189 protein-coding genes, 5 tRNA genes and 1 pseudogene (2 of these 195 only partly in view) are annotated in these 230,027 nt (G+C 71.9%); 79 read left to right on the top strand and 116 right to left on the bottom strand.

Translation table 11 applies throughout. The features are described 5' to 3' along the window. Positions 1 to 189 carry the 3' portion of a 30S ribosomal protein S20 gene (rpsT, locus tag FDM97_RS06865; RefSeq protein WP_137989361.1) on the top strand. It extends 78 nt beyond the left edge of the window, so 189 of the gene's 267 nt are visible here — the last part of the coding sequence; the start codon falls outside the window, past its left edge; it ends in the stop codon at positions 187 to 189. Positions 190 to 806: 617 nt separating this feature from the next. Here the strand turns inward: rpsT and holA are convergent. Continuing rightward, the gene (gene holA / locus FDM97_RS06860; protein WP_137989360.1) at positions 807 to 1,793 is read right to left on the bottom strand and encodes a DNA polymerase III subunit delta; all 987 of its coding nucleotides are present in this window, start codon (positions 1,791 to 1,793) and stop codon (positions 807 to 809) included. A 53-nt stretch (positions 1,794 to 1,846) separates the two neighbouring features. On the opposite strand from holA, the gene FDM97_RS06855 reads away from it, so the two are divergent. After that, positions 1,847 to 2,092, top strand: coding sequence for a hypothetical protein (locus tag FDM97_RS06855; RefSeq protein ID WP_175439376.1), 246 nt, complete (start codon positions 1,847 to 1,849; stop codon positions 2,090 to 2,092). Between the two features lie 22 nt (positions 2,093 to 2,114). Here the strand turns inward: FDM97_RS06855 and FDM97_RS06850 are convergent, their stop codons facing one another. After that, positions 2,115 to 2,927 carry an arylamine N-acetyltransferase family protein gene (locus tag FDM97_RS06850; protein ID WP_137989358.1) on the bottom strand — a complete coding sequence of 271 codons (813 nt, stop codon included), beginning with the start codon at positions 2,925 to 2,927 and terminating at the stop codon, positions 2,115 to 2,117. A gap of 102 nt (positions 2,928 to 3,029) precedes the next feature. Here FDM97_RS06850 and FDM97_RS06845 point away from each other — a divergent pair, with 102 nt between their 5' ends. Then, a complete protein-coding gene (locus FDM97_RS06845) occupies positions 3,030 to 3,506 on the top strand; it encodes a pyridoxamine 5'-phosphate oxidase family protein (RefSeq protein ID WP_137989357.1) in 477 nt (158 codons plus the stop codon). 273 nt (positions 3,507 to 3,779) lie between these two features. On the opposite strand, the pseudogene FDM97_RS06840 reads toward FDM97_RS06845, so the two are convergent. The 7 genes and pseudogenes from FDM97_RS06840 to leuS form a co-directional block, all read right to left on the bottom strand. Continuing rightward, positions 3,780 to 4,787 (bottom strand): annotated as a pseudogene (locus FDM97_RS06840) (MFS transporter); the annotation flags it as partial. A gap of 3 nt (positions 4,788 to 4,790) precedes the next feature. Continuing rightward, a complete protein-coding gene (locus FDM97_RS06835) occupies positions 4,791 to 5,426 on the bottom strand; it encodes a winged helix-turn-helix domain-containing protein (protein ID WP_137989356.1) in 636 nt (211 codons plus the stop codon). A 41-nt stretch (positions 5,427 to 5,467) separates the two neighbouring features. Next, on the bottom strand, positions 5,468 to 7,933 hold the full coding sequence (locus FDM97_RS06830) for a ComEC/Rec2 family competence protein (protein ID WP_137989355.1): 2,466 nt from the start codon (positions 7,931 to 7,933) through the stop codon (positions 5,468 to 5,470). Continuing rightward, a complete protein-coding gene (locus tag FDM97_RS06825; RefSeq protein WP_137989354.1) occupies positions 7,930 to 8,973 on the bottom strand; it encodes a ComEA family DNA-binding protein in 1,044 nt (347 codons plus the stop codon). The genes FDM97_RS06830 and FDM97_RS06825 overlap by 4 nt, the downstream gene beginning before the upstream one ends. Before the next feature lie 108 nt (positions 8,974 to 9,081). After that, complete coding sequence (locus FDM97_RS06820; protein WP_137989353.1) at positions 9,082 to 9,927, bottom strand: DegV family protein; 846 nt, start codon at positions 9,925 to 9,927, stop codon at positions 9,082 to 9,084. 69 nt (positions 9,928 to 9,996) lie between these two features. Beyond that, the gene (locus FDM97_RS06815; protein WP_137989352.1) at positions 9,997 to 10,788 is read right to left on the bottom strand and encodes a hypothetical protein; all 792 of its coding nucleotides are present in this window, start codon (positions 10,786 to 10,788) and stop codon (positions 9,997 to 9,999) included. 158 nt (positions 10,789 to 10,946) lie between these two features. Beyond that, positions 10,947 to 13,814, bottom strand: coding sequence for a leucine--tRNA ligase (leuS, locus tag FDM97_RS06810; protein ID WP_137989351.1), 2,868 nt, complete (start codon positions 13,812 to 13,814; stop codon positions 10,947 to 10,949). 489 nt (positions 13,815 to 14,303) lie between these two features. On the opposite strand from leuS, the gene FDM97_RS06805 reads away from it, so the two are divergent. Then, positions 14,304 to 15,437, top strand: coding sequence for a hypothetical protein (locus FDM97_RS06805; protein WP_137989350.1), 1,134 nt, complete (start codon positions 14,304 to 14,306; stop codon positions 15,435 to 15,437). Then, positions 15,434 to 17,011, top strand: coding sequence for an NADH-quinone oxidoreductase subunit NuoF family protein (locus FDM97_RS06800; protein WP_137989349.1), 1,578 nt, complete (start codon positions 15,434 to 15,436; stop codon positions 17,009 to 17,011). Before FDM97_RS06805 ends, FDM97_RS06800 begins: the two co-directional genes overlap by 4 nt. 74 nt (positions 17,012 to 17,085) lie before the next feature. On the opposite strand, the gene FDM97_RS06795 is transcribed toward FDM97_RS06800, so the two are convergent. Further along, a tRNA-Ala gene (locus FDM97_RS06795) sits at positions 17,086 to 17,158 on the bottom strand. A 120-nt stretch (positions 17,159 to 17,278) separates the two neighbouring features. Here FDM97_RS06795 and FDM97_RS06790 point away from each other — a divergent pair. Next, positions 17,279 to 18,505 (top strand): glycosyltransferase 87 family protein, encoded by a 1,227-nt coding sequence (locus tag FDM97_RS06790; protein WP_137989348.1) that lies wholly within the window; start codon positions 17,279 to 17,281, stop codon positions 18,503 to 18,505. Here the strand turns inward: FDM97_RS06790 and FDM97_RS06785 are convergent. Further along, positions 18,484 to 18,717, bottom strand: a complete 234-nt coding sequence (locus tag FDM97_RS06785; protein ID WP_137989347.1) for a hypothetical protein — start codon at positions 18,715 to 18,717, stop codon at positions 18,484 to 18,486. The genes FDM97_RS06790 and FDM97_RS06785 overlap by 22 nt on opposite strands. 188 nt (positions 18,718 to 18,905) lie before the next feature. Continuing rightward, positions 18,906 to 20,339 (bottom strand): MFS transporter, encoded by a 1,434-nt coding sequence (locus FDM97_RS06780; RefSeq protein ID WP_175439047.1) that lies wholly within the window; start codon positions 20,337 to 20,339, stop codon positions 18,906 to 18,908. A gap of 111 nt (positions 20,340 to 20,450) precedes the next feature. On the opposite strand from FDM97_RS06780, the gene FDM97_RS06775 reads away from it, so the two are divergent. Continuing rightward, a complete protein-coding gene (locus FDM97_RS06775; protein ID WP_137989345.1) occupies positions 20,451 to 21,302 on the top strand; it encodes a helix-turn-helix transcriptional regulator in 852 nt (283 codons plus the stop codon). Between the two features lie 47 nt (positions 21,303 to 21,349). On the opposite strand, the gene FDM97_RS06770 is transcribed toward FDM97_RS06775, so the two are convergent. The 6 genes from FDM97_RS06770 to FDM97_RS35690 all read right to left on the bottom strand — a co-directional run bounded on the left by FDM97_RS06770 (position 21,350) and on the right by FDM97_RS35690 (position 25,245). Then, positions 21,350 to 21,422, bottom strand: a tRNA-Ala gene (locus FDM97_RS06770). Between the two features lie 85 nt (positions 21,423 to 21,507). Continuing rightward, positions 21,508 to 22,161 (bottom strand): histidine phosphatase family protein, encoded by a 654-nt coding sequence (locus FDM97_RS06765; protein ID WP_137989344.1) that lies wholly within the window; start codon positions 22,159 to 22,161, stop codon positions 21,508 to 21,510. Then, positions 22,158 to 22,595, bottom strand: coding sequence for a ribosome silencing factor (rsfS, locus tag FDM97_RS06760; RefSeq protein WP_137994698.1), 438 nt, complete (start codon positions 22,593 to 22,595; stop codon positions 22,158 to 22,160). Before rsfS ends, FDM97_RS06765 begins: the two co-directional genes overlap by 4 nt. 80 nt (positions 22,596 to 22,675) lie before the next feature. Further along, positions 22,676 to 24,391: an LCP family protein gene (locus FDM97_RS06755; protein WP_137989343.1), complete on the bottom strand. Its 1,716-nt coding sequence runs from the start codon at positions 24,389 to 24,391 to the stop codon at positions 22,676 to 22,678. A 19-nt stretch (positions 24,392 to 24,410) separates the two neighbouring features. Continuing rightward, positions 24,411 to 25,031 carry a nicotinate-nucleotide adenylyltransferase gene (gene nadD / locus FDM97_RS06750; RefSeq protein WP_137989342.1) on the bottom strand — a complete coding sequence of 207 codons (621 nt, stop codon included), beginning with the start codon at positions 25,029 to 25,031 and terminating at the stop codon, positions 24,411 to 24,413. A 52-nt stretch (positions 25,032 to 25,083) separates the two neighbouring features. Then, a complete protein-coding gene (locus tag FDM97_RS35690) occupies positions 25,084 to 25,245 on the bottom strand; it encodes a hypothetical protein (RefSeq protein ID WP_175439045.1) in 162 nt (53 codons plus the stop codon). Between the two features lie 212 nt (positions 25,246 to 25,457). Here FDM97_RS35690 and FDM97_RS06745 point away from each other — a divergent pair, with 212 nt between their 5' ends. Next, positions 25,458 to 26,618 (top strand): M48 family metallopeptidase, encoded by a 1,161-nt coding sequence (locus FDM97_RS06745; RefSeq protein ID WP_137989341.1) that lies wholly within the window; start codon positions 25,458 to 25,460, stop codon positions 26,616 to 26,618. Here the strand turns inward: FDM97_RS06745 and FDM97_RS06740 are convergent. From FDM97_RS06740 to FDM97_RS06705, 8 genes are all read right to left on the bottom strand, one after another. Next, positions 26,603 to 27,682: an SCO2583 family membrane protein gene (locus tag FDM97_RS06740; RefSeq protein ID WP_137989340.1), complete on the bottom strand. Its 1,080-nt coding sequence runs from the start codon at positions 27,680 to 27,682 to the stop codon at positions 26,603 to 26,605. The genes FDM97_RS06745 and FDM97_RS06740 overlap by 16 nt on opposite strands. A 97-nt stretch (positions 27,683 to 27,779) precedes the next feature. Then, positions 27,780 to 28,385 (bottom strand): SCO2584 family spore wall biosynthesis protein, encoded by a 606-nt coding sequence (locus FDM97_RS06735; RefSeq protein WP_137989339.1) that lies wholly within the window; start codon positions 28,383 to 28,385, stop codon positions 27,780 to 27,782. Positions 28,386 to 28,498: 113 nt separating this feature from the next. Beyond that, complete coding sequence (locus tag FDM97_RS06730) at positions 28,499 to 29,782, bottom strand: glutamate-5-semialdehyde dehydrogenase (protein WP_137989338.1); 1,284 nt, start codon at positions 29,780 to 29,782, stop codon at positions 28,499 to 28,501. Positions 29,783 to 29,898: 116 nt separating this feature from the next. After that, entirely contained in the window at positions 29,899 to 30,381 is a 483-nt protein-coding gene (locus FDM97_RS06725) for a hypothetical protein (RefSeq protein ID WP_137989337.1), read from the bottom strand. A 153-nt stretch (positions 30,382 to 30,534) separates the two neighbouring features. Further along, entirely contained in the window at positions 30,535 to 31,662 is a 1,128-nt protein-coding gene (proB, locus tag FDM97_RS06720; protein ID WP_137994697.1) for a glutamate 5-kinase, read from the bottom strand. Between the two features lie 125 nt (positions 31,663 to 31,787). Beyond that, positions 31,788 to 32,225, bottom strand: a complete 438-nt coding sequence (locus FDM97_RS06715; RefSeq protein ID WP_137989336.1) for a GtrA family protein — start codon at positions 32,223 to 32,225, stop codon at positions 31,788 to 31,790. Next, a complete protein-coding gene (locus FDM97_RS06710) occupies positions 32,225 to 33,238 on the bottom strand; it encodes a glycosyltransferase family 2 protein (RefSeq protein WP_137989335.1) in 1,014 nt (337 codons plus the stop codon). The genes FDM97_RS06715 and FDM97_RS06710 overlap by 1 nt, the downstream gene beginning before the upstream one ends. After that, a complete protein-coding gene (locus FDM97_RS06705; protein ID WP_254705521.1) occupies positions 33,235 to 35,757 on the bottom strand; it encodes a YfhO family protein in 2,523 nt (840 codons plus the stop codon). The genes FDM97_RS06710 and FDM97_RS06705 overlap by 4 nt, the downstream gene beginning before the upstream one ends. A 423-nt stretch (positions 35,758 to 36,180) precedes the next feature. Between FDM97_RS06705 and FDM97_RS06700 the strand changes: the two genes are divergently transcribed. Next, the gene (locus FDM97_RS06700; protein WP_137989334.1) at positions 36,181 to 39,027 is read left to right on the top strand and encodes a bifunctional glycosyltransferase/CDP-glycerol:glycerophosphate glycerophosphotransferase; all 2,847 of its coding nucleotides are present in this window, start codon (positions 36,181 to 36,183) and stop codon (positions 39,025 to 39,027) included. A 23-nt stretch (positions 39,028 to 39,050) separates the two neighbouring features. After that, positions 39,051 to 40,229 carry a glycosyltransferase family 4 protein gene (locus tag FDM97_RS06695; RefSeq protein ID WP_137989333.1) on the top strand — a complete coding sequence of 393 codons (1,179 nt, stop codon included), beginning with the start codon at positions 39,051 to 39,053 and terminating at the stop codon, positions 40,227 to 40,229. A gap of 87 nt (positions 40,230 to 40,316) precedes the next feature. Here FDM97_RS06695 and galE read toward each other — a convergent pair whose 3' ends face one another. The 20 genes from galE to FDM97_RS06595 all read right to left on the bottom strand — a co-directional run bounded on the left by galE (position 40,317) and on the right by FDM97_RS06595 (position 68,198). Beyond that, entirely contained in the window at positions 40,317 to 41,303 is a 987-nt protein-coding gene (gene galE / locus FDM97_RS06690) for a UDP-glucose 4-epimerase GalE (protein ID WP_137989332.1), read from the bottom strand. A 20-nt stretch (positions 41,304 to 41,323) separates the two neighbouring features. Further along, complete coding sequence (locus FDM97_RS06685; RefSeq protein WP_137989331.1) at positions 41,324 to 42,949, bottom strand: glycosyltransferase family 2 protein; 1,626 nt, start codon at positions 42,947 to 42,949, stop codon at positions 41,324 to 41,326. 62 nt (positions 42,950 to 43,011) lie between these two features. Then, positions 43,012 to 44,451 carry a GTPase ObgE gene (gene obgE / locus FDM97_RS06680; RefSeq protein WP_137989330.1) on the bottom strand — a complete coding sequence of 480 codons (1,440 nt, stop codon included), beginning with the start codon at positions 44,449 to 44,451 and terminating at the stop codon, positions 43,012 to 43,014. Positions 44,452 to 44,568: 117 nt separating this feature from the next. Further along, on the bottom strand, positions 44,569 to 44,823 hold the full coding sequence (gene rpmA / locus FDM97_RS06675; RefSeq protein ID WP_010041940.1) for a 50S ribosomal protein L27: 255 nt from the start codon (positions 44,821 to 44,823) through the stop codon (positions 44,569 to 44,571). A gap of 14 nt (positions 44,824 to 44,837) precedes the next feature. Continuing rightward, on the bottom strand, positions 44,838 to 45,158 hold the full coding sequence (gene rplU, locus FDM97_RS06670; RefSeq protein WP_114036861.1) for a 50S ribosomal protein L21: 321 nt from the start codon (positions 45,156 to 45,158) through the stop codon (positions 44,838 to 44,840). Between the two features lie 249 nt (positions 45,159 to 45,407). Continuing rightward, positions 45,408 to 49,091: an Rne/Rng family ribonuclease gene (locus FDM97_RS06665; RefSeq protein WP_137989329.1), complete on the bottom strand. Its 3,684-nt coding sequence runs from the start codon at positions 49,089 to 49,091 to the stop codon at positions 45,408 to 45,410. 234 nt (positions 49,092 to 49,325) lie between these two features. Then, the gene (locus FDM97_RS06660) at positions 49,326 to 50,105 is read right to left on the bottom strand and encodes a TIGR03936 family radical SAM-associated protein (protein WP_137989328.1); all 780 of its coding nucleotides are present in this window, start codon (positions 50,103 to 50,105) and stop codon (positions 49,326 to 49,328) included. 124 nt (positions 50,106 to 50,229) lie between these two features. Further along, complete coding sequence (locus tag FDM97_RS06655; protein WP_137989327.1) at positions 50,230 to 51,549, bottom strand: hypothetical protein; 1,320 nt, start codon at positions 51,547 to 51,549, stop codon at positions 50,230 to 50,232. Between the two features lie 87 nt (positions 51,550 to 51,636). Further along, complete coding sequence (locus tag FDM97_RS06650) at positions 51,637 to 53,565, bottom strand: TIGR03960 family B12-binding radical SAM protein (protein WP_137989326.1); 1,929 nt, start codon at positions 53,563 to 53,565, stop codon at positions 51,637 to 51,639. 50 nt (positions 53,566 to 53,615) lie between these two features. Further along, positions 53,616 to 55,130 carry a CYTH and CHAD domain-containing protein gene (locus tag FDM97_RS06645; protein ID WP_137989325.1) on the bottom strand — a complete coding sequence of 505 codons (1,515 nt, stop codon included), beginning with the start codon at positions 55,128 to 55,130 and terminating at the stop codon, positions 53,616 to 53,618. Positions 55,131 to 55,177: 47 nt separating this feature from the next. Next, positions 55,178 to 56,377, bottom strand: coding sequence for a rod shape-determining protein RodA (rodA, locus tag FDM97_RS06640; RefSeq protein ID WP_137989324.1), 1,200 nt, complete (start codon positions 56,375 to 56,377; stop codon positions 55,178 to 55,180). A 4-nt stretch (positions 56,378 to 56,381) separates the two neighbouring features. Next, positions 56,382 to 58,574: a penicillin-binding protein 2 gene (gene mrdA / locus FDM97_RS06635; RefSeq protein WP_137989323.1), complete on the bottom strand. Its 2,193-nt coding sequence runs from the start codon at positions 58,572 to 58,574 to the stop codon at positions 56,382 to 56,384. A 32-nt stretch (positions 58,575 to 58,606) separates the two neighbouring features. Then, positions 58,607 to 59,272 carry a rod shape-determining protein MreD gene (mreD, locus tag FDM97_RS06630; protein ID WP_137989322.1) on the bottom strand — a complete coding sequence of 222 codons (666 nt, stop codon included), beginning with the start codon at positions 59,270 to 59,272 and terminating at the stop codon, positions 58,607 to 58,609. Then, positions 59,269 to 60,288, bottom strand: coding sequence for a rod shape-determining protein MreC (gene mreC / locus FDM97_RS06625; protein WP_137989321.1), 1,020 nt, complete (start codon positions 60,286 to 60,288; stop codon positions 59,269 to 59,271). Before mreC ends, mreD begins: the two co-directional genes overlap by 4 nt. Before the next feature lie 128 nt (positions 60,289 to 60,416). Beyond that, entirely contained in the window at positions 60,417 to 61,436 is a 1,020-nt protein-coding gene (locus FDM97_RS06620) for a rod shape-determining protein (protein WP_017239313.1), read from the bottom strand. Between the two features lie 285 nt (positions 61,437 to 61,721). Beyond that, on the bottom strand, positions 61,722 to 62,135 hold the full coding sequence (gene ndk, locus FDM97_RS06615; protein ID WP_137989320.1) for a nucleoside-diphosphate kinase: 414 nt from the start codon (positions 62,133 to 62,135) through the stop codon (positions 61,722 to 61,724). Positions 62,136 to 62,243: 108 nt separating this feature from the next. After that, entirely contained in the window at positions 62,244 to 62,621 is a 378-nt protein-coding gene (locus FDM97_RS06610; protein WP_137989319.1) for a DUF4233 domain-containing protein, read from the bottom strand. Positions 62,622 to 62,626: 5 nt separating this feature from the next. Further along, positions 62,627 to 64,144 (bottom strand): bifunctional tetrahydrofolate synthase/dihydrofolate synthase, encoded by a 1,518-nt coding sequence (folC, locus tag FDM97_RS06605; RefSeq protein ID WP_137989318.1) that lies wholly within the window; start codon positions 64,142 to 64,144, stop codon positions 62,627 to 62,629. A 171-nt stretch (positions 64,145 to 64,315) separates the two neighbouring features. Beyond that, positions 64,316 to 65,440 carry a sensor histidine kinase gene (locus FDM97_RS06600; protein ID WP_254705520.1) on the bottom strand — a complete coding sequence of 375 codons (1,125 nt, stop codon included), beginning with the start codon at positions 65,438 to 65,440 and terminating at the stop codon, positions 64,316 to 64,318. Between the two features lie 136 nt (positions 65,441 to 65,576). Beyond that, positions 65,577 to 68,198 carry a valine--tRNA ligase gene (locus tag FDM97_RS06595; protein WP_137989316.1) on the bottom strand — a complete coding sequence of 874 codons (2,622 nt, stop codon included), beginning with the start codon at positions 68,196 to 68,198 and terminating at the stop codon, positions 65,577 to 65,579. Between the two features lie 138 nt (positions 68,199 to 68,336). On the opposite strand from FDM97_RS06595, the gene FDM97_RS06590 reads away from it, so the two are divergent. Next, positions 68,337 to 69,281, top strand: coding sequence for a hypothetical protein (locus tag FDM97_RS06590; protein WP_137989315.1), 945 nt, complete (start codon positions 68,337 to 68,339; stop codon positions 69,279 to 69,281). 65 nt (positions 69,282 to 69,346) lie between these two features. Here FDM97_RS06590 and FDM97_RS06585 read toward each other — a convergent pair whose 3' ends face one another. The 6 genes from FDM97_RS06585 to FDM97_RS06560 all read right to left on the bottom strand — a co-directional run bounded on the left by FDM97_RS06585 (position 69,347) and on the right by FDM97_RS06560 (position 74,469). Beyond that, a complete protein-coding gene (locus FDM97_RS06585; RefSeq protein ID WP_137989314.1) occupies positions 69,347 to 69,622 on the bottom strand; it encodes a hypothetical protein in 276 nt (91 codons plus the stop codon). 180 nt (positions 69,623 to 69,802) lie between these two features. Further along, positions 69,803 to 71,086, bottom strand: coding sequence for an ATP-dependent Clp protease ATP-binding subunit ClpX (gene clpX / locus FDM97_RS06580; protein WP_137989313.1), 1,284 nt, complete (start codon positions 71,084 to 71,086; stop codon positions 69,803 to 69,805). 156 nt (positions 71,087 to 71,242) lie between these two features. Further along, positions 71,243 to 71,905, bottom strand: a complete 663-nt coding sequence (locus FDM97_RS06575) for an ATP-dependent Clp protease proteolytic subunit (RefSeq protein ID WP_137994695.1) — start codon at positions 71,903 to 71,905, stop codon at positions 71,243 to 71,245. A gap of 62 nt (positions 71,906 to 71,967) precedes the next feature. Further along, the gene (locus tag FDM97_RS06570) at positions 71,968 to 72,573 is read right to left on the bottom strand and encodes an ATP-dependent Clp protease proteolytic subunit (protein ID WP_137994694.1); all 606 of its coding nucleotides are present in this window, start codon (positions 72,571 to 72,573) and stop codon (positions 71,968 to 71,970) included. A 268-nt stretch (positions 72,574 to 72,841) separates the two neighbouring features. Beyond that, positions 72,842 to 74,227, bottom strand: a complete 1,386-nt coding sequence (gene tig / locus FDM97_RS06565) for a trigger factor (RefSeq protein WP_137989312.1) — start codon at positions 74,225 to 74,227, stop codon at positions 72,842 to 72,844. 165 nt (positions 74,228 to 74,392) lie between these two features. Next, positions 74,393 to 74,469: transfer RNA gene (locus FDM97_RS06560), tRNA-Pro, on the bottom strand. Positions 74,470 to 74,600: 131 nt separating this feature from the next. Between FDM97_RS06560 and FDM97_RS06555 the strand changes: the two genes are divergently transcribed. After that, positions 74,601 to 74,674, top strand: a tRNA-Gly gene (locus tag FDM97_RS06555). 143 nt (positions 74,675 to 74,817) lie between these two features. Continuing rightward, complete coding sequence (locus FDM97_RS06550) at positions 74,818 to 75,168, top strand: amphi-Trp domain-containing protein (protein ID WP_137989311.1); 351 nt, start codon at positions 74,818 to 74,820, stop codon at positions 75,166 to 75,168. A 25-nt stretch (positions 75,169 to 75,193) separates the two neighbouring features. Here the strand turns inward: FDM97_RS06550 and FDM97_RS06545 are convergent, their stop codons facing one another. The 3 genes from FDM97_RS06545 to FDM97_RS06535 all read right to left on the bottom strand — a co-directional run bounded on the left by FDM97_RS06545 (position 75,194) and on the right by FDM97_RS06535 (position 77,163). Next, positions 75,194 to 75,388 (bottom strand): hypothetical protein, encoded by a 195-nt coding sequence (locus tag FDM97_RS06545; protein WP_046905580.1) that lies wholly within the window; start codon positions 75,386 to 75,388, stop codon positions 75,194 to 75,196. A 175-nt stretch (positions 75,389 to 75,563) separates the two neighbouring features. Beyond that, the gene (locus tag FDM97_RS06540) at positions 75,564 to 76,013 is read right to left on the bottom strand and encodes an HD domain-containing protein (RefSeq protein ID WP_137989310.1); all 450 of its coding nucleotides are present in this window, start codon (positions 76,011 to 76,013) and stop codon (positions 75,564 to 75,566) included. A 4-nt stretch (positions 76,014 to 76,017) separates the two neighbouring features. Continuing rightward, positions 76,018 to 77,163, bottom strand: coding sequence for a PP2C family protein-serine/threonine phosphatase (locus FDM97_RS06535; RefSeq protein ID WP_137989309.1), 1,146 nt, complete (start codon positions 77,161 to 77,163; stop codon positions 76,018 to 76,020). A gap of 108 nt (positions 77,164 to 77,271) precedes the next feature. On the opposite strand from FDM97_RS06535, the gene FDM97_RS06530 reads away from it, so the two are divergent. Continuing rightward, complete coding sequence (locus tag FDM97_RS06530) at positions 77,272 to 78,501, top strand: GNAT family N-acetyltransferase (RefSeq protein ID WP_137989308.1); 1,230 nt, start codon at positions 77,272 to 77,274, stop codon at positions 78,499 to 78,501. A gap of 48 nt (positions 78,502 to 78,549) precedes the next feature. On the opposite strand, the gene FDM97_RS06525 is transcribed toward FDM97_RS06530, so the two are convergent. Both FDM97_RS06525 and FDM97_RS06520 read right to left on the bottom strand, forming a co-directional pair. Further along, a complete protein-coding gene (locus FDM97_RS06525; RefSeq protein WP_137989307.1) occupies positions 78,550 to 79,359 on the bottom strand; it encodes an Fpg/Nei family DNA glycosylase in 810 nt (269 codons plus the stop codon). Between the two features lie 64 nt (positions 79,360 to 79,423). Beyond that, entirely contained in the window at positions 79,424 to 79,912 is a 489-nt protein-coding gene (locus tag FDM97_RS06520; protein ID WP_137989306.1) for a ribose-5-phosphate isomerase, read from the bottom strand. Between the two features lie 218 nt (positions 79,913 to 80,130). Between FDM97_RS06520 and FDM97_RS06515 the strand changes: the two genes are divergently transcribed. Then, the gene (locus FDM97_RS06515; RefSeq protein WP_137989305.1) at positions 80,131 to 81,573 is read left to right on the top strand and encodes an amino acid permease; all 1,443 of its coding nucleotides are present in this window, start codon (positions 80,131 to 80,133) and stop codon (positions 81,571 to 81,573) included. Between the two features lie 73 nt (positions 81,574 to 81,646). Then, complete coding sequence (locus FDM97_RS06510) at positions 81,647 to 82,984, top strand: FAD-binding oxidoreductase (RefSeq protein WP_137989304.1); 1,338 nt, start codon at positions 81,647 to 81,649, stop codon at positions 82,982 to 82,984. A 35-nt stretch (positions 82,985 to 83,019) separates the two neighbouring features. Here the strand turns inward: FDM97_RS06510 and FDM97_RS06505 are convergent, their stop codons facing one another. Continuing rightward, a complete protein-coding gene (locus FDM97_RS06505; protein ID WP_137989303.1) occupies positions 83,020 to 83,622 on the bottom strand; it encodes a biotin transporter BioY in 603 nt (200 codons plus the stop codon). A gap of 254 nt (positions 83,623 to 83,876) precedes the next feature. On the opposite strand from FDM97_RS06505, the gene FDM97_RS06500 reads away from it, so the two are divergent. The 3 genes from FDM97_RS06500 to FDM97_RS06490 all read left to right on the top strand — a co-directional run bounded on the left by FDM97_RS06500 (position 83,877) and on the right by FDM97_RS06490 (position 87,671). Beyond that, complete coding sequence (locus FDM97_RS06500) at positions 83,877 to 85,307, top strand: amino acid permease (RefSeq protein ID WP_137989302.1); 1,431 nt, start codon at positions 83,877 to 83,879, stop codon at positions 85,305 to 85,307. A gap of 116 nt (positions 85,308 to 85,423) precedes the next feature. Then, the gene (locus FDM97_RS06495; protein ID WP_137989301.1) at positions 85,424 to 86,842 is read left to right on the top strand and encodes an amino acid permease; all 1,419 of its coding nucleotides are present in this window, start codon (positions 85,424 to 85,426) and stop codon (positions 86,840 to 86,842) included. A gap of 184 nt (positions 86,843 to 87,026) precedes the next feature. Then, positions 87,027 to 87,671, top strand: a complete 645-nt coding sequence (locus tag FDM97_RS06490; protein WP_137989300.1) for a superoxide dismutase — start codon at positions 87,027 to 87,029, stop codon at positions 87,669 to 87,671. A gap of 122 nt (positions 87,672 to 87,793) precedes the next feature. Here FDM97_RS06490 and FDM97_RS06485 read toward each other — a convergent pair whose 3' ends face one another. After that, positions 87,794 to 88,429 carry a mycothiol-dependent nitroreductase Rv2466c family protein gene (locus FDM97_RS06485; RefSeq protein ID WP_137989299.1) on the bottom strand — a complete coding sequence of 212 codons (636 nt, stop codon included), beginning with the start codon at positions 88,427 to 88,429 and terminating at the stop codon, positions 87,794 to 87,796. Between the two features lie 136 nt (positions 88,430 to 88,565). On the opposite strand from FDM97_RS06485, the gene pepN (FDM97_RS06480) reads away from it, so the two are divergent. Together pepN (FDM97_RS06480) and FDM97_RS06475 are read left to right on the top strand one after the other, a co-directional pair. Further along, positions 88,566 to 91,136, top strand: coding sequence for an aminopeptidase N (gene pepN, locus FDM97_RS06480; RefSeq protein WP_137989298.1), 2,571 nt, complete (start codon positions 88,566 to 88,568; stop codon positions 91,134 to 91,136). Between the two features lie 190 nt (positions 91,137 to 91,326). Then, positions 91,327 to 92,334, top strand: coding sequence for a hypothetical protein (locus FDM97_RS06475; RefSeq protein WP_137989297.1), 1,008 nt, complete (start codon positions 91,327 to 91,329; stop codon positions 92,332 to 92,334). 10 nt (positions 92,335 to 92,344) lie between these two features. Here the strand turns inward: FDM97_RS06475 and FDM97_RS06470 are convergent, their stop codons facing one another. The 5 genes from FDM97_RS06470 to FDM97_RS06450 form a co-directional block, all read right to left on the bottom strand. After that, a complete protein-coding gene (locus tag FDM97_RS06470; RefSeq protein WP_137989296.1) occupies positions 92,345 to 93,478 on the bottom strand; it encodes a serine hydrolase domain-containing protein in 1,134 nt (377 codons plus the stop codon). Positions 93,479 to 93,570: 92 nt separating this feature from the next. Continuing rightward, complete coding sequence (locus FDM97_RS06465; protein WP_137989295.1) at positions 93,571 to 94,038, bottom strand: NUDIX hydrolase; 468 nt, start codon at positions 94,036 to 94,038, stop codon at positions 93,571 to 93,573. A 9-nt stretch (positions 94,039 to 94,047) separates the two neighbouring features. Beyond that, a complete protein-coding gene (locus FDM97_RS06460) occupies positions 94,048 to 94,524 on the bottom strand; it encodes an HPP family protein (protein ID WP_137989294.1) in 477 nt (158 codons plus the stop codon). After that, a complete protein-coding gene (locus FDM97_RS06455) occupies positions 94,521 to 95,399 on the bottom strand; it encodes a pyridoxamine 5'-phosphate oxidase family protein (RefSeq protein ID WP_137994693.1) in 879 nt (292 codons plus the stop codon). Before FDM97_RS06455 ends, FDM97_RS06460 begins: the two co-directional genes overlap by 4 nt. Positions 95,400 to 95,525: 126 nt before the next feature. Then, positions 95,526 to 95,981: a VOC family protein gene (locus tag FDM97_RS06450; protein ID WP_137989293.1), complete on the bottom strand. Its 456-nt coding sequence runs from the start codon at positions 95,979 to 95,981 to the stop codon at positions 95,526 to 95,528. A 120-nt stretch (positions 95,982 to 96,101) separates the two neighbouring features. Between FDM97_RS06450 and FDM97_RS06445 the strand changes: the two genes are divergently transcribed. The 4 genes from FDM97_RS06445 to pepN (FDM97_RS06430) all read left to right on the top strand — a co-directional run bounded on the left by FDM97_RS06445 (position 96,102) and on the right by pepN (FDM97_RS06430) (position 104,043). Continuing rightward, positions 96,102 to 96,644, top strand: a complete 543-nt coding sequence (locus tag FDM97_RS06445) for a CGNR zinc finger domain-containing protein (protein WP_137989292.1) — start codon at positions 96,102 to 96,104, stop codon at positions 96,642 to 96,644. Positions 96,645 to 96,832: 188 nt separating this feature from the next. Next, complete coding sequence (locus FDM97_RS06440; RefSeq protein WP_137989291.1) at positions 96,833 to 100,153, top strand: S8 family serine peptidase; 3,321 nt, start codon at positions 96,833 to 96,835, stop codon at positions 100,151 to 100,153. 159 nt (positions 100,154 to 100,312) lie between these two features. Beyond that, positions 100,313 to 101,329, top strand: a complete 1,017-nt coding sequence (locus tag FDM97_RS06435; RefSeq protein ID WP_137989290.1) for an aspartate-semialdehyde dehydrogenase — start codon at positions 100,313 to 100,315, stop codon at positions 101,327 to 101,329. Positions 101,330 to 101,469: 140 nt separating this feature from the next. After that, positions 101,470 to 104,043, top strand: coding sequence for an aminopeptidase N (gene pepN, locus FDM97_RS06430; protein WP_137989289.1), 2,574 nt, complete (start codon positions 101,470 to 101,472; stop codon positions 104,041 to 104,043). Positions 104,044 to 104,163: 120 nt separating this feature from the next. Here pepN (FDM97_RS06430) and alc read toward each other — a convergent pair whose 3' ends face one another. Together alc and FDM97_RS06420 are read right to left on the bottom strand one after the other, a co-directional pair. Next, positions 104,164 to 105,306, bottom strand: a complete 1,143-nt coding sequence (alc, locus tag FDM97_RS06425; RefSeq protein WP_137989288.1) for an allantoicase — start codon at positions 105,304 to 105,306, stop codon at positions 104,164 to 104,166. Positions 105,307 to 105,371: 65 nt separating this feature from the next. Next, complete coding sequence (locus FDM97_RS06420; RefSeq protein ID WP_137989287.1) at positions 105,372 to 106,322, bottom strand: LysR family transcriptional regulator; 951 nt, start codon at positions 106,320 to 106,322, stop codon at positions 105,372 to 105,374. Between the two features lie 94 nt (positions 106,323 to 106,416). On the opposite strand from FDM97_RS06420, the gene FDM97_RS06415 reads away from it, so the two are divergent. Then, positions 106,417 to 106,854, top strand: coding sequence for a hypothetical protein (locus FDM97_RS06415; RefSeq protein ID WP_137989286.1), 438 nt, complete (start codon positions 106,417 to 106,419; stop codon positions 106,852 to 106,854). Here FDM97_RS06415 and FDM97_RS06410 read toward each other — a convergent pair. After that, positions 106,829 to 107,806, bottom strand: a complete 978-nt coding sequence (locus FDM97_RS06410; RefSeq protein ID WP_137989285.1) for a DMT family transporter — start codon at positions 107,804 to 107,806, stop codon at positions 106,829 to 106,831. The two genes, FDM97_RS06415 and FDM97_RS06410, sit on opposite strands and share 26 nt — an antisense overlap. Positions 107,807 to 107,830: 24 nt before the next feature. Next, complete coding sequence (locus tag FDM97_RS06405) at positions 107,831 to 108,778, bottom strand: EamA family transporter (RefSeq protein ID WP_137989284.1); 948 nt, start codon at positions 108,776 to 108,778, stop codon at positions 107,831 to 107,833. A gap of 166 nt (positions 108,779 to 108,944) precedes the next feature. Here FDM97_RS06405 and FDM97_RS06400 point away from each other — a divergent pair, with 166 nt between their 5' ends. Continuing rightward, entirely contained in the window at positions 108,945 to 109,472 is a 528-nt protein-coding gene (locus FDM97_RS06400; protein WP_137989283.1) for a MarR family winged helix-turn-helix transcriptional regulator, read from the top strand. Between the two features lie 87 nt (positions 109,473 to 109,559). On the opposite strand, the gene FDM97_RS06395 is transcribed toward FDM97_RS06400, so the two are convergent. The 3 genes from FDM97_RS06395 to FDM97_RS06385 are packed head-to-tail and all read right to left on the bottom strand — an operon-like array spanning position 109,560 to position 112,082. Next, positions 109,560 to 109,787, bottom strand: a complete 228-nt coding sequence (locus tag FDM97_RS06395) for a hypothetical protein (RefSeq protein ID WP_137989282.1) — start codon at positions 109,785 to 109,787, stop codon at positions 109,560 to 109,562. Positions 109,788 to 109,807: 20 nt separating this feature from the next. Then, positions 109,808 to 111,895 carry a 4-alpha-glucanotransferase gene (gene malQ, locus FDM97_RS06390; RefSeq protein WP_175439044.1) on the bottom strand — a complete coding sequence of 696 codons (2,088 nt, stop codon included), beginning with the start codon at positions 111,893 to 111,895 and terminating at the stop codon, positions 109,808 to 109,810. Between the two features lies 1 nt (position 111,896). Next, positions 111,897 to 112,082: a hypothetical protein gene (locus FDM97_RS06385; RefSeq protein WP_137989281.1), complete on the bottom strand. Its 186-nt coding sequence runs from the start codon at positions 112,080 to 112,082 to the stop codon at positions 111,897 to 111,899. A 201-nt stretch (positions 112,083 to 112,283) separates the two neighbouring features. Here FDM97_RS06385 and FDM97_RS06380 point away from each other — a divergent pair, with 201 nt between their 5' ends. Continuing rightward, positions 112,284 to 115,286 (top strand): beta-N-acetylglucosaminidase domain-containing protein, encoded by a 3,003-nt coding sequence (locus tag FDM97_RS06380; protein WP_137989280.1) that lies wholly within the window; start codon positions 112,284 to 112,286, stop codon positions 115,284 to 115,286. A 47-nt stretch (positions 115,287 to 115,333) separates the two neighbouring features. Here the strand turns inward: FDM97_RS06380 and FDM97_RS06375 are convergent, their stop codons facing one another. Continuing rightward, positions 115,334 to 115,897 (bottom strand): HNH endonuclease, encoded by a 564-nt coding sequence (locus FDM97_RS06375; RefSeq protein ID WP_137989279.1) that lies wholly within the window; start codon positions 115,895 to 115,897, stop codon positions 115,334 to 115,336. Positions 115,898 to 116,143: 246 nt separating this feature from the next. Here FDM97_RS06375 and FDM97_RS06370 point away from each other — a divergent pair, with 246 nt between their 5' ends. The 14 genes from FDM97_RS06370 to FDM97_RS06305 all read left to right on the top strand — a co-directional run bounded on the left by FDM97_RS06370 (position 116,144) and on the right by FDM97_RS06305 (position 134,999). Beyond that, complete coding sequence (locus tag FDM97_RS06370) at positions 116,144 to 117,211, top strand: mechanosensitive ion channel family protein (protein ID WP_175439043.1); 1,068 nt, start codon at positions 116,144 to 116,146, stop codon at positions 117,209 to 117,211. Between the two features lie 218 nt (positions 117,212 to 117,429). Further along, positions 117,430 to 118,644, top strand: a complete 1,215-nt coding sequence (locus tag FDM97_RS06365; protein ID WP_137989278.1) for an ROK family transcriptional regulator — start codon at positions 117,430 to 117,432, stop codon at positions 118,642 to 118,644. A 71-nt stretch (positions 118,645 to 118,715) separates the two neighbouring features. Next, positions 118,716 to 120,053, top strand: a complete 1,338-nt coding sequence (locus FDM97_RS06360) for an ABC transporter substrate-binding protein (protein WP_137989277.1) — start codon at positions 118,716 to 118,718, stop codon at positions 120,051 to 120,053. Between the two features lie 19 nt (positions 120,054 to 120,072). After that, on the top strand, positions 120,073 to 121,032 hold the full coding sequence (locus FDM97_RS06355) for a carbohydrate ABC transporter permease (protein ID WP_137989276.1): 960 nt from the start codon (positions 120,073 to 120,075) through the stop codon (positions 121,030 to 121,032). A 3-nt stretch (positions 121,033 to 121,035) separates the two neighbouring features. Then, a complete protein-coding gene (locus FDM97_RS06350) occupies positions 121,036 to 121,923 on the top strand; it encodes a carbohydrate ABC transporter permease (protein ID WP_137989275.1) in 888 nt (295 codons plus the stop codon). 7 nt (positions 121,924 to 121,930) lie between these two features. Continuing rightward, entirely contained in the window at positions 121,931 to 123,238 is a 1,308-nt protein-coding gene (locus tag FDM97_RS06345) for a 6-phospho-beta-glucosidase (RefSeq protein WP_137989274.1), read from the top strand. Next, positions 123,229 to 124,200, top strand: coding sequence for an N-acetylglucosamine kinase (locus tag FDM97_RS06340; protein WP_137989273.1), 972 nt, complete (start codon positions 123,229 to 123,231; stop codon positions 124,198 to 124,200). Before FDM97_RS06345 ends, FDM97_RS06340 begins: the two co-directional genes overlap by 10 nt. 242 nt (positions 124,201 to 124,442) lie before the next feature. Beyond that, positions 124,443 to 125,879, top strand: a complete 1,437-nt coding sequence (locus FDM97_RS06335; RefSeq protein ID WP_175439042.1) for a hypothetical protein — start codon at positions 124,443 to 124,445, stop codon at positions 125,877 to 125,879. An 11-nt stretch (positions 125,880 to 125,890) separates the two neighbouring features. After that, positions 125,891 to 126,976, top strand: a complete 1,086-nt coding sequence (locus FDM97_RS06330; RefSeq protein WP_432816197.1) for a glutamate ABC transporter substrate-binding protein — start codon at positions 125,891 to 125,893, stop codon at positions 126,974 to 126,976. Between the two features lie 15 nt (positions 126,977 to 126,991). Beyond that, positions 126,992 to 128,290 (top strand): hypothetical protein, encoded by a 1,299-nt coding sequence (locus FDM97_RS06325; RefSeq protein ID WP_137989272.1) that lies wholly within the window; start codon positions 126,992 to 126,994, stop codon positions 128,288 to 128,290. A gap of 41 nt (positions 128,291 to 128,331) precedes the next feature. Beyond that, entirely contained in the window at positions 128,332 to 130,806 is a 2,475-nt protein-coding gene (locus FDM97_RS06320) for a tetratricopeptide repeat protein (RefSeq protein WP_137994688.1), read from the top strand. A gap of 11 nt (positions 130,807 to 130,817) precedes the next feature. After that, positions 130,818 to 132,371 (top strand): PP2C family serine/threonine-protein phosphatase, encoded by a 1,554-nt coding sequence (locus FDM97_RS06315; RefSeq protein ID WP_432816196.1) that lies wholly within the window; start codon positions 130,818 to 130,820, stop codon positions 132,369 to 132,371. A gap of 52 nt (positions 132,372 to 132,423) precedes the next feature. Beyond that, entirely contained in the window at positions 132,424 to 133,752 is a 1,329-nt protein-coding gene (locus FDM97_RS06310; protein WP_137989270.1) for a vWA domain-containing protein, read from the top strand. 41 nt (positions 133,753 to 133,793) lie between these two features. Continuing rightward, positions 133,794 to 134,999 carry an FHA domain-containing protein gene (locus FDM97_RS06305; protein ID WP_137989269.1) on the top strand — a complete coding sequence of 402 codons (1,206 nt, stop codon included), beginning with the start codon at positions 133,794 to 133,796 and terminating at the stop codon, positions 134,997 to 134,999. 101 nt (positions 135,000 to 135,100) lie between these two features. Here FDM97_RS06305 and FDM97_RS06300 read toward each other — a convergent pair whose 3' ends face one another. After that, positions 135,101 to 136,075, bottom strand: coding sequence for a methyltransferase domain-containing protein (locus FDM97_RS06300; protein ID WP_137989268.1), 975 nt, complete (start codon positions 136,073 to 136,075; stop codon positions 135,101 to 135,103). A gap of 99 nt (positions 136,076 to 136,174) precedes the next feature. On the opposite strand from FDM97_RS06300, the gene FDM97_RS06295 reads away from it, so the two are divergent. The 7 genes from FDM97_RS06295 (at position 136,175) to FDM97_RS06265 (ending at position 147,667) form a co-directional block, all read left to right on the top strand. Next, complete coding sequence (locus tag FDM97_RS06295; protein WP_137989267.1) at positions 136,175 to 136,588, top strand: globin; 414 nt, start codon at positions 136,175 to 136,177, stop codon at positions 136,586 to 136,588. A gap of 235 nt (positions 136,589 to 136,823) precedes the next feature. After that, on the top strand, positions 136,824 to 137,153 hold the full coding sequence (locus FDM97_RS06290) for a hypothetical protein (protein WP_137989266.1): 330 nt from the start codon (positions 136,824 to 136,826) through the stop codon (positions 137,151 to 137,153). Positions 137,154 to 137,156: 3 nt separating this feature from the next. After that, positions 137,157 to 137,936: an ABC transporter ATP-binding protein gene (locus FDM97_RS06285; protein WP_137989265.1), complete on the top strand. Its 780-nt coding sequence runs from the start codon at positions 137,157 to 137,159 to the stop codon at positions 137,934 to 137,936. Next, positions 137,933 to 140,290 (top strand): hypothetical protein, encoded by a 2,358-nt coding sequence (locus FDM97_RS06280; protein ID WP_137989264.1) that lies wholly within the window; start codon positions 137,933 to 137,935, stop codon positions 140,288 to 140,290. Before FDM97_RS06285 ends, FDM97_RS06280 begins: the two co-directional genes overlap by 4 nt. A gap of 167 nt (positions 140,291 to 140,457) precedes the next feature. After that, entirely contained in the window at positions 140,458 to 143,874 is a 3,417-nt protein-coding gene (locus FDM97_RS06275) for an ABC transporter permease (RefSeq protein ID WP_137989263.1), read from the top strand. A gap of 32 nt (positions 143,875 to 143,906) precedes the next feature. Beyond that, the gene (locus FDM97_RS06270; protein WP_137994687.1) at positions 143,907 to 146,690 is read left to right on the top strand and encodes an FtsX-like permease family protein; all 2,784 of its coding nucleotides are present in this window, start codon (positions 143,907 to 143,909) and stop codon (positions 146,688 to 146,690) included. Continuing rightward, positions 146,687 to 147,667: an ABC transporter ATP-binding protein gene (locus tag FDM97_RS06265; protein ID WP_137989262.1), complete on the top strand. Its 981-nt coding sequence runs from the start codon at positions 146,687 to 146,689 to the stop codon at positions 147,665 to 147,667. Before FDM97_RS06270 ends, FDM97_RS06265 begins: the two co-directional genes overlap by 4 nt. Before the next feature lie 161 nt (positions 147,668 to 147,828). On the opposite strand, the gene FDM97_RS06260 is transcribed toward FDM97_RS06265, so the two are convergent. The 8 genes from FDM97_RS06260 to FDM97_RS06225 all read right to left on the bottom strand — a co-directional run bounded on the left by FDM97_RS06260 (position 147,829) and on the right by FDM97_RS06225 (position 157,143). Continuing rightward, positions 147,829 to 148,494 (bottom strand): hypothetical protein, encoded by a 666-nt coding sequence (locus FDM97_RS06260; RefSeq protein WP_137989261.1) that lies wholly within the window; start codon positions 148,492 to 148,494, stop codon positions 147,829 to 147,831. After that, positions 148,491 to 148,913 (bottom strand): acyl-CoA thioesterase, encoded by a 423-nt coding sequence (locus FDM97_RS06255; protein ID WP_137989260.1) that lies wholly within the window; start codon positions 148,911 to 148,913, stop codon positions 148,491 to 148,493. Before FDM97_RS06255 ends, FDM97_RS06260 begins: the two co-directional genes overlap by 4 nt. 2 nt (positions 148,914 to 148,915) lie before the next feature. Then, positions 148,916 to 150,580 carry an energy-dependent translational throttle protein EttA gene (ettA, locus tag FDM97_RS06250; protein ID WP_137989259.1) on the bottom strand — a complete coding sequence of 555 codons (1,665 nt, stop codon included), beginning with the start codon at positions 150,578 to 150,580 and terminating at the stop codon, positions 148,916 to 148,918. A 182-nt stretch (positions 150,581 to 150,762) separates the two neighbouring features. Then, positions 150,763 to 151,323, bottom strand: a complete 561-nt coding sequence (locus FDM97_RS06245) for a DinB family protein (RefSeq protein ID WP_137989258.1) — start codon at positions 151,321 to 151,323, stop codon at positions 150,763 to 150,765. 140 nt (positions 151,324 to 151,463) lie between these two features. Next, positions 151,464 to 152,858 (bottom strand): Cys-Gln thioester bond-forming surface protein, encoded by a 1,395-nt coding sequence (locus FDM97_RS06240; RefSeq protein ID WP_137989257.1) that lies wholly within the window; start codon positions 152,856 to 152,858, stop codon positions 151,464 to 151,466. Between the two features lie 273 nt (positions 152,859 to 153,131). After that, a complete protein-coding gene (locus FDM97_RS06235) occupies positions 153,132 to 153,602 on the bottom strand; it encodes a single-stranded DNA-binding protein (protein WP_137989256.1) in 471 nt (156 codons plus the stop codon). Between the two features lie 127 nt (positions 153,603 to 153,729). Next, entirely contained in the window at positions 153,730 to 155,529 is a 1,800-nt protein-coding gene (locus FDM97_RS06230) for a GTPase (protein ID WP_254705519.1), read from the bottom strand. A 6-nt stretch (positions 155,530 to 155,535) separates the two neighbouring features. Next, complete coding sequence (locus FDM97_RS06225) at positions 155,536 to 157,143, bottom strand: dynamin family protein (RefSeq protein WP_137989255.1); 1,608 nt, start codon at positions 157,141 to 157,143, stop codon at positions 155,536 to 155,538. Positions 157,144 to 157,445: 302 nt separating this feature from the next. Here FDM97_RS06225 and FDM97_RS06220 point away from each other — a divergent pair. Then, a tRNA-Arg gene (locus FDM97_RS06220) sits at positions 157,446 to 157,518 on the top strand. A 429-nt stretch (positions 157,519 to 157,947) separates the two neighbouring features. Here FDM97_RS06220 and FDM97_RS06210 read toward each other — a convergent pair. Then, positions 157,948 to 160,251: an ABC transporter permease gene (locus tag FDM97_RS06210; RefSeq protein ID WP_137989254.1), complete on the bottom strand. Its 2,304-nt coding sequence runs from the start codon at positions 160,249 to 160,251 to the stop codon at positions 157,948 to 157,950. Then, positions 160,248 to 160,958: an ABC transporter ATP-binding protein gene (locus tag FDM97_RS06205; RefSeq protein WP_137989253.1), complete on the bottom strand. Its 711-nt coding sequence runs from the start codon at positions 160,956 to 160,958 to the stop codon at positions 160,248 to 160,250. The genes FDM97_RS06210 and FDM97_RS06205 overlap by 4 nt, the downstream gene beginning before the upstream one ends. 163 nt (positions 160,959 to 161,121) lie before the next feature. Between FDM97_RS06205 and FDM97_RS06200 the strand changes: the two genes are divergently transcribed. The 6 genes from FDM97_RS06200 (at position 161,122) to FDM97_RS06175 (ending at position 165,130) form a co-directional block, all read left to right on the top strand. After that, positions 161,122 to 161,949, top strand: a complete 828-nt coding sequence (locus tag FDM97_RS06200; protein ID WP_137989252.1) for a sensor histidine kinase — start codon at positions 161,122 to 161,124, stop codon at positions 161,947 to 161,949. Beyond that, positions 161,946 to 162,677 carry a response regulator gene (locus tag FDM97_RS06195; RefSeq protein WP_137989251.1) on the top strand — a complete coding sequence of 244 codons (732 nt, stop codon included), beginning with the start codon at positions 161,946 to 161,948 and terminating at the stop codon, positions 162,675 to 162,677. The genes FDM97_RS06200 and FDM97_RS06195 overlap by 4 nt, the downstream gene beginning before the upstream one ends. A 277-nt stretch (positions 162,678 to 162,954) precedes the next feature. Then, the gene (locus FDM97_RS06190; protein ID WP_137989250.1) at positions 162,955 to 163,512 is read left to right on the top strand and encodes an ABC transporter permease family protein; all 558 of its coding nucleotides are present in this window, start codon (positions 162,955 to 162,957) and stop codon (positions 163,510 to 163,512) included. Positions 163,513 to 163,629: 117 nt separating this feature from the next. Continuing rightward, complete coding sequence (locus FDM97_RS06185) at positions 163,630 to 164,196, top strand: LppU/SCO3897 family protein (protein WP_137989249.1); 567 nt, start codon at positions 163,630 to 163,632, stop codon at positions 164,194 to 164,196. Between the two features lie 128 nt (positions 164,197 to 164,324). Then, entirely contained in the window at positions 164,325 to 164,645 is a 321-nt protein-coding gene (locus FDM97_RS06180) for an ArsR/SmtB family transcription factor (RefSeq protein WP_137989248.1), read from the top strand. Beyond that, positions 164,645 to 165,130 carry a GNAT family N-acetyltransferase gene (locus tag FDM97_RS06175; protein WP_137994685.1) on the top strand — a complete coding sequence of 162 codons (486 nt, stop codon included), beginning with the start codon at positions 164,645 to 164,647 and terminating at the stop codon, positions 165,128 to 165,130. The genes FDM97_RS06180 and FDM97_RS06175 overlap by 1 nt, the downstream gene beginning before the upstream one ends. Positions 165,131 to 165,139: 9 nt before the next feature. On the opposite strand, the gene FDM97_RS06170 is transcribed toward FDM97_RS06175, so the two are convergent. The 4 genes from FDM97_RS06170 to FDM97_RS06155 are packed head-to-tail and all read right to left on the bottom strand — an operon-like array spanning position 165,140 to position 167,470. Beyond that, positions 165,140 to 166,312, bottom strand: coding sequence for a lactate 2-monooxygenase (locus tag FDM97_RS06170; protein WP_137989247.1), 1,173 nt, complete (start codon positions 166,310 to 166,312; stop codon positions 165,140 to 165,142). A gap of 38 nt (positions 166,313 to 166,350) precedes the next feature. After that, the gene (crcB, locus tag FDM97_RS06165) at positions 166,351 to 166,704 is read right to left on the bottom strand and encodes a fluoride efflux transporter CrcB (protein WP_137989246.1); all 354 of its coding nucleotides are present in this window, start codon (positions 166,702 to 166,704) and stop codon (positions 166,351 to 166,353) included. Beyond that, on the bottom strand, positions 166,701 to 167,063 hold the full coding sequence (locus FDM97_RS06160) for a DUF190 domain-containing protein (RefSeq protein WP_137989245.1): 363 nt from the start codon (positions 167,061 to 167,063) through the stop codon (positions 166,701 to 166,703). Before FDM97_RS06160 ends, crcB begins: the two co-directional genes overlap by 4 nt. Continuing rightward, the gene (locus FDM97_RS06155) at positions 167,060 to 167,470 is read right to left on the bottom strand and encodes a FluC/FEX family fluoride channel (RefSeq protein ID WP_137989244.1); all 411 of its coding nucleotides are present in this window, start codon (positions 167,468 to 167,470) and stop codon (positions 167,060 to 167,062) included. Before FDM97_RS06155 ends, FDM97_RS06160 begins: the two co-directional genes overlap by 4 nt. A 454-nt stretch (positions 167,471 to 167,924) precedes the next feature. On the opposite strand from FDM97_RS06155, the gene FDM97_RS06150 reads away from it, so the two are divergent. Next, positions 167,925 to 169,175: an IS701 family transposase gene (locus FDM97_RS06150; protein WP_137989243.1), complete on the top strand. Its 1,251-nt coding sequence runs from the start codon at positions 167,925 to 167,927 to the stop codon at positions 169,173 to 169,175. Positions 169,176 to 169,275: 100 nt separating this feature from the next. Here FDM97_RS06150 and FDM97_RS06145 read toward each other — a convergent pair whose 3' ends face one another. The 4 genes from FDM97_RS06145 to FDM97_RS06130 form a co-directional block, all read right to left on the bottom strand. Beyond that, on the bottom strand, positions 169,276 to 171,279 hold the full coding sequence (locus FDM97_RS06145) for a helix-turn-helix domain-containing protein (protein WP_137989242.1): 2,004 nt from the start codon (positions 171,277 to 171,279) through the stop codon (positions 169,276 to 169,278). Between the two features lie 124 nt (positions 171,280 to 171,403). Next, positions 171,404 to 172,330, bottom strand: a complete 927-nt coding sequence (locus tag FDM97_RS06140; RefSeq protein ID WP_137989241.1) for an AfsR/SARP family transcriptional regulator — start codon at positions 172,328 to 172,330, stop codon at positions 171,404 to 171,406. Between the two features lie 266 nt (positions 172,331 to 172,596). Then, on the bottom strand, positions 172,597 to 173,064 hold the full coding sequence (locus FDM97_RS06135) for an anthrone oxygenase family protein (RefSeq protein WP_137989240.1): 468 nt from the start codon (positions 173,062 to 173,064) through the stop codon (positions 172,597 to 172,599). 81 nt (positions 173,065 to 173,145) lie between these two features. After that, positions 173,146 to 174,684 (bottom strand): vWA domain-containing protein, encoded by a 1,539-nt coding sequence (locus FDM97_RS06130; RefSeq protein WP_137994684.1) that lies wholly within the window; start codon positions 174,682 to 174,684, stop codon positions 173,146 to 173,148. 270 nt (positions 174,685 to 174,954) lie between these two features. Between FDM97_RS06130 and FDM97_RS06125 the strand changes: the two genes are divergently transcribed. Then, the gene (locus FDM97_RS06125; RefSeq protein ID WP_137989239.1) at positions 174,955 to 175,665 is read left to right on the top strand and encodes a helix-turn-helix transcriptional regulator; all 711 of its coding nucleotides are present in this window, start codon (positions 174,955 to 174,957) and stop codon (positions 175,663 to 175,665) included. A 6-nt stretch (positions 175,666 to 175,671) separates the two neighbouring features. Here FDM97_RS06125 and FDM97_RS06120 read toward each other — a convergent pair whose 3' ends face one another. Beyond that, positions 175,672 to 176,538 (bottom strand): ABC transporter permease, encoded by an 867-nt coding sequence (locus FDM97_RS06120; RefSeq protein ID WP_137989238.1) that lies wholly within the window; start codon positions 176,536 to 176,538, stop codon positions 175,672 to 175,674. Beyond that, positions 176,535 to 179,201, bottom strand: coding sequence for an alpha/beta fold hydrolase (locus FDM97_RS06115; RefSeq protein WP_137989237.1), 2,667 nt, complete (start codon positions 179,199 to 179,201; stop codon positions 176,535 to 176,537). Before FDM97_RS06115 ends, FDM97_RS06120 begins: the two co-directional genes overlap by 4 nt. Before the next feature lie 133 nt (positions 179,202 to 179,334). Between FDM97_RS06115 and FDM97_RS06110 the strand changes: the two genes are divergently transcribed. Together FDM97_RS06110 and FDM97_RS06105 are read left to right on the top strand one after the other, a co-directional pair. Further along, the gene (locus tag FDM97_RS06110; RefSeq protein WP_137989236.1) at positions 179,335 to 179,760 is read left to right on the top strand and encodes a GNAT family N-acetyltransferase; all 426 of its coding nucleotides are present in this window, start codon (positions 179,335 to 179,337) and stop codon (positions 179,758 to 179,760) included. Between the two features lie 115 nt (positions 179,761 to 179,875). Then, positions 179,876 to 181,060 carry a S8 family peptidase gene (locus FDM97_RS06105; protein WP_137989235.1) on the top strand — a complete coding sequence of 395 codons (1,185 nt, stop codon included), beginning with the start codon at positions 179,876 to 179,878 and terminating at the stop codon, positions 181,058 to 181,060. On the opposite strand, the gene FDM97_RS06100 is transcribed toward FDM97_RS06105, so the two are convergent. The 6 genes from FDM97_RS06100 to iolC form a co-directional block, all read right to left on the bottom strand. Beyond that, positions 181,057 to 181,656, bottom strand: a complete 600-nt coding sequence (locus FDM97_RS06100; protein WP_137989234.1) for a DUF4291 domain-containing protein — start codon at positions 181,654 to 181,656, stop codon at positions 181,057 to 181,059. The genes FDM97_RS06105 and FDM97_RS06100 overlap by 4 nt on opposite strands. 169 nt (positions 181,657 to 181,825) lie before the next feature. Next, the gene (gene mmsA, locus FDM97_RS06095; protein WP_137989233.1) at positions 181,826 to 183,346 is read right to left on the bottom strand and encodes a CoA-acylating methylmalonate-semialdehyde dehydrogenase; all 1,521 of its coding nucleotides are present in this window, start codon (positions 183,344 to 183,346) and stop codon (positions 181,826 to 181,828) included. A gap of 14 nt (positions 183,347 to 183,360) precedes the next feature. Further along, positions 183,361 to 185,217 (bottom strand): 3D-(3,5/4)-trihydroxycyclohexane-1,2-dione acylhydrolase (decyclizing), encoded by a 1,857-nt coding sequence (gene iolD, locus FDM97_RS06090; RefSeq protein ID WP_137989232.1) that lies wholly within the window; start codon positions 185,215 to 185,217, stop codon positions 183,361 to 183,363. Continuing rightward, positions 185,214 to 186,011, bottom strand: coding sequence for a 5-deoxy-glucuronate isomerase (gene iolB / locus FDM97_RS06085; protein ID WP_432816278.1), 798 nt, complete (start codon positions 186,009 to 186,011; stop codon positions 185,214 to 185,216). Before iolB ends, iolD begins: the two co-directional genes overlap by 4 nt. A 46-nt stretch (positions 186,012 to 186,057) precedes the next feature. Then, positions 186,058 to 186,975 (bottom strand): Cgl0159 family (beta/alpha)8-fold protein, encoded by a 918-nt coding sequence (locus FDM97_RS06080; RefSeq protein WP_137994683.1) that lies wholly within the window; start codon positions 186,973 to 186,975, stop codon positions 186,058 to 186,060. Positions 186,976 to 187,664: 689 nt separating this feature from the next. Beyond that, complete coding sequence (iolC, locus tag FDM97_RS06075) at positions 187,665 to 188,639, bottom strand: 5-dehydro-2-deoxygluconokinase (protein WP_137989230.1); 975 nt, start codon at positions 188,637 to 188,639, stop codon at positions 187,665 to 187,667. A 138-nt stretch (positions 188,640 to 188,777) separates the two neighbouring features. Here iolC and FDM97_RS06070 point away from each other — a divergent pair, with 138 nt between their 5' ends. The 4 genes from FDM97_RS06070 (at position 188,778) to FDM97_RS06055 (ending at position 192,771) form a co-directional block, all read left to right on the top strand. Further along, positions 188,778 to 189,686, top strand: coding sequence for a sugar phosphate isomerase/epimerase family protein (locus tag FDM97_RS06070; protein ID WP_137989229.1), 909 nt, complete (start codon positions 188,778 to 188,780; stop codon positions 189,684 to 189,686). Between the two features lie 247 nt (positions 189,687 to 189,933). After that, complete coding sequence (locus FDM97_RS06065) at positions 189,934 to 190,131, top strand: helix-turn-helix transcriptional regulator (RefSeq protein WP_137989228.1); 198 nt, start codon at positions 189,934 to 189,936, stop codon at positions 190,129 to 190,131. Positions 190,132 to 190,236: 105 nt separating this feature from the next. After that, positions 190,237 to 190,473 carry a heavy-metal-associated domain-containing protein gene (locus FDM97_RS06060; protein WP_137989227.1) on the top strand — a complete coding sequence of 79 codons (237 nt, stop codon included), beginning with the start codon at positions 190,237 to 190,239 and terminating at the stop codon, positions 190,471 to 190,473. Between the two features lie 84 nt (positions 190,474 to 190,557). Continuing rightward, positions 190,558 to 192,771, top strand: a complete 2,214-nt coding sequence (locus tag FDM97_RS06055; protein WP_137989226.1) for a heavy metal translocating P-type ATPase — start codon at positions 190,558 to 190,560, stop codon at positions 192,769 to 192,771. Between the two features lie 393 nt (positions 192,772 to 193,164). Here the strand turns inward: FDM97_RS06055 and FDM97_RS06050 are convergent, their stop codons facing one another. The 3 genes from FDM97_RS06050 to FDM97_RS06040 all read right to left on the bottom strand — a co-directional run bounded on the left by FDM97_RS06050 (position 193,165) and on the right by FDM97_RS06040 (position 197,484). Next, entirely contained in the window at positions 193,165 to 194,454 is a 1,290-nt protein-coding gene (locus FDM97_RS06050) for a citrate synthase (RefSeq protein ID WP_137989225.1), read from the bottom strand. Positions 194,455 to 194,633: 179 nt separating this feature from the next. Next, positions 194,634 to 196,880: an SF1B family DNA helicase RecD2 gene (gene recD2 / locus FDM97_RS06045; RefSeq protein ID WP_137989224.1), complete on the bottom strand. Its 2,247-nt coding sequence runs from the start codon at positions 196,878 to 196,880 to the stop codon at positions 194,634 to 194,636. Between the two features lie 91 nt (positions 196,881 to 196,971). Then, on the bottom strand, positions 196,972 to 197,484 hold the full coding sequence (locus FDM97_RS06040) for a hypothetical protein (protein ID WP_137989223.1): 513 nt from the start codon (positions 197,482 to 197,484) through the stop codon (positions 196,972 to 196,974). A gap of 239 nt (positions 197,485 to 197,723) precedes the next feature. On the opposite strand from FDM97_RS06040, the gene FDM97_RS06035 reads away from it, so the two are divergent. Together FDM97_RS06035 and FDM97_RS06030 are read left to right on the top strand one after the other, a co-directional pair. Continuing rightward, entirely contained in the window at positions 197,724 to 198,386 is a 663-nt protein-coding gene (locus FDM97_RS06035; protein ID WP_137989222.1) for a hypothetical protein, read from the top strand. A 33-nt stretch (positions 198,387 to 198,419) separates the two neighbouring features. Next, a complete protein-coding gene (locus FDM97_RS06030) occupies positions 198,420 to 198,968 on the top strand; it encodes a YciI family protein (protein ID WP_137989221.1) in 549 nt (182 codons plus the stop codon). 151 nt (positions 198,969 to 199,119) lie between these two features. Here the strand turns inward: FDM97_RS06030 and FDM97_RS06025 are convergent, their stop codons facing one another. Genes FDM97_RS06025 through FDM97_RS06015 form a run of 3 tightly spaced genes read right to left on the bottom strand, consistent with a single transcriptional unit; the run spans position 199,120 to position 202,231 of the window. Then, positions 199,120 to 199,926: a sugar phosphate isomerase/epimerase family protein gene (locus FDM97_RS06025; RefSeq protein ID WP_137989220.1), complete on the bottom strand. Its 807-nt coding sequence runs from the start codon at positions 199,924 to 199,926 to the stop codon at positions 199,120 to 199,122. Next, positions 199,923 to 201,083 (bottom strand): dihydrodipicolinate synthase family protein, encoded by a 1,161-nt coding sequence (locus FDM97_RS06020; protein WP_137989219.1) that lies wholly within the window; start codon positions 201,081 to 201,083, stop codon positions 199,923 to 199,925. The genes FDM97_RS06025 and FDM97_RS06020 overlap by 4 nt, the downstream gene beginning before the upstream one ends. Further along, positions 201,080 to 202,231: a Gfo/Idh/MocA family protein gene (locus FDM97_RS06015; RefSeq protein ID WP_137989218.1), complete on the bottom strand. Its 1,152-nt coding sequence runs from the start codon at positions 202,229 to 202,231 to the stop codon at positions 201,080 to 201,082. The genes FDM97_RS06020 and FDM97_RS06015 overlap by 4 nt, the downstream gene beginning before the upstream one ends. 119 nt (positions 202,232 to 202,350) lie before the next feature. On the opposite strand from FDM97_RS06015, the gene FDM97_RS06010 reads away from it, so the two are divergent. Both FDM97_RS06010 and FDM97_RS06005 read left to right on the top strand, forming a co-directional pair. Then, on the top strand, positions 202,351 to 203,397 hold the full coding sequence (locus FDM97_RS06010) for a LacI family DNA-binding transcriptional regulator (RefSeq protein WP_137989217.1): 1,047 nt from the start codon (positions 202,351 to 202,353) through the stop codon (positions 203,395 to 203,397). Between the two features lie 41 nt (positions 203,398 to 203,438). Then, complete coding sequence (locus tag FDM97_RS06005; protein ID WP_137989216.1) at positions 203,439 to 203,999, top strand: Uma2 family endonuclease; 561 nt, start codon at positions 203,439 to 203,441, stop codon at positions 203,997 to 203,999. On the opposite strand, the gene FDM97_RS06000 is transcribed toward FDM97_RS06005, so the two are convergent. Beyond that, complete coding sequence (locus tag FDM97_RS06000) at positions 203,996 to 204,544, bottom strand: AAA family ATPase (RefSeq protein ID WP_137989215.1); 549 nt, start codon at positions 204,542 to 204,544, stop codon at positions 203,996 to 203,998. The genes FDM97_RS06005 and FDM97_RS06000 overlap by 4 nt on opposite strands. Further along, entirely contained in the window at positions 204,519 to 205,451 is a 933-nt protein-coding gene (locus FDM97_RS05995; protein ID WP_137989214.1) for an EamA family transporter, read from the bottom strand. Before FDM97_RS05995 ends, FDM97_RS06000 begins: the two co-directional genes overlap by 26 nt. Positions 205,452 to 205,550: 99 nt before the next feature. Between FDM97_RS05995 and FDM97_RS05990 the strand changes: the two genes are divergently transcribed. The 3 genes from FDM97_RS05990 (at position 205,551) to FDM97_RS05980 (ending at position 209,071) form a co-directional block, all read left to right on the top strand. Continuing rightward, on the top strand, positions 205,551 to 206,459 hold the full coding sequence (locus tag FDM97_RS05990) for a LysR family transcriptional regulator (RefSeq protein ID WP_137989213.1): 909 nt from the start codon (positions 205,551 to 205,553) through the stop codon (positions 206,457 to 206,459). Between the two features lie 102 nt (positions 206,460 to 206,561). Further along, on the top strand, positions 206,562 to 208,385 hold the full coding sequence (locus FDM97_RS05985; protein WP_137989212.1) for a glycoside hydrolase family 3 protein: 1,824 nt from the start codon (positions 206,562 to 206,564) through the stop codon (positions 208,383 to 208,385). An 86-nt stretch (positions 208,386 to 208,471) separates the two neighbouring features. Next, entirely contained in the window at positions 208,472 to 209,071 is a 600-nt protein-coding gene (locus FDM97_RS05980; protein WP_137989211.1) for a hypothetical protein, read from the top strand. A 74-nt stretch (positions 209,072 to 209,145) separates the two neighbouring features. Here FDM97_RS05980 and FDM97_RS05975 read toward each other — a convergent pair whose 3' ends face one another. The 7 genes from FDM97_RS05975 to speB form a co-directional block, all read right to left on the bottom strand. Beyond that, positions 209,146 to 210,615: an alpha/beta hydrolase family protein gene (locus tag FDM97_RS05975; RefSeq protein ID WP_137989210.1), complete on the bottom strand. Its 1,470-nt coding sequence runs from the start codon at positions 210,613 to 210,615 to the stop codon at positions 209,146 to 209,148. Between the two features lie 87 nt (positions 210,616 to 210,702). Then, on the bottom strand, positions 210,703 to 211,110 hold the full coding sequence (locus FDM97_RS05970; RefSeq protein WP_432816195.1) for a hypothetical protein: 408 nt from the start codon (positions 211,108 to 211,110) through the stop codon (positions 210,703 to 210,705). A 68-nt stretch (positions 211,111 to 211,178) separates the two neighbouring features. After that, complete coding sequence (locus tag FDM97_RS05965; protein WP_137989209.1) at positions 211,179 to 211,577, bottom strand: hypothetical protein; 399 nt, start codon at positions 211,575 to 211,577, stop codon at positions 211,179 to 211,181. Positions 211,578 to 211,762: 185 nt separating this feature from the next. Beyond that, positions 211,763 to 215,521 carry an ABC transporter ATP-binding protein gene (locus tag FDM97_RS05960; protein WP_137989208.1) on the bottom strand — a complete coding sequence of 1,253 codons (3,759 nt, stop codon included), beginning with the start codon at positions 215,519 to 215,521 and terminating at the stop codon, positions 211,763 to 211,765. A gap of 96 nt (positions 215,522 to 215,617) precedes the next feature. Beyond that, entirely contained in the window at positions 215,618 to 216,043 is a 426-nt protein-coding gene (locus FDM97_RS05955) for a hypothetical protein (protein WP_137989207.1), read from the bottom strand. Positions 216,044 to 216,192: 149 nt separating this feature from the next. After that, positions 216,193 to 217,875 carry a thiamine pyrophosphate-binding protein gene (locus FDM97_RS05950; protein WP_137989206.1) on the bottom strand — a complete coding sequence of 561 codons (1,683 nt, stop codon included), beginning with the start codon at positions 217,873 to 217,875 and terminating at the stop codon, positions 216,193 to 216,195. A gap of 332 nt (positions 217,876 to 218,207) precedes the next feature. Then, positions 218,208 to 219,191 carry an agmatinase gene (gene speB / locus FDM97_RS05945; RefSeq protein WP_137989205.1) on the bottom strand — a complete coding sequence of 328 codons (984 nt, stop codon included), beginning with the start codon at positions 219,189 to 219,191 and terminating at the stop codon, positions 218,208 to 218,210. Positions 219,192 to 219,307: 116 nt separating this feature from the next. On the opposite strand from speB, the gene FDM97_RS05940 reads away from it, so the two are divergent. From FDM97_RS05940 to FDM97_RS05920, 5 genes are all read left to right on the top strand, one after another. Then, entirely contained in the window at positions 219,308 to 220,774 is a 1,467-nt protein-coding gene (locus FDM97_RS05940; protein ID WP_254705517.1) for a PucR family transcriptional regulator, read from the top strand. Between the two features lie 161 nt (positions 220,775 to 220,935). Beyond that, positions 220,936 to 221,487, top strand: a complete 552-nt coding sequence (locus FDM97_RS05935) for a hypothetical protein (RefSeq protein WP_137989204.1) — start codon at positions 220,936 to 220,938, stop codon at positions 221,485 to 221,487. Positions 221,488 to 221,616: 129 nt separating this feature from the next. Next, entirely contained in the window at positions 221,617 to 222,774 is a 1,158-nt protein-coding gene (locus tag FDM97_RS05930) for an acyl-CoA dehydrogenase family protein (protein WP_137989203.1), read from the top strand. A gap of 5 nt (positions 222,775 to 222,779) precedes the next feature. Next, entirely contained in the window at positions 222,780 to 223,652 is an 873-nt protein-coding gene (gene tesB, locus FDM97_RS05925; protein WP_137989202.1) for an acyl-CoA thioesterase II, read from the top strand. A 63-nt stretch (positions 223,653 to 223,715) separates the two neighbouring features. Beyond that, positions 223,716 to 224,534: an alpha/beta fold hydrolase gene (locus tag FDM97_RS05920; protein WP_137989201.1), complete on the top strand. Its 819-nt coding sequence runs from the start codon at positions 223,716 to 223,718 to the stop codon at positions 224,532 to 224,534. Positions 224,535 to 224,642: 108 nt separating this feature from the next. Here the strand turns inward: FDM97_RS05920 and FDM97_RS05915 are convergent, their stop codons facing one another. Both FDM97_RS05915 and FDM97_RS05910 read right to left on the bottom strand, forming a co-directional pair. Continuing rightward, positions 224,643 to 225,419 (bottom strand): phosphatase, encoded by a 777-nt coding sequence (locus tag FDM97_RS05915; RefSeq protein WP_137989200.1) that lies wholly within the window; start codon positions 225,417 to 225,419, stop codon positions 224,643 to 224,645. 68 nt (positions 225,420 to 225,487) lie between these two features. After that, positions 225,488 to 226,075, bottom strand: a complete 588-nt coding sequence (locus tag FDM97_RS05910; RefSeq protein WP_137989199.1) for an SACE_7040 family transcriptional regulator — start codon at positions 226,073 to 226,075, stop codon at positions 225,488 to 225,490. A gap of 87 nt (positions 226,076 to 226,162) precedes the next feature. On the opposite strand from FDM97_RS05910, the gene FDM97_RS05905 reads away from it, so the two are divergent. The 3 genes in view from FDM97_RS05905 to FDM97_RS05895 are tightly spaced (at most 14 nt apart) and all read left to right on the top strand, a layout consistent with a single transcriptional unit that may run on beyond the window. Next, positions 226,163 to 227,770: a carboxyl transferase domain-containing protein gene (locus tag FDM97_RS05905; protein ID WP_137989198.1), complete on the top strand. Its 1,608-nt coding sequence runs from the start codon at positions 226,163 to 226,165 to the stop codon at positions 227,768 to 227,770. A 14-nt stretch (positions 227,771 to 227,784) separates the two neighbouring features. Beyond that, on the top strand, positions 227,785 to 230,010 hold the full coding sequence (locus FDM97_RS05900; RefSeq protein ID WP_137989197.1) for an ATP-binding protein: 2,226 nt from the start codon (positions 227,785 to 227,787) through the stop codon (positions 230,008 to 230,010). Continuing rightward, positions 230,007 to 230,027: the 5' end (the start) of a hydroxymethylglutaryl-CoA lyase gene (locus FDM97_RS05895; protein ID WP_137989196.1), read on the top strand. It continues 972 nt past the right edge of the window; 21 of the gene's 993 nt are visible here — the first part of the coding sequence; its start codon is at positions 230,007 to 230,009; its stop codon lies beyond the right edge, outside the window. The genes FDM97_RS05900 and FDM97_RS05895 overlap by 4 nt, the downstream gene beginning before the upstream one ends.

Below are 230,027 nucleotides of genomic sequence, written 5' to 3'. Positions count from 1 at the left end.
TCGCTCAAGACCGCGATCCGCAAGGCCCGCGAGGCCGTCGCCGCGGGTGACGTCGAGAAGGCCGTCGTGGCTTCTCGCGCCGCCTCCCGCGCGCTCGACAAGGCTGTCTCGAAGGGTGTCATCCACAAGAACGCCGCCGCCAACAAGAAGTCGGCGCTGGCCACCAAGGTTGCCGCTCTGCAGGGCTGAGCTCTGATGTAACGCCGGACGGGACCCAGCGGGCCCTCTCTTCCGCTCCCACCCGGCACCCCGGACTCGTGCGCGACACGCGTTCGCCACGCGTGCACGAGCCCACCATCTGACGACGAAGGCCCCACCAGGCCCCTTCCCCAGGGACCCGGCGGGGCCTTCGCCGTACCCGACACCGACGCGGGGGGGGCGTGGTCGCCCGCCCGCACCCGGCCGACCACCCAACGCGGCGCGTGCCCCCGCCCGGACGCCTGCCTGCCCCGGCAGCACCGCCTGCGGCACTTGCCCGGCCGCGGCGCGTAGCCGACCCGTGATGGGCCGGTCGCAAGCCCGGCGCGGCGCGTGCCGCCCACGGCGTACGCCTGCCCCCGGCCCACACCCGTACGGCGCGCATGCCCGATGCAGCGCACACCCGCTGCGGAGTCTGTCCGCCGCGACGCGTAGCCGACCCGTGATGGGCCGGCCGCAAGCCCGGCGCGGTGCGAAGCTGGCGCTGATGCCCGGTGGGGGATGCGGGGCGCAGCCCCGCGTTCGTAGGCGTCCAGCCCCACCAGCCCCCGGCAGGGTTTCGGGAAGGGGTGGGGCGGGGGACCGAACCCCCGCCCCACCCCACCGCGTCACCGCCTCAGCCGCGCCGCCCGCGCCACCGCCACGACCGCCTTCTCCAGCGCGTACTCCGGGTCGTCCCCCCCGCCCTTCACGCCCGCGTCCGCCTCCGCCACCGCCCGCAGCGCCAGCGACACCCCGTCCGGGGTCCAGCCCCGCATCTGCTGCCGCACGCGGTCGATCTTCCACGGCGGCATCCCCAGCTCCCGCGCCAGATCCGCCGGCCGCCCGCCCCGCGCCGACGACAGCTTGCCGATCGCCCGGACGCCCTGCGCCAGCGCGCTGGTGATCAGGACCGGCGGGACGCCCGTCGAGAGCGACCAGCGCAGCGCCTCCAGGGCCTCAGCCGCCCGCCCCTCCACCGCGCGGTCCGCGACGTTGAACGAGGACGCCTCCGCCCGGCCCGTGTAGTACCGCCCGACGATCGCCTCGTCGATCGTCCCCTCCACATCCGCCGTCAGCTGCGACACCGCGGACGCCAGCTCCCGCAGGTCGCTGCCGATGGAGTCGACCAGCGCCTGGCACGCCTCGGGCGTCGCCGACCGCCCCAGCGCCCGGAACTCCTGCCGCACGAACGTCAGCCGCTCCGCCGGCTTCGTCGTCTTCGGGCAGACCACCTCCCGCGCGCCCGCCTTGCGCGCCGCGTCCAGCAGGCCCTTGCCCTTGGCGCCGCCCGCGTGGAGCAGCACGAGCGTGATCTCCTCGACGGGCGCGTCGAGGTACGCCTTGATGTCCTTGATCGTGTCCGCGGACAGGTCCTGCGCGTTCCGCACGACCAGCACCTTGCGCTCGGCGAAGAGCGACGGACTCGTCAGCTCCGCCAGCGTCCCGGGCTGGAGCTGCTCGGAGGCGAGGTCCCGTACGTCCGTGTCGGCGTCGGCGGCCCGGGCAGCCGCCACCACCTCCTGGACGGCACGGTCGAGGAGCAGGTCCTCCTGGCCCACGGCGAGCGTGACGGGGGCGAGGAGGTCGTCGGTCGAATTCTTCCTGGTGGCCATCGCGTCCAGCATCCCACGGGCCACTGACACTCCCTCCCGTACCGGAGAATGTCCTGGTGAGCGAACGACACGTACTGGTGCTTCCCGACCGCGACGCCGCCGAGGAGGTCTCCGAAGAACTTCCCGCCCGCTTCGGTCTCGCCGAGGAGCCGCAGCTCGTCAGGGACGCGCTGGCCGGGGAGGACGACGCCGAGGACGCGCAGTGGCTGGTCGTCGTGGAGGACCCGGAGAGCCGGCTGGACCCCGCGGCGCTCGACGAGCTCGCCGCGGAGTACCAGGGCTGGCTGGAGGCTCCGTAGCCGCCGCGGCGGCGTCCGCTCCTCAGTCGCGCCGCGCCGGCGGCACGGGCAGGTCGGTGAGCTCGATCCCGAACAGGTCGCGGTAGGCCGCCCTCACCTCGTCCCCGCCCCCCGCGCCGTCCAGCAGCCGCTCCGTGCGCTCGCCGTTCACGCTCGTGACGAGCTTGTGGCCGCTGAGGGTGACCCGGCCGTCCTCCGTGAGCCGGGAGCAGATCAGCGAGCGCGTGAAGTGGGAGTCCGGGGAGGTGCGGTGGTACCAGGCACCCACCGTGAAGTCGGCGGGCACGCGCGGCCGCAGCTCCAGCCGGTACTGAGGCTTGCCGTTCCGCAGCACCTCCAGGTCCCCGTCCTCGGTCTCCTCGATACGGAACGTGCCGCCGGGATCCGTCTGGTCGTCCCGCTCGTCCAGCGCCAGCGGGAAGTGACTGTGGTCGCCGAAACCGACGTCCGCGAGCCACCGCCTCCCCTCTGCCTCCACCAGCACCGCCATGTGGTCGTACGGGATGCCCAGCCGGCCTCCCTCGCCGTAGCAGCGCGCCTGAAGGAGGCTGACGCGAAAGCCGAGTTCGCGCAGCAGGACGGCGAAGGTGGTGTTGACCTCGTAGCAGAACCCGCCCCTGCGGGCGCCGACGATCTTGTCGAGGAGCGGCTTCTCCTCCAGGACGATGTCCTCGCCGAGGTGGATCGACAGGTTCTCGAAGGGGACCGTTCTCAAGTGCCGCAGATGCAGGTCTCGCAGGGCGGCCACGTCGGGGCGGTCCGGACGCGCCGCTCCGATGCGTCGCAGGTAGGCGTCGACGGTCGCGCCGGGCGTCGGCAGGGGCTCTGTGGTCATACGGAGAGTCTGCCGCCGTCTGCCCGCGGCCGCCCATAAGGCTCTGGTCCTAGGTCCGTTGGCCCAGGCGCCCGTCCGGTCCGCCCCGCTAGCGTGCGGGCCATGACCGATCACGCACCGCCCCGCCCTCGCGCGCGGCGCAAGCAGGACGTCCTCACCCTGCTCGACCAGGAGCAGGACCTCTGGGTCGCGACCGCTTCCGCGCACGACGGACCGTGCCTGGTGCCGCTGTCGTTCGTCTGGGACGTCCCGGACGGCCGGTCCGACAGCGGGACGCTCCTGCTGTGCACGAGGCGGACCAATCCCACGGCCCGCAACCTCACCCCGGACGGTGAGATCCGGCTCAGCCTCGGCCACACCCGCGACGTGGTGCTGATCGAAGGATCGGCCGAGGCGGTCGAAGGCGCCGATCTGCCGAAGGCCTCCGCCGACGCCTTCGCCGCCAAGCTGGACTGGGATCCCCGCGACCGGTCGGCCTGGATCTATCTCAGGGTCACGCCCAGGTCCGTGAAGGCGTGGCGCGAGGAGAACGAACTGGCCGAGCGTGTGCTCATGCGGGACGGCGCGTGGCTGGTCTAGCCGCTGGGCGGGGCTAAGCCACGGGCACAGCCTCGGATTCCTCGGCCCGTGGCGGCAGTTCGCGTGTGCGCGGCAGCGGTGACGGGAGCAGCCACAGTACGGCGAGTACGGCTCCGGCGGTGGCGATCCACAGCGTCGGGCGCAGCCCGACGGCCGTACCGAGCAGACCCCCGGCGAGTGCGCCGAGCGGGCGGAATCCGTGGTTGAGGGTGGGTAGGCGCCCATCACCCGGGCGCGGACGGCGTCGGGTATCAGCGCCATCTGGAACGATCCCGCCGCGATGTCGACGACCATGACGCCGACACAGGAGAGGAACTCGGCCGCGAACAGCAGGGCGACGACCAGGAGCGTCGGGCCCTCGGCGAGGGGTATCAGCAGCAGCGGCAGGGTGAAGCCGAGAAAGCCGGCCACGATGGAAGGACCGATCCCGAAGCGGCGTACGACCGCCCCGCTGCAGACGGCCCCGATCAGCCCGCCGACGGCTCCCGCGCCGAGCACGGCGCCGAGAACACCCGCGCTCAGGCCCAGTTCGACCGTGGCGTACAGCACGAACAGTGTGTGGAACATGTAGTTGAAGAACTGGATCGTGCCGGAGGCCGCGAACAGCGCCCGCATGGACCGGTTCCGGAGAACCCAGCGCAGCCCTTCGGTGAAGTGGCCCTTGTGGACCGGGGAGGGCGGTGGTTCCACGGCCTTGATCCGGGCCAGACTGCCGGCCGATGCCAGGTAGGTCAGGGCGTCGGCGAGCAGGGCGAGGGGCGCGGTGAGGAACTGCACGAGCAGACCACCGATCCCGGGGCCGGCCAGCCAGGCCATCGAACGGCTGCCGTTGACCAGCGAGTTGGCCTGCACATAGCGCTCGGTCGGGACCAGTGCCACCAGCACGGTGGTGTTGCAGACCTCGAACAGGACGGTCAGCGCGCCGATCCCGAAGGCCACGGCGTAGAGCTGGCCGAGAGTGAAAGCGTCGAGCAGATACGCGACCGGGAGGGTGAGCAGCAGCGCCGCCCGTCCGAGGTCGGCGGCGATCATGGCGCGCCGCCGCCGGGCCTGCCGGTCCGCCCAGGCCCCGAGAGGGAGGTTGAGCAGGAGTGCGGGCAGGAGTTCGGCGGTCTTGAGCCAGCCCATCTCCGCGGCGTCCGCGCCGAGTACGAGCACGGCGGCGAGCGGAATCGCGATGAGGGAGATCTGGTCCCCGACGAGCGAGACGGTCTGTCCGGTCCAGTAACGCCGGAAGGATCTCTCGCGCAGCAGCGCGGGTATGCGTTCCGCCACGCTCATCTCTCACTCCTCACGGTCGTCGTCCTCGTCGGGGATGTCACGGTCCAGGTAGGCGATGCGCAGGACGCTGACGGGCCGCGCCCCTTCCGGTCGCAGGGACGGGTCGGACTCGCGTACCTCGTAGGGGCGCAGCAGCTCGTCGATCCGCCTGCCGAAGGCCGCGAGCTCGTCGGGCGTGAGGTAGAGGAGGGAGTCTCCGAACATCTCGGCCTCCCGCCACTCCCGCGGCAGCCGGTGCCGGTCCTCCATGGCCCGCAGGACCCGCTCGAAGTACCGCTCGGCGACCGCGGCGCTCAGTACGTCCGCCGCCTCCGCGACCGCCGCGTCCTCGCTGTCCTTGGGCCATTCGGTGTACCGGGCCGTCGCCCGCCAGGGCTTCTCCCTGCCCCGGCCGCCCGACGCCTCCTCCACCAGCCCGTACTTCGCGAGTATCCGCAGGTGGTAGGAGCAGCTGGCGACCGACTCCCCGGTCAGCTCGGCGGCCCGGGTGGCGGTGAACGGCCCGCTCCGCCTCAGCAGGCCGACCAGGGCCATCCGCGTGGGATGGGCGTACGCCCGCAGGGCCCGGGGGTCCGTGAGGCTGATGCTGCGGGGCTGCTCGGCGCCCGGGGGCGTCGCTGCGGTCTCGTTCTCCGGCATGATGTAAAGGTATCTTTAGAAAGATTCCTTTACAAGGATCCTCACCCCTCACCCCCTCTCGGCACGGCCACGAGCCCCTGGCCGGCCCCCGTCACCGCGATCGCTCCGTCCCGGTCCGTCCGGAGCACCTCCGTTCCCCCGGCCCGCAGCGCCTGCACCGTCCGGGCCGAAGGATGGCCGTACGGGTTGTCGCGCCCGGCCGACACCAGCGCCAGCCTCGGCCGGACCGCCCGTATCAACCCGGGGTCCTGGTGGGCGGAGCCATGGTGGGCGACCTTGAGCACATCCACCGGGGCCAGCGCGGGGTACGCCCGTAACAGGCCCTGCTGGGCGGGCGGTTCGAGGTCTCCCAGGAGGAGCAGGCTCAGTCCTGCCGCAGTCCGCACGAGCAGCGTCACGCTGGCGTCGTTCGGCCCGGCCTCCTCCGCCCGCACCGCCTCGGGAGCCACGCGGGGCCACAACACCTGCCACTCCAGCGGGCCCACGCGCCGCCGCTCCCCCGGCCCCGCCGGTACGACGGGGACCCCCGCCGCGGCGGCCGTCCGCCGCACGAACGCCGCCTGCCCCTGGGGCTCCTCCAGCCCGGTCGTCTGGATCGCCCCGACCGTCCGGCCGCGCAGCACCCCGGACAGTCCCGCGACATGGTCCGCATGGAAGTGCGTCAGGACCAGCAGCGGGATCCGGCGGACCCCGAGGTCGTGGAGGCAGCGGTCCACGAGCGCCGGATCGGGCCCCGCGTCCACGACCACGGCCGTGTCCCCGCCGGCCGACAGCACCGTCGCGTCCCCCTGACCCACCTGGCACATCGCGAACGCCCAACCCGGCGGCGGCCATCCGGTGACCAGCCGGGTCAGCGGTGGCGGCCGCACCACCGCGAGCAGCAGCAGAACGACACAGCCCACGGCGATCCTCCGCCGGTACGGCAGCCTCCACGCCCCCAGGGCCATCAGGCCGAAGAGCCCGGCCAGCAGCAGCCCGCCCCACCAGCCTCCCGGCCAGGAGGCCTCGGCGCCCGGCAGCGCCGCACCGGTGCGGGCCACGCCGGCGATCCAGCCGGCCGGCCAGGCCGCGATCCTCGCCACCAGCTCGGCGGCCGGCAGCGAGACCGGGGCCAGGGCGAGCGCGGCGAACCCGAGGATCGTGGCCGGGGCGACGGCCAGCTCGGCGAGCAGGTTGCTGGGGATCGCGACCAGACTCACCCGGGCGGCGAAGACCGCCACCACGGGCGCGCACACGGCCTGCGCCGCCAAGGCCGCGGCCAGCGCCTCGGCGAGCCTGTCCGGCACCCGGCGCCGCCGCAGCGCCTCGCTCCACCGCGGCGCGATCGTGAGCAGCGCCCCCGTGGCGAGGACCGAGAGGAGGAAGCCGTAACTCCGTGCCAGCCAGGGGTCGTAGAGCACGAGCATCAGCACCGCGGCCGCCAGCGCGGGGATCAGCGATCTGCGGCGCCCCGTACCGATGGCGAGCAGGGCGACCGCGCCACAGGCCGCGGCCCGCAGCACGCTCGGATCGGGTCGGCAGACGATGACGAAGGCAAGCGTGAGACCTCCCCCGATCAGCGCGGTCGACCGCAACGGGATCCCGAGCCGGGGCGCGAGTCCGCCGCGCTCGGCCCGCATGGCGGCGCCCGGCCGGCCGATGAGAAGCAGCAACACGATCGTGAGGTTGGACCCGGACACGGCAAGGAGGTGTGTGAGGTCCGTCGCCTCGAAGGCGTCGCTCAGCTCCGGCTCGATGCGGGAGGTGTCACCGACGACCAGTCCGGGCAACAGCGCCCGGGCGTCCGGCGCGAGACCGTCGGTCGCGCGCCGCAGACCTGCCCGCAGCTCCCCGGCCGTGCGCTGCACGGCGCTCGGCGGCCCCGTGATCCGTGGTGGCCCGGCCCCGTCGACCCGCAGCACCGCCGCGAACCGGTCTTCCGGGCGCAGCGGTGGTGCGAGCCGAGCTGTCGTCCTCAGCCGGGTCGAGGGCAGCAGCCCCAGCCACTCCCGCTGGGCTCCCCCGGCCGGCACGATCAGCAGGACCGGCGTCCTGGTCCGGTGCACCGCTCCGTGGTGCGCCTCGATCCGCGTCGCCTCGCCGTCCAGGACGACGGAGACCGGAGCCGTCCGGTCGCCTCGGATCCGGGGCCGGGTGAGTCGTGGATCGGAGGTGACCGTCACCTCCACGTCCGCCCGTGCGTACTCGGCCGCAAGGCCCGGCACCGGACCGCGCCTCAGATCCGCCGCGTGCAGCCCGCCCGACGCGGCACCCGCCGCCGCGCAGAGCAGCACCGCCGCACCCGCGGTGGCCCTGAGCCCACGCCCGGCCGGTGACCCCCGAGCCACTACCGTCGCCAGCAGAACCGCGGCGCCGAGTGTGGAGGTGAGCACTCCCGCGAAGACCCACCACCCGGTGGCGCCCACCGCCAGCGCGGCCGCTCCCCAGGCCGCCAACGCCGGCAGCACGAGCCGGAGGTCGGCCGGGCCTTCCTCCTGTCCGCCGTGGGGCGGGGCGGGCGCGCTCACGGCCGGACCAGAGGGGCGAGGTCGGCGAACCGGCGCTCGCCGATGCCGTTGACCTCGCGCAGCTCGGCGACCGACCGGAACCCGCCGTGCTCCGTGCGGTGGTCGACGATGTGCTGCGCAAGAACGGGTCCGACCCCGGGCAGCGTGTCGAGCTGCTCCACCGTCGCCGAGTTGAGGCTCAGCGGAGCCGCCCGCCCACCGGCCGGCCCCCCTGACCCCGCACTCGCACCCGCACCCGCCGTGCCCCCGACGGCCGTCGCCGGCAGACCGACCACGACCTGTTCGCCGTCCATGAGGATCCGGGCCCGGTTGAGTCCGGTGACGTCCGTGCCCGGCCGGACCCCTCCGGCCGCGCGCAGTGCGTCCGCGACCCTCGATCCGGCCGGCAGGGTCAGCACTCCGGGCCGCCTCACCTTGCCGCCCACATCGACCACGACCGCCGATGGTGGCGCCCCTGCCGTCGGCTCCGCCGAGACCGCCGGAGAAGCCCCGCTCTCCGGCAGCGGCGCCGCGCGTACGATCTCGGGCGCCCGGACGGTCTCCGGCCGCCCGGTCCAGAAGTACCGGCCGGCGAAGCCTGCGGCCACCACCAGGACCACGGCCAGGGCGGCCAGCGTCCGCGGTTCGAGGCCGCACCTGGACTGCACCCACACCGGCAGCCGTTCACTCAGCGCGAGCCTCAGCCGTTCCCACCGCCCCGGCCCCGCCACCTCCTCCCGCGCTCCGGGTGGAACCGCCACCTCCGCGGCGCCCCACTCCACCCTGGGTGGAGGTACGGCGGGCGGCGCCGCGGACGGGAACAGCGCCTCTCCTCGACGCCGTACGGCGGCACCGCTCGCCGCGACGGTGTGTCTCGCCCGCGCCCGCCGCCGTGCTCGCGCGGGAGGCGAGCCCCGTCCGCCGATGCGGGTACGCCCGTCCGATCCGGGCGCGCGGCCCGGACCGCTGGACGCGGCCGCCCTCCTCACCGAGGGCGCGGCTGTGGTCGTCGTTGCGTGACGTGTTGCGTGACGTGTTGCGAGATGTGTGCGAAGAGCCATGGACAGGACGGTAGGCACATCTGTCCGAACCTGCCGAGATGCCTCAATTTCAGTGGACAAGCGCCGAGTTGTGGAAAATCCCGTCACTCACACGAGGGATCCGATGCGTCAGTGGGGCGAGATCACGACAGCGAGCAGCCCCGGGCCCGTGTGCGCTCCGATGACCGCGCCCACTTCGCTGACCTGCAACTCCTCGATGCCCGGTACCCGTTCCCGCAGCCGGTCGGCCAGGGCGGCGGCCCGCTCGGGCGCGGAGAGATGGTGCACCGCGATGTCGACCGTGCCGGAACCGGCCCGTTCCACGGCGATCTCCTCGAGGCGGGCGATCGCCTTCGACGCGGTCCGCACCTTCTCGCGCAGCTCGATCCGCCCTCCGTCGAGCTGCAGCAGCGGCTTCACCGCGAGCGCGGAGCCGAGCAGCGCCTGGGCGGCACCGATCCGCCCTCCCCTGCGGAGATAGTCGAGCGTGTCGACGTAGAAGAAGGCGGAGGTCCCGGCGGCCCGCTTCTCGGCCGCGGCGACCGCCTCGTCGATCGAGCCGCCGGCGTCCACGACCTCGGCGGCCGCCAGCGCGCAGAAGCCGAGCGCCATCCCCACCATCCGGGTGTCGACCACCCGGACCGGTACAGGAGCATCCTTCGCCGCCAGCACGGCGGCGTCGTACGTCCCGGAGAACTCGGCGGAGAGATGGAGCGAGACGATGCCCCGCGCCCCGGCCTCGGCCGCGGCGCGATAGGTCGCCGCGAAGACCTCGGGGCCCGGCCGCGAGGTGGTCACCGGCCGCCGCTTCTGGAGGGCCTGGGCCAGCGAGCGGGCCGAGATCTCGGTCCCCTCCTCAAGCGCCCTGTCGCCGATGACGACGGTGAGCGGGACCGCGGTGATGCCGTGCCGCTCCATCGTCTGGGCTGGCAGGTAGGCCGTGGAATCGGTGACGATCGCGACATGCCGGGACATGAGCGGGAGGTTACCCGCCGGGGCCGCCCTACGGCAGCCCGGCCCCCGCTCGCCGAGCGATGCGCGGCGTCAGTTGGTGGTCTCGGGCCGCGCCGACTTCTCCCACGGGTAGGCGGTCCGACGCGGATCGCGCGCCGTGATCGCCGGCGGCGGCTGCTGACCCTGGGCCGGTGCGTCCGGGCGCCCGGCGGCCTCCGCAGGCGCCTGCGCGTTCGCTTCCGCCTCCGCGGGCCACACCTGCTCCCGCGCTGCTTCCGGCGCGGCGGCGCCCGCCTCGGGCCACGCGAAGTCCCCCGAGGCAGGGTCCTGCTCGGCGGCCCCCGACCAGTGGCGCAGCGCACCCGCCTCCATGTCGATCTGCGCGCTCAGCGAGCTGAGGTCGTCCTCCGCGAACTTCTGGGCCCGGTCCCTGGCCGCCCAGCGCAGCGAGTCGGCCGAGTGCGTGATCCGCTCCGTACGCTCCCGCAGCGCGGAGAGCTGCGCGGCCACCCTCGACCGGTCGGGCTCCCGCTCCAGGCGCTTGAGGTCCTCGTCCAGCTCGTGTCCGTGGGCGCTGAGCCGCCGGAACAGTTCGAGCGACTCCTTCAGCGACGCGTCCTCGACGACGCCCGCCTGCAGGGCGTCCTGCGTCGCGCGCATCGAGGTGCGCAGGGAGAGCCGCAGGTGGGCCAGTTCGCCGGCGACCCCACCCTGGCCGTAGCTCTTGGCGCGCAGGGTCGTGTCCTCGACCGTGCGCCGGGCGTGGTTGATGGTGCGGTCGACCCCGCGCTTGGCGGCCTTGACCACCTTCACGGTCGCGTACACGCCCAGCGCCACGAAGGCGAAGAAGAGCAGCGCCATGATCACAATCGCGGCTTCCATGTGCGCGCCTCCGGCGTGGGTCGGCTTACCTCAGCTGTTGTTCTTCCACCGTAAACGGAACGGGCAGGCCGAGGGTTCCATCGGAACCCCCAACCTGCCCGTAGGGGAAACCCCTCATAGCCCCGCCGTCAGAGCTGTCGGGGCCTCGCCGCGCGCCGTCAGGCGACGATGTTGACCAGCTTCGGCGCGCGGACGATCACCTTGCGGATCTCCGCGCCGCCCAGCGCCGCGACCACGTTCGCGTCGCCCAGTGCCAGCGCCTCCAGCTCCGCGTCCGTGATCGACGGGGAGACCTCCAGGCGCGCCTTGACCTTGCCCTTGATCTGGACGACGCAGGTCACGGTCTCGTCCACGACGTACGCCGGGTCGGCGACCGGGAAGTCCTGGTGGACGACCGAGTCGGTGTGGCCCAGCTTGCGCCACAGCTCCTCGGCGATGTGCGGGGCCAGCGGGGCGACCAGCAGCACCAGCCGCTCGGCGACCGAGCGCGAGACCGCGCCACCCGCCTTGGTCAGGTGGTTGTTCAGCTCGGTGACCTTGGCGATGGCGGTGTTGAAGCGCATCGCCGCCATGTCCTGGGAGACACCGTCGATCGCCTTGTGCAGGGCACGCAGCGTGTCCTCGTCGGGCTCGGCGTCGGTGACCGTGGCCTCGCCGGTCGACTCGTCGACGATGTTGCGCCACAGTCGCTGCAGCAGCCGGTACTGGCCGACCACCGCGCGCGTGTCCCACGGGCGGGAAACGTCCAGCGGGCCCATCGCCATCTCGTACAGGCGCAGGGTGTCGGCGCCGAACTCGGCGCAGATCTCGTCCGGGGTGACGGCGTTCTTCAGGGACTTGCCCATCTTGCCCAGGACGCGGCTGACCTTCTCGCCCTGGTACCAGTAGCCGCCGTCGCGCTCCTCGACCTCGGCCGCCGGCACGGCGATGCCGCGCGCGTCACGGTAGACGAAGGCCTGGATCATGCCCTGGTTGTACAGCTTGTGGAACGGCTCGGCCGAAGAGACGTGGCCCAGGTCGAACAGCACCTTGGACCAGAACCGCGCGTACAGCAGGTGCAGTACGGCGTGCTCGGCACCGCCCACGTACAGGTCGACGCCGCCGGTCGGCATGCCCTCGCGCGGGCCCATCCAGTACTGCTCGATGGCCGGGTCGACCAGCTTCTCGGAGTTGTTCGGGTCCAGGTAGCGCAGCTCGTACCAGCAGGAACCGGCCCAGTTGGGCATGGTGTTGGTCTCGCGGCGGTACTTCTTGGGGCCGTCGCCCAGGTCCAGGGTGACGTTGACCCAGTCCTCGTTGCGGGACAGCGGGGTCTCGGGCCGGGTGTCGGCGTCGTCCGGGTCGAAGGTGCGCGGCGAGTAGTCGTCGACCTCGGGCAGCTCCAGCGGCAGCATCGACTCGGGCAGCGCGTGCGCGACGCCGTCCTCGTCGTAGACGATCGGGAAGGGCTCGCCCCAGTAGCGCTGGCGGCTGAACAGCCAGTCGCGCAGCCGGAAGTTGACCGTTCCCTCGCCGATGCCGCGGTCGGCCAGCCAGGCGGTGATCTTCGCCTTGGCGTCGACGACACCCAGGCCGTCCAGCGAGATCTCGCCGTTGGCGGAGTTGACCAGCTTCGCCTCGTAGGAGGAGAAGGCGTCGTCCCACGCGGACGGGTCGGTGCCGCGGTCGTCGCTCGGCTCCACCACGCAGCGCATGGGCAGCTCGAAGGCGCGCGCGAAGGCGAAGTCACGGGTGTCGTGCGCGGGGACGGCCATGATGGCGCCGGTGCCGTAGCCCATCAGGACGTAGTCGGCGATGAAGACGGGCACCTGCTCGCCGCTGACCGGGTTGGTCGCGTACGCGCCGGTGAAGACGCCGGTCTTGTCCTTGGCCTCGGCCTGACGCTCGACGTCGGACTTGGAGGCGGCCTGCTTGCGGTACGCGGCGACGGCGTCGGCCGGGCCGGCGTGGCCGCCCGTCCACACGTCGTGGGTGCCGGCGGGCCACGCGTCCGGGACGATCTTCTCGACCAGGTCGTGCTCCGGGGCCAGCACCATGTAGGTGGCGCCGAACAGGGTGTCCTGACGGGTGGTGAAGACGGTGATCGCGCCGGCCTCGCCGACCTGGAAGTCGACGCGGGCGCCCTCGGAGCGGCCGATCCAGTTGCGCTGCTGCAGCTTGATGGCCTCGGGCCAGTCCAGCCCGTCCAGGTCGTCCAGCAGACGGTCCGCGTAAGCGGTGATCCGCATGTTCCACTGGCTCAGCTTGGCCTTGAAGACGGGGAAGTTGCCGCGCTCGGAGCGGCCGTCCGCGGTGACCTCCTCGTTGGCCAGGACGGTGCCCAGGCCGGGGCACCAGTTGACCGGCGCGTCGGAGGCGTACGCCAGGCGGTACTCGCCCAGGACGTCGGCGCGCTCGGCGGCGCTCAGCTCGCTCCACGCGCGCGTGGAGCCGGGGACCTCACGGGTGCCGTTCTCGAACTGCTCGACCAGCTCGGCGATCGGGCGGGCCTTCTTCGCCTCGACGTCGTACCAGGAGTTGTAGATCTGCAGGAAGATCCACTGGGTCCACTTGTAGTACTCCGGGTCGATCGTGGCGAACGACCGGCGCTTGTCGTGGCCCAGGCCCAGCCGGCGCAGCTGGACCTTCATGTTCTCCATGTTGGCCTCGGTGGACACGCGCGGGTGCGTGCCCGTCTGCACGGCGTACTGCTCGGCCGGCAGGCCGAAGGCGTCGAAGCCCAGGGTGTGCAGCACGTTGTGGCCGGTCATGCGCTGGTGGCGGGCGAAGACATCGGTGGCGATGTAGCCCAGCGGGTGGCCGACGTGCAGGCCCGCGCCCGAGGGGTACGGGAACATGTCCATGATGAACTTCTTGGGCCGGGCCGCGATCGCCGGATCGCCCGCCAGGTCACCGGTCGGGTTCGGCGCCTCGTAGGTGCCCTCGGCGTCCCAGAAATCCTGCCAGCGTGCCTCGATGTCGGCGGCCATGGCAGCCGTATAACGATGCGGGGCCGCCGTCTCGGCAGCCGAATTCATCTCGCTCATGATCCTTGAAGCTCCATCGATCGTCTCTGCCCACTGCCCGCGAACTGCACTGCCACGAAATGAAAAATCCCCTCGCACAGGAGGGGACGCCGCGCCGATTCCGACCGGATCTTTCATCCGTCGGGAATGATCAGCGCGGCTCGCTAAGCAGGAGGCGTACGGCACGCATGGCGTCAGGGTACCGCAGGGCCCGAGCGGGCCGCACCGACGTTCCGCCCCGTGGCCCACGCGCTCGGGCGGGCACGCCACGATGCCCGCGCCACGCCTCGCCGTGCGCCCGAGGCGCCCGGGTTACTCCGCGTATCGCCTCTATCCGGGGCAACCCCAGAGTCAGTAAGCGGTCCCGCGTCCCGTAAACGAGCAAACCACCTACCAGCCGGTATGGGGCGACTTAGCATGCGGCAACGGGACCGCTTATCCGCACCATTCGGAGTCGCCCCCATGAACCCTCATCGCAAGATCCGCTCTTCCCCCGCCCTGCGAACCGGTATGAGCCGGCCGGTTCAGGGCGGGCTTTCGGTCGCGGCACTGGTGATCATTCCGCTGCTCGCCATCGGCGGCAGTGACGGTTTCCGGGCCGCGCTCGATTTCACCAGCGGCGTGCTGTCGCTGGTGTCCCTGACCGCGTCGGTCGCCTGGGGCCTGATAGCCACCGACCGACTGCTGCTCTCCACGCGTCACCGGCTGCTCGCCCAGGGCGTCCACCGCGCCACCGCGGTCGCCGCCCTGGGCTTTCTGCTGCTGCACGGCACGGTCAAGGTCTCCCTCGGCCATGTCGAGCCGATCGGCGCGCTGATCCCCTTCGGCCTGGGCGTCACGGGCACGTCGGCGCTCATCGGCTTCGGCTCGCTCGCCGGACTGCTCATGATCGTCGCGGCCTCGACCGGCGCCCTGCGCAGCACGCTCGCGGGCCGCAGCCAGTTCGCCGCCCGCTGGCGGCCGCTGCACATGCTGGCGTACCCGGCCTGGTGCTTCGCCCTGATGCACGGTCTGTACGCGGGACGGCCGGCGGCCACCTGGGTCGTCGTCCTGTACTGCCTGGCGCTGACCGCGGTCGGCGCGGCCGTGTCCCTGCGGCTGCTGCCCGCCGCCAAGCAGCGAGCGCTCGCGGACCGTTTCGCGGGGCTCCTGATGTCTCTGGAAGGCCGCGCGGAGACCCAGGAGTCCGAGAGGCCCGACCGGCCCGAGGACCCCGCGGAAGCGGCGGAGGAGAGCCGCTACGAGCCCCCCACCGTGTCAGCCGAGTGGCTGGACCGCCCCACCACCCGCCCGACCCTGTCCCCGCCCCCGCCCATTCCGCGCCAGCAGCTGTTCGAGGCGGCTCCCCAGCCGTACGAGTCGGCTCCCCCGGCCCCGCGCACCGGCCCCGGCTTCTCCGCCGGCTTCTCGGCCGCCTACCGCGCGATGTCGCGGGCCGCGCCCGCGCCCGACCCCGCCCCGTACCTCCCCGAAGGCGACGCCCCGCTCGCCGAACGCATCCCCATGACCGAGGAGCTCCCCGTCGTACCCGACCCCTCTCCCCGACCCGGCTACTGGCCCGCGCCCTCACCCCCGATGCCGACCTACACCAGCCCACCCCCCGCGGGTGAGCCCTGGACCGCACCCGCAGGAGACCGCCCGTGAACGCCCCGCTCCCCGACGTCCCCGAGGTTCGCGTGGTCGGGCTGCCGCAGCTCACCCAGGGCTTCGACCTGGTCGAGCGGCTCGGTCTCGCCATGCACCTGAAGGTGCACGGGCCGCTGGATCCGGTGAGCGGTGAGCGGCTCGCGCAGCTCGCGGACGAGATATCCCTCAACGGGCGCGGTGGCGCCGGATTTCCGTTCGGCCGCAAGCTGCGGGCCGTCGCGCAGGCGGCGATCCGCCGTGGGATACGCCCCGTGGTGGTGGTCAACGGCAGCGAGGGCGAGCCCGCCTGCCGCAAGGACACGGTGCTGCTCAACCGCGCCCCGCACCTGATCCTGGACGGGGCCCTGCTGGCCGCGGAGGCGCTCGGTGCCCGGACGCTGATCGTGGCCGTCACCCGTAACTCCACGGAGATCTCCATCCGGTCGGCGCTCGCCGAACGCGGGCTCTCCGACCGGCGCGGACAGGCGCTACGCGCGCGTGTCGTCCGTACTCCCGAGCGCATGGTCTCCGGAGAGGCGTCGGCGGTGATCCGGGCGGTGGGCGGCGGACCCGCCCTGCCGGCCGGCCGGCGGGAGCGCGCGGCGGAGTCGGGGGTCGGCGGTGCGCCGACGCTGCTGTCCAACGCAGAGACGTTCGCGCAGCTCGCCGTGGCCGCCCGGATCGGCCCGCACCGCTACGGCCACACCGGTCTGGACTCGGAGCCCGGCACGGTCATGCTGACCATCTCAGGGGCGGTCGCGCGCCCCATGGTGGTCGAGGTGCCCACAGGCGTCCCGCTGCGGTACGTCCTCCAGCTGGCGGGGGCCCCGCCACTCCCCCAGGGCGTCCTCACGGGCGGGTACCACGGCAACTGGATCGACTCGGTCGGGGTCGACAACGCCGTCGTCTCACGCGCGTCCCTGGCGGCCGTCGGCGGCGCCCTGGGAGCGGGGGCGATCCTGCCGATCGGTCCCGAGACGTGCCCGCTCGGGGAGTCGCTGCGGGTCGCGAACTGGCTCGCGGCGGAGACCGCCGGCCAGTGCGGGCCGTGCCGGCTCGGTCTTCCCGCGGCGGCCGGTGGTCTTTCGGACGTGATGAACGGGGGTGGTCCGGCCGCGCTCGAAGCGCTGCGGGAGGTCACCCAGGCGGTGAAGGGCCGGGGGGCGTGCAAGCACCCGGACGGTTCGGCGCGTTTCTTCGCCTCGACGCTCTCGGCCTTCACGGACGATCTGGCCGCCCATGTCCTCGACGGCGGCTGCGGGCGGCCGACCCTCGGGGTCCTGCCGCTGCCCGCGCCGGGTTACGAGGACGCGGAAGAGTCGATTCCGAGCGGCGAGAAGCTGGCCGTGGACTGGACGCTGTGCCAAGGGCACGGGCTGTGCGCGGACATCGTGCCGGAGCTGATCAGGATGGGCCCTGACGGCTTTCCGGTGCTCGCCGACGCTTCCGTGCCGATGCATCTGCGGGGGCGGGCTCAGCGGGCCGTGCGCCGCTGCCCCGCGCTGGCGCTCCGGGTCGAGCAGGCGCCCCAGGAGCGGCCGGCCCTGCCGCCGGGCGCGGGCCGCAAGGCACTGGGCAGCGGCCGGGGTTGACGCACCTGAGCCCCTGAGCCGCTGAAAACGAAGAAGCGGATCATCCGATTCGGATGATCCGCTTCTTCTTCCTGTGGAGCTAAGGAGAATTGAACTCCTGACCTCCTGCATGCCATGCAGGCGCTCTACCAACTGAGCTATAGCCCCTTGCTGTCCGCCCCGTTCCGGGTTCCCCCCGCGGCGACAGACAGAACATTAACCGGCTCCCCGGGGGATCACCAAATCGTTTCCCTGGCGGTCCGAGGGTGACAGGTAGGGTCCCCCTCTGTGACCGTGTCCGTGCTCGCCAGAACCCGTGCCCGCCAGTGGCCTCTCGCCACCGCCGCGGCGGCCTGTCTCGTGTCGTTCATAGCCTTCTGGGTGGCGCAGCGCCTCGCCCACGTGAACATGCTCGACGTGATGGTCTACCGGGCCGAGGGGGAGACGGTCCGGGCCGGCGGCGACCTCTACGCGATGCGCGCCACCACGGCGAACCTCGCCATGACGTACCCGCCCTTCGCCGGGCTGCTGTTCGTCCCGCTGACGCTGGTGAGCGTCCCGCTGATGCGCACGCTCGCCACCGCCGGGAACCTGCTCCTGGTGATCGCGCTGGTGCAGCTCTCGCTGCAGCTGGTCCGCCCCTCCCTCTCGCGTACGCGACTGTGGCAGCTCACGTTCCTGGTGGCAGCCGTCGTGGTCTGGAGCGAGCCGGTCTGGACGACGCTGCGGTACGGACAGATCAACCTGCTCATCGCGGTGGCGGTGCTGTGGGACTTCACACGCCGGGAGGGAAACCGCTGGGCGGGCGTCGGCATCGGTCTGGCGACTGCGGTGAAGCTCACACCCGGCCTGTTCGTCGTCCTCCTGCTGGCCGCAGGCCTGCTCCTGTGGCGCCGGGACGACCGCTGGAACCAGTGGCTGCGCACGGCCGCCACGGCGACCGCCGTCTTCCTCGGGACGACGCTGGTCAGCGCGGTGATCCTGCCGTACGACTCCCAGCGGTTCTGGACCGAGACGCTCTTCGAGACCGGCCGGGTCGGCTTCGCCGAGGAGACCGCCAACCAGTCGCTGCGCGGGGTGCTGGCCCGGCTGATGCACACCGACGACCCCGGCATGTGGTGGGCGCCGGCCGCGGCCCTGCTCGGTGGCGCGGCGATGGTGCTCGCCGTACGGGCCGCGCTGCGCGGCGACAAGGCCCTGGCCGTGATCGCCTGCGCGATCACGGCGCTGATGATCAGCCCGATCTCCTGGTCCCACCACTGGGTCTGGTGCGTCCCCCTGCTGGTGCTGCTCGTGGACCGCCGCGAGCGCGTGCGGCCGGGATGGACGGTGGCGGCGGTGGCGCTGGCCTTCGCCTCGTTCGCCCTGTGGTGGGTGCCGCACGACCCGGGGCGCCCCGAACTCGACCAGAACGCCGGTCAGATGCTGCTCTCCGCGGTCTATCCGCTGACCGTGACAGCGCTGTTCCTGGGCTACGCCCTCCAGCGGTGGCGTCAGGCCGTGGCGAAGGAGTAGAACCGCTTGAGGGTGCAGTGCTCGTCCAGGAGCCGTCCGTAGATCGGCTCCCCCTCGAGCTCGCGGTAGGTCTCGATCGGGTCGCCTTTTATGATCAGCGCCCGCGCGCACTCCTCGCACCAGTACTGGTACTCGGTGTTGACCGGGTCCATGTCGCGGACAATGGGCGTCCCACTGCCGCACCAGTCGCACTTCCGCCTGTGTGCACCCATCACTCAGCTCCAGCTGTGGCCGCAGGACGTGCGCGCATAGGACACTCCGCCGTTGTCGCCGACGGTCGGCCCGGCGACGGCATCGGTCTCGGCATCCTCGGCACCGCTGGCGGCCATCGCACATTCCCTCCCGTCCGGAACTTCGTCCCCCTCCGGCCGTCCGATTCTGCCATGGCCCCGCAAGAGGGTCAGCGAGCTCGGCGTACCAGGCCGGCCGATGCGCCCAAGATCGAAGCGGCGGCCAGCGCGAGGGCGCATCCCCACAGTGCGTCGGCGGAGGCCTGAACCCCGGGCGCGTGCAGTCGGCCGAGGAAGAGTGTGCCGAATGTCGCGACGCCGATCAGCTGGCCGAGCTGGGTGACGGTGGCGAGCAGACCGCTGGCGTCGGCGGCGTCCTCGGGCCGTACGCCGGCCAGCGCGCCGGTCAGGGCGGGGCTGAAGGCCAGCGAGAGCCCCGCGCCCATGGCGGCGAGTGCCGGATAGAGCATCCAGCCGCCCGCCTCGCCGTTCGCGAGGAGACCGCCCATGGCCCACGCGGCGGCCGCGGCGAGCAGGAATCCGCCCGGGATCAGGAAGCGCTGTCCGCGGGCGGGCCAGCGACGCCAGGTCAGGCCGATCGCGCCGAAGACCACGGCGGCCGGCGCGAAGGTCAGACCGGCCCGCAGGGCACTGTGCCCGAGGCCTCCCTGCAGGTGCAGGGTGAGGGTGAACAGGAAGCCGGCATTGACGGCCATCGCCACGGCGATCCGGAACGCGGCCTGTCCGATGCCGGGGATACGCAGGACGCGCGGGGCGATGAGCGGAGCGCCACCGCGTCGGGCGAGCCGCGACTCGTAGGCGGTGAACGCCGCGAAGACCGCCACGGAGGCCGCGAGCGAGATCCAGGACCAGAGCGGCCAGTCCTGCTCCTGCCCGAGGACCAGGGGGACGGTGAGCAGCGAGACGGCCGCGGCGAGCAGGACCAGTCCGGGCAGGTCGAGGGGCCGGGCGCGCTCGGGCTCGGTGCGGGCGTCGCGCGGCAGCACCCGGGCGCCCAGGGCCAGCAGCGCCAGACCGATGGGGACGTTGACGAGGAAGACCGGCCGCCAGCTGCTGCCGAACAGATCCGCGCTGACGAGGATGCCGCCCGCGACCTGTCCGGCGGCGGCGCCGGTGGCCAGCACGGCGGCGTAGGCGCTGAGCGCGCGGACGCGGCCCTCCCCCGCGAAGTTCCGCTGGATGAGGCTGAGCACCTGGGGGATCATCAGGGCCGCTCCGGCGCCCTGGACGAGCCGGAAGGCGACCAGCTGGCCGGTTCCCGCGGCCAGCCCGCAGGCGAGCGAGGCCCCGGTGAAGACGGCGAGTCCGGCGAGGTACGTCCGCCGGTGGCCGAGCCGGTCTCCGAGGCGGGCGCCGGTGATGAGCAACACCGCGTAGGTGATGGTGTATCCGGCGATGACGAGCTGAAGTCCGGCTCCGGAGGCGGCCAGTTCGGTACGGATGGTGGGGGCGGCGACGTTGACGATGAAGACGTCGAGCAGCGCCATGAACTGCGCGGCGAGCACCACGGCGAGCAGCAGCCGCGGCCGACTGTCGGTGCCACCGTCTTTACTGAGTACGGGACGTGTTGTGGTCGTCGTCATGTCCCGCAGCGTGACGACGATTCGATACGGGTAACGAGAGCCCGCTGATGCTGGTACTGACACCACCTGGCAACGGCGGCACGGGGACTCGACCATGGGGGTGTGACGACTATGGCAGCACCGACACGGCGGCGCCGCAGGCTCGAACTGGCCGCGTTCCTGCGCAGCCGCCGGGCCCGGGTGACCCCTGAGGACGTGGGCATGCCGCCCGGCCTGCGCCGCCGCACGCCCGGTCTGCGCCGCGAGGAGGTCGCCCAGCTCTCCGGCGTCGGTGTCACCTGGTACACCTGGCTGGAACAGGGCCGTCCGATCAACGCCTCCTCCCAGGTGCTCGACGCGGTGGCCCGCACGCTCCGGCTGGACCGTCCCGAGCGCGAGCACCTGTACCACCTGGCGGAGGTGCCGTTCGCGCCGGACCACGGAGCCGTGGACGTGGAGGTGGTCAGTCCGGAGATACAGGGCATCCTGGACGCCCTCGCCCCGCACCCGGCGGTGGTCTACAACAGCCGGTACGACGTGCTGGCGACCAACTCCACGTACGAGGCGCTGTTCCTGCCCTCCGCGCACGACCCGGTGCGCAATCCGCTCGGCATACGCAATGTGCTGTGGACGCTCTTCACCATCCCCGACCCGGCCTGTCCCGTGGTCGACAAGCGCCTCGAACTGCCCCTGATGGTGGCCCAGACGCGCGGTGCCTACGGACGCCATGTGGGCGAGCCCGCCTGGGAGTCGTTCATCCGGCGGCTCTCGGAGGCGAGCCCGGAGTTCGAGCGGCTCTGGCGGAGCGGGGACGTCGTGCCGCCCGGGACCCGGGTGAAGACCTTCCGGCACGACCTCGTGGGCGAGGTCCGGATGACCTCGGTGTCGCTGTCCATCAACGGAATGCCGGAGTGCCGGATCGTGGCGTACACGCCCAACGACGAGGAGAGCCGCCGCGCGATCGAGAGGCTGCGGGGGGACTGACGAAACGACGAATCCCGCCCCCTGGTGGGGACGGGATTCGGTGACTGTGGAGCTAAGGAGAATTGAACTCCTGACCTCCTGCATGCCATGCAGGCGCTCTACCAACTGAGCTATAGCCCCTCGTGTTCTTCGCGCTCCGCGCTGCGAACAAGAAGAACTTTAGCCTGTGACCTGCCGGAAAGTGAAATCCGGGTCCGACAGCGGCTCAGTCGTCGTCTCCGAGGACCGGCTCGGGCAGCGTGCCGGCGTTGTGCTCGAGGAGTCGCCAGCCCCGGGCGCCCTCGCCGAGGACGGACCAGCAGCAGTTGGAGAGCCCGCCGAGGCCCTCCCAGTGGTGCGCCTCCAGGCCGAGCAGCCGGCCGATGGTGGTGCGGATCGTGCCGCCGTGGCTGACCACGACGAGCGTGCCGTCCTCGGGCAGCTTGTCGGCGTGGTCCAGGACCACCGGGGCGGCCCGGTCGGCGACCTCGGTCTCCAGTTCGCCGCCGCCCCGGCGCACGGGCTCGCCGCGCTTCCAGGCGGCGTACTGCTCGCCGTACCGCGCCACGATCTCGTCGTGGGTCAGCCCCTGCCACTCCCCCGCGTACGTCTCGCGCAGGGCGGAGTCGTGCGCGACGGGGTGGCCGGTGATCGCGGCCAGCTCGGCGGCGGTGGCCGCCGCACGCTTCAGGTCGGAGGCGACGATCGCGTCCGGCTTGAGCGAGGCGAGCAGCCGGGCGGACCGGCGCGCCTGGGCGACGCCGGTCTCTGTCAGCTCGATGTCCGTGGAGCCCTGGAAGCGGCGCTCCAGGTTCCAGGAGGTCTGGCCATGACGCCACAGGACGATACGGCGGCCGCTGCCGCCCTTGGTGGCGCTCAGCTCAGCTCACCGTCCGTCCCGTCGGCGCCGGTCAGCGCCGCGTGCTCGGCGGCCTTGCCGCGGGTCTTCAGGGCGTCCTCGGGCAGAGACAGCTCGGGGCAGTCCTTCCACAGCCGTTCCAGGGCGTAGAAGACCCGCTCCTCGCTGTGCTGGACGTGGACGACGATGTCGACGTAGTCCAGGAGGATCCAGCGGGCGTCGCGGTCGCCCTCGCGGCGCACCGGCTTGGCGCCGAGCTCCTTGTTGAGCCGCTCCTCGATCTCGTCGACGATCGACTTGACCTGGCGGTCGTTGGGTGCGGAGGCGAGCAGGAAGGCGTCGGTGATCGACAGCACATCGCTGACGTCGTACGCGATGATGTCGTGCGCGAGCCGGTCGGCCGCCGCCTGGGCGGCGGCGTTGACGAGCTCGATGGAACGATCCGTGGCGGTCACAAGCAGGCTTTCGTCGGCGGTCAGAGACACATCAAGGGTCTCACGTACCGCCGACCGCCCCGCAAACCATTACGAGCAGGTCACTGCTTGCCCCCGGGGATCTTGTAATCCTCGCCCAGGACGACCGTGACGTCGGCGTTTCCGGCGGCCTTGCCCTTCTTGACCGCGCTGTCCGGCAGGCCCAGGGTCTTGGCCACCTCACTCGCGGTCGCCTTCTGGGCGTCGTCACCGTAGAGAACCTGCGATGTCGCCTCGGTCTGCGCCTTGGCGCCGCCCACGAAGGAGAAGCCTCCGTTGATCAGGACGACTCTGGCGGCCTCGGTGGCGTCCTTGCCGGTGGCGTCGCGCAGTGAGACGCGGACCGCGCCACCCTGCTCGGGGGCGCTGACCTTGCCGCCGAGGATGTCCTTGACCACACTGTCGGCCGCGCCCTCGTTCAGCGAGCCGTCCTGCTCCACCGGGAGGAGCGCCGTCTTGTAGTCCCCCACCTTGGCGTGCTCGGCCAGCTTGGCGAGCGAGGCGCCGAGATCCTTCTCCGGCAGGGAGGGGTCGAGAATCTGGACGAGCCTCTCGACGGTGATCGTGGCGGCCTTGGGGTCGTCGGACATCTTCCGCAGCACCCCGTACATGACCTGGCCGAAGCGCTGGAGCTGCTTGGCCTCGGCCTCGCCGGGCCCGCGGTAGGTGGCGTACGCGACGGCGGCGCGGCCGTCGAGCGTCTGGTTCTCGCCCTTGGTGACGAGTGGCTCCTCGCCCTTCTTGTCGCTGGGCACGGCGGTGTCGGTGGTGAGGTCGATGTTGCCGACGAGCTCGACCAGGTTCTCCAGGTACGGGGTGTCGAGCCGCCAGGTGCCGGTGATCTTCGTGCCGAGGAGGTTGCCGATCGCCTCGCGGGTGCCGCTGGAGCCGTCGTCCTCGACGGACTTCGCGAGTGTGGTGGCGGAGCCCTCGTCGTTGGCGACGGAGAGCGCGTTGGGGAGCAGGACGGTGCTGCCCTGCTTGGTCGTGGCGTTGTCCACCAGCAGGGCGGTGGAGGTGCCGCCGCCCTTGAGGTCGTGGAGATGGACGACGATGGTGTCCCGCTTCTGCGGGCCGGTCGCGGTGTTCTGCTTCTGCTCCTCGCCGGAGATCCCGGGGAGCTTGCCCGCGTACCAGAGGTAGCCGACACCGCCGACGGCGGCGAGGACGACGGCCACGACCAGGGCGACGACCCGGTTGCGGCCGCGGCGCCTGGCCTCCTCGCGCCGCTCGGAGCGGCTCTCGGTGAACTTCAGCCAGTCGATGACGTCCTCGGAGTCCTCGTCGGGCTCCTCGATGAACGAGAACTGCTCGGTGCGGTAGTCCCGGCCGTCGCCGCCGCCGTCCGGTGCGGGGCGCGGGCCGGGCACGCCGGCGGGGGCGGCCACCGGGGCGGCGGGGGTGGCCGGAGCGGGCGCGGCCGCGCGTCCGGGTTCGCCCTGGACGGCCCACTGCTGCCCGGTGTCGTACGAGGCGTAGGGGTCGTACCCCTGCTGCTGCCCGTACGGGTCGTACTGCGGCTGCTGGGGTGCCTGGGGTTGCTGCGGCGCCTGGGGCTGGATGGGCCGCCCGTAGGCGTCGTAGCCGTATCCCTGCTGCTGAGGCTGCTGAGGCCGCTGCTGGTGCGGCTGCGACTGCTGCTGGTGCGGCTGGGCATACGGGTCGTACTGCTGCTGTGCCTGCGGTGGGACCTGCTGGTACACCGGCTGCCCGTACTCGTCGTAGCCGATGATCTGCGGCTGCGGGTAGTACGGGTCGTACGGGTTCTGATCGTTCACCGGTGCCCCTCTCCGAGGCTCACTCGCCGCGGTACAACTGGCGCTTGTCGATGTAGCGCACCACACCGTCCGGGACCAAATACCAGACCGGGTCGCCCTGCGCGACCCTCGCCCGGCAGTCGGTGGAGGAGATCGCGAGCGCGGGAACCTCGACGAGCGAGACCCCGCCCTTGGGAAGTCCGTCGTCCGTGAGGTCGTGGCCCGGGCGGGTGACGCCGATGAAGTGGGCGAGGGAGAAGAGCTCCTCCGCGTCGCGCCACGTGAGGATCTGCGACAGCGCGTCGGCCCCGGTGATGAAGAAGAGGTCCGAGTCGCTGTTGAGGGAGCGCAGGTCCCGCAGGGTGTCGATGGTGTAGGTCGGTCCGCCGCGGTCGATGTCGATACGACTGACCGAGAACTGCGGGTTGGACGCCGTGGCGATGACCGTCATCAGATAGCGGTCCTCGGCGGCCGAGACGGCCTTGTGGCTCTTCTGCCACGGCTGCCCGGTCGGCACGAACACCACCTCGTCGAGGTGGAACAGGGCGGCCACCTCACTGGCGGCCACCAGGTGCCCGTGGTGGATCGGGTCGAACGTTCCGCCCATCACGCCGAGTCGGCGCTTGCCGCGCCCGCCAGTAGGCATTTCCTGCTCTCCCATGCGTGCAGAGCCTACTGGCACGGCAGCGGGCACCCGTTCTGCGGTCGCCGGCTCAGCGGTCGCGGTTGAAACGGGTGGTGATCCACAGCAGCAGAAGCAGCGCACCGAGCGCGCCGAAACCAGTGAGGTAAGGGCTGAGGCTGTCGTGGTTGCCGCCGTGCTCGGCGCCCTCGGCGAGCGTGACCAGGTTGGCGGCGGTGCTGTGGAGGCTCATCTTCAACAGGACCTATCGATCGGGGGTGGGAGCGGAGACTTCGCGCACATCGTATGCGGGGCTTCCGGGCACGCTCACGCCGACTCAGTCGTTGTCGTCGTTGTTGTCCACAGTGCCCGAGATATCCACAGGCTCCGTCGCTCCGTAGCCCCAGCGCCTAGGCTGGGATTCGTCAGGGGGACGAGCAGGTCTCGTACGAACAGGGGGCATCCATGACCAAGAAGACCGACAACGCCGACAACGGCGGCAGCGCCGACCATCACGAGGGGAACGTGCCGAGCAGGCGGCGCAAGCGTTTCCCGGGCATCTCCTCACGGGCCTACGAGCATCCCGCGGACCGCTCGGCGCTCGTCGCCCTGCGCAAGCTCACCGGCTTCGACACGGTCTTCAAGGCACTCAGCGGACTGCTGCCCGAGCGCAGCCTGCGACTGCTCTTCCTCTCCGACTCCGTGCGGGTGAGCGACGCCCAGTTCATCCACCTCAACGACATGCTGAGGGACGCGTGTTACATCCTGGACCTGGAGAAGGTCCCGCCGATGTACGTCACGCAGGACCCGAAGCCCAACGCGATGTGCATCGGCCTGGACGAGCCGATCATCGTGGTCACCACGGGCCTCGTGGAGCTGCTCGACGAGGAGGAGATGCGGGCGGTCGTCGGCCATGAGGTCGGCCACGCGCTCTCCGGTCATTCCGTCTACCGCACGATCCTGCTGTTCCTCACCAACCTGGCGCTCAAGGTCGCCTGGATCCCGCTGGGCAATGTCGCGATCATGACGATCGTGACGGCGCTGCGGGAGTGGTTCCGCAAGTCCGAGCTGTCCGCGGACCGGGCCGGTCTCCTGGTCGGCCAGGATCTCCAGGCCTCGATGCGCGGCCTGATGAAGCTGGCCGGCGGCAACCATCTGCACGAGATGAACGTGGACGCGTTCCTCGCCCAGGCCGACGAGTACGAGAAGGGCGGCGACCTGCGCGACTCCGTCCTGAAGATCCTCAACATGCTCCCGCGCACGCACCCGTTCACCACCGTCCGGGCGGCCGAGCTGAAGAAGTGGTCCGAGACCCGCGACTACCAGCGGATCATGGACGGGCACTACCCGCGGCGCTCGGAGGACAAGGACACCTCGGTGACCGACTCCTTCAGGGAATCCGCCGGGCATTACGCCGAATCGGTGCGCACGAGCAAGGATCCGCTGATGAAGCTGGTCGGCGACATAGCCGGTGGCGCGGGCGACCTTGCTGGCGACCTCGGCGGGAAGCTGCGCAGCCGGTTCGGCGGCGGGGCCTCACGGAGCGACGGCGGCACCACGGGCGGCGGGAGCGGCAGCGCCGGCAGCGCCGAGAGCGGCAGCGGCTTCGGTCAGAGCGAGGGCTGAGCGCTCGGGGAGAGGGTTCCACAGAGCGAGGAGACGGCGGGCCGGCCCGTGGCATACGGGTCGGTGACCGCCGGACCGCCGGCGGCGGAGGCCCGCTCGCCCGCCAGGAGCGGACGCAGGGCCCCGTCGGTGTCGGCGGCGCAGGCCTGCGGACCGGCCTGAACGGTGCTGGTCAGCAGTTCGGCGCGGTGCATCCGCAGGTCCTCCCGGTCGAAGCGGAAGTGCATCTCGCGGTGGACGGTGAAGAGGGAGGCCTGGCTCACCGGACCGGCGCCCGAGGCGGCGGGGCGCAGGGCGTAGGTGAAGGTGTGGTCCGCGGTGACCTCCAGCATGTCGGCGCCCGTCTCCGCGAAGCGGAGGGTGCCCTGGACGCGGACCGTGGTGTCCGCGAGGGCGACCTCGTCCGGGTCGAACCGCACCAGCCAGCCGGCCACCGCGTGGCGGCCGTCGTCGAGCGAGGACTCGACGCTCCGGTCGAACTGCGCCAGCTGGTCGGGGTCGAGCAGCAGCCGGGCGGGGCGGACGGTCGCGCCCGACAGCACCTCGGGCTCCAGGGAGGAGGCCACGAGGTAGTCCTTGGCGATGGTGAGGGCCGTGACCACCTGGCTCTCCGAGAAGTGGGTGGTGCGTCCGACGGACGGGAGGTTGATGCCGGCGGCGCCGGTGCGGTACTCGGCGGCGGGGCTGTGGGCGAACAGCTGGGCGGGCTCGCCACCCGCCACCGGGCCCTTCGGGGCGAGGGGGACCATGGTGATCCGCAGCGGTTCGGCCCGCTGGTCGACGGGGGGCTGGTAGGGGTTGCGGACGCCGAGGTAGATGGCCGTTCCGAAGGCGAGGAGGATCAGCAGCACCAGCATGAAGGCCTGGCGGGAGCCGCTCCGGGCCTCCCATGTGGAGCGGGAGCGTACGGCCTGGGAGTGCTCGCCCATCCGCTCCTCGGCGGAGAACTCCTGGAGCCGGGCAGCGCGGACGAACGACTCGTCGAAGACGACGGATCGGTACTCGTCCTCACCACCGCCGGGGTCGGGTACGGGCCCCTCAGGCGGGTCGCCACGCCCTGCCATACCTTCAGAGTAGGTCTGCCGGAGCCCCGGTAAACGCCCAGGTACACGACAAGTTCCGAAGATTTCCGACGCCGGGCGTTCGCGCCCGCCCGGGGGCTCAGGGAGTGCGCGGAACGGCGGAGACGGGGGGCGCGGAGAACTCGGCGGAGGCCGAGGGCGCGGTGACGGCGGGAGGGACGGCGCGCGGCTTGTCGATGCCGGTGGTGGCGGGGGCCGGGACCTGGTCCTGGCGGTTGGCGGAGGCGCCGCGGTAGACCGCGGTGAAGGCGAGGGCGACCATGCCGACGCCCATCACCAGGGCGAGTACCCAGGCGACCGGCCGGTGCCAGCGGGCGCTGCCCCGGTAGGGGCGCAGGGCGCCGCCGTGGCGTCCGTACGGCCCGGAGTCGTCGTCGGGGTCGTCCGGGTCGTATTCCTCGCCGTACGGGCCGGCGAAGGGGTCGGAGGGGTCGTAGCCGTTCTCGTGGAGCTCGTCGTCGCCGGGGCCTCCGCCGGCCCTGGCGCGGGCGGCCTCGGCCTCGGCGCGCGCCTGCGCGGCCGCGAGGAGGCGCTCCACAGCGGTCGGCTCATGGACCTCGGCGGCCCGTACGAAGTCCTCGTCGAACACCACGGTGGCGAAGTCCTCGTCGGCGCCTCCGCGGTCGACAGAGTTCTCAGGGTCCCCGCCGTCCGGGAACGGCTTGCCCCCCACGTCGTCCGGCACGCTTTTCAGAGTAGACGTGGAAGGTGGTTTTGGGCAGGGAGAGTGCGAACTATCCCTGCCCGTCCGGGGTCCCGGGGCCCCGCGGGAGCGGGGCCGAACGGGGGAATCGGGGGTTACCGCGTGTGACCGTCGCCGGTGACGATGTACTTCGTCGAGGTCAGCTCCGGCAGGCCCATCGGCCCGCGTGCGTGCAGTTTCTGCGTCGAGATACCGATCTCGGCGCCGAAGCCGAACTGGCCTCCGTCGGTGAAACGGGTGGACGCGTTGACGGCGACCGTCGTGGAGTCGACCAGCTGGGTGAAGCGGCGGGCGGCGGCCTGCGAGGTGGTGACGATGGCCTCTGTGTGGCCGGAGGACCAGAGCCGGATGTGTTCGACGGCCTTGTCGAGGGAGTCGACGACGGCGGCGGCGATGTCGTAGGAGAGGTACTCGGTCTCCCAGTCCTCCGGGGTCGCGGGGACGACGGTGGCCTTGGAGCCCTCGGCGTGGGCGAGGACCCGCTCGTCGGCGTGGACGGTGACACCGGCGTCGGCCAGGGCGGCCAGGGCCCGGGGCAGGAAGGCGTCCGCGATGTCCTGGTGGACCAGGAGGGTCTCGGCGGCGTTGCACACGCTGGGCCGCTGGGCCTTGGAGTTGATCAGGATGTCGACGGCCATGTCGAGGTCGGCCTGGGCGTCCACGTAGACGTGGCAGTTTCCGGTGCCCGTCTCGATGACGGGGACGGTGGACTCCTCGACGACGGTACGGATCAGGGAGGCGCCGCCGCGCGGGATCAGGACGTCGACCAGGCCGCGGGCCCGCATCAGCTCCCGTACCGACTCGCGGGACTCGCCGGGCACGAGCTGGATGGCGTCGGCGGGCAGGCCGGCGCCTCCGACGGCGTCGCGCAGGACCTTCACCAGGGCGGTGTTGGAGGCGTACGCGGAGGACGAGCCACGCAGCAGGACGGCGTTGCCGGACTTCAGGCAGAGGGCGGCCGCGTCCACGGTCACGTTGGGGCGGGCCTCGTAGATGATGCCGACGACGCCGAGCGGGACGCGGACCTGGCGCAGGTCGATCCCGTTGGGGAGGGTCGAGCCGCGGACGACCTCGCCGACGGGGTCGGGCAGCGCGGCCACGTCACGGACGTCCGCGGCGATGGCGCGTACCCGCTCCGGGGTGAGGGTGAGCCGGTCGATGACGGTCTCGCTGGTCCCGGCCTCGCGGGCGCGGCTGACGTCCTCGGCGTTGGCCTCGACGATCTCGGCCGTGCGGACCTCGAGGGCGTCCGCGATCGCCAGCAGGGCGTCGTCCTTGGCCGCGCGCGGAAGTGGCGCGATTTCGGCGGCGGCGGCGCGGGCGCGGTAGGCGGCCCGGGCGACCGGGGACAGGTTGTCGAGGGGCGTGAGCGAGGTCATGCCCGCAGGGTACTGGCACCTCTGCGGACATCCCTCACGTATCCCGTACTCCGAGACATCTCCCGACGTCCGGACCCGCGCCCGCGCTCAGCATTCGTCCGGACCCGCGCCCGCGCTCAGTACGGGTGGACGCCCACCGGGGCGGCCGGCGGCGGGCCGTACCCCTCGGCGATGCGCTGGTGGTACGTCTCACGGTCGATGACCTCGAGGCCGACGATCTCCCAGGGCGGCAGCTTGGCGCTCTGCCGGTGCTCGCCCCACAGCCGCAGCGCGACCGCCGCGGCATCGTGCAGGTCACGGGCCTCTTCCCAGTAGCGGATCTCCGCGTGATCATTGGCATAGCGACTGGTCAGCAGGAAAGGATGGTCGTGGGCCAGCTGCTCGAGGCCACGCCTGACCTCCTTCAGCGGGGTCTCGGCCCCCGAGACGCTGAGGGTGATGTGCCAGAGCTTCGAGGCGACCACCACCCGCTGCTCCTCGCTGCGTGCCTCAGCTGTCTCGGTGTCCTGGCCCTCGTCGAAGTCGGCTCCGGCCTCGACACTGGTCAGGGCGCGTTCGGCAGTCCCGCGGGGCGGTGCCCCTGGGCGCGCTCGTCTCACCGGCGGCCTCCTGTTTGATGCGTGTGGTGCTGTGCCCCGCCTTGTCTTACCCCCGAGACAAAGTTGACCAGCCCGGGGCGGCACGTGGGGCGGTTTTGGTAAAGGTCTCTACCGGATGGCCGGAGTTTCAGCCGTTTCCCCGCACCGCCTCGATCAGGGCTGGACGACGACCAGGTCGTCCCGGTGGACGACCTCCCGGTCGTACTCCGGGCCGAGCTCCCTGGCGAGCTCGGGCGTGGAGCGGCCGAGCATCCGGGGGATCTCCTTGGCGTCGAAGTTGACGAGCCCGCGGGCGACGGCCCGGCCGTGGGTGTCGCGCAGCTCCACCGGGTCGCCGGCGACGAACTCCCCCTCGACGGCGGCGATCCCGGCGGCGAGCAGCGACTTCTTCCCCTCGACGACGGCCCGTACGGCTCCTTCGTCCAGGGTGAGGTGGCCCTGCGGGGTGGAGGCATGGGCCAGCCAGAGCAGCCGGTCGGCGGAGCGGCGGCCGGTGCGGTGGAAGTACGTGCCGGTGTCGCGGCCGGCCAGGGCGTCCGCGGCGCGGACGGCGGAGGTGAGGACCACGGGGATGCCCGCGGCAGCGGCGATCCGGGCGGCCTCGACCTTGGTGACCATGCCGCCGGTGCCGACCCCGGCCTTGCCGGCGGACCCGATCTCGACATGTGAGATGTCCTCGGGTCCTGCGACCTCCGCGATCCGCGACGTACCCGGCTTGGACGGGTCGCCGTCGTAGAGCCCGTCGACGTCCGAGAGCAGGACCAGCAGGTCGGCGCGGACGAGGTGGGCGACGAGGGCGGCGAGCCGGTCGTTGTCGCCGAAGCGGATCTCGTCCGTGGCGACGGTGTCGTTCTCGTTGACGACGGGCAGGGCGCCCATGGCGAGGAGCTGGTCGAGGGTCCGGTAGGCGTTGCGGTAGTGGGCGCGGCGGCTGGTGTCGTCGGTGGTGAGCAGCACCTGTCCCACCCGGACGCCGTAGCGCGCGAAGGAGGCGGTGTAGCGGGCGACGAGGAGGCCCTGGCCGACGCTGGCGGCGGCCTGCTGGCGGGCGAGGTCCTTGGGGCGGCGGGTGAGGCCGAGCGGCGCGAGACCGGCGGCGATGGCGCCGGAGGAGACCAGCACGATCTCCTTCTCGCCGCCGCTGCGGACCTTGGCGAGGACGTCGACGAGGGCGTCGACCCGGTCGGCGTCGAGGCCGCCGGAGGCGGTGGTGAGTGAGGACGAGCCGACCTTGACGACGATCCTGCGGGCTTCCGTCACGTACTGCCTTGCCACTGTCACCTGTACCGCCGTCACCTGCGTCGTCCTCATTCGGATGTCATGCGCAATCTACGCGAGCCGGGACGGCCGCCGCCCGCCCATTCCGGTGGATGGAACGGACGGGCGGGGTCGGCGGAGGTCGTCCGTCAGCGGGTGACGACGGGGTCCGAGGCGGCCTCGGCGTCCCCGTCGGCGCCGCTCCGCGCCTTCCGGCCGCCGGGCACGAGGATCTTCCTCGACAGGAGATAGGTGAACGGGATGGCGACGACGGCCGCGACGAGCGGCGCGATCCGGTCGTCCATCCCGGCCCACGTGACCAGCGCGTAGAGGCCGACGCTCTGCACCAGGTAGTTGGTGACGTTGGTGAGCGGGAAGAGCGCGAACTTCTTCCAGGTGGGCCGGGTGCGGTAGGTGAAGTACGTGTTGAGGAAGAACGAGCCGATCATGCTCAGCACGAAGGCGATGGAGTAGGCCGCGAAGTACGGCATCCAGGGGTGCAGCAGCAGATAACACCCGTAGAACGTCCCCGTGTTGATCCCGCCGACCAGGCCGAAGCGGACGATCTGGCCGAGCTGACCGCGCATCACATCTCCCGTTCGGTGGCCACCACGCGGACTCGGCCGTCCGTGCGGCCGGCGGTGTAGGCGCTGCCGGCGATCGGGCGGCGGGTCTTGGAGCGGTGGGTCTCCTTGACCAGGAAGTGCGGCCGGCGCTTGGTCTCGTAGTAGATGCGGCCGATGTACTCGCCGATCAGGCCCAGCATAATCATCTGGACGCCGCCGAGACCCACGATGATCGCGACGAGGGTCACGTATCCGGGCGCGCTGACGCCCTGGGTGAGGGCGGCGACGGTGATCCAGATCGCGTACAGCGCGGCCAGGCCGGTGAGCCCGAGACCGAGCCAGATCGCGATGCGCAGCGGTCGGTTGTTGAAGGAGATCAGCCCGTCCATGCCGTAGTTGAGCAGGGAGCTGAACCTCCACTTCGTCTCGCCCGCCTCGCGCGCGGCGTTCTGGTAGTCGAAGGTGACGGTGTCGAAGCCGATCCAGGAGAACAGGCCCTTGGAGAAGCGGTTGTACTCGGGCAGCGACAGCAGCGCGTCGACGGCCGTGCGGGAGAGCATCCGGAAGTCGCCGACGCCGTCGGTCAGTTCGACGTCGACCCACTTGTTGACGCCGCGGTAGTAGAGCCGGCTCAGCGCGCTGCGGAGCTTCTTGTCGCCCTCGCGGGTGCGCCGGGCGATGATCTGGTCGTGGCCCCGCTCGTAGAGCTCCAGCATGCGCTCGATGAGCTCCGGCGGATGCTGGAGGTCCGCGTCCATGATGACGACGGCGTCGCCGCTGGCCTCGCGCAGGCCGGCGAGCATCGCGGCCTCCTTGCCGAAGTTCCGGCTGAAGGAGACGTACCGGGTCTCCTTCTCGAACTCGGCGGCGAGGGCGCGCAGGCGCGGGAACGTTCCGTCCTTGCTGCCGTCGTCGACGTAGCAGATCTCGTACTCGACGGGCAGGGCTCCGAGGACCTCGCGGATGCGGGTGTCGAACTGGTCGATCACCGCTTCCTCGTTGAAGCAGGGGACAACGACGGAGAGCTTGATCATGAGCGTTGACTCCTGGACGACGAGCGAAGGGTACGAGTACGGATCAGGTGGGTCGCGGCGACGCCCAGCAGCAGCGCCGCGGCCGCGGCGCTCGCCGCCAGGCCGAGCCGCAGCCCCGGGGTGCGGTAGGAGCAGGACAGCTGCGAGGCGCCGTCTCCCAGCTCGATGGCCATCAGCCCGCCCAGCGTGCGGGGCGTGCGCGCCGGGCCGCCGTCGACCGAGCACTGCCAGCCGGAGGTGGCGGGCACCGAGACGACCGCGGTGCCGGTGGTTCCGGGCACGAAGGTGGCGCTGATGCCGTGGCCGGAGGCCTCGACGCGCTCGGGGCCGGTGTCGCGCAGGTGCCGTACGGCCCGGTCGAGCGCCGCCCGGTCGAGGCAGCCGACGGGGTTCTGAGGGATGACGTGGCCCTGGGCCGTGCGGAGGGTGACCGCGATCCTGCCGTCCGCGGGGACGGTCCCGAGGAAGAGCAGCGGGTTGCTGGTCATCGGGTGCTTGCCGTTGGCCTTGACGGTCCTGCCGAGCGCCTCGACCTTCCCGCTCAGCCAGGGCGCGTGCCAGTAGGCCTCCGTGCCCGGGGTGCAGACGGCGGTGTAGCGCGTGGCCGTGCCGCCGCCCTTGCCGGACGTGCCGCCGTCCTTGCCGGAGGTACGGTCGCCGTCGCCCTCGCCGCCACCGTCGCTGTTGCCGTGGCCGCTTCGCACGAACGCGGGCACTTCGTAGAGCCGGGCGCCCAGCACCCGCTCCTGGCGGGCGAAGACGCCGGCGTCACGGATGGTGCCGGCGAGGGGTGTCCCGGCGGGACGCAGCGTCACCAGGGGCGGTGCGGAGGCGGTGCGCTGGACGAATCCGGCGGGGCCGGCGTCCTTGACGAGGTAGCTGCTCACGCCCATGATCGCGCGGCTGACCGGGTCGTTGAAGCTGCGCGTGTGCCGCCCCTCGATGAACCAGCCGGCACCGAGCCCCTGCAGGGTCTCGGCGGTCGTCGCGGGCAGATAGCTGCTGTAGTAGCCGCCGCCCTGCCCGCCGAGCAGCATGGGGTCGTTGCTCGCGAACGCGTGCGGGCCCGGGTCGGTACGGCTCGCGGGCCACGCGTCCGCCGCCTTCAGCTGCTCGTACGCGGCGAGCGACTGGCGGTCGTACGTGCGCTTGGGCTTCCACCAGGCCATCGCGTCGCGGATCTGGGTGGTGGACAGGACGGTGTACATCGAGGAGAGGAAGACGGCTCCGGCCAGAGCGACGGTCAGACCCCGGCGCACCCTGCGGTCCTGCCCGAAGCGGTGCAGCGCGAGGAGCAGAGCCAGGAAGACGAGTCCGCCGGCGGCGAGGATCCAGGGGCCGTGCCCCCGGTTCATGTACGTGGTGGTGCTCACACCCGCGGCCAGGACGAGGACCATGGCGGCGCCGCGGAGCAGCTCCGCGGGGCGGGGCCGGCGGGCGAGCGCCAGCCAGGCGACGCACACGAGCACGGCGGTGAGGGCGATCGAGGCGCGGTACGGGCTGCCGTTGGGCATGGCGAGGCCGTGCCAGAGCAGGATTGTGGGCTTCCAGACCAGGGAGGCGGCCACCGCCGCGGTCAGACCCAGCCAGGCGATCCGTTCCTTCAGCGGCACCCGGGCGATGAACGGGTAGGTCGCGACGAGGAGCAGGCAGAGCATGCCGACGGAGATGTGGGGCACGCGTCCGACGAGCCCGCCGGGGAAGAGGTGCGCCAGGTAGCCGTTGATCGGCGGCGGCCCCTTGTAGAGGGCCTCGGGGGCGGGCTGGGACAGCTTGCTCGCCTTGAGGCTGACCGTGAGCACGGGCGCGGCCAGCAGCACTCCGGTGAGGGTCATGGAGGCGGCGCGCGCCAGGACGCGGAGGCGTTCCCCGGCGGGGCGCTCGTCCAGCAGCACCCGTACGAGCAGGACCAGGCCCATGCCGATGGTGGCCATGGCGGCGGTGTAGAAGTTGCCGGCCCAGCAGACGGTCACGAGGAGGGCGCCGAGCACCCAGCGCCGGCGGCCCAGGCACCAGTCGTAGGCGATGCCCATCACCGGGACGGCGACCAGGCCCCACATCCACATGGGGTCGGAGAAGCCGTCCGAGATCATCCAGGCGCTCAGGCCGAAGCCGACGGCGAGCAGCGCGCGCAGCCAGGGACTGCCCTCGTGGATACGGCCGAGGAATACGGTCATCAACGCCGAGGCGAGCCCGAGGCTGAACAAGGTGACGAGGAACACAGGGAACTCGACGGCGTCCCGGGGGAAGACCCCGACCAGCCACGAGAACGGGTTCATCAAATAGGTGAAGAAGTCGGCGAGGAATGGCGTGCCGTAAGCGCTGGACCAGTTGAACGCGAGGTCGCCGCTCGCGTCGCCGTGCATCAGGTCCCGGAGATGGGCGTGGAACGGCACGAACTGGTTGCCGAGATCATTCACCGCGCGGGACCGGCCGCCGAAGGGGTACGTCCCCTGGATCGCCATGGCCAGGCAGTACGCGCTCATGGACACGACGGCGGCGAACAAGGGCGCGGCCAACCGCGCTCTTCGGCGTCTTCGGGACTCGGGTGTGGTCCGTTTCACCTGCCGAGCGGAACCGACCCCCCGCCGGTGAGCGTCCGTCTCCATCGAGGGATTCAGCACGAGGGCCTTCCTTGGGCACCGAGCTCCCGGGCGCCCCCCGCCCCCTGAATGTCCCGCAAGGTCAGCATTCGTCCTGTCCGTCACTTTCCGTCATCCATTTATGCACAAATAGGTTATGACCTCATGTGTGTGCATCTGCTAGACGGGCACGGAGCCGAAAGGGTTGCCCTCTAAAATCGACGAATCCGATCGAGGCGTGCCCCGATCAACAAGGCCCGGACCCCGGCCCGGACGCCTCCCCAAACCATCGGACCGTCGGAAAGTGAACGCGAGGTACCGTTGTGGCAGCCTGCGCAAGACAAGTGGATCGAGGTGCCAGTGCCTGACGTCTCAGTGATCGTCATCGCCTACAACGACGCAGAGCGTCTCCCGACGGCCGTGCGATCGGTGTTGGACCAGACACTGCAGAGTGTTGAAGTCGTGATCGTCGACGACTGCAGCAAGGACCGCACCTTCGAAGTCGCCCAGGAACTGGCAGCCGCCCACCCGGAGCAGGTCCGGGCCTACCAGCTGCCCGAGAACAGCGGTGCGGGCGGTGAGCCCCGCAACGTCGGCATCGGCCACGCGCGGGGCCGGTACGTCATGTTCCTCGACAGTGACGACGTCCTGGAGCTGAACGCCTGCCGCAACATGGTCTCGGCCGCCGAGGAGACCGGGGCCGACATGGTCTCCGGCCTCTGCGTGCGCCTCACCAAGGACACCCACAAGGAGAAGCGCAACGAGTGGTACTCGTGGCTCTACTCGACGACGCGCACCCTGGACTCGGTCACCGAGCTCCCCGACCTGTTCGTGTGGGACACGCTCTCCACGAACAAGTGCTACCGCCGCGACTTCCTCGTCGACAACGAGCTCCGCTTCCCCAAGGGGATGTTCTACGAGGACCTGATGTTCATCGCCGACGCCTACCTCGCGGCGAAGAAGATCACCCTCATCCCCAACCAGGTCTACTTCTGGCACGTCTACGAGCAGGCCAAGGTCAAGTCGGTCACCAACAGCCGGCACGAGATGGTGAACTACCAGCACCGGCTGGAGATCCACCGCCGTATCGACGCGCTCCTCGACCAGCACGGTCTGGACGAGATGCGGGCCGCCAAGGACGTCAAGTTCCTCAAGCACGACCTGGTCCTTCATCTGCGTGATCTTCCGTTCCGCGACGAGGCCTACCGCCGCGAGTTCGAGGAGCTCTCCCGGCCGTACCTCCAGGGCCTGAACCGTGAGGCGTACGCCAAGGCCTCCAAGATCCAGGCGATCTGCGCGTACCTCCTGGAGAAGGGCGACTGGGACAACCTGCTGCCCGCCGTGGACACCCTGATCCACCGCGACAAGCTCTCCTCCCCGCTCGCCCAGCGCGACGGCCGCGTCTACTGGTGCGCCGAGCACCTCGACGACGAGTTCGGCCGCGAGGTGCTCGACGTCACGGACCTCGGCTACCACCAGAAGCCGATCAACAAGCTGTTCCTGCGCAACGAGCTCACCGAGTACGGGGAGTCCGACGGCACCGCGCGGCTCGCCGGCCGGATCACCAACCCGCTTCAGATCGTCAAGCCCGGCGACACGCTCAAGGCCGAGCTGGAGTTCCGGGCCCGCCGCCGCAGCCTGCAGACGTTCCTCTTCCCGGTCACGTCACTGCGCCACGACGGCGAGACCATCCACTGGGAGACCCAGGCCGACATCAGCTCCAAGCTGCGGCCCCTGGGCATCATCGACTCGGTGTGGGACGTCCGCGTCATCCTCCACGTGAACGGGGTGCGCACGCAGACCCGCCTCACCGTCGAGCAGGACGACCTGGGCAGCGGGGCCCTCCCCGTCAAGCCACGGCTGACGCGACTGGTGGGCGACCACATAGAGCCTCACCCCACCGCCAAGGGCCACCTCGCCTTCCGTCTCGTCTCCGCCAAGGGCGACAGCGACCGGATCGAGGAGCTCGTCCAGCGGGGGCTGCACGGCAAGCCCGGGCAGATCGCCAAGTCCGGCTACCGCCGCGCCAAGGAGCTGCGCAAGACCCTCACCTCCGGTGAGACCAAGCTGCGGCTGTACCACGAGGTCTACAGCCGGCTGCCCGTCAAGAAGCGGACGGTCGTCTTCGAGAGCCAGCTGGGCAAGCAGTACAGCGACAGCCCGCGCGCGATCTACGAGGAGATGCGCCGGCAGGGCCTGGACTTCGAGGCGGTCTGGTCGTACACGGGCAGCCCGAAGGACTTCCCCAAGGACGCCACGCTCGTACGGCGCTGGTCGCTGCCGTATCTGAAGGCCCTGGCCCGTGCGGAGTTCTGGGTGGACAACCAGAGCTATCCGCTGCGGCTGGCCAAGCGCCCCGAGACGACGTACATCCAGACCTGGCACGGTTCCGCGCTCAAGAAGATGGGCTTCGACCAGCCCAAGCTCAAGGCGCAGACCCGGCAGCAGCAGGAGGCCCAGCAGAAGCACCTCGACCGCTTCGACCACTTCCTGGTGCGTTCGGAGCACGATGTGCGGACGCTGGCCAAGGCCTTCCGGCTGAAGGACAGCACGCTGCTGCGGGCCGGCTACCCGCGCAACGACGTGCTGGTGCAGGCCCGGCAGCGCGAGGAGGAGCGCGGCAAGCGCGAGCGTGGACCGCTCGCCGAGAAGCTCGGCATCCCGGCGGACAAGACCGTCCTGCTGTACGCGCCGACGTTCCGCACCTCGGGCAAGGCCAGCCAGTTCGCCCTGCCCTTCGACGTGGAGCGCTTCGCCGAGGAGTTCGGCGACCGCTTCGTCCTGCTGGTGCGCGCGCACTACTTCAACCACGTGGTGCTCCCGCCCAACGTGGAGGGCAAGATCATCGACGTCTCGTCGGAGCACGACGTGATGCCGCTGATGGAGCTCGCCGACGCGCTGATCACGGACTACTCCTCCGTGATGTTCGACTACGCGCTGCTCGACCGGCCGATGCTCTTCTTCACGTACGACTACGAGAACTACGTCCACGAGGACCGTGGCACGTACTTCGACCTGCTCGAGCACGCGCCCGGCCCGGTCTTCCGGACGGAGGAGGAGCTGCACGCCGCCGTACGGAACCTCGAGTCCGAGGGCCGGCAGTTCTGCGACGCCCGCAAGCGCTTCGTGGCCGAGTTCGGCGAGCACGACCAGGGCAACGCCGCGCGGTCCATCGTCGACCAGTTCTTCTCCCGCTGGAGCCGTTGATGACCAAGGTGATGAGTACGACGATGACCGCACAGCACGTGGACACCGAGACCAGGACCCGGGACATCATCCTCGTCTCGAACAGTGTCGACGAGCTCGGCGGTATCACCAGCTGGTCGCACCAGATGGCCCGGCTCTTCAGCGAGCGCGGGCACGCGGTCCACGTGGTCGGCATCGTCCCCGCCCCGGAAGGACGGCGCGCCGACCTCGGTGACGACCTGCCCTACCGGACGACGACGCTGTACGACGTCCACCCGCCGTCCTTGAAGCCGCTGCGCGGCATCAAGGGCAAGCTCGACCTCGTCGAGCGCCGGCGCAGGGCCTCGCGCGAGGCCGGCATGCGCCGGGAGGCCGCGAAGCTCACCGCGATCTTCCGCTCCGCCCGCCCCGGATCCGTCGTCATCGTGACGCAGGTCTGGGCCATGGAGTGGGTCGCGCTCGCGGACACCTCGGGGCTGCGCGTGGTCGGCATGAGCCACGAGTCCTTCCACACATGCCGCAACTCGTCCCGCTTCCAGCGGGTCAAGCAGTACTACAAGGACGTCGACCGGATGCTCGCGCTGACCCGCGAGGACGCCGACCTCTGGATCCGGCAGCGCTTCGACCACGTCGGGGCCATGCCGAACCCCCTCCCGTTCTTCCCCGACGAGCCGTCACCGCGCACGGCCAAGGTCGTGGTCAGCATCGGCCGGCTGCACGAGGAGAAGGGCGTCGACCTGCTCCTCGACGCCTGGTCCGAGGTCGCGCCCCGGCACCCCGACTGGACCCTGCGCGTCTACGGCTCCGGCGAGGAGGAAGCGGCGCTGAAGAAGCAGGCCGACCGGCTCGGGCTGACCTCCTCGGTCGAGTGGATGGGGCGTACCAGCGACGTCCCCGGCGCCCTGAAGGACAGCTCGCTGTTCGCCCTGTCCTCCCGCGGCGAGGGCTTCCCGCTCGCCCTGATGGAGGCCATGGCCACGGCCGTGCCGTGTGTCGCCTTCGATGTCGCTCCCGGTGTCCGCGAGATCATCACGGACGGCGAGAACGGCCTCATCGTGCCCCCCGGCAACACCGGTGAGTTCGCGCGCAGGCTCGACGAGCTGATCTCGGACAAGGAGCTGCGCGACCGCATGGGCGAGGCCGCCCGCGTGGACATCCAGCGCTACTCGACGGACGAGATCGTGGCCCGCTGGGAGAACCTCTTCACCCTGCTCGACCGCTAACACGCGCGCGTCGGAGTCGAAAGAAGGGAGGACCGCCGGTGACCGGCGGTCCTCCCTTCTTCGTACGTACGGTCCGGGGTCAGCCGGTCAGGCGGACACCCCACGGCGGGCGACCCAGCCGGCCCACGCCGAGGTGATCATGTCGCGGACGTCGTGACGGGCCTTCCAGCCCAGCTCCGAGGCGATACGTTCCGCGGAGGCGACGACCCGGGCCGGGTCGCCGGGGCGGCGCGGGGTGACGACGGGGGCGACCGAGTGGCCGGTGATCTCGTTGATCAGGTCGATCATCTCGCGGACGGAGACGCCCTCGCCACGGCCGATGTTGACCGTCAGATCGCGCGGCTCACCGGCGGCGGCCCACTCGGCCAGCTTGCGCGCGGCGACGAGGTGGGCGTCGGCGAGGTCCTCGATGTGGATGTAGTCGCGGACGCAGGTGCCGTCGGGGGTGGCGTAGTCGTCGCCGAAGATCCGCGGGGCCTCTCCGGCGTCGAGCCGCTCGAAGACCATCGGGACCAGGTTGAAGACCCCGGTGTCGGCCAGCTCGGGGGTCGCGGCGCCCGCCACGTTGAAGTAGCGCAGGCAGGCCGTGGAGATGCCGTGGGCCTTGCCGGCGGCGCGGACCAGCCACTCGCCGGCCAGCTTCGTCTCGCCGTACGGGCTCAGCGGCAGGCACGGCGTGTCCTCGGTGACGAGGTCGACGTCCGGCATGCCGTAGACGGAGGCCGAGGAGGAGAAGAGGAAGGTACGCACGCCGGCGGCGGCCACCGCCTCCAGCAGGACGGTCAGGCCCTGCACGTTCTCCCGGTAGTAGTGCAGCGGCTTCTCGACGGACTCGCCGACCTGCTTCTTCGCCGCGAGGTGGACCACACCGGTGACACCGTGCTCGGCGATGGTCCGGTCCAGTACGTCACGGTCCAGGGTCGAACCGACCACCAGCGGCACACCCTCCGGGACCCGCTCCGCGTATCCCGTGGACAGGTCGTCGAGGACGACGACCCGCTCGCCCGCCTGCGTCATGGCGCGGACCACGTGCGAACCGATGTATCCGGCGCCACCGGTGATCAGAAAAGTCATAACGCCCCAAATCCCTTTCGCTAAGAACTGCGGGAGAGCCGACGGAGCCTGGCCCTGACCGCCCGGAGCCCGTCACGGGCGCCGGGTGCGATCCGCACGGCGAGCGAACCGTTCGCCGTGGTGTACTGCTGCACCAGCAATACACCGTACCGGCTGCTCGGCATGACCGACCGTCGCTGCCGGTCGTCCGGCAGTCGCAGCGCGGTCGAGAAGGACTCGCCGTCCGCGCAGGTCACCGTGATCCGGATGTCCCACAGCTGGGTGCCGCTGTTTCCCCGGCGGCGGCCGGCGCGGGCCAGGCCGGTGAGCCGGGCCGGAACGCTGGCGGTCCAGCCGCCCTCCACCTCGCTCAGCTCGGCCTGCTCGGTACGGACGGGCTCGTCCGAGCCCCGGGGCAGGAACGCGACCTGGGCGGTGCGGGGACCGGCCGTACGGAGCCGGCCGTACAGATCACGGACCGTGAACCGCAGCTCGCCGCCCGCGCCGGTGCCCAGACCGGCGTCGACGACCACCGGGAGTTCGTCGAGCGGCAGCGTGTCCACGCCGTCCAGCTCCGCGCCGGGGAGGTCCAGGGACCAGACGGCGACGTCCTCGCTCCGGGTGTACGGCGGGAGCAGCCGGGCGGGCTCGGCGGCGAGCCGGGACAGCCGGAGCAGGTCCTGCGGCTCCTCGGCGGCCAGGACGAACCGGGCCATCCAGCGGGCGGGCACGTTCGCCGCGGCGAGCTCGCCCTCGCCGAACGTCCTGAGGTGCTCCCGGGTCAGCTTCCACCACTCGGCCTGGTACTCGGCTCCGCGCAGCCTCAACTCGCGGGCGTACAGGCGCAGATCGTGTTCGAGGAACTTGGTGCGGCAGGCGGCGGCGAGTTCGGCGCGGCCCGCCTCCTCGAAGGTCTCCACGGCCTTGCGATGGGCGGCGATCCGGGCCTGCCAGTTGGCGACGCCCTGCCGGTCGAGGGAGATCGACAGCTGGGCGGCGGCGCGGCGCACATGCCAGACGTAGACCGTGTCGGGGATCACGGCGACGCGCGGCGCGGCGGCCAGGACGCGGGCGGTGAAGAGGAAGTCCTCGTAGACGAAACGGCCGTCGGGGAAGCGGATGCCGTGCTCGTCGAGGAAGGAGCGGCCGTAGATCTTGTTGACGCAGAGCGTGTCGTGCACGAGCGGCGTGAGGTCGGCCGCGGTCTCGAGCAGGGCCGGCTCCTGGTAGAGCGCGGGCTGCCAGCGCACGTCCCGGCCCTCGGGCAGCTCGCGACGGACGCAGACACCGACGGCGACGGGGGTCCGGTGGCGCTCGACGGCCGTCACCAGGGCCTCGGCGGCGCCCTCGGGCAGGATGTCGTCGCTGTCCAGGAACATCACATAGGGAGCGGTGACCGCCTGGATCCCGTCGTTGCGGGGGGTGCCGCAGCCGCCGCTGTTCTCCGTACGGTGCACGACGCGCACGCGCGGGTGGAGCGCGGCCAGCTCGTCCAGGACCTTCGCCGTACCGTCGCTCGACGCGTCGTTGACGGCCACGACCTCCGCGACCACGGGCCCCTGGCCGAGCGCGGAGCGGATGGCGTCGCCGACCAGCTCCTCGTCGTTGTACGCGATGACGACGACGCCGAGCTTGCCTTCTACCGTGGATGGGGGGGCGCTACTCACACCGAGATCCTACGGGAGCGGCCGACCGCACCGGCCGGCCGCTCCCCACCGCGGGACAACCCCTAGAAGGGGTTGAACTCGTCGAACTCGCGCTGCGCGTCGTCGCGCTCCGCCTCGCGATCACGGCGGCGCTGAGCGGCCGGGCGCGGGGCTTCGAGGCGGTGGTCCTCGCCGCGGCGGCCGAGCATCTCGGCGCCGGCCATCATCGACGGCTCCCAGTCGAAGACGACCGCGTTGTCCTCGGAGCCGATCGCGACGCCGTCGCCCGCGCGGGCGCCCGCCTTCATGAGCTCGTCCTCGACGCCGAGGCGGTTGAGACGGTCGGCCAGGTAGCCGACGGCCTCGTCGTTGTTGAAGTCGGTCTGGCGGACCCAGCGCTCCGGCTTCTCGCCGCGCACCCGGTACACGTCCTCGGCCTCGTCGTAGGTGACGGTGAAGCCGGCGTCGTCGACCGCCTTCGGGCGGATGACGATCCGGGTCGACTCCTCCTTCGGCTTGGCCGCGCGCGCCTTGGACACGATGCCGGCCAGGGCGAAGGAGAGCTCCTTCAGACCCGTACGGGCCACGGCCGAGGCCTCGAAGACCTGGTAGCCGCGCGCCTCCAGGTCCGGACGGATCATGTCCGCCAGGTCCTGGCCGTCCGGGATGTCGATCTTGTTGAGGACGACGATGCGGGGGCGGTCGTCGAGGCCGCCGTACTGCCGCAGCTCCTCCTCGATGACGTCGAGGTCGGTGACCGGGTCACGGTCGGACTCCAGCGTCGCCGTGTCCAGGACGTGGACGAGGACCGAGCAGCGCTCCACGTGGCGCAGGAACTCCAGGCCCAGACCGCGGCCCTGGCTGGCGCCCGGGATCAGGCCCGGCACGTCGGCGATCGTGTAGACGGTCGAGCCGGCGGTGACGACGCCCAGGTTCGGGACGAGCGTGGTGAACGGGTAGTCCGCGATCTTCGGCTTGGCGGCCGACAGGACGGAGATGAGCGAGGACTTGCCGGCGCTCGGGTAGCCCACCAGCGCCACGTCGGCGACGGTCTTCAGCTCCAGGACGATGTCCCGCGCCTCGCCCGGCTCGCCGAGGAGCGCGAAGCCCGGGGCCTTGCGGCGGGCGGAGGACAGCGCGGCGTTGCCGAGGCCGCCACGGCCGCCCTGGCCCGCGATGAAGGTGGTGCCCTGTCCGACCAGGTCGGCGAGGACGTTGCCCTGCTTGTCGAGGACGACGGTGCCGTCGGGCACGGTCAGGACGAGGTCCTGGCCGTCCTTGCCGGAGCGGTTGTCGCCGGCGCCGGGCTGACCGTTGGTCGCCTTGCGGTGCGGGGAGTGGTGGTATTCGAGGAGCGTGGTGATCGACTGGTCGACGACCAGGATCACATCGCCGCCACGGCCGCCGTTGCCGCCGTCCGGGCCGCCGAGCGGCTTGAACTTCTCCCGGTGAACGGAGGCGCAGCCGTGGCCTCCGTTACCCGCGGCGACGTGCAGCTCGACGCGGTCCACGAAGGTGGTCATGGTTCTGTGCCTCCAGTTAACGGGGTACTACAGGGTGGAATGTCTATCTAGTAACACGCGAAAGGCGGACCCGCTTCCCGTTACGGGAAGTGAGGTCCGCCTCCGCGAAAGAACCGATCAGGCGACCGGAACGATGTTCACGACCTTGCGGCCACGGTGGGTGCCGAACTGCACCGAACCGGCCTGCAGCGCGAACAGCGTGTCGTCGCCGCCGCGGCCGACGCCCGCGCCCGGGTGGAAGTGGGTGCCACGCTGGCGGACCAGGATCTCACCGGCGTTGACGACCTGACCGCCGAAGCGCTTCACGCCGAGCCGCTGAGCGTTGGAATCGCGACCGTTCCGAGTGGACGATGCGCCCTTCTTGTGTGCCATCTCTCCTCAGTCCCTTACTTCGCAGCCGTGGGGATGCCGGTGACCTTGATCGCCGTGTACTGCTGGCGGTGGCCCTGGCGACGGCGGTAGCCGGTCTTGTTCTTGTAGCGAAGGATGTCGATCTTCGCGCCCTTGTGGTGGTCCACGACCTCGGCCGTGACCTTGATACCGGCCAGAACCCACGGGTCGCTGGTCACGGCGTCGCCGTCGACAACGAGCAGGGTCGAGAGCTCGACCGTGTCGCCAACCTTGGCAGTGGAAATCTTGTCAACCTCAACGATGTCGCCGACAGCAACCTTGTGCTGGCGACCACCGCTGCGCACGATGGCGTACACGCGGATCTCTCTCTCACTCGGGAACGGACCCCTGATGCCAGCCGCTCACACGGGCCGGGGCCCGCGGTGATCCGGAAGTGGACGAGCGGCCTCTCCCGGCAGACCGGGAGGAGGGTGCTCAGGGGTTTGGCGGGCCATACGACACGCCGACGGTCAAGGTTACGGGCCGGTGCCACAGGGGGTCAAATTCGGGTGACTCCCCCGGGGCGGTGCGGGCCGTCCGCGACGGGACGGCCCGCACCGGCCAGGTCAGTCCTGCGCGGGGGCGGCCGTCTTCTTGGCGGCGGCCTTCTTCGCAGTCGTCTTCTTCGCCGCGGTCTTCTTGGCCGCCGTCGTCTTCTTGGTGGCGGCCTTCTTCGCGGTGGCCTTCTTGGCCGTCTTGCGGGCGGCCGTCTTCTTGGCCGGGGCGGCAGCCTCGGTCTCGGCCTCGGCCTCCGCGGCGGGTGCCTCGGGGGCGGGTGCCTCGGCGGCCGGGGTCTCGACCACCACGACGGCGGCCTCCGCGGCGCCGGCCGGGGAGCCGGCGGGAGCGGTGACCTTACGGACCACACGGCGGCGCGCCCTCGGCGGGGCGGCCACGGGGGCCTCCTCGACGACCGGCGCCGCGGCGACCGGCTCGGCCGGGGTCTCGGGGACCACGACCGGCTCGGCCTCGATGACCGGGACCTCGATGACGGGCTCCGCCGCGGCCGGCGAACCGGCCGGGGCCGTCGCCTTGCGGGTGGCACGGCGGCGCGTACGGGGAGCCGGGGCGGCCTCCTCGACGACCGGCGCCTCGACGACCGGCTCCGGCTCCTCGGCCACGACCTCGGGCTCGACGACCGGCGCGGGGGCCGCGGCGACCGGCGGACCGGCCGGGGCGGACACCTTGCGGGTCGCCCGGCGGCGGCCACGGCCACGCGTGGCGGCGGCCTCGGCCTCGGCGGCGCTGCTGTACAGCTCTTCGTCGGGGCGGAAGGGCTCCTCCACGGCCACCGGGGCGGCGATCTCCGCGGCCACCTCGGCCTCGGTCTCGACCTCCGCGGCCTCCAGGGCCTCGACGGCCTCGGCGACCTCGTGCTCGTGGACGTGCTCGGCACCGCCACGGCCACGCTTCTTCGCGCGCTTGCCACCGCCACCGCCGCCCGGGGCGGTCGGCTGCTCCATGTGCACGATCACGCCACGCCCGTTGCAGTGGACGCAGGTCTCGGAGAAGGACTCGAGCAGGCCCTGGCCGACCCGCTTACGGGTCATCTGGACCAGGCCCAGCGAGGTGACCTCGGCCACCTGGTGCTTGGTCCGGTCACGACCCAGGCACTCCAGGAGGCGGCGCAGCACCAGGTCGCGGTTGGACTCCAGGACCATGTCGATGAAGTCGATGACGACGATGCCGCCCAGGTCGCGCAGGCGCAGCTGGCGCACGATCTCCTCGGCCGCTTCGAGGTTGTTCCTCGTCACGGTCTCTTCGAGGTTGCCGCCCTGGCCGGTGAACTTGCCGGTGTTGACGTCGACGACGATCATCGCCTCGGTCTTGTCGATCACCAGCGAGCCACCGCTCGGCAGCCAGACCTTGCGGTCCAGCGCCTTCATCAGCTGCTCGTCGATCCGGTACGTCGCGAAGACGTCGACCTCGCTCGTCCACTTGGACAGGCGGTCGGTCAGGTCCGGGGCGACGTGGTTGACGTACCCGTGGATGGTCTCCCAGGCGTCGTCGCCGCTGACGATGACCTTCGAGAAGTCCTCGTTGAAGATGTCGCGGACGACGCGGACGGTCATGTCCGGCTCGCCGTAGAGAAGGGAAGGCGCGTTCGAGCTGCCGCCGTTCTTCGCCTTCTTCTGGATCTCCTCCCACTGCGCCTGCAGACGCTCGACGTCACGGCGCAGCTCGTCCTCGCTCGCGCCCTCGGCGGCGGTGCGCACGATGACGCCCGCGTCCTCGGGGACGATCTTCTTGAGGATGGTCTTCAGCCGGGCGCGCTCGGTGTCCGGGAGCTTGCGGCTGATGCCGGTCATCGAGCCCTCGGGGACGTACACGAGGTAACGGCCCGGCAGGGAGACCTGGCTGGTCAGACGGGCGCCCTTGTGGCCGATCGGGTCCTTCGTCACCTGGACGAGGACCGACTGGCCGGACTTGAGGGCGGTCTCGATGCGGCGCGGCCCGTTGGCCATGCCGAGGGCCTCGAAGTTGACCTCACCGGCGTACAGGACGGCGTTGCGGCCCTTGCCGATGTCGACGAAGGCGGCCTCCATCGACGGCAGGACGTTCTGGACCTTGCCCAGGTAGACGTTGCCGACGTACGAGGTGGCCTGCTCCTTGTTGACGTAGTGCTCGACGAGCACGTTGTCTTCCAGGACGCCGATCTGGGTGCGCTCGCCGTTCTGGCGGACGACCATGACGCGCTCGACGGCCTCACGGCGGGCCAGGAACTCGGCCTCGGTGATGATCGGGACGCGGCGGCGGCCCTGCTCGCGGCCCTCGCGGCGGCGCTGCTTCTTCGCCTCCAGGCGGGTCGAGCCCTTGATGGACTGGACCTCGTCGGACGGCTCGGCCTTCTCGCGGGCCGGGCGGGGCTCGCGGACCTTGACGACCGTACGGACGCCGTCCTCCTCGCCCGCCTCGGCCTCGGGGCCGGCGTCACCGCTGCGGCGACGGCGCCGGCGACGACGGCGCGAGCTGCTGGTGCCCGCGGCGGACGGGGTGCCGCCCTCGTACTCGTCGGACTCCTCGCCCTCCTCCTCGGACTCCTCGTCCTCGGCGCGGGCCTCCTCCGACTCCTCGGTCTCCTCGGTCTCCTCCGCCTCGGCGAGCTCACCGCGGCGACGGCGACGGCCGCCACGGCGGCGACGGCGGGACGGACGGTCCTCGTACTCGTCGGCCTCCTCGGCCTCCGCCTCGGGCTCCTCGGCCTCGACCTCGGGCTCGTCGGCCACGGTGGCCGGCACGGGCTCGACGGCGACGGGCTCGGCGGCGGGCTCGCCACGACGGCGGCGACGGCGACGGCCGGCGGGCTCGGGACGCTCGACGATCTCCTCGACCGCCTCCACGGCCTCGACCGTCTCCTCTTCCTCCTCCGGCTCCGCGGCCTCGGCGGCAGCGGCGGCAGCCGCGGTCTCCGGGGTCTGGAACATCGGCTCGGTGAAGACCGGGGCCTGGAAGACGGCGACGGCGGGACGCGCGGCGCGGCGGGCGCGGGGCGCCTCCTCCTCGGCCTTCGGGGCGGGAACCGGCTCGGCGGTGAACTGCGGAGCGGTGGCGCGGCGGCGGGTCCGGCCGCGGGTGGCGGCCTTCTCCGCGGCGACGACCTCGGGCTCGGCCTCTTCGGCGGTGATCTGTGCGACCGTCTCCTGGGGCAGGCTCTCGCCGGCCGCGACGGTGGCCTCCGGGGAGGTGGCCTTACGGGTCGCACGACGGCGGGTCCGCGCGGGGGCGGGCTCCTCGACCGGAGCCTCCGGAGCCTCCTCGACGACCGGGGCGGCCTCGACGGCCTCGGCGACCGGCTCGGGGGACGTGGCCTTACGGGTCGCACGACGGCGCGTACGAGCGGGGGCGGGCTCCTCGACCGGAGCCTCCGGAGCCTCCTCGACGACCGGGGCGGCCTCGACAGTCTCGGCAACCGGCTCCGGCGTGGTGGCCTTACGGGTCGCACGACGGCGCGTACGAGCGGGGGCGGGCTCCTCGGCCGGAGCCTCCTCCACGGCCGGGGCGGCCTCGGCGACCGGCTCCGGGGCCGTGGCCTTACGGGTGGCGCGGCGACGCGTACGCGGCGCGGGCTCCTCGGCAGGCTCCGGCGTGGCGGCCGGCGTCTCCACGACGACCTCGGCCACGGTGTCGGTGACCTCCGCCGCCACCGGCGGACCGGCGGGACGGGAAGCCGCTCGGCGCCTGCGGCGCGGCGGCAGCTTGTCACCAGGTGCGTTGTTGTTGTCCGTGTTTTCTTCGTGCTGCTCGAGCATGCGGGCGGTTCTCCCGTCACGCCCCCGGGCGCCGCGCCTTGTTCCGGTCCGGCGGCACGATCGCGCGAGATGCGCGGTGCCGCCGTCCGGGGCGCGGGCGCCGCACGGGAGCTGATGTCTGGCTCGCCGGTTCCGTACGCGTTGTGCGTACGGCCTGGCGAAAGTCTCCTGGTCAGTGCGCTGCCCGACCCAGGTGGCTCCCGAGTGCCAGGGCTGCGCTACAACGACCGCTCCCTACGCGGTACCGGCACCCGGCGCCGTCGCTGAGGCGGTCGCGGCGGCCGTGGGTGGAGCGGCCGTGACTGCCTCGCGGTCGGGCGCGAGCGGGTCGGTCACCGTGCCGGACTCCTCGTCGAAGAGCCCCTGCGCCAGCCTGGTCACCGCTGCGGGGACCGGCGGCGCCAGGTCGGCCACAGCTCGGAGACCGGACAGGACGTCGTCGGGTCGTACGGCAGGTGTCACGTGCCGAACAACCAGGCGCAGTATCGCACAGGCATTGTCCAGCGGCCTATCACCCTGTGGATGAGCTGCGACGAGGCCGGCGACGGCCGAGCGGGCGTCAAAGGTGCGGATGCCGTTCTTGGTCTTGCGTTGTACTTCCACGGTCTCGGCCGCGAGGAAGGCCGCTACGGCCTTCTCGGCGTCCTCGACGGTGACACCGTCGAGCCGCAGCTCCCACACGGAGGCGGTGAGCCGGTCGGCGAGTCCCGAGGTCCGGGCCTCGACGGCGTCGGTGATGTCGAGGCCGGCCGGGAGCGACTCGTCGAGCAGGGCCCGCAGGTGCTCCGGGTCCCTCGTCTCGGTGAGGGCGATCTCCAGGTACTCGGCCTCGGAGCCCGTACCCGTGGGGGCGGCGTTGGCGTACGACACCTTCGGGTGCGGGGTGAAGCCGGCCGAGTACGCCATGGGCACCTCGGCTCGGCGCAGCGCACGCTCGAACGCGCGCTGGAAGTCACGGTGGCTGGTGAACCGGAGGCGGCCGCGCTTGGTGTAGCGCAGTCGGATGCGCTGCACCGCCGGTGCGGGCGGCGGGCCTTCGGGCTGTCGCTTGCCCAGTGGTTCTTCTCCTCGGTGCGGGGCGGGCGCGGGTGGCGCGCCGCCCTCGAAATGCGGGTGGCCTCTGGGGGTCCCGACCGGCTCACCCCCGCTTTCGCAGGGAGATCTCGGGTGCGGGCGCCGCGCCGGAGGCGGTTGTTGTACTACCCAGAGTACGCGTAGAGGCCACCACCGGTTCCCCAGGCTCGGTCACCCGGGGTCCGCCGACCAACGCGTGCCACGCGTCCTGGCGGGCCCGGCGCACGGTCTCGCGCGCGGAGGCGAGCGCGGCCCGGGCGGCGCGTCCGGCCTCGACGGCGGCCCGCTTGGCCGGGGCCCAGACCTGGTCGCGGACCCAGTGCCCGACGGGGGTGCAGACGGAGCGGTAGAACCAGCGCACCGGCCGCCCGGCCAGGTTCCAGGCCACCCACTTGAGCGCCCGGCCGGCGGCCCGGGAGATGTACCCGGCGATCCGCCAGCAGACCCGGAACGCGTCGGCGATCTCCCGCCCGAGGGGTACGAGGACGCGCCGGTACAGCCAGACGAGGGGTGCGACGATTCCGTACCGGACGACGGGCACGACGACATAGCGCCACAGCCCCACCCACGGCCATACGAACAGGGCCCTGCCGAGCTGGACGAGGGCGTGTCCGAGCGGGGTGAGCACGGCCCGGTACAGCCAGACGGACGGGATCGCGATGCCGTACCGCCACAGGCCGACGGCCAGGAAGTCGAGCCCCCTGCCCAGCGGGGCGAGGACCCACCGGTACGCCCAGACGACGGGACCCCCGATCCCGTACCGGGCGACGGGCACGAGCACGTACCGCCACAGCGCGACCCACGGCCACACGAACAGCGCCATGCCCACCCGGCGGAGCAGCCACACCAGACCCTGACCCAACGGCGTCAGCACCTCCCGGTACAGCCACACCGAGGGAATCGCGACCCCGTACCGACCCACCGGCACCAGCACATACCGCCACAGCGCGACCCACGGCCACACGAACAACGCCACGCCCACCCGGCGGAGCAGCCACACCAGACCCTGACCCAACGGCGTCAGCACCTCCCGGTACAGCCACACCGAGGGAATCGCGACCCCGTACCGACCCACCGGCACCAGCACATACCGCCACAGCGCGACCCACGGCCACACGAAGAGCGCCTTGCCCAGCCACAGCGCGACCGTCGCCACGCCCCGGAACAGCGGGGCGAGCAGCTGGGTGCCGATCCAGGCCAGGGCGCGCCCGAGCGGACGCAGCAGCGCCCGCTCGACGGCTCGCGCGCAGACCACCAGCACGTCCCACACCATCCGGACGGGGACGACGACCACCAGCACCACGATCCGCACCGGAATCCTGATGAACGCCGTCAGACAGCCCTCCGGCTCGGGCGGGCGGGGCTGGGCCTTCTCCATGCTCATGCCGGGAATGACGCGACGGCCCGGTGGAGGGTTTCCCCTCGCACCGGGCCGTCGCCGGAGTGTTACCGGAATGGGCTACCGGACGCGCTACTTGACGACCGTCAGCGGCAGCAGCTTCTTGCCCGTCGGGCCGATCTGGATGTGCGTGTCCATCTGCGGGCAGACACCGCAGTCGAAGCACGGCGTCCAGCGGCAGTCCTCGACCTCGGTCTCGTCCAGCGCGTCCTGCCAGTCCTCCCAGAGCCAGTCCTTGTCGAGACCGGAGTCCAGGTGGTCCCAGGGCAGGACCTCCTCGTAGGTGCGCTCGCGCGTGGTGTACCAGTCGACGTCGACGCCCATGGTGGGCAGCGTCTTCTCCGCGCACTGCATCCAGCGGTCGTACGAGAAGTACTCGCGCCAGCCGTCGAAGCGGCCGCCGTCCTCGTACACCGCGCGGATGACCGCGCCCACGCGGCGGTCGCCGCGCGAGAGCAGGCCCTCGACGATGCCGGGCTTGCCGTCGTGGTAGCGGAAGCCGATCGAGCGGCCGTACTTCTTGTCGCCGCGGATCTTGTCCCGGAGCTTCTCCAGGCGGGCGTCGGTCTCCTCGGCGGAGAGCTGCGGGGCCCACTGGAACGGGGTGTGCGGCTTGGGCACGAAGCCGCCGATGGAGACCGTGCAGCGGATGTCGTTCTGGCCGGAGACCTTGCGGCCCTCGGCGATGACCTTGACCGCCATGTCGCCGATCTGGAGGACGTCCTCGTCCGTCTCGGTCGGCAGGCCGCACATGAAGTACAGCTTCACCTGGCGCCAGCCGTTGCCGTACGCCGTCGAGACGGTCCGGATGAGGTCCTCCTCCGAGACCATCTTGTTGATGACCTTGCGCATGCGCTCGGAGCCGCCCTCGGGGGCGAAGGTGAGACCGGAGCGACGACCGTTGCGCGTCAGCTCGTTGGCGAGGTCCACGTTGAAGGCGTCGACGCGGGTCGAGGGGAGGGACAGACCGATCTTGTCCTCCTCGTACCGGTCGGCGAGGCCCTTCGCGATCTCACCGATCTCGGTGTGGTCCGCGGAGGACAGCGAGAGGAGGCCGACCTCCTCGAAGCCGGTCGCCTTGAGACCCTTCTCGACCATCTCGCCGATGCCGGTGATGCTTCGCTCCCGCACGGGGCGCGTGATCATGCCGGCCTGGCAGAAACGGCAGCCGCGGGTGCAGCCGCGGAAGATCTCCACCGACATCCGCTCGTGGACGGTCTCGGCGAGCGGGACCAGCGGCTGCTTGGGGTAGGGCCACTCGTCGAGGTCCATGACGGTGTGCTTGGACACGCGCCACGGCACGCCGGAGCGGTTGGGCACGACGCGGGCGATCCGGCCGTCCGGCAGGTACTCGACGTCGTAGAAGCCGGGGATGTAGACCGAGCCGGTCTTGGCGAGACGGAGGAGGACCTCCTCGCGGCCGCCGGGGCGGCCCTCGGCCTTCCAGGCGCGGATGATCTCGGTCATGTCGAGGACGGCCTGCTCGCCGTCGCCGATGATCGCCGCGTCGATGAAGTCCGCGATCGGCTCGGGGTTGAAGGCGGCGTGGCCTCCGGCGAGCACGATCGGGTGGTCGACGGTCCGGTCCTTCGACTCCAGCGGGATGCCCGCCAGGTCGAGGGCCGTGAGCATGTTGGTGTAGCCCAGCTCGGTGGAGAAGCTGAGGCCGAAGACGTCGAAGGCGCCGACGGGGCGGTGGCTGTCGACGGTGAACTGCGGGACGCCGTGCTCGCGCATCAGCTCTTCGAGGTCCGGCCAGACGCTGTAGGTGCGCTCGGCGAGGACGCCCTCGCGCTCGTTCAGTACCTCGTAGAGGATCATGACGCCCTGGTTGGGCAGGCCGACCTCGTACGCGTCCGGGTACATGAGCGCCCAGCGGACGTCGGCGGACTCCCACGGCTTGACCGTGGAGTTCAGCTCTCCACCGACGTACTGAATCGGCTTCTGCACGTGCGGAAGCAGAGCTTCGAGCTGCGGGAAGACAGACTCGGCAGCAGACATCTCGAACCTTCGTGAGCTGGCAGGGGGCGACTCTCAAGCGTACCCGGTGCTCAGTGGGTCAGTGCCGCCCTCGTTTTCGGGGCGGACGCCTTCTCCCAGACCTCCGGCAGCTCGCGCTCCCGTGCCGCCGCGGCGGCCTCCTCGTGCCCGTACAGGAGTCCCCAGGTGAAGGCGGACTCCCCCGCCGCGTGGGCCTGGATCGCGAGGGTGCGCAGGGCGTCGCGGGCGACGACGCTGTCCTGGTGGTCGCCGAGGAGGCTCTGGACGGCCTTCATCCGCTTGGCGAAGCGCTTGGCGGGTTTGCCGAGGGTGGGCCTGGCGGCCTCGGCGGCGTAGCGGGCGCGCTTGGCGGCCTTGCGGGCCTCGTGCATCGCGAGGTCGCGGTCGTGGCCGGCGGGCAGGGCGAGGGCGTGCTCGACGCGGCGGGCGAGGCGGTCGTAGTCCTTGAGGACGGCGTCGGCGAGGACGTCTTCCGGGTCCTGCGCGGCGGCCTTGCGCAGGGGCGGGTCGGCGAGCAGGGTGTCGAGGGTGCGCAGCAGTGCCAGGTGGCGGTCGGAGTCGAGGGCGTCGATCGCCTTGGTGCGGGCCTCTTCGCCGTGGGAGGCGGCCTCGGCCTGGAGCCGGGCGCGGACGGGGCCGAGGACCAGGGTGTCGGGGAGCTCGTCGATCCGGGCGTTCAGCCGTGCGATCAGGACCTCCTGGTCACGGGCGACGCCCAGTTCGCCGGCGAGCCATTTGAGCTCCTCGCCGATGGGGTCGGTGACGGTGCGGTCGAGGACCTTGCGGTAGGTCTTGAAGGCGCTGCGCATACGGCGGCAGGCGACGCGCAGCTGGTGGACGGAGTCGGGCAGGTCGCGGCGGACGGCGGGGTCGAGCGCGACGATCGCGTCGGCCTGCTCCCGTACGTACGCGAGGACCCGGCCGCCGGCGGTGTCGTCCCCCGCCCCGCCCTCCCCGGCGGACGGCGTCCCGCCCGTCTCCTCGATCGCCCTCGCCAGCTTCGACGCCGACGACGACGGCCGTACCCCGGCCTTCTTGAGGTGTTTCTCCACCGCGTCCAGCACGGCGGGGTCGGCGTCGTCCGCCAGTTCGACCTCGATCTCCGTCCAGGACGTACCGGGGCCCTCGGGGAGGCGCTCCGCGCGGACGGTGTCCACGGACAGCTCGGCGAGCAGCTCCTCCCCGTCGCCCACCAGGTGGTGGACCTGCCGCGAGGAGCGCAGGCGCATCACCGGGACGACGTCCTCGTCGCGGACCCGGGAGCGCAGCAGCCGCGCCAGCTCCTCCGGGAGGGTGTCGGCCAGCGGGGCCCTGATCTCGTCGCGGATCCCGGACGCGACCGGGAACTTGAGGTGCCAGCCCGCGTCCTCGCCGCCCGTGCGGCGGCGCAGGGTCAGGGAGTCGGCGGCCAGCCGCAGGTCGGCCGTGTCGTAGTAGGCGGCGTCGAGTTCGGCGACGCCCCGGTCGAGGACCGCGGCGACCCCCGGGACCCTGGTGAGGTCGGGGAGCTCCGGCGTCTCCGTGGCTTCGTACTTCCGCTCGATCTCGCGCTTCGTCTCCGCCATGAATCGAATCTAGACGCGAAGTGAACGAAACGGCAGACCGCCTTGGGCTATGCGGTCATCGGCCGCTGCACCTTGATGGACTGGAGCAGTCCGATCGCCACCCATACCGCGAACATCGACGAGCCGCCGTAGGACACGAACGGCAGCGGGAGGCCCGCCACCGGCATGATGCCGAGCGTCATCCCGATGTTCTCGAAGGACTGGAACGCGAACCAGGCGATGATCCCGGCCGCGACGATCGTGCCGTACAGCTCCGTCGTCTCGCGCGCGATCCGGCAGGCCCGCCACAGCACCACTCCGAGCAGCACCAGGATCAGTCCGGCGCCGAGGAAGCCGAGCTCCTCCCCCGCCACCGTGAAGACGAAGTCCGTCTGCTGCTCGGGGACGAACTGGCCGGTGGTCTGGGAGCCCTTGAACAGGCCCGTGCCGGTCAGTCCGCCGGAGCCGATCGCGATCCGCGCCTGGTTGGTGTTGTAGCCGACGCCTGCCGGGTCGAGCTCCGGGTTGGCGAAGGCGGCGAAGCGGTTGATCTGGTACTCGTCGAGCAGTCCGAGTACGGCGACCATGACCGCGCCCGTCACGCCGGCGCCGATGAGGCCGAGGACCCAGCGGTTGGAGGCTCCGGAGGCGAGCAGGACGCCGAGGACGATGACCGCCATCACCATGACCGAGCCGAGGTCCGGCATCAGCATGACGATGGCCATGGGCAGCGCGGCGAGGCCGAGGGACTTGGCGACGGTGCGGTGGTCGGGGTGCACCTGGTCGCCCGCGTCGACCTTGGCGGCCAGCAGCATCGCCATGCCCAGGATGATCGTGATCTTCACGAACTCGCTGGGCTGGAGCGAGAAGCCGCCGCCGATCACGATCCACGCGTGCGCGCCGTTGATGGTCGCGCCGAGCGGGGTGAGGACGGCGAGGATCAGCACGATCGAGATGCCGTAGAGGATCGGTACCGCGCCGCGCAGGGTGCGGTGGCCGAGCCAGATCGTGCCGATCATCAGGGCGAGACCGATGCCGGTGTTGAGCGTGTGCCGGAACAGGAAGGCGTACGGGTCGCCGCCGTTGAGCTCGGTGCGGTTGCGGGTCGCGGACCACACGAGCAGCGTGCCGATGAAGGAGAGCGCGAGCGCGGAGAGCAGCATCGGCCAGTCGAGCCGGCGCATCACCGAGTCGCGGGCGGTGAGTTTCGCGAGCGGCCCGCGTGCGGGGGCGTACCGGGAGACGGAGAAGCCGTGGGGTGCGGTCATGGTGTCAGTCCCTCTGCCAGACGGGGGGCGGGCCCGCGAGCGGCAGTTCTCCGTCGCCCTGCTTGGCGGGGTCGACCTTCTGCGACTCCGGGTCGTACGGCTTGATCTCGGGCGCCTCGATGAAGCCGTCGGGCTGGATCTTCGGCAGCGCCTTCTGCGGCTGGGGCAGCAGGGCGCGCTTGAGGTCCTGGTTGCCCGCGTCGTCGAGGCCGTAGAGGGCGTCGTAGATGTTGCGCACGGCGGGGCCGGAGGCGCCGGAGCCGGTGCCTCCCTGGGAGATCGTCATGACGATCGTGAAGTCTTTGGTGTAGGTCGCGAACCAGGAGGTGGTCTGCTTGCCGTAGACCTGGGCGGTGCCGGTCTTGGCGTGCATCGGGATCTTGTCCTGCGGCCAGCCGCCGAACCGCCAGGCGGCGGTGCCGCCGGGCTCGACGACGGAGCGCAGGCCCTTGTCGAGGTCGCGGATCGTCTCGGCGTCGACGGGCAGCTTGGCGTGGGCCTGCGGCTTGATCTCCTGGACCTTCTTGCCGTCGGGGCTGATCACGGCCTTGCCGATGGTGGGGTTGTAGAGGGTTCCGCCGTTGCTGATGGCGGCGTAGGCGGTGGCCAACTGGATGGGGGTGATGAGGACGTCGCCCTGGCCGATGGCGAAGTTGATGCTGTCGAAGGCCTTCAGCTGGTTGCCTTCGAGGCAGCTCTCATAGGCGATCTGCTCGACGTAGGTGCCGCCCTTCTTGCCCTGCTTGCACCAGGAGTCCTTGTTGGCCTCCCAGAAGCTCTTCTTCCACTGGCGGTCCGGGATGCGGCCCTTGACCTCGTTCGGTACGTCGATGCCGGTCTCGGAGCCGAATCCGAAGTCACGGGCGGTCCGGTAGAACCAGTCGTTGGCGTTCTTGTTCGGCTTGAGGCCGCCGTCGCGCTGCCACTCCTGGTGGCCGAGACGGTAGAAGACGGTGTTGCAGGAGAACTTGAGGGCGTCGCCGAGGGTGATGGGGCCGTGCCCCTTGGACTCGAAGTTCGCGAAGCTGCGGTTGCCCATGCTGTACGAGGCGCTGCAGTTGTACTTGTCGTCGAAGTCGTAGCCGGCCCGCACGGCCGCGCTCGCCGACACCACCTTGAAGACGGAGCCGGCCGGTGACTGGCCCTGGATGGCCCGGTTGAGCAGCGGGTAGTTGGATTCCTTGCTGGTGAGCGCGGCGTAGTCCTTGCCGGAGATGCCGCCGACCCAGGCGTTGGGGTCGTAGTCGGGCTGGGAGGCCATCGCGACGACGCGGCCGGTCCTGGACTCCAGGACGACGACGGCGCCCGCGTCGGCCTCGTACTTACGGCCGGTGATCTTGTCGGTCTCCTGGCGGACGGTCTTCATCGCCTGGTGGAGCTCGTACTCGGCGACGGCCTGGACCCGGGCGTCGATGCTGGTGACGAGGGTGGAGCCGGGCACGCCCGGGTCGGCCTCGGTCTGGCCCATGACGCGGCCGAGCTTGTCGACCTCGTACGAGGTGACGCCCGCCTTGCCGCGCAACTCCTTGTCGTACGTACGTTCAAGGCCGGAGCGGCCGACCTGGTCGGAGCGGAGGAACGGCGACTCCGAGTCCTTGGCCTTCTGGATCTCCTCGTCGGTGACGGGCGAGAGGTAGCCGAGGACCTGGGCGGTGCGGGCGTTGCCGAGGGCCGGGTAGCGGCGGACGGCGGTGGGTTCGGCGGTGATGCCGGGGAAGTCCTCGGAGCTCTCCCGGATCGTCAGCGCCTGCTGCGTGGTGGCCTCGTCCGTGACCGGGATCGGCTGGTAGGGCGAGCCGTTCCAGCAGGGCTGCGGCGTCTCGGAGTCGCAGAGCCGGACCTTGTCCATGACGTCCTTGGGCTTCATGCCCAGGACTCCTGCGAGGCGGGTGAGGACGGCCTTGCCGTCGTCCTTCATCTTCATCAGCTCGGTGCGCGAGGCGGAGACCACGAGGCGGGTCTCGTTGTCGGCGAGCGGGACGCCGCGGGCGTCGAGGATGGAGCCGCGCACGGCGGGCTGGACGACGCGCTGGACGCCGTTGCCCTTGGCCTCCTCGGTGTACTCCTTGCCGTTGCGGATCTGGAGGTACCAGAGGCGTCCGCCGAGGGTGAGCAGGAGGGAGAAGACGAGGACCTGGATGACGACGAGCCGGATCTGGACCCTGGGTGTCCGCCCGGTCTCCGGGATGTTGCTCATGCTGCCGGTTCCCCCTGGCTACGGTCGCTCGTTCACAGGCGCTTGACTCCCTTGATGCGTCCGGCACGTGAGGCTCTGGTGCGGGCGGCCTTGACGCGCAGGCCGCCGCGCTGGTTGCCGATCCGCAGGCCGGTGCCGGAGGAGAGCCAGCCGGAGGCGACGTCGGTGCCGCCCGCGGTGGCCTCGGCGAGCGGGTCGTTCTCGGCGCGCCGGGCAAGGGCCATGATCAGCGGCACGGTGAACGGCGCGAGGAGGAGGTCGTAGACGGCCGCCGTGAACAGCAGGAAGCCGAGGCCGACGTGACGGGCGGCCGTGTCGCCGACGAGGGCGCCGACCCCCGCGTACAGCAGGGTGGTGCCGACGGCGGCGACGACGACCACGGCCATCGGGCCGCTGGCGGACTTGAGCCGGCCGTTGTCGGGGCGGGCGAGTCCGGCGAGGTAGCCGATGACGCAGAGCACGAGGGCGTAGCGGCCGGCGGCGTGGTCGGCGGGCGGCGCGAGGTCGGCGAGGAGGCCGGCCCCGAAGCCGATGAGGGAGCCGCTGACCGGCCCGTAGACGAGTGCGAGGCCCAGGACGGTCAGCAGGACGAGGTCGGGTACGGCGCCGGGGAGCTGGAGGCGCGCGAGGACGGAGACCTGGATGACCAGGGCGACCACGACGAGTGTGGTGGAGAGCAGAATCCGGTTGAACTTCACGGTGTCACTCCCTCCTCTTCGTTGCGTGCCGCGTTCTGTCCCGCGTCCTGTTCCGCGTCCTGCGGTCTGCCCGGCTGGGGATCGGCCGGATCGCCGGCCTGCTGACCGTCCGGTGGCGGCGGGGTGACCGTGACGGTGACGGTCGGCGCGGGCTTCGGCTTGGGGGGCAGGACCATGTCGCGGGGGTCCGTGCGCGGGGCCTGGACGACGACGCCGACGATGTCGAGCTTGGTGAAGCCGACGTACGGGCGGACGTAGACGTTACGGGTCAGGCCGCCGCCGGACGGGTCGACGCGGACGATCTCGCCGACCGGGACGCCGGGCACGAAGGGCTTGTCGCCCTGCGAGCCGAAGGTGACGAGCCGGTCACCGGGCTTCACCTTCGCCTTGCCGTTGAGCAGCTGGACGAGGAGCGGGCGGTCGCCCTGGCCGGTGGCGAAGCCGAGTTCGTCGGTCTTCTCCATCCGGGTGCCGACGGTGAAGTCGGGGTCGTTGGCGAGGAGCACGGTCGAGGTGGAGGGGCCGACGGTGGTGACGCGGCCGACCAGACCGGCGCCGTTGAGCACGGTCATGTCCCGCGTGATGCCGTCGTTGGCGCCGGCGTCGATGGTGACGGTCCAGGAGAAGCCCTGGGCCGCTCCTATGGCGATGACCTCGGCGGCCTTGATGCCGTACTGCCCGGCTCCGGCCGTCTTGAGCATGGTGTCGAGCTCGCGGAGGCGGCTGCGGTTGCGGTCGTCGCTGCCGAGCTTGGCCTTGAGGGCGGCGTTCTCGCGTTCCAGGGCGGCGATCCGGTTGTGCCGCTCGCCGGAGTCCCGTACGGCTCCTATGGCGTTGCCGATGGGATCGACGGCTGCCGCGACGCCGTTCTCGACCGGCCCGAAGACCGCGGCGGCTGCCTGCCGGGCGCCGTCGACCGGTGACTCCTCGCCGCCGCGGATGTCCACCGTGATCAGCGCGAACGCGATGGCGATCAGCAGCACCAGGAGCAGCCGGCTCTCTCGTGTGTCCCTCACGTGCGGCGGCCGTGCCTTTCCTCTTGGTTCGGTTGTTCCGTGCGGTTTGTGTCGTTATATCAACGATCCGCTGTACGGGGGGTCTTGCCACCCGTACAGCGGACGTCGAGCGAAAAGCTGCGCACTTGTTATCGGCGCGGCTGTGCGTCCAGGACCTGCTGCAGGGCCTCGAACTCCTCCACGCACTTGCCGGAGCCCAGCGCCACCGAGTCCAGCGGGTCCTCGGCGATGTGGATCGGCATCCCGGTCTCGCGGCGCAGCCGCTCGTCCAGGCCGCGCAGCAGGGCGCCACCACCCGTGAGAACGATGCCGCGGTCCATCACGTCACCCGAGAGCTCCGGCGGGCACTTGTCGAGCGTCGTCTTCACGGCGTCGACGATCGCGTTGACCGGCTCCTCGATGGCCTTGCGGACCTCGGCGGCCGAGATGACCACGGTCTTGGGCAGACCGGAGACGAGGTCACGGCCACGGATCTCGGTGTGCTCGTCCTTGTCGAGGTCGTACGCCGAGCCGATGGTGATCTTGATCTGCTCGGCGGTGCGCTCACCGAGGAGGAGCGAGTACTCCTTCTTGATGTGCTGGATGATCGCGTTGTCGAGCTCGTCGCCGGCCACCCGGATCGACTGTGCCGTGACGATTCCGCCCAGTGAGATCACGGCGACCTCGGTGGTGCCGCCGCCGATGTCGACGACCATGTTGCCGGTGGCCTCGTGGACGGGGAGGCCCGAGCCGATGGCCGCGGCCATGGGCTCCTCGATGATGTGTACCTGGCGGGCGCCGGCCTGGGTCGAGGCCTCGATGACGGCGCGGCGCTCCACTCCGGTGATGCCGGAGGGCACGCAGACGACGACCCGGGGACGGGCCAGGTAGCGGCGCTTGTGGATCTTGAGGATGAAGTAGCGGAGCATGCGCTCGGTGATCTCGAAGTCGGCGATCACGCCGTCCTTCAGGGGCCGGACGGCGACGATGTTGCCGGGTGTCCGGCCGATCATCTTCTTCGCCTCGGCGCCGACCGCCAGGATGCCGCCGGTGTTGGTGTTGATCGCGACAACGGACGGCTCGTTCAGAACGATGCCTCGACCCCTGACGTACACCAGCGTGTTGGCGGTCCCGAGGTCGACAGCCATGTCACGGCCGATGAACGACATTGAGTTCCCCTTGTTTCCCATGAGGATGCGTCGGGCCTTCCCAATTGGAGCGTTGACGGCTTCTCAGGTCGGCGAGGTGGTGGGTGTTTCGGATGCTGCGGCGTGGAGTTTTCCATCGTAGTGCCGCCCACACGGATACCGCGCGGTGGTCCACCTCTGTACAGGTGACGACAGGACGCTGCGATGCGTTCCCGGTCGTGTCGTTCATATGCCCGGGGGCGACCGAAATTACGTCGGTCGCCCCAGGATGTTGCTGTGGATGGCTGACACCGGGTCAGCCTCGGGTCAGGCCAGCCCGGGGAAGAAAATCTTCAGTTCCCGAATGGCGGACTCCTCGGAGTCCGAGGCGTGGATCAGGTTCTCCCGGACGATGGTCCCGAAATCTCCACGGATGGAGCCGGGGGCCGCGGCGATCGGGTCGGTCGGGCCCGCGAGGGTCCGCAGACCCTCGATGACGCGCTCGCCCTCGACGACCAGGGCGACGACCGGTCCGGACTGCATGAAGCCCATCAGCGGCTCGTAGAAGGGCTTGCCCTTGTGCTCGCCGTAGTGCTGCTCCAGCGTGTCCTGGCTCAGCTCGCGCAGTTCGAGCGCGGAGATGGTCCAGCCCGCCTTGCGCTCGATACGGCCGATGATCTCGCCGATCAGGCCACGGCGGACGGCGTCGGGCTTGAGCAGGACGAGCGTGCGCTGGCTCACGGTAGAGACTCCTTACGAAATACGGTGTGCGGGCCTCTGAGGCTACAGGGCCCGCACGGCCGCCGATTACGCAGCGTCAAGCCCTGCCGATGGGGCGAGCCGATGGGCCTAGCCCGCCTCGGCCCCCGCCTCGGCCCCCGCCGCGTCCTGCGCCTCGGTCTGGGCCGCCCAGCGGGCCTTCGCCTCGTCGATCTTGGCGCCGTAGTGGATCGAGGCCCACCACAGGGCGGTGAAGGCCGCGCCGAGGATGAACATCACCGGCACCACGAAGCCGCTCGCGATCAGGGCGATCTGCAGCGCCCAGCCGAGCTGGACACCGCCCGGCCGGGTGAGCATGCCGCACAGCAGCACGGACAGCAGCATCGCGATGCCGCAGACCCACCAGACCGTGGACGTCGACAGGCTGGCGTCCTTCATGGCGACGAGCCCGGCGAAGCCGATCACGAAGAACTCGCCGATCAGCGTCGAGGCACAGAGCGTACGCATCGGATTCAGCGCCTTCCGAGCAGCAGCCGGGCATCCCCGACCGTGAAGATCGAACCGGTCACCAGCACACCCGCGCCCGCGTACTCGTCCTCTTCCTCCGCGAGAGTGATCGCCGCCTCGATGGCGTCGTCCAGGCGCGGCTCGACGACCACCCGGTCCTCGCCGAAGACCTCGACGGCGAGCGCCGCGAGCGCGTCCACGTCCGTCGCGCGGGGGCTGGAGTTCGCCGTGATCACGACCTCCGCGAAGATCGGCTCGAAGGCCTCGAGCAGGCCCTTGGCGTCCTTGTCGGAGCTGGTGGAGACCACGCCGATGAGCCGGGAGAAGCCGAACGACTCACTGATGCCGTCGGCCGTCGCCCGCGCGCCCGCCGGGTTGTGCGCCGCGTCCAGGATCACCGTCGGGGAGCTGCGGACGACCTCCAGGCGGCCCGGGGAGGCCACGGAGGCGAAGGCGCGGCGGATCGTGTCGACGTCCAGGGTGCGGGCGTGCTCCGCGCCGATCCCGAAGAACGCCTCGACCGCCGCGAGGGCGACCGCCGCGTTGTGCGCCTGGTGCGCGCCGTACAGCGGCAGGAAGATCTCTTCGTACTCGCCGCCGAGTCCGCGCAGGGTGAGCAGCTGGCCGCCGACCGCGATGTCGCGGGAGACGATGCCGAACTCCATGCCCTCGCGGGCCACCGTGGCGTCGACCTCGACGGCCTTCTTCAGCATGACCTGGGCGGCGTCGACCGGCTGCTGGGCCAGGATGACGGTCGCGCCCTGCTTGACGATCCCGGACTTCTCGCCGGCGATCTCGCCCGGGGTCTCGCCCAGCCGGTCGGTGTGGTCGAGGTCGATCGGGGTGACGACGGCGACCGAGGCGTCGATGACGTTCGTGGCGTCCCAGGCGCCGCCCATGCCGACCTCGACGACCGCCACGTCCACCGGGGCGTCGGCGAAGGCCGCGTACGCCATCGCGGTGATGACCTCGAAGAAGGAGAGCCGGATCTCCTGGCGGGAGTCCACGAGCTCGACGTACGGCTTGATGTCCTCGTACGTCTCGATGAACCGCTCGGCGGAGATCGGGCCGCCGTCCAGGCTGATCCGCTCGGTGATCGTCTGCACGTGCGGCGAGGTGTACCGGCCGGTGCGCAGGTCGAACGCGGCGAGCAGGGCCTCGATCATCCGGGCCGTGGACGTCTTGCCGTTGGTCCCCGTGATGTGGATCGAGGGGTACGCGCGCTGGGGCTCGCCGAGGACGTCCATCAGCGCCGCGATCCGCGTCACCGAGGGCTCCAGCTTGGTCTCGCCCCAGCGGGTCGCCAGCTCGGTCTCCACCTCGCGCAGCGCCTTGTCGACCTCGGGGTCGGCGGGCCGGGCGGGCACGGGGTCGCCCTGGGGCGGACCGGCCTGCGCGCGCAGCGTGCGGCTGCCGGCCTCGATCACCGCCAGGTCGGGGTCACGGTCGGTCTCGGCGTCGACGATGTCGTCGAACGCGTCGGATGCTTCGGAGGCGTCGAACGGGTCGCGGGGCTCACTCACGCACCCAGTCTACGGAGGGGCACCGACAGGACCTGGGACCCACCCCATTCGGGACGTTCGCCTCACCGCGCGGCGAAGCGCCCAGGCGCCCGACGCACCCCACGCGCCCCACGCGCCGGGCCGGCGCGGCCGGCCGCGGTCGGCCGCGGTCGGCCGGCCGGCCGCCTCGGGCTACGCCCGCGCGAAGCCCGTCGGGAGGAGGGCCGTCACCCGGTACACGTCCCCGTCGGCCTTGGCCGACAGCGTGCCGCCCATGCTGGTGACGCGCTCCTCCATGGAGAACAGGCCCGTGCCCGTCGAGACGGGCGCGCGGTCCGGCGGGGTCTTGGGGAGCGGGTTGCGGACCTCGATGCGCAGATCGCGGCCGGCCACCGAGATCGAGACGGTCACCGGCAGGCCCGGCGCGTGCTTGGCCGCGTTCGTCAGGCACTCCTGGACCACCCGGTGGACGGCCGTCTGCCGCAGCGGCGACAGCGCCTTCGCCTCCTCGGCGACCGTGAGGGCGACCGGGCTGCCCATCCGCTCGCTCTCCTCCGCCAGCGCGCAGAGCCCTTCGAGCCCCGGGGTGCCCGCTCCCCCGTCCGCCCGCCGCACGATCGTCTCGTTCAGCATGTGGTGGGCCCGCCGCGCGGTGTCCGCGAGCTCCTCGAAGCCCTTCTGGTGCTCCTCGCCCCTGGCCCGTACCGCGAGCACCTCGGCCCGTACGGCGAGCACCGTCAGCTCCCGTCCCACCAGGTCGTGGACGTCCCGGCCGACCGAGATCCGCTCGTCCTGCACGGCTTGGCGCGCCGCGGCCTCGGCGCGCTGGCACTCCAGGGCGCGGACCAGGTCCTGCCGGTACGCGGCGATGCCGACGGCCGAGGCGAGGACCCCGATCGGGATCACGAGGCTCAGGAAGTCGCTGAGCTCGTCGCCGTGCGGAACGGGCCAGAGGGAGGTGTGGAACAAGGTGTACGCGGTGGCGACGTACAGCACGGTCGCGAGGACCGCGACCCGCCGGCCCCGGAAACGACCCAGCGAGTACAGCGCGAACTGAATCATCGTCAGTTCGTGCAGCCAGCCCATCAGGAACAGCGCCACGACGTACGGCACCCAGGGCGCCCTGCGCCGCAGCACCAGCGTGGCCGCGCCCGCCGCGAGCACGAGCGTCGCGGTGAACCCGTTCAGCGGGTTGTCGGTGGAACGGTCGAGCCCTGGCACGTCCAGGAACATCAGCACGAAGGCGCTCAGCGCGGCGATGACGTCCAGGGCGCGCGGCGATGCGGCCCACCGGTCCACGCAGCTGAGACGGAGCATGCGCTCCATCATCCAAGGTCCTTCGGCCCATATCGGCAGACTCTTGCCCCAAGTGGCGTGATATCACACACTCCGGACATGCATGAGGGGCCCGGAACCGACCGGTTCCGGGCCCCTCATCAGCGCTTGTGCCTGCTTACGCCTGCGGCAGCCGCTCCAGCTGCGCCTGGATACGGGCGATGTCCTCGTCCGCCTTGGCGAGCCGCGTACGGATCTTCTCGACCACGTTGTCCGGCGCCTTCGCCAGGAACGCCTCGTTGCCGAGCTTCCCGTTGGCCTGCGCCTTCTCCTTCTCCGCGGCCGCGAGGTCCTTGGCGAGGCGCTTGCGCTCCGCCGCCACGTCGATCGTGCCGGACAGGTCGAGCGCGACCGTGGCCCCGGCGACCGGCAGGGAGGCGGTGGCGGAGAAGCCCTCGCCCTCTGGCTGGAGCCGCAGCAGCTGGCGGATGGCCGCCTCGTGCGGGGCGAGCGCGGTGCCGGTCAGCTCCAGGCGGGCCGGGACCTTCTGGCCGGGCTGCAGACCCTGGTCGGAACGGAACCGGCGGACCTCGGTGACCACCTGCTGGACGAGCTCGATCTCCTTCTCGGCGACCTCGTCGCGGAAGCCGGAGTCGACCGGCCAGTCGGCGATGACGACGGACTCCTTGCCGGTGAGCGTGGTCCAGAGCGTCTCGGTGACGAACGGGACGACCGGGTGGAGCAGCCGCAGCATCACGTCAAGGACCTCGCCGAGGACGCGGCCGGAGACCTTGGCCTGCTCGCCGCCCGCGAAGAACGTGGTCTTCGACAGCTCGACGTACCAGTCGAAGACCTCGTCCCACGCGAAGTGGTAGAGCGTGTCGGCGAGCTTCGCGAACTGGTAGTCGTCGTAGTACGCGTCGACCTCGGCGACCGTCTTGTTGAGCCGGGAGAGGATCCAGCGGTCCGTGGCGGACATCTGCGACGGCTCGGGCAGCGGTCCCTCGACGGTCGCGCCGTTCATCAGCGCGAAGCGGGTCGCGTTCCAGATCTTGTTGGCGAAGTTCCGGGAGGCCTTGACCCAGTCCTCGCCGATCGGGACGTCGACACCCGGGTTGGCGCCGTTGACCAGGGTGAAGCGGACGGCGTCGGAGCCGTACTGGTCCATCCAGTCCAGCGGGTTGACCGCGTTGCCGAAGGACTTCGACATCTTCTTGCCGAACTGGTCGCGGACCATGCCGTGCAGGGCGATGGTGTGGAACGGCGGGGTGCCGTCCATCGCGTACAGGCCGAACATCATCATCCGGGCGACCCAGAAGAAGAGGATGTCGTAGCCGGTGACCAGGACGGAGTTCGGGTAGAACTTCGCGAGGCTGTCGGTCCGCTCCGGCCAGCCGAGCGTGGAGAACGGCCACAGGCCGGAGGAGAACCAGGTGTCCAGGACGTCCGTGTCCTGGTGCCAGCCCTCGCCCGTCGGCGCCTCGTCGTCCGGTCCGACGCAGACGATCTCGCCGTTCGGGCCGTACCAGACCGGGATGCGGTGGCCCCACCACAGCTGGCGCGAGATGCACCAGTCGTGCAGGTTGTCGACCCAGTCGAAGTACCGCTTCTCCATCTCCTGCGGGTGGATCTTGACCTTGCCGTCGCGGACCGCGTCGCCGGCGGCCTTGGCGAGCGGGCCGACCTTGACCCACCACTGCATCGACAGGCGCGGCTCGATGGTGGTCTTGCAGCGCGAGCAGTGGCCGACGGAGTGGACGTACGGACGCTTCTCGGCGACGATCCGGCCCTCGGCGCGCAGCGCGGCGACGATGGCGGAGCGGGCCTCGAGCCGGTCCAGGCCCTGGAAGGGTCCGTGGGCCGTGATGATGGCGTGCTCGTCCATGACGGCGATGTTCGGCAGGTTGTGCCGCTGGCCGATCTCGAAGTCGTTCGGGTCATGGGCGGGCGTCACCTTGACGGCGCCGGTGCCGAACTCGGGGTCGACGTGCTCGTCGGCGACGACGGGGATACGGCGGCCGGTGAGCGGCAGCTCGATCTCGGTGCCGACCAGGTGCTTGTACCGCTCGTCGTCCGGGTGGACGGCGACGGCCGTGTCACCGAGCATGGTCTCGGCGCGGGTGGTGGCGACGACGATCTCCGTGTCACCGGAGCCGTACGTGATGGAGACGAGCTCGCCGTCGTCGTCCTGGTACTCCACCTCGATGTCCGAGATGGCCGTCAGACAGCGCGGGCACCAGTTGATGATGCGCTCGGCGCGGTAGATCAGCTCGTCGTCGTAGAGCTTCTTGAAGATGGTCTGGACAGCCTGGGAGAGCCCCTCGTCCATGGTGAAGCGCTCACGGGACCAGGCGACGCCGTCACCCAGGCGCCTCATCTGACCGGAGATCTGCCCGCCGGACTCGCCCTTCCACTGCCAGACGCGCTCGACGAACGCCTCGCGACCCAGGTCGTGGCGGGACTTGCCCTCCTTGGCGAGCTCGCGCTCGACGACGTTCTGGGTGGCGATACCGGCGTGGTCCATGCCGGGCTGCCACAGCGTCTCGTAGCCCTGCATCCGCTTGCGGCGGGTCAGGGCGTCGATCAGCGTGTGCTCGAAGGCGTGGCCCAGGTGGAGCGAGCCGGTGACGTTCGGCGGCGGGATGACGATGGTGTAGGGCGGCTTGTCGCTCTTCTCGTCCGCCTCGAAGTAACCGCGCTCTACCCAGCGCTCGTACAGCTTCCCCTCTACTTCGGCCGGCGCGTACTGGGTCGGCAGTTCGGGGTTGGCTGCTGGCTGCTGCTGAGTGTTCTCGGTCACGGGGTCAGTTTAGGGGTGCCGTGGGGTTGTCCTGAAACTCGATTGTTCCGTAACGGTGTGCCCCCCGCCGCCCCTGCGGGCCAAGGCTTCCGACAGGATGTTCGTTACGCATAAACATCCTGTGAGGGGAACCTGTCCATGAGCTACAACCAGCCGGGTCCGTACGGCGGTCAGCCTCAGCAGCCCGGACCGTACGGCCAGCCCGGTCCCTACGGTCAGCCGCCGCAAGCGCCGCAGCCCGGCTACGGCTACCCGCAGCAGGCGCCCCAGGGTGTGCCGCCGCAGCAGCCGTACGGCTACCCGCAGCAGCCCCAGCAGCCCGGCCCCTACGGCCAGCAGCCCCCGTACGGCGCCCCGCAGGGCCCCGGCGGCTACATGCCGCCCCCGCCGGCCGCTCCGAAGAAGAACACCGGCCTGATCATCGGCGGCGCGGTCGTGGCGCTCGCGCTGATCGCCGGTGGCGCGTGGTACTTCACCGCGGGTGGCGGGAACGGCGACGTGGCAGCCGACACGAAGGGGTACAAGATCACCCCTGCGGCCACGATCGGTGAGTACAAGAAGGAGGGCGCCGACAAGAGCGGCGAACTGACCTCCGAGCAGAAGATCGCCGCCGACGCCATGGGGATCAAGGACCCGAAGTCGGTTCAGGCCTCCTACAAGTCCGGCGACTCCTCCGACCCGCTCAAGGGCAAGAGCATGAGCCTGAACGGGATGTGGGGCGAGGTCGCCGACCCGGAGAAGGCGATCGACGCCGCGTTCGCGAACTACGAGAAGAACCAGGGCGGCAAGTCCGAGGACATCAAGGTGACGCCGGTCGGCAGCCCCGAGAGCAAGACTCCGGCCGGCTTCGAGGGCGCGCTGATGAAGTGCCAGAACCTCAAGCTGGAGAGCACCTCGACGGAGACCACTCCCGGCCCGAAGGCGTTCACGGTACCCACCTGCATCTGGGCGGACTACAGCACCGTCGGCGTCGTCAACGCCATCGACCTCTCGACGATGATGACCGGCGGCCAGGGCGCCACTCTGGACCAGGTCGCCGAACTCACGGCCCAGCACTACAAGGCGTCCCGCAGCAAGGTTTGAGGCTGAAATCGGACGGGGCCCTGCAGATCCCTTGCGGATCAGCAGGGCCCCTGTCGTCCTCGACATCAAGCCCGAAGACAGGCGGTCTGCGCGACGCCCCCAGCAACCCCGATCGTCCCAAGCCCGCTGATGCAGGCAGGGTTCGGCACCGTGCCCGCCCACGTCCGCCACGCCCTGTGATCACACGCGGCCCGCACCTTCGGCCCGACGGTGTATCCCTTGCTCGCGACATAGTTCGCGCAGCTCACCTGGTCGGCCTGCGCTGTCGTCGCCGTGGCGAGCGGAACGACTCCCGCAGCGGCGGTGATGCACAGCGCCGTCACCATGCGCCTGATCTTCATATCGTTTCTCCCCTTTTCAATCCCGCAGGGTGGTCATACCTGCGGAAATCAACAAGATCACGTGGCGCTCGTGATCACCAAGGAGCACGGACTACTTGGCTCATACGCTTCAAACATGTGACCGAAACAGCGAAGGCGCCCAGTCGGATCGACCGGGCGCCTTCCTCGTTGAGTACCGCGCTACGCGCTCTTCTCGTGCCGTCCGTCGTTCTTCACGATCCGCGGCACCAGCGTCGGGTTCACGTTGTTGTGGACCACGTCCGCGGTGATGACCACGCGGGCCACGTCCTTGCGGGACGGGACCTCGTACATCACCGACATCAGGACCTCTTCCATGATGGCCCGCAGGCCACGCGCGCCCGTGCCACGCAGGATCGCCTGGTCGGCGATGGCCTCCAGGGCCGGGCGGTCGAAGTCCAGCTCCACGCCGTCGAGTTCGAAGAGGCGCTGGTACTGCTTGACCAGCGCGTTGCGCGGCTCGACGAGGATCTTGAGCAGGGCCTCGCGGTCGAGGTTGTGGACCGAGGTGATGACCGGGAGACGGCCGATGAACTCCGGGATCATCCCGAACTTCACCAGGTCCTCGGGCATGACCTCCTGGAACTGGTCGCTCGCCTCGATCTCGCGCTTGGAGCGGATCGTCGCCCCGAAGCCGATGCCCTTGGCGCCCGCACGCGACTCGATGATCTTCTCCAGGCCGGCGAAGGCGCCGCCCACGATGAAGAGCACGTTCGTCGTGTCGATCTGGATGAACTCCTGGTGCGGGTGCTTCCGGCCGCCCTGCGGCGGTACGGAGGCGGTGGTGCCCTCCAGGATCTTGAGGAGCGCCTGCTGGACGCCCTCACCGCTCACGTCACGCGTGATCGACGGGTTTTCGCTCTTCCGGGCGACCTTGTCGATCTCGTCGATGTAGATGATCCCGGTCTCGGCCTTCTTGACGTCGTAGTCGGCCGCCTGGATCAGCTTGAGCAGGATGTTCTCGACGTCCTCGCCGACATAGCCGGCCTCCGTCAGCGCCGTCGCGTCGGCGATGGCGAACGGGACGTTGAGCATCCGGGCCAGCGTCTGCGCGAGAAGCGTCTTGCCGGACCCGGTCGGGCCGAGGAGCAGGATGTTGGACTTCGCCAGTTCGATGGCGTCGTCACGGCCCGCTCCGCCGCCGTTCTCGCCGGCCTGGACCCGCTTGTAGTGGTTGTACACCGCGACCGAGAGGGCCTTCTTCGCGGGCTCCTGCCCGACGACGTACCCCTCGAGGAACTCGTAGATCTCGCGCGGCTTGGGCAGTTCCTCCCACCGCACCTCGCTCGTCTCGGCGAGTTCTTCCTCGATGATCTCGTTGCAGAGGTCGATGCACTCATCGCAGATGTACACACCGGGTCCTGCGATGAGCTTCTTCACCTGCTTCTGGCTCTTTCCGCAGAACGAGCACTTGAGCAGGTCGCCGCCATCACCGATGCGTGCCACGAGGTGCTTCCCCTTCGCCTGGGAGCGCTTGGTTCAGCGACTCCTGGTGCCTCATATTCGACGGTACCTTGCCGGGCCCCCCGTTCGGGCCCCCCTTGGCACGGTTCACATGGTCGTGATTCGGCCACGCGGACCGTGCCAGGGGAAGGTCGAGCGTCAGGCTGCCGCGGCGGCCGTGCTCTTGCGGGTCGAGACGATCTGGTCGACCAGGCCGTACGCCAGGGCGTCCTCGGCCGTCAGGATCTTGTCGCGCTCGATGTCGTCGCGGATCTTCTCGATCGGCGTCGAGGAGTGCTTGGCCAGCATCTCCTCCAGCTGGGTCCGCATGCGCAGGATCTCGTTGGCCGCGATCTCCAGGTCGGAGAGCTGCTCACGGCCGGTGCCGCCGGAGGGCTGGTGGATCAGCACGCGGGCGTTCGGCAGGGCCATCCGCTTGCCGGGCGTACCGGCGGCGAGCAGCACGGCCGCGGCGGAGGCCGCCTGGCCCATGCAGACCGTCTGGATGTCCGGCTTCACGAACTGCATCGTGTCGTAGATGGCGGTCAGCGCGGTGAAGGAGCCACCGGGGCTGTTGATGTAGATCGAGATGTCTCGGTCCGGGTCCATCGACTCCAGGCACAGCAGCTGGGCCATGACGTCGTTGGCGGAGGCGTCGTCGATCTGCACGCCGAGGAAGATCACGCGCTCCTCGAAGAGCTTCGCGTACGGGTCGTACTCGCGGATGCCCTGGGAGGTGCGCTCGACGAAGCGCGGGACGACGTAGCGGTTGTCCATCGGCGCGCCGGTGTAGAGGCCGCTCGGGGAGAGGTTGTTCTGCATCTGGGTGTTCACCGTCCTGGTGGCGTTCGGGGGGCTGGGGCTCTTCAGCGGACTGCCGGGGCTCAGGCGCCCGTGCCGCCGCCGCCCGGAACGCCCGAAGCGGCAGAGATGATCTCGTCGATGAGGCCGTAGTCCTTGGCCTCCTCCGCGGTGAACCAGCGATCGCGGTCGCCGTCGCGGATGATCGTCTCGACGGTCTGGCCGGAGTGGTGCGCCGTGATCTCGGCCATGCGCTTCTTCGTGCGAAGGAGGTACTCGGCCTGGATCTTGATGTCCGAGGCGGTGCCGCCGATGCCGGCGGAGCCCTGGTGCATCAGGATGTCGGTGTTCGGCAGCGCGAAGCGCTTGCCGGCGGAGCCGCCGGTGAGCAGGAACTGGCCCATCGAGGCCGCCATGCCCATACCGATGGTGACCACGTCGTTCGGGATGTACTGCATGGTGTCGTAGATGGCCATGCCGGCCGTCACCGAGCCACCGGGGCTGTTGATGTAGAGGAAGATGTCCTTGTCCGGGTCCGCGGCAAGGAGAAGCATCTGCGCGGTGATCTTGTTCGCGATCTCGTCGTCGACCTGCTGGCCGAGGAAGATGATGCGCTCGCCGAGCAGCCGGTTGTAGACATGGTCGCCGAGGCCACCACCGATGGACGGCTCACCCGCGGCGTAAGGCATCAGATTCGTCACGTATCCACCTGCTCGTCTCTGACGGCTCCGGCCGTCTCAGCGTCTCTCGTACTGGGGACGGGGTACGACCCTGCCCTCGTATTCATGGACCCTAACGCGCAGGTAGGACAACGCCATCCCGCTTCCCGAACTGTTCGCTGGGAGCGCAAGGTAGTTGGAGATCCCGCGGCGGGGTACAGCGCATACGTTCACGGGCCCGGGCGCACCGCAGTGCGTCCGGGCCCGTGGACCGGTTCAGCGCGAGGCCTGGGGCCTCTTACTTCTCCTCGGCGACCTCGGCCTCGCCGGTGACGGCCTCGACCGTCTCGGCGGCGGCCTCGGCCTCGTCCTCGTCGTCCTCGAGGTCGACGGTCTCACCGTTGGTGTCGACGACCTTGGCGGCCTCGACGACGACCGCGAGGGCCTTGCCGCGGGCGACCTCGCCGACGAGCATCGGCACCTGGCCACCCTCGACGACGGCCTGGGCGAACTGGTCGGGGCTCATGCCGGAGGAGGCGGCGCGGCGCATGAGGTGCTCGGTGAGCTCCTCCTGGCTGACGTTGAGCTTCTCCTTGTTGACGAGCTCATCGAGGATGAACTGCGTCTTGATGCCCTTCTCGGCCTGCTCCTTGGTCTCCGCCAGGAACTCTTCCTCGGTCTTGCCCTGGATCTCCAGGTACTTCTCGAGGGTCAGGCCCATCTGGCCGAGCTGGTGGTGCTCCAGGTTGTGCTTGCGGGTGTTGATCTCGTCCTCGAGGAGCTTCTCGGGGATCGGGACCTCCGCCAGCTTCAGCAGCTCGTCGAGGACGCGCTCCTGAGCCTGGGTGGCCTGGTCGAACTGCTTCATGTTCTCGAGGCGCTTGCGGCTGTCGGCCTTGAGCTCGTCGAGGGTGTCGAACTCCGACGCGAGCTGCGCGAAGTCGTCGTCCAGCTCGGGGAGCTCACGGGCGGCGACGGCGGTGACCTTGACGGTGACCTCGGCGTCCTTGCCCTCGGCCGAGCCGCCCTTCAGCTGCGAGGTGAAGGTGGCCTCGCCGCCGGCCTCCAGGCCGGTGACGGCCTCGTCGATGCCGTCGAGGAGCTCACCGGAACCGATGGTGTACGAGACGCCCTGGGCGACACCGTCGGGGAGGACCTCGCCGTCGACCTTGGCCTCGAGGTCGATGGTGACGACGTCACCCTCGGCGGCGGCGCGCTCGACCGGGTTCGTGGAGGCGAAGCGCTCGCGCAGCTGCTCCACGGACTTCTCGACGTCCTCGTCGGTGACCTCGACCGCGTCGACGGTGACCTCGATGCCGGAGTAGTCCGGGATCTCGATCGTCGGGCGGATGTCGACCTCGGCGGTGAAGGCCAGCAGCTCGCCGTCCTTCAGCTCGGTGATGTCGACCTCGGGCTGACCCAGCGGGTTGACCTCGGCCTCGTTGACGGCCTCGGTGTAGAACTTCGGAAGGGCGTCGTTGACGGCCTCCTCCAGCACCGCACCACGGCCGAACCGCTGGTCGATCACACGAGCCGGGATCTTGCCCTTACGGAAGCCCTTGACCGTGACCTGCTGGTTGATCTTCTTGTACGCCGCGTCGAGGCTGTCCTTGAGCTCCTCGAAGGGCACCTCGACAGTGAGCCGAACCCGGGTCGGGTTCAGGGTCTCCACGGCGCTCTTCACGGTTCGGTCTCCTTGGTGGCTGATTCTTGGATTCTGCCGATGCCGCTTGGTGGCGGTTCCGGCCGATCGGCCCGGTCAGAGAGACACACGGGCACGCAGCTTGCATAGTAACCGCAAGCGGGATGCCCCCCACAACGTGATCTTGTTCGCGCCCGATGACGCTGATGGTCGGGGTGGCGGGATTTGAACCCACGGCCTTCCGCTCCCAAAGCGGACGCGCTACCAAGCTGCGCCACACCCCGTCGGTGCGACACGTAGGGTACATGCACGGAGACAGTGCGACGCCCCCTGTTCAAGGGGCGTGCGGGGACCGCCCGGGACCCGCTACGATGCTGTCCGTGCCGCGGCCCTCGTGACCTGCGGCGCGACCTTTGCGGGCGTAGCTCAATGGTAGAGCCCTAGTCTTCCAAACTAGCTACGCGGGTTCGATTCCCGTCGCCCGCTCCATATGGCTCAGGGCCAGGTCGGAGGTTCACCCTCCGGGCTGGCCCTGAGCCGTTTCGTCGGCGTGCCGGTTCCGGTGGATGGCAGCAGAATGGGCGCTGTCCACTCTTTCCGCCGCAGCTCTTTCCGCCGCATCGGAGGCAGCCGTGAAGGACCTGAAGTTCGAGCAGAAGCGCTCGCTGTCACGTCTGGAGGCGGCCGATCAGCTCGTGGCGCTCGCCGACGCGCTGCGGCAGGGCGGGGAGGCGGAACTGGAACTCGGCTCCGGGACGCTGAGCCTGCGGATCCCCGACGATCTCCGCAGCGAGGTGGAGTTCGAGGTCGGGGACGGGGAGATCGAGCTGGAGATCGAGTTCACCTGGCCGACGGCACAGCCCCCGAAGGCGCCGGCCCAGGCGGCATCGAGCACGGCGAAGCCCGCGCGGAGCCGGAAGAGCGCGCCCGCCAAGCCCGCGCGGAGCGCCAGGGCGAAGCGGTCCTCCCCGAAGACGGCCTGAGCGGGCGCCTGAGCGGGCGCCGGGCTCAGAACTTGATGGAGCCGACCGTCTGCGTTATCGAATCCAGGAAGCGCTGGATGTCGTCGGCCATGCCCGTGGAGGCAAGGAAGAAGCCGAAGAGCACCGCGACGACGGCCGGGCCGGCCTTGAGGTTTCCGCCGCGGATCAGCACCACCAGGATGATCGCCAACAGCAGCACCACAGATAGCGAAATGGCCACAACTGATCACACCCTCGGTCGGTCCCACCTTGCCGCCCGGGAGCGCACGTCACAGAACACCCCCGCTGCATCCATCGTGCCATCAACTTCTTGCCCACCAAGCCCGGGTGACGAATCGTCGACATAGGAAACAGGCCAACGCGCGAGATTTCGTCTTGATCGTTTCGGGCGGGGGTCAGTCGGTGCTGAGCCCGAGCAGCCTTCGTACGGTGGCGTACTTGGTGGTCAGGCGGGTCCTCGTCGGCTCGTCGAGGACCGCGAGACGGGCCGGGTCCGCGTTGTGGGCGAGGTCGGCCTCCTTGACCAGGAGGGCGCCCGGGACGGCGAGAACGCGTCCCGTGTACGACTCCGGCGACTCCCCCGGGCGCTTGGTGAGCGCCAGGACCATGTCCTTGACCACGCGCGGGAGCTCGGCGGATTCCAGCCACTCGGCGGAGAGCGCGTCGTCCTCGACGGAGTCGTGCAGCCAGGCGGCGGCGATCTGCTCCTCGCTCCCGCCCCGCGCCCGTACCCCCTCGGCCACCGCCCGCAGATGCTCGGCGTACGGGCGTCCCGCCTTGTCGGTCTGGCCCTCGTGGGCCGCGACGGCGAGGGCTTCGACCTGGGCGAGCGTGAGGTGCGTCATGGCGTCACGCCTTCCGGCTGATGAGAAGGAGGGCCCGGTCGTCGTTGACGTCCTTGGCGCAGGCCTCGATGAGGTGCCAGGCCGCGCCCTCGAAGCCCGAGGAGACGTAGCGGTCGGCCTCGCCCGTCAGGCGGTCGATGCCCTCGGCGATGTCCCGGTCGGCGGACTCCACCAGACCGTCGGTGAAGAGCATCAGGACGTCTCCGGGCCGCAGGGAGCCCTTGACCGGGTGGAACTCGGCGCCGTCGTAGACGCCGAGGAGCGGGCCCTCGCCTGTCTTCTCCTCCCAGCGTCCGCTGCCCGCGTGGAGCTGGAGCGCGGGCAGGTGGCCGGCCGACAGCAGTTCGTAGTCCCCGGACTCCAGGTCCAGGACCAGGTGGATGGAGGTGGCGAAGCCCTCGTCCCAGTCCTGGCGCAGCAGATAGCCGTTGGCGGCCGACAGGAAGCCGTGCGGTGGCAGAGAGCCGAGCAGCCCGCCGAAGGCCCCGGAGAGGAGCAGGGCGCGCGATCCGGCGTCCATGCCCTTGCCGGACACGTCCGTGAGCAGGACCTCCAGCGTCCGTCCGCCGTTCGTACGGGACGCGACGACGAAGTCGCCGGAGAAGGACTGGCCGCCGGCCGGGCGCAGCGCCATCTCGCGGTGCCAGCCCTGGGGCAGCCGGGGCAGGGCGCTCTGCGCCCGGATGCGTTCGCGCAGGTCGAAGAGCATGGTGCCGCCGCGCCGCCAGGGCACGCCGACCCGGGCCCGGAACTGGGCGATGAGCAGCCCGAACAGTCCGCAGGCCGCGACGACCAGGACCGTTCCCGGCGTGACCCGGGCCGGGCCCTGGGTGTACGGGCCGAGCACGACCGACTCGACGATCAGGGCGCCGGCGGCCGCGGCGTACAGGCCGAGCAGGCTCGCGGGACGCAGCAGCAGTCCCCCGGCGACGATCGGCAGGACGAGCGCGGCGGGCGCGCACCACACCGGGTTGGCGAGCGTGCCCCAGGTGATCGCCGGGATGGTGAGCAGGAGACCGGCGAAGGCGAGCCAGTCGGAACCCTCGCCGCGGAAGTAGTCGACACCCGACTTGCGCAGCGCGATGCGGGCCCGGTGCGCGCTCTTGCGCATCCGGGCCGTGTACGAGTCGACACCCACGCGATTTCTCATTGGCCTGGACCCTATCCACCCGGTCGGCCCTCGTGCAGGGGGGACCCCTCAGACATTGCGCGCGAAATCGGGTCGCGTCGGTCCGGCGTGCGCTGATATCGATGGCATATGACGACTGAGCTGCGGGTACTCGATCCGGCCGACTGGGACGAGTGGTACGGGACGCTGGAACTCTCGTTCGGAGGCGTTCCGGAGTCGCCGCAGGAACGGAAGCTCTGGCGGGAGCTGACCGAGTTCGACCGGTTCATCGGGGTCTGGGACGGGGAGCGCTGCGTCGGTACGGCGGGGGCGTTCTCGTTCCGGCTCTCCGTGCCGGGTGGGGCGATCGTTCCGGCGGCGGGCGTCACGATGGTGAGTGTGGCCGCGACGCACCGGCGGCGCGGGATCCTCACCTCGATGATGCGGCGTCAGCTCGACGACGTACGGGCGTGGGGCGAGCCGCTGGCCGTTCTGACCGCCTCGGAGCCCGAGATCTACGGACGGTTCGGCTACGGCATCGCCACGTTCACGACCCGGGCGACGATCGACACGTACCGGGTGCGGCTCACGGTGCCGGAGGGCACCGACGAGGTGGTGCTGCGGCAGGCCGATCCTGCGAAGGCGGCGGCGGAGTGCGAGGCGGTGTACGCGCGGCGGGTCCCGGCCCGGCCGGGGATGACCGCCCGGCAGCCGAAGTGGGAGCAGCTGCCGCGGCTGGACCCGGAGAGCGAGCGGGGCGGAGCCTCGCCGCGGCAGTGTGTGCTGGCGGAGCGGGACGGGGAGGTCGTCGGGTACGCGCTGTACGCGATCAAGCCGAACTGGTCGCCCGCGGGGGTCGACGGCAGTGTGCTGCTGAAGGACCTGGAGGCGCTGGACCCGGCGGCGGAGGCGGCGCTGTGGCGGTTCCTCTGCTCGATCGACCTGACCTCGTCGGTCCAGATCCACAGCCGGCCGGTGGACGACGCGTGGCAGCACCTGGTGACGGATGTACGGCGGTGCACGCCGACGCAGCGGGACGCGATGCATCTGCGGGTGGTGGACGTGGGCGCGGCGCTGGAGGCGCGGACGTACCAGGCGCCGGTGGATGTGGTGTTCGAGGTCGCGGACGCGTTCTGCCCGTGGAACGAGGGGCGTTGGCGGCTGACGGGGGACGCGAAGGGGGCGGCGTGCGTACGGACGGAGGACGCGGCGGATGTCGCGTTGTCCGTACGGGAGTTGGGCGCGGCGTACCTGGGCGCGACCTCGCTGGTCTCGCTGGCCGCGGCGGGGCGGGTGCGGGAGCTTCGGCGGGGCGCGCTGGTGGAGGCGTCCGTGGCGTTCGGGTCACCCGTGGCGCCGTGGTTGCCGCACGGGTTCTAGGCGTTTGAGGCGCCCGCCAGGGCGCCGTCCCGTGCGGAAGGGTTGGTCTCAGGCCTGCTGGCAGGTCGGGCACCAGAAGAGGTTGCGGGTGGCGAGGTCGGCGGTGCGGATCTCGGCGCCGCAGATGTGGCAGGGCCGCAGGGCCCTGCGGTAGACGTAGACCTCGCCGCCGTGGTCGTCGACGCGCGGCGGGCGGCCCATCGCCTCGGGGGTGTGCTCGGGGCGGACCGTGTCGATGCGGTTGTGGCGGACGCCCTCACGCATCAGGTCCACGAGGTCCGTCCAGATCGCGGTCCACTCCCGCCGCGTCAGATCCTTGCCCGCGCGGTACGGGTCGATGCCGTGACGGAAAAGCACCTCCGCCCGGTAGACGTTCCCGACGCCCGCGATGACCTTCTGGTCCATGAGCAGGGCCGCGATCGTCGTGCGGGACTTCGAGATCCGGCGCCACGCCTTGTCGGGGTCGTCGCCGCCGCGGAGCGGGTCCGGGCCGAGGCGGTCGTGTATCGCCCGCTTCTCGGGCTCGGTGATCAGCGCGCAGGTGGTCGGGCCGCGCAGGTCGGCGTAGTGGTCGTCGTTGACGAGGCGCAGCCGGACGGTGTCGGTGGGCGGCGGCGCCGGAGCCGTACCGAAACCGAGCTTGCCGAAGAGGCCGAGGTGGATGTGGACCCAGCCGGTGTCCTCGAAGCCGAGGAAGAGGTGCTTTCCATGGGCGTCGACGCCGTCCAGGACCAGGCCGTCGAGGAGCGCCGCGCTGTCGGAGAACTTTCCCTGCGGGCTGCTCGCGCGCACGGGCCGTCCGGCGAAGCGCTCCAGGTGGTCCTCGGCGAGGCGGTGGATCGTATGCCCCTCGGGCACTGCTGTTCTCCTCGACGGCATGGCCGTGCCGCCGGGGTGAGCCGGCGGCACGGGGGACGGGCGGTCAGCCCTGCTGCGGGTGGTGGGCCGGGATCGGGGGGAGCTCGCCGGTCGTCTCGTACGCGGAGAGCATGTCGATGCGGCGGGTGTGGCGCTCGTCACCGGAGTACGGGGTCTTGAGGAAGACCTCGACGAAGGTGGTGGCCTCGTCCTGGGTGTGCATGCGGCCGCCGATGGCGACGACGTTGGCGTTGTTGTGCTCGCGGCCGAGGGCGGCGGTCTGCACGCTCCACGCGAGGGCCGCGCGCACCCCCTTCACCTTGTTGGCGGCGATCTGCTCGCCGTTGCCGGAGCCGCCGATGACGATGCCCAGGCTGTCCGGGTCCGCGGCCGTCTTCTCGGCGGCACGCAGGCAGAACGGCGGGTAGTCGTCCAGGGCGTCGTAGATGTGGGGACCGCAGTCGACGGGCTCGTGGCCATGGGCCGTCAGCCACTCGACGAGGTGGTTCTTGAGTTCGAAGCCGGCATGGTCGGAGCCGAGGTACACGCGCATGGTTCCGAGTGTGGCACGCGGGGGCCCGGGCAGCGGTCAGCGGGGTCGTGCCCGTCACCTGTTCCGGGCCAGTTCCGAGCCTGTTCCGAGCCTGTTCCGATCCGGGCCTTTCGCCCCTCTTGCAACGATCTGGAATCGACGCTTCCGATCTACCCGGGTCACAGGGTTCAATGCACGGGCTCGCGACCCGAGTGCACCCCTGACCTAAGGAAGCGTTCATGAATACGCAGCCGACCCTCACGAAGGAAGGCGGAACGACCGGCGACCCCGGTAATTCGCAGTCCTCCGACGGGCTCAAGGCCGGCCTGAAGAACCGCCATCTCTCGATGATCGCCATCGGCGGCGTCATCGGCGCCGGACTGTTCGTCGGCTCCAGCTCCGGCATCGCCGCGGCCGGTCCCGCGATCCTCCTCTCCTACGCGCTCGTCGGCGCGATGGTCGTCTTCGTGATGCGGATGCTCGGCGAGATGGCCGCCGCCCGGCCGTCGTCCGGCTCCTTCTCCGCCTACGCCGACCAGGCGCTCGGCCGCTGGGCCGGATTCACCATCGGCTGGCTGTACTGGTTCTTCTGGGTCGTCGTGCTCGCCGTCGAGGCGACCGCCGGCGCGGTGATCCTGGAGAGCTGGATCCCGGCCGTGCCGCAGTGGGGCTGGGCCCTCATCGTGATGGTCGTGCTGACCGCGACCAACCTCGCCTCCGTCTCCTCGTACGGAGAGTTCGAGTTCTGGTTCGCCGGCATCAAGGTCGTCGCGATCGCCGCCTTCGTCGTCGTCGGCTTCCTCGCCGTCTTCGGCCTGCTGCCCGGCTCGGACAACCCGGGCGCGGGCTTCGCCCACCTCACCGACGCCGGGGGCTTCTTCCCGATGGGCGCGGGCGCGATCCTCACCGGTGTGCTGATGGTCGTCTTCTCCTTCATGGGCAGCGAGATCGTCACCCTCGCCGCCGGCGAGTCCGAGGACCCGCAGCGCGCCGTCACCAAGGCCACCAACAGCGTGATCTGGCGGATCGGCGTCTTCTACCTGGGCTCGATCTTCGTCGTCCTGACCCTGCTGCCGTGGAACGACAAGTCGATCGTCGAGAAGGGCTCGTACGTCGCCGCCCTCGACTCCATCGGCATCCCGCACGCCGGCCAGGTCATGAACGTGATCGTTCTGACGGCCGTCCTCTCCTGCCTGAACTCGGGTCTCTACACCGCCTCCCGCATGGCCTTCTCGCTCGGGCAGCGCGGCGACGCGCCGAAGGCGTTCGCCCGTACCAACGCGCGGGGCGTGCCGACGGCGGCGATCCTCGCCTCCGTGGTCTTCGGCTTCGTCGCCGTCTTCTTCAACTACTGGCGGCCGGACGACGTCTTCGCCTTCCTGCTGAACTCCTCCGGCGCGGTCGCGCTCTTCGTCTGGCTGGTCATCTGTCTGACCCAGCTGCGGATGCGCGGGATCATCCAGCGCGAGACGCCCGAGAAGCTGGTCGTGAAGATGTGGCTCTTCCCGTATCTGACCTGGGCGACCATCGCGATGATCGTCTTCGTCCTCGGCTACATGGTCTACGACGGCGGCAGCGCGCGTGAGCAGGTCGTGCTCTCGCTCCTCGTCGCGGCGCTGGTGCTTGCGATCGCGCTGGTCAAGGACCGCTTCGCGAAGGCCTCGAAGGCCGAGCAGAAGTAGTTTCCATACCTGACAGACGTTGTCAGGTATGCGCGGGAGGCTCTCCTTGTCCACGAGAACGGAGAGCCTCCCGATGTCTTCCACCACCCCTTCCACCGCGTCTCTCACCGCCGCCCACGTCTTCCGTCCCGGCGACCCCGGGTACGACGAGGAGCTCGCCGGCTTCCAGACCGGCTTCGCGCTCCGCCCCGAACTGATCGTCGGGGCCACCGGCGCCGAGGAGGTCCGGGCCGCCGTCTCGTACGCCGCGGGGCGCGGGCTGCCGGTCCGCGTCCAGGCCACCGGGCACGGGCTGACCGGCGCGGCCGAGGGCGGGGTGCTGATCACGACCCGGCGGATGGACGGGGTGCGTGTCGACCCCGGGGCGCGCACGGCGCGCGTCGAGGCCGGGGTGCGCTGGGGGCAGGTCGCCGAGGCGGCCGCCCCGTACGGTCTCGCCCCGCTGAACGGCTCGGCGCCGAGCGTCGGAGCGGTCGCGTACACGCTGGGCGGCGGGCTCGGCATCCTGGCCCGGGAGTTCGGCTGGACCGCCGACCATGTGCGCGCGCTGGAGCTGGTCACGGCGGACGGGGAGCTGCGCCGGGTCACCGCGGACGGCGATCCGGAGCTCCACCGGGGGCTGCTCGGCGGTGGGCACGCTCTGGGCGTGGTCACCGCCCTGGAGATCGGCCTGGTCCCGGTCACCCGGCTCTACGGCGGAGCGATCGCCTTCGACGGCGCCGCGACCGACCCGGCCGCGGTCCTGCGGACGTACGCGCGGTGGACCGAGACTCTGCCGGACACCCTGACGTCGTCCCTGGCCGCCCTGGTCTACCCGGACATGCCGGCGCTTCCGCCGCAGCTGCGCGGCCGGTACGTGATCTCGGTACGGGTCGCCTTCACCGGGGAGGCGGCGGAGGGCGAGCGGCTCGTGGCGCCGCTGCGGGCGATCGGTCCCGCGCTCTCGGACTCCCTGCGGGAGATGCCGTACACCGAGAGCCACACGATTCACAGCGACCCGGACGTCCCGCACGCCTACTGGGGCGACGGGATCCTGGTGAGCGAGCTGGACCTGGACGCGGCCGCCGAGGTCCTGGACGCGACCGGGCCGAAGGCGGGGCGGATGGCCGTCGTACAGATCAACCACCTGGGCGGGGCGCTCGCCGTGGAGCGGCCGAATGCCGTGCCGTACCGCGAGGCGGCCTTCCTGGTGCGGGCGCTGTACCCGCTCGACGCGGAGGGTACGGCCCCGGTCCGTGCGCTCCACGCGCGCGTGGAGGCTGCCCTGGCGCCCCGGACGCTCGGCCGGGCGGTCAACTTCGTCTTCGGTGACGGGCGGCGGACGGAGGGCCTGTACGACGCGGAGACGCGGAAGAGGCTCGCCGGGCTGAAGTCCGCGTACGACCCGGCGAACCTCTTCAGGCGGAACTGAGGGCGTCAGCCCTCCGGATGTCAGCCCTCCGGATGTCAGCCCTTCCGGCCGATGAGCTTCCACGCGGTGGGCAGCGCGCCCATCGCGAGGGCGGCCTTGAGCGCGTCGCCGAGCAGGAACGGGGTCAGGCCGGCGGCGACCGCCTGCGACAGCGTCATGCCGGTGGCGAGGGCCAGGTACGGCACGCCCACCGCGTAGATGATCACGGAGCCGAGCGCCATCGCGCCCGCGGTGCGGAGCACGGAGCGGTCCGCCCCGCGGCGCGCGAGGGCGCCGACGACCGTGGCGGCGAGCATCATGCCGAGCACGTATCCGAAGGACGGCATCGCCCAGCCCGAGGAGGCCTGCGCGAACCAGGGCATGCCCGCCATGCCGACGAGCGTGTACAGGGCGAGGGAGAGGAAGCCGCGGCGGGCGCCGAGCGCGGTGCCGACGAGCAGGGCCGCGAAGGTCTGGCCGGAGACCGGGACCGGGGAGCCGGGCACCGGGACCGCGATCTGCGCGGCGATGCCGGTGAGGGCGGCGCCGCCGACGACCAGGGCGATGTCCCGCGTGCGGCCGGCCGGCAGCAGGTCGGCGAGGACCGTCCCGGAGCGGAGGGAGCCGAGGGAACGGACGGGGGCGGCGGCGGTGCTCATCGGTACTCCGCGGGGGTGAGGGGCTGGGCAGGACAGATCGACCGTAGTCGAGGGGTGAACGCGCGATCACCATCAGCCGTCCACAAAGCCGGGGTTGAGCACTTCGTCGACTTCGGACAAAGGCCCGACTTCATGCGCCGCGCCACGTGATGCTTGTCACGGGGAAGTCCGTGCGAGAGGCCCCTTTTGCGCCAGGAGCCGGTCAACGGCGAGACTGTGGGGTCTCCATAAACCGTCCGAGAGCGCGAGCCCCCATGCACGACGCCCCGCCGTCCCCCGCCGACCCCCTCGCTCCCCTCCCTTCCTTCCCTCCCCGCCCTCCCCTGGTCGCCGAACCGGAGCTGCTCTCCCACGGGCTGAAGCAGCGTCACCTGACGATGCTGGGCCTGGGCGGGGTGATCGGGGCCGGGCTCTTCGTCGGCTCGGGCGCGGGGATCGCGGTCGCCGGGCCGGGCATCGTCCTCTCGTATCTGATCGCGGGCACGCTCGCGATGCTGATCATGCGGATGCTGGGCGAGATGTCGGCGGCCATGCCCGCGTCGGGTGCCTTCTCCGTCCACGCCGAGCGGGCGCTGGGTCGCTGGGCGGGCTTCTCGGTGGGCTGGCTGTACTGGTTCCTGCTGGTGGTCGTCCTCGCTGTGGAGGCGACGGGCGCGGCGAAGATCGCCAACGGCTGGGTTCCCGGGATTCCGCAGTGGTCCTGGGTGCTGATCTTCATGGTCGTGTTCACCGTGGCCAACCTGGCGGCGGTGAAGAACTTCGGCGAGTTCGAGTTCTGGTTCGCGGCCCTCAAGATGGGCGCGATCGTGCTCTTCCTGGCGCTCGGGGTGCTCGCCATCGTCGGCCGGCTTCCCGACACCGACCCGGTGGGCCTGGCGAACCTGACCGGTCAGGGCGGTTTTCTGCCCAACGGCTGGGAGGGCGTGGTCTCCGGGATCCTCGCCGTCGTCTTCGCCTTCGGCGGTCTGGAGGTCGTGACGATCGCGGCCGCCGAGTCGGCGGACCCGGCCCGCAACGTGGCGCGGGCGGTGCGCAGCGCGGTCTGGCGGATCCTCTTCTTCTACGTCGGTTCGATGCTGGTCATCGTGACCCTCCTGCCCTGGAGCTCGCTGAAGCCGGGGGAGTCGCCCTACGTCGCCGTGCTCGACACGCTCGGGGTGCCGTCGGCCGGGCAGATCATGAACGTCGTGATCTTCGTGGCGCTGCTCTCGGCGCTCAACGCGAACCTGTACGGGTCCTCGCGCATGATCTTCTCGCTCGCCGAGCGCGGCGAGGCGCCGAAGGGCCTGCTCGCGGTCTCGGGCGGCGGGGTGCCGCGGCGTGCGGTGCTCGCGTCGGTGGCGTTCGGGTTCGTCTCCGTCCTGCTGAATCTGAAGTGGCCGGATTCGGTCTTCCTCTACATGCTCAACGCGGTCGGCGCCGTACTCCTCTTCGTATGGGGCCTGATCGCGGTCTCCCAGCTGAGGCTGCGCCGCCGGATCGAGCGCGAGGCGCCGGAGACCCTGAGCCTGAGGATGTGGGGCTTCCCCTGGCTGACCTGGGCGGCGCTGGCCGCGATGGCGGCGGTCCTGGTGCTGATGCTGACCGACGACGGGGCGCGGCCGCAGGTGCTGTGGTCGGGCGCGACCACCGGAGTCGTCCTCCTGGTGGCCTGGCTGCGGGAGGTGCGCACAGTTCGGTCATGAATCTTCACTTTGCGTCAAGATCGTGACCGTATAGCGGACATGTGTTCCCTGTGAGCGGTGCACCCACCCAGACTGTGGGCCGTTCCCCCCCTCGCAGCCAATGAACAGGGCGGCCCATGTCACGGACCACCGCGCCCGCGCCCGTCGACCGCAAGGACGACACGGCGACCCCCTCGCACGGACTCACCCACGGCCTCAAGCAGCGCCATCTCTCGATGATCGCCCTCGGCGGTGTCATCGGCGCAGGACTCTTCGTCGGCTCCGGCGCCGGTATCGCCGCCGCCGGCCCCTCGATCGTGGTCGCCTACGCGATCTCCGGGCTGCTCGTCATGCTCGTCATGCGCATGCTCGGCGAGATGTCGGCGGCGAACCCCGCCTCCGGCTCCTTCTCCGTCCACGCCGAGCGGGCCATCGGCCCGTGGGCCGGATTCACGGCGGGCTGGTCCTTCTGGTTCCTGCTCTGCGTGGCCGTCGGCCTGGAGGGCATCGGCGCGGCGAAGATCATGACCGGCTGGTTCCCCGGCACCGCGGAGTGGGCCTGGGTGGCCCTCTTCATGCTGGTGTTCTGCGTCACCAACCTGGCGGCCGTGAAGAACTTCGGCGAGTTCGAGTTCTGGTTCGCCGCGCTCAAGGTCGGCGCGATCGTCCTCTTCCTCGGCATCGGCGTGCTCGCCATCGTCGGCGTCCTGCCCGGCACGGACGCCCCCGGCACCGCGAACCTCACCGGTGACGGCGGCTTCTTCCCCCACGGCTCCGAGGGCCTGATCGTCGGACTGCTCGCCTCCGTCTTCGCGTACGGCGGTCTGGAGACGGTCACCATCGCCGCGGCCGAGTCCGAGCACCCCGTGAAGGGCGTCGCCAAGGCCGTCCGTACGGCGATGTGGCGCATCGCGCTCTTCTACATCGGCTCGATGGCGGTCATCGTCACCCTCGTCCCCTGGAACGACAAGGCGGTCGCCGAGCAGGGCCCGTACGTCGCCACCCTCGACCACCTGGGCATCCCGGCCGCCGGCCACATCATGAAGGTCGTCGTCCTGATCGCCCTGCTGTCGGCCATGAACGCCAACATCTACGGCGCCTCCCGGATGGCCACCTCGCTGGTCGCCCGCGGCCAGGGCCCGAAGGCGCTGGGCCAGACCTCCGGCGGCGTGCCGCGCCCCGCGGTCCTCGTCTCCTCGGTCTTCGGCTTCGCGTGCGTCCTGCTCAGCTACTGGCGTCCCGACGACATCTTCATCTGGCTCCTGAACACCATCGGCGCGATCATCCTCGTCGTCTGGTTCTTCATCGCCGTCTCGCAGCTGCTGCTGCGCCGCCGGACCGAGCGCGAGGCGCCCGAGAAGCTGGTCGTGAAGATGTGGGCGTTCCCGGTGCTGACCTGGGTGGCGCTGGCCGGCATGGCGGCGATCTTCTTCCTGATGGCGCGTGAGGAGGGCACCCGGGTGCAGCTGTACTACACGGGCGGCCTGACCCTCGTGCTCGCCGCGATCGGGTACATCCGCCAGAAGACGGCGAAGGCGGCCCCTCAGGACGCCTGACGCCCGCTCGACTCCCCCGGAACCCCGGAACCCCGGAACCCCCGGACCGCTCCCCGCGGCCCGGGGGTTCTGTCGTGTCCGGGACCGGGGACCTACGACCAAGGGCTGATCAACTTCTCCCACACCTGCTGCTAGCCTGCACTTGCATAGAGGTTGCAATAAGCAGCAGCGAGAGGCTCGGCACATGGCGATCTACACACTTCCGGAACTGCCGTACGACTACGCGGCTCTGGAGCCGGTGATCAATCCGCAGATCATCGAGCTGCACCACGACAAGCACCACGCCGCGTACGTCAAGGGCGCGAACGACACCCTGGAGCAGCTGGAAGAGGCGCGCGACAAGGAGCAGTGGGGCGCGATCAACGGCCTGGAGAAGAACCTCGCGTTCCACCTCTCCGGCCACATCCTGCACAGCATCTACTGGAACAACATGGACAGCCCGAAGGACGGTGGCGGCGGCGAGCCGCTGGCGGCCGACGGTGTCGGTGAGCTCGCGGACGCGATCACCGAGTCCTTCGGCTCCTTCGCGAAGTTCAAGGCCCAGCTGACCAAGGCCTCCGCGACCACCCAGGGCTCCGGCTGGGGTGTCCTCGCGTACGAGCCGGTCAGCGGCCGGCTGATCGTCGAGCAGGTCTACGACCACCAGGGCAACGTCGGCCAGGGCTCGGTGCCGATCCTGGTCTTCGACGCCTGGGAGCACGCCTTCTACCTCCAGTACAAGAACCAGAAGGTCGACTTCATCGAGGCCATGTGGCAGGTCGTCAACTGGCAGGACGTGCACAAGCGCTACCTGACGGCCAAGGCCTCCGTCCCGCTGATCTCCTTCTGACCTTCCTCCGACCACCGCCCCCTGGCGTCCTGCTCGTGATCGTCTTCTCAACCGTCACCGGGCAGGCGGAAAAAGGACGGCCCCCGTGATGGCGCGCATCACGGGGGCCGTCCGCAGAGGGACTACTCGAAGCTCGGACCCGCCGTCCGCGTGCGCTTGATCTCGTAGAAGCCGGGCGTCGACGCCACGAGCAGCGTGCCGTCCCACAGCCGGGCCGCCGCCTCGCCGCGTGGGGTCGGGGTGACGACCGGACCGAAGAAGGCGACCTCCTCGCCGTCCGCGCCCGGAACGGAGATCACCGGCGTGCCGACGTCCTGGCCGACCTTGTCGATGCCCTCCTTGTGGGAGGCGCGCAGCTCGGTGTCGTAGACGTCCTTGTCGGCGTACTCGGCCAGCTCGGCCGGCAGGCCGACCTCCTCCAGGGCGGAGACGACCGCCTCGCGCGTGGGGCCCTCGCCGTTGTTGTGGAAGCGGGTGCCGAGCGCGGTGTAGAGCTTGCCGACGACCTCGTCGCCGTGCAGCTGCTGGGCCGCGATCACCACGCGGACCGGACCCCAGGCCTTCGTCTCCAGCATCTCGCGGTACTCGGCCGGGACCTCGTCCAGCTTGTCCTCGTTGAGGACGGCCAGGCTCATCACCTTCCAGCGCACGTCGACCGGGCGCACCTTCTCCACTTCCAGCATCCAGCGGGACGTCATCCAGGCCCAGGGGCAGAGCGGGTCGAACCAGAAGTCGGCGGTGGTCCTGCTCTCGGACATGTCACTCCTCAGTGATGGTTGTCTGTGCGCCAGACGGAGCAACGTCACCAGCAGGCCGACGCATTCCCCCCGTGCCGCGTGTCAGCGGCACATGGGAGGATCGGTGCTGTTTCGAACGAGCCACGAAGGAGTGACCGTGCCCGGTGAGAATCTGTCCCGCGACGAGGCCCGCGAGCGGGCCGCGCTGCTGTCCGTCGACGGGTACGAGGTCGCCCTGGACCTGCGCTCCGCGATCGGCGAGCCCGGCGCGTCCGGCGCGTCCGGCGAGGGGGTCCGCACCTTCCGCTCGGTGACGACGATCCGCTTCCGCCGCACGGACGCCGCCGCGGGCTCGGCCACCTTCGTGGACCTGATCGCCCCCTCCGTGACCTCGGTGGAGCTGAACGGGCGCGCCCTGGACCCGGCGGTCGTCTTCGACGGCTCGCGGATCGCGCTCGACGGTCTCGAGGACGAGAACGTGCTGGTGGTGGACGCGCAGTGCGCGTACAGCCGGACCGGCGAGGGCATGCACCGCTTCGTCGACCCGGAGGACGGCGAGGTCTACCTCTACACGCAGTACGAGCCGGCCGACGCCCGCCGGGTGTACGCCACGTTCGAGCAGCCCGACCTGAAGGCCCCTCACCGCTTCTCGGTGACCGCGCCCGAGGGCTGGACGGTGTGGAGCAACGGCGCCGGGGAGCAGGACGGCGACGGGGTGTGGCGGTTCGCGGAGACGGCGCCCATCTCGACGTACATCACGTGCGTGGTCGCCGGCCCGTACCACTACGTCACGGACACCTACAAGCGGGGCGAGATCGAGATCCCGCTCGGCGCGATGTGCCGCAAGGGGCTCGCCAAGCACTTCGACGCGGACGACGTCTTCCTGGTCACCAAGCAGGGCTTCGACTTCTTCCACGACAACTTCGACTACCCGTACCCCTTCGGGAAGTACGACCAGGCCTTCGTCCCCGAGTACAACCTCGGCGCGATGGAGAACCCGGGCATGGTGACCTTCCGCGAGGAGTACATCTACCGGGGCAAGGTCACCCAGGCCGCCTACGAGCGCCGGGCGAACGTCATCCTGCACGAGATGGCGCACATGTGGTTCGGCGACCTGGTCACCATGGTGTGGTGGGACGACCTGTGGCTGAAGGAGTCCTTCGCCGACTTCATGGGCTCGTTCTCGCTGGCGGAGGCGACGCGCTTCACCAACAGCTGGGTGACCTTCGCCAACAACCGCAAGGCGTGGGCGTACCGGGCCGACCAGCTGCCGTCCACGCACCCGATCACGGCCGACATCCGTGACCTGGAGGACGCCAAGCTGAACTTCGACGGCATCACGTACGCCAAGGGCGCGTCGGTGCTGAAGCAGCTGGTGGCGTACGCGGGGCGGGACGCGTTCCTGGAGGGCGCGCGCCGCTACTTCAAGCGCCACGCGTACGGGAACACGCGCCTGGCCGATCTGCTGTCCGTACTGGAGGAGACCTCCGGGCGCGACATGAAGGCGTGGTCGCGGTCCTGGCTGCAGACCGCGGGCGTCAACACGCTGACGCCCGAGGTGACGTACGACGCGGAGGGCCGGATCACCGAGCTGGCCGTCGTCCAGGCGGGCGAGGAGCTGCGCCCGCACCGGGCGGCGGTGGGGCTCTACCGGCTGTCGCCCGGCGGCGAACTGGTGCGGTACGCGCGGGCCGAGGCGGATGTCACCGGGGCGCGGACGGTCGTGGCGGAGCTGGCGGGCGCCGAGCGGCCGGAGCTCGTCCTGGTCAACGACGACGACCTGACCTACTGCAAGATCCGCTTCGACGAGCGGTCGCTCGCGACGCTGCGGGCGCACCTGGGCGACATCACGGACCCGCTGGCGCGGGCCCTGTGCTGGTCGGCGCTGTGGAACATGACGCGGGACGGCCTGATGCCGGCTCGGGATTTCGTGGCGGTCGCGCTGGCCTTCGCGGGCCGTGAGACGGACATCGGCGTGCTGCAGATGGTGCACGCCTGGGCGCGGGCGGCGGTCACCCACTACGCGGCGCCCGGGTGGCGCGCCGAGGGCGGCCGGCTGCTCGCCGAGGGCGGGCTGCGTGAGCTGCGCCTGGCCGAGCCGGGCAGCGAGCACCAGCTGACCTGGGCGCGGTTCTTCGCGGCGGCCGCCGACTCGGACGCGGACTTCCAGCTCCTGGAGGGGCTGCTCGCGGGCACGGCCTCGGTCGACGGCCTCGATGTCGACCAGGAGCTGCGCTGGTCGTTCCTCGAGCCGCTGGCCGCGCACGGCCGGGCGGACGAGGCGCGGATCGGCGAGGAGCTGGCCCGTGACGACACGGCGACCGGCAAGCGTCACCAGGTCCGCTGCCTGGCGGCCCGGCCGTCGGCGGCGGTCAAGGCGCAGGCGTGGGCGCAGGTCGTCGAGTCGGACACGCTGTCGAACGCGCTGGTGGAGGCGACGATCGCGGGCTTCGCCCAGCCCTCCCAGCGGGAGCTGATCGCGCCGTACGCGGAGAAGTACTTCGCCGCGATCGAGCGGGTGTGGGCCGAGCGTTCGATCCAGATCGGCATGGACGTGGTGCGCGGGCTGTTCCCGGGGCTGCAGGACGACGAGCGGACCCTCGCGGCGACCGACGCGTGGCTCGCCGCGCACGGGGACGCGGCCCCGGCGCTGCGCCGGCTGGTCCTGGAGTCACGGGACGACCTGGCGAGGGCGCTGCGGGCGCAGGCGTGTGACGCGGGCGCCTAGTCCTGCGGACGGCCCTGGGGTGCGGCGCCTTGCATGGGCGCCGCACCCCGGTGCGTAGGGGCACAGGGGGCGGACGCGCCCGCGCCTCTTCGGCAGTCGAACGCGCGTACTTTAGGACGAGCTTGTCCCTAAATGTCGACGGGCGTGTAACAGCGGTTAGCGGAGGCTCGGGGAGCGGAAGACCCCCGGCATGAACCACAACACCCCCATCACCCCCCGCACCCTCCCCCTCTCCCCCCTCGTCGGTGACCGGCAACGCGTCGCGTCCGTCGCGCAGTTGCGCGACCAGGGGCTGTCCGGCTCCGAGATCGCCGCGCACTGCCGGCCGGGCGGAGGGTGGCAGCAGATCCTGCCCGGTGTCTTCCTGCTCCACCCCGGGCAGCCCACCAGCGAGGACCGGCTGCAGGCCGCGCTCCTCTACGCCCGCCGCTCCGGCGGAGTGCCGGCCCAGGGCCCCGACGCGATGATCACCGGGCTCGCCGCGCTCACCCTGCACCGCTTCTCGTCCGCTCCCCCGCTGCTCTCCCTGGACCGGATCGACGTCCTGGTGCCCCGCACGCGCCGGCTGCGGTCCACCGGCTGGGTCCAGGTGGTGCGCGCCCCGGACCTGCCCGAGCCGCTCGACATCACCGGGGTGCCCGTCGCCCCGGTCGCCCGGGCCCTCGCCGACGCGGTCGCCGACCTGAGCGACGCGGGCGTGGTGCGCCGGCTCCTCACCGAGGCCGTCCGCGGTGGCCACTGCGAACCCGGAGCGGTGGTACGGGAGTTGAACCGCGCCCGGTTGCTCACCCGGCCCCACGTGGTGGACGCCGTCGACTCGCTCCTCGCGGAGGGCCGGAGCATCGCCGAGGAGCGGCTGTACGAGATGGTCCGGGAGTTCACCCTGCCCGACCCGCTGTGGAACGTGGACCTGCGCCTGCCGGGCGGCCCGCACCTCGGCGGCCTCGACGCCTACTGGCCGGACCAGGCGGTGGCGGTGGAGCTGGACACCCGGGCGCCGCGGCAGGACGACGACGCGCTGTGGTCGGAGTACACCCGTAAGCGCGAGCACCTGGAGCGGCTCGGCATCACGGTCGTCCACATCACCCCGCGCAAGCTGCGCGAGGCGATGGACCAGCAGGCCACCGTGGTCCGCACGGCCCTGATGGCCGCGTCGGACCGGCAGCCCGCCGCCTACGTCGTCGTCCTGCCCCGATGACGTACGGGGATCAGCCGCAGAACTCGGCCTCGATGACGTTCTGACTGTCACCCGTCCAGTCGGCGTTGAAGTTCATGGCGAGCGAGTGCTCGCCGTCCCGGGTCACCTGGGCCTGGGACGAGGAGCCGTGGATGCCGCCGCCGTGGCCCCACACCTCCTTGCCGCAGCTCAGCCTCTGCCGCATCAGCCCGAGTCCGTAGTGGATGTCCGGCTCGTCGGCGCTGACGGCCACCGTGTCCGTCATCTCGCGCAGTTCGGCCTTCGGGAGCAGCTTGCCCTTGAGCAGGGCGCGGTAGAAGGTCTGCAGGTCGTTGGAGTCGGAGATCATCTCGCCCGCCGCGTAGGCGAGGGTCGGGTTCAGTTCGGTGACGTCGTGGACCGTCGTCGCGTTCGGGTCGACGGAGAGCTTCGAGTACGCCCGTGAGCTCGGCTTCGGCATCGTCACGCTCGTGCCGGGAACGCTCGTGGCGCGCAGATGGAGCGGCTTGATGATCCGGCGCTCGACCTCCTTGCCGTACGGGCGGCCGGTCGCCTTCTCGATCACCATGCCCGCCAGGACGTAGTTGGTGTTGGAGTAGTTCCAGTCGGTGCCGGGCGCGAAGTCCGGCTTGTGGGTCATCGCGACGGCGACGAGCTGCTCGGGCGTCCAGGTGTCGTAGCGGTGCTCCAGGAAGGCCGGGCCGAAGACCTTCTCCTGGAATCCGGGGTCGGAGGTGACGCTGTAGACGCCGCTGGTGTGGTTGAGGAGCTGGCGGACGGTGATCTTCCGGCCGTCGTGGCCGTTGCCCCGGACCACGCCGGGCAGCCACTTCTCGACCGGGTCGTCGAGATCGAGGCGTCCCTCGGCCTGGAGCTGGAGGAGGACGGTGGCCACGAAGGTCTTGGTGATCGAGCCGACCCGGTAGCGGTCCTTGCCCCCGCGCTCGCCCGCCGTCCCGGTCCAGCCGGACCGGCCGACGCGGGCCTGGGCGACGGCGCCGGGCACACCTGCCTCGACCGCCGCGTCGAGGGTCTGCTGCGTGGCGGTGTGGTCCCGCTGGTGCGGTGCGCCGGCCGCCACCGCGGGTGCGGCGAGGGCCGTGGCGGTGAGCGCGGCCACGGCGGTGGCGGCGAGGACGGTACGGGTGAGGCGTACGGGTGTCATGCGGGTTCCCCTGATCGTGTGTGCTGCGGACACGGGAGGGGACCCCGGGGCGGGCGGAGAGGTTGAACGTGATTGCTCCGGTTGAGCGGATTTCAGCCGTTCGACGGATCGGCGAGGCGGGAGCGGCCGACGGGCGGTCGTTCGCGCCACAACTCCAGGCCGATGTCGACGAGTTCGACGCGGGTGAGGTCCGGGACGGAGGCGAGCGGATGCCAGGCCGCGAGGTCCGTGGAGCCGTCGGTCTCGTTGCGCAGGGCGCCTCCGGTGACCCGGGCCTCGTAGATGATCCGCAGGCCCTGGAAGTCGCCGGGGCCCGCGAACCTGCGCAGCCGGTTGCGGCGGATGGAGTCGATGCCGAGGAGGGTGACCGGCTCGGACCGGTACCCGGTCTCCTCCTCTACCTCGCGGACGACGGTGTCGACCGGTTCCTCGCCGTGGTCCATCCCGCCACCGGGCAGGGTCCATCGCTTCGCCCCCGCGCTGTCCACCCAGCGGGCGAGGAGTATCTCGTCGTCCCGTACGCACACGGCGTAGGCCGCCACCCTCAACTCCTGTTTCATGCGCCGAGGTTAGAACCAGTACGCGGGGTACGTCCTCCCGGTGGCGCGGGCGCCCGCGAGGCCGACGGCGACGAGCAGGACGCTCGCGAGGGCCAGCAGGGCGAGGAAGGAGAAGAACGGCGGATTCTGGAGGGTGACGATCACGGCCGTCGCCGCGGCGGGTGAGTGCGGGGTGCGGGCCGCCATCATGACGCCGAGTGCGAGACCGCCGGCGAGGGCCGCGCCCCACAGGCCGGGTCCGGTGACGAGCAGCACGGCAAAGCCGGTGAGCGCGGAGAGCAGCTGGCCGCCGACGACCGAGCGGGGCTGGGAGAGCGGCAGGTCGGGGGCGCCCGCCACCAGCGCCATGCTGGCCGCGAGCGGCGGGATCAGCAGGGGCTGGCGCAGGGCGGTGCCGAGCGCGACCAGGGCGAGCAGGGCCGTGACGCTGACGGTGGTGGCCAGGGCCATGGCACGGGGTTGGGGGCGGGCGGGGGCGGTCGTCATGCGGGGTCCTGGGGGAGGGGCGGATTGGCCGGGGAGAACTCGGGGTGCGACCAGCGCAGCGGGCTGGCGTTCGGGGTCTCGACGGTCCGCCGGACACGGAAGCGGGTGGTCCGGGTGGAGCCGGGGCCGTACTCGATGCGGGCCTCGCCGGTCAGCTGGAGCGTGGTGCCGGTCCGCCAGTCGAGGAAGAGCAGGCCCGCGCGGCCGTCGGTCTCCAGATTGCCGAGGGTGAGGAACATCGCGTTGCCGGGATAGTCCGGCCAGCTCAGCTCGGTGGGCGAGTCGATCCGTACGAAGCCGGGGTTGCCGCCGCGGTGGCTCGCGTCCGCGCCGTCGGGGGCAGCGGTCGCGATGAAGAAGGTGTCGGCGGCGCGGACGAGGCGCTCCTGGTCGGGGGTGAGCGCGGTGCCGTGGCGGGGGGCGCCGGGTGGGGTGGTCGTGTCGGGCGCGTACAGCTCGCGCTTCTGGAGGTACTTCGGGCAGTTGGAGAAGACCTGTTCCGCCTCGACGGTGAAGCCGCGGGCGCTGGGGCGGGCGAGGCCGTTGAGGCGCATGCGGCGGCGGGTGCGGGGGTCGAGGGCGATCGTTCCGACGGAGGTCCCGTCGGAGGTTCCGTCGGAGGTGGGAAGGGGCGCCGCCACGGAGATCGTGTGCGGGCCGGTCGCCCGGACGAAGCCGGGCGCGCCGGTCAGGAGCGTGCTCCAGACCTGACCGTCGGCGTCCGCCGCCCCGAGCACCAGCATGGGCTGGAGCTCGAGGAAGGCGGCGGCGATGGGGCGGATGCCGGTGCCGATGGAGCGGGCGACGTGGTCGGCGAGGTGGCGGACGCCGGCCTTCTCCTGGACGGCGAGGGAGCCGGGGTTGTACGGGTCCATGGCCATGGGGCCTTTCGCGTGCGGGTCCAGGGGTCCGGGGTACGGGCCCTTGGCGCGGTGGGCGCGTTCGTGGGTTGTGCCCACCCGTTCCGCCCCAGCGGAACGAATGCCCACAACCTGGTACCTCTAGAAGAAGCCGCAGGTAGGGGCGGTCTCCGTCGGGGCTTCCTCGCCCTCCGCGCCCGACGTGGCGTAGATCTCCAGGCGGGTGCCGTCCGGGTCGTGGAAGAAGATGCCGCCGGAGGCCGCGCCCTCGGCGTGGGGGACCACGCCCTCGTACGCGAACGACGTGCCGCGCTCCTTCAGGGCCGTCTCCGCCGCCCTGACCCGCTCGATCGACTCGGCCTCGAAGGCCAGGTGGTGCAGGCCGGCGCGGGCGGGCTCGTACGCGCCCTCCGCCTGCTGCCACAGCGTGAGGACGAGCTGTCCGCCCTGGCCCAGGAAGGCGTAGCGCCGTCCGTCCTCCTTGCCCTCGCGGAGCACCTCGAAGCCGAGGACGTCCCCGTAGAAGCCGAGCGAGCGCTCCAGGTCCGTGACGTTGAGTCCGATGTGGCCCGTGCCCAGCGTTCCGATCGCCGACATGGCGGTTCCTCTCGTCGAGTGACTGACTAACCTCTTAATTCGACTTTAGAGGTTAGAAGGCCGATCGCGCAACCGGTCACGTAACCTTGAGGGGTTAGTTCTTCGAGGAGGGTGTCCGCCATGACCGTTTCCGACCCGCGGCCCTTGGTCGGCGAGCCGGTCTCCCTCGACCTGCTCAACACCCGCTGGATGCAGGACGGCGTACGCCAGGACCTGCTCACCGACACCGAGGGCCTGGGCGTCTGGCTCACCGCGAACGGGCTCGACGACCGCTTCGCCGCCGACGCGGCCACCCTCCGCCACACGCTCGCCGCCCGCGACGCCCTCGCCGGCCTCGTCGACCGGCCCGGCGACCCCGCCGCCACCGCCCGCGTCGACGCCGTCCTCGCCCACGGCCGCATCCGCGCGACGCTCACCCCCGAGGGTCCTGGCGAGCGGGCCGAGTTCAAGGACGCCGCCTGGGGACCGGGCTGGACCGCCGCTCGCGACTACCTCGACCTGCTGCGCACCGCACCGGACCGCATCCGGGCCTGCGCCCACGAGGCGTGCATCCTGCACTTCTTCGACACCTCGCGGAACGGGACCCGGCGCTGGTGCTCGATGGCGGCCTGCGGCAACCGGGCCAAGGCCTCGCGCCACTATGCCCGTACAAAAGACAACTAATCCGCCGGCAACTCGCCCCGATTGAGGGCGATTGGTCTTCCGTGGCGCATGTCCCGCAGTGGCGGATGTGCGCCACCGGCACACTCCGCCACCCGATAACTCTCCACAAACCCCTGTCACTTGCGAAAGGCTGAGCGGTCATCCGGTACCGAAATCCGGACCCTCTTCTTTCACAAACAGGGATGTAAATGACCACCCCCGAAACCCAGAGCTCCATACCCGGGCGCTCGACCTCCGGGCACAGACGCGCGGCCCGTATCGCCGCCGCCGCCGGACTCGTGACCGCGCTCGTCGCGGCCGGTGCCGCCCCGGTCCTGGCCGCCGACGATCCGGCGACCACTCCCCCGGTCAAGTCCTCCGGCTCCGCCGACAAGCTGGGCCCGACCGACGCCCAGCGCCTGACCGAGGCCGAGGCGAGCGGCGAGAAGAACGTCACGATCCTCGTCGCCACCGCCCCGGGCGCCACCGAGCAGGTCGCCGGCCAGCTCGACGCCGTCCCGGGCGCCTCCGTCGGCCGTCAGGACGACAAGCTCGGCTACGTCCGGGCCACGATCCCGACCGCCAAGGCGGAGGCCGCCATCACGGCGGCCACCAAGCTCTCCTCCGTCCAGTCGATCGACCTCCAGGCCGAGATCAAGCTGGACGACCCGACCCCGGACGCGGGCACCACCGGCGCCGTCGAGGGCACGACCGTCACCACGACGTACCCGGCCCCGGGCAAGAGCACCCCGGCGAAGAACCCGTACAACCCGTCCCACGAGACCGGTGCGGTCGAGTTCGTCGAGGACAACCCCAAGGCCGACGGCCGCGGCGTGACCATCGGCATCCTCGACTCCGGTGTCGACCTCGGTCACCCGGCGCTGCAGAAGACCACCACCGGCGAGCGCAAGATCGTCGACTGGGTCACCGCCACCGACCCGATCACCGAGGGCGACGGCACCTGGCGTGCCCAGGTGACCGAGGTCACCGGCCCGGTGTTCACGGCCTCGGGACAGAGCTGGAAGGCTCCCGAGGGCTCGTACCGGTTCAACCGGTTCGCCGAGTCCGTCACGGCGGGCGGCGACCCGGCGGGTGACATCAACCGGGACGGCGACACCACCGATCTCTTCGGCATGCTGTACGACCCGGCTGCCGGGACCGTCCGCGTGGACACCGACCAGAACAACGACTTCACGGACAACGCGCCGATGAAGCCGTACAAGGACGGGTACCAGATCGGCTACTTCGGTACCGACAACCCCGCCACCGAGGTCGCCGAGAAGACGCCGTTCGTCGTGGAGATCCGCAAGGACGTCCCGATGGACCCGTACGGCGGCCCCTGGGTCGGCAAGAAGGCCGACTTCGTCAACATCGGCATCGTCGAGTCCGCCCACGGCACGCACGTCGCCGGCATCACCGCCGCGAACAGCCTCTTCGGCGGCAAGATGAACGGTGCCGCGCCCGGCGCGAAGATCGTCTCCTCGCGCGCGTGCACGTGGACCGGCGGCTGCACCAACACCGCCCTGACCGAGGGCATGACGGACCTCGTCGTCAACCGTGGCGTCGACATCGTCAACATGTCGATCGGCGGCCTGCCCGCGCTGAACGACGGCGACAACGTCCGCGCCCGGCTCTACACCCGTCTGATCGACGAGTACGGCGTGCAGCTGGTCATCTCGGCCGGCAACTCCGGCCCGGGCACGAACACGATCGGCGACCCCGGCCTGGCCGACAAGGTCCTCTCGGTCGGCGCGGCCGTCTCCAAGTCGACCTGGGCCGCCAACTACGGCTCGGCCGTCGAGAAGTCGTACGCCATGTTCCCCTTCTCCTCGCGCGGCCCGCGTGAGGACGGCGGCTTCACCCCGACCATCACCGGTCCGGGCTCGTCCGTGAACACCATCCCGACCTGGCAGGCCGGCTCCGGCGTGCCCGAGGCCGGCTACGCGCTGCCCGCCGGTTACGGGATGCTCAACGGCACCTCGATGTCCTCGCCGCAGGTCGCGGGCGCGAGCGCGCTGCTGCTCTCGGCCGCGAAGCAGAACGGCGTCGAGGTCTCGCCGCTCACCCTGCGCACCGCGCTCACCTCCACCGCGAAGCGGATCTACGGTGTCAAGGCGCACGAGCAGGGCTCGGGTCTGATCGACATCAACGACGCCTGGGACTCGATCCTGGACGGCGCGACCGCCCACGACTACAAGGTCGAGGCCCCGGTCGACACCGCGATCTTCCCGGCCCCGCACACCGGCACCGGTGTGTACGACCGTGAGGGCGGCCTCAAGGCCGGCCAGAAGAAGACGTACAACGTCACCATCACCCGTACCACGGGCCCGAAGTGGGGCGTGCGGCACGAGCTGAACTGGAAGTACAACGACGGCACCTTCAAGGCGGCCACCGCGTACGACTACATCACGCTGCCGCTGAACAAGCCGGTGACCGTGAAGGTCGTGGCGCTGCCGCGCACCGCCGGCGTCCACAGCGCCATCCTGGAGCTGGACGACGAGGGCACCGAGGGCGTCGACAAGCAGATCCTGTCGACCGTCGTCGTCGCGAGCGACCTGACCGCGCCCGGCTTCGGCCTCTCGGCGACGGGCTCGGTCCAGCGCAACAGCCACAAGTCGTACTTCGTGACCGTGCCGGCAGGCGCCAAGACCCTGGAGGTCGCCCTCGGCGGCCTGAAGGAGAAGAGCCAGACCCGGTTCATCGCGATCCACCCGTACGGCGTGCCGTTCGAGTCGACCGCGTCCAACGTGTGCTACCCGCACTACAACCCGGCCAACACCTGCCGTCCGGACCTGCGCTCGTACGCCAACCCGACGCCGGGCGTCTGGGAGATCGAGGTCGAGGCGCGCCGCACCTCGCCCGACCTGGACAACCCGTACAAGCTGGACGTCTCGGTGCTCGGCGCCGACTTCGACCCGGCCGTGCAGACCGTCGCCGAGGCGAAGGTCGGCACCCCGGCCGCCGTCGAGTGGAAGGTCACCAACAAGTTCGCCGCCATCGACGGCAAGCTGAAGGGCGGCTCGCTGGGCTCGGCCAAGGTCGAGACCCCGACCATCCAGCACCACGAGCAGCAGACGAAGACCGTCACCATCGGTGAGGGTGTGGAGCGGCTGGACGTGGCGATCGGCAACACCTCCGACAAGGCCGCCGACCTCGACCTGACGGTCTTCCTCGACGGCAAGCAGGTGGGCCAGGCCGCCGACGGCGACTCGGAGGAGGCCGTCTCGCTGGTCAAGCCGGCCGCCGGTACCTACACCATCGTGATCGACGGCTACTCGGTGCAGGCTGCGGGCGGCACGACCTACGACTACAGGGACGTGTACTACTCCGCCTCGCTGGGCAGCGTCCAGGTCGACGCCACCACGTCCTACCCGCTGGCCAACGGCGCGAGCGCCACGGTCGGCGCCCAGGTCCTGGTCGCCGGTGCCGCGCCCGAGGGCCGGCAGTTCTTCGGCGAGGTCCAGCTGCTGAACGCGCGCGGCACGGTCGCGGGCTCCGGCAGCGTCGTGATCGGCAACGTCGTCCCGTAACAGGGCTGTACGAGTGAGGGGCGGGCACCGGAACCGGTGCCCGCCCCTTCTTCGTGTCTTGATCCGTCCCGATCCTCGGACAATGGATTGGACAAGGCGCCCCGGGACATACGCATCATGGAACGGCAGCACCCTGCACATACATACGGAGGAGTCCCCGTGAAGGTCGGAATCGTCGGAGCCACCGGTCAGGTCGGCACAGTCATGCGCAAGATCCTGGCCGAGCGGAACTTCCCGGTCGACGAGCTGCGGCTCTTCGCCTCCGCCCGCTCCGCCGGTACCGTCGTGGACGGGATCACGGTCGAGGACGCCTCCACCGCCGACTACGCGGGCCTGGACATCGTGCTCTTCTCCGCCGGTGGCGCCACCTCCAAGGCGCTCGCCGAGAAGGTCGCCTCCCAGGGCGCCGTGGTGATCGACAACTCCTCCGCCTGGCGCCGCGACCCCGAGGTCCCGCTGGTGGTCTCCGAGGTCAACCCGCACGCGGTCAAGGACCGCCCCAAGGGGATCATCGCCAACCCGAACTGCACCACTATGGCCGCGATGCCCGTCCTCAAGCCGCTCCACCAGGAGGCCGGCCTGACCGCGCTCGTCGCCACCACCTACCAGGCCGTCTCCGGCTCCGGCGTGGCCGGTGTCGCCGAGCTGCGCACCCAGGCGTGCGCCGTCGCCGAGCAGGCCGACCAGCTGGCCTTCGACGGCGAGGCCGTCGCCTTCCCCGAGCCGAACGTCTACCGCCGCCCGATCGCCTTCAACGTGGTGCCGCTCGCCGGCAACCTGGTCGACGACGGCACGCACGAGACCGACGAGGAGCAGAAGCTCCGCAACGAGTCCCGCAAGATCCTCGAGATCCCCGAGCTCAAGGTCTCCGGCACCTGCGTGCGCGTCCCCGTCTTCTCGGGCCACTCGCTCCAGGTCAACGCCCGCTTCGAGCGTCCGATCAGCGTGGAGCGCGCCTACGAGCTCCTGAAGGACGCCGAGGGCGTCGAGCTCTCCGAGATCCCGACCCCGCTCCAGGCGGCCGGCAAGGACGCCTCGTACGTCGGCCGGATCCGCGTGGACGAGACCGTGGAGAACGGCCTGGCGCTGTTCCTCTCCAACGACAACCTGCGCAAGGGCGCCGCGCTGAACGCGGTGCAGATCGCGGAGCTGGTGGCGGCGGAGCTGAAGGGCTGACGCCGGTCCGTACGTGAGGGGGCGGCCACCCGGGTGGGTGGCCGCCCCCTCACGTGTTCGCCCTGGGAAATGTGCCGTGCGCCGGTGAAGGGCCCCGTGGAAGGATGGGCCAAACGTCACGAAACCGAGGAGTTGACCGGGTGCCTGGCACAAACCTGACCCGTGAAGAGGCGCAGCAGAGGGCGAAGCTGCTGACCGTGGACGCGTACGAGGTCGACCTCGACCTCTCCGGTGCGCAGGAGGGCGGCACCTACCGGTCCGTCACCACCGTCCGCTTCGATTCCGCCGAGGCCGGTGCGGAGACCTTCATCGACCTCGTCGCCCCCGCCGTCCACGAGGTCGTGCTCAACGGCCACGCGCTCGACGTGGCCGCCGTCTTCCGGGACTCGCGGATCGCGCTGGCCCATCTGCAGCAGGGGCGCAACGAGCTGAAGGTCGTCGCCGACTGCGCGTACACCAACACCGGCGAGGGTCTGCACCGGTTCGTCGACCCGGTCGACGACCAGGCCTACCTCTACACCCAGTTCGAGGTGCCGGACGCCCGCCGCGTCTTCGCCTCCTTCGAGCAGCCGGACCTGAAGGCGACGTTCCAGTTCACCGTGAAGGCGCCGAGCGGCTGGACGGTGATCTCCAACTCGCCGACGCCGGAGCCCAAGGACGACGTGTGGGTCTTCGAGCCCACCCCGCGGATCTCGACGTACATCACCGCGCTGATCGTCGGCCCGTACCACTCGGTGCACTCCTCCTACGAGAAGGACGGGCAGACCGTTCCGCTCGGCATCTACTGCCGTCCGTCGCTGGCGGAGTACCTCGACGCGGACCACATCTTCGACGTCACGCGCCAGGGCTTCGACTGGTTCCAGGAGAAGTTCGCGTACGACTACCCCTTCGCCAAGTACGACCAGCTCTTCGTGCCGGAGTTCAACGCGGGCGCGATGGAGAACGCGGGCGCGGTCACCATCCGCGACCAGTACGTCTTCCGCTCGAAGGTGACGGACGCGGCGTACGAGCGCCGGGCCGAGACGATCCTGCACGAGCTCGCGCACATGTGGTTCGGCGACCTGGTCACCATGGAGTGGTGGAACGACCTGTGGCTGAACGAGTCGTTCGCGACCTTCACCTCGGTCGCCTGCCAGGCCTCCGTGAAGGGCACGCGCTGGCCGAACGCCTGGACCACCTTCGCCAACGCGGAGAAGACCTGGGCGTACCGGCAGGACCAGCTGCCGTCCACGCACCCGATCATGGCCGAGATCAACGATCTCGAGGACGTGCTGGTCAACTTCGACGGCATCACCTACGCCAAGGGCGCCAGCGTCCTCAAGCAGCTGGTCGCGTACGTCGGCCAGGACGAGTTCTTCAAGGGCGTGCAGGCGTACTTCAAGGCGCACGCCTTCGGCAACACGCGCCTGACGGACCTGCTCGGCGCCCTGGAGGAGACCTCCGGCCGTGATCTGAAGGCCTGGTCGAAGCTGTGGCTGGAGACGGCCGGCATCAACATCCTGCGCCCGGAGATCGAGACCGACGAGAACGGTGTCATCACCTCCTTCGCCGTCAAGCAGGAGGCCCCGGCCCTGCCGGCCGGCGCCAAGGGCGAGTCGACGCTGCGTCCGCACCGGATCGCGATCGGCTTCTACAACCTCGACGCGGTCGGGAAGCTGGTCCGCTCCGACCGGATCGAGCTGGACATCGAGGCGGCCGAGCTGACCGCCGTACCGCAGCTCGCGGGCCGGCCGCGCCCGGCGGTCGTGCTGCTCAACGACGACGACCTGTCGTACGCCAAGGTGCGTCTCGACGAGGTGTCGCTGAAGAACGTCACCGCGCACCTCGGGGACTTCACCGAGTCGCTGCCGCGCGCGCTGTGCTGGGCCTCGGCCTGGGACATGACGCGGGACGGCGAGCTGGCCACCCGCGACTACCTGGACCTGGTCCTCTCCGGCATCACCAAGGAGACCGACATCGGTGTGGTGCAGTCGCTGCAGGGCCAGGTGAAGGCGGCCATCGACCTGTACGCGGCGCCGGAGTGGCGGGAGACGGGCCTGGCCCGCTGGACCGGGGCCGCCCTGGAGCAGCTGCGGACGGCGGTGCCGTCGAGCGACCACCAGCTGGCGTGGGCGCGGGCGTTCGCCGCGACCGCCCGGACGGACGCGGACCTCGATGTGCTCGCCGGTCTGCTCGACGGCAGCGAGGTCATCGAGGGTCTCGCCGTGGACACCGAGCTGCGCTGGGCGTTCGTGCAGCGGCTCGCCGCGACGGGGCGTTTCGACGAGCCGGAGATCGCGGCCGAGCTGGAGCGCGACCGGACGGCGGCGGGCGAGCGGCACGCGGCGACCGCTCGGGCGGCGCGTCCGACGGAGGCGGCGAAGGCCGAGGCCTGGGCCTCGGTCGTGGAGTCCGACAAGCTGGCGAACGCCGTGCAGGCGGCGGTGATCGGGGGCTTCGTCCAGACCGACCAGCGTGAGCTGCTCGCCCCGTACACCGCGAAGTACTTCGCGTCGATCAAGGGCATCTCGGAGACCCGGAGCCACGAGATCGTCCAGCAGATCGTGGTGGGCCTCTACCCGACGATCCAGGTCTCGCAGGAGACCCTGGACGCCACGGACGCCTGGATCGCGGCGAACGACCCGGCGCCGGCGCTGAAGCGTCTGGTGACGGAGTGCCGTGCGGGCGTGGAGCGCGCGCTGAAGGCGCAGGCGGCGGACGCGGCCGCCGCGTAGCCGTTCCGGCACAGACACGACGAAGGGGCACCCTCCCCCGTGGGGTGCCCCTTCGCCGTGTTTGAGGTCCGCCCGGCGGGCGGGCGTCGGCGCGCGGCCGCGCCGCCGGGCGGAAGCGGGTCAGCCGCCGAGCGCGGCGTGACGGGTGCGCAGCTCGGCCAGGCCCCGCTCCGTGAGCGTGCCGTGCAGCCGCATCCGGGCGATACCGCCGTCGGGGAAGGCGTCGAGACGGACGTGGGTGACGACGGCCTCCTGCGGGAGCTTGAAGCGGTGCAGGGTGTCGGGCTGGAGCCGGGTGCGCGGGATGATCTCGAACCAGTCCGCGTTGTCCTCGGTCCCGCCGTCTCGGCCCTGGAGCGCGATCCAGCCGGCCGAGTTGCCCTTCAGGTACGCGGTGTCGATCTCGACGGCCCGTACGGAGCCCTGGGCGGCGAGCCGGAAGCGGACCCAGTCGTTGGTGCCGCGGACCCGGCGGCGGCGGTTCTCCCAGCCGTCGTCCATCTTGCGGGAGGTGCCGGGCAGGATGATCTGGGTCGGCGAGGAGTAGAACGTGTCCGACGCGTCCTCGTACACCCCGCCGTTGAGCACGGCGATCAGGTCGAGGGTGCCGAGCAGCTCCAGCCACTCGGGGTCGGGCACGACCTCGCCGTGGACGCGGAGGCGGGCGATGCCGCCGTCGGGGTGCTGGCAGAGGCGGATGTGGGTGAAGCGGCGCTCGACGTCGATCTCGAAGCCGTTGGCGGCGTGGCCGCGGACGGGGGTGGGCGGGACGAGCTCCTCCCACTTCACGTCGTCGGCGAGGAGCTGCTCGGGGCTGGGCGCCCCTTCGACGGCGGTGGCCTGGATCGACACCCGCTGGGGGTAGTTGCCGCGGAAGTGGGCGGTGTCGACGACGATCCCGCGGATGACGCCGGGGGCGCCGAGGCGGACGATGGCCCGGTCGTGGTCCTCGGGGGCGGGGAAGACGTTCTCGGCGTCGGCGCCGCGCCGGCGGCGGGTCTCCCAGCCGTCCATGATCTTGCCCTTGTGGCCGAAGTGCTCCGGGTCGAAGACGGCGCGCTCGCGGACGAGGAGGTTCTCCCGCTCGGCGAAGAACTCGTCGTTGGCGGCGACGACACCGGCGCCGAGGCGCCGGTCGGCCAGGTCGACCAGCTCGGTGAAGGGGAAGTCACCGGCGCGGTAGTCGGCGTACGGGTCGCCGCCGGAGTAGGGGGCGGCGTCGTTGGCGTGCGGGTCCTGGTCCTGGCTCGTCTCGAAGGTCATGCCACGACTGTGCCGCCGGACGACCGGCCGGGTCCATCGAATGTTTTCGACAGATATTTTCAGCTCTACTGAACGGTCTCGCGCTGCACAGTCTCGCGCTGGACAGTCTCGCGCTGGACAGCGGCCTGGCGCAGCGCGGCGAGCACCCGGGCCACCGCGAGGCCCTCCTCCGCCCCGCGCCGTACCGCCGCGACGACGTGGCGGCGCGGCTGGTCGGCGGAGAGGACCCGCATCACGATCCCGCGCTCGCCGCGGCGCTCGGCGGCGGCCATCCGGGGCACCAGGGCGACGCCCATCCCGGCCTCGACCATGGCGAGGATCGCGGTCCAGCCGGCGGCGCTGTGGGCCTGCTCGGGCACGAACCCGGCGGCCTCGCAGGCGGCGGTGGTGATCTCGGACCAGGGCCCGGAGCCGCCGAAGATCCAGGGCTCGGCGGAGAGGTCGGCGAGCCGCAGCCCGGGGGCGTCGGCGAGCGGATGCCCGGCGGGCAGGGCGACGTCGAGCGGGTCGGCGAGCAGCGGGACCCGGCTGAACTTGGGGTCGCGTACGGAGGGGGCGTGGGCGGCGAGCGAGAGCGCCAGGTCGACCTCGCCGGCGCCGAGCAGTTCGTACGCCTCCCCCGCCTCGGCCTCGCGGATCCGGACGTCGAGTCCGGGGTGCGCGGTACGGAGCTGCTGCACGGCGGGGACGACGAGCGCGGGCACGGCCGTGGAGAACGCGGCCACCCGCACCTGGCCCGCCTCGCCGCGCAGATAGCCCTCCAGCTCGGCGTCGGCGCGCTCCAGTTGGGCGAAGACCACCTCGGCGTGCCGGAGCACGAGATGCGCGGCATCGGTGAGCCGGACCCGCCGCCCCTGCGCCTCCAGGAGCGGGACGCCGAGCTGTTTGGCGAAGTTGGCGAGCTGCTGGGAGACGGCCGAGGGGGTCATGAGCAGCGCCTCCGCGGTCGCGGTGACGGTGCCGCGGTCACGGAGGGTGCGGAGGATCTGGAGCTTCTTGATGTCCCACTCGGTCATGGGGCGCAACCTACCGGGCGACCTGGACCCCATGAGCTTGAACGCGTTCAAGAAAGGTCTTGAACGCGTTCAATTCACCTGCCAGGATGGGCGCATGACGACCCACAGCCCCTGGCGGGGCTTCGGCGTGATCCTCCTGCGCCTTGTCGATGTCGCAGCCCGCTATCTGTTGACCTACGCGACCGCGTGGCTGGCGATCGGACTGACGGCGCCCCCGGAGCCGAGAGCCTGGCACGTGTCCGACGAGCTCCAGTCCCGCACGGAGGTCGTGCGCGAGCACCTGGAGACCGGCCTTCAGTTGGCCTGGTGGATCGCGGCGCCGTCGGTCCTGATCATCTGGGTCTTCGCGCTGGCCGGCGAGCGGACCGGGATGGCCTTCCGGGGCCGGCTCGCCGGGCTCCTGCTGCTGCCCCTCTGGTTCCTGATGTTCGGCGTGGCGGGCGAGATGTACGAGCTGCTGTTCCTGGGGCAGGCCGGGTTCGCACTCCTCCTGATGCGCGTACCCCTCATCCGCGAGCACGCGCCGCGCTAGCCAGCGCCACTCCGCCCACGATCAGCGCCATGCAGGCCCCGCCCAGGACTCCCAGCTCCTCGCCGAGCAGGGCGTACGAGAGCAGGGCGACGCAGACCGGCTGGAGGTAGTAGACGACTCCCGCGCGCGCCGCGCCGATCAGGGCGATGGCCTTGTTCCAGGCGAAGAAGGCGACGGCGGAGGAGAGGACGCCGACGTAGACCAGCGGGCCGACGGTCCCGACGGTGGGCTCGAAGCCGCCCTGGACGGCGAGGCTGACGCCGTACGCCGGGAGCAGCATCAGCGCGCCGAGCACGAAGGTGGTGAAGAGGAAGGCGAGGCCGCCGAGTTCGGTCGGGCGGCGCTTGAGCAGGGCGCTGTACGAGGCGAAGCTGACGGCCGCCGCCAGCATCCACAGGTCGCCCGCGGCGAGCCGGGTGGGGAGCCGGCCCTCGCCGACGAGGAGCAGCACGCCGGCGCAGGCGATCACCATGCCGGTCACGCGCCGGGCGCCGAGCCGCGCGCCGCCGGTGGGGGTCCCCCCGGACGAAGTCCGGGGGAGTTCGTACAGGGCCATGAGGATCGGGGAGGCGGCCATGATCATGCCCATGTTGCCGGCGGAGGTGGTGAGTCCGGCCTGGTTGACCAGGGTGTTGTAGACGGTCACGCCGAGCAGGGCGGCGAGGGTGACGAAGCCGAGGTGACGGCGGATCAGCCGGCGCTGCCGCCAGGTCTCGCGGACCGCGAAGGGGGCGACGGCGAGGATGGCGACGACCCAGCGCCAGAACGCGGCCTGGACGGGCGGGACGGAGTCGTGCAGTGCACGGGAGGCGACGAAGCTGCCGGACCAGACGACCGTGGCGACGAGCGCGAGGAGAAGGCCGACGCCGGCGCCCCGCGCGTGGGTGCGCGGGGCGGCGGTGGGCGCGGGGTGGGTGGGCTCTGCGGTACGGACGCGGTCCAGTAGTGCCACGGTGATCCTTTCGGTCGGTGTGCTCTACCGTCGCATCGCCGGACTCTCCAGGTCCATCGAAACTTTCTGTGTCATTCGTTCAGCGGAACTGAACGATTCTGTCTTTCGCGGCCGTGGCGTACGGGAGTTCGTCTGGCCGACCAGCGTCGCGCCGAACGCGATCGCCATGCCGAGCAGCTGCACCGGCCCCAGCGCCTGGCCGAGCGCCGCCCAGCCGATGACGGCGGCGCTGATCGGCGACAGCGGACCGAGGAGGGTCACGGAGGAGGCGCTCAGCCGCTCGATGCCGCGGAACCAGAGGAAGTACGAGATCGCGGTGTTGCCGAAGGCGAGGTAGGCGTAGCCGAGCAGGCCGGCGGAGTCCAGGGCCGGCGGGGCGCCCTCGATCAGGAAGGCGATCGGCAGGATGATCAGCCCGCCCGCGGTCAGCTGCCAGCCGGTCAGCGCCAGCGCGCCCACTCCCTCGGGCATCCCCCAGCGCTTGGTGAAGACGGTTCCGGCCGACATCGACACGGCGGAGAGCAGGCCGGCGATCACACCCACCAGATCGAGGGCGGCGCCCGCCTTGAGGACGACCAGGCTGACGCCGAAGGCGGCGGCGATCGCGGTGAGCAGCGAGCGCACGGTGGGCCGGTCCCCCAGGAAGAGGGCCGCCAGGCCGACCACGAAGAGCGGGCCGACCGAGCCGACGACGGCCGCCACACCGCCGGGCAGCCGGTACGCGGCGAGGAAGAGCAGCGGGAAGAAGGCGCCGATGTTGAGGCCTCCGAGGACCGCGGACTTCCACCACCAGGCGCCCTGCGGCAGCTTGCGGGTGAGGGCGAGGAGCAGCAGTCCGGCGGGCAGCGCGCGCATCAGGCCGGTGAAGAGCGGCCGGTCGGGCGGCAGGAACTCCGTGGTGACGAAGTAGGTGGAGCCCCAGGAGATCGGGGCGAGCGCGGTCAGGGCGACGACGGCGGCCTTGCGGGACATGACAGGTCCCCCCTTGGTTCGGAGCGGTTCTCGTAGCTTGGCGATAAGTAGCTTAGCGCTAAGCTACTTATCCGCAAGATGCTTTCTTGTGAGCTTCTTTCTCGTGAGTGGCTTACCGCCCAGTGACTTACTTGCCGTCGAGTCGATCGATCAGGAGACTGCCGCCATGGACAGCACCGAAGCCGACAGCACCGATGCCCCCGCTCACGACGCCGTCGACGCCATCACCGACCAGTGGGCGGCCGTCCGCCCCGACCTGGACACCCTCCCGATGGCCGTCTTCGGCCGGATCTACCGGCTGGCCGCCGCGATGCGCGGCCGCGTCGACAAGGCGTACTCGCCCTACGGGATGGCGCTCGGGGAGTTCGACGTGCTGGCGACCCTGCGCCGCTCGGGTGAGCCGTACACGCTCTCGCCGCGCGAGCTCACCGCGACGCTGATGATCACCACCGGCGGGATGACGGGCCGGCTCGACAAGCTGGAGAAGGCCGGGCTGCTCAGCCGCAGCCCCGACCCGAACGACCGGCGCGGGCTGCGGGTGACGCTGAGCGAGCGCGGGCGCGAGCTGGTCGACCAGGCGGTGGGCGCCGGTCTCGCCCAGCAGCGGGCGGCCCTGGAAGCGGCGCTCACGCCCGAGGAGTCGGAGCAGCTGGCCGGCCTGCTGCGCAAGCTGCTCGCGACCACGGCCGTCTGACCTCGTCCGGACGCACACGAGGGCGCCGCGGCGGTACTCACGTACCGCCGCGGCGCCCTCGGAAGCGACTGAGGTCCCGGGCCTGGCCTAGGCCTTCTTGGACTTGTCCAGGACCATGACCAGACCGGCGATCACCAGGAACAGCACGATCGGCAGGGCCACGTACAGGCCGAGCGTCTCGACGACACTCAGCTTGGGAGCCGGGTCGTCACCGTCGTCGCGGGTCAGCGCGAGCGCGGGGGACGACATGAGCAGCATCATCAGCGTCGTACCGGCCGCGACAGCACCGGCGCGCAGGGCGTTCTTCTTGTCCACGGTGCAAACGTAGCGAACACCTAAACGGGCCGCGCGTCCGGGGGTGCCGTACGGGACACCCCCTGGGGCCGGAACACGTCGAGGAGCCGGTGCAGCCGGGGCGAGGCGGCCAGTTCCTCCAGGGTGAGCGGCTGGCCCTCCGGGCCCGCCACCGGCAGCCGCCAGTTGGGGTACTGGTCCCAGGTGCCGGGCAGGTTCTGCGGCCGCCGGTCCCCCACCGTGTCGGGCAGCCACACCCCGACCATCGTCGCCGGCGTGCGCAGCAGGAACCGGTGGACGGCCCTGACCTCGGCCTCCTCGTCGCCCGGGCCCTCCGGAAGCAGCCCGAGCCGCTCCAGGTACGCCAGCCACTCGCCGACCTCGGCCGTGTCCCGGGCGCGCTCGCCCGCCAGGTCGCCGGTGAGCAGCCCGAGGCGGTGACGCAGGGCCACATGGTCGCCGGAGAGCCGGGCCGCGGTGGAGGGCAGGTCGTGCGTGGTGGCGGTGGCCACACAGTCGGTGCGCCACTCCTCGGGGGCCAGCGGGCGGCCCGTGCCGGACCAGTCCCGCTCGAACCAGAGCACGGAGGTGCCGAGCACCCCGCGCCGCGCGAGCTGTTCGCGTACGCCCGGCTCGACGGTGCCGAGGTCCTCGCCGATGACGACGGCGCCGGCCCGGTGCGCCTCCAGGGCGAGGACCGCGAGCATCGCCTCGGAGTCGTAGCGGACGTAGGTCCCCTCGGTGGGTTCGCGTCCCTCGGGGACCCACCAGAGCCGGAACAGGCCCATCACATGGTCGATGCGCAGCGCGCCGGCGTGGCGCAGCAGCTCCCTGAGGAGGCCCCGGTAGGGGGCGTAGCCGGAGGCGGCGAGCACGTCGGGGCGCCAGGGCGGCAGACCCCAGTCCTGGCCGCGGGCGTTGAAGGCGTCGGGCGGGGCGCCGACCGACATGCCGGCGGCGAAGGCGTCCTGCTGGGCCCAGGCGTCGGAGCCCTCGGGGTGGACCCCCACGGCGAGGTCGTGGACGATCCCGACGGCCATCCCCGCCGCCCGTGCGGCCTCGGCCGCGGCGGCGAGCTGGCGGTCCGTCAGCCAGGCGAGCCGGCAGTGGAAGTCGACCCGGGCGGACAGCTCGTCGTCGGCGCGGACGGCCGCGGCGGCGGAGCGGGGGTCGCGCAGCGCCTCGGGCCAGGAGCGCCAGTGGTGCCCGTGGCGCTCGGCGAGTGCGCAGTACGTCGCGTGGTCCTCCAGGGCGCTGCCGCGTTCGGCCAGGAAGTCGCGGTACTCGGCGCGCCTGCCGGGGCCCGGCTCGACGGTCCGTACGAGCTCCAGGGCGCGCCGCTTGACCTCCCACACGGCGTCCCGGTCGATCAACGCCCCCTTGCGCAGGACGCGTTCGCGCAGCTCGGCGGCGTCGGCGAGGACGGCCTCCAGCTCGTCGCGGTACTCGGGGCCCACCAGCCCGTACTCGGGGATGTCCTCGATCCGAAGATGGACGGGGTCGGGGAAGCGGCGCGAGGAGGGACGGTACGGGGAGGGGTCGGTGGGCGCTCCGGGCACGGCCGCGTGCAGCGGGTTGACCTGCACGAAGCCGGCGCCGTGCGTCCTGCCCGCCCACGCGGCGAGTTCGCGCAGGTCGCCGAGGTCGCCCATGCCCCAGGAGCGGGTGGACAGCACGGAGTACAGCTGGGCGAGCAGCCCGAACACGCGCCGCCCGGGCCGGGGCACGCGCGCGGGGGCGACGATCAGCGTGCTCACCGCGCCGCGCCCGTCGGGGGCGGTGGCCTCGACCTGGTGGACGCCGAGCGGGAGCAGGCCCCAGTCCGGCCCTTCGAGGACCTCGCCGGACTCGGCGACGACCCGGAGCCGGGTGCCGTGCGGGAGGTCCTCGGGCGGGCCCGCCGGGCCGTCCTGCCACCGCACCAGGGTGGGCGGAAGGAGCCGCTCCCGTTCGGCCCGCTGCGCCGCTTCGAGGGCGGCGGCGACCGCCTCCGGCGCCGTGGCGTCCACGCCGAGGGCGCCGAGCACGGTGACGACCGTGGCGTCGGGCACCTGGACGGTGACCCCCGCGGACGGCTGGTAGTCGATGGCGACGCCGTGGAGGGCGGCGAGGCGGGCCAAGGGGGTCACGTCACACTCCGGGGGACTCCGTGCCGCCCGCGGTGCCGGGGGCGGTGGGTTCGCTGGTGAGAGGGGCCGCCTGGGTCATGGGCGGCTCGCTGGTGAGAGGGGCGGCGTCGGCAAGGGGCGGTTCGCTCGTGAGCGGGCCCTGTTTCGGTACGCGTATCTGCACGGAAAGGGGGGTGGTCGCGGCCACGGGGGTCTCCCGGTTCGTCTCGACAGGTGGAACAACGACTCAGCCCTACCCACACCACCCCGTTTTACCGGCCGAAGTTGGCCAAAGGACGCCACCTCGCCGAAAGCGGACCGGGCAAAGCAGACACTTCGGCCACCTGCATTGACACCCTCGTCAGCCGGGTGGTGGGCTCGTGATCCACTCGTGACAAAGGAGTCCCACGTGCACCTCGGGCGCAGGAAGCGGACCGCGACGGCCGTGGCCGCCGCGGTGATCGGTGGTCTCCTCGGCGGCGGCGTGCCCGGCCTCGCCCAGGCGGCGCCGCTCTCCCCCGTCACCGCCCCCGACGAGCAGGGGGCGGTCCCCTCGGTCTGGCCGCGCCCGCAGTCGGCGAAGGCGGCGGGTCCCGCGGTGCCGCTCGGCGAGGAGGTGACGCTGCTCACGGACGCCGACGCCGATCCGTACGCCGTCGCCGCGCTGCGCGAGGTCCTGCGGGCGGCGGGGGTGCGGACCGTCCACACCTCCCTGCCCGGCGGCGGGACCGTGATCCGCGCGGGCTACACCGCCTCCGGCGAGGCCCTGCGGGCGCTGCGCGTGCCCGAGCGGGCCGACCTGCCGCGCGGCGGCTACCGGCTGGCGACCGGCCGCGTCCAGGGCCGGGACACGGTCGCCCTGGACGGTGTCGGCGAGGACGGCCTGTTCCACGGCGTCCAGACGCTTCGTCAGCTGATCGACGCCGAGCGGCGGATCCCCGGTGTCGTCGTCCGCGACTGGCCCGGCACCGCCGTGCGCGGCCTGACCGAAGGGTTCTACGGCCGCCCCTGGAGCCAGGAACAGCGCCTCGCCCAGCTCGACTTCATGGGCCGCACCAAGCAGAACCGGTACCTCTACGCGCCCGGTGACGACCCGTACCGCCAGACCCAGTGGCGCGAGCCCTACCCGGCCGAGCAGCGCGCCGCCTTCCGCGCGCTCGCCGAGCGGGCGCGCGCCAACCATGTGACCCTCGCCTGGGCCGTGGCTCCCGCCCAGTCCATGTGCCTGGCCTCGGACGAGGACGTGAAGGCGCTCACCCGCAAGATCGACGCGATGTGGGCGCTGGGGGTGCGCTCCTTCCAGCTGCAGTTCCAGGACGTCAGCTACAGCGAGTGGCACTGCTCGAAGGACGCGGACACCTTCGGGCGCGGGCCCGAGGCGGCGGCCGCCGCCCACGCGCGCGTGGCGAGCGCGGTGGCCCGGCATCTCGGCGACCGGTACCCGGGCGCGGAGCCGCTGACCCTGATGCCGACGGAGTTCTACCAGGACGGCGCGACCGAGTACCGCACGGCGCTCGCCGCCGAGCTCGACGACCGGGTGCAGGTCGCCTGGACGGGTGTCGGGGCCGTCCCGCGCACGATCACCGGGCGGGAACTGGCCGGCGCGCGGGACGCGCTGCGCCACCCGCTGGTCACCATGGACAACTACCCGGTCAACGACTACGCCCGGGACCGGCTCTTCCTCGGGCCGGCCACGGGCCGCGAGCCGGCCGTGGCGGCCGGCTCCGCCGCGTTCCTCGCCAACGCGATGGAGCAGGCGGCGGTCTCCCGCATCCCGCTGTTCACCGCCGCGGACTACGCCTGGAACCCGAAGGGTTACCGGCCGCGGGAGTCCTGGCACGCCGCCGTCGACGAGCTGGCCGGGCCGAACCCGGCGGCGCGCGAGGCGCTGCGCGCCCTGGCCGGCAACGACGCCTCGTCGATCCTGGACCCGGCGGGCGAGTCGGCGTATCTCAAGCCGCTGATGGCCGCGTTCTGGAGCAGCCGTACGACCCAGGACCCGGCCGCGCGGGAGAAGGCGGCGCGCGAGCTGCGGGCCGCGTTCACCGTGATGCGGGAGGCGCCCCAGCGGCTGACGGCGACGGCGGACGGCACCCTGGACGACGAGGTACGGCCCTGGCTGGAGCAGCTGTCGCGCTACGGCCTCGCGGGCGAGACGGCGGTCGACATGCTGCTCGCCCAGGCCCGCGGCGACGGCGCGGGGGCCTGGCAGTCCCAACTGCGGCTCGAGCCGCTGCGCGAGGCGCTGAAGGCGAGCGAGGCGACCGTCGGCAAGGGCGTCCTCGATCCCTTCCTCACGCGCGCGGTGGCCGAGTCGGCGGCCTGGACCGGCGCGGACCGCGAGCAGCGGGCGGGACGGCGGGCGGACCGGGAGCAGGACGCGTACACCGTACGGCTGGACCGTTCGCGGCCGGTCGAGACGGTGACGGTGATGACGGAGCCGGGCTCGGGCGAGTCGGCGCGGGTGGAGGCGTACGTCCCGGGCGAGGGCTGGCGGCCGCTGGGCCCGGTGTCCCCGTCGGGCTGGACGCAGGCGGATGTGAAGGGGCTGCGTGCGGACGCGGTCCGGGTCGTGTGGCAGGGCGGCCGGGGCGCCGCGCCCGCGGTGCGCTCCCTGGTGCCCTGGTTCGCCGACGAGCCGCGCGCCGAGCTGGAGCTGGCCCGTGGCGAGACGGACGCCGAGATCGGCGGCCGCGCGCAGCGGGTGGACGTGCACCTGGTGGGCCGGCGCGCCGAGGAGGTGCGCGGGGCGCTGACGGCGCGGGCGCCGAAGGGGATCGAGGTGCGGCTCCCGAAGGAGGCCCGGGTGCCGCGCGGTACGCGTACGACCGTCCCGCTGGAGGTGTCGGTCGCTCCGGACGTGCCGGCGGGCTCGTACCAGGTGCCGGTGTCGTTCGCGGGCGAGGAGCGGGTCCTGACGGTCCGCGCCTTCCCGCGCACGGCGGGCCCCGACCTGGCGCGCGCCGCGACGGCCTCGTCCTCCGGCGACGAGACACCGGACTTCCCCGCGGTCTCGGCCGTGGACGGCGATCCCGCCACCCGCTGGTCCTCCCCGGCCGAGGACGGCGCCTGGTGGCAGCTGGAACTCCCCGAGCCGGCCCGGATAGGCCAGGTGGTCCTCCACTGGCAGGACGCGTACGCCTCCCGCTACCGCATCCAGGTCTCCGCCGACGGCCGTACGTGGCGTACGGCCGCGACCGTCGCCGACGGCCGTGGCGGCCGCGAGACGGTCCGCATGGACGCGGCGGACACCCGCTTCCTGCGGGTCCAGGGCGACGCGCGGGCGACACGGTTCGGCTACTCGCTCTGGTCGGTGGAGACGTACGCCGTCGCCCCGCCGCAGCAGCCCGAACCACCGGCGCAGCCGCCACAGCCCGAGCAGCCGACCCCGCCCGAGCAGCCCCAGGACTGAGGGGGCGCCCGGTCAGGCGGCGCCCCCGTACGACGAAGGCCCGGCTCTCACGCCGTCTTCACAGCCCCCGTGGGGTGTGTGGAGACGGCGTCGATCCGGGCCATCACGTCGTCCGCGCCGTACGGCTGCAAGTACGGAAGCCAGCGCGGGTCCCGGTGTCCGGTCCCGATGATGCGCCAGGCCAGGCCGGTCGGCGGCGCGGGCTGGTGCCGTAGCCGCCAGCCCAGCTCGCGCAGGTGACGGTCGGCCTTCACATGATTGCAGCGGCGGCAGGCCGCCACGACGTTCTCCCAGGCGTGCGTACCCCCGCGGCTGCGCGGAATCACGTGGTCGACGCTGGTTGCGACGCCACCGCAGTACATGCATCGTCCGCCGTCGCGGGCGAACAGGGCTCTGCGGGTCAGAGGAACGGGCCCCCGGTAGGGGACCCGCACGAACCGCTTCAGCCGGACCACACTCGGTGCGGGGATGACGCGGGTCTCGCTGTGCAGGAAGGCGCCGGACTCCTCGAGGCAGAGTGCCTTGTTCTCGAGGACGAGGACGAGCGCGCGGCGGAGCGGTACGACGCCGAGGGGCTCGTACGACGCGTTGAGGACCAGGACATGCGGCACGGATGCCTCCTATACGCCGGCGGCGCGTGGCTCGCGCCGGGACGAACTGCTCTCAGTCTCTCCTCATGCCTGGTCGGAGCGCCACCACGTACCGGTAACGGGCTTGAAGTGTTCTCGACCACACGGCATCGACTCCTGGTTCATCCCCGGGTGAGGTCCGTCTCTCCCTCGAACAGGGCAACGGGAGCACATCCGATGCCCCGATAGTGTGGATGTTCTGCGAACGTCACGCCTGGAGGTTTGTACGTGTCCTGGTCCGCCCTGCTGACCGCCGAAGATCCGCAAGCCGTCCCCGTCACCCTGGACGAGGCCGCGGAGAAGGCGACGAACGCCGCAGGCTGGGTGGAGGAGAACTGGTCCACCTGGCTGAACACCGGCCTGCGCATCCTCCTCATCCTGATCGTCGCCCTGCTCCTGCGGATGGCGATCCGCCGTGCCCTGACGAAGCTGATAGCGCGGATGAACCGCTCGGCCCAGGCGGTGGAGGGCACGGCGCTCGGCGGCCTGCTGGTCAATGCCGAGCGGCGGCGGCAGCGATCCGAGGCGATCGGGTCGGTGCTGCGCTCGGTCGCGTCCTTCCTGATCCTGGGCACGGCCGGGCTGATGATCCTGGGCGCCTTCAAGATCGACCTGGCGCCGCTGCTCGCCTCCGCGGGTGTCGCCGGTGTCGCGATCGGCTTCGGCGCCCGGAACCTGGTCACGGACTTCCTGTCCGGTGTCTTCATGATCCTGGAGGACCAGTACGGCGTCGGCGACTCGATCGACGCGGGCGTGGCCTCCGGCGAGGTCATAGAGGTCGGTCTGCGGGTGACGAAGCTACGCGGAGTCGACGGCGAGATCTGGTACGTACGTAACGGCGAGATCAAGCGGATCGGCAACCTCTCCCAGGGCTGGGCGACGGCGGGCGTGGACGTCACGGTCCGGCCGACGGAGGACCTGGACCAGGTGCGGTCGGTGATCGAGGAGGCTGGGGCCGCCATGGCGAAGGAAGAGCCCTGGAACGAGCGGCTGTGGGGCCCGGTGGAGATCCTCGGCCTCAACGAGGTGCTGCTCGACTCCATGACGATCCGTGTCTCGGCGAAGACGATGCCGGGCAAGGCCCTGGGCGTCGAGCGCGAGCTGCGCTGGCGGATCAAGCGCGCGCTGGACGCGGCCGGGATCCTTATCGTCGGCGGTGTCCCGGCCCAGGCGGAGGAGTCCGCTCCTGACCCGACGGCGTCCATGGCGGCCCCCTCGGCCTTCGCCTCGCCGACCTCCCCGCAGGGCGCGGCGGCGGCCCCGATCCCCGCGGCCAAGACGGACCTCTCCAAGTAGCGCATCCCTACCGACGCCCCGACGCCCCGACGCCCCCGCAGGTAACGCTTTGGTCGCCTTCGGGGGCGTCGCGCGTCCGCGGGTATTGACGCCCCGGTGACGCCCGTCCTACGGTCCTCCCAACCGAATAGGAAACTTTCCTAACAGTGCAGTTGGGTGAGAAGGCCCCGGGGCCGCAGAATGACCCCGTCCAGAGCCGAAGGGCAGGTGCATCCGCAATGGCCGGTACGACCCCGGGAACCCCCGGCACCCCGCGCGTGCTGCGGGCCATGAACGACCGCGCCGCCCTCGATCTGCTCCTGGAGCACGGGACCCTGTCCCGTACCCGGATCGGCAAGCTCACCGGCCTCTCCAAGCCGACCGCCTCACAGCTGCTCGCCCGGCTCGAAGCCGCGGGGCTCGTCGTCGTCACCGGCACCACCGCGGGCCGGCCGGGACCCAGCGCGCAGCTGTACGCGGTCAACGCCCGGGCCGCCTTCGCCGCCGGACTCGATGTGACCCCGCACCGGATCCGCGCCGCCGTCGCCGACATCACGGGCGAGGTCGTCGGCGAGTTCGAGCTCCCCACCCCGGGCCGGGCCGCCGAGGGTGTCGTACGGCAGGTCACCACCGCCCTCGACGGCGCCGTCAAGGACGCCGGGATCACCCGGGCCGAGGTCCACCGGCTCGTCATCGGCACCCCCGGCGCCTTCGACCCGGCCACCGGGCGGCTGCGGTACGCCTCCCACCTGCCCGGCTGGCACTCCCCCACGCTCCTCGCGGAGCTGGCGGCCGTGCTCCCGATGCCCTTCGAGTACGAGAACGACGTCAACCTCGCCGCCCTCGCCGAGCAGCGCCTCGGCGCCGCCCGCGGCCACGAGGACTTCGTCCTGCTGTGGAACGAGGAGGGCCTCGGCGCCGCCCTCGTCCTCGGCGGACGGCTCCACCGCGGCTTCACCGGCGGCGCCGGCGAGGTCGGCTTCCTGCCCGTGCCGGGCACCCCGCTCGTACGACAGGTCACCAAGGCCAACTCCGGCGGCTTCCAGGAACTCGCCGGTGTCCAGTCCGTGCCCCGGATCGCCCGGGCGCTCGGCATCGAGACCCCCGAGCAGCCCTACGTCGCCACCGCGACCGGACTGCTCGCCCACGCCGCCGCCCACCACGGCGACGACCCCCGGTACGCGGCGCTCCTCGACCAGTACGCCGAGCGCCTCGCCACCGGTCTCGCCTCCCTCGTCGCCGTACTCGACCCCGAACTCCTCGTCCTGTCCGGCGCGGTGATCGTCGCCGGCGGGGAACCCCTGCGCGAGCGCGTCCAGTCCGAGCTGGCCGAACTCGCCGCCTCCCGGCCCCGGCTCGTCCTCGGGGAGGTGTCCGAGGACCCCGTGCTGCGCGGGGCGCTGGAGCGCGCCCTCACCGCCACCCGCGACGAGGTCTTCGACACGTCCCGGTAGAGCCTCTCGTACCGCTTCACCCGGCAGTTCCCCTTCCCCCGTAACCCCCTCCGCCACAGGGAGACTTCGTCATGCCCGCACGCCCGCGCAGAGCCGCCGTCGCGCTCGCCGCCACCGCCTCGATAGCGCTCCTCGCCTCCGCCTGTACCGGCTCCGCCCAGAACACCGCGAGCGACGACCCCGACGCCAGGACCGAGATCACCTTCTGGCACGGCTGGTCGGCGCCCACCGAGGTCAAGGCGATCAAGGAGAACGTCGCCCGCTTCGAGAAGGCGCACCCGAACATCAAGGTGAAGGTCGTCGGCAACATCAACGACGACAAGCTCAACCAGGCGCTGCGCGCGGGCGGTTCGAACGGGCCCGACGTGGCCGCCTCCTTCACCACGGCCAACGTCGGCAAGTTCTGCGCCTCCGGCGCGCTCGCGGACCTGAAGCCGTTCCTGGAGAAGGACAAGGTGGACCTGGACAAGACCTTCTCCAAGGTCCTCCAGGACTACACCCAGTTCGAGGGCAAGCGCTGCTCGCTGCCGCTGCTCTCCGACGCGTACGGGCTCTACTACAACAAGGACGCCTTCAAGGCGGCCGGCATCACCGCCCCGCCGAAGACCTGGTCGGAGTTCGGAGAAGTGGCGAAGAAGCTGACCAAGGAGAAGGGCGACTCCTACGAGCAGCTCGGCTTCATGCCGAACTACCTCGGCTACGAGACGGTCCCGTCCCACTACATGTCGCAGTGGGACCACACGTACTTCGACGCGAACGGCAAGTCGAACCTCGCCAAGGACCCGGCCTTCGCCGAGATGCTGACGTACCAGAAGTCGCTGGTCGACGGCCTGGGCGGATTCGCCAGACTGGACAAGTACCGCACCACCTTCGGTGACGAGTGGGGCGCCAAGCACCCCTTCCACACCGGCCAGGTCGCCATGCAGCTCGACGGCGAGTGGCGGCTGAACTTCATCAAGGACGCCAAGGTCGGCTTCGAGGTTGGCGTCGCGCCGCTGCCGGTCGCGGACGACGAGGTGGCCGAGTACGGGAAGGGCTACCTCTCCGGCACGATCATCGGCATCGCCCCGCAGAGCAAGAAGCAGAACGCGGCCTGGGAACTGGTCAAGTACATGACCATGGACACCGAGGCCGTCGTGAACTTCGCCAACGGCATCGGCAACGTCCCCTCCACCCTGGAGGCCCTGAAGTCCCCGAACCTGACGTTCGACGACCGGTTCAAGACCTTCCTGGACATCGCCCAGCACCCCGAGTCCACCACCTCCGACGGCGCGGTGAACGGCTCCACGTACCAGGACACCTTCCAGGACTTCGCCCAGAAGTACGAGAAGGGCCAGGTGCAGGACCTGAAGAAGGGCCTTGAGGAGACCGCGGCCCAGATCGACCGCGACATCGCGCAGGCGAAGTAAGAGTCAGGACCGGTTCCTCATGTCCACCGACACCCTCGACGGGCGTCACACGCTGCGGTCGAAGCGCGTGCGCAGCGCGCTTCGCACCGTGGCGTTCATGTCGCCCTGGCTGATCGGATTCGGCGTCTTCTTCGCCTATCCGCTCGTCTCGACCCTGTACTTCTCGTTCATGAAGTACGACGGGCTCAATCCGCCGACCTGGCGGGGCCTGGACAACTGGACGTACGTCTTCTCGGACCTGCCGAAGTTCTGGCCTGCGATGCAGAACACACTGTGGCTGGCCGTCGTCATGGTCGCCTGCCGGGTGGTCTTCGGCCTGGGGGTCGGCATGCTGATCACCAAGATCAAGACGGGCGCCGGGGTCTTCCGCACGCTGTTCTACCTGCCGTACCTGGCCCCGCCGGTGGCCGCGACGCTGGCCTTCGTGTTCCTGCTCAACCCCGGTACCGGGCCGGTCAACTCGCTCCTGGAGGCGGTCGGCATCCCCGCCCCCTCCTGGTTCAACGACGCGGCCTGGGCCAAGCCCGCGCTGACCGTCCTCGCCGTGTGGGGCGTCGGGGACCTCATGGTCATCTTCATGGCCGCGCTGCTCGACGTACCGAAGGAGCAGTACGAGGCGGCGGAGCTGGACGGGGCCTCCGCCTGGCAGCGGTTCCGGTACGTGACGCTGCCGAACATCTCGCCGATCGTGCTCTTCGCGGTCGTCACCGGGATCATCGGCGCGATGCAGTACTACACCCAGCCGATCGTGGCCGCGAAGGTCGCCTCGGGGGTGATGGGCGGCTCCGGCCAGACCTTCGAGCCGGGCTATCCGGACGACTCCACGCTGACCCTGCCGCAGCTGGTCTACAACCTCGGCTTCGGCCGCTTCGACTACGGCGCCGCCTGCGTCGTGGCGCTCGTCCTGTTCGCCCTCTCCATGGCCTTCACCGCGCTCCTGATGCGCCGGCGCGGCGGCCTGATCGGCTCGGGTGACTGACCCATGACCACCACCGCGTCCACGCTCGACCGCACCGTGACGAGCCCCGCCGAGAAGCGCGCCCGCCGCACGGCGGCACTGCACTGGATCGCCGTGCACTCCCTCGGGATCGCCGCGGCCCTGTTCTTCGTGCTGCCGTTCATCTTCGTCTTCCTGACGTCCCTGATGAGCGACCAGCAGGCGCTGACCCGCGACCTCACGCCCGACACCTGGCACTGGGAGAACTACACCCGGGTCTTCGACACCCCCGGCTTCCTCACCTGGTGGCGGAACTCCCTGCTGTACGCGGGGGTGGGCACCGCGCTCGTGGTGGTGTCCTCGGTCCCGGTGGCGTACGCGCTCGCCAAGTTCCGCTTCCGCGGCCGGCATCTGTCGCTGCTGCTGGTCATCTCGATGATGATGCTGCCGCCGCAGGTCGTCATCATCCCGATGTACCTGTTCTGGGCGAAGCAGATGGATCTGTCCGGCACACTGTGGCCGCTGATCATCCCGATGGCCTTCGGCGACGCGTTCGCGATCTTCCTGCTGCGCCAGTTCCTGCTGACGATCCCGAACGAGTACATCGAGGCGGCGAGGATCGACGGGTGCGGCGAACTGCGCACCCTGATCAAGGTCGTGCTGCCCATGGCGAAGCCCGGCATCGCCGCCGTGGCACTGTTCCAGTTCTTCTACTGCTGGAACGACTACTTCGGGCCGCAGATCTACGCCTCCGAGAACCCGGGGGCGTGGACTCTGAGTTACGGGCTCGAGTCCTTCAAGGGCGCGCACCACACCGACTGGAACCTGACCATGGCCGCGACCGTGCTGGTCATGGCCCCTGTGATCCTCGTGTTCTTCTTCGCCCAGAAGGCGTTCGTCGAGGGAGTCACACTGACCGGAGTGAAGGGCTGATACGACGATGCTGCGTTCGATCGGGGGACAACCCCCGAACCCCCGGGCGTCAAAGATCGCTGTCGTGGGGGGCGGCTCCACCTACACCCCCGAACTGATCGACGGATTCGCGCGGTTGCGCGACACCCTGCCCATCACGGAACTCGTCCTCGTCGACCCGGCCGCCGACCGCCTTGAGCTGGTCGGCGGGCTCGCCCGGCGGATCTTCGCCAAGCAGGGGCACGAAGGGAAGATCGTCACCACCTCCGACATCGACGCGGGGGTGGAGGGCGCGGACGCCGTCCTGCTCCAGCTGCGGGTCGGCGGGCAGGCGGCGCGGCTGCGGGACGAGACCTGGCCGCTGGAGTGCGGCTGCGTCGGGCAGGAGACCACCGGCGCGGGCGGTCTCGCCAAGGCGCTGCGGACCGTCCCGGTGGTCCTGGACATCGCCGAGCGGGTCCGGCGGACCAACCCGGACGCGTGGATCATCGACTTCACCAACCCCGTCGGGATCGTCACGCGCGCGTTGCTCCAGGCCGGGCACAAGGCCGTCGGCCTGTGCAACGTGGCCATCGGCTTCCAGCGGAAGTTCGCCGCCTTCCTCGGCGTCGCCCCGGCCGAGGTCCACCTCGACCATGTCGGGCTCAACCACCTGACCTGGGAGACCGCGGTACGGCTCGGCGGGCCGGAGGGTGAGGACGTCCTGCCGCGGCTGCTCGCCGAGCACGGCGAGGCCATCGCCGACGACCTGCGGATGCCGCGCGAGATCGTCGACCGGCTCGGTGTCGTCCCCTCGTACTACCTGCGGTACTTCTACGCGCACGACGAGGTCGTACGGGAGCTCGGCACGAAGCCCTCGCGGGCCGCCGAGGTCGCCGCGATGGAGAAGGAACTCCTGGAGGTGTACGGGGATCCGGCGCTCGACGAGAAGCCGGCGCTGCTCGGCAGGCGCGGCGGCGCGTTCTACTCGGAGGCCGCCGTGGACCTGGCCGCCTCGCTGCTGGGCGGGGGAGGTTCGCCGTACCAGGTGGTGAACACGTACAACAACGGCACGCTGCCCTTCCTGGCGGACGACGCCGTCATCGAGGTGCAGGCGGCGGTGGGCGCCCAGGGCGCCTCGCCGCTGCCGGTCCCGTCGCTCGACCCGCTGTACGCGGGGCTGATCGCGAACGTGACCGCGTACGAGGACCTGGCCCTGGACGCGGCGCTGCGCGGCGGCCGGGAGCGGGTGTTCCGGGCGCTGCTCGCGCACCCGCTGGTCGGGCAGTACGCGTACGCCGAGGGGCTCACCGACCGGCTGATCGCGCACAACCGGGAGCACCTCGCGTGGGCGTGAACGACGTGCTCCTCGCCATCGACGCCGGCAACAGCAAGACCGACGTGGCGGTGGTCGGGACGGACGGCCGCGTGCTCGGCGCGGCGCGCGGGGGCGGCTTCCAACCGCCCCTGGTCGGGGTCGAGGCGGCCCTGGACGGGCTGGCGGAGACGGTGGGGCGAGCGGCCGCCGAGGCCGGCCTGCCGCCGGCGTTCACGCATGTCTCCGCCTGCCTCGCCAACGCCGATCTCCCGGTGGAGGAGGCGGGGTTGAGGACCGCCCTGGAGGCGCGGGGCTGGAGCCGGTCCGTACGGGTCCACAACGACACCTTCGCCATCCTGCGCGCCGGGGTGGACGAGCCGCGGGGCGTGGCCGTGGTCTGCGGGGCCGGGATCAACTGCGTCGGCATGCTGCCGGACGGACGGACCGCCCGCTTCCCCGCGCTGGGCAAGATCTCCGGCGACTGGGGCGGCGGCAGCGGACTCGCCGAGGAGGCGCTGTGGTTCGCGGCACGGGCCGAGGACGGGCGGGGCGAGCCGACCGAGCTGGCCCGCGCGCTGCCCGGGCACTTCGGGCTGCCGACGATGTACGCGCTGATCGAGGCGCTGCACCTGGGGCGCATCCCCTTCGAGCGGCGGCACGAGCTGACGCCCGTGCTGTTCCGTACGAGCGGGGAGGGCGACCCGGTCGCCCGCGCGCTGGTGCGCCGGCTGGCGGAGGAGGTCGTCGCGCTGTCGACGGTCGCGCTCGGGCGCCTCGGGCTGCTCGACGAGGAGGCGCCGGTGCTGCTGGGCGGCAGCGTCCTTGCCGCGCGCCACCCGGAGTTGGACGCCGGGATCGCGGAACTCCTCGCCGTCAAGGCGCCGAAGGCCGTGATCGGGGTCGTAACCTCGCCGCCCGTGCTGGGCGCGGCGCTGTTCGCGCTCGACGAGGTGGCGGCGGGGCCCGAGGCCGCGGCCCGGCTGCGGGCCCACTACTCCTGAGGTTCGCGTAGGCGCGGGAGGTGCGGGGTGTCCCCTGGGCGGGGGCGCCCCGTTTCGCGTCACCCGTTCGTGGTGGAACCGATTCCGGCCAGGCGGCGTAAATAAAGTAGGGGTTCGCCTGCGGGGGTGGCGAGGGCATGGGGCACGATAGGAACAAGATCGAGTCAATCCTGGTGTGCGGGTGGGGCCCCTGAGGTCATACTGCCCTCCGGGCAGCCGTCATCGACCGAGGGGGAGGTCTCGTGACATACCCGCCGAATGCGCCCGCCGCCTCGGCTCCGGGCACCGTGCCCACGCAGTCGGGACCCGGCGTGCCCGCGCAGCCGTCGCGGCCGCTCGCCGCGCCGACGCCGAGCGCGCCGACGCCCGCCGGGCGCGGGGCCTGGGACGAGGCCAGGGTGCGGCTGCGCCGCGCCGCCACGACGGAGCCCGGCCGGCTGCAGATCCTCGGCGCCGTACTGGCCCTGCTGGTCGTCGCGTTCGGGACCGTCACCGCCTTCGAGGTCGCCGACCGGGCCTCCTCCGCCGACGACGTGGTGAGCCGCAGTCAGCCGCTGAGCGCCGACGCCGCCGACATCTACCGCTCGCTCGCGGACGCCGACACCGCCGCGGCCGGCGCCTTCCTGGCCGGCGCGCAGGAGCCTGCGGACGTCCGGAAGCGGTACGCGGACGACATCACGACCGCCTCCCGTCTCCTGGTCAAGGCCGCGGCGAGCACCGAGGGGTCGGCCGAGTCGGCCCGCGAGATCGCCGCCCTCAACGAACAGCTCCCCCGCTACACCGGGCTGATCGAGCGGGCCCGGGCCGCCAACCGGCAGGGCCTGCCCCTCGGCGGCGCCTATCTGCGGTACGCGAACCAGCAGATGACAACTGAGCTGCTTCCCGCCGCAGAGCGGCTCTACGAGCTGGAGACGGCACGACTCCACCAGGACGACGAGGAGGCCCGCGCCTGGCCGTTCCTCTCCCTCGCGCTCGGGATCGTCGCCCTCGCCGTCCTTCTCTGGGCCCAGCGCCGCAACTACGCCCTGACGAACCGGGTGTTCAACCGCGGACTCCTCGCCGCCACCGCCGCCTGCGTGATCGCGCTGCTCTGGCTCACGGCGGCGCACACCGTCGCGCGCGCCGGACTGAACGAGGCGCGTGAGCACGGGCAGGCCTCGCTCCAGATCCTCAACACCGCCCGGATCAGCTCGCTCAAGGCCCGCGCCAACGAGAACCTGACGCTGGTCGCGCGGGGCGCCGTCCTCACCGACGACGGCAAGAACGACAAGTACGAGACGGACTACACGAGCAGCATGGAGACGCTGACGACCGCGCTCGCCCAGGCGCGGGAGCTCGCCGACGACGACGCGGGGCGCGATCCGGTGAGCGCCGCCGCGGACCGGACGGCCGAGTGGAAGCAGCGGCACAAGGGCGCCCGTGACCAGGACAACGCGGGCAACTTCGAAGGCGCGCTGGCCAGCGTGATCGGGCCGACGGAGTCCACCGGGCAGTCCTTCGACCAGGTCGACGCCGCCCTGAAGCGGGCCCTCGACCACGAGCAGTCCGAGTTCACCCGCGCCGCCGAGGACGGCAGGGGCGCCCTGGGCGCGCTCCCGCTGGGCGCGGCCGGGCTCGGTGTCCTCGGCGCCGCGGGCGCCGTCCTCGGAATCAACCGCAGACTGTCGGAGTACCGGTGAGAGGGGGCGGGATGCACAACGGCGTCGACGGCGCGAGGATGCGCGGCCCGGCCGGGCTCCGCGGACGCCTCCGGGGCAGACGGCCCCTGGGGCGGCTGCGCGGCTGGGGCGGGGTGGCCGCGATGGCCGTGGCCTGCGGTCTGACCGCCTCACTGACCCTGCTGCCGCTCGCCCACGGCGGCGCCGACGCGGGGGCGACCGCGGTGAGCGGCCCCGGCGTGGGCAAGGGTGTGCCCATCAAGGCGGACACCTGCGAGAACCCCGAGGCCTCGCTCACGCCCTCCGCCGCCGACGGCCCCTCGATCGACGCGATCAAGGCACGCGGCAAGCTCGTCGTGGGCGTCGACCAGTCCAGCTACCGCTGGGGCTACCGGAAGACGGTGATGCGCGCCGACGGCAAGGAGGTCGCGTCGCTGGAGGGCTTCGACATCGACCTGGCCAAGGCGATCGCGAAGAACATCCTCGGCAGCGAGGACAGCGTCATCTTCCGGGCGATACCGACCAACCAGCGCATCGCCGCCCTGGAGAACGGCACGGTCGACCTGGTCGTCCGCACGATGACGATCAACTGCAGCCGGATCCAGCAGGTCGCCTTCTCCACCGCCTACTTCCAGGCCGGCCAGCAGGTCCTCGCCCCCAAGAACTCCAAGATCTCCGGGTACGACTCGTCGCTGAGCGGAAAGCGGGTCTGCACGGCCGAGGGCTCCACCGCCTACGAGGCCCTGGAGAAGAACTCCTTCGGGGCGGTGTTCAAGGACGAGGGCGACGGCACCAAGGCCGACAAGGACCTGCTCACCGTCCCGAACCAACTGGACTGCCTCGTCCGCCTGCAGATGGGCGAGGTCGACGCGGTCGTGACGGACAACGCGCTGGCGGCCGGCCAGGCCGCCCAGGACCCGGCGGTCGAGCTCAAGGGCGAGCCGTTCACCACCGAGTACTACGGCGTGGCTGCCAAGCTGGGCAACGACGACCTGGTGCGCCGGGTCAACCACGTCCTCGTCCAGTACCGCCAGGGCCCGTGGCAGACGGCGTACGACACGTGGCTGAAGGCGGACCTGCCCGGGATATCCGGGCCGCCCGCACCCAAGTACAAGTAGAGCGAGAGGTGATCGATGGGCGTCGCGGGCACCCCCGGGCCGGTGATGGACCGGGACGAGGTGGACCGTGCGCTGGCGCGGCTCGGCGCGGAACACAAGGCGATCGAGGACTCGCTCCTCGCGCTGCAGGACCACGCGGGCCGCAGGCTGCTCGAAGGCGCCGAGCTGACCGGGACGACCCGGGAGCGCTGGCGGTCCACCGAGCGGACGATCACGCTGCTCTGGACGTACTTCGACGCGTACACCGCCGCGCTCGCCGAAGCCCGTGAGCTGCGCGCGCGACGGCGCTGGTCCAGCCGCGAGGACCTCGTGGAGCTGACCGAACGGCTGCGCGGCGAGAGCGTGCTGGTCTCCGGCGGGGCACAGCAGCCCGACCCGTCGGACGCCGGTTCGGCCCGGCTCTCCGAGCGGTTCACGCTGGAGCGGCTCGTCGGCCGGATGAACGAGCTGTACGCGTCCTCGCTCGACATGGTCGTGACCGCCGACGCCGTCTGGTCCGCGCTGCCCGCCCGGATAGATCTCCTCGCCGCCGAGCTCGGACGGACGCGCTCGCTGGCGCACTCCGTCGGCGTACGGCCCGGGGAGCACCCGGCCGGCGACGAGCTGGAGGAGATCACGGCCGAGCTGGCCACCCTGCGCGCCCAGGTCGTCACCGACCCGCTGGCCTTCTGGCGGCCCGCGGCGGGCAGTTCGGCGCCCGGCGGCGGCCGGCCCGACACCGAGCGGTACGACCGGGCGGCGCGCGCCCTCGAGGACATCCGGCGGGAGATCGAGGCGGTCCTCGCGGTCCGGCAGGACTCCGAGGAGCGGCTGATGCGGCTGCGGGACGTGCTCTCGCGCGCCGACCGGACGCTGGCCGAGGCGCGGTCGGCGCGCGGCGAGGTCCTCGCCAAGATCGCCGCCTCCGAGGTGCCGGCGGTCAGCGGCCCGCCGACCGTCCTCCAGGAACGGCTCGCGACGGCCGCCGAGTACCGCAGACACGCCCAGTGGCACCGGCTCTCCCCGCTCCTGGAGTCCCTGGAGCAGGAGGCCGAGGACGAACTGCTGCGCGCCCGCGAGTCCTTGACCGCCGTCACCGCGCCGCTCGCGGTCCGCGCCGAGCTGCGCGGCCGGCTCGACGCGTACAAGGCGAAGGTGGCCCGGCTCGGCGCGGCGGAGGATCCGCTGCTGATCGAGCGGTACGACGCGGCGCGCCGGATGCTGTGGAGCGCGCCGTGCGACCTACGGGTCGCCGAGCAGGCGGTCCTGCGCTACCAGCAGGCCGCCGCAGAGGTCCTGTCCGGCCCCAGAGATTCCAGGGGGAGTCAGTGGTGAGCACCTGTCAGCGTCCGGCGTGCGAGGGATCGTACGAGGACATGGGCGGCGGCGAGCTGTACTGCGACACCTGCGGGCTCGCGCCGGTCGTCGCGCCCGGCGGGATGCTCCGGTCCACGCCGACCGGGATGGCGGTGGCCGGCAAGGGCGCGGACTCCGCCTCGTCCCGTTCCTCCCGCAGCAGTTCGCGCGCCTCCTCGCGCTCCTCGACGTCGCACCGCTCGGTCTCGGGGCGGCTCTCGCGCTCGCTGTCGGGCGGGAGCACCGGCCGTTCTGTCTCGGTGCGCAGCTCCGGCTCGTCGACGGCCCAGTCCGGGCGGAACCGGCTGGGCGCGGGCCTGGTGACGATTCCCGAGGTGCCGCGCCCCGACCCGCGTGCCGCGGTGATGGAGAACCCCGAGGTTCCCGAGCGGAAGCGATTCTGCTCGCGCTCGGACTGCGGTGCTCCGGTGGGCCGTGCGCGCGGGGACCGGCCGGGCCGTACGGAGGGCTTCTGCACCAAGTGCGGGCACCCGTACTCCTTCGTGCCGAAGCTGCGCGGCGGTGACATCGTGCACGGGCAGTACGAGGTCGCGGGCTGTCTCGCGCACGGCGGGCTCGGCTGGATCTATCTCGCCGTCGACCGGGCGGTCTCCGACCGCTGGGTGGTCCTCAAGGGCCTGCTCGACACGGGAGACCAGGACGCGATGGCCGCGGCGATCTCCGAGCGCCGCTTCCTCGCCGAGATCGAGCACTCCAACATCGTCCGGATCTACAACTTCGTCGAGCACCTCGACCAGCGCACGGGCTCCCTGGACGGCTACATCGTCATGGAGTACGTGGGCGGCAAGTCGCTCAAGGAGATCGCCAACGACCGCCGGACACCGGACGGACGGCGCGATCCGCTGCCGGTGGAGCAGGCGTGCGCGTACGGGATCGAGGCCCTGGAGGCGCTCGGGCACCTGCACAGCCGGAACCTGCTGTACTGCGACTTCAAGGTCGACAACGCGATCCAGACCGAGGACCAGCTCAAGCTGATCGACATGGGCGCGGTCCGCCGGATGGACGACGACGAGTCGGCGATCTACGGCACGGTCGGCTACCAGGCGCCGGAGGTGGCCGAGGTCGGCCCGTCGGTGGCGAGCGACCTGTACACGGTGGCGCGCACGCTCGCCGTGCTGACCTTCGACTTCCAGGGCTACACGAACGTCTTCGTCGACTCGCTGCCCGACCCGGAGCACATCGAGGTCTTCCGGACGTACGAGTCGTTCTACCGGCTCCTGGTCCGCGCGACGGACCCCGACCCGGCGCGCCGGTTCGCCTCCGCGCAGGAGATGGCGGAGCAGCTCACGGGCGTGCTGCGCGAGGTCGTGGCCCTCCAGTCGGGCCGGCCGCGACCTGCGCTCTCGACCCTGTTCGGTACGGAACTGCGGGTCACGGACACGGAGTTGTTCGCGGAGCTGACCGAGGACGTGTCGGTCCTGGGGGCCAGGGAGACCCGGCGCGGCGGCCGTCGCGTGGCGCAGGGCGGGGCGCCGGCCGGGGCGCGTGTGGCGGCACCGGTCGGGGCACCGGCCGTGGTGCCCGCCGGAGTGTCCGCCGGGGGCTCCTTCCTCGTACCGCCGGACGGGAGAGCCGGCGCGCTCGCGCTGCCGGTGCCGCGCGTGGACGCGGCGGATCCCAACGCCGGTTTCCTCGCCGGACTGATGGCCTCCGCCCCCGCCGAGCTGATCAGCGCCCTGTACACCGCGCCCGCGCCCTCCCTTGAGCTGCGGCTGCGCGAGTTGCGTGCCCGCCTGGAGATGCACGACCTCGGCGCGGCGGGACAGGCGCTCGCCCTGCTGGAGGAGCAGCACCCGGACGACTGGCGAGTGGTCTGGTACCGGGGCGTCACGTCGCTGGTGACCGGCGACCGTGAGAACGCGGCGCTGTCCTTCGACGCGGTCTACGACGCGTTCCCCGGGGAACCGGCGCCGAAGCTGGCCCTCGGCATCTGCGCCGAGGTGCTCGGCCAGTTGGACAACGCCGCGGAGTACTACCGCCTGGTGTGGGCCACCGACCCGAGCTACGTCAGCGCCGCGTTCGGACTCGCCCGGGTGCAGCTCGCGGCCGGCGACCGTACCGGGGCCGTACGCACGCTGGAGTCCGTACCGGAGGCGTCCATCCACTACACCGCGGCCCGGGTCGCCGCCGTACGGGCGCGGCTGCGCAGACGGCCGGCGCACGAGCCGCTCGGCGCGGACCTGACGGCGGCAGCGGCGCAGGTCTCCGCGCTCCAGGGCTTCGGTCTTGACGCGGTGCGCCGGGAGCGGCTGTCGACGGAGGTGCTCGGCACGGCGCTCGACTGGGTCCTCTCCGGAAGCCCCGGAGCGGGACCGGGCGGGGCGCAGCTGCTCGGCAACGCACTGGACGAGCGCGGACTGCGCTTCGGCCTCGAACGCTCGTACCGGGTGCTCGCCCGGCTCGCCCAGCGGGGCGAGGAGAGGATCGAACTGGTGGAGCGGGCCAACCGTTTCCGCCCCCGGACGTGGGTGTGAGTATGTCCCAGATGCCGCAGAACGACCTCTCCGCCTGCCCTGAGTGCGCGGAGCCGCTGGAGTCGGGTGACCGGTTCTGCGGGGCGTGCGGGTACGACCTGTCAGCCGTACCGGAGCCGGAGCCGGAGCCGGACCGCCCGACGGTGGCCATCGGCACTCCGGTGAACTGGCCGGAGGCCCCGGGCCGCGACCCGGCCTCCCTCTCGACGGCGACCCAGCACCCGGGCGACCTGCCGGGCACGGACTCGGGCGGCCACGACCTGCCGACGACGCCCGCGCACGGGACTCCCGGCGTCGGGACCCCCGGCGTCGACGCGGCGGGCGCTACGGCGGGTTCCGAGAGCCCGGCCGCCGTGCCGCCCGCCCGGGACCTGCCGACCGTCCCGGTCCGCACGGACGAGGCGTTCCTCGCGCCGCCGGCGGGTGCGGGCGTCAGCGGACTCGCGCAGCTCGCCGCCGAGGCGGGCCAGGCGGCCCCGGCCGAGGCAAGCGGCCCGGTCGGCGCCGGCGGCGCGGCGCCCGCCGCGCCGGTGGTCCCCGCCCCCGCCCCCTCCCCCGACGGGGACTTCGCGCTCGCCGCGCCCGACCCCCGGGCCGCCGCGCAGGTCGCCGCCGCGCAGGCCGCCACCCCGCCCGCCGGGACCAAGCTGTGCGTCGCCTGCCGGGCCGGGCACGTCGACCCCGACGGGTACTGCGAGAACTGCGGCCACGCCCAGCCGCGCGAGCGCGACCACATGGAGCAGGAGCTCTCCGGCGTCGCGGCCGTCAGCGACCGCGGCCTGCGCCACCACCGCAACGAGGACGCGTTCGCGGTCTCGGCCACCGCGCTGCCCGACGGCACCCCCGCCACCCTGGCGATCGTCTGCGACGGCGTCTCCTCGGCGACCCGCCCCGACGAGGCCTCCGCCGCGGCGGCGAACGCCGCCGGGCAGTCGCTGCTCGACGCCCTGCCCCGTGGCACCCACCCGCAGCAGGCCATGCACGAGGCGATCGTCGCCGCCTCCGAGGCGGTCAACTCCCTGGCGGAGGAGCCCGGCCAGGACGGCATGGAGCACGATCCACACCGCCACCAGAACGCCCCGGCCTGCACCATCGTCGGTGCCGTCGTCGCCGACGGGCTGCTGATCGTCGGCTGGGTCGGCGACAGCCGGGCCTACTGGGTGCCCGACGACCGCACCTCCCCGCCCGCACGGCTCACCCAGGACGACTCCTGGGCGGCCCAGATGGTCGCCGCCGGGCTGATGAACGAGGCGGAGGCGTACGCCGACGAGCGCGCCCACGCCATCACCGGCTGGCTGGGCGCCGACGCGTACGAACTGGAGCCGCACACGGCCGCGTTCAAGCCCGACCGCCCGGGTGTGGTCGTGGTCTGCACCGACGGGCTCTGGAACTACGCGGAGGGCGCGGACGACATGGCCAGGGTCGTGCCGGCCGACGCCGCCGGGCGGCTGCTGCACGGCGCCCAGGTCCTGGTCGGACACGCCCTGGACGGCGGAGGCCACGACAACGTCACCGTGGCGCTGCTGCCGTTCACCCTCTCGCCGCAAGGGGCAGGATCGGCCTGAGCGGTCGCCGGCCCCCTGCCCTTTCCACGCTGTCGTCGAGGAGCCGAATCAGATGGCGAACTTCTCCAAGTCGCACGTGCCGCAGTTCTCGGTGGACGTGTACCAGAACGAGTTCCTGCCCGAGGGCGGCCGTGAGGTCAACGCGATCGTCACGGTCACGTCGACCGGCGGTGGCACGAGCGGCGGCGCGGCGCTCGCGGACGACAGCGCCGACGCCGCCGTGGTGATCATGGTCGACTGCTCCGGTTCGATGGAGTATCCGCCGACGAAGATGCGGGGCGCGCGGGACGCGACCGCCGCCGCCATCGACGCCCTGCGCGACGGCACCTCGTTCGCCGTGATCGCCGGTACGCACGTGGCGAAGGAGGTCTTCCCCGGCAACGGCGGCCTCGCCGTGGCCGGTCCGGCGACCCGTGGCCAGGCCAAGGACGCGCTGCGCCGGCTCACCGCGGGCGGCGGTACGGCGATCGGCACCTGGCTGCGTCTCGCGGACCGGCTGCTCGCCTCCGCCGATGTGTCGATGCGGCACGGCATCCTGCTCACCGACGGCCGCAACGAGCACGAGTCGCCGGAGGACCTGCGGGCCGCTCTGGACGCCTGCGCGGGCCGGTTCACCGCCGACGCGCGCGGTGTCGGCACGGACTGGGAGGTCAAGGAGGTCACCGGCATCGCCTCCGCGCTGCTCGGCACGGCCGACATCGTGGCCGATCCGGCGGGCCTCGCCGCGGACTTCACCGCGATGATGGAGAACACCATGGGCAAGGAGGTCGCGGATGTCGCGCTGCGCCTGTGGACCCCGGTCGGGGTGGAGATCGGATTCGTGAAGCAGGTCGCGCCGACGGTCGAGGAGCTGACCGGCCGGCGTACGGAGGCGGGTCCGCGGGCCGGGGACTACCCGACGGGCTCGTGGGGAGACGAGTCCCGCGACTATCACGTCTGCGTCCGGGTTCCGCAGGCCGGGATCGGGCAGGAGATGCTGGCGGCCCGGGTCTCCCTGATCGTTCCGGACCCGGCGGGCGGCACCCCGAAGACGCTGGGCCAGGGGCTGGTGCGGGCGGTGTGGACGGACGACATGGCGATGTCCACGTCGATCAATCCGCAGGTCGCGCACTACACGGGCCAGGCCGAGTTGGCGCAGGTCATCCAGCAGGGTCTGAACGCGCGGAAGTCGGGCGACCACGACGGGGCGACGGCCAAGCTGGGCCGCGCGGTGCAGCTGGCGGCCGCCTCCGGCAACGAGGGCACTGCGAAACTGCTTTCGAAGGTGGTGGACGTCGTCGACGCGGCGACAGGTACTGTGCGTTTGAAGGCGAAGGTCGCGGAAGCGGACGAGATGACTCTCGAGACCCGCTCCACCAAGACGGTTCGCGTGAAGAAGTAGCCCGGCCAGCGGGCCGGACGACGAGAGGGGGAAGCACCGACATGCCGACCTGCCCGAACGGACACCAGTCGGTCTCCGACGACTGGTGCGAGGTCTGCGGCCATCGTATGGCCGGGGCGGGTGCGCCGACGGGTGCCGTACCGCCGCCTCCCCCGCCGCCGCCCGCGTACGGATACCCCGGCCCGGCCGGTCCGGGTCCCGGCCCCGCGCCCGGTCCCGGGGGGTACGACCCGAACGCGACCGCCCAGGCGGAGCTCTGCCCGCAGTGCCGCACCCCGCGCGAGGCCATGGCCCCGTTCTGCGAGGAGTGCCGCTGGAACTTCCTGACCAACACGGCGACCTCGTACACGCCGGTGGCGCCGCCCTCGTCGCAGCAGAGCCCCGCGCCGGGGCTCAACCTGCCGCCGGGCTTCCAGTCGCCGCCGCGTCCGCCGCAGCAGCACCAGCCGCAGCAGCCGGATCCGTACGAGTACCAGAGTTCGCGGCCCTCGCAGATGAACCGGCCTGCGGAGCCGCTCTCCGCCGACCCCACCCACCACCAGGCACCGCCGCAGCGCCCGCAGGCGCAGCAGCAGCCGCAGGGGTTCCAGCAGGGACCGCCGCCGCCTCCGCCGTCCTTCTTCCAGCCGCCGCCGGCCGCTCCCGCGCAGCCCGGGCCGCCGCCCGCACCGCCCGCGCAGCAGCAGCCGCCGCAACCGCCGCAGCGTCACGCGCCCGGCGGAGGCGGCGACGACTGGGTGCTGCCGCCGCCGTCCCAGCCGCAGCCTCAGCCGCAGCAGCAGGCACCCGCGCCTCAGGCGCCTCAGGCGCCCCAGCAGCAGTACCAGCCGCCCCGGCCCGCCGCGGGCTGGTCGGCGTACATCGGCCCTGACCGCGACTACTTCATGGCGATGATGCACCGCAGCGGTCCGGAGGCCTCGGGCCTCAACCTGCCCGCGTACTCGCCCGAGCAGCATCTGCCGCTCCAGGGCAACCAGGTCAGCATCGGCCGCCGCCGGCACTCCACCGGCGAGGCCCCCGACATCGATCTGTCCGTGCCGCCGGAGGACCCGGGCGTCTCGCACCAGCACGCGGTGCTGGTGCAGCAGCCGGACGGCTCGTGGGCGGTGGTGGACCAGAACTCCACCAACGGCACCACGATCAACGGGGCCGAGGAGCCGATCCAGCCCTATGTGCCCGTCCAGCTCCAGGACGGCGACCGGGTGCACGTCGGCGCCTGGACGACGATCACGATCCGACGCGGATAACGTACGAGCTACGAGCGGGGCGGATATCGGATCCAATGTCCTGGATCCGATATCCGGGATCCACGATCCACGATCCACGATCCACGATCCGATATCCCGGCTCAGCCGTCCGGCAGGGGCCAGGCGTACGGCCCTTCGGGGTCGTCCAGCCACGCCCACTGCCGGCCCCCGCTCACCGTCACCCCGAAGCGCTCCCGCTCCGGCCGCCGCTCGCGCTGCCAGAGCGAGAGCGCTTCGCGCGTGTCGAGGCTCTCCTCCACCAGGGTGCGCAGGAAGCTGAAGCGCTCGTCCTCGTACACGTGCCGGGGCAGCCCCATCGGTCGTGCGCGGTGGAAGCGGGCGTTGCCGCCGCGCAGGGCGACGAAGTACGCGGAGGTCGGCAGGAACCGCCCCTCCGCGTGGGCCTCGTCCCACACCCGCAGCAGGATCAGCCCGGTGGAGAGCGGCGAGAGGACGAGCGCGCCGGGGCGGCACTGCGTCAGCCAGGCGTACGGGATCGACGGCAGGGTGCAGGTCGCGATGATCCGGTCGAAGGGCGCGCGCTCGAGGCAGCCGCGCGCGCCGTCGCCGGTGATCACGGCGGGCCGGTAGCCGGCGGCGGCGAGATGGGTGCGGGCGGACTCGGTGATCTCCTCGTCGAGATCGACGGTAGTGACGTGTTCCGCGCCGAGCCGGTGGCTGAGCAGGGCGGCGTTGTAGCCGGTGCCGGCCCCGATCTCCAGGACGTCCTGCCCGTCCCGTACGTCCAGGGCCTCCAGCATCTCGGCCATCAGGGAGGGCTGGCTGGCGGAGCTGACCAGCTCCCCGTCCCGGACCCGGGTGGCCAGGGGCTCGTCCCGGTAGGCACCGCGCAGCCAGCGGCGGCGCCGGGCGGGGTCGGGGTCGCCGGACCAGAGCCGCTCGTAGCCGGCGGCCCCGGAGACGTAGTAGTAGGGGACGAAGAGATGGCGGGGCACGTCGGAGAAGGCCGCGCGCCAGGCGGGGTCGTGCAGCGCGCCGTACGCCTCGATCTCCCGTACGAGAGCCAGCCGCGCCCGCGCGCCGGCCTCGGCGAACACATCCGGCTGAGCTCCCATGACTCCACTGTCCTGCGGTGGGAGTGGCGAAGCGAGCGGTTCCGGCCCCTTGGTCCTGGGCCTCCGGTCCTCGGCCGGAGCATCTGAGACGATGGAACGGTGAACGAGATTCCGCGCGGCACGCTTCAGGAGCAGACCTTCTACGAGCAGGTGGGTGGCGAGGAGACCTTCCGGCGCCTCGTCCGCCGCTTCTACCAGGGAGTCGCGGAGGACCCCCTGCTGCGCCCGATGTACCCCGAGGAGGACCTCGGCCCGGCGGAGGAGCGCCTCGTGCTCTTCCTGATCCAGTACTGGGGCGGCCCCCGCACGTACAGCGACCACCGCGGCCACCCCCGGCTGCGGATGCGCCACGCGCCGTTCACGGTGGACAAGGCGGCCCACGACGCATGGCTGCGGCACATGCGCGCGGCGGTGGACGAGCTCGCCCTCGCCCCGGAGCACGAGCGCCAGTTGTGGAAGTACCTGACGTACGCGGCGGCGTCGATGGTCAACACCGCCGACAGCACGGACTGAGCCCTCGGAGTCGTGCGGAGTCCGCGGAGCCTGCGGATCCCGCTGCCCCACTGATCCCACTGGTTCGCGCCAGCCGTCGGCCACATTCGGTCATCTGACCGACACGTGCTGCCATCGGTCTCCCTCACCCCATAGGTTCACCCGCGCAACACGCAACACCGCAACACATCGAATGGGCATCCGCACCGGGCGGGTGCCCCTCGTCTTGTGGAGGTTCGTCGTGCGACGGAGAACCATGCGTCTGGGTGCACTGGCGGTCGGCGCGGTCACCGCCCTGATCGGGAGCAGCAGCGCCTTCGGCGGCACGTTCTACGTGTACCAGGGCAGCGACTTCGGTTACATCGTCTCCGACCACTCGTACGTCGGGGTGTGTGACAGGGAGGTCGACGGCTTCAACGTCTACAGCGAGTACAGGCGCCTCAACGGTGTCACCGGGCGCGTGGAGGAGACCGGCGGCTACTGCCGGACGGGCGGGTCGAGCTCCTCGTCGGTCTACCAGCTGAACGTCTGCGAGAACATCCCGTTCGCCCCCGACGCCTGCTCCGGCTGGAAGACGCACTACTGATCCATGAGCTCCTCCCCCACCCTCGACGTCTCCGGCCTGACCTGCGCGCTCGGCGGCCGCACCCTGCTGCGCGACATACGCCTGACCGCCCACGCGGGCGAGTCGATCGCCGTCATGGGCCCCAGCGGCAGTGGCAAGTCCACGCTCCTCTCGGTGCTCGCCGGGCTGCACCGGCCGCAGGCGGGGACGGTACGGGTGTGCGGGACCGACGCCGCCACGCTGCGGCCCGCGAAGGCCGCGGCGTGGCGGCTGCGGACGATCGGCTTCGTGTACCAGTTCGGTGAGCTGCTGCCGGAGCTGAGCGCCGTCGAGAACGCGGCCCTGCCGCTGCTGATCGCGGGCAGGGGCCGGCGCGAGGCGTACGAGACGGCCGAGCGGCTCCTCGGAGAGCTCGGGGTCGGGGAGGTGGCCGACTCCCCGGCGAGCGTGCTGTCCGGCGGTGAGCGGCAGCGGGTCGCGGTGGCCAGGGCCCTGTCCACCCGCCCGCCGCTGATCCTCGCCGACGAGCCGACCGGCGCGCTCGACGAGCGGGCCACCGACGAGGTGCGCGCGCTGCTGTTCGGCCTGCCCGACCGGTACGGCACGACGCTGGTCGCCGTCACCCACAACCCGGCCGTCGCCTGCCACGCCGACCGCCGCCTCCACCTCCGCGACGGACGCCTGACCGAGGCGGACGAGCCGGAGGCCGAGGCGGACGAGCCGGAGGCCGGGGCTGACGCCGCAGCGAGGACCGAGGTCGTAGCCGGGGCCCGGGCCGAAACCCGCGCGGAGGGCAGCGCGTGAGCCGCACCCGACCCGGCGCGCCCGCGTCGGCCTCGCCGAGCGCGTCGGACGCCGGTCGCCCTGGCGCGGGCCTCACCGCTCCGGCCCCCACCCGGCCCAGCACGGCCCTGCCCAGCAGGCCCCGGCCGAGCCGTCGCCGGCGGGGTGTCACGGCGCAGCTGCTCGCCGTCGGACGGCGGGCCGCGGGCGGGCGGCGGGATCCGCGTCATGCCGTCCAGGCGCTCTGTCTGACGCTCGCCGCCGTCGCCGCGGCCCTGCTCGTCTGGGGCGCGCAGGTCGACCGGGCCGTGTACGGCGCCCGTGACTTCCGGGCCGCCGCCCGGCTCCCGGTACCGGCCGCCCCCGGCGCCACGCCCGCCGCCCTCTGGTGGGAGGGCTCGGACACCGTGGGCGACCGGGCCTTCTCGGTCGTGGCCGTCGAACCGCTCCCCGGCCGGGTCGCCGCCCCACCGCCGGGTCTGCCCCGCTGGCCGGAGCCCGGCGAGGCGTTCGTGTCGCCCGCGCTCCTCGACATCCTGCCCGCCGCCGCGACCCGCTTCGGCCGATCGGCCGGCACCATCGCCCCGAGCGGTCTCGTCGACCCGGGCGAACTGTTCGTCTACCGGCACCCTCCGGCCGACGCGGGGATCGGGGGCAAGCCGTACTCCCGCCTCATCACGGGCTTCGGCGGCGCCCCGCTCACCGGACCGTCCCCGTTCCTGAGTCAGGGCTTCGACCGCGCCGAAAGCGACCTGTACTGGCTGATGTTCCCGCTGCTCGGCCTGCCCGCCGCCGTCCTGCTCGTCGTCGGCGCGCGGCTCGGTGCCCGCGGCCGGGACCGCCGTCTCGCCGTGCTGCACGCGATCGGTGCCGGCCGTTCCGTACGCGCCCGCATCGCCGCAGGCGAGTGTCTGCGCCCTCTGGCCGTCGGCACGCTCGTCGCGGGGCTTCCGCTGACGGTCCTCGCCTTCACCGGGTTCACGCTTCCCGTGACGGGGTACGAGATCGCCGCCCGCGATCTCACCGCCCTGCGCTGGTCGTTCCCGCTCTCACTCCTCGTGGTCTGGGCCGTGCTGTGCCTGGCGTTCGCGCTGCTGCATCTGCGGATCGGTCCCGCGGCGGGCGCCCGTCCGCGCCCGGTCCGGGACCGGCCGCCCGCCTGGCCAGGCCGGCTCTGCGGGATCGGGACCCTGTGCGCGCTGTGGGGCGCGATGATCGGGGATCTGCCGGGCGTACGGCTCTTCACCGTCGGCGCGATCCTGGCGCTCGCCGGGCTGCCGCCGCTGCTCGGCAGGGCCGCCGCGAGGCTCTCCGTACGCCTGACCGGACCCCGGCGCGGCGACGCGGCCCGGCTGGTCGGGGGCCGTTGGGCGGCCGCGCACCCCGGGGTGATCGCCCGGACGTGTGCCGCGCTCGCGGTGCTCCTGGGGCTGCTCGCCCAGGTTCAGGTCAGTATCAGCGAGTTGACCACCGAGGCCCGGCATGCCGCCGTGCTCGCCGCGCACCTCGACGGCCGGCTCCTCCAGGTGAACGGCGCGTCGGACCGGAGGGAGGCGGACCGTTTCCTGGCCGCGCTCGCGCCCGGCGACCGGGCGCTGCGGATCGTCCACTCGGACCGGAACGCCCGGCCCGTCCTCGTCGGCGAGTGCCGCGACCTGGTGGCGCTGGCGCCCGTGACGGTCTGCCCGCACGGCGAACCGCTGCCCGCCGCCGAGGTGTTCGCCGAGCGGACCCCGCGCACGGAGGCCCTGCGCTGGATGAGCTTCGGCGAGGTGGACGTCCGGGCGGCGGCCGGGTCCGACGAACTCCGCGAGGGTGCGGGCGCGTTCGTCGTCCTCACCCAGGGAGCCGACGGGACCGACCGGGCTGACGGGACCGCCGTGGCTGACGGGGCCGAGCGGATCGAGCGGGCCGCGTACCGGGCCTTTCCGATGCCCCAGGTCGAGGTGCCCGGTGTCGAGTACGGCGTCGGGTCGGCGGCCCGCGCCCGGATCGCGGACTGGGTGATGCTGATCGCGGCGGCCGGATTCGCCTTCCTGACGCTGACGGGCTCGGCGGGGCTGCTGCACGCCTTCCTCGACCGGGCCGACGAACTGCGCCCCCTGGCCGGGTACACCTCGGGGGTGCGCTTCCATCTGCGGGTCGCCTGGTGGGGCATGGGGGTGCCGACCATCTGCGCGCTGGTCCTGGCCACGCTCTTCGCCGGGCTGCTCGCCTCCTTCAACCTCGGGTTCCTGGCGCCCTCGGGCGACTCCCCGCTCGGGCTGCTCGCGTGCGGGCTCGCGCTCGCCCTCGCCGTCTGCGCGGCGGCCACGCTGGCGGGCGGGGTCCTGGCCGCCCGGTTCACGCACCGCTGGGTGCCGCGCGGCGACTGAGGGCACGCATTCCGGTTCCGTACCCCCGGATAACGGTCACGATCCAGTCAAGGTCTCCCCGCAAGCGGTTACCAGCGGCACGTGCCCTCTGAAAGCATCCGATGAACGTTCGACGCGCGTTCAGGGGATCACGGGTTTCAGGGGTTTCAGGGGATTCAGGGGGATCGGTGACCGGGTTCGTACTTCTGCGCGTCAGAGCACACCAGTTGCTGCTCGCCGCGGCGCTCCTCGCCGTCCTGCTGACCACCTCCGTGCTCGCGGCCCTCGCCGCCTTCTCCGGCTCCATCGGCAACGCCGCTCTCCAGAGCACCCTGCGGGGCCGTGCCGCACCCGCCGCCGCTCTGGTCGTCGCCGGGCAGGTGCCGGTGGCGAAGCGGGAGAGCGCCGACACGGCGGCGCGTGAGGCCGCGAGCAGGACCTTCGACGGACTGCCGGTGAGCGTACGGAAGCTGGAGCGCTCCGGTCCTTACGCACTGCCGCGCACGCTTCAGGATCCGGCCGCGCGCCTGGGCGAGCCCGACCTCACCCACATCGCCGCACTCGACCGGTCGAGGCTCGCGCTCGTGAAGGGCGCCTGGCCGGACAGCACGAGCAGCGACAGCATCGACGTGGCGCTGCCCGAGGAGGCGGCCAAGCGGTTGCGGATCGGTCCGGGGACCGTGCTCGATCTCACCGACCGGCTCGGCGGCCCGTCGGTGAAGGTCCGGATCACGGGGCTCTACCGGGCGCTCGACCTCACCGACCTGTACTGGCAGTTGGACCCGGCCGGCGGGCGCGGCGTGAAGACCGTCGTGTTCACGACGTACGGCCCGCTGGTCGCCGACCCCGCCGTCCTCGACTCCGGGCGGGTCACCGCGGGCGAGACGTCCTGGCTGGCCACGGCCGACTTCACCAGGGTCACCACCGACCGGATGGAGGCGCTGCACGCGGCCGCCTCGGCGGAGCCGGCCGCGCTCGCCGCCGACACCACAGGATTCGGCGGCACGGTCAGCGCCCGCACCTCGCTGCCGACCGTCCTGGAGCAGACCGGACGGGCCCTGCTCGTCTCCCGGTCCACGCTGGCGATCGTCGCCGTGCAGCTGGTGCTGCTCGCCGCGTACGCCCTGCTGCTCGTCGCCCGGCTGCTCAGCTCCGAGCGGTCGGGCGAGACCGAACTGCTGCGGGCGCGCGGCGGTTCGCGGCGCCGGATCGCCTGGCTCGCCGCCGTCGAGGCGCTGCTGCTCGCCGTGCCCGCGGCCGTGGTCGCACCGCTGCTCGCGGGGCCGCTGACCCGGCTGCTCGCCGACCGGACCTCGCTCGGCGCGCTCGGTGTACGCCTCGACGACGCCCCGCCCGGCCAGGTGTGGCTGGTCGCGGCGCTCGTCGCCGTGTGCTGTGCGGCCGCCGTCGTGGCGCCCGCGCTGAGCACGGGGGACGGCGGTGCGGTGACCCCGCGCAAGGGGCGTACGGCCGCCCTGCCCGCGCCTGTACGGGCCGGGGCGGACGTCGGCCTGCTCGTCCTCGCGGCCGTCGCGTACTGGCAGCTCGACCGGCAGACCGGCGCGTCCGGCACGGGGTCCGGGTCCGACACCGGGTCCAGCTCCGGGTCCGGGTCCGGTTCCGTCACCGTTTCCGGGGACGCCGGCGGCGGTGCGCTCAGCGGCGACCGCTGGGGCGCTCTCGGCATCGACCCGCTTCTGGTGGCCGCCCCCGCGCTCGCACTGCTCGCCGGCACCGTCCTGACCCTGCGTCTGCTGCCGCCGACCGCCAGGCTCGCCGAGCGGCGCGCCGCCGGCGGGCGGGGGCTGCCGGCCGCGCTCGCCGGCTGGCAGTTCAGCCGCCGCCCGCTGCGCGGCGCGGGCCCGGTGCTGCTGCTCGTCCTCTCGGTCGCGATGGGCATGCTCGCCATCGGCCAGAGCGCGTCCTGGGACCGCTCGCAGACCGACCGGGCCGACTTCCGTACGGGAACGGCGCTACGGGTCCTGACCGAAGGCGCCGCCGACCCCGCCCAGAGCGGGCAGTACACCTCGCTGCCCGGGGTCCGCTCGGCCGCCCCCGCGCACCGCACGACGACGACCCTCGCGGGCAACCGGACGGCGACCGTCCTCGCCCTCGACACCGTGCACGCCGCCGACGGTTTCCTGCTGCGCGACGACCTCGCGGACCGCCCCGCCGGCTCCCTGCTCACGTCGCTGGCCCCGAAGGCCGGTCCGCGCCCGGGGGTGGCCCTGCCCGTCGGGAGCCACGGCCTCACGCTCGACCTGCGGCGCACGGCGCCGCCCGGCACGGCCCCGGCGCAGGTGACGGTCGTCGTGGAGGACCGCTACGGCATTCCGTACCGTCAGCCCCTCGGGCCGCTTCCCTCCGACGGGCAGCCGCACCGGCTGACCCTCGACCTGGGCGGCTCGCCAGGAGCCGTGCCCGGGCCCGGAGACGGGCTGACGCTGACCGGCGTGGAGCTGGACGGGCGGGTCACCGACGGGCGGGGCGGGCCGCAGACCTTCGCCGTCGAGCGGCTCGTCTCCCTCCACGAGGGCGGCGGCGAGCGCCCGGTCGACGCCGTGCGCTCCCTCACCTCCTGGAGCACGGGCTACCAGGAGACCTCGAACGGGCGGCGGGGGAACCCGGTCCCGCTGACCGGGTCGGCGACCGCCACGGCGCCGTACTCGGTCGGGTTCGTGGCCGGTAGGCCCTCGGCCGACCCCGCGCATCCGGCACAGGAAGGGCAGGAGGAGTACGGCCTGCGGATCACCGCCCCGCTGCCCGCACGGCCCGCGACGCTGCCGGCGGTGGCGACGGACGCGTTCCTCACGACGGCCGCCGCGAAGAAGGGCGACCGTGTCGAGGTGTCCCTGGGCGGCCTGAGGCTGAAGGTGACGATCGTGGACTCCGTACGGGAGCTGCCCACCACCGGCGCCGGGGCCAGGACCGTTTCGGCGACCGCGCCGTCCGCCACACCCGACGACGGAGGCGCGCTCCTGATCGATCTGCACGCGGCCAACCGGTTCCTCACCACCGACCCCACCGCGTCCCTGCCGCCCACCGAGTGGTGGCTGACCACCGCGCCCGGCCGGGCCGTGGAGGTCGCCCGCACGCTGCGCGCCCGGCCCGACGTCGACCCCACGCAGGTCCTCGTACGGGACGAGGCGGCCGCCGAGCTGCTGGGCGACCCGCTCGGCGCGGGCCCCAACGCCGCGCTGATGGCGGTGGCGGCGGCCGCGGCGGCGCTCGCGGCGGTCGGCTTCGCGGTCAGCGCGGCCGGCTCGACCCGTGAACGGTCCGCCGAGTTCGGGGTGTTGCGGGCGCTCGGCGCGCCGCGCCGCCAGCTGGCCCGGCTGATCGCCGCCGAGCAGGGCCTCCTGGTCGGCATCGGCCTGCTGGTGGGCGTGGCGCTCGGCGCCGTGCTGACCCGGGCCGTCGTCCCCCTGATCGTCCTGACCGGGCAGGCGGCCCGGCCCGTTCCCCGTGTCCTGGTCGAACTCCCGCCCGGCCACGTGGCGCTGCTGCTCGCCGGGGTCGCCACGCTGCCGCTGCTGATCGTCGCCACGATCGCGCTGCGCCGCACCGACCCGGCCGTGACACTGCGCCACCAGGGGGACCAGTGATGCGTACGGAACAGTGGAGGAAGGCGACCGACATGCCCCGCAAGGACGGCAGACCCGCTCGCGCCGTGGCGCCCTGGGTGCGGACCCGGCTGCGGACCGCGCCGGGGACGGCATGGGCCTTCGCGCTCCTCGTCCTGGTCACCGCGTTCCTCGCGGCCGCCCTCCCCCGTACCGTCGACGTGTACGAGACCGAGGGCCTGCGGCACGACATCTCCACCGCGGCCCCCCGCAACACCGTCCTCGACATCACGAGCCAGCCGCCGCCTCCCAACCTGCCGCTCGCCTCCCGGCAGTACGGCATGCGGCCCGGTCCGCTGGCCCGGAGCCGGTCCGCGCTTGAGCGGCTGCTGCCGGCCCCGCTGCGCATCGACGCGGCCGAGTCGGTGCACGGCGTACGGACCACCACACGGGTCATCGGCCTCGATCCCTGGCTCCCGCAGCCGTACAAGCTGCCCCCGGAGTTCGTCCTGTCCGCCCCGTCGGCGCTCGACCGGCACGCGACGGTACGGGAGGGCCGGCTGCCCTCGAAGGCGGACCCGGCCAAGGGCACCAGCGAGGCCGCCGTGACCGCCGAGACGGCGAAGTCGCTGCGTCTGAAGGTCGGTTCGGTGGTGCACGTGCCGGCCCGCTACTCCCTGACCCCGCTCGCGGTGACCGTCACCGGCATCGTCGAGCCGGTGCGCCCGCAGGGCGGCTACTGGTCGGTCGAGCCGCTGCTGCGCACCCCCGCGTACGCGGTCAAGCCCGGCGGCGACGGCACCCAGTTCTACTGGCAGGCCGCGCTGCTGCTGCCGCCGGAGGGCGGTCCCGTACTCCTGGTGAGCAACGGCGATCCGGAGCTGTACTGGCGCCTCGCCCTCGTCTCCGGCCATCTCTCCGCGCAGGACGAGCCCCGCCTGCGCGCCACGATCGCCTCGCTCTCCAGCGGCCCCGATCTGGTGAAGGTCCGGGAGGTCGTCGGGCCGAGCGGCGCGGTCGGCACCGGCCTCGACGAGATCGTCGAGGCGTACCGGGGGATGCGTACGGCGATCGCGCCGGTCGTCGCCGTCGCGGCGTTCGGCATCGGCGCAGTCGCGGCGGTCGTACTCGCCATGACGGGCGGCCTGTTCGCGGCCCGGCGCGCCGCCGAACTGGCGCTGCTGCGCTCGCGCGGCGGCTCGACGGCCGGGATCGGCGTACGGCTGCTCGGCGAGACGGCCGTCCTCGCCCTGCCCGCCGCCGGCCTCGGTCTGCTCCTCGCGACGCTCGCGTTCCCCGGGGCCCGCTTCCTGCCCGCCCTGGCCGCGGCCGGGGCGGTCGCGCTGCTCGCCGCCCTGGCGCTGCCGCTGCGCGCGCTGTTCCTGCACCGGGGGCCCCTCACGCGCGGCGGCCGCGAGGACCTGGTCGACGCTCGCCCGTCCCGGGGCCGTACGGTCGCCGAGCTCACCCTCCTCGCCCTGGCCGTCGGCGCGGTCGCCGCGCTGCGCCGCCGCGGCACGGAGGATTCCGGGGACTATCTGATCAGCTCGGCCCCGGTGCTGGTCGCGCTGATCGCCGCGCTGGTTCTCGTACGGCTCTATCCGCTGCCGCTGCGCTGGGCGACCCGGCCGGCGCGCAGACTGCGCGGCGCGGTCGGCTTCCTGTCGCTCGCCCGCGCCGGGCGGTCCTCGGCGACCGGCGCGCTGCCGCTGCTCGCGCTGCTCGTGGCGCTGACGACGGCCGCGTTCGGCGGCTCGGTGCTCGCCGGGGTCGCCGACGCGCGCGACCGGGCCGCGCTCCTGGAGACCGGCGCGGACGCGCGGGTGTCGGGGAACGCGGACGCCGTGAAGCTGCCGGACGGGATGGCGGCGGCGGTGCGGGAGACGGCGGGGGTACGGGACGTGGCCCCGGTCCAGGTCGAGTACGGCATCGCGCTGCCGACCGGGACGGGCCTCGCGCCGGAGCTCCGCACCTCGGCCCTGGTGGGCGTGGAGCCGGAGTCGTACACCCGGCTCGCCCGGCAGACCGGCTTCGGCCCCTTCCCCGCAGACCTGCTGAAGTCCACCGGGACGGGCGGCCGGGTCGACTACAACCGGGTCCTGCCGGCGATCGCCTCCCCCGAGGTCGCGGAGCGGCTCGGCACCGAGCCCCAGGACGTGGTCGCGGCGGCCGGCGAGTTCAAGGTGCGGATCGTGGCGGTACGGAGCTCCACGCCGGCCCTGCCCGGCGCGGACTTCCTGCTGGTCAACGCGGCCGACCTGACCCATCGGGCGGACACCGTGCTGCTGGCCTCCGGGCCGTCGGTGGACGGGGAGGCGCTGCGGTCCGCGGTCGCGAAGAAGTCCCCCGACTTCTCGGTGGTGCTGCGCACCGAGCAGCGGGCCGCGTATGTGGACTCGCCGATGCAGGCGGGCGCCGAGCGGATCTACCTGGCGGCGATCGGCGTGGGCGCGGGCTACGCGGTGCTCGCCGTCCTGCTGTCGCTCCTGCAGTCCGCGCCGGAACGGGCCACGCTCCTCGCGCGCCTGCGGACGATGGGCCTGACCCGGCGGCAGGGCAGGCGGCTGCTCGGACTCGAAGCGCTGCCGCAGGCGCTGCTCGCGGCGGTCGGCGGAACCCTCGTCGGCTGGGCCACGATCCTGCTGCTCGCGCCGGGCGTGGATCTGGTCCGGCTCTCGCTTGCGGCGGCGCCGGGGCTCGCCACGCTCGACGGCGCGCCCCTGCGGGCGGACCCGTGGTCGCTGGGGCTGCCGGCCGTGAGCGTGGTGGTCCTGACAGGGGTGGCGGCGGCCCTTCAGGCGTGGTGGTCGACGCGCAGAGGCTCGATCAAGGAACTCAGGGCAGGAGACGCACGATGACCGACATCAGCCTCGCGGAGCTGGAGCAGCGGGCCACGGCGCGCCGCGACCGTCCCTCGTACGGCCACGACGCGCTGATCGCCTGCGACCGGCTGGTACGCATCTTTTCCGACCGGGGGTCCGGGGGTCGCCCCCCGGGTCAGCACAGCACGGCGGACGGGGTGGAGGTGCAGGCGCTCCAGGGCCTCGATCTCCTGGTGGAGGAGGGCGAGTTGATGGCCCTGGTCGGGGCGTCGGGCAGTGGCAAGTCGACGCTGATGAACATCCTGGCGGGACTCGACGTGCCGACGGCGGGCGCGGCGAAGGTCGCGGGCTGCGATCTCCTTGCCATGGACGCGAAGGCCCGGCTGCGGTACCGGCGGGACGTGGTGGGCTTCGTCTGGCAGCAGACGGCGCGCAACCTGCTCCCGTATCTGACCGCCGCTCAGAACGTGGCGCTGCCGATGCAGTTGCGGGGCCGTTCGAAGCGGAAGGCCGAGCGGGCGGAGGAGCTGCTCGCGATGCTGGAGGTCGCGGACTGCCGGGACCGGCGCCCGTACCAGATGTCGGGCGGTCAGCAGCAGCGGGTCGCGATCGCGGTCGCGCTGGCCAACTCCCCCTCGGTGCTGCTCGCCGACGAGCCGACGGGCGAGCTGGACTCGGCGACGGGCGAGCAGGTCTTCGCGGCCTTCCGCCGCGCCAACGAGGAGCTGGGCACGACGATCGTGATCGTCACCCACGACCAGGCGGTCGCCTCCGAGGTCCGCCGCACGGTCGCCATCCGCGACGGCCGCACCTCCTCGGAGGTCCTGCGCCGCACGGAGGTCGACGCGGAGGGCCAGGAGTCGGTGGTGGCCCGCGAGTACGCGATGCTGGACCGCGCGGGGCGGCTGCAGCTGCCGGCGGAGTACACGGAGACGCTGGGCATGGAGCACCGCGTGATGCTGGAACTGGAACAGGACCACATCGGGGTCTGGCCGGACGACACGGCCCGCTAGCTCGGCCGGAAGCCGCACTGTTCGTTGAACGGCGGCGAGGTGGGGCTCGTGGTCGACCTGGGGCTCGTGGTCGACGAGGGGCTCGTGCTCGACGTGGGGCTCGTGCTCGATGAGGGGCCCGTGGTCGGCGAGGGGCCGTCGGCCCGCCCCTCCGGTCCGGATCAGCGTGCCGCGGCGCCCGGGGTGACCGTGAGGGACATCGGCACGGTACGGAGCGCGATCGAGCCGTACGGGGTGCGCAGCCGGAGCCAGGGCCCCGAGGCGAACAGGGCGACCGGCATCTCCTGCGGCGGCAGGAAGCCCAGCGACTGGGCGGCGTGCACGGCCCGCAGGGGCAGCTCGGTGGCGGCGAGGGTCCGGGACCAGATCTCGCGGCCGATACGGTCCCGCTCGGCCCTGGTGCGCCGGCCCTCGGGCAGCTCCTCGTCCCGGGCCCGGAATTCGGCGACGGCGGCGGCGACCGCGCCCCTCATCTCCGCGGCGCCGGGTACTCCGGCGACCGGCTCCCAGCCGCCACGGGGCGGCAGGACGCCGGCCCACGGCGGCCCGGTGACGGCGTCGGGGACGACGGCCTTGCCGGCCGACTCCTCGATCCCTTCGAGGAGCTCACCGGCCGAGACGGTGATGTCCAGATCCACCGCGTCGACCAGCCGCGCCGTGCGGATGGCGAGCACCTCGAACGACGGCGGCCGCCCGAACACGGCGAGCGCCCCGCCCCCCGCCTGGAGGCGGACGGCGGCGGCGCGGTCGTAGTGGATCAGCCGGGCCAGGAAGGCGGCGAGATCCGCCGCCTCCCGGGCGTCGGCGAAGTGCAGCGGCGCGATCATGCGGCTGACGTCATCCCGTCGTCGACGTACTCCTGGAGGAACGCCCGCTCCTCCGCGCTGATCCTCCGCGGCCGCTGCGCCTCCAGGTCGAAGGGCACGACAACCGTGGAGGCCCGTACGTACGTGACGTCCGGGTCCTTGATCTCGTACGCGATCGTCAGGGACGCCGCGCCTATCTTCGTGACCCACGACTCGATGGTGACCGGCGTGTGCCGGTGCACCAGCGGCCGTACGTAGTCGATCTCGTGCCGGGCCACGACGGACCCGCCGGAGAACGACGGCGAACCGTCGCCCGGCGCCAGCCGGAACATGAAGTCGATCCGCGCCTCTTCCAGATACCGGAGGAAGACGACGTTGTTGACGTGCCCGAAGGCGTCCATGTCCGACCAGCGCAGGGGACAGCTGTAGATATGGCGCACGCTCAGCCTCGGGTCAGCTTCTTGTACGTGGCGCGGTGCGGACGGGCCGCGTCCGGGCCGAGGCGCTCGATCTTGTTCTTCTCGTAGGACTCGAAGTTGCCCTCGAACCAGAACCACTTCGAGTCGCCCTCGTACGCCAGGATGTGCGTGGCGACCCGGTCGAGGAACCAGCGGTCGTGGGAGACGACCACGGCCGCACCCGGGAACTCGAGGAGCGCGTTCTCGAGCGAGGACAGGGTCTCGACGTCGAGGTCGTTGGTCGGCTCGTCGAGGAGCAGCAGGTTGCCGCCCTGCTTGAGGGTGAGCGCGAGGTTGAGGCGGTTGCGCTCACCACCGGAGAGCACGCCGGCCGGCTTCTGCTGATCGGGACCCTTGAACCCGAACGCGGAGACGTACGCACGCGAAGGCATTTCGACGTGCCCCACGTTGATGTAGTCCAGCTCGTCGGAGACGACGGCCCACAGCGTCTTCTTGGGGTCGATGTTGGCGCGGCTCTGGTCGACGTACGAGATCTTGACGGTCTCGCCGACCTTGATGTCGCCGGAGTCCGGGGTCTCGAGGCCCTGGATCATCTTGAAGAGCGTGGTCTTGCCGGCGCCGTTGGGCCCGATGACTCCGACGATTCCGTTCCGCGGCAGCGTGAAGGAGAGGTCGTCGATGAGGACCTTCTCGCCGAAGGCCTTGGAGAGGTTGTTGACCTCGACGACGATGGAGCCCAGACGCGGGCCCGGCGGGATCTGGATCTCCTCGAAGTCCAGCTTCCGCATCTTGTCGGCCTCGGCGGCCATCTCCTCGTAGCGAGCGAGACGGGCCTTGGACTTGGCCTGGCGCCCCTTGGCGTTCGACCGCACCCACTCGAGCTCCTCCTTCAGACGCTTCGCACGCTTGGCGTCCTTCTGGCCCTCGACCTTGAGGCGGGTCGCCTTGGTGTCGAGGTAGGTGGAGTAGTTGCCCTCGTAGGGGTGGGCGCGACCGCGGTCGAGCTCGAGGATCCACTCGGCGACGTTGTCGAGGAAGTACCGGTCGTGGGTGACGGCGACGACGGTGCCGGGGTACTTGGCGAGGTGCTGCTCCAGCCACTGCACGGACTCGGCGTCCAGGTGGTTGGTGGGCTCGTCGAGAAGCAGCAGGTCGGGGGCCTCGAGGAGGAGCTTGCAGAGCGCGACGCGGCGCTTCTCACCACCGGAGAGGTTGGTGACGGGCCAGTCACCGGGCGGGCAGCCCAGCGCGTCCATGGCCTGCTCCAGCTGCGCGTCCAGGTCCCACGCGTTGGCGTGGTCGAGGTCCTCCTGGAGCTTGCCCATCTCCTCCATGAGCGCGTCCGAGTAGTCGGTCGCCATGAGCTCGGCGACCTCGTTGAAGCGGTGCAGCTTCCCCATGATCTCGGCGGCGCCGTCCTGCACGTTCTGCAGCACGGTCTTGGACTCGTCGAGCGGCGGCTCCTGGAGGAGCATGCCGACGGTGTAGCCCGGCGACAGGAAGGCGTCACCGTTGGAGGGCTGCTCGAGCCCGGCCATGATCTTGAGGACGGTGGACTTACCGGCACCGTTCGGGCCGACCACACCGATCTTCGCACCGGGCAGGAAGCTCAGCGTCACGTCATCGAGGATGACCTTGTCGCCGTGCGCCTTGCGCGTCTTGCGCATCGTGTAGATGTACTCAGCCAAGAGAAACCGTCCGGCAAAGAGTGAGTGGGCAGATACACCCCATCTTGCCTGACCGCCACCCCCAGGCGGAAACCAGTACCTGGCGGGGCCCCTGACCTGCGGGGTTCCGGGAGCGTCTCGGTAGCCGAGTTGTCACTGCCGGTGTTCGGGGCCCCGGGCGGCCCCGAACTCGTCGGCCGTCGTCACTGGCCGACCCTTCCGTCGACGCGCTCGCGCAACAGGTCGGCGTGCCCGCAGTGGCGGGCGTACTCCTCGATCCTGTGCACCATCAGCTCCCGAACCGCGATCCCGTCCTTCGCCAGGCGCTCGCTCAGATCGGGGTACGCGGCCAGCGCGGCGTCGGCCGCGGCCTGCTCGCGCTCCAGGTCGGCGTACGCGGCGTCGACCTCGGCCCGATCGGCGATCGCTCCGTCGAAGTCACCGTCGTCCTCGCCGTACAGCGTCGGCAGCGGATCGCCGTCGCTGATCCAGTTGCGCCAGTCCCGTTCCACCTCGGCGAGGTGCCGGATCAGGCCGAGCAGCGACATCGTCGACGGCGGAACCGACCGACGGGCCAGCTGCTCCGCGTCCAGGCCCTCGCACTTCATCCGCAGGGTCATGCGGTAGCCGGACAGGAAGTCCTGCAGCGTCGCCCGCTCGCCTTCCGGACTGGCACCTTCGCTGTTGCGGGGGTCGTCGTTCGGGTCGGCCCACATGTCGGGGTAGACGGTGGCCTGGCTCCATCGTGCGGGTTGATCGCTCATGCGCTTCATGATCGTCCGCGAGGGGCCGGGCGCGCCAGTGTGTTTCGGCCTTCGCTCCGGCCGTCGAGGCGATCGGCACGTGCGACGGCCCCGCCGCGCGGTGGGCGCGGCGGGGCCGTCGGTGAGGGTGTTGCTCGGTGTTACTGGCCGGTGGTCTTCTTCTTGCGGAGGAAGAACACCGCGCCGCCGCCGAGGAGCACGAGGGCCGCGGCGATGCCGGCGATCATCGGGGTGGCGTTGGAGCTGCCGGTCTCGGCGAGGTCGCCGCCGCCCGTGGTGGAGCCGGTGGAGCCGCCCGTGGTGGAGCCGCCGGCCGTGGCCGGGGAGGGCTCGGTGGACGGGGTGGTGGACGGGGCCGGGGTGGCCGTCTTGCAGTCGAGGACGCCCTTGAAGGTCTTCTCGAAGCCGTTCGGGCCGGTAATGGTGAAGTCGTACGCCTGGTCCTCGGCGAGCGGGACCGTCACGGTCTTGGACTCACCGGCGGCGATCGTGTACTTCATGCCCTTCAGCTCGAAGGTGAAGTCCTGGTCGCCCTCGTTGGAGGCGGTGATGTCCAGGCCGCCCTTGGCGCAGTTCTTCTCGGCCGAGACGGCCGGGATCGCGCCCTTCGTCGCCCAGGTCGCGGAGGCCTTGGCCTCGACCGTCGAGGTGCTGGTGCCGGCCAGGATCAGGGTCTGGCTCTTGACCTTGGTGGAGACGAACGCGCGGCCGATCGGGACCGTCGTGTCGGCCTTCACGTTCAGCTCGGCGGAGCCGTCGGCCGTGCCGGCCGGGACGTCGAAGAAGACCTGGTCGCCGTTGGCGGCCGTGGTGACGACCTTGCCGTCCTTGTCCACGATCTTCACGCCGGCCGGGGAGCCGGGGGCGAGGGAGACCGTGGCCGTCGCGGCGTTGGTGTTCACCGTGATCGGGCCGAGGCGCTCACCGGCCTTGCCGGCGACGGAGGAGGGAGCGAGGCTGAGGGAGGCCTTGGGCTCCTCCAGGTTCTGCGCGTTCTTCTCCAGGTACTCGGTCAGCTTCTTGGCGTCGTCGTCGACCGGCGTGGCCTCGACGTCGTCGGAGAAGTGCCAGATGGCGGCCTGCGTGGCGGCCGCGGCGGTCTTCTCGGTGAGGTTCGTGGCGCCGACCTTCTTGGCCAGGGCGTCGAGGTCGTTCACCTGCGGGTAGGAGTTCTGCAGGATCCAGCGGATCTTGCCGGCGTCCTGGTTGTCGTGCAGGGAGGACTGCTCCCAGCCGACCTCCTTGTACTCCTCGTCCTTCAGCGCGGCCGTGTGCAGGTCGATGCAGTACGTCTGGATCGACCCGCCGGGCTTGACCGTCATCTCGAAGAGACCAGCGGAGACATTCCGGTCGCCGATCTTCACCTTGTCGAAGATCTTCAGGTCACCGAGCGTGGCAGTCGCGCCGCCCGTCCCCTGCAGACCCTCGTCGGCCGCCGCCGGTCCCGCGACGGCTATCGCGCCCGCAGCGACAAGGCCGGAGACCATGGTCGCGGCGGCAAGGCGGGCAACGCCGCGCCTCCGAACAGAAAACATGAATTTCCCCTCCGGGCGAGCTGCTCCGTGTCATTGGTCGAGACACGTGGGGGGAGCGCATCGCCAGCAGACTCACAGACCCAGTTGACTCAAGTAGTCGACTCAAGCGCTGACTCAAGTCCCGTATGAGTACCCGGGAATCCTATGGATGGGGAAGAGCCGGGTGCCCGTTCGTACGGTCTGATAACCATTCCGAATCGGAATCGTTATGTGCGGGGCCCGCGCGGCAGGAATGCGCTGGTCACGGTGTCGACAAATCCCCACAACTCCCGGTCAGGCCACGGGTTCCAGGACCTTCGGCTCCTCCGCCCCCTCCCACGGGTCCCGCTCGCCGCCCCCGTTCCCCTGCCGTTCCGTCAGACCTGGTCCCCCCTTCACCACCCGCCGGAACGCCGCCGTGCCGCGCGTCAGATCGTGGCCCACCGCCAGCGCGTCGATGTCCACGAACGTCCGCCGCCGGGCGTCCGGCCTGCCCTCCTCCGGCTCCTCCTCCCGTACCCTCAACCGGCCGTGCACCACCAGCGGTTCGCCCACGGAGACCGAGGCGGCGAGGTTGGCGCCGAGCGCCCGCCAGGCGAACACCGTGTAGAAGCTGGTGTGTCCGTCGGACCAGGTGCCCCGCTCCCGGTCCCAGCGGCGCGCGGTCACCGCGAACCGGAACCGGGCCACCCCGCCCGTCGCCGTGTCCCGGTACTCGACGCTCGTCGCCACGTTCCCGACGAGCGTCACCATCGTGTCGTTCATGTCCCTCCCCTTTCCCGAACCCTTCGGCCGGTTCCATGCTGGACCGATCGGAGGCAGCCCGCCGCAGCCTGTGGAGGGACGACGCCCTGGGGAAAAGACCGTCACCCGCGGGAGTGAAAGGAGACCCTCACCGCATCCGCGCACCCGCCCTCGTACCGCCCCACCGCATCGCCCCGCCCAGCCGCGTGACCCGCGCGCCCGACCGGGTCCCCGACACCGTCACGTACTGGTCGCGCACCTCCCGGTAGCGCATCAACTCCGCCGAGATCGGGTCCAGGACCCGCGCCCGCCCGCAGCCGGCCGCCGCCTCCCGCAGCTTCCGTTCGGCCTCCTGCCCGTACCGCCGCGCCGGGCCCTTGACGGCGCCCGCGCACGCCCACTCCACCAGCGGTCCGCCGACGATGCCGGCGAGCATGATGAGGACGGGCGGCAGCAGCCCGGGCGGCACCACGCCGACGATCTGGCCGACCAGCCACAGCGCGCCGAAGATCTGCAGGAGCGTCATCAGGGCCTGTGCCAGGACGGCGGCCGGCCACCAGGCGGGCCGCGGCGGGCGGGCGGCCGGGTCCCCGAGGGTCACCGTGAGCTCGTCGAGCGCCTCGGGGAGCCCGTCCGCCCCCCGTACCGCCGCCTCGCGCACCGCCTGCGCCCAGGGCGCCGGAAGTCCCCGCGAGGCCTCGTCGGCGACGATCCGTACCGCCTGTTCCACGCGCTGGCGCGCCGTCAGTTCGTCCTCCACCGGCGCCTGGAGACGCGGGTCCGTCGAGCCGTACGCGCGGATCCGCTCGTACCAGCGGTAGAGCCGCAGCCAGGGGGTGCCGCAGGCGCGGATGGCGCCCCGGCGCCAGACGCGTTCGGCGGCCTCGCCGGCCGCGACGGCGCCGACCGCGACCGCGAGCCGGGCCGCGAAGTCCTCCCGTGCCCGCTCCCCCAGACCGGTCTGGCCGTCGGCGACGTACACCGGGCGGAGCCGGGCCGCCGCCGCGTCGACGTCGGCCGAGAGCCGGAGCGCGGGCGCGGTCCGCTCCTGGACGAACCGGCCGAGGAGTTCGCGCAGTTCGCCCACGCCGTCCCCGGTGAGCGCGGAGAGAGCGAGGACGGTGGCGCCGGGCTCCCCGTGTTCGCCGAGAGCCATGCCGTCCTCGTCGAGGAGGCGGCGCAGGTCGTCCAGGACGAGGTCGGCGGCCTCGACGCCCAGCCGGTCGATCTGGTTGAGGACGACGAAGGTGACCTCGGCATGGCCGGCGAGCGGGCGCAGATAGCGCTCGTGGAGCACGGCGTCGGCGTACTTCTCGGGGTCCACGACCCAGATCACGGCGTCGACAAGGCCGAGGACCCGGTCGACCTGGTCGCGGTGGGTGGTGACGGCCGAGTCGTGGTCGGGCAGGTCGATCAGGACGAGCCCCTGCAGGTCCTCGTCGGCGGCGCCGCCGGCGAGCGGGCGGCGCCGGAGCCGGCCGGGGACGGCGAGCCGGTCCAGGAGCCCCGCGGAGCCCTCGGACCAGCTGAGCGCGATGGGCGCGGCGGTGGTGGGGCGGCGCAGTCCCGTCTCGGAGACGGGGACGCCGGCGAGGGCGTTGAAGAGCGTCGACTTGCCGCTGCCGGTGGGGCCGGCGATGGCCACGACGGTGTGGCGGGCCGAGAGCCGCTGCCGGGCCGCGGCCTCGTCGAGTACGCGTCCGGCCTCGGCGAGCGTGTCGTTCTCGAGTCGCGTACGGGAGAGGCCGACGAGCTCGTGGAGGGCGTCGAGCCGGGTGCGCAGAGAGCCACCGTACCGGCCGCCCAGGGGCGGGAGGCTGTCCTCCTCCGTCTGCCCGCCCTCGGGGGCCGGATGCGGGTTCTCGGGCATGGGCCCGGCCGCGCGGCGCGCGATCAGTCCGTCGTCCCAGTGGTCGTCCCAGCGCTCGTCCACCGTGCTGCTGCTCACCGGTCCTCACTTCTCCTTCTGCAGTACGGAGAGCGCGGCGATCAGCTCCGCCTGCGGCTCGGGGGTCACGTCGAGGGCTTCCAGGGGGGCCAGGCGCCGGTCGCGTTCGGTGTGCAGGGCGCGGTCGAGGTACGTCATGACGAGTTCGCCGCCCTTGTCGCGCAGGCGCAGGGCGCCCTGGGCGCCGAGGAGTTCGGCGAGCCGTTCGCCACCGCTGCGGGTGCGGCGGCCGCCGAGGAGAGCGGCGGCGAGCAGGGCGGCGACGGTGTCGGCCTCGGGCGCCGCGGTGCGGGCGCTGCCCGGTCGCTCCGTGCTGCGGAGCTCTTCCTCGGCCAGCTCTTCGAGGACGCGCCGCCAGCGCCGTACGGTCATCTCGATCCGCTCGCTCGCCTCCCGGTCGGGGGCGGCCTGCGGGGCGCCGAGGGCGGCCGCGGCGGGTTCGCGGCGCCAGGAGTCCCGTACGCGTTCGTCGGCGGCGGCGACCGCGCACTGGAGGAGGGCGGCGAGGGACTCGACGAGGGCGTCGAGGAGTTCGCCGGCGGTGCTGTCGCGGGGGTAGCCGCGCCAGCGGGTACGGGCGTCGCCGGCCAGGACGGCGCCGCGGCGCAGCTCCTGCCGGACGCGCTCGCCCTCTTCCTCGTACGCCGCCTCGACGACAGCCCCGAGCCGGACGGCGGCCGCGTACTGGGCGGCGACCGCCCCGGCGAGCTCGGGCATCCGGGTGTCGAGGGAGCCGATGACGCCGGTGGCGGTACGACTGACGGCCTGCTGGCGGGCGGCGGGGTCCTGGGCGCGGTGGGCGAGCCAGGCGCGCAGCGGGGCGACGGCGGTGTCGGGCAGCAGTCCGCTGCCGCCGCCGGCGGACTCGGGCAGCTCGGGGATGGTGAACCGCGGCACGTCCCCGAGACCCGCCTTGTGGAGCAGGGCCTCGTACTGCCGGGAGACCTCGCCGATGATCTGGTGGGGGACGCGGTCGAGGACGGTGACGAGCGTGGCGTCGTACTCCTTGGCGGTACGGAGCAGGTGCCAGGGGATGGCGTCGGCGTACCGCGAGGCGGTCGTGACCATTACCCAGATGTCGGCGGCGCAGATCAACTCGGCGGCGAGCAGCCGGTTCTCGACGACGAGGGAATCGATGTCGGGGGCGTCGAGGAGGGCGAGCCCCTGGGCGAGGGCGGAGGAGGTCTCGACCCGCAGCGCGTTCTCCTCCGGGGGCTCCTCGGGCGGGTGGTCGTCGTCCTGGTGGGGCAGCCAGACGCGGGTGAGCTGGGGCAGGACGCGCATGCCGGCGAACCAGTGGTGGTCGTCGGGGTGGCAGACGAGCACGGGGGTACGCGTGGTGGGCCTGAGCACCCCCGCCTCGCTGACGCGCCGCCCCACAAGGGAGTTGACGAGGGTGGACTTGCCGGCTCCGGTGGAGCCGCCGACGACGGCGAGGAGGGGGGCGTCGGGGTCCTTGAGCCGTGGTACCAGATAGTCGTCGAGCTGGGCGAGGAGCTCGGCCCGGGTCTGGCGGGCGCGTGGAGCTCCTGGGAGGGGGAGGGGTAGACGCACGGCGGCGACACAGTCGCGCAGGGCGGAGAGTGCGTCGATCAGCTGAGGCCGTTCGTCCAAGGTCACCACATGCGAAGAATGCCCAATTTTGGAGCCTTTTTGAAGCGTATAGCGGTCCTACGCGCCGACCGAACAGCTGATGACACGGGCCTCAGGCATAACGAGTGCACAACACCCGAGCCAAGTGGCGTGAAAAGCGCTGCGGGAATCGCACCTGCCTGCGATTATCGTTCCGCTTCACCGAACCTCCACAACGTGCCACGCAGGTGAAGCAACCGGGCCAAGGGGATCGGAGCCCTATCCTTGACCCGACAGGCCACGCCCCACCCACCAGGGGCTCCCGGCCACCAGGCCACCACCCGGCCCCCGTAGCTCAGTGGATAGAGCAGGTGCCTTCTAAGCACTTGGCCGCAGGTTCGAGTCCTGCCGGGGGCGCTTTACCACGGACCCTCCTTCGGGAGGGTCTTTTGCTGGTCAAAGGCGGTTTTCGGACGGCTCGAGCGGGTCGGGAAAGGCGCTCCCGATGACTAGACGTGTCCGGCAGAATCCGGTCAGGGGCGGCCCTTGGCGGCTGGATTTTCCGAAAACGTCCCGACGGTCTCGGGGCCGACCGCTGCCTCGCTTCCCCGCCGCCGGGTTCCCCGGGTGGATGACAGTGAGCTGCCCCGACCGGCACGGGGCGCGGCGATGCGAGCGAAGAAGCGAAGATCGCGACCAGGTCGTGCGGCGTGCTCCCGCGGAGGGCCGCACACCACAGATACGGATCGCCGACGGCAGGCTCAGCCCACGCTGCCGGCCGAGCCTCCTGGGGTGCGCCGGGGCGGGGCCATCACGGCCCCGCCCCGGCGAGAGGACCGGGTGTCTCTACTCGTTGTGCAGGACCTTGGCGATGGTCAGCCGTGCCGCCGAACGGGCAGGGAGCAGCGCGCCGAGGACGGCGATCACCACGCCTGCCAGGGCCAACGCCACCAACTGCGGCAGGTGGTAGACGTCCTTCATGGACTCGGGGAAGGCGATGAAGCCCACGTGGTCCACCAGCAGCCGGTGGGCGGCCACCCCGAGCGGGATGCCGGCCAGCCCGGCGACCAGGCCGGGACCGGCCACCGAGGTCACCGTCATCAGTACGACCTGGCGGGGAGTCATCCCGATCGACTTGAGCATGCCGAGATCGCGTCGACGCTCCCGGGTGTTCAGCAGCACGGTGTTGAAGACGCCGAGCGCGGCCACGACCGACAGCAGCACGGTGAACACGGTGGAGAACCCGACCACGGTGGTGGTGGCGGCGTTGCCCGGTTCCTTCAGCTGCGGGTGCAGGCCCGGATCGATCCCGGCGACGGCCTCCTGAGCAGCTTGCGCATCGGCACCGGGAGCGAGGCGAACCAGGTACTCGATCACCTCCGCCTGCGGGGCGAGTACGCCCCTGGCCTGCCAGGTGGCCTCCATCGCCTGGGCATTGCCCTGGGCCAGCATGCCGACGAAGGCGACCTGCAACTGCCGGCCCTCCAAGTGGAGCGTGGTCCGGTCACCGACCGCGAAACCGTGCTGAGCCAGGAAGGCCGGCCCGGCCGCCACCTCGCCCAGCCCGGTCGGCCGGCGTCCCTGGACGATCGGTTCGGCGGAGTCGAGGCGGTCCCCGCGGTAGAAGTCGACGAAGACCGTGCCGCCCGCACCGGCCAGGCTCACTTTGGTGAACGCGCGCGCGGTCACCGTCGCCACCCCCGGCACCGCCCTCAGGCGCCGCTCGATCTCGCCGTCGCCGAGCACCGGCGGCGTCTGGCGGCCGGCTTCGGAACCCACCTGCACATGGATGGTGCCGCCCTCTCCCTTGCCGCTCTCGCCGTACGCGAGCATGGTGCCGGTCAGACCGGTGGTCAGGGTGACCGTGGTGACGCCGAGGGCGATGGCCGCCATGGTCAGCAGGGCGCGGCCCGGCCGGGCGAACGGCTGGCCCATGCCCAAACTGAGAGCCCGCGGCAGCCGGGAGCCGCTGAGACGGCGCTGCACCCGCAGGCCGCGCCTGGTGCTCGGCGCGCTGCCGGCGGAGATCGCCCGGGCCGCGGGCAGCCGGTGCGCGCGCAGGGCGGGGACCAGCGCGGTGAGCAGGACCAGCGTCGGCAAGCCGAGCAGGCAGACCACGGAGAGCCACGGACTGGCGTTGATCGACGCGGTGCCGGTCTCGATTCCGGAGAAGGCGATGCGCAGGACCGGCTCGGCGATCAGCGTGCCGACGAGGGTGCCGAGCACCGTGCCGAGCACGGTCGGCACGGAGAGCATCGTCAGGTAGACCGCGACCACCTGGTTCGGGGTGTAGCCGATGGCCTTGAGCACCCCGATGTGCCGGTAGCCGGAGACGACCGCGCCGCTGACCACGTTGCCGACGATCAGCACCGAGACCAGCAGGCCGAGCACGCCGAACAGCGTCATGAAGGGCAGATAGCCCTCGGCCTGTGCGGAGAATGCCTGCTTGAGCGTGAGATGGGACTGCGTGCCGATCACCGCTTCGGCGGGCAGACCGGCCGTGACCCGGTCCAGGTCGTCTTGCAGCTGTGCCTCGGAGCCGGGTGCGGTGAACCGATACAGCATCTGGAACGAGGCTGGGTGAAGGGCCTTGACCTGCTCGGGGGTGACCCAGGCGTTCGCCGACTTGCTCATGGAGACGGCGAAGCCGACCACCGTGAGCGTCGGCGCACCCGGGGACCGCAGCTTCTGGCCCAGCCACTTCGGGTTCGGGCTGCCGCCGACCGGCCAGTTCAGGACGAGTTCGCCCGGGGCGGAGGCCCAACGGCCTGCCAGCAGGTCCAGCCGGTCCACCGGGCCCGCCGAGTCTGCACGGCCCACCACGGTGAGGGCTCCGGGCCCCATCCAGAGCCAGTCCTCGGGGACCGTCACCACGGCCTGGCCGAACGGCCCGGCGGCGGCCTCGACGCCGGGCCGGCGGACGGTCGCGACGAGCCGCTCGTCCGAGACCCTCGCGGAGTCGAAGGCGACCACCGCGTGCGCACCGCGCTGCTGGGCGAAGGCCCGGTCGAAGGGGCCGGAGGCGGCGCTCAGCAGGGACAGTGCGAGCAGCACCGTCACCGAGGAGCAGAGGACGACCAGCCCGATCACGAAGGTCTGCACCCGCCGGCGTTTCACCGCGGCACGCGAGGCGCTCCACACCGCGCTCATGCGAGCCGCTCCAGGGTGCTCTCGCGGGCCACCCGGCCGTCGGCGACCTCGACCAGGCGGCTCGCGCAGCGGGTGGCCAGCTGCGGGTCGTGGGTGACGATCAGCAGGGTCTGGCCGATCTGGTTGAGGTCGATCAGCAGGTCCATCACCTGCTCGCCCGATCGACTGTCCAGCGCGCCGGTCGGCTCGTCGGCCAGCAGGAGCGCCGGCCGGTTCATCAAGGCCCGTGCCACCGCCACCCGTTGACGCTCGCCACCGCTGAGTGCGGCCGGGTAGGTGTTCCTGCGGTCCGCGACGCCGAGCTCGTCCAGGAGCTCCAGCGCGCGGCGGCGGGCCTGCCGGGCGGAGGTGCCGGTCAGCTGGGCGGCCAGCGCGACGTTGTCCAGGGCCGGAAGGTCGTCGATCAGGTTGAAGAACTGGAAGATCATGCCGACCTGCCGGCGCCGGAACAGCGCGAGCCCGGTCTCGTTCAGCCGGCCGAGGTCCTCGCCGTTGACCCGCACGGTGCCCGCGGTCGGACGGTCGAGGCCGGCCACCATGTTGAGCAGGGTGGACTTCCCGCAGCCGGACGGGCCCATCACCGCGACCGCCTCACCGGCGCGGACCTCCAGGTCAAGGCCGGCCAGTGCCTTGGTGTCGCCGTACTCCTTGTGCACGTCGTCCAGTTGGACGACGACCTGCCCCGCTCGGTCGTGATCTGTGGTCATGGCCCGAATGTAGGAGCGGCCGGGCGGCCGGATCGTCCCCCAGCGGATGTAACTGCCGGACGCGGCGTCAGGCAGGTCATCCCGCAGATGTACGGCAGCCGTCCTGGAGAAGGAGGTGGCCGTACACGTCGGATGGAATGCTGGCGACGTGGGGGATTCCGGGATGGGCTGGCCGACTGTCGTCCTGGCCGCGGCGCTTGCCGCGGTCGCGGTACTCACCGGTGCGCTCGTCAGGACGCGACGCCGGCATCGTACGGCCCTGGAGGAACGCGGCTGGCTGCTGGAACGGGAACGGGAGAGCGCTGCCGCCGCAGCGGTCGACGCGGAACGGGCCAGGATCGCGGCCGAACTGCACGACATCGTCAGTCACAACGTGAGCCTGATGGTCGTCCAGGCGAGCGCGGCCCGCGAGGTGCTGGCCACCCTGCCCGACGAGGCGGCGGCCGCGATGGGCGCCGTCGAGGCTGCCGGCCGGAACGCGATGACCGAACTGCGCCATCTGCTCGGCCTGCTCGCCCCCGCCCAGAACGGCGAGGACGGACCGTACGCCAGGGATGCCGGCCTCGCCCCGCAACCGAGCCTCAGCCGGCTCAGCGCGCTGATCGACCGGATCTCCTTCGCCGGCCTGCCGGTCGAGGCTCGGATCTCCGGGGAGCCGCGCCCGCTGCCGACCGGGATCGACGTCACGGCGTACCGGATCATCCAGGAGGCGCTGACCAACGCGCTCAAACACGGCGACGGAGCGAAAGCCGAGGTGACGGTGAGGTACTCGGAACACTGGCTGCGGGTCGAGGTGCTGAACAGCGGGCCGAGCGTCCTGCTGGAGGACCGGCCTGCGGCGGGCGACCGGCCGGCGCGGGCGGACGGCGCCGGCCGCGGACTGATCGGTTTGCGTGAGCGCCTCGCCGTCTACGGCGGCGACCTGGACGCCCGGCGACGGCTCGGCGGCGGGTACCGCGTCCGTGCCCGGATCCCACTGGACCGGCCATGACGGACTCCACCGCGCCGTACCCCGACGAGCCTGCCCCGAGGGTGGTCATCGCCGACGACCAGGAGCTGGTCCGCACGGGTTTCCGGCTGATCCTGACCGCCCGTGGCATCGGTGTGGTCGGCGAGGCGTCCGACGGCGCCGAGGCGGTCGAACTGGTCGACAGACTGCGGCCGGACGTCGCCCTGCTGGACATCCGGATGCCCGGCATGGACGGCCTTGAGGCCGCCCGACGCATCCTCGACCGGTCCCCGGAGTGCCGGGTGATCATGCTGACCACCTTCGACCTCGATCAGTACGTCTACGCCGCCCTCGCCGCAGGCGCCAGCGGCTTCCTGCTCAAAGACGTCACGGCGGCCCACCTGGCCGCCGCGGTACGCCTGGTGGACACCGGCGACGCGCTGCTCGCCCCGTCGATCACCCGACGGCTGGTCGAGCGCTTCGTCTCGGGCGAAGACCCCGCCCCGACAAGGCCCGGCGGCCGGGCCCCCTCACCCCCCGCCGTTCACCGCGACCTCACCCCGCTGACCCCGCGCGAACTCGAGGTGCTGACGCTCATGGGCCGTGGCCTCTCCAACTCCGAGCTGGCGCGGGAACTGACCCTGAGCGAGGCCACCGTGAAGACCCACGTGGCTCGGATCTTCGCCAAGCTCTCGCTGCGCGACCGGGCCCAGGCCGTCGTGCTCGCCTACGAAACAGCCCTCGTGCTGCCAGGGGAGCCCAGCAGCTGAAGTCCCTGCCACGGAAGCCTTCCGCCACCCGCCCGGCCCCGTGCGGCGCCCCGGTCGTCTCGGGCCCACCTGTGCGCAGGTCCAGACGGCGCCCCTCGGGGAACGCGTCCCACAGCTCACGCTCCGGTGGAGTCAACTCGTCGTGTGAGAGCGCGCATGCAGCGTAGTGATCTTCCGTCGTACTCGCTTGCCCGGGTATGCGAAAGCACACAGTGAAGATGGCCGATCCCTCGTTGATAGCTTTGCTCCCCTGTCTTCTTCGCTCAACGGGGGATCAATGAGCCAGCCTCAGTTCCAGTCGCCGCACCACAACCCGTACAACCAGCAGCCCGGCCTGCCGTACGCCCCGCACCCCGCGTACCCCGCGCCCTTCGGGCAGCAGCCGAGGCGCGGTCATCCCGTCGGCGCCTTCTTCCTCGGGTTCCTCGCCTCGGTCGTCGTCTCGGTGATCTACACCGGCATCACGGTGGCCACCTACAAGGAGCAGTCGGCCGACACGGCGCAGACCCTCTACGTGCTCCACGGCCTCCTCAACGGAGCGGCCGTGGGCGCGGTGATCGGCCTGGTGGGCCGCCGTAGCGCCGGCGCCCAGATCAGCGGGGCCGTCATCGCCCCGCTCGGTGTCTTCTTCGGCTACACCAACGCCGTTCCGCTCATCATCGCCGACGGCCAAGGGGTCCCCGCCATCGGGGACATGATGGAGGTCGACCCCTTCATTCCGGCCAAGGCCTGGTGGGGCAGTCAGAGCGACACCGAGTGGCTCTCCCTTCTCGGGCTCGCGGTCGCCGCCGGAGCGGCCTGGGGCCTCGCCTTCGTGATCGGGAAGCGTCGCTGAGGAGTTGGGCGCTCGCTGCAGCAACGCTCCCCCGTTTAGAGAGTGGCGATCGGTTGCTATAGCGTGCTCGCGTCAAAAGCACGCACGCACATCACACGCGCTCACGGGGGCTCCCACATGACCTTTCCGCCGCAGCAGGGCCCTGGCCCGTACGCACAGCAGCCGCCGCAGGGATACCCGCCCCAGCCGGGGTACGGGTACCCGCAGCAGCAGCAGCAGCAGCCGTACCCGCCCCAGCAGCACATGCAGATGCAGCCGCCGCCTCAGCAGCACCAGCAGCACCAGCAGCACCAGCAGCACCAGCAGTGGACCGCACCGCCGCAGCAGCCCGCGCCGCCGTCCCGGAGCGGGGGCATAGGCATCATGAAGATCCTCAAGGGCATCGGCATCGTGGTCGCCCTCATCGTGATCGCGGTGGGCTACTTCCTGAGCCAGGACGACGCCGACCACGCGGAGGCCGGAGACTGCCTCAAGAACACCGGGTCCACGGTGACTCCCGACCTGCAGGTGGTGGACTGCGGTGGCGCCGAGGCCGCGTACAAGGTGGTCGAGGTGATCCCCGACACGCTGGACACGAGCCGGTGCGAGGGCAAGTCGGACGTCGGCTACCGCGAGGAGACCCGCGGTGGGCGGCGCAGCTCGGGCAAGCAGTTCGTGCTCTGCCTCGACGAGCTCAAGAAGTAGCCGAGGACGCGAACGCCCCGGGCCGCAGCGGCCCGGGGCGAACTGCTGCCGACGCGCGTGCGGCCGGCGGTCCGGCCTCGTGACGCACCCTGGCCGCCCGAGCATTCATCGACTATCGTCGATTGACGATGAATACTCCTGACGGCGGCGGCGCGCCGCTGAGCCCCGAGGACTCCGCCCTGTGCGCCGGGTGGTTCAAGGCGCTGGCCGACCCCATGCGCGTACGCCTGCTGAACCTGCTCGCCACCGAGCGGCGGCCGATGGCCGTCGGGGAGATCGTCGAGCGGCTGCCGATCGGGCAGTCGACCGTCTCCCACCACCTGAAGGTCCTGGCCGGCGTGCGCTTCGTCGTTCCCGAGCGGGTCGGGACCTCCAGCCGGTATCAGGTCAACAGCACGTGCCTGGAGTGCTTCCCCGCCGCCGTACGCGCGATCATGGGTCAGTCGTGATCATCGCGCCGCTCACCGCCGAACACGCCGCGCAGGTGCTGCACATCTACCAGCGGGGCATCGACGAGGGTGACGCCACCTTCGAGACCGAGGCCCCCGGCTGGGACGCGTTCGACACCGCCAAGCCGGCCGGGCACCGGTTCGTCGCCCTCGACGCGCGCGGGGTGGTGCTCGGATGGATCGCGGCCACCCGGGTGTCCGACCGGTGTGCCTACGCCGGCGTGGTCGAGCACTCGGTGTACGTCCACCCCGACGCCCGCGGCCGAGGCGTCGCCTCCGCGCTCCTGGAGGCGCTCGTCGACTCCACGGAGGCGGCCGGCATCTGGACCATCCAGTCCGGGATCTTCCCCGAGAACGCCGCCAGCCTCGCGGTGCACCGGCGCGCGGGATTCCGGGTCATCGGCACCCGCGAGCGCATCGGCCGCCACCGCGGCCGGTGGCGTGATGTCCTCCTCGTCGAGCGGCGCAGCCCGCGCATCGGCTGACCGCCCGCCTCACCCCGCCGCTTCCGTCAGGTCGTCCCTCGTCAGGGTCGCCGGGGTCGCGTGGCCCGACAGGGCCAGCGTGAGGTCGAGTTCGGCGAGCAGGCAGCGGATCACGTGGTCCACGCCCGGCTGGCCGTCGAGCGCGAGCCCGTAGGCGTACGGGCGGCCGACCAGGACCCCGTCCGCGCCCAGCGCCAGTGCCTTGGCGATGTCGTCGCCCGTGCGCACCCCGCTGTCGAAGAGGACCGTCAGACGGTCACCGACCGCGTCCGCCACGCCCGGCAGCGCGTCGGCGGCGGCGATCGAGCCGGCGACCTGGCGGCCTCCGTGGTTCGAGACGACGACCCCGTCCATGCCGGCCTCGGCGGCGGCGCGGGCGTCGTCGGGGTGGAGGATGCCCTTCAGGACGATCGGGCCGTCCCAGTTCTCGCGCAGGAACGCCAGGTCGGGCCAGGTCTTGCCCGGGTCGGCGAACATCGAGACGAAGTGCGTCACGGCCGCGTTCGGGTCCTCCTCGACCGGCTTGGCCAGGCCCGCCCGGAACGCCGGGTCGGAGAAGTAGTTGGCGGTTCCGACCCCGTGCAGGAACGGCAGGTACGCCTGGTCGAGGTCGCGCGGCCGCCAGGAGAGCAGCGGGGTGTCGAGGGTGACGACGAGCGCGGTGTAGCCGGCCGCCCGCGCCCTGCTCAGGAAGGAGCGGGCGACCTCGACGTCCTTCGGCCAGTACAGCTGGAACCACCGCTCCCCCTCCCCGATCTCCCCCATCGCCTCCGCGACCCGCTCCATCGGCGTGCTGGAGGCCGAGGAGAGGATGTACGGGATGCCGCGCGCCGCCGCGGCCCTCGCGGCCGCCGGCTCGGCGTCGGGGTGCAGGATCGACAGCACGCCGACCGGCGCGAGGGCGACCGGGGCGGGCAGCGGGCGGCCGAGCAGGGTGACGGACAGGTCCCGTTCCCGCACGTCGCGGAGCATGCGCGGGACGATCCGGCGGCGGTCGAGGGCGGCCCGGTTGGCGCGGGCGGTGGAGCCGTTGCCCGCGCTGCCTGCGACATAGCCGACGGGCCCCGGGCCGAGGCGGTGGGCGGCCAGCTCCTCCAGGCGCGTCAGGTCCGTGGGCAGCCGGGGGACGGCTCCGGTCAGTCCGTTCAGATAGATCTCGTACTGGAAGTCCGCCCAGCTCATGCGCGCGTACCCCTCTCGGAAGCCCGAATCGTGACGGCTCACCAGGCCTGTGCGGCCTCCACCCCCAGCCATACGGCTCCGAGGCCCGCGGCCACGCTACCGGCCACGTTCGCCGCCGCGTAGCCCTTCGCCCCGCCCTCGTACAGCTTCAGCGTCTCGTACGAGAAGGTCGAGTACGTCGTCAGCGCCCCGCACAGGCCGGTGCCGAGCAGCAGGAACGCCTGGGCGGAGGAGACGCCGGTGAGCAGGCCGAGGACGAAGGAGCCGATGACGTTGACCGTGAACGTGCCCCAGGGGAAGACGGAGTCGTGGCGCGACTGGACGGCGCGGTCGGTGAGGTAGCGCAGGGGCGCGCCGACGGCCGCGCCCGCGAGGACGAGGAGCCAGTTCACGCGCCCGCGTCCCTCTTCCCGCTCTCCCGGCCTGCGTATCTGATGACCTCGCAGTCGTCGAGGATCACCAGACCCTCCGTCACCAGCGCGTCGAGCTGCGGCAGGAAGTCGCGGACCCGGTCCTCGGTGTCCACGATCAGGATCGCGACCGGCAGGTCCTCGCTGAGCGAGAGCAGCCGCGAGGTGTGGACGAGCGAGGACGCTCCGAAGCCCTCGATGCCCCGGAAGACCGAGGCCCCGGCGAGACCCGCCTCGTGTGCCCGGTGCACGATCTCCGAGTACAGCGGCCGGTGGTGCCAGGTGTCGCTCTCCCCGACGAGGATCGTCACCCGCAGGGCCCTGCCCGCCAGTCTCGTCATCGTGTTCTCCTCACCAGAGCGCCGCGGGTCGCGGTGGTCGCGGCCCAGACGGCGGCCAGTGCCGCCGCCACCGTCGCTCCCATGTATGCCACGCCGCGGGCGGCGTCCCCCGCCGCGAGCAGTCGCTGCGTGTCGAGGGCGTACGCCGAGAAGGTGGTGAAGCCCCCGAGGACGCCCGTGCCGAGAAAGGGGCGGACGAGCGGGTGGGGCGCGGCGGCCACCTCGGTGACCAGGACCATCAGGACGCCGATCGCGGCGCAGCCGGAGGCGTTCACGGCGAGGGTGGTCCAGGGGAACGCGCCGGCCGGGGTGGCCCAGGCGAGCGACGCGCCGTAGCGGGCGGCCGCGCCGAGGGCGCCGCCGACGGCGACGACACCGACCACCGGCAACTGTCCGCGCACATCCATACGTCCAGGCTATGCCGTTGGGGCCCGGCCGGCGGAAGCGGAAGCGTCAGCGGGGAGGCGCGCCCCCGCGAAGTGAGCGAGGCGGACAGGCGCGGTCCCTGGCCTGGGGCATTAACCAGGGGCCGGCCCGTGCCGCCTCACTCTGCGATGGTCGGCCCGGCCCGCACCCCGGTCAAAGCCGGCTCCCCGAGTCTGTCAGATCCCCCGGCGGAGGGAGCCGGGCCGGCGACCCGGCCGGTGGCCGGGCCCCCAACCCCTGGTGATCCGGCCACACCTGAACCCCCGTCCGGTACGCACCCGGCCCCCTTCACCCCCTGTCCGGAGCCGCCGGCGGTGGTCCGGCCACCATCCGGCGGCCCAGACGGGTGCCGGGTCCACCTCGTGTCACGGGCGCCGAGGCGCCACGGTGGAAGGGCAGCTGGAGCGAGCTGTGAAAACCGTAGGCAGGAGTGTCGTGAGTACATCCGTCGCAGCGAACCGCAGGACCGTTGTCGATTCACGGGGTGTCCAGTACCGCACCGGATCCGGCCCCCACTCCGCGCCGTACCGGAACGCGGCGGCGGACGATGTCTACGCCGAGCTCTGTGCCGCGCTCTTCTCCGGGCTGCCCCGCCGGGACCAGCGTCTGAAGGCCGAGCAGTACCTGTACGGGCTGCTGACCGCGCAGGGCCGCAAGTCCATCCGTAACATCGCGGCTCAGATCGGCGGTCCGGCGGCCGCCGCCGAGCAGAGTCTGCACCACTTCGTCTCCAGCTCCACCTGGGACTGGCGGCCCATGCGCGCCGCGCTCGCCGGTTTCCTGGAGCAGAACGGCTGCCCGCAGGCGTGGGTGGTCCGGCCGATGCCGATACCGAAGGCCGGCGAGCACTCGGTGGGCGTGGACCGCCGGTTCGACCCCGAGCGGGGGCAGGTGTTCCGGGGCCAGCAGGCGTTCGGGGTGTGGTTCGCCTCCGAGGAGCTGAGCGTCCCGGTCAACTGGCGGCTGTTCCTGCCCGATCCGTGGGTGAAGGACCGGACGCGGCGCGACCGCGCGGAGGTTCCGGAGGAGGCGGTCGAGGAGACCCTGGAGGAGTGCGCGGTGGCGGCCGCCCTCGACACGGCGAGTCTGCCGGGCGTCACGCGCAAGCCGCTGCTGCTCGACATCCGCGGCGGCGCGGGGCGGGCGGCGCTGAACCGGCTGGCCGGTGCGGGTGTTCCGGTCGTCGCCCGGATCGACGCGGCCCGGCGGTTCGCGGTCGCGGACCGGGCCTTGCCGGGCTTCGGCGCCGGGCCGCTGCCGGCCCAGCAGATCCTGGAGTCGCTCAAGGGCCTGCGCCGGCCGGTGAGCTGGCTGGACTCCGCGTCCGGCGTGCGAACCTCGCGTACGTCGCTGGCGGCGGCGGTACGGGTCACCCTGCCGGTGCCCGTGGGGGAACGGATGCGTCCGCTGCTGCTGCTCGGCGAGTGGGACGACCCGAGGCGGCCCCCGGCCCGGCTGTGGATCACCGATCTGACGGGCGCGAGCGTCGGCTCGCTGCTGCGGCTGACGAAGCTGGCCCGGCGTGTGGAGCGCGACTTCACCCAGGTCGGCGAGGGGGCGGGGCTACGGGACTTCGTGGGCCGCTCGTTCCGCGGCTGGCACCGTCACATCACCCTGGCCTCGGCCGCGCACGCGGCGACCGTCCTGGCGACGGACTGGGACGCGGCCTACGGCTCGACGGCCTGAGAGCGAGCCGGGCGGGCCGCAAGGGGATCAGGACCGGGATCGGGACCGGGACCGGGACCGGAACCGGGCGGCCTTCGAACCCGGAGCCCGGGCCCGGAAACTAGCCCGCGACCGGCCCCTGGCCCGCCCCCTGCCCCGAGCCCGGGTCCGTGCCGCGCTGCTGGGCCAGGACGTCGCGGGTGCGCCGCAGGCGCAGGGCCAGCTGGACCTCCAGGACCTGGCCCGGCTTCTGCCACTGCGGGCCGAGGAGTTCGCCGATCCGCTCCAGCCGGCGCGAGACCGTGTTGGGGTGGACGTGCAGCACCTCCGCCGCGTTCGTGGGGCTGCCGCCCGACGCGAAGTACGCCTCCATCGTGCGCGTCAGCTCGGTGAACCGCTCCGCGTCGTAGGCCAGTACCGGACCGATCGCCGACTCGATGAAGCCGTCCACGTCGTGGTCGTCGGAGAGCAGCAGCCCCAGGAACCCCAGATCCCGCACGGACGCGGCGGACCCGGCCCCGCCCAGCGCGCTCATCGCGTCCAGGCAGCGCGTGGCCTCCAGATACATCCGGCCGACGCCGTCCGGGCGCCGGCCAGGACCGGCCGCGCCGACCGAGACCGGGTGGCCGAGCAGCGGGGACAGCTCCCCGGAGACGGCCTTCGCGGCCGCCGACGCGTCGGTGCCGGGCAGCAGGAGCACGATGCAGCCGCCCTGCACCGTCTTCAGGCCGGACATCCGGTACGCGTACGAGGACGCCCACACGACCGCCCGCCCCTGCTCCCCGCCCTCCGGCCGGGCGACCACGAGGACGTGCGGCGTGCGCAGGTCGATGCCGAGGCGGCGGGCGCGCTGCACCATCTGCTGCGGAGGGACGTGCTGCGGGTCGGCGAGCAGGTCGTCGAGGAGCTCGTCGCGGACGGGTCCCTCGGCGACGGCCGTGGAGCGCTGCATCAGGAGCAGGAAGGCGACGGACTGGGCGGCCAGTTCGAGCAGCCGCTCGTCCTCGCCGGTCAGTCCTGTCGCCGTCCGTATCACCAGTACGCCGAGGTCCTCGGAGCCCGCGATGATGGGCGCCACCCAGGTGTTGTCGCCGGTCACGACGGGCCGGCGGCCGGCGTGCGCGTCCAGCGAGGCCTTCGCCACCGACTCCTCGTCGAGGTCCGGGATGTCACCGCCGGAGGCGAGGCTGCGGCCGCCCGGGTCCCGGATCACGACCGTGCCGTCGAGCGCGTCCCCCGCCGCCTTGGCCACGTTGCGCAGGTCCCCGCCCGCCAGGACGAGGTTCATGATCCGGCTGTGCGCCTCGCTGACGTGCCGCATCCGGGTCAGGCTGGTACGGGCCCGGGAGCTGTCCAGCTCCAGCTCGGTGACCTCGGCCCGGGTCTGGTCGAGGAGTCCGGCCTTCTCGATGGCGATGGCGGCGAGGTCGGCCAGCGAGGTCATCAGCCCGATCTCGTCGGGGGTGTAGCGGCGGACCCTGCGGTCGGCGCCGTAGAGCGCGCCGACGGTCGTCTCTCCGCTGCGCAGCGGTACGGCCATGACGGCGCGCAGGCCCTCGGCCCGGACCACGCCGTCGACGGCCTGCGCGTGCGGGAAGCGGTCGTCCGCCAAGTAGTCGGCGGTCCAGGCCGGTTCGCCGTGGGCGTGTGCCTCGCCGCCGAGGCCGTGGCCGTCGAGGACCCGCAGGCCGGTGGTGAGTCCGGTGTGGGAGCCCTCGCTGGTGCGGACGAAGGAGGAGCCGTTCGTGTCGCGCACGCTGACGTAGGTCATGTCGAAGCCGAGGAGCCGTTTGGCGCGGCGGGTGATGACCCGCAGCAGGCTGTCGACGTCGTACGGGAGGGTCAGGTCGCGGGCGGTGTCGACGAGGGCGGTGAGTCCGGCCTCGCGCTGGGCGGAACGGTCATAGGAGGAGGCGAGTCCGGTGGCGAGGTGGACGGCCCGTTCGAGCCGGGCCAGTTCGCCGGCCGGCGTGCCCGCGCGACGGGCCTCGTCGAGCAGTGTCTCGTAACTGCCGGGCGCGGCCTGCCGGGCCAGCAGCTCCAGAACCGCGAGCGCGTCGACGCCCCCGCCCCTGTCCGCGCTCCCGTCCCCGTCCCCGTCCGCGTCCGCGCCTCGCTCGGACATGCCCCAACTCCCGTTGCTTGTCAGCCCCATACCGTCGGCCGAAGGTGATTCGGCCCCGGGACACGCTCAACGGCGATCCCGGCCACTTGGTTCCCGGCATATGACAGACCCTGGGGCCCGCGCCTCAGACGAGTGAGCCGGCCGGTACGCGCGCGGGAGGCAGGGCGGACGTCCGCTCACCGAACGCCGGTTGGCCGAACGCCGGATCGCCGAACCCCGGCCGGCCGAAGGAGGTCTGCGCGAACGCCGGGCGGGGCACGTCCCGTACGGTCAGGATCGAGCGCTGCAGCCTGCGCAGCCGCGCCGAGGGCTCCGTCCCCGTCGCCTTCTTCAGGCCGATGCTCAGCCGCTGGTAGACCTCCAGGGCCTCGTCCTGCCGTCCGCAGCGCAGCAGCGCGACCATGAACTGGCCGTGCAGCGGCTCGTTGGTGCGGTATCGCGCGACGAGTTCGGAGAGCTCCGAGATCATCTCGAAGTGGCGGCCGAGCCTCAGCTGGGCCTCGACCCACTGGTCGAGGGCGCTCAGCCGGGAGACCTCCAGGCGCTCGATCTCCATACGCAGATGGGGACCGGCCGCGACCCCCGCGTACGGCTCGCCGCGCCACAGGGCCAGCGCGTCGGAGAGCCGGTGCGCCGCACGCGGCAGGTCGCCCGCCTCCATGGCCCGGTACCCCGCGCCGGCGGCCCGCTCGAACTGCCAGGCGTCGTTGGAGCCGCCACCGGTGTCGAGCCGGTAGCCGCCGGGCAGGGAGACGAGCACGGCCTCGGCGGTACGGCGCTCCAGCCAGGCGGCGGTGGGGTCCGAGGGCTCGGCGCCACGCAGGGCCGTGGTGATCAGCGCCCGCAGATCGAGGATGTGGGCCTGGAGTTCGGCGCGGGCGCCGCGCGGCGGCCCGGACGGCCACAGCTCCTCCATCAGCACGGTCACGGGCACGACCTGGTCCGCGTTGGCCGCGAGCAGCGCGAGGAGCTGGCGCGGCGCGGCCGCCGTCGGAGTGATCGACACCCCGTTCTCACGAACCGACAGGCCCCCCAGAATGCGGACGTCCACGTTTGCCCCCTCGCGTCTGTGCACGGCTTGGCCCGGAACGATTAGAAAAGAGACCGGGAGGCATGTCAATAAGAAACCGCACGGTACGGATTCTCTCGGCGTGGCAGGCATCAAATCGCCCCACTTCAGGGCGTTTTGCCGCCTCCAGTGATCCGCGAGGGTCGGAATCCACACACCGGCATGCCTGAGATTCAGCCAGTCCGGTACACTCAAACCGGCAGAACGGTTTGCTTTTGAACGGCCGTGCCTGCCCCGTCCGGCATTCCTCAGCTCAGGGACGCGGCGATCAGCAGCCCGAACGCGGCGGTGATCAGGACCGTACGGATCAGATGGAGGCCGTTCCAGCGCTTCTCGAAGGCCGCCCGTACGGCGGAGGGGTCCTCGCCGGTGCTTTCCGAGGCGGCCAGCGCGTTGTTGAGCGGGATGTTGCCGCCGATGGTGACCAGATGATTGAGGACCGCGCACACGAGGCCGGCCAGGACCAGCCACTTCTGCGTGTCGCTACGCCCGTCGACGGGCGCGAAGAAGGCGGCGACGGGGAAGGCCACGACGCCCAGGAACACGACCAGGAACACGGGCTTGGGCACATACTCGTTGATCCGCCGCATGGCGTCGACGAACTCCCTGTCGCCGAGCCGGGCCAGGGCGGGCATGATCCCGGTCAGGAAGATCAGCATGAACCCGGCGTAGAGGCCGGTGGACGCGACGGCGAGTGCGAGCAGCAGGGTGGCCATGGGCCCATCATGACGGGCCCATGGCCGGCGCGCAGGGGGTTACGGAGGAACCCCCTGCGCGCCGCGCCACCGCCGCACGGATCAGCCGCTGTACGGATCACCCGATCCGCTGCCCCCCGACTTACCGCCCTCCGCGTCGCCCTCCGCGTCGCCCTGCGCGTCGCTCTCCGGACCCATCAGCCGGTCCGCCTGCAAGATCGCCTCGGTCAGCTCCCGCACCACCTTCGAGCCCGAGCGCTCGGCGATCGCGCCGGAACGCTCCGCGAGCACCGAGAGCCGCGGCGCGCCCGGCAGATCGCCGCCCCGCAGCCTGTCGGCGAAGTAGGCGGTGACGGCGGTCAGCTGCAGGCTGTCGTGGCCCGGCGCCCAGAGCGAGGAGGCGAGCGCGGTCGTCCCGACGCTCCCGGAACGCTCGTACGGGGCACGGGTCTTCGGGTCCAGCCAGCGGACCGTGGCCGTGGCCAGCTTGCCGGTGCGGCCGGGGCGGGTCTTCACCGCGTACAGCGCGGTGACGGTGTGGCCCGCGCCGACCTCGCCGCCGTCGACCCGGTCGTCGCGGAAGTCCTCGTCGGCGACCTCCCGGTTCTCGTAGCCGATCAGCCGGAACCGCTCGACGGTCTGCGGGTCGAAGGCGACCTGCGCCTTGGCGTCCCGGGCGCGCAGCTCGACGTGGGCGGGCAGCTGCTCCACGAAGACCTTGCGGGCCTGCTCGGTGGTGGAGACGTACGTGGTGTGCCCGTCGCCCTTGTCGGCGAGCTGCTCCATGAACGCGTCGCCGTAGTCGCTGCCGACGCCGACCCCGAAGAGGGTGATCCCGTACTCCCTGCGCTCCTCCTCGATCCGGTTGAGGATCGACTGCGCCTCGGTGTCACCGGTGTTGGCGAGCGCGTCGGAGAGCAGCACGACGCGGTTGACCGCGCCCTTGCGGTGGCCCTCGACGGCGACGTCGTACCCGGTGCGGACCCCCGCCTCGACGTTGGTGGAGGAGGTGGTCGCCAGCTCGTCGACGATGCCGTGGATCCGCTCGCGCTGCCCCTTGACCCGCGTCATGGGCAGCCGGGTCTCGGCCTCGTCGCTGAAGGTCACCAGGGCGACCGAGTCGTCGTCGCGGAGCTCGTCGGTGAGGATGCCGAGGGACTCCTTGACCAGGTCGAGCCGGCCGGTCTCGGCCATCGAGCCGGAGATGTCGACGACGAAGGTGAGGGCGGCGGGCGGGCGTTCGCCCTGCCGGTCCGCCGCGCGCGTGGCGAGTCCGACCCGGACGAGGGACCAGCCGTCCTCCGCGGTCCGCGCGCCGTCGATGGTCACGCTGAACCCGTCGCCCTCGGGGCGCGGGTAGTCCGGGCGGAAGCTGTTGACGAACTCCTCGGGCCGTACGCTCACCGGGTCCGGCAGCCGGCCCTCGGAGAGGGTGCGGCGGGCGTAGCCGTACGAGGCGGTGTCCACGTCCAGGGCGAAGGTGGAGAGGTAGTCGGCGGCGGGCTGGCGGGAGCGCTGTTCGCCCTCGGGGGCTTCGACGTCGGCCCCGCCCCTTCCGTCGGGGGCGGCCGACGGGCGGTTGCCCCCTCGCTTGTCCGCCGCCCGGTCCGCGTTTCCCCCGGCCGCGCACCCCGTCAACATCAGCCCTGCGGCCAGGATCCCGGCGGCGAGCCGCCCCCTGTGTCGTCGCTTCACGTCATCTCCCCCTCATTGCTCGGCACTTGTGAATGTGACGCCCGAGAAGGCCGGAAGGAGCCGACGAAGGAGTTGCGGATGGATCTCAATGCGGCAACGGCGGCCGGCCCGGCCTGCCGTGGCATGGACTCGCCATCCTTTTCAACAGGGGTTGTCACCGTGTGCAGTCACATGCGTACATGGAGTGGCACACCGATCGGGCGGGGGTGGTCAGCGGTGGCAGAGACTGCGGGCTCCGTGATGCTCGCGCGATCGGCGATGAACCGGGCCGCGCCCGAGGCGCAGCGGCCGCCGGGGCGCCCCGTCCGTGGCGCGCGGCGGATCAGCGCGGCCCTGGCCGGGCTCGCCGCCTCGACCCGGCACGAGTTGCTGACCTTCGACGACCCGGCCGCCTCCGCGGGCCGTGCGATCCCCGAGCCGTTCCTGGAGTTGGCGGGAGCGTGCATGCGGGCCGCGGCGGAGCGGGCCCTGGAGGTCAGACGGATCGTGCCCCGCCACGCCCTCCCCCGACTGGCGGGCACGGTCCGGCTCCCGGGGCGGGCCCGGCTGACGGAGTCCATCCCGTTCAAGATGATCGTCATCGACCGTACGGTGGCGGCGGTCCCGCTCGATCTGGAGCTGCTCTACAACGGGCTGCTGCTGATCCGCGACCCGGTCGTCGTGCAGGCCCTGGTCCGCGCCCATCACACCAGTTGGGACGCGGGCGAGGAGCTGACCGCCGCCACCGCACCGCCGTCCGACCTCCCCCCACAGCTCCGTCCCGTCCTCGAGGCGCTCCTGGCGGGGCTCACGGACGAGACGGCCGCGGCCCGCCTCGGCATGTCGGGCCGCACGTACAGCCGGCGGGTCGGCGAGCTGATGCACGCCCTGGGCACGACGAGCCGCTTCCGCGCGGGCGCGGAAGCGGCTCGAAGGGGGTGGCTGTGACCGGCCTCAGGACACGATGTCCTTGCGGGCGAAGCCCCGGAAGGCGAGAGCGAAGAGGATCAGCGCGTACGTCACCGAGACCGCCGCCCCCTTCACCATCCCGCCCCACTCCAACTGCGGCTGGAGCGCGTCCGCCCAGGCGAACTGCCAGTGCGCGGGCAGGAAGTCGCGCCAGGAGCCGAGCGCCGTGACCGCGTCCAGGACGTTGCCGATGATCGTCAGACCGACCGCGCCGCCGACCGCGCCGAGCGGCGCGTCGGTCCGGGTGGAGAGCCAGAACGCGAGCCCGGCGGTGACCAGTTGGGAGACGAAGATGAACGCGACGGCCAGGGCGAGCCGGGGCAGGGTGTCCGCGGCGGGCAGGGAGCCGCCCGTCGGGAGCTTCAGCGGCCCCCACCCGTAGGCGACCGCGCCCGCGGCGAGCGCCACCAGCGGCAGCAGCACCATCGCGGCCGCGCTGAAGCCGAGCGCCACGGCCAGCTTGGACCAGAGCAGCCGGGCCCGGGGGACGGGTGCGGCGAGCAGATAGCGCAGGGAGGACCAGCTCGCCTCGGAGGCCACGGTGTCCCCGCAGAACAGGGCGACGGGCACCACGAGGAGGAAGCCGGCCGAGACGAAGAGACAGGTCGCGGCGAAGTTCGCCGCCGACGCCGTCGCCGTGTCCATCAGCGTGATCCGGCCGTTGTCCCTGCCGTCCGGGGACCCACCGATCGCGAAGGCGATGATCAGGACGAACGGCAGGGCGGCGAGCACCGCTCCCATGACCAGGGTGCGGCGCCGCTTGAACTGCCGTACGGCCTCGACGCGCAGCGGCAGGGTGTGCCGGGCCCGGTAGCCGGGCGCGGTCTCCGTCAGTGTCGCGGTCGAGCTCATGCCGCTCCTCCTCCGATCAGGGTGAGGAACGCGTCCTCCAGGCGCCGGTGCGGGCCCACACCGGTCACGGGCACGTCCAGGCGGACGAGTTCGGCGATCAGCCGGCTCGCCTCGGCGCCGTCCAGACGGATCAGCAGGCCGCCGTCCGTTCGGGTCGCCGAGCCGATCCCGGGCAGTGCGCCGATCTTGTCGATGAGCGGGTCCGGGACGGAGTCGCCGAGCGTCACGAGCAGGGTGTCCCCCGCGCCGGTGATCTCGCCGACCGGTCCGGCCTGCACGAGTTGCCCGCGGTCCATGACCACGAGATGGGTGCAGGACTGCTCGACCTCCGAGAGGAGGTGGCTGGAGACGATGACGGTCCTGCCCTCGGCCGCGTACCGGATCATCACGTCCCTCATCTCACGGATCTGCGGCGGGTCGAGTCCGTTGGTCGGCTCGTCGAGGATCAGCAGGTCCGGCAGGCCGAGCATGGCCTGGGCGATGGCGAGCCGCTGCCGCATGCCCTGCGAGTACGTCCGCACGGCGCGGGCGAGCGCGTCGCCGAGTCCTGCGATCTCCAGGGCCTCCTCGATGTGCGCGTCCTCGGCGGGGCGGCCGGTGGCCTTCCAGTACAGCTCCAGGTTGTCCCGCCCCGACAGATGCGGCAGGAAGCCCGCGCCCTCGACGAAGGCGCCCACCCGGGACAGGACCGGGGCGCCCGGGCGGATGGCCTGCCCGAAGACCCGGATCTCGCCGTCGTCGGGGGCGATCAGACCCATGAGCATGCGCAGGGTGGTGGTCTTTCCGGCGCCGTTGGGGCCGAGGAGACCGAGGACCTGCCCCTGCTCGACACGGAAGGAGAGATCCCGTACGGCATACCGGTCCGAGGACTTGGCGTACTTCTTCGTCAGCCCGGTGATCTGCAGGGGTACGGCGGCGAGTCCGGGGTCCGGGGCGGGCGCCGCGGTCCGGCGCCGCGAGGAGAACAGCAGCGCGGCGGCGATCAGCAGTCCGGCGAGCGGCAGGCCCCACACCCACCAGGGCGTTCCGGCCGCCTGGGTGGTGACGCCGGGCGCCGTCGGCACGGTCAGCGGGCTCTCGACGGCGACGGTGTACGTGGCCGGTGCGGCCGGGGAGGCGTAGCCGAGGTCGGTGGCGGAGACCACGAGCCGCAGCCGGTGGCCGGCCTCGACCTCGTGGTCGATCGCGGGCAGCGTCAGCTGGACCGAGGTCCCGGCCTTGGCGCCCTCGACGCGGACGGGGGCGACGAGTTGGGCGGGCAGGACCTGTTGGCGGCCGTCCGGGCCGACGTCGTAGACCTTGCCGAAGAGCACGGCGGAGCCGTCGGGGCTGTCGGAGACGACCTTGACGCGGACGGTCGGCGAGCCGGTGATCCGTACCGGCTGGGCCTGCGGCTTCGCGTCGAACCGGGCGTACTGGCCGGGGAAGTCGAGGGAGAGGCCGACCCCGAGGGAGGAGAGCTGGGAGAGCCCGCCGCCGATGCCGGGGACGGCGGAGATGGCGGGCGGGTTGGCCCCTGCGGGGTTGGCGAAGGACTGCGGGCGGCCACCGTCGAGAGCGAGGGAGAGCGGGTCGCCCGAGAGCCCGGGGTAGCGGTCGGAGGTCGCGCCGCGCAGCAGCGCCTGCCCGTCGGTGGAGTCGACGCCGCCGGCGCGGCTGACCCGGAACGCGGGGCCGGTGTCGGCGCCCTTGTCCTGCTTGAGGTAGCGGTCGAACCAGCGGCCGATCCGGGCCTCGACCCGGTCGGTCTCGCGGTTGCCGCCGTCGTGTCCGCCCGCGATCCAGTCGACGGCGACGGGTGCGCCGTTGGCCTCGATCGCCTTCGCCATGGCGTCGGCGTGGCCGAGCGGGAAGAGGGAGTCGGTCTGCCCCTGGACGATCAGGGCGGGGACCTTGATGCGGTCGCCGACGGCGGAGGGGCTGCGGGCCTCGAGGAGCGTACGGGCGGCGGCGTCGGGCTTTCCGGAGACGGCGACGCGCTGGTAGAGGGAACAGAGTTCGGGTGTGAAGCGGCCGCAGCCGTCCGCCGCTCCGGGACCCGTTGTCCGCCCGGGTGCCGGGCCCGTTCCGGTGGAGAAGAAGATGCCGGCCCAGAGCTTCTTGAAGACGCCGTCGGGGAAGAGTGCGTCGGCGAGGTTCCAGTAGGTGATCTGGGGCGCGATGGCGTCGACCCGGGGGTCGTACCCGGCGGCGAGCAGGGAGACCGCGCCGCCGTAGGAGGCGCCGGTGACGCCGACCCGCGGGTCGCCGGCCTTGTCGAGCTCGACCTCGGGGCGCGTGGCGAGCCAGTCGACGAGCCGCTGGACGTCCTTGACCTCGTGGTCGGGATCGTTGAGGCCGATCTGGCCGGTGGAGGCGCCGAATCCGCGCGCCGACCAGGTCAGGACGGCGTATCCGTCGCGGGCGAGCTTCTCGGCCTGGGCGCGGACGTCGTCCTTGGAGCCGCCGAAGCCGTGCCCGAGGAGGACCGCCGGCCTGCGGCCGGTGGAGCCGGGGGCGGTGAACCAGGAGGTGTCGAGCCGTGCCCCGGGCACGTCGAGCATCTGGTCCGCGCGGTCCACGGGTGGTGGTTCGTCCGAGGCGACGGCGGTCCAGGTGCCGGCGCCCGCGAGGACGGCGAGGGCGGCGGTGACCGCGGCCCACCGGGGGAGTCGGAGCTGCATGGTGTCGAGCGTAGGCGGGCCGCCTGTGAGGCGCGGCTGCCCCCGGGTGGAAATCGGCGGCCTCCCCGAGGCGTACGCCGTACCGTCCCGTACACCAGGCGCGGTATGCGCGACACCGAGCGGAAGGACCGGCATGGAGATCAGGCGGGCGACGACGCCGGCCGAACTGCTGGCCGCGGAGCACCTCTACGACGGTCCGGCGCGGGAGGAGTGGGCGGCGCGGTTCCTGGCCGCCCCGGGGCATCTGATGCTGATCGCGTACGCGGAGGACGGTTTCCCGGCGGGCATGGTGTCCGGGATCGAGATGCTCCACCCGGACAAGGGGGTGGAGATGTGCCTGTACGAGCTGTCGGTGGACGAGGGGTACCGGCGGCGGGGGATCGGGCGGGCGCTGACGGAGGCGCTGGCGGCCGAAGCGCGGGCGCGGGGCTGTTACGACCTGTGGGTCGGGGTGGACACGGACAACGAGGCCGCGTTGCGGACGTACCGGTCGGCGGGGGCGCGGGACGAAAGTGCATTCGCCATGCTGACGTGGGAGTTCGACGTGAAGGACCGGTGAGGGGACCCGACGCGCTCTTGTACGACACATGCCGGCACGAGACCCTGTGGCGCACCACACAAGCCCTACTTGCCGGTAACTCCCCGGACAACGAAAGGTTCAGGTGCCCCACCACATGACCCGAATATCCCGCCGCGCCGCGGCGCTCGTCCCCGTCCTCGCGCTCGCGGCAGGCCTCCAGTTCGCCGTCTCCCCCACCGCGCAGGGCTCCTCCCCCCTCGGAGACCTGCGGCTCGCCCCGGCCTCGCTCGCCGTCGAGAACAGCTGGATCGTCGTCCTCAAGGACGGTTCGACGCGCGCCGCCGATCTGGGCGTCACCCCGACGCATGTCTACCGCTCCGCCCTCAAGGGCTTCTCGACGACGATGTCCCAGGCCAGGGCGGCGTCGCTCGCCGCCGACCCGCGGGTGGCGTACGTCGAGCAGAACGCGACCGTCACGATGGCCGACACGCAGACGGGCGCGACCTGGGGCCTGGACCGGGTCGACCAGCGGAACCTGCCGCTGTCGACGACGTACACGTACAACACGACCGCGTCGAACGTCACCGCGTACATCATCGACACCGGGATCCGCACCTCGCACAGCGAGTTCGGCGGCCGGGCGCGGGTCGGCACGGACACGGTCGGCGACGGCCAGAACGGCCAGGACTGCCAGGGCCACGGCACGCATGTGGCGGGCACGGTCGGCGGCGCGAAGTACGGCGTGGCCAAGGGCGCGAAGCTGGTGGCGGTACGGGTCCTGAACTGCACCGGGTCCGGTACGACGGCCGGGGTCATCGCGGGCGTGGACTGGGTGACCGCGAACGCGGTCAAGCCGGCGGTCGCCAACATGAGCCTGGGCGGCGGGGCGAACACCTCGCTGGACGCCGCGGTGAAGCGGTCCATCGCCTCCGGTGTCAGCTACGCGGTCGCCGCGGGCAACGGCATCCTCGGGGGACTCCTGCCGGCGAACGCGTGCAACTACTCCCCGGCGCGCGTCCCCGAGGCGATCACGGTCAGCGCCACGGACTCCGCCGACAAGCGCGCGTCCTTCGCCAACTACGGTACGTGCGTGGACCTGTTCGCCCCCGGCGTCTCCATCGCCTCGGCGTGGAAGGACAACGACACGGCGACGAACACCATCTCGGGCACGTCGATGGCGACCCCGCACACGGCGGGCGTGGCGGCCCTCTACCTGGCCGGCCACCCGACGGCGACCCCGTCCCAGGTGAGCACCGCCCTGACGAACAACGCCACGACCGGCAAGGTCCAGGACCCGCGGACGGGCTCCCCGAACAAGCTGCTGTACTCGATCTTCTAAGCCACGAGATGCCCGAGGAGCTCCGGCCCCGCCGGGTACGGGCGCTCTTCGGGCATCCGCGTGCGCGCCTCGTCCAGCCGTCCCTCACGCACGAGGGCGTGGATCTCGTGGGCGAGCGGCGTGACGTCCCGTACGGACACGGTCCACTCGTCCGCGTAGAGCCGTGACGCCTCCCCCGCGAGGCCCAGCTGGAGCGAGCGGTACGGAAGCGCGTTCAGCCGCGGATCCCGCTCGGGGTCCCACTGCACGCGAGCCGGGGACTGCCTCAACTCCCGCTTCCAGGCGGCCTGATCGTCATGAAAGCCCCGCACGTAGTGCGAGAGGCAGGCGTTCCGCAGCGCCCACTCGAAGCCCTCGCGGGTGATCTCGACGGCGAGGACGGTCTGCTGGCCCTCCTTCAGACCCCAGCCGCAGCGGTACATCATCCACAGGAACGAGGGCTTGATCCACGTCATCCGGTCCCGCTTCCACGCGGGCGGAAACCGGCCCTCGCGGGCCGCCGGGAGGCCGATGGACGGGTCGTACGCCTGGTAGACGGTCACCGTCGACTCGGTGTGCAGGGCGCGGATCTGGTACTTCGGTGGAACAACGGACATGGCCCCAGGGTGCGCCGTCGCGCACCCCGGGGGCCACTCGTTTTGCGGGGCGGATCAGCGGTCGCCCTACGCGCCACGCTCCTCAGCCACACGTCACAGCACTACTCAGGCCCGTACGGATTGCCGTACGGGCCTGAGACAGCAGGAGCGCTCCGGCGCCGGGCCGGCGTCAGTGGTTGCGCGGGAAGCCCAGGTCCACGCCCGCCGGGGCCTCGGACGGGTCCGGCCAGCGGGTCGTGACGACCTTGCCGCGGGTGTAGAAGTGGACGCCGTCGTTGCCGTAGATGTGGTGGTCGCCGAAGAGCGAGTCCTTCCAGCCACCGAAGGAGTGGTAGCCCACCGGCACCGGGATCGGCACGTTCACGCCGACCATGCCCGCCTCGATCTCCATCTGGAAGCGGCGGGCCGCGCCGCCGTCGCGGGTGAAGATCGCGGTGCCGTTGCCGAACGGCGAGGCGTTGATGAGGGCGACACCCTCCTCGTACGTCTCCGTGCGCAGCACGCACAGCACCGGGCCGAAGATCTCGTCCTGGTACGCCTTCGCCGTCGTCGGCACCCGGTCCAGGAGCGACAGGCCGATCCAGTGGCCGTCCTCGTACCCCTCGACCGTGTAGCCGGTGCCGTCGAGCACGACCTCGCAGCCCTCGTCCGCCGCGCCCTTCACGTACGAGGCGACCTTGTCGCGGTGCACGGCCGTGATCAGCGGGCCCATCTCGGACGTCGGGTCGTTGCCGGGGCCGATCTTGATCTTCTCGGCGCGCTCGCGGATCTTCTCCACCAGCTCGTCGCCGATCGCGCCGACCGCGACGACCGCCGAGATCGCCATGCAGCGCTCACCGGCCGAGCCGTACGCCGCCGAGACCGCCGCGTCCGCCGCCGCGTCCAGGTCGGCGTCCGGCAGCACCAGCATGTGGTTCTTCGCGCCGCCGAGCGCCTGCACGCGCTTGCCCTTGGCAGAGGCCGTGGTGTGGATGTACCGCGCGATCGGCGTCGAGCCGACGAAGGAGATCGCCGAGACGTCCGGGTGCTCCAGGAGCCGGTCCACGGCCACCTTGTCGCCGTGGACGACGTTGAAGACACCGTCCGGCAGACCCGCCTCGGCGAGCAGCTCCGCGATCTTCAGGGACGGCGAGGGGTCCTTCTCGCTCGGCTTGAGGATGAAGGTGTTGCCGCACGCGATGGCGATCGGGAACATCCACATCGGCACCATGGCCGGGAAGTTGAACGGCGTGATGCCCGCCACCACACCCACCGGCTGGCGGATCGCGGCCACGTCCACCCGGTTCGACACCTGGGTGGACAGCTCGCCCTTGAGCTGGGTGGTGATGCCGCAGGCCAGGTCGACGATCTCCAGGCCACGGGCGACCTCGCCCAGCGCGTCCGAGTGCACCTTGCCGTGCTCGGCGGTGATCAGCTCGGCGATCGCGTCGCGGTTGGCGTCGAGCAGCGCGCGGAACTTGAACAGGATCGTGGTGCGCTGCGCCAGCGACGCCGTGCCCCAGGTCAGATACGCGGTCTTCGCCGCGGCCACGGCCGCGTCGACCTCGTCGACCGAGGCGAGCGCCACCCGCGTGGTCACGGCACCGGTGGCCGGGTCGGTGACCGGGCCCCAGTTGCCCGACGTGCCCTCGGCCCGCTCGTAGGGCTTGCCACCGATCCAGTGGTTGACGGTCCTGACGGTCTGCGTCATGACGAACTACTCCTTCAGAGATGGCGGCGTCGGGCGGTGACGTGCCGGTCGTACTCCTCCCGGGCCTCGACCGCCGACGAACGGGTCGAGGTCTCGGCCACGGGCACATCCCACCATGCCTGGGCAGGGGGCGCGCCCGACACTGTGTCTGCCGTTTCGGTCTCGGCATAGACACATGTGGGGACGGTCGACGTCCGCGCCTCGGCGAGGGCTTCTCGCAGGTCACGTACGGTGCGGGCGGTCAGCACCCGCATCCCGAGGGAGGCGGCGTTGGCGGCCAGGTCCACGGGGAGCGGCGCGCCGGTGAACCCCCCGTCCGGCGCCCGGAAGCGGTACGCGGTCCCGTACCGCTCGGCGCCGACGGACTCGGAGAGCCCTCCGATGGAGGCGTACCCGTGGTTCTGCAGGATGACCACCTTGATGGGCAGCCCCTCCTGCACGGCGGTGACGATCTCGGTGGGATTCATCAGATACGTACCGTCGCCGACGAGCGCCCAGACCGGCCGCCCGGGCGCGGCGAGCGCGACGCCGATCGATGCCGGGATCTCGTAGCCCATGCAGGAGTACCCGTATTCGACGTGGTACTGGTCCGAGGACCGGGCCCGCCAGAGCTTGTGCAGATCACCTGGGAGCGAGCCGGCCGCGTTGATCAGGATGTCGCTGGCGTCGACCAGGGTGTCGAGCACACCGAGGACCTGCGGCTGGGTGGGCCGGGCGTCCTCGTCCGGTACGGCGTAGGCGGCGTCGACCTCCTCCTGCCACAGGCCCTTGGAGATGGCCCAGGTCGCCTGCGACCGGTAGCCGTCGAGGGCCTCGGTCAGGGCCGTGACGCCCTCGCGGGCGTCGGCGACGAGCGGCAGCGCGCCCTGCTTGTGGGCGTCGAAGCCGGCGATGTTGAGGTTGACGAACCGGACCTCGGGGCAGGCGAACAGGGTCTGCGAGGCGGTGGTGAAGTCGGTGTAGCGGGTACCGATGCCGATCACGAGATCGGTGCTCCCCGCGAGGGCGTCCGCGGTGGAGGTGCCCGTGTGGCCGACGCCCCCGACGTCGTGGCTGTGGTCGTACGGCAGGACTCCCTTGCCGGCCTGGGTGGAGGCGACCGGGATGCGGGTCCGCTCGGCGAGGGTGCGCAGCGCGTCCTCGGCGCCGCTGTACTTCACCCCGCCGCCCGCGATGATCAGCGGCCGTGCGGAGGCCCGGATCGCCCCTACCGCCGCGTCGAGTTCCGCCTCGTCGGGCCGCGGCCGGCGGACCCGCCAGACCCGCTCGGCGAAGAACTCCTCCGGCCAGTCGTACGCCTCCGCCTGCACGTCCTGCGGCAGCGCGAGCGTGACCGCCCCGGTGTCGACGGGGTCGGTGAGGACCCGCGCGGCGGCGAGGGCGGCCGGGATCAGCGCCTCGGGGCGGGTGATCCGGTCGAAGTACTTCGAAACCGGCCGCAGGCAGTCGTTGACCGACACATCGCCCGCGTACGGCACTTCGAGCTGCTGGAGGACGGGGTCGGCGGGGCGGGTCGCGAAGGTGTCGCCGGGCAGGAGGAGGACGGGGAGGTGGTTGATGGTCGCGAGCGCCGCACCGGTGACGAGGTTGGTGGCGCCGGGGCCGATGGAGGTGGTGACGGCGTGGGCGGAGAGCCGGTTCGACTGACGGGCGTAGCCGACGGCCGCGTGCACCATGGCCTGTTCGTTGCGCCCCTGGTGGTACGGCATCTCCTTGGCGTACTCGACGAGGGCCTGGCCGATCCCGGCGACGTTGCCGTGCCCGAAGATGCCCCAGGTGGCGGCGATGAGCCGTCGGCGCTCGCCGTCGCGTTCGGTGTACTGGGCGGCGAGGAAGCGCACCAGCGCCTGGGCCACGGTCAGCCGCGTCACTTGTATCCCTCCGTGTGGTCGGGGTGGAAGCAGATCTTCCACTCCCGTTCGGGTCCTGGTCCCGCCATGACGTTGAGGTAGTACATGGCGTGGTCCGGCTGGGCGATGGACGGGCCGTGCCAGCCGTCGGGCACGAGGACGGCGTCGCCGGTGCGGACCTCGGCGAGGAGGTCGGCACCGCCGGGCCGGGAGGGGGAGATCCGCTGGTAGCCCAGGCCGCCTCCGGCGATCTCGTAGTAGTAGATCTCCTCCAGCTCGGCCTCGGCGCCGGGGCGGTTCTCGTCGTGCTTGTGGGGCGGGTAGGAGGACCAGTTCCCGCCGGGCGTGACAACCTCGACGGCGATCAGCCGGTCCGCCTCGAAGACGTCCGCCGCGGCGAAGTTCCGTACCTGCCGGGCCTGGTTGCCGCTGCCGCGGGCCTCGACGGGTACCTCCGGCGCGGGGCCGTAGCGAGCGGGGAGTCGTCGCTCGCACTTCGCTCCTGCCAAAGCGAAGCGGCCTCCCGCACCGGAGGCGATCTGGGCTCGGGCGTCGCGGGGCACGTAGGCGAAGTCGGATGCTCCGCCGAACACGCCCTCGCGGCCCAGGAGTTGAAGATTCTCGCCGTCGACGTGCACCGTACAGCCGCCGGTGAGCGGAAGCACGATCCACTCGCTGTCCCCGGTGTCCAGGAGGTGGGTGGCTCCCGGGCCGAGTTCGAGGACGCGCAGTGCGGAGTATCTCCAGCCGGCCCGGTCGGGGTCGACGTGGAGGGCGTACGGCCCGTGGGAGGCGGTCCCGGCGGGCAGGTGCAGGGAGTTGACTGGTTTCACGGTCGGTGCGTACCCCTTCCTACAGCACTCACAGCAGACTCGCCGCCGTATCGACGGCTCCGGCCACATCCCCGTCCGGCGGGTAGAGCAGCGAGCGGCCGACGACCAGGCCGCGGACGGTGGGCAGGCGCAGCGCGCCGCGCCACTTCTCGTACGCGCTCTCCTGGGCGTCGGGGCCGGGGCCGGGGTCTCCGCCGAGCACGACGGCGGGGAGGGTGGTGGTCTCCATGACGCGGGCCATGTCGTCGGGGTGTTCGGTGACCGGGACCTTGAGCCAGGTGTAGGCGGAGGTGCCGCCGAGGCCGGAGGCGACGGCGAGGGAGGTGGTGACGGCCTCGGCGGAGAGGTCGTTGTGGAGCCGCCCCTCGTGGTCGCGGCGGCAGAGGAAGGGCTCGATGAAGACGGGCAGCCGCAGGCCGGCCATCTCGTCGACGGCGCGGGCGGCGGAGTGGAGGGTGGAGAGGGAACCGGGGTCGTCGCGATCGATCCGCAGGAGGAGCTTGCCGGCGTCGAAGCCGAGCCGGGCGAGGTCCTGGGGACGGTGGCCGGTGAAGCGGTCGTCGAGCTCGAACGCGGCTCCGGCGAGGCCGCCGCGGTTCATGGAGCCGACGGCGAGCCGGTCCTCCAGGGCGCCGAGGAGCAGCAGGTCGTCGAGGATGTCGGCGGAGGCGAGGACGCCGTCGACGCCGGGCCGGGACAGGGCGAGGCGGAGCCGGCCGAGCAGGTCGGCGCGGTCGGCCATGGCGTACGGGCGCTCGCCGACGGCCAGCGCGCCACGGGCGGGATGGTCGGCGGCGACGATCAGCAGCCGGTCCCGCTCCTGGAACAACGGCCGCGTCCGCCGCCGGGCCGCGGCCTCGGCGACGGCCTCGGGATGATGCGCCCGCAGCGTGACGAGCCGCTCGACGTCGACGGCCGCGAGGGGCGACGGAGGCGTGACGGCCACGGCCCGCCCGAACCGCCTGCGCGGCGCGGGGTGCGCGACGCGTCGCAGGAGGTCCGCGTCGGCGGAGGACGCGGGGCCGGCGGACTCCGGGCCGGCCTCCGATCCGGCGGCCCGTGACGCCCCGGCAGGGGGCACCGGGACGTTCGACCTGGCGGACGACACCGGGGGCGAGGCCTCCGGGCCACCGGCCGCCGCCGGGCCGCCGGGCTCCGGTCCGGTGGGCGGCGCACCGGTCGGTGCCGGACCACCGGCCGGCACTCGGGCCACGGCTTCTGGCACACCGGCCGGCTCCGGTCCACCGGACGGCACCGGGGCCACGGCCTCCGCCGGGCCAGCGGGCTCCGGGCCGGTGGGCGGCACACCGGCCGGCTCCGGTCCACCGGACGGCACACCGGCCGGCTCCGGTCCACCGGACGGCACACCGGCCGGCTCCGGGCCACCGGACGGCACCGGGGCCACGGCCTCCGCCGGGCCGGTGGGCTCCGGGCCGGTGAGCGGTAGTCGGGATGCTTCGCCGCGCTTCGGCGACGGGGCGGGGGTGTCCGGGGTGGGTGCGGGTCCGGGGTCGGCGGCCCGGTCGGCGGGGCCCGTGGCCGAGGGGGGCGGCGCTGTTCGGTCGTGGACCCTCGGGCCGCCCGCGCGGCGGTGGGCGGCGCGGGTGCGCCAGGTGTCTCCGGGGCGGGCGGCGGTCATGGGGTGCGCTCCGGGATCGTGCCGGTGCCGGCCGCGAGGGCCTGCTCGATCTCGTCGGCGTACGGCATCGCCGGGGAGCAGGCGAGGCGGCCGGCGACGAGGGCGCCCGCCGCGTTGGCCCAGCGGATCGTACGGTCCAGGTCCCAGCCGGCGAGCAGGCCGTGCGCGAGCGCCCCGCCGAACGCGTCGCCCGCGCCGAGGCCGTTGACCACCTCGACCGGCAGCGGCTCGACCTCCGCGCTCTCCCCGTCCGCCGTCATCGCGAGGACCCCCTTGGGGCCCTGCTTGACGACCGCGAGCCGGACCCCGGCGTCCAGGAGCGCGCGGGCCGCCGCGTACGGTTCGCGCTCCCCCGTCGCCACCTCGCACTCCTCCAGGTTCCCGACCGCGACGGTCACATGGCGCAGGGCCTCCCGGTAGAGCGGGCCCGCCTCGGCCGGATCGGGCCAGAGCACCGGCCGCCAGTCCAGGTCGAGGACGGTGAGCCCACCGCTCCTCGCCCCGAGCGCCGCCAGCGTCGCCGCGCGGCTCGGCTCGGCGCTCAGGCCCGTCCCCGTGACCCAGAACGCCCGCGCCGCGCCGATCGCCCCCAGGTCCAGTTCGTGCGGATGGATCTCCAGGTCCGGCGCCTTGGGCTGCCGGTAGAAGTGGATCGGGAAGTCGTCGGGCGGAAAGATCTCGCAGAAGGTGACCGGCGTCGGATACGCCCCGACCTCCGTCACCCACCGGTCGTCGACCCCGAACTCCCTGAGCTCCTCGTGCAGGTACTCCCCGAAGGAGTCCGCCCCGGTCCGGCTCACGAGCGCCGTACGCCGGCCGAGCCGCGCCGCCGCCACGGCCACGTTCGCGGGCGAGCCGCCCAGGAACTTCCCGAAGGTCTCCACCCGGGCGAGCGGTACCCCCACCTGGAGCGGATAGAGGTCCACGCCGAGGCGCCCCATCGTGATCAGGTCGTACGGCTCCGACTCCATACGCGTTACCTCTCGCCCCGGCTCGCCTCGGCCCCGCACCCAGGTCTATCCGCCCGTCCTGAGCCCTGTCAACGCTATGTCCTTACATTCGGACGAGCGTCTTGACGGGCCCTTCCGGGCGCGGCCAAGGTGGCCTTCATGACGAAGCCGTCGCCTCTGTCCCGTATCCGTATCGGCTCCGCCCCCGACTCCTGGGGCGTCTGGTTCGCCGACGATCCCCGGCAGGTCCCCTGGCAGCGCTTCCTCGACGAGGTCGCCGGGGCCGGATACGAGTGGATCGAGCTCGGCCCGTACGGCTACCTGCCCACCGATCCCGCGATCCTGGCCGAGGAGACCGGGCGCCGGGGCCTGCGGGTCTCGGCCGGAACGGTCTTCACCGGCCTGCACCACGGCCCCGCCGTCTGGGACAGGACCTGGGCGCATGTCGCCGACAACGCCGCTCTGGCCCAGGCGATGGGCGCGGAGCACCTGGTGGTCATCCCCTCCTTCTGGCGGGACGACAAGACGGGGGTGGTCCTGGAGGACCGCACGCTCACGGCCGGGCAGTGGCGGCAGCTGACCACCCTGACCGAACGCCTGGGTCACGAGGTCCGGGAGCGCTACGGTCTGCGGATCGTCGTCCATCCGCACGCGGACACCCATGTCGACACCGAGGAGAACGTGGCCCGGTTCCTGGACGCCACGGATCCCGACCTGGTCTCGCTCTGCCTGGACACCGGGCACTACGCCTACTGCGGGGGCGACAGCGTCAAGCTGATCGAGACCTACGGCGAGCGGATCGACTATCTCCATCTCAAGCAGGTCGACCCCGAGATCCTGGCCGGTGTCGTCGCCGACGAGGTGCCGTTCGGGCCGGCCGTGGCACGGGGCGTGATGTGCGAACCGCCCGCCGGGGTGCCGGCCCTGGAGCCGGTCCTGGCGGCGGCGCAGGGCCTGGGGGTGGAGCTCTTCGCCATCGTCGAGCAGGACATGTACCCGTGCGAGCCGGACACGCCGTATCCGATCGCGGTACGCACCCGCCGCTTCCTGCGCTCCTGCGGAGCATAGAGGCGCGGGAGACCCCACCGAGGCGCGCCGATGTGACGATGCGCCACTTAGGTCACATCCGTCCCCCTGTCGTCACACATATCTCCATTACGCGGGCTTTCCGTCACAGCCGATCGACAGCCGCTCTCCTCCCGTCGGGAGGTGTCGTTGCATCGGGCACAGGCTCAGTGATCGCCAGCGCCCGCTCCGCAGCTCCCCCGAACGGCACCCCCGCCGCCGCTGTGAGGCGGGCAGGGAGGTGCCACGCATGACGGACAGAAGGCTCTGGTCGTACAAGGACATTGCCGCTCACATCAGGGTGCAGCCGGACACCGTCCGCTCCTACCGGAAGCACGGACTCCTGCCGCCGCCCGACCACGTCGAGTCGGGGAAGCCCTTCTGGTACTCGGACACGATCCGCGCCTGGGTGGCCAACCGCCCGGGCAACCGGAGCCGCCGGGACTGATCTCCGACCCGGACGCGAAGGAGTGGAATTCATACCCCCTAGGGGTATAACCTGTGCTTCAGTACGACTCTGAACCAGCTCCACCTCTCGAAAGAGGAGACCGTCATGACCGCCGAGACGAAGACCGAACTCACGACCGTGTACCAGGTCAAGGGAATGACCTGCGGCCACTGCGAGGGCGCGGTCTCCAGCGAGATCTCCGAGATCGCCGGGGTCTCCTCGGTCACGGCCGTGGCGGCCACCGGCCACGTCACCGTCGTCTCCGAGGCCCCGCTCGACGAGGAGGCCGTCCGCGCCGCCGTCGACGAGGCCGGCTACGAGCTCGTCGGCCTGGCCGCCTGAGCTCCGCACCGCCCGCCCCACGGCATACCCCCGCAGGGTCGTACCGTTACGACGGTACGGCCCTGCTCCCTTTTGGAACGGCACATGACGAGCACCCCCACCCTCACGGTGACCGAGCTGACGATCGGCGGGATGACCTGCGCCTCCTGCGCGGCCCGCGTCGAGAAGAAGCTCAACCGCATGGACGGCGTGACAGCGACCGTCAACTACGCCACCGCGAAGGCGCGGGTCGAGCACCCGCCGGGCGTCGAGGTCGCCGATCTGATCGCGACGGTCGTCAAGACCGGCTACACGGCCGAGGAACCCCCGCCGCCGGAGCCGGAGCCCGCAGCGGAGGAAGTCCTCGCGGGCGACCCCGAGCTCGCCGCCCTCCGTCAGCGCCTGGCCGTCTCCGCGCTCCTCGCCGCGCCCGTCGTCCTGCTCGCGATGGTCCCGTCCCTCCAGTTCGACGACTGGCAGTGGCTCTCCCTGACCCTCGCCGCCCCGGTCGTCGTCTGGGGCGGACTTCCGTTCCACCGCGCCGCCTGGACGAACCTGCGGCACGGCGCCGCCACCATGGACACGCTCGTCTCGGTCGGCACGCTCGCCGCCTTCGGCTGGTCTCTGTGGGCCCTGTTCCTCGGGGATGCCGCCATGCCCGGCATGCGCCACGGCTTCGATCTCACCGTCTCCCGCGGCGCGGGCGCCTCCGCCATCTATCTGGAGGTCGCGGCCGGCGTCATCACCTTCATCCTCCTCGGCCGCTATCTGGAGGCCCGCGCCAAGCGGAAGGCCGGCGCGGCGCTGCACGCGCTGATGGAGCTGGGCGCCAAGGACGTGGCCGTTCTCCGGGGAGGAACGGAGGTACGGATCGCGGTGGCCGCCCTGCGGGCCGGCGACCTCTTCGTCGTACGCCCCGGGGAGAAGATCGCCACCGACGGCACGGTCGTCGAGGGCGCCTCCGCCGTCGACGCCTCCCTCCTCACCGGCGAGTCCGTCCCGGTCGACGTGACGACCGGCGATCCGGTCAGCGGCGGCTGCGTCAACACGTCCGGCCGGCTGGTCGTCGAGGCGACCCGGGTCGGCGCGGACACCCAGCTGGCCCGGATGGCGAAGCTGGTCGAGGACGCGCAGAACGGCAAGGCCCAGGTGCAGCGCCTCGCCGACCGGATCTCGGCCGTCTTCGTGCCCGTGGTGCTGCTCATCGCGCTCGGCACTCTCGCCGGCTGGCTGCTCGTGACCGGCGACACGACGGCCGCGTTCACCGCCGCCGTCGCCGTCCTGATCATCGCCTGCCCCTGCGCCCTGGGCCTGGCCACCCCGACCGCGCTCATGGTCGGCACCGGCCGCGGCGCGCAGCTCGGCATCCTGATCAAGGGCCCGGAGGTCCTGGAGTCCACCCGCCGCGTCGACACCGTCGTGCTCGACAAGACCGGCACCGTCACCACCGGCCGGATGCGGCTGCAGAAGGTGTACGCGTACGAGGGCGAGGACGAGACCGAGCTGCTGCGCCTCGCGGGCGCCCTGGAACACGCCTCCGAGCACCCGGTCGCCCGGGCGGTCGCGGCGGGCGCCACCGAGAGGGCGGGCGAACTCCCCGTACCGACGTCCTTCGAGAACGTGCCCGGCCTCGGCGTGCGCGGCTCGGTGGACGGCCACCGGGTCCTGGTGGGCCGCGCGGCCCTCCTGGAGGCCGAGGGGATCGAGGTGCCCGGGGTGCCGGAGCCCGGGGCCGTGCAGGTCGCCTGGGACGGGCGGGCCCGCGGGGCGCTCACGGTCGCCGACGCGGTGAAGGAGACCAGCGCGGAGGCGGTCGCCCGGCTGCGCGCCCTCGGTCTGACGCCGGTCCTGCTGACCGGGGACGGCAGCGCGGTGGCGGAGACGGTGGCGGCCGAGGTGGGCATCGACGCGGACAAGGTCTTCGCCGAGGTGCTGCCGCAGGAGAAGGTCGACGTGGTCAGGCGCCTCCAGGCGGAGGGCCGGACGGTGGCGATGGTCGGCGACGGCGTGAACGACGCCGCCGCGCTCGCCACCGCCGACCTGGGGCTCGCGATGGGCACCGGCACGGATGCCGCGATCGAGGCGAGCGATCTGACGCTGGTCCGCGGGGACCTCCGGGTCGCGGCGGACGCCATCCGCCTCTCCCGCCGGACGCTCGCGACGATCAAGGGGAACCTGGGTTGGGCCTTCGGTTACAACTGCGCCGCTCTGCCGCTGGCGGCGGCCGGCCTCCTCAACCCCATGATCGCCGGACTGGCCATGGCATTTTCGTCCGTATTTGTCGTGACAAACAGCCTGCGACTTCGTCGGTTCACGTGAATTCACCTACACGTGACGCACAGGACCTTCACAAAGAGATCTAGATCACAGATATTTGGGGGTAACCATTCGGGCTGTTGGCGAGTCTAAGTGGGCGATGCCGAGAACGTCTTGGGGGACGTTCATGGGATGTCTTGGGGGACGTCCCAGGCAAGCGTTGCGCCGGGGCACGTGCACCGGGGAGCTTTGAGCGGCCCTCCCGTACGTACCCCGGCAGACCGCGCTGACCCGCGTAGCTTCTGCTGAACCCGGCAGACGCCCGGCCCGGATCCCGTGGGGGGAATCCGCACCGGGGATATGGGAAGCGCCCCGCTAGCCGACCCGTGGGGGGATCGGAAGCGGGGCGCTTTTCGTTCGGTGCGGCGGCGACCCGGAAGGCCGGTGACCCTCGGGTCAGCGGGCCTCGACCGGGACGAAGTCGCGCAGGATCTCGCCCGTGTAGATCTGGCGCGGGCGGCCGATGCGGGAGCCCGGCTCCTTGATCATCTCGTGCCACTGGGCGATCCAGCCCGGAAGGCGGCCGAGCGCGAAGAGCACGGTGAACATCTCGGTCGGGAAGCCCATCGCGCGGTAGATAAGACCCGTGTAGAAGTCCACGTTCGGGTACAGGTTGCGCGAGACGAAGTAGTCGTCGGAGAGCGCGTGCTCCTCCAGCTTGAGCGCGATGTCCAGCAGCTCGTCGGACTTGCCGAGGGCCGAGAGGACGTCGTGCGCGGCAGCCTTGATGATCTTCGCGCGCGGGTCGAAGGACTTGTACACCCGGTGGCCGAAGCCCATCAGGCGGACGCCGTCCTCCTTGTTCTTCACCTTGCGGATGAAGGAGTCGACATCGCCGCCGTTGGCCTGGATGCCCTCGAGCATCTCCAGGACCGACTGGTTGGCGCCACCGTGCAGGGGGCCCCACAGGGCGGAGATGCCGGCGGAGATCGAGGCGAACATGTTCGCCTGGCTCGAACCGACCAGACGCACGGTGGACGTCGAGCAGTTCTGCTCGTGGTCCGCGTGCAGGATCAGCAGCTTGTCGAGCGCGGAGACCACGACCGGGTCCAGCTCGTACTCCTGGGCCGGGACCGAGAAGGTCATGCGCAGGAAGTTCTCGACGTACCCGAGGTCGTTGCGCGGGTAGACGAAGGGGTGGCCGATCGACTTCTTGTACGCGTACGCCGCGATCGTCGGCAGCTTGGCGAGCAGCCGGATCGTGGAGAGGTGGCGCTGCTTCTCGTCGAACGGGTTGTGGCTGTCCTGGTAGAAGGTGGACAGCGCCGAGACCACGGAAGACAGCATCGCCATCGGGTGGGCGTCGCGCGGGAAGCCCTGGAAGAAGCGCTTGACGTCCTCGTGCAGCAGCGTGTGCTGGGTGATCTCATTCTGGAAGGCCGCCAGCTCGTCGGCCTTGGGAAGCTCACCGTTGATCAGCAGGGAGGCCACCTCAAGGAAGGTGGACTGCTCCGCCAGCTGCTCGATGGGGTAGCCGCGGTACCGCAGAATGCCCTGCTCACCGTCGAGGTAGGTGATCGCGGATTTATAGGCGGCGGTGTTGCCGTATCCGCTGTCCAGGGTGACCAGACCGGTCTGGGCTCGGAGCTTCCCGATGTCGAAGCCCTTGTCACCGACGGTGCTCTCAACCACCGGGTAGGTGTATTCACCGTCCGCGTACCGCAGTACTACAGAGTTGTCGCTCACGTCATCCCTCACCGACGTAGTGCCTCTTCTTCGAGGTGCCCTGACTGTCTCTACCATCCCCCATTTGGCTCAGGAGAGTGCACTCGGGGTCGACCATTGGGCCATTTGGCGGCACTCAGTGCCGCCAACCTGCTCATCTTGCCCCCTTCGCCCCGCTTGGGGAAGTCGGGGGTGCTCTTTCACACGACTGCCGACAGCCGGTGGGCCAGCGCGGTGAAGCGTCTGCCCGCGGAAACCGTGCGGACGGCCTGGCCGATCGCCTTCCGCGAACCGACCAGGACGACCAGCTTCTTCGCCCGGGTGACGGCCGTGTAGAGCAGATTCCGCTGGAGCATCATCCAGGCGCTGGTGGTGACGGGGATCACGACCGCCGGGTACTCGCTGCCCTGGGAACGGTGGATGGTCACAGCGTAGGCATGGGCCAGCTCGTCCAGCTCGTCGAAGTCGTACGGCACCTCCTCGTCCTCGTCGGTCCGCACGGTCAGCCGCTGCTCGACGGTGTCGAGCGAGGTCACGACGCCGACCGTGCCGTTGAAGACGCCGTTGGCGCCCTTCTCGTAGTTGTTGCGGATCTGGGTGACCTTGTCGCCGACGCGGAAGACGCGGCCGCCGAACCTCTTCTCGGGGAGGTCGGGGCGGGCGGGGGTGACGGCCTGCTGGAGGAGCCCGTTGAGCACGCCGGCGCCTGCCGGGCCCCGGTGCATGGGCGCCAGGACCTGCACGTCCCTGCGCGGATCGAGGCCGAACCTGGCGGGGATCCGCCGCGCCGCGACCTCGACGGCGACCCGGGCGGCGTCCTCCGTCTCGTCCTGCGCGAAGAGGAAGAAGTCAGGCAGGCCGGTCGTGACGGGCGGCAGCCCGGCGTTGATGCGGTGGGCGTTGGTGACCACCCCGGACTGCTGCGCCTGGCGGAAGATCCGGGTCAGCCGGACGGCCGGCACCGGGCTGTCCGGGGCCAGCAGATCGCCGAGCACCTCGCCCGCGCCGACCGAGGGCAGCTGGTCCACGTCCCCCACGAGGAGGAGGTGGGCACCGGGTGCCACCGCCTTGACCAGCTTGTTGGCGAGCAGCAGATCGAGCATGGACGCCTCGTCCACGACGACCAGGTCGGCGTCGAGCGGCCGGTCCCGGTCGTAGGCCGCGTCCCCGCCGGGCTTGAGCTCCAGGAGCCGGTGGACGGTCGACGCCTCGGCACCCGTCAGCTCGGCGAGACGCTTGGCGGCCCGGCCCGTGGGCGCGGCGAGGACGACCTTGGCCCGCTTGGCCCGGGCCAGCTCGACGATCGAGCGGACGGTGAAGGACTTCCCGCACCCCGGCCCGCCGGTCAGCACGGCGACCTTGCGCGTGAGCGCGAGCCGCACGGCCTCCTCCTGCTCGGGGGCGAGGGAGGCCCCGGTGCGCTCGGCGAGCCAGGCAAGGGCCTTGTCCCAGGCGACGTCCTGGAAGGCCGGCAAGCGGTCCTCGGGGGTGCGCAGGAGTCTGCCGACCTGCCCGGCGAGGGAGAGCTCGGCGCGGTGGAACGGCACCAGGTAGACGGCCGTGACCGGCTGTCCCTCGGGCCCGGGCACCGACTCCCGTACGACCCCTTCGGGATCCTCGGCCAGCGCGGCGAGACAGTCGATGACCAGGCCCGTGTCGACCTGGAGCAGCTTGACGGCGTCGGCGATCAGCTTCTCCTCGGGCAGGAAGCAGTGCCCCTGGTCGGTGGACTGCGACAGGGCGTACTGCAGCCCCGCCTTGACCCGGTCGGGGCTGTCGTGCGGGATGCCGACGGCCTGCGCGATCCTGTCGGCGGTGAGGAAGCCGATGCCCCAGACGTCGGCGGCCAGCCGGTAGGGCTGGTTCCTGACGACGGAGATGGAGGCGTCGCCGTACTTCTTGTAGATCCGCACGGCGATGGAGGTGGAGACGCCGACGCCCTGGAGGAAGACCATCACCTCCTTGATCGCCTTCTGCTCCTCCCAGGCGGTCCCGATCAGCCTCGTCCGCTTGGGCCCGAGCCCGGGGACCTCGATGAGCCGCTTGGGCTCCTGCTCGATGACGTCGAGGGTGTCGGTCCCGAAGTGCTCGACGATCCGCTCGGCGATCTTCGGGCCGATGCCCTTGATGAGCCCGGAGCCGAGGTAGCGGCGTATGCCCTGGATCGTGGCCGGCAGGACGGTCGTGTAGTTCTCGACCGTGAACTGCTTTCCGTACTGCGGATGGGAGCCCCAACGCCCCTCCATCCGCAGCGACTCGCCCGGCTGGGCACCGAGCAGCGCCCCGACGACCGTGAGGAGATCACCGGCACCGCGCCCGGTGTCGACGCGCGCGACGGTGTAGCCGCTCTCCTCGTTGGCGTACGTGATCCGCTCGAGCACCCCTTCGACCACCGCCTGCCGCGGCGCCCCCTGCCCCTGTGCCTGTGCCTGACCCTGGTTGGACATGGCCCGAAGGTAGCGAAGGCCTCGGACAACGCGCGGAGCCTGTGGACAACCCCTCACGGCAGGGGGCGTGGACGCGCTGCCTCGCATCCGGTCAGCGAGGCGATCGTGTCCGGTGCCGCTTCGCGTACGACCAGGTCACCACGGTCATCAGGGCAGGGATGGCGAACAGCGGGGCGAAGACGACGGCCCAGACGGTCTGTGCCGTACCGCTCGACATGTACGACTGACTCTCGACGGTGAAGGCGACCACGACCTGCCACAGCGCCACCAGGACCAGGACGCCCGAGGCGGTCCAGGAAAGCGCGGCGAGGGCCCGGGGCCGCAGCGGGCGCCACCGGTCGCTGACGAGCAGCAGCGGGAACAGGGCGGCCGACTCGGCGAGGACGGACAGGCCGACGACGTATGCGATGCCCCAGCCCGGGATGTCGAAGACGTCACGCAGCACCTGGTCGCTGTAGCCCACGTAGACACCGGATGCCATCGCGATGCGCCACAGGCCGGACGGGACCGCGCACAGCGCGATGGCGTGGGCGGCGCGGCGAGCCCAGACGGGCGCGGATGCCGCGGAGGGGAGAGGAGCGTTCGCTGTCGTCATGACGTACATGCTGGTCCTGGGCACGGCGGCCGCGCGTCGCCTGCCAGGACGGGCCGCCTCCGCCGTGCGGGGGAGGGCGCACGCTCCGCGGGAGGACCCGAACAGGCCAGGTTGTGCGACGACGGCCGGCGGGCCCGGCCGGCGAGGCCGGGCGGCGAGGCCGGGCGGCGAGGCCGGGCGGCCTCGGTTCGATAACGGCTTCTCAGCGGTGGTCGTTCACATGAAGTGAACCGTTGCATAGTCTCCATGTGCATGTGAGGGTCCGTCTGTCCGACCGGCTTCTCGGCGCCTCCCCGCGCGAGGGCAACCGTCCGCTGTGGCTGGTGACCGAGGCCCTCGTCGTGTCCTGCGTGGGCACGGCGATCGTCGTCTGCGCGGGCCTCCTCGCCGTTCTCTCCGGGTTCTCCGCGTACCTGTCGACCGCCGCCGTCACCGTCGGCGTGGCCGCCGTGGTCCTGTACCTGCTGATCACCCGCGCCGGTCACCTCCTGGTCGCCGGGGTCGCGGTGCTCGGGGCCCTGCTCGCCTCCTACGGTCCGGGAGCCGCGACGGAGGTGTGGCTCAGCGGTGTGGGGCGGACCCAGGACGTGGTGGTGACGCTCGTGGCGTACGAGCCCGTGCCGAGCGGCGCGCGCGGCGGTCCGGCGTACTACTGCTCGGTGCGGCGCCAGGACGGCTCGCCCGTCGAGACCCGTCTGTGGCGGGGCTGCGGGCCCTCGGTGGCGCCGGGCGACATGCTCGGCATGCTCTACGACCCGGCGGGACGCGTGCCGCCACGCGGTGTGGAGGGGCATCAGGAGCTGCTCCGGAGCGTGGGCCGCACGGTGCCGCTGCTGCTGGCGTTCGCCGTGCTCTGCTTCGTCGCCGTCGTACGTTCCTACCGCGTACCTTCCGCCCTGTCCTCCGGATGAGGCAGCTCGACCGAGACCCGCCAGACTGTCGGCATGGAGTTCTTCTGCTACCACCGCGACCGGCCCGGCTCCCTGGCGCTGCGTGACGAACTGCTGGAGGAGCACTGGTCCTACATGGACCGGTACGCGAAGGAGATGATCGCCCGCGGCCCGACGCTCACCGGCGACCGCGAAACGCCCACGGGCAGCGTGCACATCCTCGACCTGCCGGATCCCGCCACCGCCCACGCGTTCGCCTTCGGCGAGCCGGGCTACCAGGCAGGCGTGTACCGCGACGTGATGCTGCGCCGGTGGCGCAACACGCTGGGCCGCACGATGTGGGACTTCCCCGGCGGCCGCACCGGCGGCAACCGCTACCTGGTGCTGGGCCTCGGCGCGGGGCAGGCCGCCGACCTGGCCCCGCCGCCCGCCCAGGACGAGTTGATCGCGTACGGCCCCCTGCTGTCCGACGACGGCGCCACCTGGCTGGGCACGGCGGCGCTGCTGCGGGCACCGGACCCGGAGACCGCCCGTGCCGTCCTGGCCCCGGACCGGTACGCCGGCATCGAGGTTCACGACTGGCAGTTCGGCGGGCGGGGGTAAGGCGGGGCCGGACCGGTCCTCCCGGGAGCGCAGCAAGTCGTCCAGCCCGCCTCCCGCGTCGAGCAGGCCCGCCAGGCCGGCGGCCGCCGCCGTCGTCGTCGTGAAGAAGACGGGGTGGCCGCCGGCGACAGTGGGCCGTGGGCCCCCGGCCTCACACCGCCAGGTACCTCCGCAGGGTCTCCTCCAGGACCTCCACGCCGTCCCGCGCCCACAGTTCGTCGTTGAAGAGCTCCACCTCGATCGGGCCCGTGTACCCCGCCTCCGCGACGCGCTCGCACCAGGCCCGCAGGTCGATCGAGCCGTCGCCCAACTGGCCCCGGCCGTTGAGGACTCCGGCCGGCAGGGGTGTGGTCCAGTCCGCCAGCTGGAAGGAGTGGATACGGTCCGTGGCCCCCGCACGCGCCACCGCCGCGGGTGCCCGGTCGTCCCACCAGAGGTGGTACGTGTCGACGACCACGCCGACCTGCGAGGACGGGAAGTGCTCGGCGATCTCCAGCGCCTGGTCCAGGGTGGAGACCGCGCAGCGGTCCGCCGCGTACATCGGGTGCAGCGGCTCGATCGCCAGGCGGACGCCCCGCTCCCCCGCGTACGGGGCGAGTTCGGCGATCGAGTCGGTGATCCGGGCGCGGGCGGCCGTCAGGTCCTTGCCGCCGGGAGGCAGGCCTCCGGAGACCAGGACCAGGGTGTCGGTGCCGAGGGTGGCCGCCTCGTCGATCGCCGCGCGGTTGGAGCCGAGCCAGGAGTCCGTGGTGAAGAAGCCGCCCCGGCACAGCGTCGTGACGGCAAGACCCGCGTCCCGTACGAGCTTGGCGGCGGCCTCGACCCCGTACTCCCGCACCGGTTCGCGCCACAGGCCGATGCCCGGGACGCCGAGCCGTACGCACTGCTCCACCAGGTCGGGCAGGGGCAGCTGCTTCACCGTCATCTGGTTGATGCTGAAGCGCGAGAGAGGGCTCATTGCGGGACTCCGTGGACCGTCAGCAGGGATTTCATCCGGGACTCCGCCAGCTCCGGGTCCGGGAACAGGCCCAGCCCGTCGGCCAGTTCGTACGCCCGCGCGAGGTGCGGGAGCGAGCGCGCCGACTGCAGGCCGCCGACCATCGTGAAGTGGTCCTGGTGGCCCGCCAGCCAGGCGAGGAGGACGACGCCCGTCTTGTAGAAGCGCGTCGGCGCCTGGAAGAGGTGGCGGGACAGCTCCACCGTCGGGTCGAGGACCTTGCGGAAGCCCTCGGTGTCGCCCGTGTCGAGGGTGCGGACCGCCTCCGCCGCCAGCGGAGCCAGCGGGTCGAAGATGCCGAGCAGCGCGTGGCTGAAGCCCTGCTCGTCGCCCGCGATCAGCTCGGGGTAGTGGAAGTCGTCGCCCGTGTAGCAGCGCACGCCCTCCGGCAGGCGGCGGCGCAGGTCGATCTCGCGCTGGGCGTCGAGGAGGGAGATCTTGATGCCGTCGACCTTGTCCGGGTGGGTCGCGATGACCTCCAGGAAGGTGTCGGTCGCGAGGTCGAGATCGGCCGAGCCCCAGTAGCCCTCCAGCGCCGGGTCGAACATCGGGCCCAGCCAGTGCAGGATCACCGGCTCGGACGCCTGCCGCAGCAGATGCGTGTACGTGTCCAGGTAGTCCTCCGGGTCCTCGGCGGCGGCCGCGAGCGCGCGCGAGGCCATGAGGATGGCCTGGGAGCCCGTCTCCTCGACGAGGGCGAGCTGCTCCTCGTACGCCTCGCGGACCGTCACGAGATCGGCGGGGCCCGTGAGTTGGTCGGTGCCGACGCCGCAGGCGATCAGGCCGCCGACGGACTTGGCCTCGGCCGCCGAGCGGCGGATCAGCTCGGCCGCGCCCGCCCAGTCGAGGCCCATCCCGCGCTGGGCGGTGTCCATGGCCTCCGCGACGCCGAGGCCGTGGGACCACAGGTGGCGGCGGAAGGCGAGGGTGGCGTCCCAGTCGACGGCGGCCGGCGAATCGGGGGTGGTGTCGGCGTACGGGTCGGCGACGACGTGGGCGGCGGAGAAGACCGTACGGGAGGTAAGGCCGGCGTTCTCGAAGACGCCGCGGACCTGGGCGGGGCGCGGGGTGTACTCCCGTACGCCGCCGCCGGGGCCGTCGGGAAGGGTGAGGGTCACAGCGTGATCTCCGGGACCTCCAGGCGGCGGCCCTCCGCCGACGACCTCAGGCCCAGCTCGGCGAGCTGCACACCGCGCGCGCCCGCCAGCAGGTCCCACTGGTACGGCTCGTCGAGCACCACATGCTTCAGGAAGAGCTCCCACTGCGCCTTGAAGCCGTTGTCGAACGCGGCGTTGTCCGGGACGTCCTGCCACTGCTCGCGGAAGGGCTCGGTGGCCGGGATGTCCGGGTTCCAGACGGGCTTGGGGGTGGCCGAGCGGTGCTGGACGCGGCAGTCGCGCAGGCCCGCGACGGCGGAGCCGTGGGTGCCGTCGACCTGGAACTCCACCAGTTCGCCGCGGTTGACGCGGACCGCCCAGGAGGAGTTGATCTGGGCGACCGCGCCGCCCTCCAGCTGGAAGATGCCGTACGCGGCGTCGTCGGCGGTCGCCTCGTAGGGCTTGCCGTGCTCGTCCCAGCGCTGCGGGATGTGCGTGGCGACCTGCGCGGTGACGGACGTGACCCGGCCGAAGAGCTCGTGGAGCACGTACTCCCAGTGCGGGAACATGTCGACGACGATGCCGCCGCCGTCCTCGGAGCGGTAGTTCCAGCTGGGGCGCTGGGCGTCCTGCCAGTCGCCCTCGAAGACCCAGTAGCCGAACTCCCCTCGTACGGAGAGGATCCGGCCGAAGAAGCCGCCGTCGATCAGGCGCTTCAGCTTGAGCAGGCCCGGCAGGAAGATCTTGTCCTGGACGACGCCGTGCTTGACGCCCGCGTCCCGGGCGAGCCGGGCGAGGCCGAGGGCGCCTTCGAGATCGGCCGCCGTCGGCTTCTCGGTGTAGATGTGCTTGCCGGCGGCGACGGCCTTGCGGATCGCCTCGACGCGGGCGGAGGTGACCTGGGCGTCGAAGTAGATGTCGACGGTCTCGTCCGCGAGGACGGCGTCGAGATCGGTGGACCACTCGGTGAGACCGTGGCGCTCGGCGAGGGCGCGCAGGGCGTGCTCGCGGCGACCGACGAGGACGGGCTCGGGCCAGAGCGTCTCGCCGTTGCCGAGGTCGAGTCCGCCCTGCTCGCGCAGGGCGAGGATCGAGCGGACGAGGTGCTGCCGGTGGCCCATGCGTCCGGTGACGCCGTTCATGGCGATACGCACTGTCCTGCGTGTCACGAAGGTCCTCCACATTCACGGGAAGAAAGCGCTTTCTACGACGAGAGACGCTAGCCTGCCGACAACGCGCCGGACAAGGGGTCCGGCAGACTCTCCCCGACTCTCCCCGGAGGTACGCGATGACCGTCACGCTGGCGGATGTGGCCGCGCGTGCCCAGGTCTCCCCCGCCACCGTCTCGCGCGTCCTGAACGGCAACTACCCGGTCGCCGCCTCGACCCGGGAGCGGGTGCTGCGGGCGGTGGACGAGCTGGACTACGTACTGAACGGGCCCGCGAGCTCGCTCGCCGCGGCCACCTCCGACCTGGTCGGCATCCTCGTCAACGACATCGCCGACCCCTTCTTCGGGATCATGGCGGGTGCGGCGCAGAGCGCCATCGGGGAGGGCGCGTCGGGGCGGGCGGGCGGCGAGAAGCTGGCCGTCGTCTGCAACACGGGCGGCTCACCGGAGCGCGAGCTCACCTACCTCACCCTGCTCCAGCGCCAGCGGGCCGCGGCCGTCATCCTGACCGGCGGATCGCTCGAGGACCCCGAGCACATGGCGGCGGTGGCGGCGAAGCTGGCGAAACTGTCGGACGCCGGGACGCGGGTCGTGCTGTGCGGGCGGCCGCCGGTGGCGGGCGACGCGAGCGTCGCGGCGCTCACCTTCGACAACCGCTCGGGGGCGCGGCGGCTCACCGAGCACCTGCTGGAGCTCGGGCACCGGCGGATCGGTTACGTGGCGGGGCCGGCGGACCGGACGACGACCCGGCACCGCCTGGAGGGCCACCGGGAGGCGATGGCGGCGGCGGGGCTGCCCGAGGGGCCGACGGTCCACGGGACGTACGACCGGGCCTCCGGCTACGACGCGACGCTCGAACTCCTGCGCCGGGAGCCGTCGTTGACGGCGATCGTGGCGTCGAACGACACGGTCGCGCTGGGCGCGTGCGCGGCGCTGCGCGAGCGGGGGCTGAGCATCCCAGGGGACGTCTCGGTGGCGGGCTTCGACGACCTGCCGTTCTCGGTCGACGCGGTGCCGGCGCTGACGACCGTACGTCTGCCGCTGCAGGAGGCGGGGGCGCGGGCCGGCCGGCTCGCGATGGGGACGGAGGAGGCGCCCGCGGGGGGCGTGTCGACGATCCCGGCGGAGCTGCTGGTACGGGACTCGACGGCACGGCCGCGGGGGTGAGTGACCGCTATCGCAGGAAGTAACGGGATACGGAGGAGCGCATGACGACCATAGTGATGGACGTTGAGAGTGCCTGGGACGCGCTGGACGGCGTCAACCTGCCCGGCGGATACCGCGTCGAGATCACGGACGGAAAGATCATCATGACGCCCCGGGGCGAGAGCCAGTGGAAGGTCATCCTCAGGGCTGCGCCCCAGATCGAGCAGCAGCTCGCCGGTCATGGCGACATCCTCTCGGACGTCATGATCGACTTCCCGTCGAGCCTGTACGGATACGCGCCCGACATGGCGATCGTCGCACCCGGCTCCGAGCGCAATGTTCGCGGCCGCTTCGAGTGGCACAGCTTGGAGGTCGTCCTGGAGGTCGCCTCGAAGAGCACGCAGGACAACGACTTCACCAAGAAGTTCCGGATGTACGCCGAGTGCAGCATCCCGGTCTACGTGATCATCGACCCCTCCGACAACACCTGCACCATCCACAGCCGCCCCACCCGCACCGGGACCTACGAAGAGCAGGAGCAGATCCCCTTCGGTGAGGACCTGGTCCTGCCGCTCGAAGGGCGCGAGATCGTCGTCAAGACGGACGGCTTCCCGCGCTCCTAGACCTCCAGCCCCGTCGCGCCCAGTACCGCGTCCACCGTTTCCTCCACCGACAGCTCCGCGTTGTCGATCCAGATGCCGTCGGCAGACAGTTCCTCCCGCATCGCCGTGTCCAGCGGCGCCCAGTTCGTCGTCAGGCGCTTGTCGCGGGCGTTGTTGCGCTCCCATGCCTTGTCCGGGCCGGGGGCCAGGAAGACGGTGTGGAAGGGGCGGGCCTTGAGGGACGTGCGGTAGAAGTCGAGGTGGCTGCGGCGGACCACCACGTCGTCGATCACCGGCAGGAACCCGGCCGAGGTGAAGCTGTCCGCCAGCAGGCACGCGTTGCGGGCGCGCAGGAAGATCTGGCGGTCGGCCTCGGGGTCGCCGTCCGGGGTCGGCCAGTGGCAGCCGCTGACGATCAGTGACTGGAGACCGTCGACCTCGATGTGCGCGGAGCTCGCGAACCGGGCCGCGAGGGCCGCCGCGACGGTCGACTTCCCGCTGCCGGGGATGCCGCTGAGGAGGACGACCCCGGGCGCGGGGTCACGGTCGACGGGAACCAGTTCCATGATCCAGAACCCTAACCCGCCCCACCCGGACCTCAGTAGTCCCGCCCGGCGGGCGGGCCGGGGCGAAGGAGGCCAGGGCCACTCCCCCGACGAGCAGCGCCGCCGCGCACCAGCGCGGGCCGCTGACGCCCTCGCCGAGGAAGAGGGCCGCCGCGGACATCCCGAAGACCGGGACGAGGAGCGAGAACGGGGCCACCGAGGACGCCGGGTGGCGGCGCAGCAGCCAGCCCCAGGCGCCGAAGCCGAAGACGGTGGTGATCCAGGCGACGTAGACGATGACGCCGACGCCGGTCCAGTCGAGTCCGCGCAGCGCTTCGAGGTCCCGCTCGGGCCCTTCCAGGACGAGCGAGAGGGCGAGCAGCGGCAGTACGGGCACGGCGCTCACCCACACCATGAAGTTGAGCGCGTCGGGCGGGGACGCCTTGCGGGTCAGGACGTTGGAGACACCCCAGCAGGCCGCGGCGGCGATCAGGAGGGCGAAGCCGGCCAGGGGGCCCGACGCACCCTCGTCGACCGCCGCGACCCCGATGCCCGCGAGGGCGACCGCCATGCCCAGGAGCTTCACGCGGCCCGGCCGTTCCCCGAGCGCGAGGTAGGCGAACAGGGCCGTGAAGACCGCCTGGACCTGCAGGACCAACGAGGAGAGCCCGGCAGGCGCGCCCAGGTCCATCCCCGTGAAGAGCAGCCCGAACTTCGCGACGCCCAGCACGAGCCCCACCCCCACGATCGCCTTCCAGGCGACCTTGGGGCGGCCGACGAGGAAGACGGCGGGGAGGGCGGCGGCGAGGAAGCGGAGGGCGGAGAAGAGCAGCGGCGGGAAGTGGTCGAGGCCGATCTCGATGACGACGAAGTTGACTCCCCATACGGCGGCGACGAGCACGGCCAGGGCGATGTGGGACGGGCGCATATGAGAGAGCGTCACCCACCACAACCGTGTAGCACCAGCACGGATTCCTTCATGGTTGGATGAAGCAACGCTTCATCCAACCGCCCACAGGAGCCTCCCATGCTCGATCTCGGACGCCTGCGGGCCCTGCACGCCGTCGCCGTCCACGGCACGGTGGGCGCCGCGGCCGCCGCGCTCGGCTACACCCCGTCCGCCGTCTCCCAGCAGATCGCCAAGCTGGAGCGGGAGACCCGCACGACCCTGCTCGAACGCCAGGGCCGCGGGGTGCGGCTCACCGACGAGGCCCGGCAACTGGCCGACACCGCCGAGAAGTTGCTGTCGATCGTCGAGGAGGCGGAGGTACGTCTCGAAGAGCGGCGCGGGGTGCCCGCCGGGCGCCTGTCGATCGGCTGCTTCGCCAGCGCCGCGCGCGGTCTCATGCCGCGGGTCCTCGCCGAACTGGCGGTCCGCCACCCCTCCCTCGACGCCCGCCTCACGGAGGTCGACCCGCACCTCTCGATCGACCTCGTCTCGCGCGGCGTGATCGACCTCGCCGTGGCCCACGACTGGGACATCGCGCCGATGCCGGCCCCGCCGGGCGTGGAGCAGGCCGTGATCGGCGACGACCTGTGCGACGTACTCGTACCGCGCGGCCATCCGCTGGCGGCGCGGGCGTCGGTGCGGCGCGAGGAGCTGGCGGACGAGCGGTGGATCACGCAGCCGCCGGGGACCGTGTGCCACGACTGGCTGATGCGGACCCTGCGGGCCACCGGGTACGAGCCGCGGATCGTCCACCTGGCGGAGGAGAACCACACGCAGGTCGCCCTGGTCGCGGCGGGTCTCGGGATCGCGATGGTGCCGCGGCTCGGGCGCGGGGCCCTGCCGCCCGAGGTGACCCCGGTCCGGCTGGACCCGATGCCGATGCGCCGGCTGCACGCCCTGTGGCGTACGGGCGCCGCCCGCCGCCCCGCGATCAGGGAGGCGGTCCGCACGCTCCAGGAGCTGTGGCCCTCGGTGTCGGCGACGTGAGCGACTGATTCCTGTTCAGGTTCTTGACCTGGCAGTTACTTTCGGGCTATCCGTGACACCTTGGAAGTTTCCTTCAACCTTGCACGGCCGGAAGGAGCATCAGTGCACCACCGCGCCCCCTCGAGACGCACTCTTCTCACGGTGACCGCCGCCGCGGCGGCCGCCGCCGTCACCGGTGTGACCGCCCCGATCGCCCACGCCGAATCCGACGACGACCGGGACAAGAGCCTCCGGCGGCTCATCTCCGGGATGTCACTGGAGGAGAAGGTCGGCCAGCTCTTCGTCATGCGGGTGTACGGCCACTCCGCCACCGCCCCCGACCAGGCCGACATCGACTCCAACCTCAAGGAGATCGGCGTCCGGACCGCCGCCGAACTCGTCGAGAAGTACCACGTCGGCGGCGTCATCTACTTCGCCTGGGCGCACAACACCCGCGACCCGCACCAGATCGCCGAGCTCTCCAACGGCATCCAGCGGGCCGGCCTCGCCCAGCCGACGCCCCTCCCCCTGCTCATCTCCACCGACCAGGAGCACGGCATCGTCTGCCGGGTCGGCAAGCCCGCCACCCTGCTCCCCGGCGCCATGGCGCTCGGCGCCGGCGGATCGCACTCCGACGCCCGCGAGGCCGCGCAGATCGCGGGCGCCGAGCTGGCCGCCGTCGGCATCCGGCAGAACTACGCGCCCGTCGCGGACGTCAACGTCAACCCCGCCAACCCCGTCATCGGCGTCCGCTCCTACGGCTCCGACCCGCAGGCCGTCGCCGCCCTGGTCGCGGCCCAGGTCAAGGGCTACCAGCAGGCCGGGATCGCGGCGACGTCCAAGCACTTCCCCGGGCACGGCGACACCGCCGTCGACAGCCACTACGGCCTGCCGACCATCACCCACACCCGCGCGCAGTGGTCCGAGCTCGACGCCCCGCCGTTCCGGTCGGCGATCCGCGCCGGCATCGACTCGATCATGACCGCGCACATCGTCGTGCCCGCGCTCGACCCGAGCGAGGACCCGGCGACCCTCTCCCGGCCGATCCTGACCGGCATCCTGCGCGAGGAACTCGGTTACGACGGTGTGGTGGTGACGGACTCCCTCGGCATGGAGGGCGTACGGACGAAGTACGGCGACGACCGCGTGCCCGTCCTCGCGCTCAAGGCCGGTGTCGACCAGCTGCTGAACCCGCCGAAGCTGGACGTCGCCTGGAACGCGGTCCTCAAGGCCGTCCAGGACGGCGAGCTGACCGAGGCCCGGCTCGATGAATCGATCCTGCGGATTCTGCGCCTCAAGGCGAAGCTGGGGCTGTTCCGCCGGCCGTACGTCACCGCCGCCGGAGTGGACCGTACGGTCGGCACGGCGGCCCACCTCGCCCACGCCGACCGGATCGCCGAGGAGACCACGACCCTGCTCCTCAACGAGGGCGGGTTCCTGCCGATCAGCCGTCTCGCCCACGGCAACGTCCTGGTCGTCGGCGCCGATCCGGCCTCGCCGTCCGGCACCACCGGCCCGCCGACCACCACCCTGACCCAGGCCCTCACCGAACTCGGCTTCACCGCCACGGCGTTGTCCACCGGGATCACCCCGACCGCGGCGAGGATCGACGAGGCGGTGGCCGCGGCGGCCGGCAAGGACGTCGTCGTCGTGGGCACATACAACGTCTCGGCGACCAGCCCGCAGCGCACCCTCGTCGCGCGGCTCGCCGCGACCGGCGTGCCCGTCGTGACGATCGCGATCCGCAACCCGTACGACATCGCCCAACTCAGCGGCCAGCGGGCGACCCTCGCCGCGTACTCCTGGACCGATGTCGAACTGCGGGCCGCGGTCCGGGTCCTCGCGGGCCACGCCCGGCCGCAGGGCCGTCTGCCCGTCCCCGTACAGCGGGCGGACGATCCGGCGCAGGTGCTGTACCCGGTCGGCCACGGCCTGTCGTACGCGTGACGTAACCAACGACGCAGACCCCCCGTTCTCCCTGGCGTCCGCCGGCCCCGGCGGGCCACGCTGGACGAAGGGATCGGGGGGCTTTCATGCGCCGGTACGCGGGGGTGGTCGTCGCCGTCGTCCTCGCGGTGACGGGGTGCCAGGGGCCCGTCGGCGGCGAAGCGCCGGGGCCCGTCACGTACACGAGCGGCCCGCCCTTCGACCACGGGGCGATGTTCCTGGGGCCCGGGGACTGTTCCACCCGCGGGAAGGTGTTCCGCGAGGTCCCTTGTACGAGTGAGAAGGCCGTCGCGCGGGTGACGACACGGTACGAGGGCTCCACCGCCGGCGGCCGGGTGTGCCCGGCCACCACCGACTTCGTGCTCCACGTCGCGGAGAGCCGGCCGGCGGTCGACGAGGACGGCGACGGCACGGTCCCGCGGGGATACGCCTGCATGCGCAATCTGGAGCCGCCGCATCCGGGTGACCCGGGCGGCGGCGGGGGCCCGCACACGATCGTCGGGGACTGCGTGTCCGCCTCCCGCGCGGGCCAGGTCAGGGAGACGGCCTGCGACGGCTCCGGCGAACACCCGCCCGCGTACCGGGTCGGCTCGGCGGTCACGAGCCGGGACCGCTGCCCGCCGTCGACGGCGCTGTTCGTCGCGCTGGGCGGGGAAAGGCCGGTGGGCTGCGCCCGGCGGCTGTGACACCGCCGGGCGCAGCCCACTCACTCGGAACTCGGAACCCGGAACTCGGACCGAACTCGGAACGCCGGTGCGTGCTACGGGCGCACGCCGTGCTCCCGGGTCAGCTCCTCGTCGGCCGTGTTGTCGAGACCGGCGTCGAAGCGGGCCAGCGGCTGCGCGGCCGCCGCCGTCGGGGCGTCGACCCCGGCCCAGGCGAGGATGCGGGCCGTGGCCTTGGTGCGCTCGGCCTCGACGAGACCGGCGACGTTGGCACCGTGGTTGGCGCCCGGGGCCGTGAAGACGTAGCTGTCACGGGCGCCCTTGCCGAGGCGGAACGGCTCGGCTCCCCACGGGTCGTTGCCGCCGTACACGAACAGCATCTGGTTCGCGTTCTTGCGGACCCACTCGTCGACGTCCCGCATGGCCCACGGCTGGAACGTCATCGGGATCTCGCGCGGCACGAAGTTCCGCGCGGGCTGGTAGCCGTAGCGGGTCAGGCCGTCCAGGTGCGGCAGCTTGATGCTGGGCGAGCCGAGCTGGGTCGCCGCCTGGTAGTAGTACGGGGTGTACGGCGCAAGGCCCTGGTCGGTGTAGAAGGACCAGCCGGAGATGGCGTCGATCGTCTCGTACACGGTGTCGTCGGTCGCCGTGGCGGCCTCCGGGATCGAGGCGCAGTCGGCCTCGTTGGAGTACTGCCAGAAGCCCCAGACGAAGTCGAGGACGACGGCCTCGTACGCCTTGTCGAGCGAGCCGACGGTGTTGAAGGTGGCGCCCTCGGACTCGGCCCACTCCTTGTACTTCTTCTGGAGCGGCTCGCGGCGGACCAGCGCCTCGCGCTGCATCGCGTTGAGGCGGTCGCGGCACTCCTTCGTCCCGACCTTCTCGAAGAACCGGTCGTACGCCGAGTCCTCCTTGTTGACCACGTCGTTGGGCGCGACGTACGCGACGACGCCGTCCATGTCACGCGGGTAGAAGCGCTCGTAGTACGTCGCCGTCATACCGCCCTTGGAGGCGCCGGTGGAGAGCCACTTCTGCCCGTAGATCGTCTTCAGGGCGGTGAAGATGCGGTGCTGGTCGCTCGCGGCCTGCCAGATGTCCAGCTTGGACCAGTCGGCGGGCTGGGGCCGGGACGGCGTGAAGAACCGGTACTCCATGGAGACCTGGTTGCCGTCGATGATCCGGGTGGGCTCGCGGCGGCTGGGGTTGGTGCTCAGCGAGTAGCCGCTGGTGTGGAAGACGGTCGGCCGGTCCGTGTCCTTGTGGAGGACGGAGAGCCGCTGCTTGAACGTGCCCGCCCACGGGCGCCGGTGGTCGACCGGCTGGGTGTACTCGAGGATGAAGAAGCGGTAACCGGCGTACGGCTTCTCCTCGATGAGGCTCATCCCGGGGATCGCCAGGATGCGGTCCTTGATGTCCGTGCTGTTGGTGCTGTCGGTGCTGCCGGTGCTGTCCGCGGTGGCAGACGTGCTGCCGGTGGCCGGCTCCGCGGCGGTGGCCGCACCACTCGCCCCGATGGTGCCTATGAGCACCGTGAGCGACGCCAGCCATGTCAGCGACTTGCGCATTCACCCTCCCCTTGATTCACAACGGTGTCGCGAACCTAGCGGGGGCAACGTGCGTGTCGCCAGACCCAGTTGGTCCTCACCTCCGCATCAGCACAGGATCCAGCCCGTCGAGACGTTCCGGCCGGCGACCGAACCGGAGGCGCGTACGCAGCGGTTGAGGGCGTGCACGGTGACGGGGCCCGCCTGGCGGGTGAAGGGGCCGCTGTCGACGGCGGGGCGGCCGCCGCGCGGCTGGAGGGAGACGGACATCGGGCGGCGGGGCCCGGGGGTCTTGGCCACGGTGAGGGCGCAGACGTACTGGCGGCTGCGGTAGAGGCGCAGCTCGCCGGTGGCGAAGCTGACGGTCTTGCTGGGACGGCCGCTGCACAGGGAGGCCGCGTCGGCGGTCGCGGTGCCGGGCCCGGCCAGGGTGAGGGCGCCGGTGGTGAGCAGCACCGCCAGCAGATGCCCGAGCAGCCGCGCGCCGCGCGCCTTCACGCCAGTCCTATCGAACACCTGGATCCCCTCCCGCCTCTGTGCCGTACGTGCGTACGACGCAGGGGAGCCCTGAGCGGTTGCCTCCGCTATCCCAGCGCGGTGACGACCAGGAGCAGGAACACGCACTCGGCGCCGATCAGTGTCCAGAACGCGACGGTGCGGGAGGGGGCGGGTGCGGAGTCGTCCGGGGTGCAGAGCGCGTGGATCCAGGCGGCGGCCGCCACGGCGAGGGCGGCGAGGTAGAGCCAGCCCGGGGCGGAGCCACAGCCCTCGCCGTAGCCGACGCAGCGGCCGGCGTTCTCCGAGGTCAGGGCCAGGATTCCGGCAAGGATCGTCGCGGGCACCAGCAGCAGCCCGGCCCACAGCGCGCGGGTGCGCAGACGACGGGCGGCCGCGTCCGGACGGGCCGGACCGCCGGAGGCAGACGCGGCGCGGGCGTGCGCGGGGAGGGCGGGGCCGCCGACGAGGGGGTGCTCGTTGTCCATGCTCCCGATTGAACCGGGCGGCGGGCGGCTCCCGGATGGGCCGCCCTACTCATCTCGGCGGGGGCGGATACTCACACCCGCTCCAACGCTGATCCTCCCGACGCCGCCCTCGCGTTGCCCGGCCCCAGGGGGCCGCGCGGGCTTCGGGACGGCTGCGCCGGACTCCGTCCGCCGGAGCCGGGTACTCACACCCGTTCCGGCTCCTCCTCGCCGATGAAGGTCCGCCACAGCTCCGCGTACGGGCCGCCCCGTGCCAGCAGTTCGTCGTGTGTGCCGTCCTCCGCGACCCGGCCGTGGGCCATCAGGATCACGCGGTCCGCGCGGGCGGCCGTGGTGAGGCGGTGGGCCACGACGAGGGTGGTGCGGCGGCCGGCGAGGCGGTCGGTGGCCTGGTTGACCTGGGCCTCGGTGGCGAGGTCGAGCGCGGCCGTGGCCTCGTCGAGGAGCAGGACGTCCGGGTCGACGAGCTCGGCGCGGGCCAGCGCGATCAGCTGGCGCTGGCCGGCGGAGAGGTTGCGGCCGCGCTCGGCGACCTCGTGGAGGTAGCCGCCGTCCAGGGTCGCGATCATGTCGTGCGCACCGACCGCGCGGGCCGCGGCCTCCACCTCGGCGTCGGTCGCCTCGGGGCGCCCGTACGCGATGGCGTCGCGGACCGTCCCCGCGAAGAGGTACGCCTCCTGGGGCACGACCCCGAGCCGGTGGCGGTACGCGGTGAGGTCCAGGTCCCTGAGGTCCGTGCCGTCGGCCGTGACCCGGCCGGCGGTCGGGTCGTAGAACCGGGCCACCAGCTTGACCAGGGTGGACTTTCCGGCGCCGGTCTCGCCGACGAAGGCGACGGTCTGCCCGGCGGGGATGCGCAGGTCGATGCCGGTCAGGGCCTCCTCCTCCCCGTCGGCGGCCCCGTACGCGAAGGACACGTCCTCGAAAGCGATGTCGCCGCGCAGCGAGCGGACCTCCAGGGGCTTGTCGGCGGTGGCCGTCGACGTCGGCTCCTGGAGCAGTTCCTGCATCCGCCTCAGCGAGACGGTGGCCTGCTGGTAGCCGTCGAAGACCTGCGAGAGCTGCTGCACGGGGGCGAAGAACAGGTCGATGTAGAGGAGGTAGGCGACCAGGGCGCCCGTCGTCAGCGTGCCCGCCTCGATGCGGTTCGCGCCGACGATCATGACGGCCGCGGCGGCCACGGACGACAGGAGCGTGACGAACGGGAAGTAGATCGAGATCAGCCACTGTCCGCGGACGCGGGCCTCGCGGTACTCGTCGCTGCGTGCCGCGAACCGCGCGGCGCCCGAGCGCTCGCGGCGGAAGGCCTGCACGATGCGGAGCCCGGAGACCGACTCCTGGAGGTCGGCGTTGACGACACTGATCCGCTCACGCGCCAGCTCGTACGCCTTCACGCTGGAGCGGCGGAAGAAGTACGTGGCGAGGGCGAGGACCGGGAGCGTCGCGAAGACGACCAGGGCGAGCTGGAGGTCGAGCACGAGCAGCGCGACCATGATCCCGAAGAAGGTCACGACGGAGACGAACGCGGTGACCAGGCCGGTCTGGAGGAACGTGGACAGGGCGTCCACGTCCGTGGTCATCCGGGTCATGATCCGGCCGGTGAGCTCGCGCTCGTAGTAGTCGAGTCCGAGCCGCTGGAGCTGGGCGAAGATCTTCAGCCGCAGGGCGTAGAGGACCCGCTCGCCGGTGCGGCCGGTCATCCGGGTCTCGGCGGTCTGGGCGACCCACTGCACGAAGACGGTCAGCAGGGCGAGGGCGGAGGCGGCCCAGACGGCGCCCACGGCGAGCTTGTTGACGCCGTCGTCGATGCCGTGCCGGATCAGGATCGGCAGCAGCAGGCCCATGCCGGCGTCGACGGCGACGAGGCCGAGGCTGATGAGCAGCGGGATGCCGAAGCCGCGCAGCAGCCGGCGCAGTCCGTAGGACTTCTCGGGCGTGACGGCCCGCGCCTCGTCGATGTCGGGGGTGTCGGTGGCGGGCGGGAGCGCCTCGACGGCGGCGAGGAGTTCGGGGGTGGCCCCGGCGGCCGAGGTGTCCGCGGCGGCCTCGTCCTCCTCCCGTACCCACAGGGTGGGGGTGATGCCGCGCTCGGCGTCGAACTCGGCGTCGAGTTCGGCGCGCAGGGTGCGGTCCTCGGGCACCTCGTCGTCGGCGACCGTCACGGTGTGGCCGGGCGAGACCCCGCCCAGCTCGTCGGGGTCGGTGAGGAGCTGCCGGTAGAGGGCGGAGCGCTCCTGAAGCTCCTCGTGTGTGCCGATGTCGGAGAGCCGGCCGTCGTCGAGGACGGCGATCCGGTCGGCGAGGCCGAGGGTGGAGCGGCGGTGGGCGATGAGGAGGGTCGTACGGCCGGCCATCACGGAGGCCAGGGCCTCGTGGATCTCGTGCTCCACGCGTGCGTCGACGGCGGAGGTGGCGTCGTCGAGGAGGAGCAGCCTGGGGTCGGTGAGGATGGCGCGGGCGAGCGCGATGCGCTGGCGCTGGCCGCCGGAGAGGGTGAGGCCGTGCTCGCCGACCTTGGTGTCGTAGCCGTCGGGGAGCTCGGCGATGAAACGGTCCGCCTGGGCGGCGCGCGCGGCGGTCTCGATCTGCTCCTGGGTGGCGTCCGGGTGCCCGTACGCGATGTTGGCGCGGACGGTGTCGGAGAACAGGAAGCTGTCCTCGGGGACCAGCCCGATGGCGGCGCGCAGCGAGTCGAGGGTCAGTTCGCGGACGTCGTGGCCGCCGACGAGGACGGCGCCGTGGGTGACGTCGTAGAAGCGGGGCAGGAGAAGCGAGACGGTGGACTTGCCGGAGCCGGAGGCGCCGACGACGGCGACGGTCTCGCCGGAGCGGATCTCCAGGGAGAAGCCGTCCAGGACGGGTCGTGTCGTGCCGGAGGCGCCCTCGTACGCGAAGCTCACGTCGTCGAACTCGACGGTGGCCTCGGCGTCGGCCGGCAGCTCCTTCGTACCGTCCTTGATCACCGGCTCGGTGTCGATGAGCTCCAGGACGCGCTCGACGCCGGCGCGGGCCTGCTGGCCGACGGTGAGGACCATGGCGAGCATGCGGACGGGGCCGACGAGCGAGGCGAGGTAGGCGGAGAACGCGACGAAGGTGCCCAGGGTGATCTGCCCGCGCGTGGCGAGCCAGCCGCCGAGCGCCAGGACGGCGACCTGGCCGAGGGCGGGGACGGCCTGCAGGGCGGGGGTGTACCGCGAGTTGAGCCGGATGGTGCGCAGGCGGCCGGCGAAGAGCTTGCGGCTGGCCTCGCGGATCTTGCCGGTCTCCTGCTCCTCCTGACCGAAGCCCTTGACGACGCGGACGCCGGTGACGGACCCGTCGACGACCCCGGCGACGGCGGCGGCCTGCGCCTGGGCGTACCAGGTGGCGGGGTGGAGGCGGGTGCGGCTGCGCTTGGCGATGAACCAGAGGGCGGGGGCGACGGCGAGGGCGACGAGGGTGAGCGGGAGGGAGAGCGCCGCCATCACGCCGAGCGAGATCCCGAAGAGCAGGATGTTCCCGATCGTCATCGGGAGCATGAAGAGCAGGCCCTGGATGAGCTGGAGGTCGCTCGTCGCCCGCCCGACGACCTGCCCGGTGGACAGCTCGTCCTGCCGCCGCCCGTCGAGCCGGGTGATGGTGCCGTACATCTCGGTACGGAGATCGTGCTGGACGTCGAGGGCGAGGCGGCCGCCGTAGTAGCGGCGGACATAGGTGAGGGCGTAGACGACGACGGCCGACGCGATGAGGAGGCCGGTCCAGACGGCGAGGGACCGGGTGCCCTTGCCGATCACGTCGTCGATGATCACCTTGGTGATGAGCGGCACGAGGGCCATGACGGCCATACCGGCCAGGGAGGACCCGAGCGCGAGCACCACGTTCGTCCGGTACCGCCACGCGTAACCGGACAGCCTGCGCGCCCAGCCCTGCTGTTTCTGCTCAGGATCCTGCTGTTTCTGCCCCACCGCCGCCACGAGGCGCCTCCCGTTCGTCCTGCTCTACCGGAAGGCACCAACGCGGCTGGGCTGGGATTTCATCCCCCGAGATCGAACGGGATCGAATCAGAAGGGACCGGGCAGGGTCACGAAGATGCCGTTACCGGTGTCGGTGACGACGACATTGCTCCAGACCAGGGTCATCGGCGGGCTGCACTTCGGCTGGAAGTCAGCCGTGACCGTCACGGAGAAGTTGGCCTTGCCGTTCTGGACGGGGAACTGTCCGCCCCCGCCGAAGGCCTGCTTGTTCTCGGCCGCCGGCTTGTTGCCGCCCTTGTTGACGCACTGGGCGTCGGCGGTGACCGTGATGTCGACCAGCTGCTGGTTTCCGAGGCCGGCTTCCTTGCCCTTGACCGTCAGGCTACTACCGGAGGTGGTGACACTCGGCGTGCCGACGAAGTGCGGGCTGACGGCTTCGGCCGAGGGGGCCAGGAAGCCCACGAGGGCGATGGCCACGCCCGCGGGCAGAAGAAATGCTGAGTGACGACGCATGAGGCTTCACCTCATAGGGAACATGCGCTGCGCCGATTACCGTACGTAACCGGCGAGGACCGTACGGATGGGTTAAATCACGCACTTGCCAACAGAATATGCCTACTTGGGAGTACGTACAAGGATCACCCAAACCACGCACAGTCACGTCAGAGGTGCGTCGGCTCGAACATCCTCAGCAGCGCCGGGAGCACCACCACCGACGGTCCCGGGGTCGCCAGGGCCTTCGCCAGGTCGGCCGACAGGGACTCCGGGGTCGTACGGACCCCCGGGACGCCGAAGGACTCCGCCAGGGCGACGAAGTCGGGGCGGGCGAGTTCGGTGCCCGTGGTCTCGCCGAAGGCGTCCGTCATGTACTCGCGCAGGATCCCGTAGCCGCCGTCGTCGACGATGAGCCACGTGACGTCGGAGCCGTACTGCTTCGCCGTCGCCAGCTCCGCGATCGAGTACATCGCGCCGCCGTCGCCCGAGACCGCGAGGACCGGGCGGGTCGGGTCGGCCACCGTCGCGCCGAGGGCGGCGGGGAAGGCGTAGCCGAGGCCGCCCGCGCCCTGGGCGGAGTGCATGGTGTTGGGGTGGCGGGCGTCGAAGGCCGACCACGCCCAGTAGGCGAGGATCGTCATGTCCCAGAAGCTGGGGGACGTGTCCGGGAGCGCCTCGCGGACCGAGGCCACGATCCGCTGCTCCAGGCCGAGGTCCTGGGCGGCGATACGGTCGCGCACCTTGGCCAGGACCGCCCGCACCCGCTCGGGGGCGCCGGCGTCCTCGCGTACCGGGACCGTCTCCAGGAGCGCCGACAGCGCGAGGCGCGCGTCCGCGTGGATGCCGAGGGCGGGGTGGTTGGACTCCAGCTTGCCCGCGTCCGCCTCGATCTGGATCACCCGGCCGCGCGGGGCGAACGTGTGGTAGTTCGAGGACAGTTCGCCGAGCCCGGAGCCGACGACCAGAAGGACGTCCGCGTCCTCCAGGAAGGCGGTGGTGTGCCGGTCCTCCAGCCAGGACTGCAGCGAGAGCGGGTGCTCCCAGGGGAAGGCGCCCTTGCCGCCGAAGGTGGTGACCACGGCCGCGCCGACCCGCTCGGCGAGCGCGCGCAGCTTGCCGGAGGCGTCGGAGCGGACGACTCCGCCGCCCGCGATGATCGCGGGGCGCTCGGCGTTGGCGAGGAGGTGCGCGGCGAGGGCCGTCAGCTCGGGGCGCGGGGCGATGTCCTCCGGGGTCGCGTCCATCGCCGTGACGACGGGGATCGTCGTCTCGGCCATGAGCACATCCTGCGGGATCTCCACCCACACCGGTCCGTGCGGCGCGGTGAGCGCCGACTCCCAGGCCGCGGCGATGGCGGAGGGGATCTGCGACGGGGTACGGACGGTGTGCACGGACTTCACGATGTCCCGGAAGGACGCCTGCTGGTCGCGGAGTTCGTGCAGGTAGCCGTGGCGGCCGCCGCCGAGGCCGGCCACCGGGATCTGGCTGCCGATCGCGAGGACGGGTGCGGAGGCCGCCGCCGCCTCCTGGAGCGCGGCGAGCGACATCAGCGCGCCGGGGCCGGTGGAGAGCAGCAGCGGGGCCGCCTCGCCCGTCATCCGGCCGTAGGCGTCGGCCGCGAAGCCCGCGTTGTTCTCGACGCGCAGTCCAACGTACGTCAGCGAGGAGCGGCGCAGCGCGTCGAACATGCCGAGGGCGTGCTGGCCGGGCAGCCCGAAGACCGTGGTCGCGCCGAGCCCGGAGAGGGTCTCGACGACGAGGTCGCCGCCGTTCCGCCCGGGGGGCGGGTTGAGGGCGGCGGCGGTCTGCGCCTCCGTGGGGCGGAGCACCAGGTCGTGGTCGTGGGTCATGGACGGGTCCCCTTGGGCGTGGCGTGTGGGTCGGGTGCGGCCCGGTGGTCGGGTTGTGCCCACCCGTGCCGCCCCAGCGGCGCGAATGCCCACCACCCGACAGCGACGAGTGTCGCGCGCGGCCGGCTCGGTGTCGCACGCGGGGCCCGGCGTGCGGCGCGCAGGCCGGTCACGGCCGGTCACGGCTGCTGGACCGGCCGCAGGCCGTGGAGCCGGCCGCCGCCGTGGACCGCCGCGGCGCGCGCCGCCGGGCCGCCGGGCCGCCCCGGCAGAGGCCGCCCCGGCGGGGCGGAGGGAGCTGGGCGGGGCGCGGCGGGCCCGCGCGCCAGGTCCTACTTCGTGCCGGAGGCGCGCCCCGCCGCGATCTGGCGGGACATGATCGTCGTCAGCTCGTACGCCGTGTGCGAGGCGGCGACCGCGGTGATCTCGGCGTGGTCGTAGGCCGGGGCGACCTCGACGACGTCGGCGGAGACCAGGTTGCAGGACGACAGGCCGCGCAGGATCTCCAGGAGCTCGCGGGAGGTCATGCCGCCCGCCTCCGGGGTGCCGGTGCCGGGCGCGTGGGCCGGGTCGAGGCAGTCGATGTCGATGGAGATGTACAGCGGGCGGTCGCCGATGCGCTGGCGCAGCTGGTCGGCGACCTCGTCGGCGCCGCGGCGGTAGATGTCGGCCGAGGTGACGATGCCGAAGCCCATCTTCTCGTCGTCGGTGAGGTCCTGCTTGCCGTACAGCGGGCCGCGGGTGCCGACGTGGGAGAGCGCCTCGGTGTCGAGGATGCCCTCCTCGACGGCCCGGCGGAACGGGGTGCCGTGGGTGTACTCGGCGCCGAAGTACGTGTCCCAGGTGTCCAGGTGCGCGTCGAAGTGGAGCAGCGCGACCGGGCCGTGCTTCTTGGCGACCGAGCGCAGCAGCGGCAGCGCGATGGTGTGGTCGCCGCCCAGGGTCATCATCCGCGCGCCGGTGGCGAGGAGCTCGTCGGCGGCGGCCTCGACGGTCTCGACGGCCTCGTTGATGTTGAACGGGTTGGCGGCGATGTCACCGGCGTCGGCGACCTGCGCGAGGGCGAACGGGGAGGCGTCCTGCGCCGGGTTGTACGGGCGCAGGAGGCGGGAGGCCTCGCGGATCGCGTTGCCGCCGAAGCGGGCGCCGGGGCGGTAGGAGACGCCGCTGTCGAAGGGGACGCCGACCACGGCGATGTCGGCGGTGCCGACCTCGTCGAGTCGCGGCAGCCGGGCGAACGTCGCGGGACCGGCGTACCGCGGGATGCGGGAGGAGTCGATCGGGCCGCGGGGGGTGTTCTGGTCGCTGCTGCTCATGGTCGGGGTCCTCCTGAGGTGGATCGGTTGTCACGACAGTAGGTGGCCGGTGGACAACGTTGAAGTGTACGTTTCCTCCACTGCTCATGCACGGGATGTACGAAGGGTCCACGGACATGTCCCCACAGGACGCACAGGAACCGACATCCACCCCACCAGCCCCACCCACCCCACCCGCCCCGCCCGTCTCCCTGGCCGCGCTGCTCGGCCGCCGGGACCTGGGCCTGCGGCTGCTCGCCGGGCCGGAGGACACGGCCATCCACTGGGTGCACACCTCCGAGATGGCCGACCCGTATCCGTATCTGCTCGGCGGCGAGCTGCTGATGACGGCGGGCGTCCAGCTCACCGATCCGGCGCGCTATGTCGAACGGGTGGTGGAGGCGGGGGCGGCGGCGCTCGGGTTCGGTGTGACGCCGGTGTACGACACGGTCCCGGCGGAGCTCGTCTCGGCCTGTGCGCGCCAGGGGCTGCCGCTCCTCGAAGTGCCGCCGCGGACGCCGTTCACGGCGGTGGCCCGCGCGGTGTGGCGGCTGATGGCGGAGGCCCGCCACCGCGAGCTGCGGCGGGTGACCGAGGCGCAGCAGTCGCTGGCGACGGCGGCCGCGCGGCCCGCGCCGGTGCCGGCGGTGCTCGGCGCGCTGGCCTCCCGGCTCGGGGGGCGCGCGGTGCTGTACGCGGCGGACGGTACGGCGTACGCGGCGGCGGGCCGGGAGGTCGGGGCGGAGGCGGAGGCGGCGCTGCGGGACCTGGCGGCGGTGGTGGGCCGGCGTCCCGGCGGCCCGGCGTCCGCGAGCGGCGACGGCGGCGGGATGCGGCTGGCGGCGTACGCGCTGGGCGGCGGCGAGGGGCTGGCGCTGGGCGTGGCGGCCGAGCGGCGGGAGTCGGCGGACCACACGATCGCCGGGGTGGCGGTCGTGCTGCTCTCCCTCCTGACCGCCCCGCACCGGGGCGCCGACGTGTCGGCGCGGGACGCGGCCCTGGTCCGTCTGCTCCTCGGCGCTCCCCCGGCCGAGGCGGCGTCCACCCTGGGCCCCGGCCCGTGGACGGTGGTCCACGCCCGTGGCGGTGACGGCACCCCCTTCGCGGCGGTGAGCCTGGCGGCGGCGCTCGGCACCCCCTTGGTGGACGCGGGCGGGACGCCGGAGGCGGGCGGCGTCCGGCTCCTGGTGCCCGCCGGCTCCCCGGTCACGGCGCAGCAGGGGTGGACGCTCGGGGTCAGTTCCCCCGTCGACGCCCGGGACCTCGCCGCCGCCGACGCACAGGCCGCGCGGGCGCTGCGCCGGGCGGAGGCCGCGCGGACACCGCTGGCCCGCCACCGCCCCGCCGGGTTCGGCGCGCTGATGGACCGCGAGGAGGCCGCCGCGTACGCCCGCACGCTCCTGGAACCGCTCACCGAACCGCTCACCGAGACCCTGCGGACCTGGCTCTCGCTGCACGGCAGCTGGGACCGTACGGCCGTGGCCATGGACATCCACCGCAACACCGTCCGCCAGCGCATCGCCCGCTGCGCGACGCTCCTGGACATGGACCTCGACGACGCGGACGTACGCATGGAGCTGTGGCTCGCGCTGCGCTCGCGATGAACTCCGGCGGAAGCCGGCCGACCATGCTCGATGGAGGCGAGTCACACGGGGGAGAGCTCGCTCAGCCACCCTTCCGGCGCCGGACTTTCACCCCTTTGACCGGTACGGAGAGCGCCCGTAGCGTGTGTCCCAAGCTCCTGGATCGGCCTGTGGGAGTCATCGTGAGAATCGAACGCGACACCCCGAAGTCGGTGCGTCGATCTCCCGTCGCCTTCCTCGCGGCTGTCACCTGTGCCCTCTGCGTGTCCCTGACGGCCTGCGGATCGGACACCCCCGCACCCAGAGCGCAGGACAGCCCGAGACCTCAGATCTCGCTGCTCGTCGACACCCGGCCGCTGGAGGAGAGCCTTCAGGCTCAGGCCATGGCCCAGCACGCCGCAGCGGAGAAGGCGGCGAAGGAACGGGCGGCGCGCGAAGAGGCCAAGCGGAAGTCCCAGGAGACCCAGGAGACCCGGGAGTCCCGGGAGCCCCGGTCGCCCGGCCAGTCCCCCGGAAGCGGAGGCGTCTGCACCGCCGACCCCGCCGACCGGCCGAACTGCCGCAACCCGGGCGGCACGATCGACCCGTACGGCGGAGACCTGGACGGGGACGGTGTGTACGAGGACCACGAACCCGTCGGCCCCGGCTACCGGGATCCTCGCGCGTACGACGGGGGGAGGACATCGGGCGAGACACAGTGCGACTGGCTGCGCTCTCAGGGGCTCGCCTGCTGAGCGGACCGCCCCCGACGACGTCCGCGCTGTGACGGGCCTGACGTTCCCGACCCTGGACACGCCCGATGACTGCCCGGTAACTTCGATGGAAGCAGGCTGAGCAAGCGCTTAGACAAGGGAGGACGGCTCGTGCGCCGTACCGTATTCAACGAGGACCACGAGGCGTTCCGGGAGACCATCCGCGCCTTCATCGAGGCCGAGGTCGTCCCCGTCTACGACGAGTGGTTCGCCGCGGGCCAGGCGCCGCGCGACTTCTACTACAAGCTCGGTGAGCTCGGCATCTTCGGCATCAACGTGCCCGAGGAGTTCGGCGGCGCCGGCCTGGACACGCACAAGTTCGAGGCCGTCCTCTACGAGGAGACCGCGCGCGCGGGCGTGCAGTTCGGTGGCTCCGGTGTGCACGTGCTGCTCGCCCTCCCCTACATCAAGATGCTCGCCAACGACGAGCAGAAGAAGCGTTACCTCGAGAAGTTCGTCACCGGCGAGGAGATGTGGGCGCTCGCGATGACCGAGCCGGGCACCGGCTCCGACGTCGCGGGCATGAAGACCACCGCCAAGCTCTCCGAGGACGGCACGCACTACGTCCTCAACGGCGCCAAGACCTTCATCACCGGTGGCGTCCACGCCGACCGCGTGATCGTCTGCGCCCGTACCTCCGCCCCGAGCGAGCAGGACCGCCGCTTCGGTATCTCCCTCTTCGCCGTGGACACCAAGTCCGAGGGCTACTCCATCGGCCGCAAGCTGGACAAGCTCGGCCTGCGCACCTCCGACACCGCCGAGCTGGCGTTCGTCGACGTGAAGGTGCCGGTCGAGGACCTGCTCGGCGAGGAGGGCAAGGGCTTCTACTACCTCGGCCACAACCTGGCCTCCGAGCGCTGGGGCATCGCCTTCGGCGCGTACGCGCAGGCCAAGGCCGCCGTCCGCTTCGCGCAGCAGTACGTCACGGACCGCACGGTCTTCGGCAAGCCCGTCTCGCACTTCCAGAACACCAAGTTCGAGCTGGCCGCCTGCCAGGCCGAGGTGGACGCCGCCGAGGCGGTCGCCGACCGCGCCCTTGAGGCCCTGGACGCCGGCGAGCTGACCCCGGCCGAGGCCGCGAGCGCCAAGCTCTTCTGCACCGAGGTCGCGCACCGCGTCATCGACCGCTGCCTCCAGCTGCACGGCGGCTACGGCTACATGAACGAGTACCCGATCGCCCGCCTGTACGCCGACAACCGCGTCAACCGCATCTACGGCGGCACCAGCGAGATCATGAAGTCGATCATCGCCAAGTCGATGGGCCTGTAGTCACGGTGCCCGAAGCGCACGACGCTCTGGATGCCCTGCTCGATCTGCTCGACCTGGAGCGGATCGAGCGGGACATCTTCCGGGGACAGTCCCGTTCCGCCGTCGTCCCCCGCGTCTTCGGCGGCCAGGTGGCCGCCCAGGCGCTGGTCGCGGCGGGCCGGACCGTCCCCGAGGACCGGCTCGCCCACTCCCTGCACGCGTACTTCCTGCGCGCCGGGGACCCGGGCGCGCCGATCGTCTACACGGTCGACCGCATCCGCGACGGCCGCTCCTTCACCACCCGCCGGGTCGTCGCCGTCCAGCACGGGCAGCCGATCTTCCACCTCTCCGCGTCCTTCCAGACGTACGAGGAAGGGCTGGAGCACCAGGACGAGATGCCGGCCGCGCCGGACCCGGAGTCACTGCCGACGGCCGCCGAGATGCTGCCGCGCCACCTCCCGGAGCACGTGGCCCAGCGGCTGATCGAGGCGCGGGCGGCGGTGGACCTGCGGTACGCCGACGTGCCCCCGTGGGGCTCCGTCGGGGAGCCGCGCGAGCCGCGCTCGCAGGTCTGGTTCCGTACGAACGGCAAGCTGGCCGACGATCCGCTGCTGCACGTCTGCCTGGCCACGTACGTCTCCGACATGACCCTGCTCGACTCGGTGCTCCTCGCCCACGGGCGGGGCGGCTGGGCCGTCGGGGACGTCGTCGGGGCCTCGCTGGACCACGCGATGTGGTTCCACCGGCCGTTCCGGGCCGACGAGTGGCTGCTGTACGACCAGGAGTCGCCGTCCGCGTCGGGCGGGCGCGGGCTCGGACAGGCCCGGATCTACACCCAGGACGGCAAGCTGGCGATCTCCGTCATCCAGGAGGGTGTGGTCCGCGTCCCGCGCGGGTGAAGCGGTGAGGCGGCGCGGCGCGGTGGCGGACACGGCGCCGCGCGGCCCTGGTAGGAACGCCGCATGCCACAGCTGAGCGCCAACGGAGTCGATCTGTTCTACGAGGTCACGGGCGAGGGCGAACCCCTGATCCTCGTCCACGGCTCGTGGAACGACCACAGGAGCTGGCAGCCCGCCGTCGACGCCGACATCAAGGCGTCCTTCCAGGCGATCCGCTACGACCGCCGCGGCCACGGGCAGAGCACGGACGCGCCGGGCCAGGGCACCCGGCGGCAGGACGAGGACGACCTCGCCGCGCTGATCGAACAGCTCGGGGGCGGCTCCGCGTACGTCGCCGCCAACTCCTTCGGCGCCGCCATCACGCTGGGCCTCGCCGCGCGCCGCCCCGAACTGTTCCGCGGTGTCGTGGTCCACGAGCCGCCCCTGGTCGGGGTCGTGGCCGACGACCACGACACGCTGGCGGAGCTGCAGCCGATGCTGACGTCGACCGACGCCGTCATCGACCACCTCCGCAAGGGGGAGAACGAGCCGGGGGCGCGGCTGTTCGTGGAGGAGATCGCCCTGGGGCCCGGCATGTGGGACCAGCTCCCCGAACAGATCCGCGAGACGTTCGTGACCCACGCCCAGACCTGGCTGGAGGAAGAGGACGACCCCGGAGGGGCCGAGCTCGACCTGGACGCGCTCTCCGCCTGCACCGCCCCGGTCCTGCTGTGCGGCGGCACCACGAGCCCGGCGTGGTTCTCGACCATCCTCGAGCGGCTGACGGAGGCGCTGCCCCAGGTGCGGCGGCACACCTTCGAGGGGGCCGGGCACATCCCCCACGTCACGCATCCGCAGGAGTACGCGGACACCGTCACCCGCTTCCTGCAGGGCAGGCTCTAGCCCAGCAGGGCTCCAGTCCGGCAAGGCTCCAGTCCGGCAAGGCTCCAGTCCGGCAAGGCTCCAGTCCAGCAGGGCTCCAGTCCAGCAGGGCTCCAGTCCAGCGGGGCTCTAGTCCAGCAGGCCGGCCGCGTCGAGCAGGTACGCCGTCATCGGCTCGTAGAAGCGCGGGTCCACGACGTGGTCGTCGAGCGGGACGGCGACCTGCAGGGTCCCCTCCGCCTCGCCGATGAAGAGGGCCGGGTCGTTGCAGTCGGCGTAGCCGACGGAGTCGATCCCGCGCTGGGCCGCGCGGCCCGCCCAGCCGTGGTCCGCGACCACGAGGTCCGGCCGCCCGTCCTCGCCGAGCGCGTCCAGGATCGCGTTCATGGGCTCGGGCGAATGGGTGTGCCAGAGGCTGGCGCCCCGCTCGAAGACGGCGACGTCCGCGAACTGGACGACGTACCCCTCGTCGGCGATGAGCCCGCCGGGGATCCGTACGATGTCGCAGCCCTTGGCCCGCAGCCCGGCGGCGACCCGGCTGTGGACGTCGATCAGCGCGCCGGGGTGCCCGGTCGCGAACAGCACCCGCTCCCGGCCGGCGGCGGCCTTGCGCAGCCGGGCGGCCATCCGGTCGAGGGCGTCGACGGTCAGCTCGGGGTCGATGGTGTCCTGCCCCGCGCGGTGGGCGGGATCGTCGTTCACCCCGCACCGCTCGGCCATGACGGCGAGCACGTCCTGCTCGTCGGTCCACCGGTCGCCGAGCTCCAGGCCGAGCCAGTAGTGCCGGTCGCCGTTGGCGAGCTTGCGGTAGTGGGAGAGGTTGTTGTCGCGCGGGGTGGCGACATCGCCTGCGATCCGGGTCCGTACAAGGTGCTCGACGAGGGCGGGACGACTGAGTATCGGCATGAGCCTCATTCTGCGGGACCAGACCCTGTTGTGGGCAATCGTTCCGGCCGCTGGGACCGCGTGGCGTCCTACTCGGTCGCCAAAGCCCCGAACGCCCCGTGCGCCAGGCGCCTCAGCAGCTCCTCCATCGCCGACCGCCCCAGGGCGGCGAGGTGCGGCGTCGAGTTCAGCAGCCCGAACACCGCGTGCACCGCCGCCCGCGCCTCGCTCTCGGAGGCCACCGGGTACAGCTCCCGTACCACCGCCACCCACAGCTCCACGTACTGCCGCTGCAGCTGCCGGACCCGCTTGCGGTCCTCGTCCTTGAGCCGGTCCAGCTCACGGTCGTGCAGGGTGATCAGCGGCCGGTCGTCGAGGGCGAAGTCGATGTGGCCGTCGATGAGCGAGCCGAGCAGCGCCCGCGGGTCGTCCTCCCCCTCGCCCACCCGCAGCCGCCCGCCGTCCAGGAGCCGCTCGCTGATCCCGACGAGCAGCTCGGCCAGCATCGCGTCCTTGCCCGCGAAGTGCCGGTAGAGCCCGGGACCGCTGATGCCGACCGCGGCTCCTATCTCGTCGACGCCCACGCCGTGGAACCCGCGCTCGGCGAAGAGGCGGGCCGCCTCCTTGAGGATCTGCTCGCGTCGCGTGGGGGCGTCGGTCCTGGCGGTGGTGGTCATGGGACCGATTCTAGACAATGCGGTTAGCGGTCGTTAACCTGAAGGACATACGTTAACGCTCATTAACCGAGCAAGGGAGCTCGAGGGATGCAGCAGGCACCTGCGCTGACGAGCGCGGCGGACCCCGCGTCGCCGGCCTGGCAGGCCAATGAGGCGGCCCACGAAGAGCTGGCCGCGACCCTGCGCGCCAAGCTCGCCGCGGCCGCGCTCGGCGGCGGCGACAAGTCCCGCGCCCGGCACACCGCGCGCGGCAAGCTGCTGCCGCGGGACCGCGTGGACACACTTCTGGACCCGGGATCGCCGTTCCTGGAGCTCGCCCCGCTCGCCGCGAACGGCATGTACGGCGACCAGGCACCGGCCGCCGGCGTCATCGCGGGCATCGGCCGGGTCTCGGGCCGCGAGGTCGTGATCGTCGCCAACGACGCGACCGTCAAGGGCGGCACGTACTACCCGATGACGGTGAAGAAGCACCTGCGGGCCCAGGAGGTGGCGCTGGAGAATCGTCTCCCCTGCCTCTACCTCGTGGACTCCGGCGGCGCGTTCCTGCCGATGCAGGACGAGGTCTTCCCGGACCGCGAGCACTTCGGCCGGATCTTCTACAACCAGGCCCGGATGTCCGGCGCCGGCATCCCGCAGATCGCGGCGGTCCTCGGCTCGTGCACGGCCGGTGGCGCGTACGTCCCGGCGATGAGCGACGAGGCCGTGATCGTACGGAACCAGGGCACGATCTTCCTCGGTGGCCCGCCGCTGGTGAAGGCCGCGACCGGCGAGGTCGTGACGGCCGAGGAGCTGGGCGGCGGCGAGGTCCACTCCCGTACGTCCGGGGTCACCGACCATCTCGCCGAGGACGACGCCCACGCGCTGCGGATCGTCCGGAACATCGTCGCGACGCTCCCCGAGCGCGGCCCGCTGCCCTGGTCGGTCGAGCCGGTCGAGGAGCCGAAGGTCGACCCGGCGGGTCTGTACGGCGCGGTGCCGGTGGACTCCCGTACCCCGTACGACGTACGGGAGGTGATCGCGCGGATCACCGACGGCTCGCGCTTCCAGGAGTTCAAGGCGGAGTACGGGCAGACGCTGGTCACCGGCTTCGCCCGGATCCACGGGCACCCGGTCGGGATCGTCGCCAACAACGGCATCCTGTTCTCCGAGTCCGCCCAGAAGGGCGCGCACTTCATCGAGCTGTGCGACCAGCGCGGCATCCCGCTGCTGTTCCTGCAGAACATCTCCGGCTTCATGGTCGGCAAGGACTACGAGGCGGGCGGCATCGCCAAGCACGGCGCCAAGATGGTGACGGCGGTGGCGTGCACGCGCGTGCCGAAGCTGACCGTGGTCGTCGGCGGCTCGTACGGCGCGGGCAACTACTCGATGTGCGGCCGGGCGTACTCCCCCCGCTTCCTGTGGATGTGGCCCAACGCCAAGATCTCCGTCATGGGCGGCGAGCAGGCCGCGTCCGTCCTCGCGACGGTCAAGCGGGACCAGCTCGGCGACGCGTGGAGCGCGGAGGAGGAAGAGGACTTCAAGGCCCCGATCCGCGCGCAGTACGAGACCCAGGGCAACGCCTACTACGCGACGGCCCGGCTCTGGGACGACGGGGTCATCGACCCGATGGACACCCGTCAGGTGGTGGGCCTCGCCCTGACGGCCTGCGCCAACGCGCCGCTGGGTGACCCCCAGTTCGGCGTCTTCCGGATGTGAGGGGACCTCAGACGATGTTCGACACAGTCCTTGTGGCCAACCGGGGCGAGATCGCCGTCCGCGTCATCCGCACCCTGCGGGCGATGGGGGTGCGCTCGGTGGCGGTCTACAGCGACGCGGACGCCGAGGCCCGTCATGTACGGGAGGCGGACACGGCGGTACGGATCGGTCCGCCGCCGGCCTCCGAGTCGTACCTCTCGGTGGAGGCGCTTCTCGACGCGGCCCGGCTGACGGGCGCGCAGGCGGTACACCCGGGGTACGGCTTCCTCGCCGAGAACGCGGGCTTCGCGCGGGCGTGCGCGCAGGCGGGCCTGGTCTTCATCGGGCCCCCGGCCTCGGCGATCTCGCTCATGGGCGACAAGATCCGGGCGAAGGAGACGGTGAAGGCGGCGGGCGTCCCGGTGGTCCCGGGCGCGGCCGACCCCGAACTGGAGGCGGCGGCCCGTGAGCTGGGCGCTCCCGTGCTGCTGAAGCCCTCGGCGGGCGGTGGCGGCAAGGGCATGCGCCTGGTGCGGGACCTCGCGGCGCTCGACGAGGAGATCGCGGCGGCGCGGCGCGAGGCGCGGTCCTCGTTCGGCGACGACACGCTGCTCGTGGAGCGGTGGATCGACCGCCCGCGGCACATCGAGATCCAGGTGCTGGCCGACTCGCACGGGAACGTGGTCCACCTCGGTGAGCGCGAGTGCTCGCTGCAGCGACGCCACCAGAAGATCATCGAGGAGGCGCCGAGCGTCCTGCTGACTCCCGAGATCCGGGAGGAGATGGGCGCGGCGGCGGTGGAGGCGGCGCGGTCCTGCGGCTATGTGGGCGCGGGGACGGTGGAGTTCATCGTCCCGGGCGTCGATCCGTCCTCGTACTACTTCATGGAGATGAACACCCGGCTCCAGGTGGAGCACCCGGTGACGGAGCTGATCACAGGCATCGACCTGGTGGAGTGGCAGCTGCGGGTGGCGGCGGGCGAGGAGCTGTCCTTCGCCCAGTCGGACGTCCGCCTCGACGGCTGGGCGATCGAGGCCCGGATCTGCGCCGAGGACCCGTCGCGTGGCTTCCTGCCCTCGGGCGGCACGGTCCTGGCGCTGGGCGAGCCGCAGGGCGAGGGGGTACGGACCGACTCGGGCCTCTCCCAGGGCACGGAGGTCTCCAGCCTCTACGACCCGATGCTCTCCAAGGTCATCGTCCACGCGCCGGACCGCCCGACGGCCCTGCGCAAGCTCCGCGCGGCCCTGGCCGACACGGTCACCCTGGGCGTCCCGACGAACGCGGGCTTCCTGCGCGGGCTGCTGGCCCACGAGGACGTCGCCTCGGGCGACCTGGACACGGGCTTGGTGGAGCGCGAGGCGGAGAGCCTGGTCGACGGCTCGGTCCCGCCGGAGGTGTACGCGGCGGCGGCGCTGCTGCGTCAGTTCCCGCCGACGGCCCCGGCCGGGGGCGAGAGGCGTGCTGCCGAGGTCGGCAGCGGACGCCACGGCTCCGCCGGGGGCTGGGTCGACCCCTTCGACATCCCCAATGGCTGGCGCCTCGGCGGCCAACCGGCCTGGACCCCGCACCACTTCCGCATCCCGGGCCACGACCCGGTGCTGTGCCGCGTCCGCGGCACGACCAAGAGCGCCGAGCTGCTGCTCGGCGACGCGCAGCTGCCGCCCGCGCCCGGGGCGACGGCGGAAACGCCGCCGACGCCAGGCACAGCCGAGGCAGCCGACGACAACCTGCGCGGTGTCGCCACCGGCGGCGCGAAGCTGCCGCCCGCGCCCGGCGCAGCCGGGGCGTTCGCTGCCGCGCTCGGCAGCAACCCCGTCGCCCCCGGCAGGGTTTCGGGAAGTGGGGGTCCCCCCACGCCCCAGGGCGTAGGGGGAGGGGTGGGGGAACTCATCGTTCACCTCGACGGCGTCACGCACCGGTTCACGTACACCCCCTCCCCGGAGGGGACCTGGCTCGGCAGGGACGGCGACTCCTGGCACGTCCTCGATCACGATCCCGTCGCCGCCGCCCTCACCGGCGCCCGGCACGGGGGTGCCGACACGCTCGCCGCGCCCATGCCCGGGACCGTCACCGTCGTGAAGGTGGCGGTCGGGGACGAGGTCGAGGCCGGGCAGAGTCTGCTCGTCGTCGAGGCCATGAAGATGGAGCACGTCATCTCCGCCCCGCACGCCGGCACCGTCACCGAGCTGGACGTCACGCCCGGCTCCACCGTCGCCATGGACCAGATCCTCGCCGTGGTGACCCCGAGGGAGGAATCATGACCACGGGCACCACGGGC

The organism is Streptomyces vilmorinianum (assembly GCF_005517195.1).
Classification (GTDB): domain Bacteria; phylum Actinomycetota; class Actinomycetes; order Streptomycetales; family Streptomycetaceae; genus Streptomyces; species Streptomyces vilmorinianum.
Note: the sequence above shows the minus strand (reverse complement) of the source record. Positions and strands in the feature narration are given on the sequence as shown.

Excerpts from the sequence above, each read along its gene's own strand:
- holA (WP_137989360.1), bottom strand. The coding sequence starts at position 1,793 with ATGGCCACCAGGAAGAATTCGACCGACGACCTCCTCGCCCCCGTCACG.
- FDM97_RS06850 (WP_137989358.1), bottom strand. The coding sequence starts at position 2,927 with ATGACCACAGAGCCCCTGCCGACGCCCGGCGCGACCGTCGACGCCTAC.
- FDM97_RS06845 (WP_137989357.1), top strand. The coding sequence starts at position 3,030 with ATGACCGATCACGCACCGCCCCGCCCTCGCGCGCGGCGCAAGCAGGAC.
- FDM97_RS06835 (WP_137989356.1), bottom strand. The coding sequence starts at position 5,426 with ATGCCGGAGAACGAGACCGCAGCGACGCCCCCGGGCGCCGAGCAGCCC.
- FDM97_RS06825 (WP_137989354.1), bottom strand. The coding sequence starts at position 8,973 with ATGGCTCTTCGCACACATCTCGCAACACGTCACGCAACACGTCACGCA.
- FDM97_RS06820 (WP_137989353.1), bottom strand. The coding sequence starts at position 9,927 with ATGTCCCGGCATGTCGCGATCGTCACCGATTCCACGGCCTACCTGCCA.
- FDM97_RS06815 (WP_137989352.1), bottom strand. The coding sequence starts at position 10,788 with ATGGAAGCCGCGATTGTGATCATGGCGCTGCTCTTCTTCGCCTTCGTG.
- leuS (WP_137989351.1), bottom strand. The coding sequence starts at position 13,814 with ATGAGCGAGATGAATTCGGCTGCCGAGACGGCGGCCCCGCATCGTTAT.
- FDM97_RS06805 (WP_137989350.1), top strand. The coding sequence starts at position 14,304 with ATGAGCCGGCCGGTTCAGGGCGGGCTTTCGGTCGCGGCACTGGTGATC.
- FDM97_RS06785 (WP_137989347.1), bottom strand. The coding sequence starts at position 18,717 with ATGGGTGCACACAGGCGGAAGTGCGACTGGTGCGGCAGTGGGACGCCC.
- FDM97_RS06780 (WP_175439047.1), bottom strand. The coding sequence starts at position 20,339 with ATGACGACGACCACAACACGTCCCGTACTCAGTAAAGACGGTGGCACC.
- FDM97_RS06775 (WP_137989345.1), top strand. The coding sequence starts at position 20,451 with ATGGCAGCACCGACACGGCGGCGCCGCAGGCTCGAACTGGCCGCGTTC.
- nadD (WP_137989342.1), bottom strand. The coding sequence starts at position 25,031 with ATGGGAGAGCAGGAAATGCCTACTGGCGGGCGCGGCAAGCGCCGACTC.
- FDM97_RS35690 (WP_175439045.1), bottom strand. The coding sequence starts at position 25,245 with ATGAGCCTCCACAGCACCGCCGCCAACCTGGTCACGCTCGCCGAGGGC.
- FDM97_RS06745 (WP_137989341.1), top strand. The coding sequence starts at position 25,458 with ATGACCAAGAAGACCGACAACGCCGACAACGGCGGCAGCGCCGACCAT.
- FDM97_RS06740 (WP_137989340.1), bottom strand. The coding sequence starts at position 27,682 with ATGGCAGGGCGTGGCGACCCGCCTGAGGGGCCCGTACCCGACCCCGGC.
- FDM97_RS06730 (WP_137989338.1), bottom strand. The coding sequence starts at position 29,782 with ATGACCTCGCTCACGCCCCTCGACAACCTGTCCCCGGTCGCCCGGGCC.
- FDM97_RS06715 (WP_137989336.1), bottom strand. The coding sequence starts at position 32,225 with ATGCGCGGTCAGCTCGGCCAGATCGTCCGCTTCGGCCTGGTCGGCGGG.
- FDM97_RS06710 (WP_137989335.1), bottom strand. The coding sequence starts at position 33,238 with ATGATCAAGCTCTCCGTCGTTGTCCCCTGCTTCAACGAGGAAGCGGTG.
- FDM97_RS06695 (WP_137989333.1), top strand. The coding sequence starts at position 39,051 with ATGACCGCACAGCACGTGGACACCGAGACCAGGACCCGGGACATCATC.
- galE (WP_137989332.1), bottom strand. The coding sequence starts at position 41,303 with ATGACTTTTCTGATCACCGGTGGCGCCGGATACATCGGTTCGCACGTG.
- obgE (WP_137989330.1), bottom strand. The coding sequence starts at position 44,451 with ATGACCACCTTCGTGGACCGCGTCGAGCTGCACGTCGCCGCGGGTAAC.
- rpmA (WP_010041940.1), bottom strand. The coding sequence starts at position 44,823 with ATGGCACACAAGAAGGGCGCATCGTCCACTCGGAACGGTCGCGATTCC.
- FDM97_RS06665 (WP_137989329.1), bottom strand. The coding sequence starts at position 49,091 with ATGCTCGAGCAGCACGAAGAAAACACGGACAACAACAACGCACCTGGT.
- FDM97_RS06655 (WP_137989327.1), bottom strand. The coding sequence starts at position 51,549 with ATGAGCATGGAGAAGGCCCAGCCCCGCCCGCCCGAGCCGGAGGGCTGT.
- FDM97_RS06650 (WP_137989326.1), bottom strand. The coding sequence starts at position 53,565 with ATGTCTGCTGCCGAGTCTGTCTTCCCGCAGCTCGAAGCTCTGCTTCCG.
- FDM97_RS06645 (WP_137989325.1), bottom strand. The coding sequence starts at position 55,130 with ATGGCGGAGACGAAGCGCGAGATCGAGCGGAAGTACGAAGCCACGGAG.
- rodA (WP_137989324.1), bottom strand. The coding sequence starts at position 56,377 with ATGACCGCACCCCACGGCTTCTCCGTCTCCCGGTACGCCCCCGCACGC.
- mrdA (WP_137989323.1), bottom strand. The coding sequence starts at position 58,574 with ATGAGCAACATCCCGGAGACCGGGCGGACACCCAGGGTCCAGATCCGG.
- FDM97_RS06620 (WP_017239313.1), bottom strand. The coding sequence starts at position 61,436 with ATGTCGTTCATCGGCCGTGACATGGCTGTCGACCTCGGGACCGCCAAC.
- FDM97_RS06610 (WP_137989319.1), bottom strand. The coding sequence starts at position 62,621 with ATGCGTACGCTCTGTGCCTCGACGCTGATCGGCGAGTTCTTCGTGATC.
- FDM97_RS06600 (WP_254705520.1), bottom strand. The coding sequence starts at position 65,440 with ATGCTCCGTCTCAGCTGCGTGGACCGGTGGGCCGCATCGCCGCGCGCC.
- FDM97_RS06590 (WP_137989315.1), top strand. The coding sequence starts at position 68,337 with ATGAGCTACAACCAGCCGGGTCCGTACGGCGGTCAGCCTCAGCAGCCC.
- FDM97_RS06585 (WP_137989314.1), bottom strand. The coding sequence starts at position 69,622 with ATGAAGATCAGGCGCATGGTGACGGCGCTGTGCATCACCGCCGCTGCG.
- FDM97_RS06575 (WP_137994695.1), bottom strand. The coding sequence starts at position 71,905 with ATGCAGAACAACCTCTCCCCGAGCGGCCTCTACACCGGCGCGCCGATG.
- FDM97_RS06570 (WP_137994694.1), bottom strand. The coding sequence starts at position 72,573 with ATGCCTTACGCCGCGGGTGAGCCGTCCATCGGTGGTGGCCTCGGCGAC.
- FDM97_RS06540 (WP_137989310.1), bottom strand. The coding sequence starts at position 76,013 with ATGACGCACCTCACGCTCGCCCAGGTCGAAGCCCTCGCCGTCGCGGCC.
- FDM97_RS06535 (WP_137989309.1), bottom strand. The coding sequence starts at position 77,163 with ATGAGAAATCGCGTGGGTGTCGACTCGTACACGGCCCGGATGCGCAAG.
- FDM97_RS06530 (WP_137989308.1), top strand. The coding sequence starts at position 77,272 with ATGACGACTGAGCTGCGGGTACTCGATCCGGCCGACTGGGACGAGTGG.
- FDM97_RS06520 (WP_137989306.1), bottom strand. The coding sequence starts at position 79,912 with ATGCGCGTGTACCTCGGCTCCGACCATGCCGGCTTCGAACTCAAGAAC.
- FDM97_RS06515 (WP_137989305.1), top strand. The coding sequence starts at position 80,131 with ATGAATACGCAGCCGACCCTCACGAAGGAAGGCGGAACGACCGGCGAC.
- FDM97_RS06510 (WP_137989304.1), top strand. The coding sequence starts at position 81,647 with ATGTCTTCCACCACCCCTTCCACCGCGTCTCTCACCGCCGCCCACGTC.
- FDM97_RS06505 (WP_137989303.1), bottom strand. The coding sequence starts at position 83,622 with ATGAGCACCGCCGCCGCCCCCGTCCGTTCCCTCGGCTCCCTCCGCTCC.
- FDM97_RS06500 (WP_137989302.1), top strand. The coding sequence starts at position 83,877 with ATGCACGACGCCCCGCCGTCCCCCGCCGACCCCCTCGCTCCCCTCCCT.
- FDM97_RS06495 (WP_137989301.1), top strand. The coding sequence starts at position 85,424 with ATGTCACGGACCACCGCGCCCGCGCCCGTCGACCGCAAGGACGACACG.
- FDM97_RS06490 (WP_137989300.1), top strand. The coding sequence starts at position 87,027 with ATGGCGATCTACACACTTCCGGAACTGCCGTACGACTACGCGGCTCTG.
- FDM97_RS06485 (WP_137989299.1), bottom strand. The coding sequence starts at position 88,429 with ATGTCCGAGAGCAGGACCACCGCCGACTTCTGGTTCGACCCGCTCTGC.
- FDM97_RS06475 (WP_137989297.1), top strand. The coding sequence starts at position 91,327 with ATGAACCACAACACCCCCATCACCCCCCGCACCCTCCCCCTCTCCCCC.
- FDM97_RS06470 (WP_137989296.1), bottom strand. The coding sequence starts at position 93,478 with ATGACACCCGTACGCCTCACCCGTACCGTCCTCGCCGCCACCGCCGTG.
- FDM97_RS06465 (WP_137989295.1), bottom strand. The coding sequence starts at position 94,038 with ATGAAACAGGAGTTGAGGGTGGCGGCCTACGCCGTGTGCGTACGGGAC.
- FDM97_RS06460 (WP_137989294.1), bottom strand. The coding sequence starts at position 94,524 with ATGACGACCGCCCCCGCCCGCCCCCAACCCCGTGCCATGGCCCTGGCC.
- FDM97_RS06455 (WP_137994693.1), bottom strand. The coding sequence starts at position 95,399 with ATGGACCCGTACAACCCCGGCTCCCTCGCCGTCCAGGAGAAGGCCGGC.
- FDM97_RS06450 (WP_137989293.1), bottom strand. The coding sequence starts at position 95,981 with ATGTCGGCGATCGGAACGCTGGGCACGGGCCACATCGGACTCAACGTC.
- FDM97_RS06445 (WP_137989292.1), top strand. The coding sequence starts at position 96,102 with ATGACCGTTTCCGACCCGCGGCCCTTGGTCGGCGAGCCGGTCTCCCTC.
- FDM97_RS06440 (WP_137989291.1), top strand. The coding sequence starts at position 96,833 with ATGACCACCCCCGAAACCCAGAGCTCCATACCCGGGCGCTCGACCTCC.
- alc (WP_137989288.1), bottom strand. The coding sequence starts at position 105,306 with ATGACCTTCGAGACGAGCCAGGACCAGGACCCGCACGCCAACGACGCC.
- FDM97_RS06420 (WP_137989287.1), bottom strand. The coding sequence starts at position 106,322 with ATGACCGAGTGGGACATCAAGAAGCTCCAGATCCTCCGCACCCTCCGT.
- FDM97_RS06415 (WP_137989286.1), top strand. The coding sequence starts at position 106,417 with ATGACGACCCACAGCCCCTGGCGGGGCTTCGGCGTGATCCTCCTGCGC.
- FDM97_RS06405 (WP_137989284.1), bottom strand. The coding sequence starts at position 108,778 with ATGTCCCGCAAGGCCGCCGTCGTCGCCCTGACCGCGCTCGCCCCGATC.
- FDM97_RS06400 (WP_137989283.1), top strand. The coding sequence starts at position 108,945 with ATGGACAGCACCGAAGCCGACAGCACCGATGCCCCCGCTCACGACGCC.
- FDM97_RS06365 (WP_137989278.1), top strand. The coding sequence starts at position 117,430 with ATGGCCGGTACGACCCCGGGAACCCCCGGCACCCCGCGCGTGCTGCGG.
- FDM97_RS06360 (WP_137989277.1), top strand. The coding sequence starts at position 118,716 with ATGCCCGCACGCCCGCGCAGAGCCGCCGTCGCGCTCGCCGCCACCGCC.
- FDM97_RS06355 (WP_137989276.1), top strand. The coding sequence starts at position 120,073 with ATGTCCACCGACACCCTCGACGGGCGTCACACGCTGCGGTCGAAGCGC.
- FDM97_RS06350 (WP_137989275.1), top strand. The coding sequence starts at position 121,036 with ATGACCACCACCGCGTCCACGCTCGACCGCACCGTGACGAGCCCCGCC.
- FDM97_RS06345 (WP_137989274.1), top strand. The coding sequence starts at position 121,931 with ATGCTGCGTTCGATCGGGGGACAACCCCCGAACCCCCGGGCGTCAAAG.
- FDM97_RS06330 (WP_432816197.1), top strand. The coding sequence starts at position 125,891 with ATGCACAACGGCGTCGACGGCGCGAGGATGCGCGGCCCGGCCGGGCTC.
- FDM97_RS06325 (WP_137989272.1), top strand. The coding sequence starts at position 126,992 with ATGGGCGTCGCGGGCACCCCCGGGCCGGTGATGGACCGGGACGAGGTG.
- FDM97_RS06320 (WP_137994688.1), top strand. The coding sequence starts at position 128,332 with ATGGGCGGCGGCGAGCTGTACTGCGACACCTGCGGGCTCGCGCCGGTC.
- FDM97_RS06315 (WP_432816196.1), top strand. The coding sequence starts at position 130,818 with ATGCCGCAGAACGACCTCTCCGCCTGCCCTGAGTGCGCGGAGCCGCTG.
- FDM97_RS06310 (WP_137989270.1), top strand. The coding sequence starts at position 132,424 with ATGGCGAACTTCTCCAAGTCGCACGTGCCGCAGTTCTCGGTGGACGTG.
- FDM97_RS06305 (WP_137989269.1), top strand. The coding sequence starts at position 133,794 with ATGCCGACCTGCCCGAACGGACACCAGTCGGTCTCCGACGACTGGTGC.
- FDM97_RS06300 (WP_137989268.1), bottom strand. The coding sequence starts at position 136,075 with ATGGGAGCTCAGCCGGATGTGTTCGCCGAGGCCGGCGCGCGGGCGCGG.
- FDM97_RS06290 (WP_137989266.1), top strand. The coding sequence starts at position 136,824 with ATGCGTCTGGGTGCACTGGCGGTCGGCGCGGTCACCGCCCTGATCGGG.
- FDM97_RS06285 (WP_137989265.1), top strand. The coding sequence starts at position 137,157 with ATGAGCTCCTCCCCCACCCTCGACGTCTCCGGCCTGACCTGCGCGCTC.
- FDM97_RS06270 (WP_137994687.1), top strand. The coding sequence starts at position 143,907 with ATGCCCCGCAAGGACGGCAGACCCGCTCGCGCCGTGGCGCCCTGGGTG.
- FDM97_RS06265 (WP_137989262.1), top strand. The coding sequence starts at position 146,687 with ATGACCGACATCAGCCTCGCGGAGCTGGAGCAGCGGGCCACGGCGCGC.
- FDM97_RS06260 (WP_137989261.1), bottom strand. The coding sequence starts at position 148,494 with ATGATCGCGCCGCTGCACTTCGCCGACGCCCGGGAGGCGGCGGATCTC.
- FDM97_RS06245 (WP_137989258.1), bottom strand. The coding sequence starts at position 151,323 with ATGAGCGATCAACCCGCACGATGGAGCCAGGCCACCGTCTACCCCGAC.
- FDM97_RS06240 (WP_137989257.1), bottom strand. The coding sequence starts at position 152,858 with ATGTTTTCTGTTCGGAGGCGCGGCGTTGCCCGCCTTGCCGCCGCGACC.
- FDM97_RS06235 (WP_137989256.1), bottom strand. The coding sequence starts at position 153,602 with ATGAACGACACGATGGTGACGCTCGTCGGGAACGTGGCGACGAGCGTC.
- FDM97_RS06210 (WP_137989254.1), bottom strand. The coding sequence starts at position 160,251 with ATGAGCGCGGTGTGGAGCGCCTCGCGTGCCGCGGTGAAACGCCGGCGG.
- FDM97_RS06205 (WP_137989253.1), bottom strand. The coding sequence starts at position 160,958 with ATGACCACAGATCACGACCGAGCGGGGCAGGTCGTCGTCCAACTGGAC.
- FDM97_RS06200 (WP_137989252.1), top strand. The coding sequence starts at position 161,122 with ATGGGCTGGCCGACTGTCGTCCTGGCCGCGGCGCTTGCCGCGGTCGCG.
- FDM97_RS06195 (WP_137989251.1), top strand. The coding sequence starts at position 161,946 with ATGACGGACTCCACCGCGCCGTACCCCGACGAGCCTGCCCCGAGGGTG.
- FDM97_RS06190 (WP_137989250.1), top strand. The coding sequence starts at position 162,955 with ATGAGCCAGCCTCAGTTCCAGTCGCCGCACCACAACCCGTACAACCAG.
- FDM97_RS06185 (WP_137989249.1), top strand. The coding sequence starts at position 163,630 with ATGACCTTTCCGCCGCAGCAGGGCCCTGGCCCGTACGCACAGCAGCCG.
- FDM97_RS06180 (WP_137989248.1), top strand. The coding sequence starts at position 164,325 with ATGAATACTCCTGACGGCGGCGGCGCGCCGCTGAGCCCCGAGGACTCC.
- FDM97_RS06170 (WP_137989247.1), bottom strand. The coding sequence starts at position 166,312 with ATGAGCTGGGCGGACTTCCAGTACGAGATCTATCTGAACGGACTGACC.
- FDM97_RS06160 (WP_137989245.1), bottom strand. The coding sequence starts at position 167,063 with ATGACGAGACTGGCGGGCAGGGCCCTGCGGGTGACGATCCTCGTCGGG.
- FDM97_RS06155 (WP_137989244.1), bottom strand. The coding sequence starts at position 167,470 with ATGGATGTGCGCGGACAGTTGCCGGTGGTCGGTGTCGTCGCCGTCGGC.
- FDM97_RS06145 (WP_137989242.1), bottom strand. The coding sequence starts at position 171,279 with ATGTCCGAGCGAGGCGCGGACGCGGACGGGGACGGGGACGGGAGCGCG.
- FDM97_RS06135 (WP_137989240.1), bottom strand. The coding sequence starts at position 173,064 with ATGGCCACCCTGCTGCTCGCACTCGCCGTCGCGTCCACCGGCCTCTAC.
- FDM97_RS06130 (WP_137994684.1), bottom strand. The coding sequence starts at position 174,684 with ATGTTGACGGGGTGCGCGGCCGGGGGAAACGCGGACCGGGCGGCGGAC.
- FDM97_RS06120 (WP_137989238.1), bottom strand. The coding sequence starts at position 176,538 with ATGAGCTCGACCGCGACACTGACGGAGACCGCGCCCGGCTACCGGGCC.
- FDM97_RS06115 (WP_137989237.1), bottom strand. The coding sequence starts at position 179,201 with ATGCAGCTCCGACTCCCCCGGTGGGCCGCGGTCACCGCCGCCCTCGCC.
- FDM97_RS06110 (WP_137989236.1), top strand. The coding sequence starts at position 179,335 with ATGGAGATCAGGCGGGCGACGACGCCGGCCGAACTGCTGGCCGCGGAG.
- FDM97_RS06105 (WP_137989235.1), top strand. The coding sequence starts at position 179,876 with ATGACCCGAATATCCCGCCGCGCCGCGGCGCTCGTCCCCGTCCTCGCG.
- FDM97_RS06100 (WP_137989234.1), bottom strand. The coding sequence starts at position 181,656 with ATGTCCGTTGTTCCACCGAAGTACCAGATCCGCGCCCTGCACACCGAG.
- mmsA (WP_137989233.1), bottom strand. The coding sequence starts at position 183,346 with ATGACGCAGACCGTCAGGACCGTCAACCACTGGATCGGTGGCAAGCCC.
- iolC (WP_137989230.1), bottom strand. The coding sequence starts at position 188,639 with ATGGAGTCGGAGCCGTACGACCTGATCACGATGGGGCGCCTCGGCGTG.
- FDM97_RS06070 (WP_137989229.1), top strand. The coding sequence starts at position 188,778 with ATGACGAAGCCGTCGCCTCTGTCCCGTATCCGTATCGGCTCCGCCCCC.
- FDM97_RS06065 (WP_137989228.1), top strand. The coding sequence starts at position 189,934 with ATGACGGACAGAAGGCTCTGGTCGTACAAGGACATTGCCGCTCACATC.
- FDM97_RS06060 (WP_137989227.1), top strand. The coding sequence starts at position 190,237 with ATGACCGCCGAGACGAAGACCGAACTCACGACCGTGTACCAGGTCAAG.
- FDM97_RS06055 (WP_137989226.1), top strand. The coding sequence starts at position 190,558 with ATGACGAGCACCCCCACCCTCACGGTGACCGAGCTGACGATCGGCGGG.
- recD2 (WP_137989224.1), bottom strand. The coding sequence starts at position 196,880 with ATGTCCAACCAGGGTCAGGCACAGGCACAGGGGCAGGGGGCGCCGCGG.
- FDM97_RS06040 (WP_137989223.1), bottom strand. The coding sequence starts at position 197,484 with ATGTACGTCATGACGACAGCGAACGCTCCTCTCCCCTCCGCGGCATCC.
- FDM97_RS06030 (WP_137989221.1), top strand. The coding sequence starts at position 198,420 with ATGGAGTTCTTCTGCTACCACCGCGACCGGCCCGGCTCCCTGGCGCTG.
- FDM97_RS06025 (WP_137989220.1), bottom strand. The coding sequence starts at position 199,926 with ATGAGCCCTCTCTCGCGCTTCAGCATCAACCAGATGACGGTGAAGCAG.
- FDM97_RS06010 (WP_137989217.1), top strand. The coding sequence starts at position 202,351 with ATGACCGTCACGCTGGCGGATGTGGCCGCGCGTGCCCAGGTCTCCCCC.
- FDM97_RS06005 (WP_137989216.1), top strand. The coding sequence starts at position 203,439 with ATGACGACCATAGTGATGGACGTTGAGAGTGCCTGGGACGCGCTGGAC.
- FDM97_RS06000 (WP_137989215.1), bottom strand. The coding sequence starts at position 204,544 with ATGGAACTGGTTCCCGTCGACCGTGACCCCGCGCCCGGGGTCGTCCTC.
- FDM97_RS05995 (WP_137989214.1), bottom strand. The coding sequence starts at position 205,451 with ATGCGCCCGTCCCACATCGCCCTGGCCGTGCTCGTCGCCGCCGTATGG.
- FDM97_RS05990 (WP_137989213.1), top strand. The coding sequence starts at position 205,551 with ATGCTCGATCTCGGACGCCTGCGGGCCCTGCACGCCGTCGCCGTCCAC.
- FDM97_RS05980 (WP_137989211.1), top strand. The coding sequence starts at position 208,472 with ATGCGCCGGTACGCGGGGGTGGTCGTCGCCGTCGTCCTCGCGGTGACG.
- FDM97_RS05975 (WP_137989210.1), bottom strand. The coding sequence starts at position 210,615 with ATGCGCAAGTCGCTGACATGGCTGGCGTCGCTCACGGTGCTCATAGGC.
- FDM97_RS05965 (WP_137989209.1), bottom strand. The coding sequence starts at position 211,577 with ATGGACAACGAGCACCCCCTCGTCGGCGGCCCCGCCCTCCCCGCGCAC.
- FDM97_RS05955 (WP_137989207.1), bottom strand. The coding sequence starts at position 216,043 with ATGCGTCGTCACTCAGCATTTCTTCTGCCCGCGGGCGTGGCCATCGCC.
- FDM97_RS05950 (WP_137989206.1), bottom strand. The coding sequence starts at position 217,875 with ATGACCCACGACCACGACCTGGTGCTCCGCCCCACGGAGGCGCAGACC.
- speB (WP_137989205.1), bottom strand. The coding sequence starts at position 219,191 with ATGAGCAGCAGCGACCAGAACACCCCCCGCGGCCCGATCGACTCCTCC.
- FDM97_RS05940 (WP_254705517.1), top strand. The coding sequence starts at position 219,308 with ATGTCCCCACAGGACGCACAGGAACCGACATCCACCCCACCAGCCCCA.
- FDM97_RS05920 (WP_137989201.1), top strand. The coding sequence starts at position 223,716 with ATGCCACAGCTGAGCGCCAACGGAGTCGATCTGTTCTACGAGGTCACG.
- FDM97_RS05915 (WP_137989200.1), bottom strand. The coding sequence starts at position 225,419 with ATGCCGATACTCAGTCGTCCCGCCCTCGTCGAGCACCTTGTACGGACC.
- FDM97_RS05910 (WP_137989199.1), bottom strand. The coding sequence starts at position 226,075 with ATGACCACCACCGCCAGGACCGACGCCCCCACGCGACGCGAGCAGATC.
- FDM97_RS05905 (WP_137989198.1), top strand. The coding sequence starts at position 226,163 with ATGCAGCAGGCACCTGCGCTGACGAGCGCGGCGGACCCCGCGTCGCCG.
- FDM97_RS05900 (WP_137989197.1), top strand. The coding sequence starts at position 227,785 with ATGTTCGACACAGTCCTTGTGGCCAACCGGGGCGAGATCGCCGTCCGC.